We start from the raw sequence: 227,196 nt of genomic DNA, 5'->3' as shown, positions 1-227,196 counted from the left end.
GTGGGGCAAAAGCTGCCGAACCCATCGCTGCTGGTGCAACTTCCTGAGTGGGCAGAAACGACTTGTTAACCATCGTCCGTTAGCTTGTGCGGGTCCTTGCACGAAGTATGAAGTTGGAAAGCGACCAGAATGGCCGATGCAGTAGCAAATACGGACGATGGAGATCAGGAAGTCGAGGTCCTGCCCCGGAAATCCGGACTGAGCGGGAAAAAGCTCGTTCTTTTCATCATCCTGCCCCTGTTGATCCTGGGCGGTGGCGGCGCAGCGATGTATTTCACCGGCATGCTGGACAAGCTGTTGGTGTCCGTCGAAGCAGGCGAGAAGGAAGGTGTGAAGACGGAAGAAGTCGAGGTTTTCTACGAACTGCCCGACATGCTGGTGAACCTCAATTCCAGTGGTAACGGCTCCAGCTACCTGAAACTTTCCATATCCCTGGAACTGAAGAATCCGGCGGGCTTGGCGGAACTTGAGAAAGTTCAACCTCGGATCATCGACAGCTTCCAGGTTTACCTGAGGGAACTGCGGGTTGATGACCTGGAGGGCTCCGTTGGCATGCAGCGTTTGCGCGAGGAACTCTTGATGCGTGCCAACACCACGGTGGAAGAGCCTGAAATCACGGACGTTCTCTTCCGCCAGATTCTGGTCCAGTAACGAGCCGCAAGCAGTGGAAGTCCAATGAGCGACATGACGGACAACCCAGAGACGCCCGACCCGGAGGCGCCCGCTCCAAAAACGCAAGGCGTCGAGGCCCCAGATGCCGAGACCGACGAGGACTATGATGCCCTGATGGCCGAATGGGAGGCCATGGCGGACTCGGACGATGCGGATGACCCCGACGGCATGGGGGGCTCTTCGGAGCGGGTGTTGGACCAGAGCGAAATCGACAGCCTGCTGGGCTTCGACGAAGACGGTGCCGGAGGCGACAACGAAGGCATCAATGCCATCGTCAATTCCACGCGCGTGTCCTACGAGCGTCTTCCCATGTTGGAGGTGGTCTTCGACCGCCTGGTGCGCATGATGTCGACCTCGCTGCGCAACTTCACCTCGGACAATGTCGAGGTCAGCCTGGACAACATCTCTTCGCAGCGTTTCGGGGACTACCTGAACTCCATTCCCCTGCCGGCGATGCTGGCCGTCTTCAAGGCGGAGGAATGGGACAACTATGGTCTCATGATCGTCGACAGCAACCTGATCTACTCCATCGTGGACGTCCTGCTGGGCGGCCGTCGCGGAACCGCGGCCATGCGGATCGAGGGGCGCCCCTACACGACTATCGAGCGCAACCTGATCACGCGTCTGATGAACGTGATCTTGATGGACCTGTCGGCGGCCTTCGACCCCTTGTCTCCGGTGACATTCCGCTTCGAGCGGCTGGAGACCAATCCACGCTTTGCTGCCATCGCACGCAACGCCAATGCCGCGATCAATACGCGCCTTCGCATCGACATGGAGGATCGCGGCGGCCGCGTCGAGCTTGTGTTGCCCTACGCCACGCTGGAGCCGGTCCGTGAGTTGCTGTTGCAGATGTTCATGGGTGAGAAGTTCGGTCGGGATTCCATCTGGGAAACCCACCTGAGCAGCGAGCTCTGGCATACCGAGGTGTCGATCGATGCCGTGCTGGAGCAGATGGAAATGCCGCTCAACGACATCCTGAACCTGAAGGTCGGCGACCAGATTCCACTCAACAAGACGCCCAATTCCAAGGTCACCCTGCGTTGTGGAGACGTGGACATGTTCAAGGGACAGATGGGGCGCCGCAACGGCTATATCGCCGCACGGATATCGGACAAGCTGATCCGCGGCCCAGGGGAGATGGAGTGATGGCAATGGAACTGATGATCGACGGCCTTCTGGCCATTCTTCTCCTGGTTACAATTGGTTATGCTGTTGTGCTGAATCGGAAATTGAACCAGTTTCGCAATCTTCGCGAGGAGATGCAGGGAATGGTAGGTGAATTTGCCCAGGCCACCCAGGACGCCGAGAAGGGCATTGCCAGCCTGCAATCGCGCTCGCAGACCCTGGGCAGCGACCTGGAGAAGCAGGTCAGTGCCGTCGAGGGCCGGGTTTCAGAGGCCCGCAGCCTGGCCGACGATCTGGTCTTCCTGGTGGAGAAGGGAACCTCGGTTGCCGATCGTCTGGAAAATTCCGTCTCGAAGGGGCTGGCCGCTTCACCCAAGACTTCTGATGAAACGCCGCCTTCTGGCCGCAAGGCGGCGCCGAAGGACCGCAAGGAATCGGGTGGCATCTCGCAAAGACAGGGGCAGGGGCAAGAGCAGACACGCAAGGCGTCGGACTCCGTTTCTCCCGAGGCACGCGACCTGCTCAAGACACTGGATGGCATACGATGACGACACAACAGAACGACAGCGGCGTCCAGTTGAAGCGTACACCGCGACTGCGGTTGCTGCCGCTGGTGATTTTTCTGGCTTCCCTGACTCTGGGGTTCCGGGTGTTCGATGTCTGGCAGGGTGTGGAGGTTGCCGCACAGGAAGAGGAAGCTCCCGCCGCAGAGGCCGGCGATGATACCGATCAGGCAGCCGACACCCAGCAGGAAACGGAGGGTGAGGGCGCCGCGGACGACCTGCTGGCCGATGCAGCTGATGTCAATGTCACCGGTGACGAGCAGGCTTCCGGAACAGCCAAGGACCTGACAGAGGTCGATCCCTTTTCAATGACGGAAACCGAGATCGAGCTGCTGCAGTCGCTTGCCAGTCGCCGTCAGGAACTGGAACAGCGTGAGAAGACCCTGGAGGAGCAGGAAGCCCTGCTGAAGGCTGCGGAAACCCGTGTCGAGGAGAAGATTGCCCGACTGGAGGAGATGCAAGGCAAGGTGGAAGCGCTTCTGGGTCAGTATGACGATGAAGAGCAGAACAAGCTGGATAACCTGGTTGCCATTTACGAGAAGATGAAACCCAAGGATGCGGCGCGAATCTTCGAGCAATTGGACATGGAGGTCCTGCTGTCCGTGGTGACCCGCATGAAGGAACGCATTACCGCGCCCATCCTGGCCGAGATGCGCCCCGACCGCGCCCAGCAGATCACCGTGCGCATGGCCGAACGCCAGGAAATACCGGTCATCGGCGAATAATCAGACCGCTTTCACGAAATTTTCCCGGCTTTACCCAACGTTAAGAAGCCGGAGCTAGTTTGAGTTCAGGCGCATAGTGCTGCCCAGGCCAAAAGTCAGAACACGCGAGAACAAGACGGAGTACGAGAGATGGCAGGTGTGGACATGGATATGCAGATCCTCATCGTTGACGATTACAAGACGATGCTCAGGATCATTCGCAACCTGCTGAAGCAGCTTGGCTTCAACAATGTTGACGAGGCGACGGACGGCGCCCAGGCCCTTCAGAAACTGCGCGACAAGCCCTATCAGCTTGTCATTTCGGACTGGAACATGGAGCCCATGAGCGGCCTGCAGCTGCTCAAGGAAGTTCGGGCCGATACCAAGCTCAAAGACCTGCCTTTCGTCATGATCACGGCGGAAAGCAAGAGTGAGAACGTGGTCGCCGCCAAACAGGCCGGTGTCACCAACTATATCGTCAAGCCGTTCAATGCCGCCACGCTGAAGAACAAGCTGCAGGCTGTTCTGGGCGCTTTCTGAAGGTCATGAAGCATGACGAGCGAAGCCGAAACCAACGGACACGCGCAGCGCCTTGAAGCGCTGGTCAGCCGTTACAAGGACATTGATCCCGACGACCTGGTGAACATCGTCGAAGGGATCATCAATACCGCCCAGGGGGACCTGTCCAGTGTCAACCTGAAGGTCTACGGCGAGATCGAGGCCCTTTCGCGCTACATTCATTCTGCCCGTCAGGAAATCGCCTCTCTGCGTCCCGACGAGATCACCGATGAGCATATTCCGGCCGCCGGTGAAGAACTGGAGGCCATTGTCGGCGCCACGGAACAGGCCACCAACACGATCATGGAATCGGTGGAGGCCATCGAACAGGAAGCCGAGAACCTTCCCCCGGAGGTGGCGCAGCGCCTGACCGATTCCGTTACCCAGGTTTACGAAGCCTGCGGCTTCCAGGACATTACCGGCCAGCGGATCACCAAGGTTGTTCACTGCCTGACCCATATCGAGGAAAAGGTTCACGCTTTGCTGGAAACCTTCGGTGAGCCGGGTGAACGAACCGCACGCGAAGAAAAGGCGAGCAAGACTTCGGGTCCGGGGGATGCCGAACTGATGAACGGTCCGCAATCCTCGGAGGATGCGATCAGCCAGGACGACATCGACGCGTTGCTCGCCAGTTTCGACTGAGCCACGCCATGCAGACGGCGCCAGGCATTCAGCGACAGGGCGGATCCAGTACCAGCAGCCTGATGGCCCTGTTGAGCCTGAAGTTGCTGCTTCTGGCCTTTTTCATCCTGCTGACTGTCCTGGCGCAATTCGAGAACGAAAAGGTCAAGAAGGTCGTCGATAGCGTCAACAAGACGTTCGAGGGGCGAGTCGAGGTCAATCGTTCCGTTGATCCTCTGCCCGGTGCCGATGGTGTCCAGCAGGGTGGCGCCCCGGCCTTGAGCGAGTTGAGCCGCCTGTTCCGATCGTACCTGCCGACATCATCGATGGAAGTGGATCCCGCGCTGGGTGAATTGCGCCTGGAGATACCGGCCGAGGAACTCTTCCTGCGCGATAGCACCCAGTTGAACGGTCGCGCGGAGCGCCTGATCGACCGGGTGGCGGTAGAGCTCAGCAAGCGGCAGGACCAGGATGCGGATTATGATCTGGAGCTTTTGAACGGTTTCGACCCGCAGAGCATGGAACGTCTTCTGGAAAGCTCGGGCCAAAGCCCCGTGTTCCTGCGCGCCGGTGCGCTTGTGCGCGCCTTCCTCGATCGTGATCTGGTCGCGGGCAAGATTTCCGGCGGCCTTTTACCGGACAGTGCCGGAATGGTCCGCATAGTGGTGCGACTGTGGGGTGGAGAAGGGGAACCCGAACAGCCGGCGGAGTTCACGCCATGAGCCAGCCGGATGGAAAAGCGGCGACCAAGTCCGACACCTCTCCCTATATACCGTTTGCCCCAGGGCCTTCGGGGGGGATGGCTTCAGCATCCAAGGGGGGCGGGAAGTCAGCAGGAGCCTGGCTGGTCACCTTTACCGATCTCGTGGCTCTGCTGCTCGCCTTTTTCGTCATGATGTTCGCCATGATGACACTGGAGGATCGCAACTGGGAAGCCTTGCGCAGCAACTTCTTGGGCCAGATCGAGACGCTCAAGGAAGACCCCCTTGTCTCGCCCGATCATGAAAAGGATGTGGAGACGGCGCGGCTGAGGCCCGGCTTGAACCTGAACTACCTGGCGGCTCAACTGCGGGCCGAATTCTCTGGCAACGCGTTCTTTGACTCGGCCGATGTCAAGCGTGAAGAGGGGCGCTTGGTGGTGGTCCTGCCCGAAGACCTGTTGTTCGAAACAGGCGATATCGAGCCCATCCCCCGGGCAGAGCGTGCGATCTATTCGCTTGGTGGATTGCTGGCCCGCGTGCGGAACCGCATCGAGGTGGTTGGCTATGCAGATCCGCGTCCCATCGAGGACGGCCCCCACAGCAATTGGGAACTTTCCCTTGCACGCGCCGCCTGGGTGGCACATTTCCTGAAGCGGTCGGGCTATGGTTCAGATATCATCATCCGCGGTCACGGGGCCGGGCGATTCGAGGAACTGACCCGGGCGGCCGGTGAGGATCCGGCCGAGAGTTTCCGCCAGGGGCGCCGGACCGAGATTGTCGTCCTGGAGGATGCCGGGGATCTGGAGTAGGTGCGGTGCTGCGTTTTTTCTTCCTACTGCTCTCGCTGTGCCTGGTGGCACCCGGCGCCGTTGCCCAGAGCGAAAGCGGAGCAGTTGCCGTAAGCGGCGGCATTCACCCCGGTTTCTACCGTTTGGTCCTTGAGTTCGATGACACGCCCCAGCATCAGGTGCGTACCGAGGGCCGTTATCTTCTGTTGAGCTTCAATCAGGCTGTGAACCTGAATTTTGAACCGGCCCGCCAGGCTCTAGGAGCCATGCTCGGTGAAGTCGTTGTTTCGGATTATGGCCGTCGCTTCCAGGTGGAATTGAGTGATCGACGAAAGGTGACGCGTGCCTACAGCGGTTCGCGTATCGTCCTGGATCTGCGCCCTGCAGTGCCACCACCTCCGCCCCCGCCCGATGTCAGAGTTGATGGCGAACGCCATGAAGTTTTCGATCGTCTGCGCTTTATCTGGGAAGAGCCGGTATCCTATCGCCTGGAAAGCGGCGAAGCGCGCAGTACGCTTCACTTTGAAAAGCCGGGAGAATTGCAGTTCGAGGGGGCACTTCTAGACCGGTTGTCCCGGGTGCAAGGGCTCGAAAGCACTCTGGCCGACAACAAGCTGCGCGTGACCATTGATCACGAGGCCGGGGCCCGGCTGCAGAGTCGCAGCCGGGAGTCCCTGGTGGAACTGGATGTGGCCGACCCGGGTGTTGGGTTGGCCTCCGACTCGCCCTTTTCCATGGAGGCCAGCGACCAGCCCGAGCTGGACGGCCCGTTGGCTTCGGGCGACCCCTCCCTGCAGGAAGAGGAGGATGACCCCAATGCTGTCCAGCTGACGCTGACGCGGCAATCCCGCCTGCAGGATACAATCCCATATACGGGGCGACGGGCGCCCTGGCCGGACGAAGTCGCCCTGGTCATGACATGGCCTGAGCAAGTAGCCGTGGCTGCCTTTGAGGACGATCAGGGCCTTGTCATCGTGATCGATCAGGTCGCACCGGAAAACTTCACGCAGCGTTTGCGGAGTACGGCGCCCGAGTTCTCCGGGGTACAACAACAGGAAGGCGAAGGAGCGACGTTCCTGACGGTTCCCTTGTCCTATCCGCTGGAAGCCGAGGTGACTGGAGAAGGCCGAGAATGGGAGATCCGGCTTACTCCCGAGGCACCTGCCCGCCCCAGGGCGCCGCTTTTGGAAAGAAGGCAGGAGGGTGAAGAGGCGCTGCTGTCCATTGCCGCCAGCGGAGCCCGCTCGGTTGTCGAACAGGAGGATCCACAGCGAGGCCGCTTGCTGGTGGCGCCCTTGATGTCTGACGGACAGCTTTTGCCCCAACAGAGGCGTTTTCCCCAGTTCCTTCTGCTGGAAACGCTGCAGGGCATCGTCGTTCAGCCGCTCGACGAAAGCGTGCGTGTCGAAACGGGCGCGGAGTCAGTTGAGGTGAGGGCGGAAGAGGGCCTGTACCTTTCGGAAGGCGTAGACCTCAATGACTTCGATGAAATGCCGTCCGACAGATTAAGCACCAGGCTGTTCGAGCTTGAAGCCTGGCGGTTCGAGATGGGGGAAGGCTATACCGAAACCCGACAGCATCTTCAGGATCGCGTTGCCTCCGCTACGGGGCGTGACAAGGAACTTCGGCGCCTCGATCTGGCTCGCTTCTATTTCGCCCGCGGACTGATGGCAGAGGCTTTGGGGATTCTTGATCAGTTGGTGAAGGAGGATCCTCTGCTGGCATCGGACCCGGAAGTCAGGGTGATGCGGGTTGCCGCCAATATCCTGATGGGGGAGTTTGAAGCTTCTGCAGGACGCCTGGGCGGCCCCTTGCTGGAAGGTTTGCCCGAGGCGGCATTGTGGCGAGGCGCCTATGCCGCGGAAGCGCGGGACTGGCCGGTTGCATACCAAGCCTTTGCAGAGAACAGTGAGCTGATCGACAGTTATCCTCGGAATGTGCGTGTACGACTCTACCAGATGGCCGCGGAAGCGGCAGTAAACCAGGGGAATCTGGAAGAAGCGGAAGACTATCTGGCCAGGGCAGAAAGCGGTGCCTCGAGCAACCTTTCGCAAACACGCCAGGATTACCTGGCCGGACGTATTGCGATGATGCGCGGTGAGCGGGAGCAGGCGCGCCAGCTTTGGCAGGAAGCCGGAGAGCGCACCAGCAGCGGGGCCTCTGCAAGGGCCCGGCTTGCCCTTCTGGACGATCGCCTGGAAGGCGGCGAGATTGGCCATGACGAGGCGATAGACGAGCTGGAACGTCTCCGCTTTGCCTGGCGTGGCGACAACTTCGAGTTTTCCCTGCTGACTCGCTTGGCTGGCCTGCAGTTGGAGGCCGGGGCGCCGATCGAAGCGTTGCGCTCGTTGCGTCGGGCCGTGACCTATTTTCCGGAAACGCCGGGCGTGGAGGCGGCCGCGCGGCGGATGCGCAGCATTTTCCGCGATGTTCTTGTGGAGGGAGATCGTGTGGATGATCTGGCCCCTATGCGCGCTCTTGCCCTGTATGAAGAGTTCCGCGAACTGATGCCTGTGGGACCGGATGGCGAGCGCCTGATATCTCGGCTTGCGGACAAGCTGGTGGCGATGGATCTGCTGGAGCGCGCTGCCAACCTGTTGCAGCACCAGATCGATTATCGTCTTGCCGGTTCTCAGAAATCGCGTGTGGGCGCCCGCCTGGCCGCTGTTCACCTGTTGAACGATGACCCTGAATCCGCTCTGGTAGCGTTGGAGGAAACAGCTGTTTCCGGATTGGAGCAGCAGCTTTCTCGTGAGAGGGTTTATCTGCGCGCGCATGCACTCAGCGAACAAGGTCAGGTTGAAGAGGCACTTTCCCTTCTGCGCGGGGACGATACTGGGCAGGCGCGTGATCTGAAGGCGGAGATACTGTGGCGTAACAATCGCTGGAATGAGGCTGCAAATACACTCGCCCCCATTCTGCCACCAGAGCCCGAGGCGGGAGAAACGCTTACCGAACAGGAGTCGGGACGCGTTCTCAATCAGGCCGTGGCCCTGATCCTTGCCGGGCGTAGCGGTGACCTGGCGGAGCAGGCCTCCCGTTATCAGGCGGCGATGGCGCAGAGCGCACATGCGGATGCCTATGCCCTTTTGGTGGATGAACCGGATTTGCAGGATGGCGAATCGCTTGTCACCGAACTTTCGGCCGTGGCCGAGGCAAGAGGTTACATGACAAGCTACAGCGACCGGCTTCAGGATTTTGCCGAGACGGGCCTGTAACCCATTCGACTGCCCTTCAAACGGTCAGCCGCCATAACTCTGGATCAAGCTGCCTGCTATCAGGTACCAGCCGTCGACAAGTACGAAGAAGATCAGCTTGAAGGGCAGGGAGATCATGACCGGTGGCAACATCATCATGCCCATGGACATCAGGATGGAGGCCACCACCATGTCGATGATCAAAAAGGGCAGGAAGATCAGGAAGCCGATCTCAAACGCACGCCTGAGTTCACTGATCATGAAGGCCGGAATCAGAATGCGCAAAGGTGTGGCTTCCGGTGCCTCGATCTCTTCGACCTCGGAAAGGTCGGCAAAGAGTTGAAGGTCACGCTCACGGACATGGGTCAGCATGAAGTCTCGTACTGGGTCGCTGGCCCGCTCGAAGGCCGTCATCTCGTCGATCTCCTCCTCGACCAGGGGAACGACAGCCTCATCATATACCCGCTCCATGGTCGGCATCATTATGAAGGCGGTCAGGAAGAGCGCCAGAGAGACCAGAACCATGTTGGGTGGAGTCTGTTGCAGGCCCAGTGCGCTACGCAGGAAGGACAGTACCACCACGATCCGGGTGAACGAGGTGACCATCACCAGGATCGAAGGGGCCAGGCTGAGGACCGTGATGAGGATGACCAGTTGCAGGATCCTGCTGGTCGTCGAGCCATCCTCTCCACCCAGGTCGAGACTCAGGCTTTGCGCAAGTGCCGGCGTTACAAGAACTGCAAACAGCAGGGACAGTCCTGCGACGGCTGCCAGCACAAGGCCGTGTTTCTTCGCCCAGTAACCTGCGGCGTTCAAGACGCCTCTCCATTCTCCGATGGGCGGACCGTTGTAGGGTCGCCATCTCTGCTGCTGTCAATCAGCAGGTCAGGCGCATTCCCGGGATTGAGCAGGATAAGATGCTCGCGCTGATCCCACTGCAGTAGCACCAGCCTCTTCTTGGAATCGAGGGGCAGAGCCTCGATAACTTTAAGTCGCTTTTCCTTCTTGCTTGAGGGGGCTAGGGCGCCAAGGCGCCCAGCCAGTCCCGAGCGACGCGCGATCCACGCAAGCCCAAGAAGAAGGGCAATAACGACGCCCAAGGCAATCAGAAAGCGTATGTAGTCCCCTGGATCCATGTCCTGCCCCCGTCAATCCTGTCCCTGGATATCCTGTACGTCCAGATTCGTGGCCGTTTGTCCAAGGCTGCTGTCTGCCTGATAAAGCCGGGTGAGGATTTCCGCAACCGCTGCCAAAGCGACTGGAGGGATTTCGCTTTCAGGCTTAAGGGCAGCCAGGATTTCTGCCAAGGCTGCATCCTGCCGTACCTTTATGTCGTGGCTGAAGGCTAGCGAGAGTATCTGTTCGGCCAAAACGCCTTCGCCGCGTGCAACAACGCGCGTGGTTTCAGCCGCTTCGCCTTCCAGAGCAACGGCCAGCGTTCGCTGGCTGTCTTGCAAGGAGACGGGGGTGTGATTGGGGCGTTCCGAAGATGACCTAGCCATCACAGTCTTTCATTCTGTTTCTTGTGGAGCGCGCCTCCACGACGGCAGAATGAAGCCTTATGGTTAAGGAAGTGTTGAGGCGGCTGCAGTTATCGTGACGGCTGGGGTCAGGATTCTGCACTGTCCTTGGCTGTTTCCTCTTCTTCCAGACTCAGGGCTGCACTGCCATTTGCAGAGGCCCTGTTTTCGGCCTGGATACGCTCGTGAATCTCTTCGCGAAGGACGCTTGCGTCAGCGGGGAAGGTGAAGCCGAGTTTTATGGATTTCCCACGTATATCGACGACCGTGACTGTGATGTCGTCATTAATGATGACCGATTCACCTATCTTTCTTGTTAGATACAGCATCGGCGGGTGAGGCTCCTGTTCCGGCCATCAGATCGTATGCAGTCCAGCCTGAATCGTTTGTAACAGCATTTACACTTTCTTAACAAGTCTTGTGCCACGCTGCGGTTGATCGATTGTACTCTGCCCGGAAGAGCGTGATGAGCGACAAGTTCGCACTTTTTGACGTTTTCGCAAAGCGCATGGACTGGCTGTCCCAGCGGCAATCCGTTCTGTCACAGAACATAGCCAATGCGGACACGCCCGGTTACGTGAGCCAGGATCTCAAGGAAGGCTCCTTCGAGCGCATGGTGAAGGGTCGAAACCTGCTTATGCAGACCACAGCGACGCATTCGGGACACATGAGCGGGACGCGGGATCCAGGGCCGGGAAAGGTCCGACAGGATGAGGTGCGAGACCGTTATGAGACGGTGCCCTCGGGCAATTCCGTGGTGGTCGAAGACGAGTTGGGCAAGATCGCGGACACCCAGATGCACTACTCCACGGTGACCAACCTCTATTCCAAATATACGCAGATGTTCAAGATGGCTGCCGGTGGCGGCGGATCCAGATAGGACCAGGAACGGATAAAGCCATGGATCTCTTCAATACACTGACAATTTCGGCTGACGGCATGAAAGCGCAGGGCACGCGCCTGCGCATCATTGCCGAGAACCTGGCCAATGCCGATTCAACGGCCTCCGAGCCAGGCGGCGAGCCCTATCAGCGCAAGATGGTCAACTTCAAGAATGTGCTGAACCGAGAGATTGGCGCGGAAACGGTCAATGTGGACCGAATCACGCTTGATCAGAGTGAATTCAGTCAGCGTTTCGACCCTGGCCATCCGGCTGCCAATGAAGACGGATACGTGCTTCTGCCAAACGTGAATTCCCTGATTGAATTGACGGACATGCGCGAGGCCCAGCGCAGCTACGAAGCCAATCTGCGCGTGCAACAAAGTTCCCGCAGGATGCTGGAACAGACAATCAACCTTCTGCGATAACTCGCAAAGAACGCCAGGAAGGCTGACAGACGGGACCTGAAAGGGACAGATGATGGTCAGTTTCAATGAAGCCGTATCGGCCTATTCGCAGCTGGGCAGCGTGGCCGGCAAGGCTACAGGTAACAGCGGCACGACAACGCCGCTATCCGGTGGCAGCGGTGAAGGCGGTGATTTTACTGAGGCGCTGAAGGAAGCGACCGAAGGGGCCATCGAAACCATGCGCGGTGGCGAAGAGCAAAGCTACAAGGCCACCATGGGCAATGCCGACATGAACGAGGTCGTCATGGCGGTCAGCAAGGCCGAGTTGACACTGCAGACCGTGGTGTCGATAAGAGACAAGGCTGTGCAAGCCTATCAGGACATCTTGCGCATGCCGATCTGACACTCGCTCGGTTGGTGCATCATGGAGGCTGTCGAAGCCATAGCTGTTACCCGTGAAGCTGTTTGGGTCATGCTGAAGGTTTCGGGGCCAATTCTTCTGGTCGCTCTGGCCGTGGGCCTGGTGATTGCGCTCTTCCAGGCCTTGACGCAGATGCAGGAAATGACACTGTCCTTCGTGCCGAAGATCCTGGCCATCTTCGTTTCCATCATTCTGTTTTTGCCATTCATGTTGAGCACCTTGACCGAGTTCACCGAAGGACTGGTTGACTACATCGTGGCGTCTGGCTGAGCGGGATGCTTGAGGAGCTTCTGCCAGCTGGAGTTTTCGCCTATCTGCTGGTGTTTGCCCGTGTTGGCTCCGCCTTTATCCTGCTGCCGGGAATTGGCGAGACCTATATCAATACGCGCACCCGGTTGGCTCTTGCCCTCATGGTGACGCTTGTCGTCAGTCCGGTGCTGTCCGGTAATCTTCCGGACATGCCGGCTGCGCCAATGATGCTGTTTGTCCTGCTGGCCGGAGAAATCGTGATCGGAGTGTTTCTGGGGACCCTGGGGCGCCTTTTCATCAACGCACTCAATGTGGTCGGTATGGTGGTGGCGCAGACCTCCGCAATGGCGAATGCCCTGGTCAATGATCCAGTCAGCGCCCAGCAGGCGTCGATTGCCAGCGGTTTTCTGACCGTAACCGCTTTGCTGCTGATCTTTATCCTGGAGATTCATCATCTTGCGATCGAAGCTGTCGTTGCGAGCTATGAGGTGATGCGCCCCGGAGAAGTGGTTCCAGTGGGTGACATGGCAGACATGGTTGCACGGACGGTGGCAGATACCTTTGTTCTGGCGGTCAAGATGTCGGCGCCCTTCATTGCTGTTGCCATGTTCTTCTACGTTGGACTGGGCCTGCTCTCGCGGCTCATGCCGCAGATGCAGGTCTTCTTCATTGCCCTGCCGTTGCAGATTACCCTCGGGTTGATGGTCATGATGCTCAGTCTGCCCATCATCATGCAGCTTTTCCTTGGAGAGATGGAGGATACTTTCCTCTCTTTCCTGGGGGGATAGGTCGGGAAGACGCAAATGGCCGAAGAACAGAAGGATGATGCCCAGAAAACGGAAGATCCGACTCCCAAGCGGCTGAAGGATGCGCGCGAGAAGGGGCAGGTGGCGCGCTCCCAGGAAATGAATCACTGGTTCATCATTCTGGGTTTTGCCTTGGTATTGGGTGTCATGGCGCCCTGGATCGTGAACCGGATTGGCTTGGCCTTGCTGCCTTTCATAGAGCGGCCACAGGATTTCATGGTCGAAAGCGCCACGGCCCGTACCCTCATGTACGATACCGTGAAAGAAATCGCGATTACGCTCTCCTTGCCCTTTCTGATCTTTATCGTCCTGGCTCTGGCATCGGGTTTCCTGCAGTTCGGGCTGATCTTCTCGGTCGAAAGCTTGAAGCCGAAACTCTCGAAGCTGTCACTGGTATCCGGCTTCAAGAAGATTTTCGGAACACGGGCATTGATGGAATTCCTCAAGGGGGTGCTCAAGATCGCCTTGATCGGGGGCATCATCACGGCGGTCATCTGGCCGGAAGGTCAGACGATCATCAATCTCAGCGATTTGCAGCCCCAGGAGATCCTGATCTATCTGCAAACCGAATCCTTGCGCCTGCTGATCGCGGTCCTGGCCGTGATGACGGTGATCGCCGCCATGGACTTTGCCTATCAGCGCTACAAGCATATTCAGGAAATGCGTATGACGCGCCAGGAAGTGCGTGACGAGACCAAGCAGTCCGAGGGGGATCCCCTGGTCAAGAGTCGTCTTCGTCAAATCCGCATGGAACGCGCCAAGCGCCGGATGATGGCTGCCGTGCCCTCGGCCGATGTCGTGGTTACCAACCCGACTCACTATTCCATCGCCTTGAAGTACAATTCCGATGAGATGAACGCTCCGACCGTTGTGGCCAAGGGCATAGACGAGGTGGCCCTTCGTATTCGTGAGGTTGCCCGACAGAACGAGGTTCCCCTTGTCGAGAACCGGCCGTTGGCTCGTGCGCTTTATGATGCCGTCGAGATCGACGAGGAAATACCTCCTGAGCACTACAAGGCGGTCGCCGAGATCATCGGCTATGTGATGCGTATTCGTGGACAGATTTCCGGTAGGAGTGGGGACACGCAGTCCTGATAGATGAACCGGGGGTTTCGCGCAGGACCGGGATCCGTGCTAACAAGACTCGAGGTCGCTTAGGGAGCAGGGGCATTCAGGGACAATGATTCTGGGGGGAGTACTCGAACTGGGGCTGCTTGGCGCTCTGGTTTTCGGATTCGCGGTTTTGCTGTGGCGGCATGTGCACGTCAGGTACAGGCTGAAGCTGTTTGAATCGGCCGCAGCGGCCGTCGAAGATCCCATGCAGGTTGTGCGTCGCGGCCAGCGGGTTCTGCTGTCCAATCCGGCCTGTGACGCCCTGCCCATGAAAGCGGGTCAAACCTTGCCGGATTGGGTCTTGGGACAGCTTTTCACAGCGGAGGAGCGTGTCGAGGTCGAGCGCCTTCAACAGCAACTGGAATCTGGTCTGCACGGTGAAACCGAGATCGCCCTGCCGGATGAAGAAGGTGGCGAGAATGCCGTGCAGTGGTTCCGGATTAGCGCTTTTCCCTTCCTGGGCCGAGCCAGGGAATCCCTCTGGACCATGCGCAACATCACGACGCGCCGGCAGATGGAATCGATCCTTCGCAATGAACACAAGCGCTTCTTCGACCTGTTGGAACATGCGCCCATCGGCTTCTATTCCGTGGATGGAGAAGGGCGGTTCATCTATATCAATCGCGTCATGGCAAAGTGGCTGGGGCGCAGCGTTCGCGAGTTCACGCAAGACAGCCTGCGCCTGCATGATGTCCTGGCATCCCGGGATCAGTTGCCGCATCTGGCGTACCTGCCGTTCGTGAATGAACAACGCGAAGGCGAAATCGAACTTCTCTGTGCAGATGGAAGCAGCTTCACAGCCCTGATCATACAGGACCAAGTCGAGGACACTGGAAGCGCAGGCGGATTGCGCACCCGGTCCGTCGTGCGTCACTTGTCTGCAGAGCGGCAGACGGAAGCGGCTCTGGAACTGACTGAGCAGCGCTTCCAGCGCTTGTTCAATGAAGCACCGGTTGGCATTGCGTTGCTGAGCCGGGATGGCCGCATCACAGAGTGCAACCAGGCATTCCAGGATATGGTTGACGATGCAGGACGCAGCCCTGTTGGACAGGGTCTGGCCGACCTTGTGTCGTCGGAATCGCAGGCGCGCGTGAATGCCGCCGTGGAACAGGCGCTTCTGCCGGACGCCGAGGCCGCAGGCTCATCTTTTGCCGAAGTACAGTTGGCTTGTGCCCGGGAATTGCGCTGTTCCCTGACACTGCGAAGCTTCGGCGAGGCTGCCGAAGACGGCCTGATCGTGCACATGATCGACACGACCGAGCAGAAGGCCCTGGAGGTACAGTTTGCGCAATCCCAGAAAATGCAGGCCGTTGGTCAGCTTGCCGGCGGCATAGCTCATGACTTCAACAATCTGCTGACCGCCATGATTGGCTTCTCGGATCTGTTGCTCTTGCGGCATCGGCCGGGCGACCAGTCTTTCGTGGACATCATGCAGATCAAGCAGAATGCTAACCGTGCCGCCAACCTGGTGCGCCAGCTGCTGGCCTTTTCCAGACAGCAGACCCTGCAGCCCAGGGTGTTGAACGTGACGGACATCCTGGCGGAAATCTCACATCTGTTGAGGCGCCTGATTGGAGAGCGCATCGACCTGAATGTCGTCCACGGACGGGATCTGGGGCCGGTCAAGGCGGACCAGGGCCAGCTTGAACAGGTGATTATCAATCTTGCGGTCAATGCACGCGATGCCATGCAGGATGGGGGCCGTCTCTCCATTCGGACAAGCAATGTCAATTTCGAGAGCGCCCGACGCATTGGCAACGAGACCATTCCGCTCGGTGGGTATGTGTTGATAGAGGTGGAGGATACCGGCTCCGGCATTCCGCGGGAGAACCTGAACCGGATCTTCGAGCCGTTCTTCTCGACAAAGGAGGTTGGCGAGGGAACCGGACTAGGACTTTCGACAGTCTATGGCATCGTCAAGCAGACGGGCGGCTATATCTTCGTGGACAGCCATCTGAACAAGGGTACGCGCTTTTCCATCTATCTGCCGCAGCACAGCAAGACGCGCCCAGAATCAGAGGAGGCCGATCCTCAGGCCTCACGGGATCTTACGGGGCGGGGGACGATCCTGTTGGTTGAGGATGAAGACGCTGTCCGTTCCTTCTCGTCACGGGCCTTGCGCAACAAGGGCTATCAGGTGCTCGAGGCACGTTCAGGTGAGATGGCCCTGGAAATCCTGAAGGGCACCCCCGATAATCCGGAAGAGGATCCAGGCAACATCAATCTTCTGATCACGGATGTGGTGATGCCTCAACTGGATGGACCGTCGCTTGTACGCAAGGCACGTGAAATCTTTCCGGAATTGAAGGTGATCTTCATTTCGGGCTATGCCGAGGATTCCTTCCGCGAGCAGATGGACAGCGATGATGGCATCTATTTCCTGCCGAAGCCCTTCAGTCTCAAGCAGTTGGCCGGAAAGGTGAAGGAAGTCATGGGCTGAAAGGTGGCTTGTTCCCCTTTTGATCTCCTCTCTTGCCAAATGAGAACATAGCAAGTACATTCTGACCATTGCAGCCACTCCGCGTGCATGGGATAAGGGGGGAGCTCTTCCAATGTCAGAAATGGTGCTCGAACTCGTGAACAAAGAAACTTCCGATCGCAACAAGGCACTGGATGCCGCACTTTCCCAGATCGACAGGGCATTCGGTAAGGGCTCCGTCATGCGCCTCGGCCAACGTGAAGTGGTCGAGACCGAATCCGTTTCCACCGGCTCGCTTGGGCTGGACATTGCCCTGGGCATTGGCGGCCTGCCGCGTGGACGTGTCGTCGAGATCTACGGACCGGAATCCTCAGGCAAGACAACACTTGCGCTGCACGTCGTTGCAGAAGCCCAGAAGGCGGGGGGAACCTGCGCTTTCGTGGATGCTGAACATGCCCTGGACCCGAGTTATGCGAAGAAGGTGGGTGTCGATATCGAGGAACTGCTGATTGCCCAGCCTGATGCGGGTGAACAGGCGCTCGAGATTGCCGATACCCTGGTGCGTTCCGGTGGACTGGATGTCCTGGTCATCGATTCCGTGGCTGCCCTCGTTCCGCGCGCCGAGCTGGAAGGAGATATGGGCGACCAGATGCCAGGTCTTCAGGCGCGGCTGATGAGTCAGGCGTTGCGCAAGCTTACGTCGTCTATCTCACGCTCGAACACGCTGGTGATCTTCATCAACCAGATCCGTATGAAGATCGGTGTCATGTTTGGCAGTCCCGAAACCACCACGGGCGGCAATGCCCTGAAGTTCTACTCGTCAGTCAGGCTGGATATTCGCCGTATCGGGTCGATCAAGGACAAGGACACCGTCGTCGGAAACCAGACCCGTGTGAAGGTGGTGAAGAACAAGATGGCACCGCCTTTCAGGCAGGTCGAATTCGACATCATGTATGGCGAGGGCATTTCCAAGACAGGAGAAATCCTGGATCTCGGAGTCCAGGCTGGTGTGGTCGAGAAGTCCGGCGCATGGTTTTCCCATTCAGGCCAGAGAATTGGGCAGGGGCGTGAGAATGCGCGACGCTTCCTGAAGGAAAACCCGGATGTCGCGGAATCGATCCAGCATGCGGTGCGCTCGAATGCCGGGATGGTTTCGGATGCAATGCTGGCTGAAGGAAATGCCGAGGCCGATGACGCGGAAAGCAGCGAATGAGCAATCTACTCTGTCCGTGCCGGACAGGGGTGCCCCCGAGACCTTGTTACGCCCAGGAACGGGAATGCTCACTTGATCTGATTGCCGGCAGGCTGCGCGCTGCTTGGTGAGGCATTGCCTTGCAGGCAGGGCCTTACCAAATCCTGCCTTGTGTAAAGCACTGCAGACGCCTTAAATCTGCGGCAGACAACATACGTGTATCCAACAGGCAGTCATGACGATAACAACCAACGACATTCGCAGCCGCTTTCTCGAGTTTTTCGAGCGAAACGGACATGAAATCGTGTCCTCTTCGCCGCTGGTGCCACGCAACGATCCGACCCTGCTGTTCACCAATGCCGGCATGGTCCAGTTCAAGAATGTGTTTACCGGGGCGGAGTCACGGCCCTATTCACGCGCCGTGACCTCACAGAAATGCGTGCGTGCTGGCGGAAAGCACAATGACCTCGAGAATGTCGGGTACACCGCACGGCATCATACATTCTTCGAGATGTTGGGGAATTTCTCTTTCGGCGACTACTTCAAGGAACGCGCGATCGAGCTGGCCTGGGAATTGGTGACGAAAGAGTTCGGGCTTCCCAAGGACCGGCTTCTGGCCACTGTCTATCACGAGGATGACGAGGCCTATGATCTCTGGAAACGTGTAGCCGGTTTGCCGGATGACCGGATTATTCGGATTCCCACATCAGATAACTTCTGGGCCATGGGGGATACTGGCCCCTGTGGTCCCTGTTCCGAAATATTCTTTGACCACGGTGAAGGCATACCGGGTGGGCCGCCGGGAAGTCCGGATGAAGATGGCGACCGATTCATCGAGATCTGGAATCTCGTCTTCATGCAATTCGAACAGATGGGAGAAGGCGAGCGGCTCGCTCTGCCAAGACCTTCGATCGATACCGGAATGGGTCTGGAGCGAATAGCCGCAGTCCTTCAGGGCAAACACGACAATTACGATATCGACCTGATGCGCTCGTTGATTGAGGCTTCTGCCGAGGCCAGTGGCACCGAGCCTGATGGGCCTTATGGCGTTTCCCACCGGGTTATTGCGGATCACCTTAGGGCTGCTTCCTTCCTGATTGCCGATGGTGTCCTGCCTGCGAAGGAGGGGCGCGGCTATGTGCTGCGTCGCATCATGCGCCGGGCCATGCGCCATATTCACATGCTGGGCGCACACGATCCAATGCTTTGGCGCCTGGTGCCGGCACTCGTCAATCAGATGGGGGGAGCCTTCCCGGAACTGTCTCGTGCGCAGGCCCTGGTCGAGGAAACGCTCAAGCTTGAGGAGACACGCTTCAAGGACACGCTTGGCCGTGGCTTGAAGTTGCTGGAAGAGGAAGTGGGGCGCCTGGGAGACCGAGAACCTCTTTCCGGAGAGGTCGCTTTCAAGCTTTACGATACTTATGGTTTCCCGCTCGACCTGACGCAGGACATCCTGCGCGGCCAGAACAGGTCCGTAGACGTTGCGGGTTATGAAGCGGCCATGGAGCGACAGAGAGAGACGGCACGCAAGTCCTGGAGCGGTTCCGGTGAAAGCGTTGCGGAGGCACTCTGGTTCGATTTGCATGACAAGCACGGCGCGACCGAGTTCCTTGGATATGAAACTGAAGCGGCGGAAGGTGTCGTACAGGCCATCGTTGTGGATGGAAAGGAAGTCGAAACAGCCGACGCTGGCCAGAAGGTCGCCTTTCTGACCAACCAGACTCCCTTCTATGGAGAAAGTGGTGGTCAGATGGGAGACACCGGTCTGGTCTTTGCCCCGGATGGTGTGGAAGTACAGGTTGAGGACACAACCAAGCAGGCGGGCGACCTGCACATTCACCATGGACATGTTCGCAAGGGCAGCCTGAATGTTGGGGAAGCGTTGGAAATGCGCGTGAACGGTATCCGTCGCAGGAATCTGCGTGCGCACCACTCCGCAACACACCTGCTTCATGAGGCTTTGCGCCGTCGGTTGGGCGAGCATGTAACCCAGAAGGGGTCACTGGTGGCGCCAGACCGCCTGCGTTTTGACTTCAGTCACCCCCATCCGCTTTCTCGCGACGATATGATTGCCATAGAAGACATGGTCAATGCCCGCATCCGCGAGAACGCCGAGGTGCAAACGCGTTTCATGACGCCGGACGAGGCCATTAACGAGGGGGCCCTGGCATTGTTTGGGGAAAAGTACGGGGATGAAGTCCGCGTGGTTTCCATGGGGGGTCTGGATGAGGACAAGGGCGCGAACCTCAGTTTCTCGACTGAACTTTGCGGTGGAACACATGTGAGCCGGGTTGGGGACATTGGCTTTTTCAAGATCATTTCCGAACAGGCCTTGGCAGCCGGTGTGCGGCGCATCGAGGCCATGGTAGGCGAGTCTGCCCTGAAGTATGTTGAGGCGCAGGAGGAACTTCTTGGAAGCACGGCCAGCAGCCTCAGGGTTTCCCCCACCGAGGTTCCGGACCGCATCGCGTCCTTGCTTGAAGAACGCCGCAGGCTGGAAAAAGAAGTGTCCGAGTTGCGGCGCAAGCTTGCCGCGGGAGGCACGGGCGAAACGATGACGCGTGATGTCAACGGGACACGCATGGCTGCGCGTGTCTTGGAGGATATTCCGGCCCGGGATCTGAAACCCATGGCCGATGACCTGAAGAAACAGCTGGGCTCGGGCATCACGGCGTTGATTGCGACGAACGATGGCAAGGCCTCTCTTGTCGTTGGCGTGACGAACGACCTGACTGAGCGCTATTCAGCCGTTGACCTTGTCCGGGTCGGGGCAGAAGCCTTGGGAGGCAAAGGCGGCGGTGGTCGCCCTGACATGGCCCAGGCTGGCGGCCCCAATGCCCAGCAGGCGGATGCCGCCATTGCCGCTATAGAGGCCGCAATTTCCAATGGATGAAGTAGGCCGGCTCGGTCCCGAGGGATCCGGGTGTTGTTCAAGGCTTCAAATGACTTCAAATGACAAGGGCCGGCCATATTGGCCGGCCCTTTCTTACTTTTGGGTATCTGAGAGGATACGTGCGCTGATGATCTTGTCCGGGTCGGGAACGCGTCCTGCCGGATCCCCGGGAGGTGCCTTGGTCAAGGCGTCAACCGCTTCCATGCCTTCGAGGACTTCGCCCCAGACGGTATATTGTCCTTTTAGCCAGTCGGCATCGTCAAAGCATATGAAGAACTGGCTGTCTGCACTGTCCGGATGTTGCGCGCGTGCTGCGCCGACAGTGCCGCGGTGGAAAGGTGCTTCGTTGAACTCAGCTTTCAGGTTATGGCCTGACCCACCGGTTCCTGTACCATGCGGGCAGCCAGTTTGAGCCATGAAACCATCGATGACACGATGGAAGACAAGTCCGTCATAGAACCCTTCACGGACAAGTTCCTTGACACGCTCTACATGTGTCGGAGCCAGTTCCGGTTTCAGGGCAATTGTGACTTGGCCGGTATCCAGTTTCAGGAGAAGCGTGTTCTCGGGATCAGTAGACATGGGATGGGGCTCGCTATTCTAGGTGGTTGGTCTATTCGATATCCGAGAGGATACGCATACGCACAATTTTGTCGGGATCCTCGACCACGCCACCTCGTTGCTGGTTGCCTTTCTTGATTTCGTCAACCAACGGCATCCCCTGGCGAACCTGTCCCCAAACGGTGTACTCGCCGTCCAGCCAAGGGGCGCGTTCAAATGTGATGAACCATTGGCTGTTGGCACTGTCAGGATCGCTGGAGCGCGCCATGCCAACAGTTCCCCGCTTGAACGGCTGCTCGGAGAATTCAGCATCCAGGTCTGGCAGGTCGGACCCCCCGCTGCCGGTCCCGGTTGGATCACCGGTTTGTGCCATGAAGCCATCAATGACACGGTGGAACGTCAGCCCATCGTAGAAACCATCCCGCACCAGAGTACGGATGCGTTCCACGTGAGCAGGAGCAACCTCAGGCAACATCTCGATCATGACTCGGCCGTTCTCCAGCTCCATGACAAGGACGTTTTCGCTGTCCGGCCCTTCCTGCGCCGCTGCGGTCTGCAGCGGCAACAGGAGTGCAAGGACCATAATCAGGCTGCGTAGAAGGGCGCTCATGTGTTGATGACCTTCTGCAGATTGGCGTCGAGCTTGTCCAGGAACTGGTTGGTGGTGAGCCACTTCTGGTCCGGACCGATCAGTAGGGCCAAGTCCTTGGTCATGTCACCATTCTCCACGGTATCGATGCAGACCTGTTCCAGCTTCTTTGCAAAATCGATCACTTCCGGTGAGTCGTCAAATGTGCCTCGATAGAACAGGCCACGGCTCCAGGCGAAGATGGAGGCAATCGGATTGGTCGATGTCTCCTTGCCTTCCTGATGCAGGCGATAGTGGCGCGTGACCGTGCCGTGGGCGGCTTCGGCTTCCACCGTCTTTCCATCCGGCGTCATCAGGACCGAGGTCATCAGGCCCAGGGAGCCGAAGCCTTGCGCCACGGTGTCGGACTGCACGTCGCCGTCATAGTTCTTGCAGGCCCAGACGAAACCACCGGACCACTTGAGGGCGGCGGCCACCATGTCGTCGATCAGGCGATGCTCATATGTGATGCCAGCCTTGTCGAAAGCGTCCTTGAATTCGTTGTCAAATACTTCCTGGAACAGGTCCTTGAAGCGTCCGTCATAGGCCTTGAGAATTGTGTTCTTGGTGGAAAGGTACACCGGATAACCACGCTGCAGGCCATAGTTGAAGCAGGAGCGGGCAAAGCCACGGATTGATTCATCCTCGTTGTACATGCCCATGGCGACGCCGCCGCCCGGGAAGTTGTGAACTTCGCGCGTAACGGGCTCACTGCCGTCCTCTGGTGTGTAGGTGATGGTGAGTTTGCCTGGGCCAGGAACCGTGAAGTCGGTTGCCTTGTACTGGTCTCCATAGGCGTGGCGGCCGATGATGATCGGCTGGGTCCAACCCGGCACGAGGCGGGGGACGTTCTTGCAGATAATGGGCTCGCGGAAGACGGTTCCATTCACGATATTCCGGATGGTGCCGTTCGGTGAACGCCACATCTTTTTCAGTCCGAATTCCTCGACACGGCCTTCATCGGGCGTGATCGTGGCACATTTCACGCCAACGCCGTATTTCTTGATGGCCTCCGCAGCATCGACCGTGATCTGGTCATCCGTACGGTCGCGTTCCTGGACGCTGAGATCGTAGTATTTCAGATCGATGTCCAGATAGGGCAGGATCAGCTTGTTCTTGATGAAATCCCAGATGATACGGGTCATCTCGTCGCCGTCGAGTTCGACGACTGGATTCTGAACCTTGATTTTAGCCATTGCTTATCCGTCTCTGTCTTGAGGTGGGTGTCAGGTGGTGCGCAGAATAGCAGGCTTGCCTCAGGCTACAAGCCTTGCGAGCCGCGCCCCATGGTTGCGTTGATTGGTGATCAACTCCACTTTGATTCAGGGTTGGCTGACAGAACAGGTGATGTCTCGAGCTGGTCGAAAAAGTCTTCGACCGATTCCGCTACAAAGCAGCGCTTCAGATCATGCTGTTTGATAAAGCCTTCTTCGGCCTGATGTTCCAGCATTCGGACAAGGGGGCCCCAGAAGGCGTTGACATTCAGCAGGCCAACGGGCTTCGCATGCAGTCCCAGTTGCCCCCATGTGATCATCTCGAAGGTTTCGTCCAATGTGCCGAAACCACCCGGCAGGATGCAGAACGCATCGGATTCCCGGAACATCTCTAGCTTGCGTTCGTGCATGCTTTCCACCACACGCAGGTCCGTCAGGTTGTTGTGGCCGACTTCGAACTCCATCAGGTGGCGTGGAATGATGCCCAGCACTTCGCCATGTGCCGAAAGAGCAGCATCGGCAAGCTCTCCCATCAATCCGACGCGCCCTCCACCAAAGACGATTCGTATTCCGCGGGCAGCCGCCGCATACCCCAGTTCCCGGGCCGCTTCCATGTAACTGCGATCGTGTCCCTTAGAGGAACCGCAATAAACACATAGCGACATGATTTCGGGCATAACTGCCTCACTTGATCATAGGATTGGAAAAAACTGACCTCAGGTCAGAGCGAGGGAAGAAAACCCAAAGTGGGAAAGACTGCAAGCCCACGAGAAAGCGCTCAGAGTGCTTTCCATGGCAAGAGATGTTCGGGAATTCTTCACCTTTTTGTTTTTAAACGCTAGAAGCTGTGTCGTTATCTGGATTCTTACGGCATATTGATGTCCGAAAAATGACCCAGAGGAGTCCTTGTCGTCTTGAAGCCGATTCTTGTGTTTGCTCTTGCCGGAATAGCCGTAGCCATAGTTGCTGCGGGTCTTGTTTTCTTCGGCGGCGAGGAGCGTGTAGCCGAGGAGAATGTTGCGACCTCTGAGAGCGTCGAAGAGACAACTTCTGCGGAAGAGGTGCCTGGAAACGAGGCAGAACAAACTGAACGCAAGGCTGAAGAGGCAGAGCCGCCTTCTGAGGAAGCGTTCGACACCACCGACGGCATGCCAGACTCTGAGACCGATGGAAGTGCAACTGGGGACGAGCCGCAGAAGGCTGAAGAACAGCAGACTGACACCACCAGTATGGTTTCAGGTGCCTCAGAACCCATTGAAAGCGATAAGCAAAATACAGAGACAGTAGGTGCAGACAGTGCAAAGTCCACTGTCCCATCGGAAGAATCTGTCTTGGAAGACGATGATACCGTCCAGCAGCAGGTGACGGAAAGGCAAGAAGACGAGCAAGCAACAACGTCCGACAGTGTGGATGAAACAGTTTCGAGCCTGGACAGCTTGAGGGACATGGCTCCATCGGACGACAGTCCTGAGGAACAGGCGAAAGCCAACGGTGAAGACCTAGCAGAATCGGTTGTTGCAGCACCTGAAACAGCGGAGCCTGAAACAGCGGAGCCTGAAACAGCAGAGCCTGACTCAGCGGAACCTGAATCTGAAGTGTCTCAAGCTGCTGCGGATGAACTTGAGACCGAACGCCCGAGCCAGGGTGACGAGTCCCAGGAAGCAAATGGCCCAGACAGGGTGGTTCCCAGTTTTGATATTGTACGCGTTGAACGGGATGGCAGCTTTGTCGCTGCTGGTCGGGCAAGTCCAGGAAGCCAGGTGAGCGTACTTGCAAATGGCGAAGAGATTGCGTCTGTCCAGGCAGACCAACGGGGGGAGTGGGTCCTGTTACCGGATGAGGGTCTTGTTTCGGGCGATCACGAACTGAGTCTGTCCAGTGTTTCTGGCAATGGAGAGCAGGCGGAATCAGAAGATATCGTTATTGTCTCGGTGCCGACGGCTATGTCCAGCCGAGGGACAGAGACCGCGCAGCCGCCTTCTGGTGAGACGGCAGAGGAAGTCACGGACAGCAGCCAGATTCGGGACAGCGTTACGGATAGTGAATCGGAGACGATCGAGGAACTGGATCCACAACCACTTGCCGTTCAGATGCCGCGGGAGGGAACGGGTGAGGCCCGTGTCCTGCAAGGGCCTGGAGGCGGTCTCATAGCAGGTGAATTGTCATTGGATTCGATAACCTACGATGAAGATGGGGAACTTCTCGCAAGTGGGCAGCTGGTCCCAGGGGCCCGCGTATTTATGTACGTGAACGACCGCTTTGTAGGAGAATCAAGGGCGGACGAAACTGGCCGCTGGCAGATCCAGCCAGATGAAGCGCTGGAGGGAGGCAAGTACACCATACGCATCGACCAGGTCGACGATGAGGGTGAGGTGGTGGCCAGGCTTGAGACTCCTTTCGTTCGGGAAGAGATATCACCTGACCAGGCTGAAGGGGGCGAAGTCGTGGTCGTTCAGCCAGGTAACAGCCTCTGGCGACTGGCGCGTCGTTCCTACGGACGGGGGATTCTCTATACGGTGATCTATGATGCGAACGACGATCAGATCCAGGACCCGGACCTGATCTATCCAGGTCAGGTATTTGTTGTTCCTGGTGTTGAAGATGATGAAGCTCAATAGAAAATAGAGAGAGTTATAGACCTTCTCTGTCTTCTCCTATCCTATCCAGTTACGCTTTGCCCGCTTTCCGAGCAGCCAGAACGCTTTCGGCCAGCTCGAAGAATGGCTTGAACTCCAGGAGTACAGCGCTTAGCGCTGCGATGATGCTGACGGGGGTCAGGCCTTGAGGAGGTGCGATCTCGGCGAGCAGTCGCACGTCCTGATCGTTAATGATGGCGAAATGCCCCTTGGGGAGCGTACTTGTCGCCGTTTCAAGATGCCTGAAGAATCGTCGCCCAGCCGGAGATTCAGCCGTAAAGGGCAGTTTTCCCAATTCTCCGACAATCTTCAGTTTGGTTTCACCTGTCGTCTTGCATTCACATGCGAAGGGCATGCCCCGGTGTATGAAGCTGAAAGTGAGATCTTCCCCACTTGTTCGCCTTCGGATTTCACCGCTTTCCGTTAGCCTTACATGGTGAAGCTGAAGGGGCAATTCCTCTTCTCGGCTTATTTCCAGGGCCAGATTGACCTTTGCCTCATCTGCCTGCTGCTCCTCGTCCCAGGAGGAAGATTTGTTTGCGCCGCTTTCCATGGCCTTCGCATGACTTTCTACGGTTCGGATAGCTGTTCCGTGAAACATAGCAGCGAACGGTTTAACGCTGGGTTAAACCACTGGTTCAGGACTGGCCTCCACAGGTTACGCGCTATGAGAACTTGCCTTTCCATCTCTGGCGATACCACTGGGCAAGGTTTTCACGGAACAACAGTGCGCTGGGCGTAACCAGCAAGGTCAACAAGGTTGAAAAGGTCAGTCCGAAAACTATGGCGGTGGCAAGTTGGGTCCACCATTGGGAAGAAGGCGCCCCAAGGCTTGCCGTGCCATCGAGCAGGTTAATGTTGGCGGCGAAAACCATCGGAAGCAGTCCCAGGATGGTCGTGATCGTCGTCAGCATGACCGGTCTGAAGCGTTGTGCACAGGTTCTCAGGATTGCGTCTAGAGGAGTGGGGGCTTCCAGTTTGATGCGGTCAAAGGTATCGATGAGAATGATGTTGTTGTTTACGACGATACCGGCCAAGGCGATGACCCCAATTCCGCTCATCACGACCCCGAAAGGCTGGCCCGTTACCAGGAGCCCCAGCATCACGCCTATTGTCGAGAGCACGACGGCAGACAGGATAAGGAAGGCGCTATAGAAGGAATTGAATTGCGTGACCAGTATAATCGCCATGAGGAACAGTGCGATAATGAAGGCCTTGACCAGGAAATCCTGTGCTTCTCTCTGCTCTTCGTCCTCACCTGTAAAGGAAATGCTCACTGCCGGATCTATATCCGCCGTTTCCAGCCACTGCCGGATTTCCTGAACCTTGTCGTCGGGGAGGATACCGGGCTCGACGTCACTGCGAATGGTCATGGTGCGGTTTCCCTCGACGCGTCTCAACTGGGAAACCTTCTGGGATGGCTGCAGATCAACGAAATTGCTGATCGGGATCAGGCCTGCATCCGTTTCAACCCGGATGTTGTCGAGTTGCGATACATTGCGGTTTTCTCGCGGATAGCGGACGACGATGTCGATTTCCTCGTCGCTTTGATCGGTCCGATAGGTTCCGATCTCCAATCCCTTCGTTGCCATCTGAACATAGGATCCGATCAAGGTGACGTCAGCGCCGAACTTTGACGCCTGCGCACGATCTACGGTCATTTCCCATTCGATCCCGGGCAGGGGTTTCCCGTCCTCCATATCCACGAAACCACCAATATCCTCCATTGCCCCAAGTATCTGTTCGACGACGGGTTCAATCCGATCGGGGTCAGGCGAGGAGACTCGGACTTGTATTGGTTTTCCGACTGGCGGCCCGGCTTCCTGTTTTCGGAACTCAACCGAGATGCCTGGCAGATCTGCCGTTCGCTCACGCAGGTCCGATATGATCTCGTCCGCTTGGCGTCGGGCAAACCAGTCGACGAATTCAAGCTGGATGCGTCCGATAAGATCTTCGGGCTCTGAATCGTCTTGCTGTCCGGCCGTGGTCAATGTCTGGGTATAGATCGAGTGGAATTCTCCCTTATCCTTGGCGAGGTCCAGGATTTCCTGTTCCACACCTGCCACAAGTTCGTCTCGTTCCTGGATCGACATATTGCCACGACCATGAACCCAGACAGACAGATTCTCCGGCTCGACTTCGGGGAAAAACTCGACGCCTTTGCCGAAAACAGCATAGCTTCCCTGAGCCATGACAAGCACGATGACCGCGGCAAGAATGATCTTGCCGGGATGAGTCAGGGCTTTTCGCAGGAAACTAACATAGCGTCCTGTTGGGCCTCCCATTTGCTGCAACTGCACCCTGTCTCCGGAAGAAAGCGCACGCATCTTCCGTGAGGAAGCAGCCTCTCCGGGTTTTCCGAAACGGGCCCCCAGGACGGGGATGAAGATCAGTGCCATCAATAGAGAAGCTGTCAAGGTGGCCAGCAATGTGATGGGCAGGTACTTCATGAACTCGCCGACGGTCCCCGGCCAGAAGATCAAGGGCAGGAATGCACTGAGCGTTGTGGCGGTCGAGGCTATGATGGGCCAAGCCATGCGATTGCTCGCAAGTCCATAGGCTTCTTCCCGGGGCAGGCCTTCCACCATCTTACGGTCGGCATATTCCGTAACAACAATTGCCCCATCCACCAGCATGCCCACAGCCAGGATCAGGCTGAAGAGCACGACGATGTTGACCGTGAATCCGAGCATACTCAGGACGAGCATTCCGGTCAGGAAAGAGCCGGGGATTGCGACGCCGACAAGACCAGCAGAACGCAGTCCCATGGCAGCAACAATCACGATCATCACCAGCAGAACAGCCGTCAGGACATTGTTCTGCAGGTCGGCCAGCATGGTTCTGATATCCGTCGACTTGTCCTGGTTGTAATTGACCTGGATCTCTTCGGGCCAGGCCTGCCGACTGGCTTCCACAACCGCTTTAACCTGCTCGATGGTCTCGATGATGTTGGTGCCGGTTCGCTTCGATATCTCGATCGCCAGTGCCGGTTTGCCGTTGACCCGAACGATGTCGCTGGGATCCACGAACGTCGGGCGCAGGGTGCCGATGTCGCCAAAGGTCACAACGGAATCGCCGCTGGATTTGACCGGCATGTTCAGGATGTCCTGGTTGGATTCGAACAATCCTGGAACCTTGACGGGGAACCGGCCTGCGCCGGTGTCAATTTCACCCGCAGCTACGACCCGGTTGGAGCGATCGACAGATTGCAGCACTTGCTGCGCATCCAGGGCGTAGCTGTCGATCATAACCGGATCAACAAGCAGCTCTATCAGTTCTTCCCTGTCACCGCCGATATTCGCTTCGAGTACGTTCGGCAAACCTTCCAGATTATCCTGCAGGCGACGGGCAATGGTCAGGAGCGTGCGTTCCTGGACATCACCGGATAGCGTAACGACAAGGATTGGAAACAGGCTGAGATTGACCTCGGACACACGCGGTTCCTCGGCATCTTCCGGCAACTCTGCCTGCGCGATATCGCTCTGTTCGCGGACATCAGCCATGGCTTCGTCAATATTGAAACCCGCCTCGAATTCCAGAAGGACAAAGCCACCACCCAGGAAGGCCGTAGAGCGCATTTCCTTGACGCCCTCCACGGACGACAATTCCTGCTCCATCGGCTTGACCAGCAGGCGTTCTGCGTCTTCGGGCGAAATTCCGGTCTGCGCCAAGGAGACATAAATTATGGGTATATTGACGTCTGGCTCGGCTTCCTTGGGAATGGTTACGTAGGTGTAGAAGCCTGCAACAAGAAGCAGCAGCAGTGTTGCCACCACTGTGCGACTATGCGTCAGAGCTGCATGAATCAGGCTTTTCACGTATGCGGCTCATCTGGTGCGTTGGAGCTTGAGACTGCACTGTCCTCTTCCGGTACGGGGTCTACTTCCTGTCCATCCCGCACGAATTCCTGCCCCACAGTGATCAGGGTAACTTCTTCGGGAAGGCCGGTGACCCAGGCCCCGTCACTGTCCTGGTGAGCTATCTCGACTTCGTGAAAGACGACCTTTCCATCCTCGACGCTGCGCACGCCGAGCAACCCTTCGTCGGTCAAGGTCAGGATGGCAGGTGAAATTCTGTGAGCCTTCACGGTCCTGCGCGGCAGGAAAAGTTCAGCGGTAATACCGGCTGGAATACTGTGATCGCTGTTCTCGACCTCAAGCTCCACCCGGAAACTGCGTGTATCTTGGTTCGCTGCGGAAGAAATATAGCGAATTTGCCCATCGAGTTGCTGCCCGTCTGGCAGGCGTACTGTCCCCGGGCCACCGGTCAGAAGTCCCGGACGTTGCTGTTCATTCAGCATGGCAACGAAAATGATTGGGTCCAGATCGATGATCTGTGCGACTTCCTGTCCAAGGTCGACGTAGTCGCCCAATTCGACATCACGCGTTTCAAGAACGCCTGCGAAAGGCGCCTCCAGAGTCAATTGTTCAACCTGAATCTCAGCACGCCTTTCTGCAGCAAGCGCCTGATCAAAGGCCGCGCGTGCTTCGGCGAATTGTGTTTCGGCCCGAAATCCCTGGTCCCTGAGACGCTCTGAAGCCTGGAACTCAATGCGCCTTTGAGCCGTCCTTGCGCGTGCTTCTGTCAGGGCGGCGCCACGATCCTGCTCTGCTATGCGCAGTATGGTTTCACCTTCTGCTACCTGGTTCCCTTTTGAAATCGGCAGTGCTTCGATCGGTCCTGATTGTTCCGTTCTCAGATTGACAAGGCGGTTCGCTTCACTGTGCCCCGTTATACGCACTTCTTCCACATAAGGGCGGGCCGATTGTGTGCGCACCTGAACCCTTTGTATTTCCGTGTCCTGACTGATGGTGGCAGGTTCCTTCTCGAGCTCGCGGTCTTCTTCCCCCTGAAGAATTGTACCCAAGACGAGCCAAGCTGCAGCACCAAGAGCTATGATCAACGCGAGCAGATAGGATCGCTTCATCTGTCATCTCCAGTCGCCGCATTGAGGACATTGGCATGGAGTGAAGCAGATTTTGCCTGTTGTCTGGCTTCCGTTTCCGCAATCAGCCACTCTCTGTGCGTGCACAGGTAGGTGAGGGCATTCTCGTAGTAGGTCAGTCCATAGCCATGGACAAAACGTGCGCCCGGAGGAGAGCCAGAAAGATCACAGGCTTTCATCTGATCGATCGTGCCTTTCATTTCGTCTATGCGTGTGTCCAGCAGCATGACCAGCTGTTCACGCGACAACAATTCCGAGTGGAACACGAGAAACAGGAAATCCGATCGGTAACGGTCCTGTGCGGGGGGATTCAGCAGTGTTTCCTTGAGCGCCTGCCGGCCATTACTGGTTATGGCATAGACTTTCTTGTCAGGCCGTTTGCGTTGAGCCTGTGCCTTGACGGTGACATGCCCGGCTTCCAGCAAGCGGGTCAGGGCAGGGTAGATCGCGCCAAAACCTGATTCCTGGAAGATGCGATAGGGCATCTCTTCCAGTTGTTTCTTGATCTCGTATCCGCTGGCTGTCCCACGTTGAAGGACTGCCAGGCAAAGTGTGCGTGTATCCATGACTGCAGATCAATCTTAGCTTGGTTGCATATATCAGATTGATATATGTCTCACCACTGGAAATCTGCAGTCATGATCATTTGATGACTGGTTCAACTGTCGGTGCGCAGCTGTCCTCCCTTCAGAAAGGATTGCAGCGTCGACGCCATATCGACGGGAAATGGGAAGACAATTGTGGAGCTGTTCTCTCCCGCAATGTCCTGCAGGGTTGAGAGATAGCGCAACTGCATCGCTTCCGGGATGCTGCTCAGCACTTCAGCTGCTTCGACGAGCTTCTGTGCCGCCTGCTGTTCGCCTTCCGCATTGATGATCTTGGCCCGGCGCACACGTTCGGCTTCTGCCTGCTTTGCGATGGCCCGCACCATGCTTTCATCGATATCGACATGTTTGATCTCGACGTTTGCAATCTTGATGCCCCAGGAATCCGTCTGATTATCCAGGATTTCCTGGATGTCATTGTTCAGTTTGTCGCGTTCGGAAAGCATTTCATCCAATTCGTGCTTGCCCAATACGGACCGAAGGGTGGTCTGAGCGATCTGACTGGTCGCCTGCATGTAGTTTTCGACCTGGATAACAGATTTCGAGGCATCCACGACCCGAAAGTAGATGACTGCATTTACCTGCACGGAAACATTATCCTGGGAAATGACATCCTGGCTGGGAACATCCAGGACCAGGGTCCTCGTATCCACACGAACCATTTGCTGGATGAAGGGGATCAGGATGATCAACCCAGGTCCCTTGACCCCGGTGAAGCGGCCAAGCGTAAAGACAACCGCACGGTCGTACTCCCGCAGGATCCGCAGGGAAGCGGCCAGCAAAACCAGCAGAAGCACGGCGATGACTGGATAGATTATAAGATCGAGAAACATTGGACAGCACTCCTAAGCCATCGGAAATGGCGTTACCTGTCGGTTTCAATAGACCTGACCTGTGCGGTCAGGCCGTCAAGGGTAAGAATCTCGACGGTCTGACCCTTCTTCAATGGCTCGTCGCACACGGCCTTCCAGCGTTCGCCATGCACGAAGATATACCCCTTGCCGCCGCTCCATTTCAGAACCTCTGCCTGTTGTCCGATCATCTCTTCAGCACCGGCCTGAATGGGCCTTCGGTGGGATCGAATCGCCATGCGGAGGACAATAATCAGCAATAGTACGCTGATCAGGGTCATGACCCCAATGGTCCAGGGTGAGATCTCGTATCCTGGCATGCTTGAATCGAACAGCAGTGTGCCTCCCAGTACAAAGGCTGCAACACCACCAATACCCAGAACTCCAAAGGACGGGGCAAAGGCTTCGCCTACCATCAGTATCAGGCCCAGAAGCAACAAGGCAAAACCGGTCAGGTTTACGGGTAGGACGGCTACGGAATACAGACCCAGAAGCAGGCATATGGCGCCAACGATGCCTGGAAAGAACATGCCAGGATTCATGAATTCGAAGATCAATCCGTACACACCCAGCATCAGGAAGATCAGGGTCAGATTCGGATTGGTGATGATAGCCAGCAGCTCAATCCGCCAGTCAGGATTGATTTCATCGACCGTGGCATTCGAAGTGGACAGGCGTGTTCGTCGGTCTTCGGGAAGGGCGACGAACATGCCGTCTATCTGTTCCAGAAGGTTCTCCAGCGTACGTGCCTCGTAATCGATGACACCTTCTTCCAGTGCTTCACTGTGGGAAAGGCTTGCCGATTGTCGGACTGCACGCTCGGCCCAATCTGCATTTCGATCACGCAGGCGCGCCAAGGCGCGTATGTAGGCAACAGCATCCTCGAGGGTCTTCGTCGAAGACGTATCCAGTTCCTCAAGCGAACTGTTTTCTTCGGTATCTTCGCTGTCGGCGTCCTGTGTCGAGGATTCCTCCGAACTATCCCCCCCAAAAGGCAGAGGCAATCCGCCCATGCGGATCGGGGTGGCCGCTCCAAGGTTGGTACCAGGTGCCATGGCCGCGACATGCGCGGCATAAAGGATATAGGTTCCTGCACTGGCAGCGCGCGCTCCGCCTGGGGCAACATAGACAGCGACAGGGACGGGGGAAGCCAGGATGTCACGTATCATCTGGCGCATGCTGTCATCGAGCCCCCCGGGGGTGTCCAGGCGCAGGACAATAAGCTCTGCCTCACGCTCTCGGGCTTTGGCCAGGCCTTGGGACAGGTATTCGGAGCTGGCAGGCCCGATGGGCCCTTGATAGTTGAGCACCAGGACATCGGGTTGGTACCCTTCGGGTTCCTGACCGGACGGCGAGGTCGGGGCGAGCCACGTCAGGCTTGCTCCTATTGCCAGAAGCAGGGTGAAGAAAAGGACGCGAAAGGGGCGGGAAAGGAATCTGGCTGGAGACATCCTGGTCGTTCACCGGTTCATGAAAGGAATTCTGTTTCCAGTGTGTCACAAGTGCCAGGTGTTTCGCATTCACTTCTCCAGCGGTGGTCTGCGCGGATCCTTTACGCCGGCCAACACGACAAGGCCGACCAGGAAGAAGACTGCAATGGTTGCCATTCCTGCGCGCTGGCTATCAAACACATCGGTTACCAAACCAAGGATCGCCGGCCCAACGAAAGCAATCGCCTTGCCCGACAGCGAGTAGAGCCCAAACATCCGGGCTTCAAGGCCACGTGGTGAAATCTGAGCCATCATGGCCCTGCTGGCTGACTGAACTGGGCCGAAGAAGCAGCCGATGGCAACTCCGAGCCCCCAGAAGAGGGTAACCGAAGTTGTCAGGATAAGAAGAATGCCGATGATGATGAGTGCGATGAGGGACAGCATTATGATGCGTTTGCTGCCGATATATTCATCTATCAGACCAAAAGCTAGAGCACCGACGCCGGCCGAGATGTTCAGGACAATTCCAAAGAGCAGGATTTCCTGGAACTCCATGCCGAATGTGCCAGCGGCATAGATCGCGCCGAAGGCGAAGAGTGTGTTGAGGCCGTCATTGTAGATCATGCGGGCGACCAGGAAGCGCGCCACATTCGAATAATGACGGATGTTCCTGAGTGTATCCACCAGGGTCCGTATACCTTGTGTGGCGGCTTGACGAAGGGGAAGATGGCGGGACGGCTGATCGGGCACCAACATGAACAAGGGAAGGCTGAAGAGGATCCACCAGCCAGCAACGATCAGTGCCGAGATGCGCACATGCTCACCGTTTTCCTTGTCCAGTCCAAGCCAGGGCGTTTCGGGTTGTACAAAAAGCAACAGGATCAGGCTCAGAACCGTCAGGCCTCCGGCATATCCGGCTGCCCACCCAAATCCTGACAGGCGACCGATACGATGCATGGGTACCAAATCTGATAGCATTGCATTATAGAAAATCTGCGTGAACTCGAAGGTCGTGGCACTGATGCCGAAAAAGATCAGGGCCCAAACCACCCATGAGGGATCAGGTTGCGTGAACCAGAGAAGGGCGCAGGCGCTGACGCAGCAGAAAGAAAAGAACAGCAGCCAAGGTTTCCTGCGACCGCCTTCATCGCTTATGGCGCCCAGGATCGGGCTAAGAACGACGATCAGCACGCCGGCCACACTCAATGTGTATCCCCAAAGTGCGGTGCCTTCTGTCGGTGAAGCTGCCACGGCCTGGGTAAAGAAGGTTGCGAATATGAAGGTCTCTATGACGGTCGGATAGCCCTGATTGGCCCAATCAAACAGGCACCAGGCCGCCTGAGCAGGACGGGAAGCCGAACGCTTGCTCTGAATTTCCTGACTGTCTGTCATCAGATGGATCGCTGGACGTGGGATACTTGACAGGAAGCAGTATCAGGCTCCTGCCAGAGCTCCCAGGGAAAAGCGAAGCGACAATTCTGTGATCTATGGGTCAAGGCGCGGTCTTTCCTGTCGCGTGTTGGTGTGACGTTTTATCGGTTATGTGAGTGTTGTCCACGAAGATGATGAATTTGCCTGTTTTCAAGCCGCGTTCCCCTTGGATTGGTGGGGATCTGCAGACCCTGCGCAACATGATTGTCAGGCCGGTTGCTCGTCTTGGCCGCTGGCCCTCATGCAGTCTGACCTTTCAACAGTATGATGGTGATTGCTTGCTGGGAACATTGAACCAGGCCGATGAAGCAGGGGCCTACCCACTGGGTCTGTTGCTGCATGGACTGACAGGAAGTGAGAATTCTTTATATATGCGCAGTACAGCCCAGACCCTGTTGAAGGAAGGCTGGGATGTGCTGCGCTTAAACCACCGCGGGGCTGGCCCTTCCGGACCGCTGTGCCGACAGTCCTATCATGCCGGTCGAAGCCAGGACCTTCGGGCTGTTCTAAGCCAGCTCGGACAAGAATTTCCCGCATTGAAACGGCGCGGCGTCTTTCTGGTGGGATATTCCTTGGGCGCGAACATGATTCTGAAGTTCCTGGGGGAAGGAGAGTTTCCACTTCCGATACGTTTCGCGGTTTCCGTATCGGCACCGATTGACCTGTTGCGCACCCAGGAAGCGATCATGAGACCACGCAATCGTGTATATCACCGCTATCTGTTGAATAGCATGCGTCAGGAGGTCATGGCGAGCGCACAACCAGATGAAGTGCGAGATCGGCACCGGCTGATGAAACTGCACTCGGTGTGGGACTTTGATGAATACCTGACAGCGCCGCGCAATGGCTTTGTGGGTGCCGGGGATTACTACCATCAGAATTCTGCCCTCAATTTCCTGGACCAGATATCCGTGCCCTGTTTGGTGCTGCATGCCGAGGATGACCCCTGGATACCCAGTGTCATCTATCGCGGCTACGACTGGCAGAATACTCCGGCATTGAGTCTCTGCATGCCGCAATCAGGCGGGCATGTGGGATTTCATGGACAGGGCAGCCGGGTTCCTTGGCATGATCGCTGTACAGCGATCTTTGCACGCAGGATGATAGATGCAGGCTAGAGTGAGCTGTTCTGCAGGCGTTCCGCAATTCTCGGTGCGAAATATGTGAAGATCGCATCTGCGCCGGAGCGCTTGAAGCAGATCAGGGATTCCATCATGGCTTTCTCGCCATCCAGCCAACCATTTGAGGCTGCTGCTTCAATCATGGCGTATTCGCCACTGACCTGATAGGCGAAGGTTGGAACGGAAAAGCGTTCCTTGATGCGCTGCAAGACATCCAGATAGGGCATCCCGGGCTTGACCATCACCATGTCTGCGCCTTCGGACAGGTCCATTGCAACTTCGCGCAGAGCCTCGTCGCTGTTGGCGGGGTTCATCTGATAGGTTTGCTTGTCACCGACCAGTTTGCCTCCCGAGCCTACGGCATCACGAAAAGGCCCATAGAAGGCGCTGGCGTACTTTGCCGCATAGGAACAGATCTTCACGTCTTGAAGTTCGGCCTGATCCAGTGCACAGCGAATGGCTCCGACACGACCATCCATCATGTCGGATGGTGCAATGATATCGCAGCCTGCACGGGCCTGAACGATCGCCTGCTGACAAAGAATGGCGATGGTCTCATCGTTCAGGACACGGCCGTCGTGAACCAGCCCGTCATGCCCGTTGGCATTGAAGGGATCGAGCGCGACGTCACAGATGATGCCAATCTGAGGCACGGCCTTCTTGATGGCGGATACGGCGCGACAAACCAGGTTGTCGGGATTGACGGCTTCCGTGCAGTCGGGATTCTTGCGGTCTTCTCCAATACAGGGGAAAACAGCCAGCGCTGGAATCCCGAGGTCGGCTGCCTGGCGAGCGGCCTGGACGGCTTCCTCTATGGTCAACCGCGAAATGCCCGGCATCGAGACAATTTCAAAAGCAGGATTGTCGTCTTCGCGCAGGAAGATAGGCCAGATCAGATCGGACACAGTAAGACGTGCTTCCGCGACCATGCCGCGCACCCAGGCATCGGTTCGGTTCCGCCGCGGCCGCAAGAGTGGGTAGGTTCCCACCGAAAGACCCAGATTGTCCTTGGTCTGGGCGGATGCAGCAGGCTTCTGTCTTTGGCGCTCTGACATCGATCTTTCCGAAATTGTTTCAGGCAGTCTAATTCCAAGGCCGATCGTCAACAAGCACCGGCCAGTCTCAGCTGCCATGACGCAAGAACAGGGGCAGGCACGCTTGGCCTGCCCCTGATCCAGTCTGCGGCTCCCTGCAGGTTCGTCAGCCTGCCTTGCCGGCTTCGTTCAGGCTGCGATCCAGGTCAGCCAGAATGTCATCAATATGCTCGATGCCAATCGAAAGCCTTACATAGCCTGGTGTCACGCCGGAGCGATACTGGTCTTCCTCGCTTAGCTGGGAATGTGTGGTCGTGGCCGGATGTATGGCCAAGCTGCGTGCGTCGCCGATGTTTGCGACGTGATAGAAAAGCTGAAGGGAGTCGATAAAGCGACGACCCGCTTCGGTCCCGCCCTTGAGCTCGAAACCTACAAGGCCGCCCTTGCCACCCTGAAGATACTTGTCGGCCCGCGCGCGTTTGTCTGCATCATCATTGATGGTCGGGTAGATAACCCGTGCCACTTCACTGCGATCCTGCAGGAACTGTGCGACTTCGGCGGCGTTACGACAGTGTTCACGCATGCGCAGCGGCAGGGTTTCAAGTCCCTGAATCAACTGGAATGCACTGAAGGGGCTCATGGCAGCGCCAAGATCTCGCAGCAAAGTGACGCGCGCTTTCAGAATATAAGCAATCGGCCCCAGCGGCTTGGCAGCTTCCGTCCAGACAGCATCGTGATAGCTGGGGTCCGGCTGGTTTAGCAGTGGGAAGCGTTCGGCATGCTTCTCCCAATCGAAGTTGCCGCCATCCACGATCAGACCGCCGATGGTGGTGCCATGTCCTCCCAGGTATTTCGTTGCCGAATAGACAACAATATGGGCCCCCTGTTCCAGGGGACGGCAGAGAACAGGCGCTGCCGTATTGTCCATGATAAGGGGGACGCCAAGGTCCTGGCCGATGGCACCCACCTCCGAAATGGGGAAGACTTCAAGCTTGGGGTTCGGCAGGGTTTCAGCGTAATAGGCGCGAGTCTTAGAGTCCGTGGCCCGCCGGAAATTCTCGGGATCCGAGGGATCTACAAAGCGGACTTCAATGCCTTGCTGCGGCAGGGTGTTTGCAAATAGGTTCCAGGTCCCGCCATATAGATCAGTTGAACTTACAATATTGTCGCCGGCCTGCGCGATGTTCTGGATTGAATAGGCGGAAGCCGATTGTCCGGAGGCAAGGGCAAGGGCGGCAGCTCCGCCTTCAAGCGCCGCGACGCGCTTTTCCAGGACATCACAAGTGGGGTTCATGATGCGGCTGTAGATGTTTCCCAGCTGTTGCAGCGCAAAGAGGCTTTCCGCGTGCGCTGTGTCCTCAAATTGATAGGAAGTCGTCTGATAGATGGGTACGGCGACCGAGCCTGTGGCCGGATCTGCTCTGTATCCACTATGCAGGACTATGGTTTCGGGGTTGTGCGATGTCGTGCTCATGTAAAACGCCCTCTATGGTTTGTGTTGTCCCGGGCCGATGACCTGGGGAGGGAGCTACGTCTTTGACGCTTTAGCCAATTGATGACCCGGAGCAAGCTGCCCTCAAATCGCCGGGAGCTGATTGGTCAGCCAGACCTTAAAGCAAAAAACGCTCCAGCCAAAGCCGGAGCGTTCCTTCCGCTTTAGCCGAATTTTTTGTGCGCCCGCAAGCTGTGTGATCAAATCGGCGCGTCATCAAAAGTGTCGAAAGACACCGTTTTGTCAAGCTGTACGTGAGCTGGAGTGATCCGTTTTACTGCTGCCATTATCTTGGAAGGTCGGAATGGCCGTCATTTCAAGAGGGCAGCAAATTGCCAACAGGTATTGGTCACCTCCTGCGAGGGTGAAAGGCAGGAGGAGGCGTTCACAGCTGATCCAATAACGCGCCTCATTACGGGAATAGAGAGTTCGAAGCTTGTCATAACGGGGCTTACAGGAGGAAAGGACCGCTTCGTAGGCTTCGCAGATGGGATTCCCCGAGGTCGGATGATCCGGATCGAAGGCGCAGTTTTGGCCGATCAATTGCGAAGTCTGTCCATGACCGTAAGCCTTTGCAAAGAGCGAGTCCTCGCCAATGTGCTCGTAGACCAGGTTTCTTGAGCTGTCGCGTTTATAGACAACCATGCGCCCAACCAGATCGGAACGTTGGAAGAAGGAAGACAGCGCTTCTCCGCGCGGGCAAGGAAGCCCCTCGTCCCATAAATCCAGTGAGTTTCGGATCGGTTCCTGGAGTTGCTCCCTGTCAAGAGTCTGAAGCTCGATCGGATGAATCGTTGGCCCTTCGAAAGGGGTTACGTTGCGGTAGGCTTCGGTCTGCTCCAGTCGGGCCAAGGCATGTGACGGGACCGCGAATACCTCTCGGCACCAGCCGCCATAGCAGTAGTGGAGCACGATCTCGTCTATCGACTGTTGCTGATCATGAAGTGTTTCCAGGTAGGTTTTCGCCGCCGAGAGGCTGTCCGGCTGAACGGTCTGGATATCCCATTCTATGGTCAGGGCCTGTGGCTGCTTGTCGACGCGGATCATCCCAAGCCAGCTGTACAGGAAGTGAAGTGCTTCTGAATCTTGGTTTACAGGGTCGCGAAGATAGGGGAGATCGCTGTCAGCCGTGACCAGGCGCCAGTTGGCCTCATCATCAATCCACCAAGTGCATTGATGAATTCCGTCTGCTTGAGAGGGAGCGCTGTCCCTCGAGGGATAATGTACGTTCATGCAAGAGGTCCGCCCTGAATAGATATGCCCATTTCTGAGTAGTCTGCATTCTTTATGACTGTTACGGCAAGTTCACAGAAAGAGAGAGGCCTGTACAACGTATATTTTGAATATGTACAGATGCTGAAAATATTTCCTCTTGAGAGTTTTTGAAGGGTTACTGATTCAATTGCGAGGGGAATTCAGAAAGGATTTATCTGTGGGGCTTTCAGAGGCGATTTGTCAAAAATTTACTAATCTGTATTTCTCTGCATGGAATTTGACAAAATTAATCTCATGGCCTTTTACCATAGAGAAGAAGGGGTTTGACGGCTCTCACTGCGGGGCGTTATCTGCGCTTCTCGCTTTTCAGGCCTCAACAGAATTCAGGAAACAGCTATATGGCCGAGGACCCGAATATTCTCTTCGAGCAGCAGGGCAGAATTGGCATGGTTACACTGGATCGGCCAAAGGCCCTGAATGCCTTGACCTTGGGAATGATCGAGGCTCTGCATGCCAAGCTTGAGGAATGGCGTGAAGATTCAGTTGTGCAGGCTGTCGTAATACGGGGCACTGGCCCCAAGGCGTTCTGTGCAGGGGGTGATGTGCGCGCGGTCTATGATGCTGGCCGCGAGGGAAGTGATCTTACGCAACGATTCTTCCATCAGGAGTACAGCCTCAACCGGACAATCAAACACTATCCAAAACCGTTCGTCGCTTTGCTTGACGGGATCACGATGGGCGGTGGCATGGGGGTCTCCATCCATGGGCGTTACCGCATTGCAACGGAAAAGACGCTCATGGCCATGCCGGAAACGGCAATCGGCTTCTTTCCCGATGTTGGAGGTTCCTACTTCCTTTCACGGCTGCAAGAACCTGTCGGCCTGTATCTCGCCTTGACGGGCGCCCGGCTGGATGCCGCAGATGCACTTCATACAGAACTGGCGACACATTACATTCCGTCAGACCGCCTGGAAGAGGTGGTCCACCAGCTATCCGCGCTGGATATCGTCGAGGACGAACCCTGGACCTGGGACGCTCAGGTGGCCGAAGTCCTCGTGCGACATTCGGATGTACCGGGTGACTCTACACTAGCAGGAGATCACAGGGAGATTGAACGACACTTCGGCCAGGAAAGTGTCGGGGCTGTCATGGACTCTCTCCGGGAAGACAACTCGGACTGGGCCAATGAGCATTTCGATACACTGCAAAAGCGCTCGCCGACATCCCTAATAATCAGTTTTGAGGAGCTTAGGCGTGCGGCGAACCTGGATTTTGACTCCTGCATGCGTATGGAATATCGCATGAGCCAAGCATGCATGGCGGGACATGACTTCTATGAGGGTATTCGTGCGGTTCTGGTTGACAAGGATCATGCCCCCAAGTGGGTGCCGGCCGACCTGACCGAGGTCACTCAGGAGATGGTGCAGGCTCATTTTCGTCCCTTGGGTGAGGATGAGCTTGCCTTTGATTGATCGGCGTAGCGCAGCCTTGTCCTGGGGCCATTCTTCAAGGCGAGGCACAAGGGTACCTGTATTCCAGAGTCCAGGGGACAGAGCCAACATAAAGCCCGAAACAGATTGTCCTGCGGAGTATTTGTGCTTTAAATTCTGTACGAAACGTGAGATTCACTGCAGGATTTGCCATTAACTTAGACAGCACGATAACGCATCAAGCGCCTAGGTAGGGACGTTTGATCAATAACTAGGAGATCCCCCTGTGAAAGCTGCGTATCTTGACATGATCCGCATGATTGAACGGCTGCACCGGCAGTGTCTCGAGCTGGTCAAGGCTGAGATCGAGCGCGAAGGAATCCGAGATCTCAATAATGTTCAGGCTTTGATTATCTTCAATATCGGTGAAGGCGAAGTGACTGTCGGAGAACTCACTCAACGTGGGTATTATCTGGGCTCGAACGTTTCCTACAACGTCAAGAAACTGGTCGAGAACGGTTATCTGGTCCAGGAACGTTCCCCGCATGACAGGCGCTCAACCCATGTTCGTGTCAGTGACAGGGGGATGGCGATCTTCAAGCATCTGGACAAGCTTTTCGAGAAGCATGCTTCGGACATGCAGGAGACGGGTTTGAGCGCAGATGAATTGAATTCTGCGGGGGATACATTGTCCCGCCTGCTACGTTACTGGTCTGCCCCGGAGCATTTTTCCGCCAGAGGCTGAACGGTGCCTTTAGAAAACCCGTGCAAATGGTCAGCATTACAACGGTGATTGCTGCCGGATATCTGTTTGTTGGCAGCAATTTCCGGCTATCATTGCATTTCGCGTGTTCACGGCTATAGTCCGCCCATTCGCGTGGGCCTCGATATTTCGATTCCGGCCCTGGAAGCCAATTCTTAGGAGTGAGCATGTTCGTTTCCCCGGCCTATGCACAGGGTGCCGCAGCCGATGGCGGAAATCTCCTGATGTCCGTCCTGCCGTTCATCCTGATCTTCGTCATCTTCTATTTTCTTTTGATTCGACCGCAACAGAAGAAGATGAAGCAGCATCGAGAGATGATCCAGTCCCTGGAACGCGGTGACAGGATTGTCACTTCAGGGGGCATTGTCGGACAGATCATCAAGGTGACCAGCGATTCCGAGGTTGAGGTTGAAATTGCCCCTGGAACGCGTGTTCAGGTCATGCGTCAGACCATTACTGAGGTGATTGAGAAGGGTGCACCCATCCGAAGTTCCTCCAAGGAAAAGGGCGGTCGCGGAAAACAGTCCCAGAGCCGCAAGTCGGAACCGCAAGACGACTCTTCTGAAGCAGAGACTGAAGAGCAAGCAGAAGAGACGAAATCCGACGAAAAACAGTAGGTGGCTGATCGCTGCCTGTATAGCCTCACCGTGTTAGCCGTCCTCGAAAGCGCCTGAACCATGGTCCATTTTTCGCGCTGGCAGCTCTTTTTCGTTGTTGCCGTGCTGATACTGGGTGTCGTCTTCGCCCTGCCAAATGTCCTTTCACGCCAGGTATTGGATAGCCTGCCTGACTGGGTGCCCAATGAGCAGATCAATTTGGGGCTAGACCTGCAGGGCGGCTCGCACCTTTTGCTCGAGGTCGATATCGAGTCCGTCTTCGAGGAGCAGCTGGAAGGCTTGCAGGATACGGTTCGCTCCGAACTGAGAAGTGATCGTATCGGGTATACCGACCTGGCCGTACGAGGCGATGAAGTCACATTCAACCTGACCGATCCCGAACAGGCTGATGCGGCAAGGCAAGTGCTTTCCGACTACCTCGGGAATGCAAATCTGTCGATCAGTGGAGATGGCGAGGCGCGCATTTCCCTGACGGACCAGGCCAGGGCTCAGAGACAGACCAACATCGTACAGCAATCGATCGAGATCGTTCGTCGTCGCATCGACGAAACCGGCACGCGTGAGCCGGCGATTCAGCAGCAAGGTGAAGATCGCATTCTGGTTCAACTGCCGGGTGTGGATAACCCAGAGCGGATCAAGGATATTCTCGGGCGTACGGCAAAGCTGACCTTCCATCTGGTCGATACGGATGCTTCAGCTAATTCCGACAGTATTCCGGCTGGTTCTCAGGTGCTGCCCTCGGAAGAGTTGGGGCCGGATGGTGAGCCCTTTGAGTACGTTATTCGCCGACGCGTGATGGTGAGCGGCGACAACCTGACGGATGCACAGGCAACGTTCCAGGAAGGCCAGCCTGTTGTTTCCTTCTCGTTCGATTCTGTCGGAGCACAGCGTTTTGCCGATGTGACCCGTGAGAATGTCGGAAACCCCTTTGCCATCGTCCTTGACGAGAAAGTCATAAGCGCACCGGTCATCCGTGAACCGATCACGGGGGGGCGTGGTGTCATCAGCGGCGATTTCAGTACCCAGGAAGTCCAGGATTTGGCGCTTCTTCTGAGGGCTGGTGCCTTGCCCGCCGAACTGACCGTGATCGAGGAAAGATCGATTGGCCCAGGGCTCGGTGCGGATTCGATCCGTGCGGGTGAGATTGCTTCCATCCTCGGTCTGGTTGGGGGGGTGATATTCATCATGGCTGTCTATGGGTTGTTCGGGGTCATGGCCTCTGTCGCCTTGACCACCAACATTGTGCTGATCGTGGCTGTTCTCTCGGGACTTCAGGCGACCCTGACGCTTCCCGGTATTGCAGGTATCGTTTTGACCATTGGCATGGCCGTTGACGCGAACGTGCTTATCTTCGAACGCATTCGAGAAGAGGTTCGCAATGGCCGCGGACCCGTCTCAGCAATCGATACAGGGTACCGACAAGCGCTATCGGCCATCATTGACGGTAATGTAACCACTCTGATTGCTGCTGTATTGCTGTTCGTTTTCGGAACCGGCCCAATCAAGGGGTTTGCCATCACGCTCGCGATCGGTCTTGTAACTTCGATGTTCACAGCCATCATGGTGACCCGTGCCATAATCGTGGGCTGGCTGCGCAGTCGCCGTCCCAAGCAGCTGCCAATCTGATAGAGCGATATTCTTAATGGCCCTCATACGCTTCTTTCCCGAAAATTCGCGCATCAAGTTTCTCAACGCCCGCCGCGTGACGTTGGCGGTTGCGGCCTTGATCATGACCGGATCGATCATTTGCTTTGCCGCGATTGGACTGAACTTCGGTATCGATTTCAGGGGCGGGACCTTGATCGAGATCGAAACCGACGGTCCTGCGGATCTACCGGAATTGCGCTCACGTCTCGGAGCTCTGGATCTAGGCGAAGTGACGCTGCAGGAATTTGGGGCCCCCAATGATATCCTGATCAATATCCAGCGGCAGGACGGAGATGCGGAAGCGCAGCAGGAAGCCATCGAGAGAGTGAAGTCTGAAATCGATGATGTGGTCGTCAATTACCGACGCACTGAATTTGTCGGCCCGAAGGTTGGGGCAGAACTCCGTGAAGCTGGAACGCTTGCAACCCTTTTGGCCTTGCTGGGGATCGCGGTATACGTCTGGTTTCGTTTCGAGTGGCAGTTTGCTGCGGCAGCTCTGCTGGCATTGGTGCATGACGTGATTGCGACGATCGGCTTTTTCACCGTTACGCAGATTGAATTCAATCTGGCGACCCTGGCCGCAGTGCTTACCATTGCCGGTTATTCAATCAACGATACCGTCGTTATTTTCGACCGCGTCAGGGAATCGGCGAGAAAGTACAAGAAGCTGCCGATCAGCGAGGTTCTCAACAAGGCCTTGAACGATACGCTGTCCAGAACCTTGATGACTTCGCTGACAACCCTGTTGGCCCTGTTCTCGCTCTACTTCTTTGGCGGTGAAGTGATTCGCGGATTCACGGCAGGCCTGATCTGGGGCATTGTAATCGGCACATTCTCGAGTGTCGGGGTTGCCGTGCCACTGCTTTACTACATGGGCGTGAAGAGCGAGCCTGTCGAGAAGCAGGAAGAAGAAGACCGCTCGAAGGCCCAGGACGGCGTGCCGCAGGTCTGAATCCTCCGTAAAGAGGAGCCATGACATGGATATTACGCCGCTTGTTCCACAGGGACGCCAAGTGATCGAATCATATGGCGACATGGGCTTCCGTGTCTCTGGCCATCGTTACGAAGGTTCGATCCTAGTGCTGCCGGATCAAACCCTCTCATGGGCGGTCTCTTCCAGTGATGCGTTGACGGTTGAAAGCCTCGAAAGCGTTGCTGGCCGTTCTGAGGTGGAACTGCTTCTACTGGGGCTCGGCCGGAAACCCGTCATGATCACAGGTGATTTCCGGGCCGCGTTGAAGGAAAGAGGAGTGGCCGTCGAGCCTATGGATACAGGTGCTGCCTCGCGAACCTATAACGTCCTGCAAGCTGAAGGGCGGCTTGTAGCAGCCGCCCTGATCGCTGTTGAGTGATTCGCTCTGAAGTCTGAAAAGTCCAAGTAGAACAGGTTTGGAGGGAGTCTCTTCTGCTCGGTTACTGCTTGGTTCGGTCAAAGATCAGCAAAACCGAACCAACCACCAGCAACCCAAAACCAATGAATGGAGAAATCTGGACACGCTTTTCATCTTCGGCTGTTGCCGTGATGGGTCCAACATCCAGAACCTCTTTTTCCTGGGTAAAAGGAATGTAGGGAAGGACCAGGGTAATGACCCCTGCAATGATCAGGGCGATGGCGACAATCTTGATGGCTCGCAAATGGTTTCTCCGTAGAAGGTCTTTCAAATGGCAGGCGCCGTTTGAATGGAAATACTACCTGTATGCTACAGGTGACAAGCCTTCTTCCTGTAACAGTTTGTTGGACTGTTCCCGACAAATAAAAAGGGCTGCCAGTCGAGGCAGCCCTTTTTCTGCGGAAGGCCCTGAAACTCAGGCCTTAGAAAGGTTCTTGTTCACGAAATCCCAGTTGACGAGGTGATCGAAAAAGGCCTGAACGAAATCGGGACGACGATTCTGGTAGTCCAGATAGTAGGCGTGTTCCCAGACATCGATTGTCAAAAGGGGCGTTTGGCCATCAGTGACCAGCGGTGTATCGGCGTCGTCCGTATTGACGATCTTCACCTTGCCGCCTTCCAGTACCAGCCAAGTCCACCCGCTGCCGAAGTTCCCGGCAGCCTTGGCCTTGTACTCCTCTACGAACTTCTCGTGAGAGCCATAGGCTTCTTCGATCTTGCCTGCAATATCGCCAGTGGGCTTGCCGCCTCCGCCGGGCTTCATGCTGTGCCAGAAGAAGGTGTGGTTCCAGACCTGGGCCGACTGATTGAACAGAGTGGTGTTGTTCGAGGATTTGGCGGCCTTGATGACGTCCTCGATCGATTTTCCTTCGAGTTCGGTGCCGGAAACCAGATCGTTGGTCTTCGTCACATAGGCCTGATGGTGTTTGCCATGGTGAAAGCTGAGTGTGCGTTCGGAGTAATAGGGTTCAAGGGCATCCTGGGCATATGGCAGTTTTGGAAGCTCGAAAGCCATTGAGTCTCTCCTTTTTATTGAACGTGAAAAACCGACCCGATCACTGTCGGCCGCGGTATGTGATGTCCCTTATCCTGTAGAGATAGGTATTCTTGAGTGAATGTGAACAGATGCAGCGGATTGGGCAAGCCGTAAATCGGCAGAAATTTTCCAATTGCCTTATAGGCTTGCACGAGGCTGGAAGCGCTGTGGGCGGCGTGATAGACCGCATTCATGGAAAGCCAGAGCGCTACAGACTATTGCCTTGAAAGGGTGCGCCGGTACGACCACGCGCGCTATCTTACGACTCTTTTCTGTACGGCAGAGCAGCGCAGCCTGCTCGCCGCTGTCTATGCCTGGAACCTTGAGGTTGCAAAGACGGCCGAGACGGTGAGTGAGGCCACACTTGGCGAGATTCGCCTGCAATGGTGGAGCGAAGGCCTTTCAGAGCTTTGGAAGGGCAATACACGTTCACACCCTGTCTTGCAGGCACTGGCCTTGGGCAGAGGAAACCTGGAAAAAGCGGCTCAGTCCTTCGAGCGGATTCTGGATGCCAGGTCCCTTGATTTGGACCCGTCACCGCCAGCCAATCTGGATGCGCTTGAAGACTATGCCGAAGCGACCTCTGCGGAGTTGATATGCATTGCATTGGCCGCACTTGGGACTCCAGCAGATGAGCAGGAACGCAAGATTGCTCGTCATGTGGGCATTGCATGGGCCCTGACAGGCCTTCTAAGGGCGGTACCCTTCCATGCACGACAGAAGCGGCTCTATCTACCGGAAGATCACCTTGAAGTCGCAGGTGTCCAGCGCAGCGATCTTTTCGAATTGAGAGGTTCGGATCAGATTTCCGGTGTGGTGATGCGCCTGGCCAAGCGGGCAGAAGAGCACCTCTCGCAAGCGCGTGAACACGCTCAGGGCATAGAAAGTGATCGTCGGGCGCCCTTTCTCATGGCCGGACTGAATGATCTTCACCTGAAGGCATTGAAGCGTGCAAATTACGACCCCTTTGATTCGCGCCTGGCTCGACTGGAGGGCAGAGGCGCCTGGAAGGTGAGCTGGAATGCCTGGCGTGGGCGTTTCTGATCGTTATTCCGCAGCAGCCCGGCTGTTTCCAAGCCAGGCATCGAGGTCAGTCAGCGCACGCTCTGCCATGGCTGGTTTGCGATCCTTCTTGCGCAGCTTCTTGCCATTGGCCGCCGCCGGTGCCGGGGGCAGCAGGCCAAAGTTGATGTTCATTGGCTGGAAGGTCTCCGCTTCGGCACCCCCAGTGATATGTGCCAGAAGGCTACCGAGCGCCGTGGTGCGCGGAGGCAGCGAGATTTGCTCGCCATTCTGTTCCGATGCTGCGAAACGTCCGGCCAGTAGGCCGATTGCAGCTGATTCCACATAGCCTTCCACGCCCGTTATCTGGCCGGCAAAGCGCAAGTGTGGTGCCTTGTTGTGCCGCAAGGTGCCATCCAGCAGACGCGGTGAGTTGATGAAGGTGTTGCGGTGAATGCCGCCCAGACGCGCGAACTCGGCTCCCTCCAGACCCGGGATCATCCTGAAGATTTCAGCCTGTGCGCCATACTTAAGCTTGGTTTGGAATCCAACAATATTATATAGCGTTCCCAATGCGTTATCCTGGCGCAGCTGAACCACTGCGTAAGGAGTTTCATCCCTGTGAGGGTCGTGCAGACCCACAGGCTTCATCGGCCCATAGCGCAAGGTTTCGGCGCCCCTTTCAGCCATGACCTCGATGGGCAGGCAAGCCTCGAAATAGGGTGTATCCTTTTCCCATTCCTTGAAGGCCGTCTTCTCTGCCTCCATGAGGGCTGTAATGAAACGCTTGTACTCTGCTTCATTCAGGGGACAGTTGATATAGTCGCTGCCATCCCCCTTGTCATAACGCGACTGAAACCACGCCTTGGAGAAATCAATGGAGTCCTTGTAGACGATCGGTGCGATGGCATCGAAGAAAGCCAGAGATTCCATGTCACTGAGGTCGCGAATGCCTTCTGCAAGGGCGCTGGAGGTGAGCGGGCCGGTCGCTACGATCACCTGGCCCCAGCTTTTCGGAGGCAGACCTGCAACCTCGTTCCGATCGATCTCAACTAGCGGTTCAGCTTCAAGTGATGCCGTGACATCGGCTGAAAACCCGTGGCGGTCCACGGCCAATGCACCTCCGGCTGGCAGGCGGTGGCGATCGCCCATGGAGAGTATGAGGGAATTGCAGCGGCGCATCTCCTCGTGCAGCAAACCAACGCCATTGTTCATTGCATCGTCTGAACGAAAGGAGTTCGAACAGACAAGCTCGGCCAGCGAGTCTGTCTGATGTGCCTCAGTTTTGCAGAGGGGGCGCATTTCATGAAGCACGACCGGCACGCCCGCTTGTGCCAGTTGCCAAGCTGCTTCACTGCCGGCCAAGCCACCGCCTATGATGTGGACTGGTTCTTTACTCATGGGTGACACATAGCGAAGCTGCAGGCTTGTTACAATGAGGGCCGTGCAGGGAGGCAAGCCGGATTATGCCAGTCAGAATGTTATGCAGGACAATGATGGGTCTGCTGTTTGCCCTTGTGACCTATCAGCCTGTTGCCGCGGAGCCTTTTTCCGCCATGAAGGAATTGCAGCAGCAAGAAGGCGCCTCCTATTCCGCGGCGATCGTTGATTTGCAGAACAGGCAGGTATTGGCGGAGGATTCTGCCGATCAAAATTTGATTCCGGCCTCAGTCACAAAGCTTTTCGTGGCCGGTCTTGCTCTGGAAACCTGGGGGCCGAATCACCGATTCGAAACCAGACTTCTTGGCTCCAGCCACCTGCGGGAGGGTGTCGTTGAGGATTTGATCCTGCTGGGCGGAGGAGACCCGGCTCTGACCGATGAGGATTTCTGGAAGATGGCGCGTGAACTCTCCAGGAAAGGGCTGAAGCGCGTAGAGGGTGATCTGGTTGTCAATGCCTCTCGCTTCGGAGCGGTGTCCTGTAATGTCCAGGACCGTTGCGAGGCCAGACAGGCTTCGCGGAATGCCTATGATGCTCCGCTTTCTTCTGCTGGCAGCAACTATGCCAGCTGGAGCATTGCTGTTGAGCGCCAGGATGGGACTGTCCGAACACGACTTTATCCCTTTGATTTGCCTGAAATCGCGTTTGATGGTCAGGTGGAAAGCGGACAGGGCGGATATCTTTCCGCACGACGGGCAACTCTGCCGGGAGGACAGGACGTTATCAGACTTTCCGGGAGCCTGGCGCCAAAGCGGAATGGTCGCATGCTGTACCGTTCCACTGGAAATCCTGACTTGCAAACCGGACTGCTGTTCAAGGCCTTCCTGGAAGAGCAGGGCATAACGGTCAACGGAACAATCCGCGTTACGCACCAGCCACCAGCGGAGACGACCGTACAGTTGGTCAGCCACCGTGGTGAGAGCTTGGCGGAGTCCCTGTCGGCGATGATGCGTTACAGCAATAATTACATGTCGGATGTTCTGCTGCTGAATCTCGGTGTTGAAAGTGGCGCCAGGCCACCGCTGTCAGTCGCAGACGCGGCGCAGCCGCTCCAAGCCTACGCCGCTGGCATGGCTGGCAACTCCAGTACACTGTTTCCGGACTCTCTTGCAGGCCTGCGCTTGCTCGATGGTAGCGGCCTGGATACGGACAATCGGCTTTCGGCTGGCGCACTGATAGCCTTGCTGGACCATTACTATCACGAAAATCCCAGCTTTTTTCCTGCCTTTCTCAACAGCTTGACCGTACCCGCGCACGCGAGAGGGACCAGCCTCAAGAAACAGGATGCGGATTGGCTGACTCGACTGGCCGTGAAAACGGGTGGTCTCAGTGAACCCGTGACGGTTACCACGCTTGCTGGGTATATGCGCTTCAGAAATGGCGGTTGGGGGGCGTTCGCCTTTCTGGTGAACGGTGCTCCCGGTCAAGCTATTCCGCGCGCAGACATCTTTGAGGCCATTCGCCAGGATTTGGCGCCTTATTGGAAGGGAACAGCAAATCATAGCCAATAGGTGAATGAAGTGCGCTGCAGGGCTGCAAACTGAGAGATGCAACGCATGATCTGATGGCCGGAAATCATGCAACTTTTGTCATAGCCTGTTTTCTTGCCGTTCCAAGCATTCATCCCTATTGCTTAAAGTGCAGCTTACTTGGAATAGCAGTGAAGGACATTCCCGTGGTGAAGAACAGAATGGCTGGAATCGTGGCAGCGGGATGCCTCTTGTCGTGTATCTCCCTGTCGGCCCTGGCACAGGATGAACAATCGCCCCAGGAGGCAAAGGAGCACCGTGAGAAGGGGACCTTCACCTTTCAACTGGAAAACGACACCGTCTCCGGGACGGATCGCGACTATACCAACGGCTTCTTGTTTGAGTATCTCTCCAATGAGAAGCAGGGAAGCCATTGGGCTCGCAACCTGATCGAGGTTATTCCCTTCCTGAATTACGGGGATCGTCTGCGTTACAGCCTTTCCTTCGGGCAGAGCATCTTCACCCCCAGAGACACCCAGGAACGCGATCTGATCGAAAACGACAGACCCTATGCGGGTTGGTTATATGGCAGCCTGGGTGCCATCGCCTATGATGAAAATTATGGGTTGTTCCAGACAGTTTCCCTGGATGTCGGGGTGGTCGGGCCGGCCGCACTTGGGCGGGAAGTTCAGAACACCACACACAGGATCATGAATATTCCCACCGCAAAGGGATGGGACAACCAGTTGCATAATGAGCCCGGATTCATCCTTAGTTATGAGCGCAAGTGGCGGCAGTTCCATTACAAACCCGATCCGGAAGGGCGTTTCGGGATCGACCTTATGCCACATGTGGGCGTTTCTCTTGGTAATGTCATGACCTATGGCTCTGCTGGCGCTTCGATGCGGATAGGCTTCGATCTCGAGGATGATTTCGGGGCCCCACGCATTCGTCCCAGCGTTCCTGGCTCAAGCTATTTCAAGCTGAACAACCGTCTGAGCGGTTATTTCTTTGCAGGCATTGAAGGCCGCGGCGTCGCACGGGATATCTTCCTGGACGGAAACACGTTCAGGGACAGTCCCTCGGTCAGCCGGCGCTGGTACAATGCCGAGGCCCAGGGGGGCGTTGCGCTCACCTATGGTCCCGTCCGCCTGACCTACACGCAGGTTTATCGGTCCCCTCAGATACGGAACAGGGACGTTTGGGACTCATTCGGGTCAGTTGCCTTGTCTGTCCGTGTGCCGTTCTGAGGCTATCAGGCGCGCTTGAGGTCCTTGAACGCAGGTAGATAGGCTTGCAGATATTCGCCAGTGAAACTGCCGGTGGTCTGGGCGACATCCTCGGGTGTGCCCTCGGCAATGATGCGTCCCCCGCCGTCGCCGCCTTCCGGTCCCAGGTCGAGCAGCCAGTCGGCCGTCTTGATGACCTCAAGGTTATGCTCGATCACGACCACGGTGTTGCCATTGTCCACCAGAGTATGCAGGACCTGAAGGAGGTGTCGGACATCCTCGAAATGCAGGCCTGTGGTAGGTTCGTCCAGGATATAGAGGGTCTTGCCTGTCGAGCGCTTGGCAAGCTCGCGGGATAGTTTCACACGCTGGGCTTCGCCGCCTGAAAGGGTGGTTGCCGCCTGTCCAACCTTGATATAGCCAAGCCCGACCTTCTCGAGTGTTTCCATCTTGCCTCGGATTGAGGGCACGGCCTGGAAGAAGTCACGCGCCTCTTCGACGGTCATTTCCAGGACATCGGCGATCGACTTGCCGCGGAATCTGACTTCAAGCGTTTCCCTGTTGTAGCGTTTGCCCTTGCAGACATCGCATTCCACGAAGACATCCGGCAGGAAGTGCATCTCGATCTTGATGACACCATCCCCCTGACAAGCTTCGCAGCGCCCCCCCCTCACATTGAAGGAAAAGCGGCCGGGCTTGTAGCCGCGTGCTTTGGCCTCGGGCAACCCGGAAAACCATTCGCGAATAGGCGTGAAGGCGCCAGTATAGGTCGCCGGATTGGAGCGTGGCGTACGGCCGATGGGGGACTGGTCAATGTCGATGACTTTGTCCAGAAATTCCAGGCCTTCGATGGCTTCGTAAGGAGCCGGCTGTTCCTTACTGCCATTCAGGCGACGCGCCAGCGACTTGTAGAGGGTATCAATCGTCAGCGTTGACTTGCCGCTGCCGGAGACCCCCGTGATGCAGGTCAGTGTTCCCAGCGGAATCTCGGCATTTACATTCTTGAGGTTGTGCCCTGCCGCACCGTGCAGAGACACCTTCTGTCCTTTGTGTCCCTTGCGCCGTTGAGCCGGGACAGTGATTTGGCGAAGCCCCGTCAGGTACTGTCCTGTCAGGCTTTCACCGGACTGCATGATATCCTCAGGCAGGCCGGCCGCCACAACCTGACCGCCGTGGGTGCCGGCACCTGGGCCCATGTCGACCAGGTAGTCCGCACTGCGGATGGCGTCCTCGTCGTGTTCGACCACGATGACCGTGTTGCCTAGATCGCGCAGGCGCTTCAGGGTCTCCAGCAGGCGTGCGTTGTCACGCTGATGCAAGCCGATGGAAGGTTCATCCAGGACATAGAGAACGCCCGTCAGACCTGAACCGATCTGTGAGGCCAGGCGAATGCGCTGGCTTTCACCACCCGATAACGTGGCCGAAGCACGGGAGAGCGTGAGATAGGTCAAGCCCACATCATGCAGGAAATTCAGGCGTTCGCGAATCTCCTTCAGAATGCGTTGAGCAATCTCGCTTTGCTTGCCCGTCATCCGGCTTTCGAGATCCAGAAACCATGCAAAGGCTTCTCCAATGGAGAAGGCGGCAACCTCGCCGATGTGCAGGCCATCGATCTTCACGGCCAGGGCTTCCGGCTTCAGGCGATATCCTCCACAGGCATCGCAGGGATGACTGGCGCGATAACGTTCAATCTCCTCGCGTACCCAGTCGCTGTCGGTTTCGCGCCACCGCCGCTCCAGGTTCGGGACGACCCCTTCGAAAGGCTTGTTGGTTTCATAACTGCGCAGTCCGTCATCGTACTTCATGCGCACAGGCTCATTGCCCGTTCCGAAAAGGATGGCTGTGCGCGCACTTTCGGGCAGTTCATGCCAGGGGGCCGTAACGGACACATCAAGGTGGCGTGCCAGGCTTTCCAGGGTCTGCTGGTAATAGGGAGATGAGGAATTGGCCCAGGGTGCAACAGCGCCCCTAAGCAGGCTTTTCGAAGGCTCCGCAATCACGAGATCCGAATCAACGAAGGACATCTTGCCCAGCCCATCGCAACTCGGGCAGGCCCCAAAGGGATTGTTGAAGGAGAAAAGCCTGGGCTCGATCTCGTCGATGGTGAAGCCTGAGACGGGACAGGCGAACCGTGCTGAAAAGGTTTGCCGTTCCGCGCTGTCTGCATCTTCCGTAAAGGCCAGGCCATCGGCCAGGTTCAGCGCTGTCTCGAAGGAGTCTGCCAGGCGGCTTTCAAGTCCTTCGCGCACCACCAGTCTGTCGACTACGACCTCAATATCGTGCTTTTGCTTCTTGTTCAGGCTGGGAGCGTCCTCGATCTCATGGATCTCGCCGTTGATCTTGACGCGTTGGAAACCCTTCTTCTGAAGCTCTTGCAGTTCCTTGCGGTACTCACCCTTGCGACCACGTACGATGGGTGCCAGCAGGTACAGCCGTGTGCCTTCGGGCATACCCATGACCCGATCCACCATCTGGCTGACAGTCTGGCTTTCAATGGGCAGGCCTGTGGCCGGGGAGTAGGGGACACCGGTGCGCGCAAACAACAGGCGCAGGTAGTCATAGATTTCGGTGACGGTGCCAACGGTCGAGCGTGGATTCTTTGAAGTGGTCTTTTGCTCGATCGAGATGGCGGGCGAAAGGCCTTCGATGGAATCCACGTCGGGCTTCTGCATCAACTCCAGGAATTGTCGTGCGTAGGCCGAAAGTGATTCCACATAACGCCGCTGGCCCTCGGCATAGACCGTATCGAAGGCCAGGGATGACTTGCCCGAGCCAGACAATCCCGTAATGACCACCAGGCTGTTGCGTGGTAGGTCGACGTTCACATTGCGGAGGTTATGCTCGCGGGCGCCGCGCACCTCGATTTTGGGACCGGTAACTTCTGCGGACATGATGACTTTACGCTGAGGATTGTCGACCTGCCCAATATGGGTAATGATCTGGAAAAGACGAGCGCTAGCTAACGCGAGGGGCAGATAATTTTCAAGCTGTTTGCAGGAACGCGACTGTGTGGGGGTGGCGTTCTCAAGGATGGATGAATAAGCTGCGCCATTCTACCGCAGAACGTTGAAAGGAAAGCAGGCAGATGGCGGGAAGCGTGAACAAGGTCATACTTGTCGGGAACCTGGGCCGGGACCCGGAAATACGGACCATGCAGAACGGGGGGCGTGTCTGCAACCTGGCCTTGGCAACCTCTGAGACATGGAAGGACAAGCAGTCAGGTGAACGGCGTGAGAAGACCGAATGGCATCGTATCGTCATCTTCAATGAAAGCCTAGTCGGCGTCTGCGAACGCTTTCTGAAGAAGGGGTCGAAGCTGTATGTCGAAGGGCAATTGGAAACCCGCAAGTACACCGACCAGTCCGGCTCCGAGCGCTATACCACAGAGGTCGTATTGCGACCTTATCGCGGAGAACTGAACATGCTGGACGGCCGTTCGGGCGGTAGTGACTCCGATTTCGGTGGCGGTGGTAGCGGAAGCTACGGCGGCGGGGCGCCTGCCGATTACGGATCAGGCGGAAGTGGATCTGGCGGGGGTGGAGGCGCTCCATCCGGTCCTGGCGACCTGGATGACGAGATACCCTTCTAGTACCGGAGCGTAATATGGAGATGATCTGGAGAAGTTTCGACGAGTTATCACGTGATCAACTGTACGAAGTTCTCCGGATCCGTTCCGACATCTTCGTGGTCGAACAGCAATCGCCGTACTGCGATGTGGACGGTCTTGATCGAGAGGCCCTGCATCTTCTTGCCTACGAGCAGGACGCTGCGCATGGAGGTGCACGCGCGTTGGCGGGATACCTCAGATTGCTGCCTCCGATCATGGCAGGTCCAGCCCCGGTTATAGGGCGGATTGCCGTTCGCCGTGCCTACCGTGGACAAGGTCACGGTCTGGCACTGGTGCAGGAAGCACTGGAGGAGGTTTCTCGCCGGTTCCGCCCTCAGGCCGTGAAGCTGTCCGCACAATCGCATCTCTGCGCCTTCTATGAACGCTTGGGGTTCCAGGCGAACAGCCCGCCGTATGACGATCACGGCGTCCCTCATGTAGACATGATTCGGCCGGCCGGTTGATGAACGTTGAAGTGCCTGCCTGTGTGTTTGTAGCTGGGGCGGCAATCTGCTAATCTGCACACAAGAATCGCGGCTGTTTTACAGCCCTTGATTTTCCTGAATTTTTTCCTGTCCAGAGATTGCGATTTTGAGCGACATAGACGAGAGCGTGAGCACGGCTGCGGAGTCCTCTGAAACGGCGCAGCTCGAAGGTGAGGGTGGTGGCAACGGTGACGGTGCACCGCCGCTTCCTGGTGGTATTGGTGGAGGAGGAGAGGGCATAAGCCCTGTCACCATCGAGGAGGAGATGCAGCGCTCCTACCTCGATTATGCAATGAGCGTGATCGTCTCGCGCGCTTTGCCGGATGTGCGTGACGGCTTGAAGCCTGTTCATCGTCGGATCCTCTACGCGATGAAGGAAGAGGGCTACGACTGGAACCGACCTTATCGCAAGTCGGCGCGCATTGTCGGTGATGTGATGGGTAAGTATCACCCGCACGGCGACAGCGCGATCTACGATGCCATGGTCCGCATGGCGCAGGACTTCTCCATGCGCCGTCAGCTTGTGGATGGCCAGGGCAATTTCGGCTCCATGGACGGCGATCCGCCTGCGGCCATGCGTTACACGGAAGCCAGGCTGACACGTGCGGCCAGTGAATCCTTGCTGGAGGATATCGACAGGGAAACCGTCGATTTCCAGCAGAACTACGACGAGACAACCTACGAACCCACGGTCCTGCCGGCTCGCTTTCCGAATCTTCTGGTCAATGGCGCCGGCGGCATCGCTGTAGGCATGGCAACGAACATTCCGCCCCACAACATGGGAGAGGTGATCGACGCTTGCTGTGCATTGGTGGACAATCCGCAGATCACCGATGAGGAATTGCTGCCACTGGTGCCGGGCCCGGATTTCCCGACGGGTGGTATCATTCTGGGCCGCTCCGGCATAGCCTCGGCCTACCGGACGGGGCGCGGGTCTGTCGTCATGCGCGGGCGCACCCACATCGAGGCCCATGCCAAGGATCGCGAGGCGATCATCATCACCGAGGTTCCCTACCAGGTGAACAAGGCCCGCATGTTGGAACGCATTGCCGAGGTCGTGCGCGAAAAGATCATCGAGGGCGTTTCGGAAATCCGCGACGAGTCGGACAGGCATGGCCTGCGCGTGGTTGTCGAACTGCGCAAGGATGCCATGTCCGACGTCGTGCTTAACCAGCTGTTCCGCTACACGCCGCTGCAGACATCCTTCGGCGTCAACATGCTGGCCATCAGTGGTGGGCGTCCGCAGCTGATGACTCTGCGTGAGGTCCTGACCTCCTTCATTACTTTCCGTGAGCAGGTCATCACTCGACGCACGGCCTATGAACTGGGTAAGGCCAGGGAGCGGGCACACGTACTTGTTGGCCTGGCGATTGCCGTTGCCAACATAGACGCGATCATTGAACTGATCCGCTCGGCTCCAGACCCTCAGGCGGCGCGCGCGGCCTTGCTGGAGCGCAATTGGCCGGCATCGGAGGTGGCACCTCTCATCGATCTGATTGATGAACCGGGATATGTGGTTGGCGAGGACGGCTCTTATAAGCTGTCTGATGCCCAGGCGCGGGCGATCCTGGATTTGCGCCTGCAGCGCTTGACAGGGCTGGAGCGCGACAAGATTGCGGATGAACTCCATGAGCTGGCCGGAAAAATCAAGGATTACCTGACCATCCTGACGTCGCGCGAGCGCCTGATGGAAGTCCTGCGCGGCGAACTGATGGACACGCGCGAGCGCTTTGCAGACGAACGCCGCACCACCATCGAGGACAGCGAATTCGAGCACGACATCGAGGACCTGATTCCGCGCGAGGACATGGTCGTGACTGTGACCCACGGCGGCTATATCAAGCGCGTGCCACTTTCGGCTTATCGTGCGCAGCGTCGCGGCGGTCGCGGACGCAGTGGCATGTCCACGCGCGACGAGGATTTCGTTTCGCGGCTTTTTGTGACGGATACGCACACGCCGGTGTTGTTCTTCTCGTCGCGCGGCATGGTCTACAAGATGAAGGTCTATCGCCTGCCGCAAGGAACGCCCCAGGCACGGGGCAAGGCGCTCGTCAACCTGCTGCCACTGCAGGAAGGCGAGACCATAACGGCCTTCATGCCCTTGCCAGAGGACGAAAGCACCTGGGGCGACATGTTCGTGATGTTCGCCACCTCGGCCGGCACGGTCAGGCGCAATCGCCTATCGGATTTCACGAACGTCATGGCCAATGGCAAGATTGCCATGAAGCTGGCACCCGAAGATGGTTACCTGGTCGGCGTTGCCGCCTGTAGCGAGGACTGTGATGTCCTCTTGGCGACATCAGCCGGCAAGGCCATCCGATTCCCGATTACGGATGTTCGTGTCTTTGCCGGGCGTAATTCCACCGGCGTTCGCGGCGTTCGACTCGGCAAGGAGGATGAGGTCATCTCCATGTCCATACTGCGCCATGTCGAGGCCAGCAGCGAGGAGCGCGAAGCCTATCTGCGTCACGCATCTGCGAAACGCCGTGCGGAGAGCCAGCTGGAGGACGGGCCCGAGGAGACCGTGGACAGTGGGAACGTCCAGCAGCTCAGCGAAGACCGCCTTGCGGAACTGGCAGCGAATGAGGAATTCATTCTCTCCGTATCCGACGATGGCTATGGAAAACGTACCTCGTCCTATGAATATCGCGTGGCGGGCCGGGGCGGTCAGGGGATCGGCAACCTGGACCTTTCCCGCACAGGCGGAGCTTCGGCGCGCGTTGCTGCCGCATTTCCCGTAGGGCCCGACGACCAGATCATGCTGGTTACAAATGCGGGCCAATTGATCCGTACTTCGGTCGAAGGCATTCGCATGGCTGGACGCACCACACGTGGGGTTACACTGTTCCGTGTGGGCAAGGACGAGCATGTGGTTTCAGTGGCGCATCTTCAGGACCTGGAAGGGGACGAAGCTGAAGAGGGCGGAGTCGAAGCGGACGAAGCCACTTCGGTCGAGGAAGATGATTCGTCCGAGCAGCCGGCCGAAGACTCCGAAGGCACAAACGAGCAGGAGTCCTGACGAGAGGGGCGAATGGGCGAAACGGAAAAAACAGCGCCACTAGTCGGGGTCTACCCCGGGACGTTCGATCCCATTACCTTGGGGCATGTCGATATCATTCGTCGAGCCACCAAGGTTGTCGACCGATTGGTTATAGCGGTTGCCAGGAATGACGGAAAAGGGCCACTGTTCAACACAGAAGAGCGCGTGAATCTTGTGCGCGAGGAAGTGGCCGCCTTGGATGGAAACGGTGGTAGCAACGGTATCACCGTTGAGGTTCAGGCCTTTGACAATCTGTTGATGCATTTCTGCGAGAGTCTCGGCGCAAGAATTATCGTACGTGGCCTGCGCGCCGTTTCCGATTTCGAGTACGAATTCCAGATGGCGGCGATGAATGCGCGTCTGAATCCCCAGATCGAAACGGTTTTCCTGATGGCTTCCGAGCGCCAGCAGTTCATATCGTCGCGTTTTGTGAAAGAGATTGGCCGCCTTGGTGGCGACATAACCTCCTTTGTCACTCCCACTGTCGCCCTGGCCTTGCAGCGCAGATTTGCCGAAGAACGCGGTGAGGGCTCACAGCCTGTCTGAGGGGGACTTTTTTCGCGTTGGGTAATTGACCGAAAAGGGGAAGCCTCATATGTTCCTTTCCGCCCTCCTGGGGCCCGTAGCTCAGCTGGTAGAGCAACTGACTTTTAATCAGTAGGTCACAGGTTCGAACCCTGTCGGGCTCACCATTTTTCAAGGGGTTAGCGCCTCCCGCCTCCCGGCAAACAGCCTTCCGGTCGCACATCGGTCGCAACGCAAGGCGACAAAACCTAACCATCCGCCGCGCTCGACTCGGAGCCACAGACGGTCTTGTGGGCATTTTCCCAGGCCAGAATGTCATCCAGGCGGTAAAGAACCCTGCCGTTTTCACCGGCGGGCTTGAAGAACGGCGGGCCGATCTTCTTCATGCGCCAGTGCCGCAGCGTATTGGCGTTGGCCTTCCAGCGCTCGGCCAACTCCGCCGTGGTCAGGAAGGCGGGGCCGGCGCCCCTGTCATTGGCTGCGTTGTTTTTCATGTCGGTCAGTGACATCGTTCAGTTCCTTCGTTCGTTGCTGTCGCTTCCAGTCTTGCTCTGCCTGCTCCGCGCAAAGCGGGCAGGCGTCATCGAGGCCGTTGACGGGCGAGTAGAACCACCCCATCCCCCTACAGGCCTTGCAGCGCTTCGCCATCACACACCGCCCGACTCCTTGAGGGCCTGATAGGTGTCGTAGTCCTCAGCTTCGAGCATCGCCATGTCGCGCTGGTCCAGGCGCCAGGTGCCTTCTCCTTGCGCCCCTGGGAAGGTGAATGTGGCCGCTGGCGTTCGCTTCGCCGTTCGCCTGATTGGGTCGAAGTCGTAGGCGACCGCACCACTCAGGACGGTGCAGAATGACGGCAGGAAATAGCGAGCGAGTTCGGCGCCCTGTTGCTTCAACTGCTCGTCCGTGGCGTTCTTCGGGATCTCGGGCTCCCAGGGCTTTGTGAGTTTTTCGGTCATGCCTTCCACGCCTCGTCCGTGTACTTCGTATCGAAGTATTTGATGCGCCCCGTCTCGCGGCTCACGGCCTCCAGGGTGAGGCAGGGGTGCTCGCCCCACTCGCCCCTGTAGGTGGCAACAACAGGGAGTCCCGTGAGCGTGAGCTGCCCGGATGCGGGGTTGATATGGCGCAATGCCACTAGCTCCAGAAGAATATCGCGGCTTATAAGAAACCGCTGCGCTTTACAGTTGGCGTCCACCGCTTGCCCGCGAACCTCGTAGATCGCAGCTACAATTTCATCCATCGCTCCGCTCCTTCTCCTGTTCTTCCAGAAGCGCCGCCTCGAGTCTCATGTCGGGCTGGGCGTGTGTGGGGCGCGGAAATACGACGGCCGCCATTGCTTTAATCGGTGCTGTGTGGCTGTCGAGGCCCACAAAAAGCGCGATCTTCAGCGCAGCCATCTCCGGCTCATTGATGATCTGCTCGAAATCCAGCGCCATCACGGGGCCTTGCGTGGCCAGCTTTTCCATCGCCTTCGGCCGGTCGTTGACCAGGGATTTTCTGAAGGCGCGCAGGTGGCGCGCCCCTGTCTTGATGCCGTTGAGTTCGCGCAGCATCTTGAGCTGAGACTTGGCCTGCTGGTGCGGGTCGCGGTCCAGCCAGATGGTGCGATAGTCGCCCGACGGGATAAATCGCTCGGCGCGGTGAACGTCGAGGATCTTGACCGCGCGCCCCCTCTGCTTCTGCAGCCAGTAGGGATTGGAGCTGTTGTCGTCCTCGAAGTCCGGCCATTGCCCGGTCATCGGCATTTTGCTCCTGGCCAGCATCTGCATAACCAAGGACGATCCGCAGCGGCCAAAGCCGCAAACGAGTGCGATTGGCTTGTCGGTCATAGCAACCCCTCCGCCCAGACGGTCACTTCCCGCCGTTCCTTGTCTGTGGTCTCCCGCGCCCTTTTGGCGACCCTGCCCTTGATCTCCTGCACGGCATGGTGCAGCGCCGCATCGCGGGTATCGGCGAACTTTCCCCACTTCGGCCCGACTCGGTATCCACCGCCCCAGCCTGACAGGTTGAAATTGGTCGCCCACATCCAGAGACCGTCGCTGTGCTGATGCAGCTCGATCCTGGCCTTGCCCCAGGCGATGCGTGGGTGTGGCAGGCGCAGCGTTTCGTGCGATTCCTCCTGGACCACGTTTCCATAGGGCTCGACGGGCCGGCGAATGGCCGGCGGCACGATCACATCGAAGATAGAGAGTTGTTGCGTCATTACCGCCCTTCCTCCCATGTTGACCATTCCTCGATACCGTTGCCCCGGTCACATGCCTCCAGATCCACGACGGCGCGCAGATCCCGGTGCAGGTGGCGGGGCAGTTGCCGGCAAACCTCATTCAGGCCGGCGGGCGAAATGTCACCCTGCACCACGAAAACAAGGCAGTTCCCGCCATCGAGGCGGCCCGCCAGACGGCGCAGCCAATGGGCCAGCTTGCCCCGGAGTCCGGGTCGGACAGGTGTGTTCATGGTGGCGCGGTAGGCGTATCTGATGCTCATGACCGCACCTCCGGCATTTCATCCCAGGTGCGACCGTCAAGGGTGCGGCCAGCGGCGCGCTTGCCGACCCGCATCTTCGGCGGCGGACATCTGCCGTCAGGCGCGGCTTCCCTGAAAAGCAGGGCGTCAGGGTGCCACTCGCCCCACTGCTTAAAGTGAAAGGCCACGCCGGCCGCCTGGCATTGGTCGCGCAGGGAGCGAGGCCAGTCCGGGTGCATGGGCCGGGCACCAGGGCCGGACTCGCCACCAGCTATGACCCAGTCGAGACATGGCGTATCAGGATGATGATGGATAACGTTGCCCTCACAATTGGGACAGACGTGCCCGAAGTCCTGATGGGCGCAGCGCGAGCAGAACTCACCTCCCGCTGTGCCAATCCAGCCGCAGTGATTGCAGATTTCCTCCTCTGGTGAGCGACCAGATCGCCAGCCGCAATCATCGGCGCACTCATAGCAACCGGGGAGCCAGGGAGTGAGATCAAGCGGCCCCAGCAAGGGCTCCGCACTCACGCCGCGCACGGCTGCTGGCGTGAGCAGCAGGCGAGGAATGCGCTCGTTGACCCTCTGCTGATCCTCTATCGAGACCATCAGCCAGACGTTGTGGAGGGGCCACCATTGCCGACCGGGCGCCACATGGGGCAGGGGGCCAACGACACTCCTGTCAGTGCGCATTGGCTGGACCGCATCAGCGATCCTTCCTAGTGCACGATCCATATACCACTTCATCCTGCCGGCCCGCTTTGTCAGCACCTGGAAGGTGTGCTGTGGCGCCAGAGCCATGACCGCGAAGACCCGGTCGATCCATTCATCGGGCACGTTCTCATGGAACAGATCGCCATGCGCGCAGACGAAGATGTGGCGCGGCTTCTTCCAGCGCAGGGGCTGGTCCAGCCATTGTTCGTTCAGGCGCACCCGGCCGTTCCAGACGGGGCCGGCCTTGCTGTCGTCGGTCAGGCCGGCGCGGCTGGGGTGGTGCTTCATGCGGCCGCCTGCCAGCTTCATGGCGTAGCAATTTGTGCAGCCCGGGCTGACGATGCTGCAGCCCGTCACGGGATTCCACGTCGCATCTGTCCATTCGATCTTGCTTTTGTCGCTCATAACAAGCCCCTCTCAATCCGTGAACGGAAACCGCACCTGGTAGAAGAACCGCCCGTCCCCCAGGTCCTCGAATAGGTAGCTGGACCGGAAGTAATTGCTCATCGAGGGCGCGGCGCGGTTCTCCTGCTGCCATTGCGCGCGCGACAGGTCGCACCTGTGGACATGGGTGCGGCAGATCCGCTCGACCTCATCGGCGGGCTTGTCGCTCGTGATCGCGTATTCGTAATAGCTGTCGCCATAGGCGCGTTTCTGCCCGCTGTGGGTCACTTCATAGGTCACGCCGTCGATTTCTCCGCTCATGCTGCTCTCCTGTCTGTCCTGGTTGAGTCCTGCCGCTCCGCGCCCTACGGCAGGGTCGTATATGTCACCGGGGGTCATGGGCATGGAAAGGGGGCGCCTGCGCGGCCCGGTGTGCCTCAGTACCTCTTGCCGTTCTCCTGGGCGCGGTTCTCCGGCTTGTGGTCCTGGCGCTGCGCGTTGCGGATGCCCTGGTAGGCAGCGCGCTCTATAGGCGTTCCGGGGGCGCTTGTGTCGTGAGCATTCAGGGCACGCAAGATCATCGCAACATGGGCACCATTGGCTCCTTCATAGAGGCCTTCTCTTGTGCTGACGTCCCACCCCTTGATGACTTGCCAGATCGCTTCAAAGCGCGGGTCATTTAGTTCATCGCGCGTAGGGTCTTTTGCGGTTTCGTGGATTCCGGGGTTCGTTTCTATCGGCATTTCTTCCTCCTTGTCTGAGGCCCCGCACAGCACGTTCCCTGACGCGCACATGGGACAGTGGGGCTTGCCGGCGATCTTCATGAAGTCCTCGACAAGCATGGGCAGGTAGGCGACGATCCATTGATGGGAGCAATCGCCGCAATGAACGGTGAAGGGGCGGCGCTCGGTCATGCCGCCTGCTCCATCTTCTGCTCGATTGTCTCGGCAGTGCCGCCCTCGATCCAGTAGCTTTGCCCCAGCTTGGCAGCGGCGAGATCGGGGACGAGGGCCGGCTTGTTGATGGTCAGGCAGACCAGGGCCGGCAGGCCGGCGGCGGACAGCAGCGCCATGAGACCGTTGCGGCCCCGGAAGTCGAGGATATCCGCCTCGTCGATGACCAGCGCGCAGGAGCCGTCGATCTGTGCCAGTGCGGCCTGCATGACGAGACGCGCGCGCCACCTGCCGGACGCGGAGGCTTGCCAGAGCGGTCGTGTGCCGTAGTGCGCCTCCAGGTTCTCGTCCAGGCGCACCACGGGCCACTCGGCTGCATTGGCCAGCTTCTCCATCGCCTCGTTCAGGTGCCCCAGGCCCTTTGCCAGCTTGCGCCGACGCAGGCCTTCGGGCGCCAGAAGCTCGACCAGCTTGTCGTTGCGCTGGATATCGCCGTGCAGCTTGTTTGCCTTCACCCAGCCGTCGAAGGCTTCGAGCTTCTTCCGCGCGGCCGCTTCCTCTGCCTCTGCGTTGGTGACGGCGCTCTCGTCGCGCTCGCCGCCCTGGTTGCGCAATTCCTCCAGCTTCTGCTGGGCTTCCTCGGCCCGCTTGGCGGTGTGTTCCGCGTTGGCGATCTCCTGATTGAGGGCCGAAGCGCGGCTCTTCAGGTTGCCGATTTCACCGTCCAGGTCGGCCCGCTTCTTGCGCACCTCCTTGCTGGCCCCCGCCTTGGCCGTTTCCTCGTTGTGGGGCTTCAGCAGCGTCTCGCCTTTCCAGACGCGCTCGACCACAAGTTCGGCCTCACAGGCGGGACACTTAACCACTTCGTTCTCGCCGCCTTCCTCGGGCGGCAGGGCGGCACGCTCGCCCTCGGCCTCCTGCAGACGGGCCTGGATCTTCTCTAGTTCCTGGCGCAACGGGGCTGGATCGTCAGACCGCGCATCCGCCTCTTCCTGCAGGCGCTTCATTTCGGCTTCCGAGACGGCCTGAGACCCCACGGCCTCCTTCAGGCGTGCGCGGGTCTGCTCCAGATCCCTTTCGAGGTCTTCTCGGCTGGGTTCCTCGGGCAGCCCCTCCGGCTTCCAGTTGCCCGCCTTCTTGGGTCCGTACTTCTCGCCGGTGACGGCCTCCCACTGGCCTTTCAGGGCGGTGCTGTGGGCCTGTGCGTTCTGGTAGGTCTTGTCCCAGGTGGACTCCTTGGAGACGGCCTTCCAGGCCTTCTCGGCTGCTTTCTCGCTGTAGCCGATATCGACCATTGCCGCCGTGAGGTCGGAGATATCCGGCTGGCTGTCGATGTAACCGGCCAGGGCTGCGGCGCGCTCCTTCAGCGGCAAGTCCAGCAGATGGGCCATGCCGACGGCATAGGCACTGGCGCGTGGCGCACCCTCGGCCCCGTCGGTCACTTTGGCCTTGGGCCAGGCCACCGTGCGGGCCAGCTTGCCGTCTTCGATGTGGGCGCTGCCTTCCTCCGCGCCCTGGCGCAGCAGCAGCTTGGCATCCTTCTTGTTGATGCCGGCAACGGGGATGGGGGCGCCGTGCAGGGCCGCACGTGCGGCTTCGGCCAGGCAGGATTTGCCCTGCTCGTTGCGCCCGGCCAAGAGGGCAATCCGGCTCAGGTCGATATCGGCGCGCTCGACGCCGCGATAGTCCCTTATTGAAAGTTTCATGGGTCGTTGCTCCTTATGAGAGGAAGGACAGGCCGTCGTCGCCCGCTTGCGCAGGCTCGGGCTCGGGTTTTTTGGGCGGGGGCGCTGCCGGCGTATCCGCCGCAGGCGTCGCACCAGGCACCTGCCCCTGGATGGCGAAATACACCTCCATGCAGCCCTTCACGTCCGCCAGGGCCGTGTGGGCGTTCTGCAGCGGGCGCCCCATGAAGTGCGCGTAGGCCTCCGCCAGGCTGGCGGTCTTGGTGTGCTTTCGCCCGGTCGCCATCATCTTTTCCGAGGGCGCCGCCTTCACGATCGGTGTGGCGAGGCGCTGGGTGCACTCCGCCTTGCAGGACTTCCAGAAGTCGGCCGCCTCATTGCCCAGGAAGCGCTTGAGCGCGATTCGCATGATCCGGGCGTCAAAGGACTCGTTGTGCGCAATGCGGCAGTGCGCTTGGCGCCACAGGGCGTGCAGGGCGTGCGCCACCTTGTCCTCTGGAATCCCGACCTGCAGGGCATACTCGGTGGTGATGCCGTGGACCTGGGCCGCCTCGTCGGGGATCTCCCACCCGTCCGGGCAGGAGATCAGGTTGAGGCTGGAGACAACCTTGCGGCTTTCCGCCTCGACGAGGGTTGCGGCGGCCTGGACGATATGCGGCTGCCGGGGATCGTTCGATGGCTGATCGAACAGCGGTAGGCCGTTTGTCTCGAAGTCGCAGAAGAACAGAAGCATGATTCAGCCCTCCGCGCTGAACAACGCGCTCGGCACGTCGTCGCCTTCTTCATCCTGGCTGTTCGCCGGCTCCCCCTGGGGCGCCACGTCGCGCTGGTAGTAGCCCTGCAGGACCGAGAAGCCGTCGTTGTCGAAGCGCTCAACAAATTCCTCGGGAACAACCTCGCCGGTCTCCCGGTCCACAACGTCGTCGCCCTCCAGCACGAAGCGTTGCTTCATCCAGTGCGGCGTTATCTCGCCCAGCGCGCGTTCCTCGTCGGTGATGGACGCGCCTCCCTGCTTCGTCTCGGCCTTCTTCGTGTCGCCCGATTTCTTGGCGCCGGACGATCCCTTGGCCTTCTTGGGTGCCGGTGCCTTCTTCTCGGTTTCCGTTTCGGCCTCGGCGGTTTCCGTTTCGGCCTCGGCGGTTGACGTTTCGGCTTCCGGTTCGGGTTTGGTTGCCTCGGGGGCCTTGTCTTCGCCGGCCAGGGCATCCAGCTTGCTCGCGGCCTTGGTCCCTGTGTCCTCGGCCTCGCTGACGATATCGCCGCCCTCGATCACGAGATCGCCATACTGGTCGGTACTGGCATGCTCGCCACGGTCAAAGGCGTCCTCGAAAGCGGCGGCGCGCTGGACCGACATGGGCAGGTAGTTGGCCAGCCGGCGAATGGCGGTCTTGCGGCCCATTTGCGGAAAGTGATCTTCCCAGGGCGAGGATTTCGTATAGCCCTTCTTGAAGGACTTGTAGCCCTCGGAGGCATCGCGGATGCGCTCGACCTGGGCGCGGGTCATGACCTCGAAGACATAGCCGCCGTCCTTGAACTTGGCGTAGGCGTAGAAATGGGTTATCTCGCCGCGCTCGCCCTCGGCGGGGCGGTGGCTCAGGTGTTCCTCCAGGCCGTAGATGTAGTTGAACTCGTCGTTCTCGCAGACCTCATGGGCCTGGATGGAACTGATTTCGCCAGAGTTCCGGGCCAGGGTCAGCAGCCCCTTGTAGCCGGGAATGAACTGGACCTTGCCGTTGAAGGGAACGAGATAGGCCTGGCCCAGCACGCCGTCGGGCTCCAGGCCAAGCTGGGCGCAGGTCACGACGGCGGCGAACAGGCTGGTGCGGTCGCAGTCCAGCAGCTTCGGGGTGTTCTGCACCGCCGTCATGGTGACGCGCACCAAGCGTTCCGGGGTGAGGTGCTTTGGAAGGGCAAGGGCGAGTTGAGGCTTCAGCCTTTCCAGGGCATTGCGTACGGTATCAACCTCTTGCTTGGCGACGTTCTGTGCCATTGGTTACGACTCCTTTTCTGCGGTGATGGAAAACCGCCAGTGCGGCTTGCGCGTGCTGGTCGATTCCGGGACATGGGCGGCCTTGACCGTGTAGCCGCCGGCGATCATCGCCATGCGGGCATTGCCCATGAGAGACTTAATTTCAGCCAGGGCGGCCGACTTGCGGCTCTTGCCGCCCTTCTCGATTTCGTGCGCTTCCATATATTCGGCGCAGAGTTCCGGCAGGCGGTTGTTGTTGCGCAGGTCCACCACCTCGTCGCCGTCGCCGTTGTAGAGCGCGGACAGCGCCCCCGCGTCGGCCTGGAAGTCGGGCTTGGGCTCGCGGCCCTCGCGTACGCTCTGCCAGAAATCGGCCACCTCGTCCTCGATGCGCGCGATCATCGTGTCGTGACGCTCGACGCGCATCTTGTGGAGGCTGTTTCCGCCGACGCAGGCAATCAGCCAGCCGTGATCGGCGCCGGGCCGGCACGCCATCTGGTGCTGCACCTGGATGAGGAAGTGCGCCGGCGCGTCCAGCAGGATATCGCCCTCGCTTTCCCATTCGCCCTGGCGGAAGCGCAGGCCGTCCACGTTCTTGATCTCCACCGGGGCGCCGTCCTCGGTCTCCACGTCCAGCGAGCAGCCCATGCCCTTCACGCGCGGATGCGGCAGGTACTCACCCACATTGCGCAGGGGCCATTGCCACTTGTGCTGCGCCCAGGCGGCGATGGCGGGCTCCAGGAAGCGGCCGGCCTCGATGCGCTCCTGGCCGTCCAGGTCGTGGCCCGGAATGTTGCCGGCCTTCTGGTGAAACAGCTCGAATTTCGTGATGTAGGGCGAAACACCGAACAGGGCCGCGCTCTCGCTGGCGCCGATCCAGTTGATCCGCTCACTTATGGGAATGTTGGTCATGGCCGCACCCGTGCCATGCCGAGGCCGTACACCATTGCATCGCTGAGGGCTTCGCCCTCGCGCGCCGTATCAATCAGATCGTCCGCGCCCGCGCCCAGCAGGTAGGCACGAAAGGTTTGTTTCAGCCCCTCGCTGGGTTCGACCCACTCCCGGACGTAGGTGCGCCCGGTCGTAGCGCGCCTGGGGTCGCCCGGCGGCAGGGTCTTGGTGACAAAGACCTCAAGGTCCGCGATCTCCAGGATTTCGGGATCGTCGCCGGACAGGGGCGACCAGCGCGGGCCAGGGGGCAGCGCCACCTTGTAATGGCAGCGCCCCTCGTATTCAGCGGCACAACCACCGCTTTCAATGTGCTCGTAGGTGAAAGTGTGGGTGCCGGTGACAATGCGTTGCTGTGCCATGACAGATACCCTCTCCGATTCCGTGATCGGCAAGGATAGGCACAAAACAAAATGTTACGCAACGAAAAATAACGTCTCAGGGCGAAGAGTGTGAGCGACCGCCTGGCCGCTCTTTTAAAAGGGGTTATTTTTAATCGCGCCTGCTTTGGGCAGCCCCCAGCAAGAGCCAGTCGAGGCTCTTTCCGGTGGTTTGCACAATACACTCCAGGACATCGACCCGAGGGAGGGCGCCGCCGCGTTCATATTTGCGGTAGGTCGCCTCTTCTATGCCGAGATCGCGCGCCAGGTCGGCGGCATCCTCGTAGCCCGCGGCAATTCGCGCCGCCCTCAATCGACGCCCGAAGTCCCGCATCAGGCGGTCTCTCCGTGGCGATTTTGACATTACGATCTTCAATAGATGACGCTCCCTTATACACGCCATTGCTCGCGGAGTCGAAACGAATTGTGATTGCCTGGTCTGCCCCTTATGGGTTATCCCTGATGTAACAAATAGTTCCGTTAAGAGGTGCGAATCCGTGGATATGCAGACTTTCAGTTCCAGCGACAGGAAGCGAGGCCATGCCGCTTTGCTGGACGCCCTGGGCGGCCCCAAGGCGGTTGCGGAAATGATCGCGCAACGTGTGGGCAGCCGGCTGACACCGCAGTGCTGCAGCATGTGGAAGGCGCGCGGTGTGCCCTGGCGCTACCGCATGGTGATCGCAGAGGAAGCCAAGGCGCGCGGCATCACCGTCCCGGATGGGTTTCTGGAGGGTGTTCGATGACAACGGGGCGCAGCGATCTGGTCGATCTGACCGCACAGCTTCACCACCAAACCGAAAAGGCGGTCCTCGTATCCAGCGACGGAGACCGGGAGAACGCCGTCTGGTTGCCCTTGAGCCAGATCGAGGTCGAGGACGGCAAGGATGGCCTGGTGGATATCACCTGTCCTGAATGGCTCGCCCACGAGAAGGGGCTGATCTGATGAGCGGACCTGGACACAACATCAACGCTGGCGGCATTGCCGGCGACCGCCTGCGCAGCTTTATCGAGCGCGTGGAGCGGCTGGAGGAAGAGCGCGCCGCGCTGGATGCCGACAAAAAGGAAGTTTACGCCGAGGCCAAATCCGAGGGCTGGGACACCAAGATCATGAAGAAGCTGATCCAGCGTCGGCGTATGGACCAGTCCGACCGCGAAGAGCAGGACATGCTGCTGGATCTGTACGAGCAAGCCATCCAGGGCGGCGGTGCCAACGCGCATGTGCAGGCGCACGCGCCCGCGCCCGAGGATGCCCCGCCGGCGGATGACAGCGAAGTCGGTTTCCTGGGGGGCGGCTGATATGTCGGGTCGTGGGGGGATCGTCGTCGTTCTGGCTCAGCGCGGGGTGCGGCCTGCCGATATCGCCTGCCAGCTGGGCATGCAGCGGGATACGGTCTATGCCCACCTGCGCAAAGCGCGCCTTGCCGGCATGGATATCCCCCACTTCAAGACAGGGGCGCCGGGGCGCAAGCACGTCAACCTCGCCAGCCTGCCGCCGGAAGCGTCCCAATACTTCGAGGCCGAGGCACGCAAGCGCGGCATGGATCAGAAGACCATCATCAGGCGTCTGCTGATCCTGGTGGCCGAAGACGATCTGGCCGGCGCCCTGCTGGATGACGGGAAGGGGGCGCCATGACGGAATGGTTCTTTGCCCCACTGCAAAGCGGTGCGTATCGGGTTATCTATGTGGATCCACCGTGGAAGTTTTCGTCAGGGCCAAGCCGGAACCCGACGAACCACTACGGCTGCATGCCCCTGCAGGAAATAAAGGATCTTCCGGTAAGGAAGCTTGCCCACCCCGACGGGTGCCGCCTGTTGATGTGGGCGACAATGCCAATGCTGGAAAAGTCATTCGAGGTACTGCGGGCCTGGGGCTTCCGCTACTCAACGGCCAGGGTTTGGGGAAAGTTATGGCCCCGTGAGGATGGTCTCTTTCTCTATCCTGACAGCTTCGCGCGCGGAACCGGGTATGAGGTGGTCGGCAATGCCGAGATCCTGCTTATCGGGAAACGTGGCAGGCCCCAGGGGCTAGGCGGGCACAAGCCCAGCAGTATTATTCTAGGTCGGCGCCGTGAACACAGCCGGAAACCTGACTCCGTGCCACAGGAATACGCCAACCTTCTGGACGGACCGCGCTGTGAGCTGTTTGCGCGCGAGCGCAGGCCTGGGTGGGATGTGTGGGGGAACGATGTTGACAGGTTCGCGGGGGCAGCATCGTGAGACACGAGGATATCGAGACCATGCGCCACATGGCGGCGAAGGGCGCCACCGAGGCGACCATTGCCATGGTCTATGGCCTGAGTGAGCGGCGTGTGCGCGCACTGCTGAAGGCGGATATAGGAACAAAACAGCAGCCGCGTGCTGCTGAGCCGGTAACTGCTGAGAACTGCGCACCTGGGCAGCAGCAGGATAATGGCGCGTCCGACGGGCACGCGTCCGGCGAAAGCCCCGTCACGGAATCCCAAGCGAAACCGGAAGAGGCTGCGAGCGAGAATGGACCGCGCGCCGCTGATGACGCCGGGAGTAGGGCGAGCGGGGGCGCCGGAACCCCCGCACCTCCTGACACGGAGCGTCCCCCACCACCCAAGAGCGCCAAGCGCCTGATGCTGGGGCAGGGGGCCGGCGGCTGGCGCCCCAGGACCTGCCAGTACATCGCAAGCGCCAGCGGGCGGAAGGACACGGACAAGTGCGGCGCCCCCGTCCAGGAGGACAGCGCCTATTGCCCCGAACATCACCAGCGATGCTGGGTCAAGCCAGGGTCGAGGCTGCGATGAAAAAGCGCCAGACCGCCAACCGGATCATCCTGCGCGGCTTCGGGATCGGCGCCTTGCTCGCCCTGGCTGATAGCGCGCTCACGCCATCAACAGATTTCAGCTCTGTCAGCAACCTGGTTCTGACCGGCGTCCTTATGAGCGCGATCATCGCCATCGACAGCATGGAGGGTGGGGGCTGATGCCGGCGTATCGCAGTGAAGCCGAGACAGAGATCCGTGCCGAAGTCGTGGATCACCTGCGCCACCACCGTCCCGAGGCCCGGATTATCCACGAGATAAACGCCGGAAGCTTCGGCAATCGGATTGACGTATTGGCTGTCTCGCCGGCCGAAATCATCGCGGTGGAGATCAAGTCCGCGAAGGACAAGCTGGATCGTTTGTCGGATCAGCTGCACGCCATGAGGCGCGTGTCGCATCAGGCCTACTACGCAGTGCATGAGAAATTTTTGGTCGAGTACAAAACCAATCAGTTCACCGCTCATTACGAGCGGGATGGGGTGTACTACATGCGCGACCTCCCAAAACCGTTCCGTCATGGCCCGGCCTGGATCTATCCCCGCCGGGTACGCTCCGCAAACCGAAGCATGGATAACTTGGCCCGATGGAGGATCGAGAATATGAGGCCGGCCACGTCTCTCCCATCGGGGTCAATCGGGATGCTTTGGCGTGATGAACTCTATGCCCTATGTGGCGAACTTCGCGTGCCGGTCAGGAAACGTGCCAATATGACAGAGATGCAAAATGCCCTGCGCTGGAACTGCACAGGCCGCGACCTGACGCACGGCATTTGCGCCGCCCTCCGCCGCCGCGAGTGCTGCGAGGCCGATCCGGCCGTCACCGAGATGGGGGCGGTAGAGTGATGGCTAAGACGCGGCCCGGCAAGCGCTGGTCACACCAACAGCGCATCGAGGACGGCATCCAGATTGGGTGCGTAGATATCCTGGAACGCTTCGTGCCGAATCCCCAGGAGGGCGGACCTGCCTGGACCGCAATCAACCCGCTACCACACAAGACCAAGGCCGTCGCCGGCAAGAGCAAGGCGATGGGCTTACGCAAAGGCTGGCCGGACCTGCTGATGATCTGGAAGGGCAGGCCGGTACTGTTCGAGTTCAAGCCGCCCCATGTCGGCCTGCCGCCGAAAGAGCAACGCGACAGGCACGACGAGATCACGATGAACGGCGGCGTCGTCTTCATCATTCGCAGCGTCGAGGAATTTATCGAGGCGCTGCACACGATTGGCGTGCCTTGCAGCGCCAGGAACCTGAAAGCGCCCGAGACCGTGGCGCGATAGACAGAGCGCGCGCTGCTGGCCCCAGCGCGCGGGCGGGGTGTCTGGCCGGGTGTCTCTCCGGCCCGGTCCAGCCCCCGCCCATCCAACAGGAGGGAACGATGAAAGTTCGCCGCGTTGACTATTACCCCGATGAATACATAGCCGGTGTGGGCAATGTCCTACGCGCTGACGAGGCAGGTGTTTACTGGATGGTCTGCACGCTCATCATGTCAGAAGGTGGACCCATTCCGTACAACGACAGGCGCCTGGCCGGTCTATGTATGATCCGCCCGTCACAGCTTCGCCGCATCATCGAAAAGCTGGTCGATATGGGTAAGCTGGGCCTCGATGACGGCAACAAACTGTATCAGAAACGTGCGCAAAGTGAGGTCGAACGCGCATCGAAACGTATCCAAAGTGCATCTGAAAACGGGGCGAAAGGTGGGCGACCAAGCCAAAAAACGCAAGAAAATCAAGACAAGGGAAAAGCTATCGGTTTATCGGCAGAAAAACTAACCACCAACCACCAACCACCAACCACCAACCAGACTCCCCCCTATAAGTCCCCCCAGGGGGACGAGGCGGACGACGATGGTGTCGGCTTCCTCGATCAACCGGATGAAGAGCAGGGGGGCGACGCAGCACCGCAAGACCCGAACCCGCCTGACGACGAGCCCGAGCTAGCCAACGAGGCCACCTGGAGCAAGGCCGAGATCGACGCGCTGTTTGAGCGCTTCTGGTCAGCCTGTCCCCGCAAGGTCGGCAAGCAGAAGGCGCGGCAGAAGTTCGGCACGGCGCTGACACGGCACCGGGCCGACCCCGAGGCCGTGATCGCGGCGATGGAGCGCTACGCCGAAAGCCGCCAGGGCGAGGATCCGAAATACACCGTTCACCCGGCGACCTGGCTCAACGAGGGCCGGTGGCAGGACGAGGACCTGCCGGCGACCAGCCAGGAGGCTGGCGGCAAGGTCGATATCTTCCGGGTGGCGACCGAAAACGCGCAACGCATGGAGGATTGGCAATGACCCTACCCGCAGTTATCCCCGAGGAAACCTGCCCCACCGTCCGGCAGCACGCCGGCGATTTGAGCGCCTGGGGCGAACGCATGAAGGAGGGCCGCAAACCGCGCGCCGGCGACCGGCTGCTGCCCCTGGGCGAGCTGCGCCGCGCCGTGGCCGAACTGGAGGGCGCCATGCAGCCGGCGGACAAGGCCGCGGTCGGCAAGTGGACGCGGGCCCTGATCGGCGGCTACCGCGTCACGGACAGCGCGTTTCGCGACGAGAAGCACGCCGAGACCTTCATTCACTCGCTGTCGTTCGACCTGGCCGAGTTCCCGGAGGACATTATCACCCGGACGGTCCATGAGATCCGGCGGATCTGCAAATGGCTGCCGTCCTGCGCCGAGGTCTATCAGCACGCCAAGGCCCTGATGGCCGAGCGCCAGGGCATGCTTCAGGCGGCCAGGGCGCAGATCGCGGAGCACGAACGGCGCCAGGGCGAGCGCCAGCGCCAGCAAGACCGCCTGAAGCCCGAGAACCTTTCACCGGACCAGCAGGCCAAGGTCGAGCGCATGTTTCAGCAGATGAAGGGCGGCATGACGACCGGCGACGGAACAGAAAGTTATGCGTCAGTCGAAAATTTCGAGGCACAGGATGGCAAGTCGGGGGCGTCTGGTGGGGTAACACCGGGCAGGGCGCCCTCGGTCACTCAGCGGCCAATTTTGAGGCTGATCCAGAAGACCACTTTAACACTGAATGGAAAAACGACGTTTCGGGAAAATCGTTGAGGGGGATAAAGAAAGGGCGGCGCCGGATCATCCAGCACCGCCCGAGGGGGAGGATAGTGTCGGGCCATCACGTCAGGCCCAGGAGGTGCGCCATCACGATCCCGAGAAGTGCCATTAGGCCCAGGAAGCGGGCGCAGCCCAGCAGGAAGCTGCGGGGGTCGAGGCTGAGGATTGCGCGGATCATGCCGCGCGCCTTCTGTCCTGGTGGCTCTTTTCCTCGATCCTGGAGATCATATCGGCCACCGTGTTCCATAGCTGGGCAGAGGTTGTGGTGGGGATATCCAGGAAGCGCTCACAGGTGGCGTATCCATCATAGGTCCGCGTGCGGATGATGACGCGCAGGCGGACGCACCAGCCCCTGATCTCCACGCAGCCGGTGCGATTTTCCGCGGATAGCTTCTCCTGGGCGCGCGCCAGGTCCGCCGTGGTCATCAAAGCAGTGTCATCAGTCATCAAATCTGTCCAAACTGTCTCGGAGGGTTGTCGTTCGACGGCACTGGCTGTGGCAGGGTGCGATAGGCAGGGATAAAAAACGCGCACCACCACCACATCCAGAGCCCGGTCTGCCTTGCGGTCGGCGCGCTCATGCCGCACCGCCCGCCAACTGCCTGCGCTTCCGCGCGGCGGTCAACTCGGCCGCCTCATGGGCCGTCAGGCCGGCGCGGTAGAGATCGAGGCCGTAATCCAGGCTGTAGCCGTCCTGGCGCTCGTCGCCATCCAGGCTGTGGCCCAGCAGAAACTCCACCTCGTCGAGCCAGGCGGTCGCTGCCGATATGCCGGCGTCTGCCGATTCCATGAGCGCCAGCGCCATGTGGATGTCGTTGGCGACACCGCCGAAGCGCCTCTGGTACTCGTCGGGCCGGTATTCGAGATAGCTGCGCTTGGTGCCCTCCAGGGCGCGGGTCGCCCTCCTGTGGCCGTCGGCCACGTTGGGTATGTGCTTCAGGGCAAAGCCCAGGTCGCGCGGTCCCTGGCTGCGTCTATTGGTCATCGTCGCTGCTGTCATGGTCCTGATTCTCCTTGTCGATCTGAAGTTCAGCGTGCCGCAGGTATCCTGCGCGCTGGGCGTCGTTGAGCCGCTGCCAGTAATGGCCGGCGGCAAAGGCAAGGCGGGCCGCCCGCGACCGGATGCGGGCGACCTCCTTGCGGCTGCGTTTGCGGTGGTTCAGGCCGGGGCTGCACATGGCTCAGGCGTCCGAGAAATCCGTGCGGCCCTGGTACGGCTCGACGTGGCGCTGGTCTATTCCGGCGGAGTGATAGAGACCGGACGGCCCCAGGCAGAGGACGACGAGGTTCTGACACTCCATGAAGCACCCGCCGCCCGCGTGGCTCGTGGCATCGCTGATGACATAGGGGCACGTCAGCGACTCGCCGTTGGTCATGTCCCGCAGGTCGGGCAGGCGGCGCAAGACCAGCATGGGCTGGCCCGCTTGCGGGAAGTTCTTGGTGTCGTCGCCCCCCTCCTTCCACTGCACGAAGTCGCCCGCCTCGACGTTGTGAGCGTTATCGTAGCTGTGCAGGGTCGCGGCGCGGCGCCGCAGCTCCATCACCACCGCGTCGTTGTCGGGATTGGGTGCCCGCCGGTGCGCCTGGTCGCCCCCGATCTCCTGGAAACCGGCCTTCTTGAGCATGCCCGCGAAATCATCTGCGTTCATCGAAATATCTCCTTATCGGTTGAATAGACCACGGGATCATGGCCCCGATTCGCGTCTCATATCAAGAAAATTCGTAACAAAAAGTTACCCAGGACAGGAACAGGATCACACGCCCGCGCGCGCGCCCGCACGCATGCCTGCGCCCGCACGCGAGAGACCGCACCTCTTCAGTTCTCAGGCGCTTAAAGGGCTTGCCCCGTAACCATCCGTGACGCACAGTAAAGGGGTATCATTGCGCGAAAACCGCGTCACGACAGGGGCATCATCTCGATGGCAGCAGCAACAGGTAAGAAGAAGACAGGACAGGTCATACCGATCTCGGACGCCCTGGCCGCCTCGTCGCTGGAAAGACCGCGGCCGCCCGAGCATCTGACCACCATGCAGGCCATGCTGGGCGAACCGCTTTTCGTGCCAGCCCCCGAACTGACCGCCTGGATCGGCAGGGCCTACCTCCAGGAAGACGGCCCGCTCTACTTCGAGGACCATCTGCACCTCTGCCAGGCCCGCATCGGCGCTCTCTGGACCAATGCCGCCAACGAACGTCAGGGCCGCCGCATCGTCGGACAGGCCGAATTGCCCGCCAACGCGCTCCCGAAAGGCAAATGGGCGCGGGCCCGCGGTGAGCAGCAGCTTCGCGAATGGTTCGGCGATCCGCCTGACTTCCTCCTGACCTTCGATGCGCTCTACGCCACCGATTGCGACGACGCCACCTTTGCCGCCCTGGTCGATCACGAGCTGTGCCACTGCGCCCAGGCCGTCGATCAATACGGGATGCCCCGCTTCAACAAGGAGACCGGCGAACCGATCTGGGGCATGCGCGGTCACGACGTCGAGGAGTTCGTCTCCGTGGTGCGCCGCTTCGGGATCGAGGCTGCCGGGCCAGCCGCCACCGACATGGTGATTGCTGCCGCCCAAAAACCCGAAATCAGCCCGGTCGAACTGGCGCAAGCCTGTGGCACATGTGCGGCGCGAGCGGCCTGAAGGAGGTAGATCGTGGCCAAAAATCGCGGACGTCTCACCGAGATCCAGAAAGTCTTTATCGTCCAGAGACTTGCCTGCTTTGACACGCCATCGGAAGCGGCCAAGGCGTTCAAAGAGGAACACGGCATCGAGATCACGCCCCAGGCCGCCGAGGGCTATGACCCCACGAAGCGCGCCGGCCAGAACCTGTCCAAGCGCCTGCGCGAGACCTTCGAGGCGACCCGCAAGCGCTTTCTCGAGAAGTACGAGAGCGAGGTGCCCGAGGCGAACAAGGCGGTGCGGCTCAAGCACCTGGCGCATGCCGCGCGCGCCTTCAAAGGCCGCAACAACTTCGTGGGCATGGCGAACATGCTGGAGCAGATCGCCAAGGAAACGGGCGGCAGCTTCACGAACCAGCGCCAGCTCACTGGCAAGGATGGCGGGCCGATTGCCTGGGAGGGCGTACCGGACGAGGAACTTGACCAGAAGCTGAACAAGCTGCTGGCCACTATGGCTGGCGGAGGGGGCGGCGAAGACAGCAAGAAGGGCGGCGGCAAGACATCATGAGCGCGGCGCCTGCCCAGCAGTACGATATCAACCGCCTGTCTGCGCGGCAGAAAGCGGAGCTGGCTGCGGTGCTTGCCGAAAAGGAAAACCGCCTGGCGCAGCGGCTTTTTCACGAGATATACCCGGACACTGACACGATCTGGACCGGCCCCTCGATCATGGACGGCCTGGTCGCGCATGGGCAGACGCTCTACGCTCGGCACAAGTACCCGAAGCACATGGAATGGCTGGCCGCCGGCGCGGAGTACCGCGAGCGCTGTGCGATGATGGCGAATCGCTGCATCACGCCCTGGACCTACCTTGAAACGCCGGATGGCGCGGCCCTGAGCGCAGAAGTTTGGACAAAGGCAAATGCGCCTGTGATCTCGCGGGCCGGTGAATTTCTATGTGTCGCTCAAGCGCATGGCGGATATCTGAAGGGCATTGAGCAAGCGTTTCGTGTGGTTCTGGACAGCGGTCAATTCTTTGACTGCTCCCGTAAGCACCGGGTATTGACGCACGCGGGCTGGCTTTCTCTCGACCAGTTAGTGTCGCGCGCAAGTGGTCTGCGTTGCTGGCATAGACGCGAAGATTATCAGGCCAGTTGTGACGTGGGTGGTTATCTTGGTGGTCCACCACTTCACCAGGTTGGAGGTATCGACCTAGCGCCATCTCGGCGACCAGGCGATGCTCGGACACGCGCCCCGCTCCTTTTCGCGCCGACGGATGAAGTGGCGCGTACACTAAGACATATCCATGCTTGTCCAGGCAGCGACCGCCTTGCCAGCCAGGATGATCTACGCCGCTTCGCGGGCCTGTTCGGGCTGCTTTCAGGCCCAGCGACCGCGCAATCTTCTCTACGGATTGACGCCAGCAACCAAGCCGTTGCGCAGCTTGCTCTTGAGTTAACCCCTCATCTTCGAGCAGCCGCCGGACAGCCTCTCGGTCTATGCGCCGGCGATGTGCCCCAGGCTCATGCCCCGATGCCATCCCCCGGCGTATCATGTATGCGGACAATGCAGCGTGCGAGACGCCTATCTGGCGCGCAATGGTGTGACGCCCATATCCCTGGGCAGTCAGTCGAGCAATGGCTTCGTGATGCGGCTCACATGCCGATTTTTTACCCATCAGATCATCCTCAGCTAAAGGGGGGCGATACAATCCAGGCCATCGTCCCGCTTGGTTTGCAGCCAATCATAGACGCTCATGTCCCCGTAACAAATAATTATGTTGCGGGCGGCGTCACACACCACAATTCGGGCAAAACCTTCGGCCTGGGCGGCTACGAGGTCGCCTGTCACCTCACAGGCCTGTACCCGCATTGGTGGGAGGGCCGGCGCTTCGAGCAGCCCGTCTCGGCCTGGGCGGCGGGCGACACCTACGAGACGACGCGCGATATCATCCAGCTCACCCTCCTGGGCGAGATCGCCTATTCGGGCGGCGGTCGCAAAAAGATGGACGGGCGCGGCATCGTCCCCGGCTATCTCCTGGGCACGCCGACCTGGCGCAGCGGTGTCGCCAACCTGGTTGATACCATTCCGGTCCAGCACGCCAGCGGCGGCACATCGCACCTGGCGCTCAAGTCCTACGATCAGGGCCGCAAAGCCTTCCAGGGCACCGGCAAGCACGTCATCTGGCTGGACGAAGAGCCGCCCCTGGACGTTTACAACGAGTGTTTGATCCGCACCGCGACCCTCAACGGCATCACCATGCTCACCTTCACCCCGCTCAGCGGCCTGTCCGAGGTCGTAATGAGCTTCATGCCGGCCAATCAGAGGCCGGATCTCGCAGCCTGAAGAAAGGACACGACATGACCCCCGACACCAAAGACATGCCCGAGCAGGTCAGCGGCCTGCCAAGCGACGTGGATCTCCGCGCCACGGCACTCAGCATGGCGAACAACGAACAATCGACGCCGGAAGACGTGGTGGACCGCGCGACGGTCTATCTGCACTTCCTGCGCGGGGAAACCGAAGGCACCGGCAGCAGATAGGGGCGCGTCCCACTCCTGTGGGCGGACCCGACGGCGCCGCCTACAACGCCACACCTCCCTAACCGCGACGTGCCCCTCAGAAGACCACACGCGCGGGGCTGGGCAAACCGGCGGACGCGGGCAACTATGATAGCCGGAAAGGTGCGGAAGCCGTCATTTCACACAACCGATGGAGCGACCCATGAACCCCAACCTGATGACAGACGACGAACTGGCTGCCGCCCTCGCCGAGGATCGGCCAGGCCCACACGTTACCGCCGAGGCGATGGCGAAGCGCGTCCGGGACGCGCAGTACACGGTCCTGCCGAACAGCACCGTGACCATCTGCAACATCACCCTGGACAACGGCTATTCGGTGCGCGGGGAGTCGGCCTGCGTCGATCCGGCAAACTACGACGCCGACATTGGCCGCAAGATCGCCCACGACGACGCTTTCCGTAAGCTGTGGCCGCTCTTCGGCTTCCTGTTGGCCGAGCAGCGCTACCAGGCGCGGGGCGGCTGATGCCCGAGATCAGCCCGTCCAAGTACCTGGTGCAGGCCGGGTGGCAGGACATTCCGCATCTGGACGAGAAGACAAAGGCCGAGCTTATGGCAGCAACACCGCCCCACCTGCGCGATGCGCGAACGGCTGGCATCCCGTCGCTGGGCGCGGGCGCCATCTATCCCATCCCGCCGAGCGAGATCCTGGTCGATCCCTTTCCGATCCCGCCCTACTTCCCGCGCGTCTATGGCATGGACGTGGGCTGGAACCGCACGGCCGCCGTATGGGGCGCCTGGGACCGGGCGATTGACTGCATCTACCTCTACACCGAGCATTACCGGGGCCAGGCCGAGCCCAGCATTCACGCCTCAGCCATCCGGGCGCGCGGTGAATGGATCCCCGGCGTCATTGATCCGGCGGCACGCGGACGCCAGCAGGGCGACGGCGAACAGCTCCTGGCGCAGTACCGGAACCTGGGGCTCAAGCTGACCGAGGCCGACAACGCGCTGGAGGCGGGCATGTATGCCGTGTGGGAACGATTAAGTACGGGCCGGCTGAAGGTCTTCCGCACGCTCCAGAACTGGCAGGCCGAGTACCGCCTGTATCGGCGCGACGAGAACGGGAAAGTGGTCAAGGAGTTCGATCACCTGATGGACGCCACACGATATCTTGTGCTGTCAGGCCTTTCATGTGCTAAGATTAGGCCCGCAGAGACGCAAATGGCCGTTGGATCGGCCGGCGCAGGGGACCCCACGGCAGGCTATTGACGGGAGCAGACAGTCCTATGGCCGCGATTTCAGGCGTAACAAAAAGTAACGCACTTGAGGACGAGGGCGAAGGCCAGCAGGAGGATGAAGCCGCGCGCGAGCGGCGCTTGCGTGAGAAGCTGACCGCCATCGTCGGGCGTCTGGACAAGGAGGCCGAGGACCGCGTTGGCAAGCGCCAGGAGGTCGAACAGCGCTGGCTTGAGGATCTGCGCCAGTTTCATGGCAAGTACGAGGACAGCGTTCTCAAGAACCTGTCCGAGAACGATAAATCAAAGCTTTACATCAACAAGACGCGCGCCAAGACCAATTCGATGGAGGCGCGGCTGTCGGACATGCTGTTCCCGACCGACGACAAGAATTGGGGTGTGCGGCCCACGCCGGTCCCCGAACTGACGGTCGAGGCCGAGCAGGCCGCACAGAAAGCCGCAGAGGCCAAGCAGCAGGCCGCCGAGGCTCAGCAGCAGGGGCCACAGCCGGCCCAGGAAGGCGCACCTGGGCAGAGTGTCCCTGGTCAAGGCGCCGCCCCAGGCGCGGGCACGCCGCCCCAGGAGCAGATGCAGCAGCGTCTCCAGCAGGAGGCCGACGCGGCCGAAAGCAAGGCGGCGGATCTGCGCCGGCAGATGGAAGAGGCTCGCAAGCGCGCGCGGCACATGGAAGAAGAGATCGACGATCATTTGCGCGAGTGCCAGTACAACATCCAGGCCCGCGACGTGATCCGCGATGCCTGCCAGGCCGGAACCGGGATCATGAAAGGCCCGGTGGTGGGCGGCAGGAAGCGCCGCACCTGGCAGCAGCGCGAGGTGACGGGCGAGTCGGGCCAGACGATGACGGTCCACGAGATGCAGGAGGTCGAGGACCCCAGGCCGCGTTACTGGCGTGTGGATTACTGGAACTTCTTTCCCGACATGGACGCGCGCAACATCGACGACTGCGAGGGCATCTTCGAGCGCCATCTGATGAACCCCAAGGCCCTGCGCAAGCTGGCCCGTGAGCCCGGCTTCTCGGACGATGCGATCCGGCGCTTGCTCAAGGACACGCCGCGCAACTCCATACCGACCTATCTGTCGGACCTGCGCTCGATCACAGGCGCTCACCACGACAACATGAGCGACCGCTATCATGTCTGGGAGTATCACGGCCCGCTTGAGGCCGAGGAGCTGCAGACCCTGGCTCAGGCGCTGGATCAGCCCGAGATCCTGGAGGACATAGGCGAAGACCCCGACCCGCTCCAGGAGATCGAGGTCGTGATTTGGTTCTGTCAGGGCGAGGTGCTGAAGTTCGGCCTGCACCACCTGGACAGCGGCGACCAGATTTATTCGGTCTTCTGCTTGGAGAAGGACGACGCCTCGATCTTCGGTTTCGGCGTGCCCTACCTGATGCGGGACAGCCAGAAGGCCCTCAACGCCGCCTGGCGGACGATGATGGACAACTCCGGCCTGTCCAGTGGGCCGCAGATCATCGTGAACCGGGAGGTCGTGCAGCCGGCCAACGGCAAATGGACGCTTGAGCCCCGGAAGCTCTGGTATCGCGATTCCAGCGGCCCGGCCAATCAGCCGGCGTTCGAGACCTACCACATCAACTCAATGCAGCAGGAAATGGCCAACATCATCGAGCTGGCCAGCCGCAACATTGACGAAGAGACCAGCATGCCCATCATCGCTCAGGGCGAGCAGGGCAGCCATACCACGCAGACCGCCCAGGGTATGTCGATACTCATGAACGCGACCAACGTGGTGTTCCGGCGCATCGTCAAGAACTGGGACGACGACATGACCACGCCGAACATCCGGCGCATCTACGACTTCCTGATGCAGTTCAGCCAGAAGGAGCACATCAAGGGCGATTACGAGGTCGATGCGCGCGGCACCTCGGTCCTGCTGGTGCGCGAGATGCAGTCGGCCAACCTGATGGCCGTCCTGTCCAACTTCTCGGCCCATCCAACGCTGTCGATCTTCTTTAAGCATGGTGGCCTGCCCATGATGCGCCGCCTGATGCAGACCATGATGCTGCCGGCCGACGAGGTGCTGAAAACCGAGGAAGAGCTGGCCCAGGAGGCCGCCGCCGCCGCTGAGCAGCCCGAGGACACAGACCCGAAGATCCTGGAGATCGAGAGCAGGATGAACCTGGCCGAGATGGAGGGGAAAATTAAGCTCGAACTGGCCAACATCGAGCGCGAAACCAAGATGATGGAACTGGCCGCGCAGCAGAACATGACCCTGGAGCAGCTGCGCGCCAAGCTGGCCGAAGGAGAGGCCGAGCGCGCCAGCAAGGAGCGCATCTTCGCCAGCGAAGCCGCAGTCGAGGAACGCCGCGATCTGCGCGGCAGCGACGTTCAGTCGGGGGGCTACCTATGACGCGCCAGGAGATGATAGGCGGCCTGCCGCCGCGCGATCCCTGGGTGATGGTCTGCCAGGGTCCGCCGCGCTGCATCATGACGGACGCCGAGATCGAGGCGGCTGACATTCACTGCCATTGGTGCCGCCGCATCATCCTGCATGACGACGGCAGTGAGACGATCCAGGAGCCAGGCAACGCATGACCCGCCGTCCACACGAGAAGATCGACACTGCCAGCGCGACCTGGGATGGCGTGAAGGAATGGGGCGAGGCCCAGCTTGAGCGCAGCCGCAGCACGCTGGAGGCACCGGGCACATCGCCGATCGACACCGAGTACCAGCGCGGACGTGTGGCGGCGCTGCGCGATTTGCTGGCCCTGCCGCGCCGCAGTGAGCTGGACCAGCCGAACGAGCCGCAGGAGTGACCCCAACCATGATGGAGCCCGTACCGATGGATATGGACGAGAAAGACTGGCAGGCCCAGCACGACCTGGAGACGCTGATCCGGGCCGAGAAGATCAAGCAGGACAAGAAGCGCCTGCAGGCCGCCATGAAGAAGAAACGCGAGCTGTCCAAGGCCCTGGAGGGCATGGGCGACAAGGGCGCAAGCACCAGCAAGAAGGGCAGCTAACGCGCCATGAGCGACATCAACACCAACGATACGTCCGAAGACCTGGCGCCCGAGGATCTTGACCTGATCGACGATTCTCTGGAAGATGCGGGTAAGGACGAGGACGCGCTGTGGAGCGAGTTCGACGAGGCGGAACAGTCCGCTGCGAGTGACGACGCCGGCGAAGGATCGCCACCGCCCGACGAGGGCCGTGCCGAGGATGCCGGGGACGAGTGGAGCGCAGCCGACGCCGAGAGCGCCCAGGACCGCGACAACGACAGCGCCTCCGATAACGGCCAGGCACCCGACGGCAATGCGTCCGGTGAGGCCGAGACTGGCGACACCCAGCAGAACGACACCGAACTGTGGGCGAACGCTACCCCCGAGCAGAGAGCCGCCTTTGAGGCCGCTCAGCAGGAAAAAGAGCGACTGCAGCATCAGCTTCGCAGCAATTCCGGGCGGATTTCCGCCCTGCAGCGACAGCTTAACGAGATCCAGGCCGCGCAAGCCAACCCTCAGCAACAGGCCGCCTCGAGCGAGGCCGCCGGACAGCAGGGACAAGGCGAAGGCCAGGAGGGCGAGGGCCAGGAGGATGGCTTTCTCGCTTCGGAGGACTGGCAATCCTTCCGGGAGGAATACCCGGAGGTGGCCGCTCCCCTCGAAAAGGTTGTCGGCAACCTGCAGGCCGAGATTACCCGGCAGAACAAGGAGCTGTCCGCTATAGGCCAGGAGCGCCGGCAATCGGCCCTCGAAGAGCAAGCGGACCTTCTCAGCGAAGCGCACCCGGACTGGCAGGAAGTCACGTCGAACCAGGCGTTCGTCGATTGGCTGAATGACCAGCCCCGGCATATCCGTGAGGCCGCGTATCGAAACGGCCAGGATATCGTGGATGCAGAGGAAGCCGCCGACGTGGTTGGCCGCTTCAAGGCACAGCAGCAGTCCCAGGGTGGCGGGCCCACACAGCAAGCAGCGCCCCGGTCGAATGGCCAGGGCAGTGGAAACAACAAGCTCGCTGGCAAGCGACAGCGCCAACTGGAATCGGCTTCCGCTACGCGCTCGCGCGGTCCAGGCCCCGCCACCGGCATACCGGAGGACGGCGACCCGGAACAGATATGGAAGCAGTTTGACGAGATGGAGCGGCGAACCAGGGGCTGATCGTCGAAGGCAAGGAACCTGAACCATGACGATGACCCGTTATTCCGACGCAGGGGTGAGCCCCCGCACAAACGTCTATGCCGAGCGGCAGATGCTTCGGCATGCGGCGCCAGTCACCGTGCTGGATAAGTTCGGCCTGACCAAGCCGATGCCCAAGAACAAGACCCAGACCATCAAGTTTCGTCGGCCCAAGGTGTTCACCGCGGCCACGACTCCCCTGGTCGAGGGCGTGACCCCGTCTGCCACGCAGTTTGCCTATGAGGATGTGACCGCATCCCTCAAGCAGTACGGCCAGGTGGTCGAGGTTACGGACGTGATCGAGGACACCCACGAGGATCCGGTTCTCAACGATGCGTCCGAGCAGGCCGGCGAAAACATTGGCCGCACCACAGAAGCCCTGACCTATGGCGTCCTGCGGGCCGGAACCAATGTCCACTACGCCAACGGCACAGGGCGCGGAGACGTGAACACGGCCATCTCGCTGTCCAAGGTGCGGGCCGTCACCCGTGCGCTGAAGGCGCAGAAGGCCATGAAGATCACCAAGATCCTCGATGGCAGCGTCAACTATGCCACCCGCCCGGTCGAGGCGTCCTTCGTGGCGGTCCACCACACCGACCTGGAGGCCGATATCCGCGAGCTTCCGGGCTTCATCCCGGTGGCCGAGTACGGCAACCGCAAGCCGGTCTCCGAATACGAGATCGGCACGGTCGAGGACGTGCGCTTTGTGGCGTCTCCCGACCTGGAGCCCTTCGAGGGCGAGGGCAGCGGCACCCTGAACGGCATGGTCAGCCAGGGCGGCAGCAACGTGGATGTGTACCCCATCCTGATCTTCGGGAAGGAGGCCTACGGCATCGTGCCCCTGCGCGGGCAGGGCGCCGTCTCGCCCACGATCCTGCGCCCAGGCAAGTCCGATAAGTCGGACCCCCTGGGCCAGCGCGGCTATGTCGGCTGGAAGACCTGGCACACGGCCGTCATCCTCAACCAGGTCTGGATGGCCCGCCTCGAAGTCGGCGCGACCGACCTGTAAGCCAACGGACGCGGCGAGGGGCAGGGCGCCTCTCGTCGCGACCGCCGGTGTAACGTTTCATTACGCGAAAGGACCGAGCGATGAACCCCAACATCAAAACGGGCACCGTCGAGGGCACAGGGTCGGCCATCAACGTCGCCCTGGGCTTCCAGCCCGACCATGTGAGGATTTTCAACATCGACGCGACCAACCCGGTCTCCGTCGAGTGGACCTCCGACATGGACGACGGTCACGGTCTCAAGCTGAAGGGCGGGACCGTGGCCTATTCCAAGATCACGTCGAACGGCATCACACCGTATGACGGCGCTGACAATGATGAGGGCTACGGCTTCACCATCGGCGCCGACAGTGACCTGAACGTGAACAACCAGACGCTTGTTTACGTCGCAACGCGCTCCGGCGCAGGCGCGGCTTGATTGGCGCAGTGACCGGGGCCGTCTCGCTTTCTGAGGCGGCCCCGAAGCCCACAACGCCCCTGACGAAAGGGAACCAGAGCAATGGATACCAAGACCAAGGTACAGCACGCCAACATGGCCGCACGTGGCAGCTACGGCGATACAGGCGTGCTTCTGCGCGAGTTCGCGGAGCCCACGGCCCCCGTCGGCCTGCCCAGCTATGCCGTGGCCGATCTGCCCAGCGCCAGCGAGTACGCCAATCATGCTGTGTACTGCAGCGACGGGGCCGCCGGCAGCCCGATCCTGGCCTTCTCAAATGGCACCAACTGGCTGCGCAGCGACACCGGCGCCGCCGTGGCCGTAGTGTAAGGGGGTGCCGTGATGGAGAAGAAATCCCGGAGCGATCTGGAGAAGCTGACGAAGGAGGGCCTTGAGGATTACGCCAAGGCCGCCTTCGAGGTCGATCTGGACCGCCGCAAGACCAAGGCGGATCTCGTGGCCGAGGTCGTGAGCCTCCAGTTGGCGGAGTCCGACGCGACCCGCGCCGCCGATGCCCCTGATCCCGTTTTGTCCAGGGCGGCAGAGAAGGGCAAAACCCGCCTGACGATCCATAGCTGCAACGGCATGGACCCCATCAAACTGGCCGTCAACGGACGTGTCATGGAGTTCCCGCTGAACAAGCCGGTCTCTGTGCCGTCGCACGCCCTGCCGACCCTTGAGGCGGCGGGCGCCAAGTTCACCAAGGAGTGAGCCCATGGAAACCAAGAAGATACCGATTGCAGAGGCGACCGAGCAGCAGCTACGCGACTTCGCGGAGTCCTATCTGGGAATCAGCGTCCCCCACAACACGAAGCTGGAGACGTTGCGCGCCAAGGTGAGCCAGGCCTGGACCAAGGACGAGATCATCGTCGAGGTTGCGGACGCGCACCAGGCCCAGGAAGGCACCCCGCCACCGCCGGCCACGCCCGAGCAGCAGCCGCCGGGCAAGAAGCAGGTCCGCATCCTGATTCAGCGCACCGACGAGCCGGGCGGCGACGAGGCCGTGCCTATCGGCGTCAATGGCCGCGTCATGCTGGTCCCGCGCGGGCAGGAGGTGGATATCCCCGAGGATTACTACCAGGTGCTCAAGAACGCGGTCACGCACCGCTACGAGGCTCTGCCCGACGGGGGAATCAACCCGGAGCCCCGCAAGGTGCCGGCCTATCCCTTCCAGGTGCTGCACGCCTGAGAGCCGGGAGTAAGCGCCCATGACCTTCCTTGAGCTGGCACAGATGGTGGCGCGCGAAAGCGGCACCGTCTCGGGCAACCTGCCGTCCTCCGTCACGAACCAGACCGGGCGCCTGGCGAAGATCGTGCACTGGACGGCGGATGCCTGGCGCCAGATCCAGAACAGCCGGGCCTCCTGGCGGTGGATGCGCGGCGAGTTCGAGGGCACCACCACGGCCGGAACGGCACGTTACACCGGCGCCAGCTTCAATCTGAATCGCTGGGCCGACTGGATCACCGATGCGGACAGCATGACCCTCTATCGGCAATCCGATGGCGTGTCGGACGAGGGGCCGATCCTCTACCTGCCCTGGCAGGACTATCGCCGCGCCTATGACCGGGGCGCGCAGACCAACAACCGCCCGATCCACTACACGATCAGCCCGAGCGGCGAACTGTGCTTCGGGCCGAAGCCGGACGACGCCTATGTGGTGCGCGGCGAGTACCGCAAGAGCCCGCAAAAGCTGGAGAGCGACGGCGACATACCGGAGATGCCCGAGCGCTTCCACGAGGCGATTGCCTGGTACGGCCTGATGCTCCTGGCCGAGCATGACGAGGGGCAGCTTCATATCAGTGTCGCCATGCGCCGCTATCGCATGCTCATGGACGATCTGATGCGCGACCAGCTTCCCGAGGTCAGTATCACCGGGGCGCTTGCCTGATGGCCCGCCCGGGGACCAATACGCAGTTTTTCGCGCTGCGCGGCGGTATGGATGTGGTGACACCGCCGATCCAGGTTCCTGCCGGACGCGCCATTGCAGGGCGCAATTACGAGCCGCACCCGCGCGGCTATCAGCGCATTGATGGTTACGAGCGCTTTGACGGGCATCCCAAGCCGTCCCAGGCGTCCTACTGGACACTGCCGTTCGATGCCGGCAGCACCGAGGTCAAGAAGGGCGACAGCGTGACCGGCGCCACGTCGGGCGCGAGCGGCAAGGCTCTTGTTGATGCCGTCCTCGACAGCGGCAGCTATGCCAGTGGCGATGCGGCGGGGAAACTCGTGCTGACCAATGTAAGCGGCGACTTCCAGGACAACGAGGATCTGGAGGTGTCCAGCACCAAGGTGGCCGAGAGCGCGGGGACAAAGCTCAATCGCGGCGCATTGACGGACAGCCAGGACGCAACCTGGTACAGGGCCGCCATCGAAGACGCGCGCGACCAGATCGCCAAAGTGCCAGGCAGCGGCCCTGTGCGCGGCGTGTGGGTCTATGGCGGAGACACCTACGCCTTCCGGGACAATGCCGCCGGCACGGCCGGCGTGATGCACAGGTCCACGTCGAGCGGGTGGCAGGCGCAGGATCTCGGGCGCGAGCTGGCTTTCGAGGGCGGCGGCCTGGTGAAGATGGAGTACAGTGAAGGCGGGCTTGTCGAGCTGACATTCGAGAGCGGCGGCTTGCGCCGTCTGATCTTCGCCGGCGGCAATAGCGCCATCAGCGTCGGCGATGTGGTCGAGGGCACGATCTCGGGAACCACAGCGACCGTAATGGATGTGGTCATAGACAGCGGCTCCTGGGCGGGCGGAGACGCCTCGGGCCATCTCATCCTGGCCGATCAGGTGGGCACCTTCCAGAGCGAACTCATCAACGCCAACAGCACCCTGGATGTGGCGCGCGTTCCCAAGAACTCGACCGTCAAGGAGATCGAGGTCGGGGACGAGATCACGGGCGCCTCGTCGGGGGCCACGGCCACGGTGCGCAATGTCTCGCTGTCGTCTGGCTCCTGGGGGGAGAGTAACGCCCAGGGCGTGCTGATCCTGACCGACGTATCGGGCAGCTTCTCGACCGAGGACATCGACCTGGGCGACCTGTCGGCAATCGTTACGCTGTCCGAGGCGCCGGAAATCCTGAAAATCGAGGCCGGCCACGAAATCGAGGGCCTGCAGTCCGGTGCCAGAGCGACCGTGCGCAGCGTAACCCTGGACAGCGGCACCTGGGAGCATGGCAGCGCGGCTGGCACGTTGATCCTGACCGATGTAGAGGGGGCCTTCTTCGAAGAATACCTGCAGCGCGGCCCCTACGGTGGGTTGGCGAAAATCGGCGTTCTCCCGACCACGCTGGCCATCGAGGAAGGCGACGTGATCGAGGGCGAAACGTCTGGCGCGACCGCTACGGTTACGCGCGTCGTTGTCGAGAGCGGCGACTGGAGCACGACCGACGCCAAGGGGCGCCTGATCTTCGCCAGCCAGAGCGGCAGCTTCCAGGCCGAGACGATCAAGACCGCGACGGCCGACAGCCTGGCCGAGATAACGGCGGACTCGTCGGCCATAACCCTGCCTGCCGGCGGGCGGTATGACCTGAAGAACCACAACTTCTTCGGCGGCAGCGATACGCGCCGCATGTATGGCTGCCAGGGGCAGGGGCGGGCCTTCGAGTGGGACGGCGCGGTGTTCGTGCCCATCCAGACCGGCATGGGGGCAGACGACAAGCCCACCCGCCTCGAAATCCACAAACAACACCTGTTCCTGGCCTATCGCGGCGGCTCGCTGCAGCACTCAGCCACCGGCAACCCCTACAGATGGGAGGCCAACAGCGGGGCGGGCGAGATCGGTATTGGCGACGAGATCACGGACCTGTTGTCCAACGTGGCCGGCATCCTCTCGATACTCGGACACAACAAGGTCTGTGTGCTTCAGGGCAGTGACAGCCAGAACTGGGACCTGGGCGTCCTCACCGATTCCTCGGGCGGTGTGCCCTGGACGGCACAGATGATCCGCATGCCGACCTATCTGGACAACAACGGCGTGCGCAGCCTGGAGACCACCGAGCAGTTTGGCGACTTCCGGGTCGGCACGCTGACGCAGATGGTCGAGCCCATTTTCCGCTCCAAGCGCCGCAATGGCATCGAGGCGGTGGGCAGCTTGCGGGTGCGCAACAAGGACCAGTACCGGCTGTTTTGGGACGACGGCACCGGCATAACCATCTACTTCGGGCGCGAGAACCCGGAAATCCTGCCTTTCGATCTTGGGTTTGGCGTCACGTGCACAGCCTCGGGGAAGGATGATGACGGGCGTGAACTGCTGTTCATCGGCGATGAAGATGGCTGGGTGTTTGAGCTGGACGCCGGCATGTCTTTCGATGGCGCGGCCATCGACGCCTTCCTGCGCCTGCCGTTCAACCATGTCGGTTCACCGGCCCAGCGCAAGCGGTGGCAGAAAGCGACTGTGGAGATTGATGGCGGGCCGAATACGGAATTGGGCCTGACGGCCGAGTTCGGCTATGCCGACCCCGACCAACCCCCCGGACGGGAGCAGACCTTCGATGTCAGTGGCTCCGGCGGTTTCTGGGGCGAGATGTATTGGGACGAGTTCTATTGGTCGAGCCCAGTGGAAGGCCTGGCCGAGGCCCCGATAGACGGCCTGGGCCGCAACATCTCCCTGACCGTGGTTTCCGACCAAGCCTATGAGGTGCCGCATCTCATGCACGGGCTAACGCTTCACTTCAGCTATCGCGGGATCGTCCGATGAGCAACGACTACTTCACCCACGACAACGAGCTGGACCGCCACACGCTGGGCCGTGCCGAGCAGGTCAATGCGATCTTCCAGCAGATCCAGGGCGGCTTCGACAAACTGCCCACGCCCGCCGATGTGAATCAGGGGCGCATCACCTACCTGCAGGACACCGGCACGACGGACGCCTATGTCGTGACGATGGACCCGGCCATAACGTCCTACGACGAGGGCCTGAACCTCACCATGAAGGCCGCCAACGCCAACACCGGGCCGGCCACCATCAACATCAACGCCCTGGGGCCGAAGGCAATCAAGCGCTACAACGGCGATCCTCTTGAGCCCCAAGATATCCGGGCCGGCATGCCGGTTGATCTTGCCTACAACGGCAATGACTTCCTTATGAAGGGCGCCCACGGCGGCGAGGTGGCCAAGGCGAAGAAGTGGGCGAGCGATACAGGCACGGTGGAGAGTGGACTAAAGGGTGCGCGGGGCTACGCCCAGGATGCTTCCGCCAGCGCCAGCAGTGCGGCGGCCAGCGCCTCCAATGCCGCGACCTCCGAAGGCAATGCCGCGACCTCCGAAGGCAATGCCGCCAGCAGTGCGAGCGCTGCATCGACTTCCGAAGCAAACGCAGCCGCGTCCGAGACCAAGGCGGGGAAGTGGGCCGAAGAAGCTGAGGACACTGAGGTCGAGAGCGGCAAATACTCCGCGAAGCACCATGCGGCGAAAGCCGGAGGCTCCGCATCGGCGGCCGCCACGTCGGAGAGCGGGGCCGCCAGTAGTGCGAGCGCCGCATCCACCTCGGAGACGAACGCCGCGAGCAGCGCCAGCGCAGCAGCGACCTCCGAAAGCAACGCCTCAGACAGCGCGAGCCTGGCCGAGGACTGGGCGACCAGCCTGACGGCGGTATCGGGGGGGCTTAAAGGCGCCCGAGGCTACGCCCAGGACGCCGCCAACTACATCGGGGACGCTCAGGGCGCGATCCGGTGGGACACGGCGCAGAGCCTAACCGCACCGCAACAGCAGCAGGCGCGGGAGAATATCGGGTTTGGCACCCACAAGGGCGCCCCCACACTGATGATCGAGGACAGCTAAATGATTGGCGTACCACGTATTCTGCGCACGAAGCAGGACTTCGAGAATGTGAAAGCCGGCGTGATCTCCGGCGATATCACGGGCCGTCATGCCGCGCGCGCCCTGGCGCACTGGCAAGGGCTTCTAAGCCGGCATCGTTATAGCTTCGACCGGCTACTGTCCGAGGGCGAAAGCCCGGACGGTTCCGAGCCGGACTATCGCGTCATGGAAGATCTGGACGAAGAGACCGGGGACACGATCCGCCGCCAGCTCAAGCGGGAAGAAGATCCCAATGCCCGCATCGTCACGCTGGGCTACAGCGTGAGCGAGGTCGAGGCGGTAATCAGTGACATGGAGGACGCGATCAATGCTGGTTGAACAGGTCATCACGGCCACGGTGCCGGGCTATTTCGAGGCCATGGGCCGCATGGCCAAGGGCACTGGCGATACGCTGGATATCCCGGCCGGTGCGGTCAATATCGGCGGCATATCAAAAGGCTACATGTTCGAGGGTCAGACTGATTGGGACCCCACAGCCGCCGGCAATCACGACGGTACGGTCAGCAGTCTGACGCTTGGCGATGACGTCTATATCTACGCCTGCCAGCCGAGCAGCGGGTCGCCGCCCGAGGCGGTCCTGGTCGCGTCTAAGAATGCCACCTATCCCGATGGCGGCTATGACGAGACGGATAGCCGCAAGATCGGCGGCTTCCATTTCGGCAAGGTCCGCACCATCGCACAGGCCTATAGCAGCGGCGCGACCCTGGCCACGCAGATAGTGCCGAACAGCGTGTGGGACCTAAAGCATCGCCCGACCTGTGACCCCACGGGCATGGTCGAAGTGATCGACGGCAAGCTCTGGGTAGACATTTACCTGGCCTCGGAAGACGGCACGGCCTGGCCCGAGACGGTGCCGCTGTCACGGTATGGCGCCACACCGATGAGCGGCGCCGAGGGCTATGCGAGCGGCCTCGACTATCCGCGGTTGACGCACAAGGCAGGCAAGCGTGTCTGGAGCTATGACGAATTCCTGGTGGCCGCCTATGGCGTGCCGCAGGGTGCAGCCGGTGGTACGTCTCGACACACGACCGGCGATCACAGCGGCTATGGCTTTGACGCGGTTTCGTGTCTCAACGTCGATCAGCCAAGCGGCAATCTCTGGCAGGCGACCAGCCTGTATTTTGACCGCGGCGAGGCCGCGAATGCATGGAACGATACTCTGAATACCGGAAAGGACAGCGCCGTGGCGCACGGGCAGTGGCACGGCGGTCAATTCAGATTCGCTCTCGTCGGCGGCTACTGGGGCCCCGCGGCTGAGGTCGGTGCCCGGTGCGTGACTCTGCGCGACAACCCGTGGAATGTGAGCAGCACCAACGGGCTGCGTGCCGTCTGCGATTCCCTGTGACCTGTCACCTGGAGCCCTGTTTTCATGGAGCCGTTAATCCTGGAGCAGAAGATGAGTGATTTCGCGGATTACCTGTTTCCCGTCGTGGACCGGTTTCCGAAGACGGAGAAGTTCGCACTGGCGACCCAGATCAAGAATGCGGTCTATGACCTGATCCGCCTGACCATCCGCATGCGGAAATCCAGGGACAAGATGAAGTGGCTGTTCGAGATCGATATCGGCCTGGAGCAGCTGCGCTTTTTCATTCGCCACGCCCACCGGCGGCGCTATCTCTCGAATCGGCGGCAGGAGGTGGTTGCCCGCCAAGTCAGCGAAATCGGAAAAATTCTAGGAGGCCTTATCAAGACGAAACAGGGCGCGCGGCCATAGGCGGCAACTGGGGCAACGCGGCTGAGGCCGGTGCCCGGTGCGTGAATCTGAACAACAACCCGTGGAATGTGAACAGCAACAACGGGCTGCGTGCCGTCTGCGACCCCTCGGGGTTCGCGCCAGACAGGTCGGACAAGGCTCCGCCCTGCAGCGATCCGAACAGGAATCGGAGCTGCGCGTCCTCGCCAGAAAGGCGAAATCTCAACAGGCCGGGGCGGCAGGTGTGGCTCCGGTCGCCACAAGGAAAGATGATCGTGTTCGATGAGATGATTGGTTGGGAGCGGATGTTGGAGGCTTGGCGCCTGGCCGCGAAGGGCAAGCGCTACAAGACCGACGTGCTGTGCTTCGGACAGCGCTGGGAAGAAGAGCTGATCGAGCTGCAGCATCTGTTGCTGTGGGATGAATGGCGCCCTCGGCCCATGCGGCGGTTCACGGTCCATCGCCCCAAGACACGCCTGATCGAGGCGCCGGACTTTCGTGATCGCATCGTCCATCATCTGCTCTCCCTGGCGTGCGAGCCGTTGTTCGAGCGGCGGTTCGTCGCACACAGCTTTGCCTGCCGGAAGGGGCGGGGCACCCATGCGGCGCGGGCACACGTGGTGGCGATGCTGCGCCAGGCACAACGGCGCTGGGGTCGGGTCTATGTTCTGCAATGCGACGTGCGGCAGTTCTTCCCGTCCATCGATCACGAGATGCTGCTGTGCCGCATCGGCCGCGTGGTCCAGGATGAGCGCGTGATGCAGATCTGGCGCCGCGCGATCCTGCGCGACGATCAGGCGACGGGCCTGCCCATCGGGGCGCTGACCAGCCAGATGAGCGGGAATGTGTACCTGGACCCGCTGGATCACTGGATCAAGGATGATTTGGGTTGCCCCTACTATGCCCGCTATATGGACGACTTCCTGATCCTGGGCCCGCACAAGGGCCGCCTGCAGGAGCTGCGCACCGCGATTGCGCAGCGCCTGGCCAACGCGGACCGGCTGATGCTGCACCCCAAGAGCCAAGTCTATCCGGCCAGCCAGGGCGTGGACTTCTGTGGATACCGCTCCTGGGCCAGTCACGCCCTGCCACGCAAGCGCAACCTGGTCGCGGCGCGGAAGCGATTGAGGCGCCTGGCCCAAAGGCATGCGGCGGGCGAGATCGGGCCAGAGCGCCTGGAGGCCTCACTGGCCAGCTTCGAGGGCTACACCAAGCACTGCGACGGCGCGCGGACGACAGCCTCGATCCTGGCCGAAGTGGAAGAGACCCTGGGGCAGCCGCTGCACCAGGCGCTCAATCGGAAGGAGGCGGCGTGATGTATATGATCTATTGGCTGTTCATGTGGGCGATTGGCCGCCTGCCCAATCCAGACCGTGAGCGCTTCGCGCACTGCTTCGGTTGGACCGATCCGCGCATGGCCGAACATTGGCAGCGCGCCCGCGATCGCCTGAAGGCCGCCCATCGCTGGCGGGATCTGAAGCAGCTGCCGCACGATGTCGAGAATTTGAGCACGGAATGGACGCGCCTGGATGAGCAGCGCGCCCAGAAGTATTACCGCTCCGTGATCCATATCTTGATACTGCTGATCGTTCTTCTCTCAATACTTTGAGATCGCGCCGTGATGCCCTATACTTAGTGCCGGCTCTTTGTGCCCGGCAGCGTAACAATTCATTACGCGCCCGGCAGGTGCCAGCGGTAGGGCGGCAGGACAGCCCCCCGGTTCCCCCAAATTGCAGATCATCAAGGAGACCGACTGGTGAGTCCGGCGGGAGATTTGGGCGAAATGACGGAACGGCAAATCCTCTATCGGCTCGTGGGCGATGTGGAAGGGCTGAAGAAGGAGGCCGACAACGGGGCCAAGTCGCGCGAAATCACGCGCGAGCAGATGACGGCCCTGCATAAGGACGTTACCGATCTGTCCAGAAAGCTGGACCAGGCCCTGGGGCAGGACGAGCGGCTGAGGGACTGCGAGAAGGGCGTCAGCGACTATCGGAAAACCAAGGCCCGCGTCCTGCATACGATTGTCGGCTTTGGCGTTGGTGCCGGAGGCCTGGGCGGCGCGGTCGCCACGGCCCTGTCGAAATGGCTGGGCGGCGCCGGTGGCGCCTGACGCGGGAAGAGGCAAAGCAAATGGTATATGACCCAAGGACAGGCCGCGTGAACCAGCGCAACGAGAGCGTTTCTCAGCGCGTTACCGGCCTCATGTCGAAAAACAGCCCCATGATGCAGCAGGCCCGCACCCAGGGGCGCCAGGAGGGCAACCGACGCGGCCTGCTCAATTCCTCGATGAGCGCTGGCGCGGCCCACCGCGAGGCCCTGAAACAGGCCGTCCCCATCGCCAGCCAGGAAGCGCAGCAGGCCAGCCAGGCCAACCGCCAGGGCGCACAGCTTGAAAGCCGGGAATACATCTCCCGCATGGATATCGCCGCGCGCGAACGGGAAAAGATGGCGTCTCTGTCAGCCGCCTATGAGAACACCTATTCGCAGATGGTCTCCACGGTGATGAACAATCACAAGATGCCTGCCGACGCGCGCGAGGAATACATCAAGCACGCCGGGCGTGTTCGGGACAGCAACATGGCCCTGCTGGAGCAGATGTATGGCGTTCAGCTTGAGTGGACCACACCAGGCACGCCCGAGTTCCTGCCGCCGGGCGAGGCGCCTCTTGGCAGCGAGGCCAACCCGCGCGTCGGGCAGGTGCGTGAATCCGAGTCTGGGGACGGCAGCCTTGAAGTCTGGAACGGCCAGTCCTGGACCAACCTGCAGACCGGCACCGACAAGACCGGCGGCGGTGGTGGCGGCTATAACTATAGAGATTGGCAGCGCGACCACCGTGATCGCCAGCGGGACATTAGGTGGGGCAAGTAGGCACATATCATGAGCATTCGCCCCGCCAATTTCCGTGACATCCCGGCCATGCTGGAGGTTCTGCGCGATTCCCATGCGCGCAGCATCTACGAGGGCCGCGCCGCGCTGAACGAAAAGGAGTCGAAGGCCCTCTTTGTCCGTTCGATCCAGCGCCACGGCAACAAGAGTGCAGGGGGCACGATCGTCTATGTCTCCGAAAAGGTGGACGGCCTGGTGCATGGCTTCATGATTGGCCACCTAAGTCGCCTCTATCATGTCCTGGACGGCCTGATGGCAACCGATCTGTTCCTGCTGATGAAGCAGAGCGGCGACCCCAGGGATGCCAGCCGCCTGCTGGATGCCCTGATCGAGTGGGGCGAGGCCAATCCCAAGGTGGTCGAGGTGAAATTGGGAATCACCAATGCCGTGGGTGATTTCCGGCGCACCGAGCGCCTGTACCGCCGCAAGGGGCTGGCCCAAAGCGGCATGATGTTTGAAAGGCGCGTGAGATGAAGGAGCCAGTCAAATGAGTGGCGTGGCAGATGCAATCGGCGATGCCTTTGACAGCGTAACTGACGCGATTGGAGATGCTGTCGGAGCCATCGGTGACGCGGTGAGCAGTGTGGGCGACTTCCTGGGCGATATCGGCCTGAAGAAGATACTCCCCTTGGCCCTGGCCGCGGGGGCGGCTGTTTTCACGGGAGGTGCGGCCCTAGGCCTTGCGCCCCTTGCCGGAGGCTGGGGGGCCGCCGTGTCCGGGGCGGTCAGCCAGCTCGGCGCAACCGGAGTTCTCGGAAGCACCCTGACGGGGGCGATCACCCAGGCCGGCTATGGCGCCCTCGTTGGCGGTGCCGTTTCGGCTGTCACCGGCGGCGATATCATGAAGGGCGTCCAGACCGGCGGCTTGGGGGGTGCGATCTCAGGCGGCGTTATGGGTGGCCTCGGCATGGCGACCGACCCCACCTCTTTCTTTGGCATGACCGGGGACAAGGCCGCCGCAGCCAATATCGCCGGGCCGACGGAACTGGCGAACCAGGGGTCGAGCTTTTCAGGCGGTTTTGGGGGCATGATGGATGCCGTCAACGCGGCCAATTCCGGGGCGTTGTCGTCGGCCGGCTCCGCCGCCTCCAGCGGCCTATCCGGGGGCTACGGCGGCATGATGGATGTCGTTTCAGCCGCCTCCGGTTCCGGCAGCAGCGCCGGTGGCGGGGGCGGTGGCCTTCTGTCCAGCATCGCGGGCGAGGGCGGCTGGCTTGAGCGCAACGGCGACCTGGTTGGCGAGGTCGTCAGCGGCGTCGGCAAGGGCCTTATGAGTTCGTCCGAAGAAGACGCCATGAAGGAGCGCATGGAGCTGCGCCGCGAAATGGCCGAGGACGAGCGCAAGTGGATCGAGGGCAACTACCGAGGCGTTGATCCGGGGGCCGGATACAGAACCGCCGCACGCGGCCAGGTCGATGAAAGCCCGGTGGATCGCTGGGACGCCATTGTCCACGGCGGCGGTGAGTACGTCTATGACCGCAAACAAGGCCGCATCGTCTATCAGCCGCGTCAGCAACAGCAGCGCCGGCAGCAGACGCGCACAGCATAAGGGGGCGCAGCAATGGCAAAACGCGGACTCATGGACGGTTCGGCACTGAACCCCGAAGGGCTCCAGTCGGCTGAGGGGCAGCAGCAAGGGGGCGGCGGACGCCCTTCGGGACAGCAGCAGCGGCGGCGCGGCCAGGACCAGCAGGGTCAGGGTCAGGGCCAGCGGCGCGGTCGCAACCCGGATCCGAGCCGCCAGTCCCGCCAGAAGCGGAACGTCTCGCCCGAGATGCAGGCGCAGTACAACCGCTTTGTGGTCAACGGCATGAACCTGATCTACGACGAGCAGGCCATGCCGCAGTTGCTCAACGCCATCGAGGGCGACGGCAACCCGATTGAAGGCCTGGGGCAGACCACGGCCACCGTCACCATGCGCCTGGAGGACAGCGCCGAGGGGCAGGGCAACGAAATTCCCGTGTCGGTCAAGTATCACGGCACCTCGGAACTGCTGTCCCTCATGGTCGAATTGGCGGAGACGGCCGGGATCCACGAGTTCAGCCAGGATGAGATGGAATCGGCCTGGTTCATTGCGCTGGACACCTATCGTGTCACCCGCCAGCAGCAGGGCAAGCTCAACACCGAGGCCCTGGAGCGCGAGTTCCAGGTCATGAAGCAGGCCGACCAGGAAGGGTGGCTTGATGAAATGCTGCCCGGCGTCAAGGAATACGCCGAGAGCGCGCCAAGCCCCGAGCAGTTGCAGCAGATGGCGGCCCAGCAGCAGGGCGGCCAGTCGCCCGAGCAGCTACGCCTTAATGGTGGGCAACAGGCGCGTGCGCGCCGTCAGCAGGCCGGCCAGGGGCAAGGGGAACAGTCTGGTGGTGGCCAGCAACAGGGCGGTGGGCGCCGGCAAAGCAAGCCGCCCCGTCGCCGTCGTCGCAGAGGGAGGCAGTAATGTCCTGGAAAGCCATTGCCGGCGGCGCGCTGGCCGGACTTGGAGAGGGGCTGGCCCAGCGAACTGCGGCCAAGCGGGAGGCCGCTCTTGCTGCTGCCAAGGAGGCCCGGCGCCAACGTGAGCGCCTGCAGGAGCGTCAGTGGGATCTGGAAGACCAGAAGCGCGAGCGGGCCTGGGAGCAGGAGGACGCCCAGGCGGACCTGAAGCGCGAAAAGGGCCTGCTGTCCTTTGAGCACGACCTGCGGCGGGAGACGGCCACGCATGAGGCGAGCCTGGGAAGCAGTGGTTCGGGCGGCGGATCTAGTGAGGACCCTCTGGCGAGTATCGAGATGTCAGCGGGCGAAAAGCGCACGTACGACGAACTGAAAGAGCGCTATACGGATGAATTGGGGGGGACTGACTGGAACGCGCTAATCCAGCACATGCGCAACATGGAGGACTCACGCGGCGGTGAGCGCTGGAGCGCGATCGCGGACTATCTCTCTGCTGGCGGGAGCCGCGATATGACGCCCAGGGACGCGCGCGAGCAAGCTGAGATGGAAGCCAGCGAGCGTGCCCCTGGATTCTTTGGTTCTGACGAAGATGCCTGGGAGGGTGCCGGCAGCAAGGAGGCTTGGGTCGAGCGGCGCGCCAACGAGATCCTGGGGCGCGAGAGCGCGTCAGGCGGCCAGCAGCAGAGCAGGGGGCTCATGAGCAACCAGCAGCAGGGCGAGCAGCGTGCCCCCGCAGGGCGCGACCAAGGCAGCCAGGCCGGCGGCAGCGGCGCAGGCAGCGGGACCGGCCAGAAGGGCACCAGTGCCAGCAAGACGCCTCCCGGCCAGGGTTCGAGGTCTGATCCCTACAAGGCGACGACGCAGGCCCACATCGACTGGTTCAAGGCGAACGCGGCCGCGGGTGCGGTTATCGAGGTCGATGGCGAGCTATTTACGAAGTAGGCGGGGGACATGGCGCTTGATACGGAAGGGCTGCGGCCCCTCGACACCAGCGACCTGGAAGAAGTCGAGCAGGAAAGCAGGAGCGGGGGCCTCGACACCAAGGGCCTGACGCCCCTGGACACCACGGGTCTGTCCCCTGTCGAGGACGGTTATACGCCGCCCGAGGAAATCGGCGGCTTCAACCTGCGCCGGAACTATGGCGGGTCGCGTATCGGCGATGAGGGCGCCGAGGCGATGGATTCGGACGGTATGAGCCGCGAAGAGCGCGATGAGGCCTTGCGCGAACTTGATAGGTGGCGGCGGCTGGCTGTCCCACCGAGCAAGAAAAAGAGCGAGGCCCTGGGTGCCGAAGCCTCTGAACTTGAACAGCAGGCCAGGGCACTGGAAGAGCGCCGTGCGACCATATCCACCGAACAGGAGAGGCGTGCTTTCAACAGAGACCTGGAGGCATTCAATCGCAGGGCGGAGGACTTCAGAAAGCGCTCGGAGCAATATAACGCGAGCGCGGAGAGCTATAACGAAACCATACAGCAGAATGAGGATTTGCGCGCGAGCCTACGGGAGGGGCAGGCGCCTTCGCACAACGCGCTGGAGCGCACTGTCCAGAATGTAGCGGAGGCCGGGAAGGCAATCCCGGGAGGGACTGTTTCATTGGGGGGCACGTCCCTCACGGGTATGGGGGCTACGTCCCAGGGCTTCTTGCGTGACCAGTTGACTGTCATGGATCGCATTGACAGCGGTGAGCCTGTTCCAGAGCAAGAGGATCCAATCGGCTATCAGCACATGACGCCTGAACAGCAGCAGCAGGCGCGTGCAAGGATCGAGGATCTTGCCAGCCAACCCTTGGAGGAAACCCCCCTCGTCGAGACGGGCCGGGAGATCACTGAGTTCGGGCGCGGCCTGTTCCCAGCCGAGCCGGGTTATGAGGAAAGCATTGGGCGCCAGTTGGGCCAAGGGCTAGGGTCTGTTGCGGCAGGTGTTGGTGTTAGCGCATTGCCTGGCGGTCAGCTTGCCGGCCCTGCCATATTTGCCTTTGCTGGTTCCGGTGAGGCCGTGGAGCGCGCCATAGAGGACGGCGCCAGTGAAGAGCAGATCATTGAAGCTGCGCGGCTTGGCGTTATCCCTGGCATGACAGACTCGGTGCCCGTCGAGGTTCTGTTGGGGCGCATCCCAATCCCCGGCGGGAAAGCCATCAACGTGCCGACAAACATGCTTGGGGACGCCTTGCGCGTTTCCGGCCGTATCGGCTTCCAGGCCTTTATCGAAGGCTTCCAGGAAGGCGGCCAGGAATGGCTGCAGAACATGATTGCTCGAGACACCTACAAGCCCGAGCAGGAGCTTGGGGAAGGTGTTGTGCCATCAGCCGGTATCGGTTCCGGTGTGGGCGCTGTTTCCGAGGCTGCACGCCTCGCCCTTCGGAATTTCGCCGGGCGCCGTCGTGGCGCGCCCCCAGAACCGACGGGAGAGCGCGAACGGGCCCGCGAGACAGCACCACCCCCCACCCCCGAGGACGAGTCCAGCCCGATCCCGACCGACCTGATCCAGCAGGGCCAGGAAACGGTACGCGATGCCCAGGGCAGCCAGAGCGCCAACAAGATCCTGGAGGAAGCCGGCTTTCCGACCATCGGGAGCCGCGTCACGGTCACACTGCCCGACAACAGCGAGGCGACCGGGACAGTCGAGGACGCCTTCAGTGACGATCCGCGCGGCCCTGGCCCGAAAATCCGCCTCGACGATGGGCGCATGATCGCTGTCCCGTTCCCGGCGCTTGAGGGACGCGTGCGCCAAGAGCAACAAGAGGAAACACAGCCAGCGGCGGAGGGGAGCGCGCCACAAAGTGAGCGGGTGCGCATCCAGACTCCGCAAGGGGAAGTAACAGGCACGGTCGAGAGCCGTGATGAGGCCGGCAATGTTGATGTGCGCACGGATGAGGGCATGGCCTTCCGTTTCGGCCCTGATGATCCCGTTCAGGTCCTGCCTGAGCAGGCCACTGACGATGCCGACCTGCCGGAGGGCGCCGTGTCGGCGGATACACTCTATGGCCCCGTGGCCGAGACAGAGGGCGAGCAAACGGCCGGGCAGCAGCAGAGTCCGCGCGAAACCGTCACGCTGGGCAGGAAGTGGCAGGAGATCGAGCAGGGCAGCAGCCTGCCGCAGGGCGCCGAGGTGCGGTACGACGCGGAAAGCGGGCGCCTCTATGCGCGCCGGCCCGACGCACAGCAGCCCACGGAAAGCCAGTTGCAGTCGTTCGACACACCGGCAGAGGGGGCGAGCAGCGATAACCTCGACCTGACTGATGATGAGCAGTTCAATGCTGAATATCGTCGCCTGCAAGATGAGGAGATGGAAAGGAAGGATGCAGGCGAGACGGGCGGCTTGGTTAATGCGCTAGAATTAGCTGCATTGCCCGGCAGCGTGACTAGCGGCACCTTCGATGGAGAAGGCAATATAACTCCCGTTGCGGCTGTTTCTGCCATACAGACGGCCCGCGATGAGGGTAGGCATGACATCGTGGATCTAATCCTTGAGCGCGCCGACAGAGAATATAGCGACGCTCAAGGCACGGAGCCACGCCTTTCGCCGGATGACCCGAACTACCAGCGAGCAAAGGAGAGCCTGGAAAGGAATGCTCGCAACGCGGAATCCGCGCGTGAGCAGATATACGAGGCAGCGGGCCTGGATGTTGGGGAGAGAAAGGCTCCCCGAGATAGGCAGTCAGGCGCGCGGATCGAAGACGGAGAGCAGGCCTCCAAGCCGGAAGAGGCGCTAGGCGACTTCAGCCCCAGCGACTATGTGGAGCGGCTGCGCCGTTACGTCCAGCGCACCAACAAGCCGATCAATCCCGAGGCCATCGGCAAGGAATTGGGGATCGCCCCCGACCAGGCCCGGCGTGTTCTCGGTGTCCTGGCCGGCACGCCCAATTCCGGCCTGCAGCAGACCCGTGGCGGCAATCTGCGCCGCACACCACGCGCGCGCGGCCCCGTGGACGCGGCGCGCTTTCTCGCCAGCCGTGGCGGCGTGCGCGACGATGCCGGGCATGACCTGCGCCGGGGCCGCAACCTGCAGACCATTACGCCCGCCGGCCCCCTGATCCGCAACACCGGCCTGTCCATCGACGATGCGGGCGAGGCCCTGTGGCAGGCCGGATATTTCGGTCCACCCGACACAACGGAACGCCCCAGCGAGGACCAGGTACTCGAGTTGCTGGAACGCACGTCCCGCCAGCGCGTCTATCGCCCCGAAGACACCGAGCAGATCGAGAGCCAGCGCCGCGAGCAGGAGCAGGCCGACGAAGAGCGCGCGGTGCGCGACGAGGTGCGGGCCTTTGGCCGGGAGATCGGTCAGCCCCTTTCGGAAAGCGATATCAGCGCCATCCTGTCGATCATGAGCGCCGACGGGCTGGATGCAGAGGGCGCTACGGATCTGTATGTTGAACGACTCGCCATCCAGGCGGCCGAGGATCTGGAGCGCGAAACAGGAGACCAGTCTTATGAAGAAATCCCGTTCGGCGAGCCGCTTGAACCGGCCCAAGACGATCAAGCTCCTGGAGCGCGGAGCGAAGGACCAACGCGCCAGCAGCAAGACGCGGGCGAAGGCCAAGAAGGCAGCCCGCCTGCTGAAGGCCCTGGAGCGCCGGGAGGACAGCAAACCCAAGTAACGACGGAGCAGACCGACCAGGGCGAACAGCAGCCAGCCAGTCAGCAGGGTCGTGCTGCGCCCCTTACAGAGAGCGAGGCGCGGCAGGAGGCCTTGCGGTTGATCCGTGGTGGACAAGAAACGGCGGGGGTATCGCAGACCGCAGATGGGCGCCGCTTCAACTGGTCCATAGGCCAGCCCGTTTCGCCAAAGGTGCCGCGCGCCAGCAATCAGCTTCAGATCGAGGACCAGCGCGGCGAAATACACAGTTTCTCGGTAGCGGAATTGCGTCGCGAGATTGCCGGTGAGCAGTCCACACAACAGCAAGCCCCAACGGTAGAGCAGACCGAGCAGGGCGAACAGAACGTCCTGCCGGGTGCAGAACAGGAGAGCCAGCGCCAGCAGACCGAGCGTGGCATGGAGGGGCGGCAGCGCGGCCAGGGCGAGCAGCGCGGCGTTGACGGCCTGGAGCTGTTCGACCCCGATAGCCGACCCACGGCGCAGCAGGATATCTTCGATCAACCGCAGACGGCTGTTGAAAGCGCTCCCTCGGATCTGGACCAGGGGCCCCTTTCCGGGATCGAGCAGGGCCAGCCCGGCATCAGCATTGAGCAACAGGGCGTTGGCGAGGGCAGAAATGTCCGTGTGGTCCAGCGCGATGAGCAGGGCAATCCCATAGGCGTCCTGAGCTTTCCAACAACGCCTGAGGGCCGCGTGAATGCCGAGAGCGCAGAGGGGATTATTGTCTTTGTGCGCCCGGAAAATCGCCGGCAGGGCGTTGCCTCCCGGCTGTACGATGCGGCGATCGAGGCGGGCTTTGATGTCGATGCGATCAGTGGCGCGCGCACCCTGACCAATGATGGCCGGAGTTTTGTCAGCGCTCGACAAGAGAGGCGGGGGACAGAGTCCCGGCCCATTGACTCCGACACTCTCGCAACCGGTCAGCCGATCCGGGGCACGCTCTACCGCGTGGACGGGATTTCTCCGGAGCAGATGTATCGGGGTGCGCAGGTGCCCATCCTGGGCGATGGTGCCTATGGCGCTTTGACGCAGGAAGGTGCGCGCAGCTTTGCGGAGGATCAAAGCGCGCAGGTGCGCGAGGAGCCGGTCAATCTCGAAAATCCGCTCGTCATCACCAATGACCAGGAATGGCGCGCCCTGACTCGTGAGGCGGGCTGGGAGTTCCCCAATCCCTTCGGGCTGTCGCAAGAGGAGACACAAACACAGGTCGATGCACTGCAGCGCCTCGTGCAGTCCCGGGGGCATGACGGCGTGGCCGTGGTTTTCCCTGACACGCCATACGACATGGATGAAAATAACAACTCGATAAAGAACATCCGGAATGTTTTTGGCGCGCCGCAGGTGGTTTCCTACAGGGGACAGCAGCAGGAGGCCGCAACTGAAACGCCCTTTTCGCAGGAAGGTGCCCAACCGGCCAATGCAGGGCAGTCCCGCATCGATGACTTCGGCGAGGTTCTGGAAGGCGCGCGCAAGCATTATGCCCAGCAGTACCGTGACCAGATCGCGGAAGCTGCGGAGAGCGACACCGAGAGCCTGCCGCTGTCCAGGGCCTGGCCGGAGCCGAACTATCAACAACTCGTCGATGATGGCGTTGACCCCTGGGTTGTCGGCTTTGTGCACGCGGCCCGCGACGAGGTGCCGGCCAAGCCGCGCAAGGATTACAGAGTGCGCGAATGGGCGCGTCAGGTGGAGATGCTGCGCGATGGCCTGACAAGGCATCTGCTGAGTGGCGCCATCACCAAGGAGCAAGTGCTGTCGAAACTGGAGGAGCGCCAGTTCCGCAGGATGCGCAAGGAACTTGGCGATCGCGCCGACCTCTATGCCGCGGCGGGCCACGAGAAATCCCTGCGCGGCGTAAAGATGGCGCTTGGCACCTACAGTGTCATGGACGGCCAGGAACTGGATCCGCCGCAGACCTTGTGGACCGTGCAGCGCGACCCCAAGGCAACGGCATTCAGCAACTGGCCCAGGCAGTTGGCCAAGGGCGAGACCCGCGAAGATGCCATTGCGGACTTCGTGGAGCGCTACAACGAGATCGAGACGCAACCCAAGGCCAGCAAGCAGGTGCGTTTCGAGATCTATTCCTATCGTGGCCAGGAGGGCTACTGGATCGGCAAGAAGATCGGTCGCGATCAGATCGACCTGCGCCACTTCAGCACCGTGAAGGAGGCCCGGCAGTTCCTGGCAAACAACCGGGAGCAGCTGGAGCAGGACCTGGAAGCCTTCCGGCACATCCCGGACCACCGCAAGGAAAACGATGCGCCGCGCGTGGGTGAGGATCACCGGCAGGGCGAGGACGCAACGCCGGATCTCTTTTCCGAAACCTTTGGCTTCAAGGGCGTACAGTTCGGAAACTACGTCCGGGGCGCGGAGCGTCAGCAGTCGCTGAACGAGGCCTATGACGCCCTGCTGGACCTGGCCGGCGTACTGAACCTGCCGGCCCGTGCACTGTCGCTGAATGGTGAACTGGGACTTGCTTTCGGGGCACGCGGCAAAGGCGGGCGCTCCGGAGGGGCGGCGCATTACGAGCCCGATACCGTCGTCATCAACCTGACCAAGAACAAGGGTGCAGGCTCTCTGGCGCACGAATGGTGGCACGCGTTGGACAACTACTTCTCGCGGCAGCGCGGCGAGCCGACGCAGTTCATGACGAACCGGCCCAAGAGCATCAACGAGGGCGTGCGTCCGGAAATGGTTCAGGCTTTCCAGGACGTAATAAGCACGATCCGCACCACCGGCATGGCGCAGCGCAGCCGCAACCTCGACAAGCGGCGCACCAAGGCCTATTGGTCCACCGATATCGAGATGTCGGCCCGGGCGTTCGAGAGCTACATCATCGCCAAGCTGCAGGATGCCGAGCAGGCCAACGATTACCTGGCCAATATCGTCAGTGAAGAGATCTTCGCGATCGAGGACGGCTATCCCTATGCACGGGCCTCGGAACTGCCGGAGATCCGTGCGGCCTTTGACGGCTTTTTCAACACCGTCGAGGTCCAGGAGACGGACCAGGGCGCGGCCATGTATTCGGTTGAGGGCACCTCAAATTCCTCGAATGACGCCGCGCCTTTCATCAGCGAGGACCGCGCCTGGCGGGACGCCCTGGGCGAGAGATCCCCGGCCAGCGTGGCCGGCAACAGGGCAGCGCGGCGGTTTGTCCTGGACAGGGGCCGCCTCGATGACAGCGAACACATGGTCATTATCGACACCAGCCAGGGCCGCACGGCCTCTGTAGGGACAACGAAACAGCACACGGCCGTTCGGTTTGAGCCCGGCATGAATCGTCAGACCCTGGACCCCAGCTTTGCCCTGGTCGGGCACCACAACCACCCACAAAAAACGGCTCTTAGCGGGGGCGATGTCGCGCTCCTGGGCGGGGGCGGCCTGCGCCTTATCTTCGCGCATGGGAACGGGGGCGTCATGACAGCCGCGCGCCTGACGCCCGAAGCAAAGCGCGCGATGGCGAAGGGCGGCGAGGAAAACCGCACCGTCCTGCGCAGGCTCCACAATGCCGCCTATTATGGGGTCTATGATACTTTCATCGGGGCGATCCGGGATGGCCGGCTGACAGTCGAAGAAGCCAACGAGCATCACCCGGAACTGAACAATCGCATCCTCGCGGAATTGGGGGTGATTGAATATTTCACTTCATTTTCGGAGGCAGATAATCCAGCCTATAGAGAGGCGCTGGACGAAGGCAAAAGGAGGGTGCGCGATGCCGCGCAACGACAGATCCCAGGGCTCCAGCTATCTGATGGTGGACGAGCCATCGCCGTACGAGCCAATTTCGACATGGCGAAAGTTCTTGGAGAAGATGCGCCAGGAGCCGGCGGACGATCCAGGGGCGCAGATGGCGATAGAACACGCCGAGGAAGTGATCGCGCGGAAGGAGAGGGAGGCCCGGTAAGCCCGGAGCAGCTTCAGCTCCTCGAGGGTCGCCCCCTTTTTGCTGCACATCTCAATGGAGACGAGCTTGGTCAGAACCTGACGTTCCGGCAACTGCGCGACAATGCCCTGAACTGGTTTCGAAACAATTTGCAGGGCGGCAGTGTTGTGAATGCAGAAACCGGCCGCACCATACAGTTCGGCAACGCGGGCTCAAAGCGCACTGTCTCTGGCAAGGGCGAGGATCTTCTTCGCCTGGTCCCCGCCTTGCGCGATATACTTGAAAAGGGCAGCTTCCTTGAAAGCATGGCGGATCGCAGAGGGCGTCCAGATGTAAAGGCGATCCATGTCCTGTCCGCACAGGTCATCCTGGATGGACGCCCGCTGGATGTCGTCGCGCTTGTGCGCGAGACACAGAACGGTGATTTCTATTACGACCTTCGGAAGGATAATCAGCCCGGCGCCCGGTGGGCGGTTGGGCGCACCACCACGGAAGGTTTGGTCGATGACCAGGTACCTACCCCGGCATTGGAAGGCGACGCCGAGCAGGTTCTGAATATAAGCGCGTCCCTGCCTACCATCAACCCTGAGACGGGAACGCTTACACGTGAAGGCGTCATAGAGCACCTTCGCCGCGGGCCTCTGGGCGGCATGACCGATACACTCATCGAAGGCGGTCATGTCGTGCTGCATCACTCGAGACAATCCCTGGGTGCCAGTACGCCCGATGGCGTGCATGCGGCGACCACACCGGATGGCACGATTCACCTGGTTTCTAGTGCGCTCACCCCGGAAACGGCAACCCCGGCCCTTCTGCACGAGGCGTTTCACTCCCACGTCGAACCCCTGCTGGGCACCCGGCAATGGAAAAAGCTGCAGAGGGACCTGAAGCGCGTCGCCGAGCATGCGCGAAACACAAACGGCAGATCGAACCGGATCTGGCGAGAATCCCAACAGCGCGTCGAAAATGCCGAGAGCATTGGCGTAATGATGAGCGATGCCCAGAAGATCGAAGAATTCGGGGCCTACGCCATTGAGAATTACGAGAATGCGCCCCAGAGCCTGCGTAAGGTCGTGGATGACATTATCGGGCACATAAAGGCCTGGCTGCAGCGCCGCTTCAGCATTCAGGCCGGGCAGGTGACACCGAGTCAGTTGCGCGCCCTGGCCGCCCAGGCCCTGCGCAGCCATGCACGCAAGAAGGCGCCGCGGGCCGAGGGCGAGTATCAGAGCTACAGCATCAGTGACGTGTTGCCCGGGGAGGCGGGCCAGACTCAGACGCCCGAGTTCCGCCGTTGGTTCGGCGACAGCAAGGTTGTCGATGCGAATGGCGAGCCGCTTGTTGTCTATCATGGGACAACCACGGACGGCAGTATATTTGATCGGTTCGATGAGGGCAGGACTCAATCGGTCGTCGGCTTCTTTTCCCCAAGTGCCGAGTTTGCCGCCACGTTCTCGGATGGAGATGGCGCGACGGTCATGCCTGTCTATCTTCGTGTTGAGCGTCCATTCGATGCGAACTCTGAAGAAGATGTGGCAGCTCTGGGCAAAGAGCTTGGCATGTCAGAAAATGAGGGGGTGGTCGAAGAAGTCGATGGTGGCCTCTATACCGGAATTGAGAAGCCGCATGTAATAGACGCGATACAGGCCGCTGGCTTTGACGGCGCTTATGTTTTGGACGGCCCCGATGGCCCTGTGAACATCGCTGTCTTCCGCCCGGATCAGATCAAGTCCGCCACCGGGAACCAAGGCACCTTCGACCCGAACAACCCGGATATCCGCTACAGCATCGGCAAGCCGTCCGACAAGTTCGATGACCTGAGCGACACCCAGAAGAGCTTCCTCGACAAGATCGGCCCTGAGACGGTCACACAGAGCCTTGGCGACCGCTTCCGACAGATGCGCGAGAACCTGGCCCTGCGCGTGCGACAGGCCGGTGTGGACCGCTATGCGGCCCTTCTGCGCAACGACCAGGCAATCCATGGCGAGGACACCCTGGAGGGCTCCATCGCCTCCAGCTCCTGGGTGCTGGCCCGGATGAGCAATTCGGCCGGCGGTGCCGTGTCGGCCATGCTGAACCACGGCCGCCTCTACCTGGACAAAGAGCAGAAGGTCCTGGATATCCGCGAGGGCACGACGGGCCTGCGTGAGGTCCTCAATCAGCTTGGCTCACCCGCCGAAGTGGACCGCTTTATGGGCTGGGTCGCAGCGAACCGGGCGCGCATGTTGAGTGAGCAGGGCCGGGAAAACCTGTTCACGCCGGATGAGATCGATGCCGGTATCGGTCTTTCACAGGGGCAGCTGAGCGACGGCCGCAACCGCCCAGTCATGTACAATTGGGCCTGGCAGGAATTCAAGCAATACAGGGCCGATGTCCTGGAGATCGCGGAACAGGCCGGCATCATCACCTCGGAGCAGCGCGAGACATGGGCGGAGGAGTTCTATGTCCCATTCTACCGCATTCTGGAGGATGACAATGTCGGCGGGCCCGGTCGATCCGATTCCCTGGCGCGTCAGCAGGCCTACAAGGAGCTGAAGGGTGGGACGCAAAACCTGAACGACCTGCTGGAAAACACGCTGCTGAACTTCCACCACCTGCTACAGGCTTCACTGAAGAACCAGGCTGCACTGCAGGCTGTGGAGAACGCGGAAGCGCTTGGCATCGCCACGCCGACCACCGAGGAGCAGCGCGACAGGAAGATGAGTACCTTTGTCCTCAAGAACGGCGAGCGGCAGTGGTACGACATCGAGGATGGACTGACGTTCAAGGCGCTATCGGCATTGAACCATGCGGGGCTGAACAACCCCGCCATGAAGATCCTGCGCGGCTTCAAGCGCATCTTCACCAACATGACGACGATCACGCCGCAGTTCATGGTGGCGAACACGCTGCGCGACAGCCTCAGTGCCATGGCAACCTCACCGACAAGCCCCGTGCCCTTCCTCAACGCCTTGAGGGGCGGGGCCAGTTACGGTCACGCCGGCACACGGGCGCGCATGCTGGCCAGCGGTGCCTCGTTCGACTTCGGTTACGTCTATGGCCAGGACCCGGATTCGATCCGCACAAGCCTTCGCGGCAACATGCGCCGGGCCAAGGTCCTGAGCGACCCGCAGTTGATCCCCGGCGTTCTGGTCAAGTCCTGGCGCGCCTGGAACGATGTGACCAATGTTGCCGAGAACGTGAACCGGGCCGGGATCTTTGAGCGCAATCAGGCGCAAGGCAAGCTGCGTGCCGCGTTCGAGTCGCGCGACCTCATGGACTTCTCTGCCCATGGCGATGCCATCGCACTACGTATCATGATCGATACCATTCCGTTCCTCAATGCCCGCATCCAGGGCCTGGACAAGCTCTACCGCAGCGGCGTCAAGCCCGGTGCAAAGACCGTCGCGGGGCGCGGGACAGCCTCGGACAAGAAGAAGTTTGCGCGCTTCGGAGCCGTGATCGGCGCCCTCGCGATCATGGAGATGCTGAACTATCTCAACAATTGGGATGATGAGGAGTATCGGAAGCTCGAGGACTGGCAGAAAGACACCTATTGGGTCTTCCGGTTCGGCGACAACATGTTCTTCATACCAAAGCCCTTCGAGGTGGGGGCGATTGCCACCATGGCCGGACGCGCCCTTGAGCAGTATGTCGATCCGACCGTGGGCGGCGGTAAATTCCTGGAGCGCATTGGCGCGATGCTGACCGATACCTTTTCCATGGATATGCCGCAGGCCGTTAAGCCCAGCCTTGAGGTCCTGATGAACCGGGACACCTTCACGGATCGCCCCATCGAGAATATCGGCATGCAGAGGCTAAGCCCCAGCCTCCGCTCGCGGCCGGACTCTTCGTTTATCAGTGAATACGTCTCCGAAGGCATGGAGGAAACGCTTGGCCGGACAGGGATGGATGGCTGGGTATTGTCGCCGGTACAGATAGACCACCTGATCCGCGGCTACCTGGGGTCCGTGGGGGCCTCGGGCGCCGCTCTGGCGGACACCATCTGGCGTCGTGCACACGGCGAGGAGAAACCGTATCGTCACTGGCACGAATATCAGCCCATTCGCCGCTTCTATAAGGATTTGACCCAGGAGGATTACTACACCGCCTATGCCACGGAATTCTACGAGGCCCTGAAGGAGGCGGATCAGGCATACTCGGACATCCAGCACCTGAAGCGCTACGGGGAACTGGAAGAGGCACGCTCGGTCATGAACAAATCCCGTCACCAGCTGGAAATGCGGAAGGCCCTGAACCGCGTGCAGCGGGACCTGTCCGATATCAGCCGGCAAATGAAGATCGTGCAGTCCGACGAGGAGCTGTCGGCGGAGGCCAAGCGCATGAAGCTGGATCGTCTGCGTTCGTTGCGCAACGCCATTCAGAAGCGGGTTGGCAAAGAACTGGAGAGGAGGCGCGCAGAAAGGACGGCAGCGGAGTAACGCTACTTGGACCCACTGAGGGCGGAGGCAAGAACTCCACCAACCAAAACAATGATGACCAAAGTCACCGGGTTCATCAGAAAGGGGAGGGAGAAAACAAAGAGCGGGATGAGAACGAGGGAAATTATGCTCACGCCGAGCCAGCCCTGCCACGCCGGCGGGAACTGTGTAGCGGCGAACCCTCCCAATATATAGAGGGCGATTGTAAAGAATATTATATCGATCACGATGTCTGGCACATAATCGCCCTTGGCTCCACCTACCTGGGATTCCTCGCATCCGGCCCCTGTCCCTCGCCGCTGCCTACATCATCCTCCACCAGAGCCAAGCCCGTTGTGTCCAGTGGCGGGCGCTCTTCGTGCCTGGACAGGTTTTGGGATTCATACTCCTTGCCGCTCGCAACCAGCCCAGCTATGACCAGCAGAAGAACGGCCCAGAGGATCAGTGGGCCAGCACTCCTGTCCGCCCTGAAGCGACGGAACCCCCACCAGGTCAATGGCACAAGTGCAGGAACGAACGCCCCGCCAAGCGCGGCCCCAATCATTCTGGCGTTTCCGTACGGCCCGCCCCCGTCATAGGGAAAGGCACTCAGGGTGCCAAGGCCGAGACTGCCCGCGACCAGAACCGCAGCAAGAACAATTGCCGTCCTGCGGCTGCCCGTATTGCCCTCTCTGTCGGCACGCCCTTCTCTGCGGAATGCCCCTTCGCTCCGTGGTGGCGGTAAATTTTCCGGCTCGGCAGGATTCATCCCGATTCCCCCTTTGGCGCACTGCCCAGGTAGCCGTTGGCGTCCAGCCATTCGTAAAGCGCCCGGCGAACGACCTCTGGGCGCGTCGGGATGTCACTCTGTTCCCGACGATGGGCGTCAATCGCCTCTATCGCCTCGCGCTCCAGGCGAACCGTTACCGGGGATGTATCTGCCCTGGGCCGCCCCCTTTTTGATTTTTCAGTGTTATTAATTGACATCATGGCTTTATAATGTCATAAAATTGCAGGCCGGGCAAGGCGGTGGTGCGCCGAGCCCAGCCCTAACCCAAGGCAAAAGGAGCGGCCTCATGCCAAGAGCTGATATCGAAACTACCACAGATCCTTTTGAGCAGTCACGGTGCAGGGGTGCACTGGAGACGGCCGGAAGAACCAGCCGCGTCGGCGCGGACATGATTCGCCTGATTGATGCCGTCGATGCAATGGAGCAGCGCCTGAGGGCTGAGGGTTACGGCTCCGACCGCATCATGGGCCCGCTGCGCGATGGTGTCTCGGACACATGGGACCTGATCGACAGTGCGTTGGCCCGGGGAGATGCGTAATGCCCCAGAAGACAGCACGGATCGAGCTGCCGGATGTGACGATGGAGCAGCATCATCTGTATCTGGTGGGCACGGCCCCGCTCATCGTTCATGCCTTCCCGGAAAAGGCACGGCGCCAGATGCTGGACAAACAGATGAAGCTGTCGCGCGGCGGGCGAGAGGCGCGTGACCCTTATGCGGAGGTCGAGGCCTGCCGTTACAGGCTGCCCGATGGGCGGGACGGCTTCCCGGCGGTTGGGTTCAAATCCGCCGCGGTGACGGCCTGCACCTCATTGGGCGATGTGACCAAGATTGCGGCCCGCCAGGCCTTCCGTGTGATCGGCCTGCCCATGAATGCGCCGGGAACCCTGGACGGCTCTTTGGTGCGAACGGCATTGGTGCCGCTTTTCGCCCCGGAGCCGACCATTCGAGAGGACGTCGTTCGCTTGGCCGGCCCCTCTCGCTCGGCGGAAATGCGTTACCGCCCGGAATACCCGGCCTGGGGCGTCGTTCTGCAGCTTGTTCTGAACCCCAGGGTCATCTCGATCAGCCAGGCGGCGACGATGTTTCAGGCGGCCGGCCATGGGGTCGGCGTTGGGGACTACAGGCCGGAACGGGACGGGGATGCCGGAACCTTCGAGGTGGTGTCCCGGGCGGAATTCGAGGAATGGAGGAAGGAGGCGGGGCTATGAATTTCCAATGGGCCGAAGGCTTCCACGCGCCCAAGGGTGTTTCCGCGGATGAGGTGAAGGAGGCCCTTGAGGCGCTTCCCGAACCCTCCCCGGATGCCCTTCTGGAGGCGAGCAAGGATACTGCGCACCCCCTTCATCACGACCTCTGGAGCGAGGGGGATCAGGCCTGGGCTCAACGGGGGCGGCTGGAGCGGTGCAGACGCATCATCGGGGCCGTGCAGGAGGTCGTTGTCTCGGGCAATCGCAGCGTCTCCATCCGTGCCGTCGAGTACGTGCGGCCCAACGGGGAGGGGCGCTGGGCCACGCTGAACACCATTCGGAGCGATCCGGATTTGCTTGACGCATACCTGGCGGAAGCGGAGCGGTATATGGAGCAGGCCTCGGCCAAGTTCCGCCGTGTCCGTGATATGATGAAGGAGCGGGCGGCCGAGAACGACTGACCCGCAGCGGTTACGCCGAGAGTTCCGGATCCAACCTCGGGCCGTCCTCAGGGCGGGCACATGGCAGGCTAGGTACGGCCGGGCTAGGCGGGGCACGGCGAGACTTGTCTAGGCAGGCATGGCACGGCTTGATTTGGCATGCTTGGGCACGGCACGTCAGGCTAGACAGTAACGCCGAAGAAGAGTGCGGCCGGGAGCGATTCTGGCCGCACTTTCTGTTTCTGCCTAAGGCCCTTTCTATGGGGTAGCGTAACATATCAACACATCAACAAGTGTACACATGTTGTTGATAATGAGATAGTTACGCAAAATTCTGTAAATCTTCTTGCCCATTGCGTAACTGGAAGTTACTCTTTTGGTCAGCTACAGGCGCAGGGTGGAGCAAACGGTAGCTCGGGAGGTTCATATGGGAGTTTGATGTGCCGTATTCTTGTGCTGAAAAGAGACGCGCTTACGCAAAAAAGCACTATCGAGAAAACAAGAAAAAATATATCGAAACTGCCGCCCGGAAGAAGAAAGAGCACTACGCTCGCGCCAGGAAGGAAATATGGGATTACTTGCTCGATAATCCGTGTGTGGATTGTGGGGAAAATGACCCAATTATTCTTGAGTTCGATCACAGGCCTGACTGCGATAAATCTTTCAATATTGGGAAGGCTGTAAGTTCAGGATACTCCATAAGGCGAATATTTGAAGAAATTTCAAAATGTGAGGTTCGGTGCGCAAACTGTCACCGGAGAGTCACCCACAAAAGCAGGGGCTGGTATTCGCCGTAAATAACCAGCCCTCCTGCAACCAGCTTTCGGGGGACCAGATGAAATACATTCCGCGCGGCATCCGCTGCAACAATCCCGGAAACATCAGGATAGGCGACCCCTGGGAGGGGCTTCTGGAGGCCCCCGCCGATTTCAGGCGATCCTATGGCCTTGTTCCGGCGGTCAAGCGCCACCTGGAGGAAAAATACGACCTGATGGACATAGCGCCGGAGGACAGTGAGTTCTGCGTCTTCATGGCGCCCGAGTACGGCATCCGCGCAATCGCCCGCATCCTCATCACCTACCAGGACCGCCGCAAGGCCAACGATGGCAGCGATATCGACACGGTGCGCGAGATCATCGAGCGCTGGGCGCCGGCAAGCGAGAACAACGTGGACGCCTATGCCTCGCACGTCCGTGAGCGCATGGGGCTGGACGAGGGCGAGAAGATCCCCGACGTGAAGCACTACGCCGTCATGCGCCCCCTGGTGAAGTCGATCATCGCCCACGAGAACGGCCCGCCGCCGAAGGGCGCTGACTGGTATCGGGACCGCATCATCGACAAGGGGCTCATGCTCGCCGGCATCGACGTGCCCCAGCGCAGCCTGGACCGCAAGGACGCGGACAAGGCGATCAAGACGGCCGCCGCCAGTGGCACGGCCGCCGGTGGCATCGAGGCCATCGGCAAGTCCGTGGACGCCGTTGCGCCGGCCTTCCCTCTGCTCAACACCCTGGCGCAGTACGCGCCGCTGGCGCTCCTGGGCGTTGCGGCAGGTTCCGTGGCGCTGTGGCTGTATCTCAGGAACAGGTGACGATATGCCTTCTCCGACCGACGGGATCGCACAAGCCTTCATGATCCTCTACGCCATTGCGGCTGTGGTTCTGGCCCTCATCGCGCTTGCGATATGCTGGGCCGTTGATGCCTGGCTTGTCGGCATTCCGGTGTGGCTATGGATCGGCGCCCCTGTCATGGCGGCCGCTGTTCCGTTCGTTGGCAGCTATATTGCCAACCGAGTTCTTTGAGGCTGCTATGCACACGCCGTCTCAGCGCCGGAAATACACAATCGCGCTCTGGTCCCTGAGTGTAGGCTGCGCCGCAACGGCCCTTGCTCTTCTGGTCTGCCTTGTACTGTGGGCCGGGTGGCAGTGGTGGCTGGCCGCGTTCGCGCCCTTCATCGTTAGTATCCTCGTTGCGTTTCTGGCGATCACGAACTGGAGCGGACACCCATGAGCGCCCTTATCGCACAATTTCTGCCCTACATCATCGCCGCCCTGGGCGCCCTGGGCGCCTATTTCGGCGTGCGCCGGGCCGGGCGGAAAGACGGCATCCAGGAGGAAAAGGCCCGGCAGCAGGAGAGAGAAAATGCCAGCAGGAACAGTCAAAGGGATGCGGCTGCTCGCTATCGCCGCGATGGCGGGGCTTACAGCAGCTTGCGGGACGAAGGCTACTAGCACCGGCATCGCCAAGCCGGAACTCAAGACCTATCCCGGCGACATGCAGCAAAAGGCCGCGGATGAGCTGGAGGCCCTGCCGCCGCCCTGTCCGGTGAGCGGACCCTATGCTGGCTGTTCCGTTTTGCGCGTTTTCATCGAGGATTTTGGCGAACTGCGTTCTCGTATCCGTGCAAGTAATAGTCGCAACTAACTGTAATAATTAAACTTTAATCTCGATTAAACAGGGTGCTACTGTCCATCTTATTCGTATGCTGGTTGTATATTACAAATATACACTGGCATTTCTCGGGAGACCAACAACGATCCATGGGGGTGGAATATGTTCGAGAGGTTGATGTTTGCGCGGCGGCTTCGTGCGTCACGGATCGCCACGGGGTATTATGAGGATGGGGATTTTGCCGAGGATCTTGGGGTCGATCCCGAGATATACAGGCAGGTGGAAGACGGCACACGAGACCCCGGCCTCGATCTTGTAGTCTTCGCAGCCAAGCTGACAGACCGCAGCACCGATTTTCTTCTCACGGGTCGCAGCCCCAGCCGCGAATAATCAGCGCAGCACGCCGACTCCTTCCGTTTCCGTCACAATCCGCGCCACAGCATCCGCCCAGGCCTCCAGGGCTTCGGCCATTTCCTCGTAATAGAGGTGGTGGTCATAGTCCTTGCCCGATCCGCGCTTGGGGGCATGGTCCAGCAGCAAATCGCGCACGTCGGATGACACCTTGAGGCCCGCCATGCGGGTTTCGACGGTGTGCCGGCAGGCGTGAAAGATGAAGTCCTGGATGCCGGAACGCGCCCGTATCTCGTCGATCAGGGGCGAGCCGGCGTCCAGGTGGCTGGCCTTGTGGCGCCCTGGGAAGTAATAGGGGTTGTCCTCACGCGCCGGCAGGCCGGCGAGGATGCGCTGCGCCAGGCCGGGCAGGGGGATGGCATGGGCACGCTTGTTGCCCTTCTTGCGGCGTGCGTCCCGGGGCGGCGTCCAGAGCCAGGTTTCGTCCACCTCGTCGCGGCGCATGGCAGACACCTTGCCGCGACGTTTCCCGGTCAACAGCAGCAGCTTGAGGAAGGCGCCCGCTGCTCGGCCTGTGGGCATCCTGGGATCGGCCGCCATTTCGTTGGCGGTGCGCCACAGCGCGCGGATCTCGTCGTCGGTGAACACCCGGTCGCGCGATTCCTCGCCGTCCCAGGGCCGGCGCAGGCCCAGCATGGGAGAGGCGGGCACCTTCTCGATGCCGGGCTCCGCACACCATGAGAAGAAGGTCTGCAGGTAAGAAAAGGTCCGGTTGGCGAGATAGGGGCGGGGCTTCAGCTTCTTCTCGGGGTCGCCGTCGCGTATCTGTTCCAGTCGCTTCCTGATATCGGCCGCCGTGATCTCCTGCAGGGTGCGTTTCTTCCAGGGCTTGCCTTCGGCCAGCAGGGTGCGCCTCACCTCGTCGGCGGTCGCATTGCCCTTGCGGCCCTTCTGCTCGCGCGTGATATAGTCCTCGACGGCCTGGGGGAAGGTCTCGCCCGCCGGTGCGCTGCGCGTGGTCTGACGCGCGGCTGCAGGATCTTCGCCCCGGCGCACCTTTTCCAGCATGTCCCTGGCGATCTCGCGGGCGCGATCCGGCACCATCTCGTCACAGCGCGCGATCTTCACGCGCCGTTCCTTGTTGGCATTGTTCCTATAGTACAGGTGGTAGGTCTTGGCGCCGCCGGGCCAGACGCGGACGTGGAAGCCGCGCAGGGTCTCGTCGCGCAGCTCGATCAAGCGGTCGCCTGGTTTGGTGCCCTCGATGAGGGTCTTTGTCAGTCGTGGCATGTGGCCCCTCCGGTCGCAGCGCGGTCGCACATCGGTCGCAACAGAGGCAAACAGTGATGAACGAAACGCAACGTTTCGAGAGGGCAGAATTGGCCGGAAAGGCCAGGTTTCGCAACGCTTTTCAACGTGGCGTAACGTTTAGTAACGTCCTGAAATCAGCAGCTTTTTTGACTTTTAATCAGTAGGTCACAGGTTCGAACCCTGTCGGGCTCACCATTCTAGTATTTTCAATAGCTTGGAAAAAGATTCTCACTTAGGCGTTTCGTTCGTTCTCTGCAACTGAACAAAGCTAAGTGGCGAGCAAAGATACACTGATCTCGTTCCTAAACAACTTTCACGTTTAAATGGGCGAGAAAATATCACCTTGATCGATAAAAAATATGTCAATTCAAGACATAATACGATTATCATAAAAGAAATAATAAAAAGAACATCCAAACAGGGGAGGGGTGTATGGATTGCGAGCCTTGCGACGAAAAGGCTGTGCACAGGAGCACACAGACCGGTGTGTTGCACGATCCAGTAGGCACGGAAAATGCCCTCTGGGACAGCTTGTCCACCTGCTACAGCCTGATCGCAGCGGAACTTCGGCTCCGCTTGCGGCAACACTATGCGATGACCTTGCCACGGTACGAAGCGATGGCTGTGCTGAGTCGGTATGAAGATGGCTTGCCCATGGGCGAATTGAGCCGGTGCCTGATGGTGTCAAATGGAAACATCACTGGCATTACGGACCGCCTGGTCGCCGACGGATTGGTCAGCCGCCTTTCAGTCCCGAACGACAGGCGTACGCACTTCATCAAGCTGACGCGTAAAGGCCGAGATAGCTTCAACAGGATTTCCGACTCATACAATAGCTGGCTGGAAGAGTTGCTGGATGGTATCTCGGCCAAGCAAAGCAAGGATCTGGAAAGACTGCTTCAGGTGGTGCGGACTTCCGTCAATAAGCGTTCTCTCGTTGAACCCTGACGCGACCTGGTTCAGTTCTCTTTCGGGCCCGCAGCGCCTATCGGCATCACCTTCACTTCAACTTGAATGGTCCCCGCCTTTTCAAAGGTAAGGTTCAAGGGAAAGCTTTGGCCTTGTTGCAGTGGTGTTTCGAGCTGAAACAGCATGACATGGTCGCCGCCGGGGGCCAGTTCGACGGTTTCCTCCGCGGGCAGGTCGATGGAGTCGACCTGTCGCATACGCATGACACCTTCTTCATGAAGATGCGTGTGAAGTTCAGAGGTTTGCGCAATATCCGTTTGTGCCGCGACCAGACGATCAGCTTGATCGGAGCTGTTGCGGATTGTCAGGAAGGCAGCTGCCGTTTCCGTTCTTCCGGCTGAGGCTCTGGCCCAAGGATTAAGCACTTCCAGATCACTTGCAGTGAGGCTTTCTGCGCTTGCAGTCAAAGAGGTCAGAAACAGAAAAACGGTCAGATTGGCTGTGATGAAAGCTTTGAGCATTCTGGCTTAATCCTGTTGATCGATGCTTTACCATCGCCTGACGAACCCGATTGGTAAAGCCACCGTGGCGTCTTGACGCGAAGCAGCCGGATACGACTGAAAAGTCTTGTGATAACAGGTCGCTCGTTCTTCCATGTAGCCATCCAATCTTGGTCAAGAAATCGGCTTGGCCGTGACGAAAGCGTTTTCCTGGGCTATCAGGGCAAGTGAGATTGTGGAATGAGGACAGCATGACAGTTGCACTCCAAGAAGATCGGTTGAACGCGGGGCAGCACAAGATTCTCGATGGACGGAAGCTTGGCCGCGATATCCGGGACGCCGTGGCGGATGAGGCGCGCAAGCTGGAAGGGGATGGTTGGTCGCCCCGGCTGGTTTCCATTGCGGTGGGCGATACCGATGCTGCGAAACTCTATATCAGGAATCAGCGCCGAGTGGCCGAGCAGACGGGGATTGCATTCGAGGAGCGATTCTATTCCGACAAGGTGACCCAGGAGGAAATGCTGGCTGCGATTCGATCCCTGAATGCCGATCCGCGTGTAAGCGGCATCATCTTGCAGCGTCCTGTTCCCCAACATCTTTCCATCAAGCAATTGCAATCGGCCATCCATCCCTTGAAGGACGTGGAGGGTATGCATCCAGCCTCCATAGGGAATATCGTCTATAACGAACTGGCTTTGGGGCCCTGCACATCGGTTGCATCCGTCGAACTGCTCAAGGCCACGGGCTTGAACCTGGAGGGATTGGAAGTCGTTGTCATTGGCCACTCTGAGATTGTCGGAAAGCCCATAGCTTTTCTGCTGATGAGTGAGGGAGCCACTGTAACTGTCTGTCATCACATGACTCGAAACCTGTCAGTCCATTCCCGACAGGCCGATGCGGTTTTCGTTGCGGTCGGCAAGCCACAGCTGATTACGGGATCCATGATCAAGCCTGGAGCGGCCGTCATCGATATCGGGATCAATCAGGTTCATGAATCCGATGGAGCTTCGCGTGTTGTGGGCGATGCCGATTATGAAAGCTGTCATGAGGTTGCCGGATGGATCACACCCGTGCCGGGAGGCGTCGGGCCAGTTACGGTTTCCATTTTGATGCGGAACACACTGACGGCTTTGAAGCTGCAGCGGCAGCATTATGAATCGCAATTCGGGCGCGAAGTCGTGTGATCACCAATGGCCTTTTTGCGCGGCAGCTTGCTTGCCTGAATCGCAGCAGGGCTTTTCCGAACGCAGGATGGTCCCCATCTGTGCTAGGAAATTCATTAGTCAATATTCGTTAAGACCATAAGGGAGACTGACCATGTCCGCAGTAAGTGCAGCAGAGAAGACCTCTGCGCCGCAGTTGAAAGATGCCAAGCTTTTTCGCCAGGAAGCCTATATCAACGGAGAATGGGTTGGCGCAGACAGTGGCAAGACGAGCGAGGTGACCAACCCCGCGACGTCGGACGTCCTGGGTACAATCCCGTATATGGGAGCCAATGAGACCCGGCGTGCCATCGAAGCGGCCAACAAGGCCTGGCCGGCTTGGCGTGCCAAGACGGCCAAGGAGCGCGCAGGAATTCTGCGCAAATGGTTCGATCTCGTCATGGAGAATCAGGAAGACCTGGCTACCCTGATGACAGTCGAGCAGGGCAAGCCGCTTGCTGAGGCACGTGGTGAAATCGCCTATGGCGCTTCCTTTATCGAGTGGTTCTCGGAAGAGGCGCGTCGGATTTACGGTGATGTCATCCCGGCACACCAGTCCGACAAGCGGATCATGGTCATCAAGCAGCCGATTGGTGTTGTTGGGGCCATTACGCCCTGGAACTTCCCCAACGCAATGATCACGCGCAAGGCTGCGCCGGCATTGGCGGCAGGCTGTCCCATCGTGCTCAAGCCGGCCGAGCAGACGCCTTATTCCGCGCTCGCCCTGGCCGAATTGGCTGAGCGCGCCGGAATTCCAGCCGGTATTTTCAATGTAGTGACCGGCAAGGCCTCCGATATCGGTGGCGAGATGACATCGAACAAGACTGTCCGCAAACTGTCTTTCACGGGGTCCACTGAAGTGGGCAAGCTGCTGATGCGGCAGTCTGCCGACAGCATCAAGAAGCTGTCCCTCGAATTGGGGGGCAATGCCTCCTTCATCGTTTTTGATGACGCTGACCTGGATGCAGCTGTCGAAGGGGCGATGATGAGCAAGTTCCGCAACACCGGACAGACCTGTGTCTGTGCGAACCGGATCTATGTTCAGGACGGTGTCTACGATGCCTTTGCCGCCAAGTTCGGTGAAAAGATCAAGTCCCTGAAGGTGGGCTATGGCCTGGAAGATGGTGTTGCCCAGGGGCCGCTGATCGACCAGCCGGCCCTGGAGAAGGTTGAGGAGCACGTTTCCGACGCTGTTTCCAAGGGTGCAGAGGTCAAGGTTGGCGGCAAGCGTCATGAGCTTGGCGGGACTTTCTTCGAGCCGACCCTGATGACGGGTGTGACCCGGCAGATGAAAGTTGCCGAAGAGGAGACTTTCGGTCCGGTGGCACCGCTGTTCAGGTTCAAGACCGAGGAAGAGGTTATCGAGCAGGCCAATGATACCCCCTTCGGTCTGGCAAGCTATTTCTATGCCCGCGATGTCGGTCGTATCTGGCGAGTCGGGGAAGGCCTGGAAACGGGTATTGTCGGCATCAATACCGGAATCATATCCACGGAAGTGGCACCCTTCGGCGGTGTTAAGGAATCGGGACTGGGTCGTGAAGGGTCCAAGTACGGAATCGAGGACTTCCTGGAAATGAAGTATCTCTGTGTTGGTGGAATCTGAATTCTGCTGAAATACATTGGGCGAATCCAGTCTATGGATTCGCCCGATTTGTGTGCAGATTCTGCAGGCCAACCCAGATAACTATGGGTATTCGTGAGAACCAGGGGGACCAATGACCAGCTATGACTATGACCTCTTCGTGATCGGAGCTGGTTCCGGTGGTGTGAGGGCCGCCCGGATGTCGGCGAGCCATGGGGCACGTGTCGCCATTGCAGAGGAACGGCATTTTGGCGGAACCTGCGTCAATATCGGTTGTGTGCCGAAGAAGTTGATGGTCTATGCCAGCCACTTTGGCGAAGATTTCAAGGACGCTGCCGGTTATGGCTGGACACTCGGAAAGCCCGACTTTGACTGGGAAACCTTGATCACCAACAAGGATCGGGAAATTTCCCGCCTGAACGGCATCTATGAGAAGCTCCTGAACAATGCTGGCGTCGAGATATTCGAAGCGCGGGCCACGCTTCTCGATGATCATACCATTGACGTGGGCGGCAAGCCGGTGACGGCAGCTCACATACTGGTGGCGACAGGCGGTAAACCGGCAGAGGCGGAAATACCTGGGCGCGAGTTGACCATTGTCTCTGACGATGTCTTCTATCTGGACAAGCAGCCCGATCGCATATTGATCGTGGGCGGGGGCTATATTGGTGTCGAGTTTTCCGGCGTTTTCAATGGCCTGGGCAGCAAGACAACGCTCGTGCATCGTGGCCCTGTTTTCCTGCGGGGCTTTGATGAAGACCTGAGGCATTTCCTGGCTCGGGAAATGGACAGGAAGGGCGTTGCGCTGCGCTTCAACCAAACCATTACCTCCGTAGCCAAAGGAAAGGGCGGACTGACGGCGGAGTTCTCCGATGGTACCCGGGAAGAGTTCGATCAGATCCTCTATGCCGTTGGTCGCATCCCCAACACACAGGGTCTGGGCTTGGAGAATGCAGGTGTTGCCCTGGATGATCGCGGAGCGGTCCAGGTGGATGAGTATTTTCGGTCCAATGTTCCCTCAGTCCTGGCCATAGGCGATGTGACGGACCGCTTGCAGCTGACCCCTGTTGCTTTGGCTGAAGGCATGGCGGTGGCCAGGACTCTGTTCCAGGATTCCCCCAGCCGTGTCGACTACGCGGATATACCCACTGCCGTTTTCAGTCAGCCACCAATCTCGACTGTCGGCCTGACCGAGGAAGAGGCACGGGAACAGTTCGGTAAAGTCGATATCTATCGTGCCGATTTCAGGCCGATGCGTCATACGCTGTCAGGAAACGAAGAGCGTGCTCTCATGAAACTGATCGTGGAGCGCGACAGCGAGCGTGTGTTGGGCGCGCACATGGCAGGAATGGATGCCCCCGAAATCATCCAGGGTGTTGCCATTGCCATCAAGGCCGGTGCGACGAAGGATGTCTTCGATGCCACAATCGGCATTCATCCGACCACGGCTGAGGAGTTCGTCACCATGCGCGAGAAGCAGCCGGAGCCTGGTGCGAGCGAAGCTGCCGAATAGCGGCTGTTACTAAGAATTTGCGTGATTTTGCAAGCGCTTCCCGATTCACGGGGATAAGTGTAGATTTCAAGCAGGCTGCCGTGTGACCTCTAGGGTTATGGTCTGAGCGACAGTCAGGGTCGGAACAGGGTATTGGTCAGCAGGGGGAGGGCTTTGTAATGGATGCGCTTGGCTATGACGCGCTGTTGGTCCTGCTGCTGACCCTGGGTGTTTTTGTTGCCTTCGTGCGCGCCTGGGTTCCTCCTGATATTGTGGCCATCGCGGCAGTCGCTGCGCTCCTGCTGCTTGGCATTCTCTCGACGGAAGAACTGCTCTCGGTCTTCAGCAATAGTGGCCCCATAACTGTGGCCTGCATGTTCGTGTTGAGTGCCGCCTTGGACCGTACCGGGGTTATCGCTTCCGTGGGGCGAAGTGTGACGCAACTGGCCAATCGGTCGCGCGCACTTGCCATTGTGGCACTGCTTATGGGCGTGGTGGTGCTTTCGGGCTTCATCAACAACACACCGGTGGTCGTGGTGCTGACACCGGTGGCGATCGGGCTGGCCCATCATCTGAAATTCCTGCCGTCGAAACTGCTGATCCCTCTGTCCTATGCGGCCATACTCGGTGGCACCTGCACCTTGATCGGAACCTCGACCAACCTGCTCGTGGACGGCGTGGCGCGCAGCAACGGGATGGAGCCCTTCGGGATGTTCGAGATCACAGGGATGGGTCTGATCCTGGCTGTTTGCGGAGGACTCTATCTCTTTCTCGTCGGGCGTTGGTTTTTGCCGAACCGTCAGACACTCAGCGGCCTTTTCACCAATCCCTCGGATCGACGCTTCCTGACCGAGGGCTTGATCACGCATAGCTCCAAACTGATTGGAAAGACCCTTTCAGAAGCTGGGCTGAAGAAGAACCCGAATGCCGATGTGGTCGACATCATTCGAGGTGAGCGCTCCCTCAGGAATGTTCTGGACACGGTGACGCTTGAGCCTGGGGATCGGGTGGTGATCCAGACACATGCCCGGGAAGTGATCGGTCTGCGTGAAACCGGCCAGATGGAGTTTGCCGGGGGCGGAAGTCTTGAACTTGAGCCGATCAGCACGCAACAGCTGATGGTGATCGAGGGTATCGTGGGCCCCGAATCGCGCCTTGTCGGCCGGCAGGTTGCTGACCTGAACCTTCGCCGCCGCTATGGCGTCTACGTCGTGGCGGTTCACCGACAGAACGAGAACCTGACCAGCGCCTTTGACCAGTTGACCCTGAATTTCGGGGACACCTTGCTGCTGGAAGGCCCGCCGGACGGTATCAAGCGCCTGGTCGAGGACAGGATGCTGATCAATCTCAACCAGATGACCGAGCGTCCCGTGCGCCGCCAGAAGGCGCCCTTGGCGCTATTGTCCGTCCTGGCCGTTATGGGCCTGGCCGCATTTAACATCATGCCGATTGCCGGGTTGGCCATTATTGCCGTGGCGGCAGTGGTCCTGCTGGGCTGTGTGCGCCCCGATGAGATCTATGAAGCCATCGAGTGGCGTATCCTGATCCTGATATTCGGGATGCTTGGCTTGGGGATGGCACTGGAAAAGACAGGCGCTGTCGAAGCCATCGTCCAGGGAGCTGTCTATCTGGCGGGGGATTACGGCCCATATGTCATGCTATCGGTCGTCTTCCTGTTGGGCTCGCTGCTGACCGAAATGGTCAGCAACAATGCCGTGGCCGTGATCATGACTCCGATTGCCATTGGTGTTGCCGACAGCCTGGGCGTTGATGCACGGCCTTTCGTGGTGGCGGTCATGTTCGCGGCCAGCGCCAGTTTCGCGACGCCGATCGGATACCAAACGAACACCTTTGTCTATCATGCCGGTGGCTATCGCTACACCGACTTCCTGAAGGTGGGGTTGCCGCTCAATACCATGAACTGGATCCTCGCCAGCTTCCTGATCCCGCTGTTCTGGCCCTTCTGATGTCTGAGGCTTGGTGGGCACGCGATTGCATGGCTGTAGTCTCTGCCTATCTGCGCTGAGATGGCTATCCTGTCGTCAGGTGGAACAGTCTGGGTGTTGGCGATATCCTCCCGGCCCGGGTTGTTTTTCCGAACGATGGGGCCGCCAGGACAGGTTTGATGCTGTCCCTGCCCAGACTGTTTTGAGTGACTCGAAAATAGCCCGGATATTTCGGAAAAATCCCATTTCCTTCTGGATTCGTCGCGGCGTGACGACTAAGACTCGTTAAGGCATTCTTTATGCCGTATTTGCGGCCGGGTTGTGGTCGGCCGATGAACAAGAGTTAAGTCAGGTTTTTGATATGACAAAAGCATGGAGCCCAAGCAGTTGGAGGGACAAGCCCATTCGGCAGGTCCCGAAGTATCCCGATCAAAAGGCGCTGAAGGCGGCCGAGGGAACCCTTCGCAATTACCCGCCGCTGGTTTTTGCTGGCGAAGCACGTCGCTTGAAGGAAGGCCTGGGACAGGTGGTCGATGGTAAGGCTTTTCTGTTGCAGGGGGGAGACTGTGCGGAGAGCTTTGCTGAATTTCACCCCAACAACATCCGCGACACCTTCAAGGTCTTGCTGCAGATGGCCGTTGTGCTGACTTTCGGCGCATCATGCCCGGTCATGAAGGTCGGACGGATGGCAGGACAGTTTGCCAAGCCGCGCTCGGCTGATACCGAAACGCAGGATGGCGTGGAGCTGCCCAGCTATCGTGGTGATATCATCAACGGCATAGACTTCACCGAAGAGGCGCGCCACCCGGATCCGCAGCGCATGCTCCAGGCCTACAACCAGGCCGCGGCCACGTTGAACCTGTTGCGTGCCTTTGCCCAGGGTGGGTTTGCGGACCTTTACAAGGTCCACCAGTGGAACCTGCGCTTCGTGGAAGACAGTGCGCAGGGACAGCGCTATGAAGAGTTGTCCAGCCGCATAGATGAAGCCCTGGCGTTCATGGAGGCCTGCGGAGTCACGCCGCAGACCGTGCAGCAGCTGCGCGAAACGGATTTCTATACCAGTCACGAAGCCCTGCTGCTGCCCTACGAAGAGCCGCTGGCACGGACAGACAGTCTAACAGGGGACTGGTATGCCTGTTCCGCGCATATGCTCTGGATTGGCGATCGTACACGCAACATTGACGAGGCTCATGTCGAATTCCTGAGTGGCGTGAAGAACCCCATAGGAATGAAGTGCGGTCCCGCACTGGATCCCGATGATCTGATCCGCTTGATCGACCGCCTGAATCCCGAGAATGAGAAGGGCCGCCTGACCCTGATTTCCAGGATGGGGCACGAGAAGGTGGAAGATCACCTGCCGGCCCTTGTGCGCCGGGTGCAGAGCGAAGGTCGCAATGTCGTCTGGTCCTGTGATCCCATGCATGGAAACACCATCAAGTCGGGATCCGGTTACAAGACACGCCCCTTCGATCGCGTGTTGTCCGAAGTGCGTCAGTTCTTTGGCGTTCATCGTGCGGAAGGCACCTATGCAGGTGGCGTGCATTTCGAGATGACCGGGCAGGATGTCACTGAGTGCATCGGTGGGGCCCAGGCCATTGATGAAGGCATGCTGGGGGACCGTTATCACACGCATTGTGATCCGCGCCTCAATGCCAGTCAGGCTCTGGAGTTGGCCTTCCTGATTGCTGGTGAACTGAAGGCGGAACGCCAGATGGCTGGTCAGGTGTCGGCCCCTGTTGCCGCCGCGAAATAACACGCTTATCTGCAACTGAAGGCCTGCTTCAGGGACCGATCGCATGACGGAACGAATGGCAGCTGAAAACAGGCAACCGTCTGAAGATCAAGCTGCAGGGACTAGAGAAGATACCATCGCCGACTGGAGTGATGTCTACTTCAAGCGCACGAAGCAGGCGGTCGGCCGGTTCGGCGATGCTCAGGTTACCTATGCGCTGTTCATGCGCCGTCCTGTCATATCCGCACCAGGTCTTGTGGTTGACTGGTTGAACCAAGTGGCCGCAGATCGAGGCGTCGAGTTTGACGTGGACTTGCGCTACCGGGAAGGCAAGTGGGTCGGCGCCGGTGAGCCCATCATGTATATCACCGGTTCCCTCTATCACCTTTGTGATCTTGAGACCCTCATATTGCAGAAGCTTGGCCCTGCCTGTGTGGCCGCCCACAATGCCTTTTCCATGTGTGCGGACCTGCCGCATGTGGCTTTCCTCGCAATGGACGCGCGCCATTGCGCGGGAACGGAGATGGCTGAGTTGATGGCCTACGCGGCTTCTGTCGGCTCGGAGCGGGCAAAACGCAAGGTCGGGGCAGTCGGGTTCGTGGGGAGCTCGACCGATGCGACAGCTCATTTCTTCGGTCAGGAGAAGGGCGCCGGGACCATGCCGCACGCCTTCATCGGCTATGCAGGTTCAACCTTGCGGGCTGCGGAAATGTACGACGAGTGCTTTTCGGATGAGCCGATGACCGTTCTGGTGGATTACTTTGGACACGAAGTGACAGACAGCCTGGAAGTATGCCGTGCTTTCAGCAAGAGGGCCCGCGAGGGACAGCTTTCCTTGCGTATAGATATTGCTGGTAGCCGCTACATGGAAACCCTGGACCCGCCGGCATCCTACGCGGTGCTGGAACGTCACGTGCCGGAGGCCATTCGAGGTTTTCGTACCGAAGAGGAATTGCGCTATCTGGTCGGGCCAGGGGTGTCTGCTGCAGCCATCTGGCGGCTTCGCGAGGCACTGGATGAAGCTGGATTCCAGAAAGTGCGCATTGTTGCTTCCAGTGGTTTCGGGCCCAAGAAGTGCCGCCTGATGTCCGATGCCCATGCACCCATCAATGTCATCGGGACAGGCAGTTTCCTGCCGATCCGTTGGTCCGAAACCTACGCAACGGCTGATATTGTGGAATACGACGGCAAGCCGCGCGTCAAGGTCGGGCGCGAGTTCCTGCTTCGGCGCTGATTTCTGCTGCCGGTTTCATATCATTCCTGCCTGCCATTGCCGGTCCCCTTCATAGCCAGTAGACAGACGCCATGACAGAAGGCCTCAAGATAGCGCTTGCGCAATTCAATCCGGTTGTCGGAGATATTCCCGGGAACCTGGACAAGCTGGAGAAACTCCACAGCCTTGCTGCTGCTCAGGGCGCGAATCTTCTTGTCTGTCCGGAACTGTGCATCACTGGCTATCCGCCGGAGGACCTGGTGATGAAGCCTGCTTTTCTGAAGGCGGCCCGGCAGGCTGTCGTCGAGCTTGCCGCACATACCGCAGGGACAGCGACCGGCATTGTGGTTGGAGCTCCCTGGTACGAAGGCGGGTCTCTCGACGCACCTCTACGGGAGAAGGCTTACAATGCAGCATTGCTTCTGGATCAGGGTGAGGTTTCGGCCGTTCGCTACAAGCACCTGCTGCCGAACTACGGTGTTTTCGATGAAATGCGGGTCTTCCAGCCAGGGCCTTTGACCGGTCCTGTTGATTTCCGGGGGCATCGTTTGGGTCTGTTGGTCTGTGAAGATATGTGGCAGCCGGATGTCGCTGAATGCCTGGTTGAATCCGGTGCCGAGATGCTGGTGGTCATAAATGGATCACCCTATGAGACCGGAAAACGTGAGGAACGTCTACAACTGGCACTGTCCCGCGTGATCGAGACGGAGCTTCCTCTGATTTATGTCAACCAGGTGGGAGGGCAGGACGAGTTGGTTTTCGACGGAGCCAGCTTTGTGCTGGGGTCGCGCGGCGACCTGCGCTTCCAACTGCCCTGCTTCGAGGAAGCATTGATATGCAGCGATTGGCACGAAGGCAGTGACGGCTGGGATTGCGCCGTAGGTCTGCGTGAAGGGCAGAGCGAAGGGGAGGCTGATATTTACAGCGCCCTGGTAACCGGTTTGCGTGATTACGTGGACAAGAGCGGCTTTCCCGGAGTCATCATCGGCATGTCCGGTGGGATCGATTCTGCACTGTCTGCCGTTCTGGCAACCGATGCCCTGGGCCCGGACCGGGTGCGCTGTGTCATGATGCCGTCGCGCTATACCAGCCAGGAAAGCCTCGAGGATGCGCGCGAATGTGCTGCGCTTCTGGGGGTGCAACTGGACGATGTTGCAATCAATCCGGCCGTTGAAGCATTCGATGGCATGCTTGCTCCGCTTTTCTCGGGACTGGATCCGGACACGACCGAAGAGAACATTCAGGCGCGTATCCGCGGTATTCTCCTGATGGCGTTGTCCAACAAGTTCGCGCACATGGTTCTGTCCACCGGAAACAAGTCCGAGATGAGTGTGGGCTATTCCACGCTCTATGGCGACATGTGCGGTGGTTTCAACGCCTTGAAGGATGTCTACAAAACAACGGTTTACAGTCTCTCGCGTTGGCGAAATCAGAACCGTCCTGACAATGTGAAGGGACCTGCCGGGCAGGTGATTCCCGAACGTATCATCACCAAGGCGCCAACGGCCGAGTTGAGGCCTGATCAGACGGATCAGGACAGCCTGCCCACCTATGACATGCTGGACGATATCCTGAGCTGCATGATCGAGGAAGAGCTTGGTGTCGAAGAAATTGCGGCACGCGGTCATGAGCGATCGGTCATCAACCAAGTCTGGCGCATGCTCGAGAATGCGGAGTACAAGCGCCGGCAGGCACCGCCGGGCGTCAAGATCACGCGCCGCTCGTTTGGGCGCGATCGACGCTATCCGATCGTAAACAGATTCAAAGGGCCTGCATAAGGGGCTGAATAATATGAAAGTCAGGTTTGCACCAAGCCCTACCGGCGCGCTTCATGTCGGAAATGCACGTGTGGCACTTCTGAACTGGCTCTGGGCACGTCAGCAAGGTGGTTCGTTCCTGCTGCGTCTGGATGATACCGACCAGGAGCGCTCAACCCAGGCCTTTGCGGATGCCATCGAGGCTGACTTGAAATGGTTGCAGCTGGATTGGGATGAATTCGCTCGGCAATCTGATCGACTGGATCGCTACAACCTGGCAATCGAGCGATTGAAGACTTCCGAGCGTCTCTACGCCTGTTACGAGACGCCTGAAGAGTTGGAGTTGAAGCGCAAGCTCCAGCTCAAGTCCGGACGGCCGCCGATCTATGATCGCGAAGGCCTGACACTGAGTGAATCGCAAAAAAAAGCCTTTGAGGAGGAAGGACGCCGTCCGCACTGGCGTTTCCGCCTGGCTCATGATCCGATCGACTGGGACGATGCCGTCCGCGGAGCACAGCACTTCGAAGGCGACAAGCTCTCCGATCCTGTGCTGCTTCGCGAGGACGGACGTCCGCTCTATACCCTTTCATCGGTGGTTGATGACCTTGAGTTGGGAATTACCCATGTCCTGCGCGGCGAGGATCACGTTGCAAATACTGCGGTGCAGATTCAGTTGTTCCAGGCGCTGGAGGGAGAACCGCCCACTTTTGCGCATCTGCCTTTATTGACCGGTGCACAGGGGCAGGGACTGTCCAAGCGTCTTGGGTCTCTCTCGTTGGCCCAATTGCGCCAGGATGGCCTGGAGGCGATGACCCTGAACGCCTATCTGGCGCGTCTTGGCACCCCGGACCCTGTTGAAAGTGGTCAGGATCCCACGGACCTGATGCCTGGTTTCGATATCTCGCGTTACGGGCGGGCGACACCCCGGTTCGATCCCGATGAGCTGCAGGCTTTGAACAGCCGCATTCTGCATGAAATGCCCTTTACAAGGATTGCCGACTGGCTGCAGCAAGAAACGGGCCCGGATTTTACCGAAGACCTGTGGCTGGCCATTCGCGGGAATCTGGAAACGCGCAAGGATGCCTTGACCTGGTATCGCATCTGTCGATCGGAAATTGCGCCAGTGGTCGAGGATGGTTCCTTTCTGGAAACCGCACGTGAACTTCTGCCGCCTGTGCCCTGGGATCTTTCTACCTGGTCCATCTGGACGCAGGCCGTGAAGGACAAGACAGGTCGGAAAGGCAAGGCTCTGTTCATGCCCTTGCGACTGGCCCTTACGGGGCTATCCTCAGGACCCGAATTGAAGCATCTGCTGCCGCAGATTGGCTACGAACGGGCAGCCAAGCGCCTTGAGGGGCAGACGGCTTGACCCGCCCTGTGCGGCAGAGGATAGATGGTGCAAACACGAAAGAGCGCGCGACATAGCGCCAGCGGACCGGATCATATGCCCTTGCAGTTCTACAACACGCTGACACGCCGAAAGGAAACCTTTGTCCCGGAAGATCCGGAGAGGGTGCGCATCTATGTCTGTGGCCCGACCGTTTATGACTTTGCGCACATCGGAAATGCGCGGCCTGTCGTTGTCTTCGATGTCCTGTTCCGACTGCTTCGCCATGTCTATGGAGATACGCGCGTAACCTATGTCCGGAACATAACGGACGTCGATGACAAGATCCTGACGGCGGCCGACGAGCAGCAGCGCAGTATCAGCGATATCACCGAGAGCACCACGGCGGCCTTTCATGAGGACATGGATGCACTGGGGGCGCTTCGACCGACGATCGAACCGCGTGCCACGGGGCATATCGGTCAGATGATTGCCATGATCGAGGACCTTGTGGAGAAGGAGCATGCCTACGTGGCCGAGGGTCACGTGCTCTTCTCGGTCCCTTCCATGGAGGATTACGGACAGCTTTCCCGACGCTCCCGTGATGACCTGGTCGCAGGTGCGCGTGTCGATGTGGCCCCGTACAAGAAAGATCCGGCTGACTTTGTGCTCTGGAAGCCCAGTGCCGAGAACCAGCCAGGGTGGGAAAGCCCATGGGGACGAGGACGTCCGGGCTGGCATATCGAATGCTCTGCCATGAGCGCCGAGCATCTTGGGGAAACCTTCGATATTCACGGCGGTGGCCAGGACCTGGTTTTCCCGCATCATGAGAACGAGTTGGCTCAAAGCCGCTGTGCACACGGCACGTCAAGGATGGCCCGTTACTGGCTGCACAACGGCTATGTTGTCGTCAATGGCGAGAAGATGTCGAAGTCTCTCGGCAATTTTCTGACCGTCCGCCAGTTGCTTGAAGAAGGCTACGACGGCGAAGTCATTCGACTGGCTCTGCTTTCCGGCCATTACCGCCAGCCCCTGGACATCAACCGCGAGAAACTGGCGGAATCGAAAAGCCAGCTTGATCGTCTCTATGGGGCCTTGCGTCCCTTGGGGGATAGCCTGCCTGAAGCCAGCCGTGAGGAAACACCCGAAAGGCTTCTCGACGCCCTGTCAGATGATCTGAACACACCCCTTGCTCTTTCCGCCCTCCACGATCTGGCGCATGAGCTCAACAAGGCCAGTGATGAAGAGAAAGTTGGCTGCGCTGAAGCCCTGCTTTCAGGAGCGCATCTTCTGGGACTGCTGGAACGTGTCCCAGAAGCGTGGTTCAAGGGCAGCGAGGGAGACCTGGATGTTGTTGAGATCGAGCGCCTGATCGCAGAGCGGCTTGCTGCGCGCAAGGCGCGGGATTTTGCGACGGCAGACAGGATACGTGATGATCTTCTGGAGCGTGGCATCCTGTTGGAGGATGGGGCGCAAGGTACCACTTGGCGTCGGAGATGACCAAGGACCGGAAGCCTTCAGGGAATTGAATTTTCCGCCCAAGCTTGCGCAGCAAGAATTTGATTTGAAAGAGTAAAAACATGTCAGACGACAAGCGCATCTATCTTTTCGATTCGACCCTGCGTGACGGGGCGCAGACCAACGGCGTTGATTTCACGGTATCTGACAAGATTGCGATTGCGCAGGGTCTCGACCGCCTGGGGGTGGACTACGTCGAAGGCGGTTGGCCGGGTGCCAATCCGACGGACAATGCCTTTTTTGCGGAACCGCCCGAGTTGAAACATGCGAGCTTTGTCGCGTTTGGCATGACACGTAGATCCGGCCGCTCGGCTGCCAACGATCCTGGCTTGTCGGCCCTGGTCAATGCACAAACGGATGCGGCCTGCATTGTCGGCAAGACCTGGGACTTTCACGTGGAATTGGCCCTGGGGGTCAGCAATGAGGAAAACCTGGATATGATCCGGGACAGCATCGCGCACCTGAATACCTGCAAGGCCGAGGCGATGTTCGATGCGGAGCACTTTTTCGACGGCTTCAAGAGTAACCGGGACTATGCCCTGGCCTGCCTGAAAGCGGCACAGGAGGGAGGAGCCTCCTGGTTGGTTCTCTGCGATACCAACGGGGGTACGCTGCCTCATGAAGTCGAGGAGATCGTGGGAGAGGTGCGGCGGGAGCTTCCTGACTCGCATCTGGCAATTCATGCTCACAACGACACGGAGAATGCCGTCGCAAACTCACTGGCCGCGGTCAGGGCGGGGGCGCGTCAGATCCAGGGAACCTTGAACGGTCTGGGCGAGCGTTGTGGCAACGCCAACCTGGTGTCCCTGATCGGTTCACTGTCGCTCAAGACAGATTTTGAGACAGGCATTTCGGATACGCAGTTGACCCAGCTAAAGCCGATTTCGCGGCTTCTGGACGAGCGTCTGAACCGTACGTCCCAGAGGTCCGCCGCCTACGTTGGCGACAATGCCTTTGCCCACAAGGGTGGCCTCCATGTTTCTGCGGTCGAGAAGGATCCGCGCACCTACGAACATGTGGAGCCAGCACGTGTCGGGAACGTACGGCACATCGTCGTTTCGGATCAGGCCGGTCGGGCCAATATTTTGTCTCGTCTCAAGGAATTCGGGATTGAAGTTGATCCGAAGGATGAAAAAGTCAACCGGCTTGTCGACGAGATCAAACAGCGCGAATTCAATGGCTATGCCTATGATACCGCCGAAGCATCATTTGAACTTCTGGCGCGACGTACCCTGGGCAGCGTCCCCGAATACTACACGCTTCAGCGTTTCCGGGTCATGGATGATCGGCGCTGGAACGCGCGCGGTGAACTGGTGACGGAATCCGAAGCCACGATCAACCTTGCCATCAATGGGGAAGGGACAATGACTGTGGCGGAGGGCAACGGACCTGTCGATGCCCTGGACAGAGCCCTGAGGAAGTCGCTACTGCCCATCTATCCAATCCTGGAGACAATGCGGCTGTTGGACTACAAGGTGCGCATTCTGACACCCCAGGACGGAACCGGCGCGATCACGCGTGTGATGATCGAGAGCGGAGGGCGCACGGGACGATGGATAACCGTCGGTGTCTCCGCAAATATCATTGATGCCTCGTTCAATGCGTTATCGGATGCCATCACATGGAAGCTGTTCAGGAACAACCAGACCCCAGTGACCTGATGTCTGACCTGATGTCGCCTCAGGAATTCGCGCCAGCCGTCATTCTTGTCGCCCCGCAATTGGGTGAGAACATCGGTATGACGGCTCGTGCCATGTTGAACTGTGGGCTGACCGATTTGCGGTTGGTGAAGCCACGCGATGGCTGGCCAAATCGTGATGCCGTCACGGCGGCCGCAAGCGCAACAGAAGTTCTTGAGAAAGCACGCGTTTATCCTTCAACCGGCGATGCCGTCGCCGACCTTCATAGAGTCTATGTAACAACGGGCCGAAACCGTGAACTTGTGAAACCTACTCTTACCGCACGCGCGGCGGCCGCTGAGGTGCACAGCCTCGCCGGGAGCGACTTGCGCTGTGGTGTGCTTTTCGGTCCCGAGCGCACCGGCCTGGAGAATGACGACCTGGCTTTCGGAGATGCGATCATACGCATTCCACTGAACCCGGCTTACAAGTCGCTGAACCTTGCCCAGGCCGTCCTGGTTTTTGCCTATGAGTGGTTCCAGGAAGGCAGTGAAGCACCACCCCGGGAAGTTCCATCGGGTAACAGTCCTCTGGCAGATCGGGGCATGCTTGTCGGTTTTTTCGAACGCCTGGAAGGGGTGTTGGAGGAGAAAGGGTTTTTTCACCCACCCGAGAAACGGCCGGCCATGGTGCGGAATCTGCGTAGTTTCTTGTTGCGCGCAGAGCCGACGGAGCAGGAAATTCGTACCTTGCACGGTGTGCTCTCTGCGTTACTGGGGGCAAAGGTTCGCCGGGCACCATCGGCTAAACGAGAAGAGCCGGATACCCTCGAAAACTGAGTGTTTGTCACTGGCAAATGGCTGTTTGACTTATGGGGCTGCGGAAGTATAGTCCGGCCCCATTCCCGGGAATGTGGGGGACTAAGAGTCCTGCCCGCCAGCCAGAGTGCAACGGACTACCGGGACAAACTTCGATTAAAGAGGAGCGCGCAGATGTCAAAGCGCCTGAGTTCCAAGTACAAGATTGACCGACGCATGGGCGAAAACCTTTGGGGACGCCCGAAGAGCCCAGTTAACCGTCGTCAGTATGCCCCTGGCCAGCATGGCCAGCGCCGCCGCAAACCATCCGATTATGGAACCCAGCTCTTTGCCAAGCAGAAGCTGAAGGGCTACTACGGCAACATTGGTGAACGCCAGTTCCGTCGCTATTACGAAGAGGCCGTGCGCCGCCGTGGAGATACGGGTGAAAACCTGATCGAGCTGCTCGAGCGCCGCCTTGATGCCGTGGTCTATCGTTCGAAGTTCGTCCCCACCGTCTTCGCCGCGCGCCAGTTCGTGAATCACGGGCATGTCATGGTGAATGGCCAGCGCGTCAATGTTCCTTCTTATCAGGTGCGTGATGGCGATGTCGTCGAGATCAAGCAGAAGAGCAAGGAATTGACGGTGGTGCTTGAAGCTGTCGCCTTGCCGGAACGCGACGTCCCCGACTATATCGAGGTCGACCATCGTGAGATGAAGGCAAGCCTTATTCGTGGACCGAAGCTCGCGGATGTGCCCTATGCCGTTCAGATGGAACCGAACCTGGTCGTCGAGTTCTATTCACGCTAAGTCTTTTCCTTTATCAGGCCGATTGTTGACGGGGGCGAAACGCAGTTTCGCCCCCGTTCTGTCTTATGAGGGGCGGATTCTACACTTATGTTGATTGGTATGATCAATCTAGAGTGTGAATCATGAATAAGCCGACCTCCGTTTTTGTCTCGCATGGTGCGCCAACCTTGCCCTTGGAAAGTGAAAACCCTGCGCGGGCTTTCCTGCGTGAATTGGGCAGTCACCTGAGCCAAGGCGGTCAACCCGAGTCGATCCTGGTCGTGTCAGCCCATTGGGAAAGCAGCCTGCCGACTGTTTCCCTGGCGCAAGCCCCTGAGACGATCCACGACTTCTATGGTTTTCCCAGGGAACTCTATGAGTTGGAGTATCCTGCGGCAGGTGCCCCAGAATTGGCAGAGCGCACCAAGAAGCTTCTGGAGAAGAAGGGCATTCAGGCAGGAAGCGATGCAAATCGTGGCCTGGATCATGGGGCCTGGGTGCCGCTTCTGGAAATGTTTCCACAGGCTGACGTTCCTGTGACTCAGCTTTCGGTTTCCCCGGATCGCGGTGCTGACTTCCATTATGTTATGGGGGAGGCCCTGCAGCCCTTGAAAGAGGAGGGCGTCCTGATCCTGGCTTCTGGCGGGGCAGTTCACAACCTGATGCAATATCGACGGGACCCTGTGAATGTTGCTGAGTGGGCCCGCAGTTTCGACGACTTTCTGGCGGAGCATGTCCGTTCTGGTGCTGTAGATGAACTGCTGAGCTATTCAGCCAGATCCGACCACCTCCAGGCACATCCAACCGATGAACATTTCCTGCCCTTCTTCGTTGCCTTGGGCGCGGCCCGCGACAAGCAAGGGGAAGTCCTGCATCGAAGCTTCAGCCACGGCAGTCTTTCCATGGCCAGCTATGCCTGGTCTTGAGTGAATGATAGTTTGCGGCCCTTAGGTTGTTCTGCGGATGGGGGCCTTTTGCCCCTGGGCTACGAAGAAGACGACAAGACAGGCGAAGCCAACCGTCATCAGGTCAATCTGTTCACCCAGAAGCAGGTAGGCGGCCGCAAACGTCAGGAAGGGTTGCAGCAGCAGCATCTGTCCCACACGTGCGACACCGCCCATGGCCAGTCCCTTGTACCAGGCAAAAAAGCTGGCGAATTGACTGATGAGGGCGACGTAGAGGAAGCCACCAAAAGCCGGTAATGTCGGAATAGGGGTTTCGTAGGGAAAGAGCAGGAAACCCGCAGGCAGTGTCACGGGCAGGGCAATGACAAGTGCCCAGCAGATCGTTTGCCAGGCCTTCATGCTCTGCGAGAGACGCGCCCCTTGCGCGTAGCCCAAGGCTGCAAAGGCAACTGCCGCAAGCAGGGCCAGGTCAGCAATATGGATGCCGCCAGCCCCCTGGAAGAGCGAAAAGGCGATGACCGTCGCGCTGCCAAGAAGGCCGAACAACCAGAAACGCAGCGAGGGGCGTTCCGCATTGATGATTACACCTGCCAATGCCGTGGCCAAGGGCAGGAGACCCAATACGACGCCTCCGTGATTGGCGGGCACGTGCTGCATGGCCCATGAGGTGAGCAGTGGAAAGCCGAAGACCACACCGCTCGAGGCGACGGCAATATCTCTCCACATGCGCCCACGGGGAATCGGAGAACGCGTCACGACAAGGATGAGGACGGCACAGAAACCGGCCAGGGCCGCGCGTCCCAGCGCGATGAAATAGGGATCGAAAGAGTCCAGAGCCAGGATCGTGGCTGGGAGCGTGATACTGAAGCCCGTCACTCCCAGAAAACCCAGTAGCAGTCCGGATGATTCCGATGGGAGAGGGGGTGTTGGTGCCTGTCGGATACTGTCCATGATCCTGTTATTTCCCGCCCGGGCAAAGCTTTGCCTACAGAAAAAATGCGCCCTCGAGAGAAGGGCGCATTTTCCAATAGGCGGTTTGTGAAACCTGGAAGATCAGGCGGCGGTTTCGACTTCTATGCCACGAGAAGTCATCAATTCGGTCAACTCACCGCTCTGGAACATTTCACGGACAATGTCGCAGCCTCCCACGAATTCGCCCTTAACATAGAGCTGGGGGATGGTTGGCCAGTTCGAATAGTCCTTGATGCCCTGGCGCAGACCGGGATCCTCAAGGACGTTGATGCCCTTGTACTTGACCCCGAGGTGGGTCATCACTTGGACGACCACGGCGGAGAAACCGCACTGCGGAAAAACCGGCGTACCCTTCATGTAAACGACGACGTCGTTGTCGCTTACGTCCTGCTTGATGCGCTCGAAAACGGGATTATCCATGACTTGCCTCTCTAATACGGCCCAGTATCGCCTGACTGCCGTTTACTCTGTGGGTGCCGATGTCTGGAGGGCGAGGGCATGAAGCTCATTCCCCATGCGTCCCTGTAGAGCCTGATAAACCATCTGGTGCTGCTGCACGCGGCTTTTTCCTCGAAAGGATTCCGATACGATATAGGCGGCGTAGTGATCACCGTCCCCGCGCAGGTCCTCAATCGTGACCTGAGCGTCCGGGATTCCTTCCTTGATCAAGCTCTCGATTTCCGCCGGATTCATCGGCATATGGCTGTTACTCCTGTCAGTCCACTTACTATTTTCAGGCTACAGAATCGGCTGGATTCTCGGACATGTAGCGATCTAGCCAGTTTTCATGACCTTCTCGCAATTCCTCTAGAGAGATGTGTTGACCTGAAGAGAGTTTCAACGAATCCCCTCCGGTGCGACCGATCACCTCAGCCTTGATATCTGCTTTCCCGGCCGCTTCCAGCACGGCCTCTTTCTCGTTTGTCACCACAACATAGCGCGCCTGGTCCTCTGCGAACAACCATGCGGCTGTCGTGCGTGCACCTCTTGCTTCCAGGGACAGGCCGAGATTCCCCGCCAGTGCCATTTCGGCCAGGGCCACCAGAAGGCCTCCGTCAGAGATGTCATGACAGGCTGTGACTCGGCCGGCTTCAATCTGTTGAAGAATGAAGCGCCCATTACGCTTTTCGGATTCCAGGTCCACAGGAGGGGCGGGGCCTTCTTCGCGGCCATGCAATTCGCGCAGGTACAAGGATTGACCGAGATGTCCGCGCGTTTCCCCCACCAGAATGATGTCAAGGTCTGCGGCCGTAAAGCCGGCGGCCGGCAGTTCCTCCAGATCATCAACCAGGCCAACCCCTCCGATTACCGGTGTGGGCAGGATCGGCTGTCCCCCTGTCTCGTTGTAGAGCGAGACATTCCCCGAGATAACGGGATACGCGAGCACACTGCAGGCCTCCCCCATGCCCTGGATGCAGCCCACGATCTGGCCCATGATTTCAGGGCGCTCGGGGTTCCCGAAATTCAGGTTGTTGGTCACGGCCATGGGATGGGCTCCGACCGCGCAAAGATTGCGCCAGCTCTCGGCGACGGCCTGCTTGCCGCCTTCATGCGGGTCAGCCTGGCAATAGCGCGGAGTGCAGTCGGTCGTGGCTGCCAGCCCTCGGCGTCCGTCCGGAAGGCGGACGACAGCCGCATCTCCACCCGGCCGACGAATGGTGTCCCCGTTGATCAGATGGTCGTACTGCTCCCAAACCCAGCGTCGGCTGCACAGATCCGCAGTGCTCATAAGCTTCTTGAGATCCTGCAGAGGCTCTGTGGTTTCGGGCGTGTTGCCGTCGTTCAATGGTGCAGGCGCAGGCGTGGACTTGTGCGGACGGTCGTATTCCGGCGCCGCTTCGGCCAGGGGGTCGATGGGCAGATCGCCAACGGTTTCACCGTGCCAGCGTAGCTCCATGCGTCCGCTGTCCGTCAGGTGCCCGATCACGGCGAAATCCAGATCCCATTTCCTGAAAATCTGGCGGGCTTCGTCCTCGTGCCCGGGCTTGAGGACCATCAACATGCGCTCCTGGCTTTCCGAGAGCATCAACTCGTAGGGAGTCATGCCTTCTTCACGCATGGGCACACGTTCCAGGTCCAGGGCGACGCCAACTCCACCCTTGGAGGCCATTTCGAAGGAAGAGGAAGTGAGGCCGGCTGCGCCCATGTCCTGGATGGCAACGATGGCGTCCGTTTCCATGAGTTCCAGACAGGCTTCGATCAAAAGCTTCTCGGTGAAGGGATCACCGACCTGAACCGTGGGGCGTTTTTCCTCGGAGTCATCGCCGAATTCGGCACTGGCCATGGTGGCGCCATGTATCCCGTCCCGCCCTGTCTTCGAGCCGACGTAGACAACCGGGTTTCCGGGGCCCGCAGCCGCCGAATAGAATATGCGGTCGCTTGGTGCCAGGCCTACGGTCATGGCGTTGACGAGGATGTTGCCGTTGTAGGCGGGGTGAAAGTTGATCTCGCCGCCCACCGTGGGAATGCCGACACAGTTCCCGTACCCACCGATGCCGGCGACCACACCAGCCAGAAGGTGGCGGGTCTTTGGATGTCGCGGATCTCCGAAGCGCAGCGCGTTCAGGTTCATGATGGGGCGGGCGCCCATGGTGAATACATCTCGCAGAATGCCACCGACACCCGTGGCCGCCCCCTGATAGGGTTCTATGAAGCTGGGGTGGTTGTGGCTCTCGATCTTGAAGACGGCCGCCTGGCCTTCTCCTAAGTCTATGACGCCCGCATTCTCGCCAGGTCCCTGGATCACGTGCTGCCCTGTTGTGGGCAGGGACTTCAGCCACTTCTTGGATGACTTGTATGAGCAGTGCTCGGACCACATCACGGAAAATATGCCCAGTTCCACCAGGTTTGGCTCGCGCCCCATGATTTCCTTGACCCGCTCGTACTCTTCGGGGGCCAGACCGTGTTCGGCGATGATTTCCGGTGTGATTTCGCTCACGTTTCTCTCTCCGGCGCGAAAATGCGCTAGGGTGCAAGTCAGTTGAGTGTGTGGGTCAAGCTATCAAAGAGCCCACAGCCGTCGGTTCCGCCCTGTAGCGGCTCTGTCGCATTCTCGGGGTGCGGCATCAGTCCCAGGATCCGCCTTGAGGCACTGAGAATACCTGCAATCTCATCCTGTGATCCGTTGGGATTGCTGCGATCATCCTGCCCGCCTTGAGCAGAACAGTAGCGAAGCGCGATACGGTCCTCATCACGCAGCCTTTTCAGTTCTTGCCCGTCGGCATAATAGCAGCCGTCGTGATGCGCGACCGGCACCCGTATCACCTGGCCATTCCGGTAACCGGTCGTGAAAGGGCTTTCGGTTGTCTCTACGCGCAGGTGGACATCCCGGCACACGAACTTCAGGCCGGCATTTCGCAACAGGGCACCGGGCAAAAGTCCGGCTTCCGTCAGGATCTGGAATCCATTGCAGATCCCGAGTACGGCGACACCCCGTTCCGCCTGCCGGACAACTTCTTTCATGACGGGGGAATGGGCTGCCATGGCGCCTGCACGCAGGTGATCACCATAGGAGAATCCCCCGGGCAGGACGATCAGATCAACCTTCGGAAGGCTGGCATCCTTGTGCCACACCACATGGGGAGCATGACCCGTGGCACGTTCCAGTGCCATGACCACGTCCTTTTCTCGGTTTGTCCCCGGAAAGCGAATAACGGCAGTTTGCATGATCCCGCTCAGGCCTCGATTTCGACCTGGTAGTTCTCGATGACAGTGTTGGCCAGCAACTTCCGGCACATCTCGTCGACTTCGGCCCGGGCCTTTTCGGGATCGGATTCCTTCAAGTCGAGTTCCAGGTATTTTCCTTGGCGAACTTCTTCCACACCATCGAATCCAAGCGCATCCAGCGCATGTGAAATAGTCTTGCCCTGAGGGTCCAGAACACCGGGCTTGAGCGTTACGTGAATACGGGCTTTCATCACCAGATCCCTCCCAGCTTCAATCGCGCGGAGACTACCCCCCTGGCCCCCGAGCCGCAACGTCCGATCGGCCCCTTTTGCTCTACCTGGCAGGCTGGTCGCGGGACAGCCAAGCGAGTAGGCTCAGGGACAGGATCACAAGACATCGGGATGTTGCAAGGATGCCTCTTATGGAGTTCAGCCAGTTTCGAGAACTGCGGTCCGAGGACGACCGGCAGGCCGCAAATGAGCCGCACTTTGATGCTGCGTTCCGCCACAAGCTGGAGGAACTTCTGTACTGGCGCAGGGATGTCCGTCATTTCAGCTCGTCAAGCCTTCCTCAGGGAGTTGTCGATGACACCCTGACGCTTGCCTGTGATACAGCGCCATCGGTCGGCAACAGCCAACCTTGGCGTTTCATCAAGGTATCCGATGCGAAGGCCAGGAATGCCATTGTTTGCAATTTCCAGGCCTGCAATGAGGATGCGCTCCGATCCCAATCCTCGGAACGGCGTCAACTCTATGCCAGCTTGAAGCTCGAAGGCTTGCAGCAGGCGCCGGAACAACTGGCTGTTTTCTGCGACGAGGGAACCATCCAGGGACATGGCCTGGGGCAGTCAACCATGCCGGAAACCAGACGTTATTCCGTCGTGATGGCCATCCACACATTGTGGCTGTTGCTGCGCGGGCAGGGGATTGGGATGGGTTGGGTTTCCATCCTTGATCCGGCCCGACTCAAGCGGGATCTGGATGTCCCGAAGGCCTGGAGCTTTGTCGGTTATCTCTGCATGGGCTATCCCTTGCATACCAGCAGGGTTGCCGAATTGCAGGAGACAGGCTGGCAGGCGCGGCAGGAGCCTTCAGCGACCATCATGCATAGGCGTTCGTGAAGTCCTGCCGGTTTACTTGTTACGCCGGGAATGCCGGTTCTGGCGAATGATCAGGCTGATGAAAAGCGCAACGAGGAAGCCGGCACCGATCAGGGCGAAGAGCAGTGGTCCCCAATAACTCTCGATACCAGCGTACTGCAGGTTTGTGTAAGAGTTCAGAGACAACAGCCCGACGCCCGCTATGAAGAAGCTGGCCACGATGAGAACGAGCAGCGGCCCACGTCCTGGGCGATGTCCGCTCATTGCATGACTTTCGGCGGCTTCATGTCGACAGGTCCGGCTTCCGGCAGGACTCCGAGACGACGCGCCACTTCCTGATAGGCTTCCTCGACCTTGCCCATATCCTGGCGGAAGCGGTCCTTGTCCAGCTTCTCATTGGTGGCAACGTCCCAGAGACGGCAGCTATCCGGACTGATCTCGTCCGCCAGAACGATTCGCATCTGGTCATCCTCCCAGAGACGCCCGAATTCCAGTTTGAAATCCACCAGCTTGAGACCGATTCCGAGGAAGAGACCATTCAGGAAATCATTGATGCGCAAGGTCAGTTGCAACATCTCATCGAGGTCCTGCGGACTGGCCCAGCCAAAAGCCGTAATGTGCTCCTCGGTGACCATCGGATCGCCGAGGGCATCGTCCTTCAGGCAATATTCGACAATGGCGCGAGGCAGGATGGTACCTTCTTCAATGCCCAGGCGCTTGCTGAGTGAACCAGCCGCGACGTTGCGCACGATGATTTCCAATGGAATGATCTCGACTTCCCGAATCAACTGTTCGCGCATGTTCAGGCGTCGCACGAAATGCGTGGGAATGCCGATCTCTTCCAATTTCTGCATGAGAAATTCGGAAATCCGGTTGTTGAGAACGCCCTTGCCCGCAATCAAGCCCTGCTTCTGATTGTTGAAGGCCGTGGCATCATCCTTGAAGTACTGAACCAATGTCCCTGGCTCGGGGCCTTCAAAGAGGACCTTGGCCTTGCCTTCATAAATTTTCTTGCGCCGCATGTTGCTGTCCGATCGCCGAGCAGGTTGATTTGATATTGGATCAGTATCCGGAAGCCGAATTCCATCATCGTTCCCGCTTGTATAGCAGTGTGTGGAAGAGCGGACAATCGCAGCCAATGCAGGGCTGAAGCGCTTTAGCGCATGCTATGGGTGGCTGAAACCTCCCCTGTTTCGCAGTCGCAAAACAGCGCTTGATTGTTATGTTGCAGTGCGGGATAAGCCCGTTCTCATGATTCTTCGCCAGGATTCGGTATAGCCGGATGGCTTCTCCGGCCGCCTATCCGCCGGACAACAAAAAACCAAGGATTCCCTGAGGGCCTGGTTGCCCGAAGTTTATTCGTATCAACGGAAACTCATGTCTTTATTTTCTGCCTACCGCGAGCAGTGGTTGGGCAATCTGCGCGCGGATGTACTATCCGGTGTTGTCGTTGCCCTGGCGCTGATCCCGGAAGCCATTGCTTTTTCCATTATTGCTGGAGTCGACCCCAAGGTCGGGCTGTATGCATCCTTCTCGATTGCCGTCATCACGGCCTTCACGGGAGGGCGTCCAGGCATGATCTCGGCAGCTACGGCTGCCACGGCCGTGCTGATGATCACCCTGGTGCGTGACCATGGTCTGGAATACCTGCTGGCAGCCACCATACTGGCGGGCCTGTTGCAGATACTCGCTGGCTACCTTCGCTTGGGTTATGCGATGCGATTCGTTTCCCGCTCCGTTATGACGGGGTTCGTGAACGCCTTGGCGATCCTCATCTTCCTGGCACAAATCCCCGAACTGACGGGGGTGCCCTCCCTGACCTATGTCATGGTCGCTGCCGGCCTGGCGATCATCTATCTCTTCCCGCGCTTGACCAAGGCAATACCTTCTCCGTTGGTTTGCATCCTTGTGCTTACGGGTGTCTCCATTGGCTTGGGGATGGACCTGCGTACAGTCGGGGATATGGGAGAACTTCCGTCGACACTACCTGTTTTCCTTCTTCCCGATGTGCCCTTAACGCTGGAGACAGTTTCGATCATTCTGCCTTATTCGGCCGCCGTGGCCGCAGTCGGTCTTCTGGAATCCCTCATGACAGCCTCCATCGTTGATGAACTGACGGACACAGCCAGTGACAAGAACCGGGAATGCATCGGCCAGGGACTCGCCAACACGGCCACCGGCTTCATTGGAGGCATGGCAGGCTGTGCCATGATCGGGCAGTCCATCATCAATATCAAATCCGGTGGACGCGGGCGGCTTTCCTCATTCACTGCAGGCGTCTTCCTGTTGTTCATGATTGTCGTCCTTGGAGACTGGGTGAAGCAGATTCCGATGGCTGCGCTCGTTTCCATCATGATCATGGTGGCCATCGGTACTTTCAGCTGGTCATCGATCCGGAACCTCAAGCATCATCCCCGCAGTTCTTCACTGGTCATGCTGGCAACGGTCGTCTGTGTTGTGCTCACGCACAATCTTGCCATCGGCGTGCTGGTCGGTGTTCTGCTTTCCGCAATATTCTTCGCATGGAAGATTGCACGGATATTCGAGGTTTCTTCTGAGCTGTCCGAGGATGAAACCTCCAGGCTCTACAAGGTTGAGGGACAGCTCTTCTTTGCCTCGGTCGAGGACTTTATGGCGGCATTTGATTTCCGAGAGGCGCTCGAGAAGGTGACGATTGATGTCAGCCGTGCCCATATCTGGGACCTTTCGAGTGTGGCAGCCTTGGACACGGCAGTCGTCAAGTTTCGCCGCGAAGGCGCCTCCGTGGAGATAACCGGCCTCAACGAAGCCAGCCGAACTCTGGTGGGTCGGCTGGGCATTCATGACAAGCCCGATGCAATGGAACGCCTGCTGGGCCATTAGGAAGGAAGAAACATGTCCAAACTCGTCGCCTTCATTGATGGCTCCATCTATTCCAAGAGTGTATGCGAGCACGCGGCCTGGCTGGCCCGGGAAACGGGACTGCCCTTGGAAGTTCTGCATGTGCTGGGGCGCCGGGAGATATCGAGCACACCTTCCGACCTGAGTGGAAGCATTTCGCTTGGGGCACGATCCTCTCTGCTGAAGGAACTCACGGAACTAGATGAACAGCGCGCGCAGCTTGCACAGAAAAGAGGGCGTCTGATCCTGAACGAAGCGAAGACGGCTTTGAATGAAGCAGGCGTGCAGTCCGTATCGACCCGCTTGCGGACTGGGGACATCCTGGCGGCTGTTGAGGAATATGAAGACCTGGCTGAAATGCTCGTGGTCGGAAAGAGAGGTGAAGCCGCGGATTTTGCCCGTCTCCATCTCGGCTCCAACCTGGAGCGTATTGTCCGCAGCAGCAGGAAACCAATTCTGGTCGCTTCGCGCAGTTACAAGCCAGTACAGAAGGTGCTGGTGACCTTTGACGGTGGGCCCAGTTGCCGCAAGGCAATCAGCTATATGGCCAGAGGCCCCCTGTTTGCCGACCTGGCATGTCACCTGCTGTTGGTCGGGGAGGACAGTGACAGCAACAGGCAATCCCTGGAGGCGGCCCGGAAGGAGCTTGAGGAGGCAAGTCGTGTCGTTACGACGGAACGGCTACAGGGACAGCCCGAAAAGCTCATAGCCAGGGCCGTCGAGAATGAGGCCGCAAACCTGCTGGTCATGGGGGCTTACGGGCATTCACGGATACGCAGTCTGATCATTGGAAGCACGACAAGCGAAATGATCCGCTCCTGCCCGATTCCCGTTCTGCTGTTCCGATGAGTCTTGTCAGGTAAACTATTGCGGCAGCCTGTCCGGATGAAGGAAGCAGTTAATCTGGTGGTCATTGATCAGACCCGAAGCCTGCATGAAGGCGTAGCAAATCTTGGGGCCAACAAAGCGAAACCCCGCCTTCTTGAGTTTTGCCGAAAGCGCACGTGATTCAGTTGTTTCGCTCGGTACTTCTTCCAGCCGGGAAAAGCGGTTGATACGCGGCGCACCTGCCACGCTTTCCCATATGAAGCCCGCGAAGCCTTTAGGATGCTCATCCATGATTCGGCACCAACTACGTGCGCCGCCCAGAGTGGCTTCGATCTTGCCTCTATGGCGTATAATGCCTGGGTCCTGAAGCAGTCTTTCGACCTGCTCGTTTTCCCAGCTTGCCAATATTTCGGGATCAAATCCGGCGAAGGTCGCACGGAAGTTCTTGCGCTTCTTCAGGATCGTCAACCAGGAGAGGCCAGCCTGAAAGCCTTCCAGCATCAGGGTCTCGAACAGAAGCTTGGGATCTTCCTGGGGGCGCCCCCATTCCGTGTCATGGTAGGCAATATATAGGGGGTCATCCGTGACCCAGGCGCAGCGGGATTGGGTCATGCCGGTGTGACCAGAGGCGCGTAGTAGCAGGAGGGGAAACCGGCCAGTGCGCGCCCTTCTTCATTGAAGGGCGGTTTCAATGGCCCGCGGAAATATCGGCTTACAAGATCCTGCCAGGTGTCCACCGGCTTCAGATCCTTCTGCGCGCAGAGCCATTCGAACCATTTGCGCCCGACCGCCACATGCCCAATTTCCTCTTGGTAGATGAGTTCGAGTATTTCCGCCGACCGCCTGTCGTCCGCGGCCTTGAGCTTTCTTATCATGTCAGGCGTGACGTCCAGGCCGCGCGCTTCCAGCACCATGGGGACGACGGCCAGACGGGCAAGCAGGTTATCGGCTGTCGCTTCAGAGGCCTGCCAAAGTCCGTCGTGAGCAGGCAGGGCACCGTAATGCGAACCAAGTACCTCCAAGCGTTCAGACAATAGCAGAAAGTGTTTCGATTCTTCGTCTGCGATGCGAACCCAGTCATCGAAGAATGCTTCCGGCAAGGCCTGGTCACCAAAGCGCGCGATGATATCCCATGCCAGGTCCACGGCGTTCAACTCGATGTGTGCCAGGGCATGCAACAGCGCAATGCGGCCTTCGGGACCGGTCCCGATCTTGCGTCTCGGGACCTCCCGGGGTGGCCGTAGCCGGGGCGTGTCTGGGCGAGCCGGACGGTTCGGAGGACGTGCATGTCCGACAGTGCGACGGGTTGCCCCCCGCCATTGCGCAGCGATATCTCGCCCGAGCCTGGCTTTCTGCTCGGCGGAAGCGGTTTCAAGGATCTTGATTGCCGCCGCCGAGAGGTTTGCTTCGGTCAAAGCTTCTGCGCCTCCTGCAGAACCGCATCCACATGACCGTTGACTTTTACCTTGCGCCATATCTTGCGCAACACGCCCTCTTCATCGATCAGAAAGGTTGAGCGTTCGATGCCCATGAATTTCTTGCCATACATGGATTTCTCGACCCATGTGCCATAGGCCTCGCATACCGATCCGTCCTCATCAGATGCCAGCGTGAAATTCAGGTTGTGCTTGTCCTTGAACTTGTCGTGGGACTTTACGGAGTCTCTTGAAACACCGATTACGACTGCATCGGTTCCGAAGAAGTCCGGCAGGGAATCACGAAAGCCGCAGGCTTCCTTGGTGCAGCCCGAAGTGTCATCGCGCGGATAGAAGTAGAGGACAACCTTGCGCCCGCGAAGCTCGCTGAGGGATATCTTGCCCCCTCCATCGGTGGGCATTGTGAAATCAGGGGCTTTCTGGCCTTCTTCCAGCGCCATTTGTTTCTCCTTCTTGCATCTTATTTTGTTGATTCACGCGTATCGGTCAGTGCCTGAGCAGGTTGCTCGATTCGTTTGCTGTAATATCGGGTAACGGTCTGGGCACTGATCGTCAAAGCGTCTTTCAGCTCTTCAAAAGTGGGATACTCCGTGGCTCTGGCAAGAGCGAGCTTCAGGGGCGCATTAGCTTGTTCCTCTTTGAAGTCATCCCCCATCGTCAGGCGCAGGAAGTTCTGCACCTGACGAAAGAGCCGCATGGCACGGCTGAGGTCCTCATTTTCCTCCTGCTCGATCAAACCTGCCTTCGCCATTTTGCTGAAGGCCTGCTCGGAGGAGGGAGATATGATATCGGGACAATCTGCTGCGTCGCGCAATTGCAGGTACTGAGCCAGGAAATCCAGATCGTAGAGCCCGCCGCGCACATACTTGCAGTCCCATATCGATTTCCCGGGATGCTCCTTCTCAATTCGCCTGCGCATATCGTGTACGGCCAGCAGGAGCTGATCGGGATCGCGGTGCTTTGTGAGGACCGCGTGGATATGGTTCTCGAGATCGCTCGTCAGACTTGCCGGACCATGTATGACGCGTGCCTTTGTCAGGGCCATGTGTTCCCAGGTCCAGGCGTCATTCTGTTCGTACTTTGCAAAGCCGTTGACGGACAGCGCGATGGGGCCCGCCGCACCGGATGGCCGCAAACGCGGGTCCACTTCGTAAAGCTGGCCTTCAGCTGTCAATGCAGTCAGGGCCGTAATGATACGCTGTGCAAGACGCCCATAGTAAACGCTGGCGGACAAGGGCTTTCGGCCGTCCGATTCCGCGTGGTCATCTGCAGTCTGATAGAGGAAAACCAGGTCCAGATCGGAACTGAAGGTCATTTCACGCCCGCCCAGTTTGCCGAGCGCCAGGATCAGCAATCCGCCGTCGGGTATGACCCCGTGCTGTTCTGCCATCTGAGCCTCCACCGTGGGCGCCAAGGCACGAATGACGGCTTCCGCAAGGTCGGACAGCGCTGTTGATGCCTCGATCGAGGTTATGCTGCTCCTCAGGATCTGGACACCGACCTGGAAGCGATGGTCGGCTGTCCAGCGGCGCACAACATCCAGGCAGTCCTCGAAGTCACGCGCGCGACTGAGTTCCTCCCGCAAATGTTTTTCCAGGGTTTCCCTGTCCGGCAAGGGCTCGAAAAAGCTTGAGTCCAGAACCGCTTCCAGAAGCCCGGCATTGCGACTCAGGTGATCGGCCAAAGCGGGGGCTCGACCCATGATATCTCCCAACACCTCGAGGAGCTTGGGATTCTGGTACAGCAGGGAAAACAACTGGACTCCCGCAGGAAGCCCCGCAAGGAAGGCATCAAAACGCGAAAGGGCCGTATCAGGGTCCAGCGTTTCCCCAAACTGATCGATCAGCGCCGGCATGATTTCCGTCAGAATCTGGCGGGCACGGGTCGAGCGGGTGGCGCGGTAGCGGCCATGATGCCAGGCCCGAACAGTATGGAAGACTTTCTCGCCGTCCTGATACCCCATTGTCTTCAGGGTTTTCAGGGTCTCGGGCTCCGGTTCTCCACCCGTGAATACCAGGTTGCCCGGGCCTGCGAGGCTGGGCGCTTCCTCGAATAGTTCGGCGTAGTGGCGTTCGACCTTGCGAAGGTGATCGAGAAGATCTTCACGAAAGCGCTCCTGGCTGGAATAGCCCATGAAGCCCGCGATCTGCGAAAGGCCGTCGGCGGTTTCCGGCAGGCTGTGGGTTTGCTGATCTTCGACCATCTGAAGTCGGTGTTCGAGAGTACGCAGGAAGCGATAGGCGTCGAGGAGGTCATGCTGTGCTTCTGCGGAAATGCGTTCTGCCTCTGCGAGCTGGTCCAGTGCATCCAGGGTTTTGGCCGGACGCAACACGGGTTCGCGTCCTCCGAAGATCAACTGTTGAACCTGGACGAAGAACTCGATTTCGCGGATCCCGCCACGCCCCAGCTTGATGTTGTGCCCCTCGACCTCGATGACAGATCCACCTTTCTGCGCATGGATCTGGCGTTTGATGGAGTGAATGTCCTGTATCGCCCAGAAATCCAGATGCTTGCGCCAGATAAAGGGGGCAAGCTCATTCAGGAACCATGCACCGAGTTCCAGATCGCCCGCTGCAGCTCGTGCCTTGATCATGGCGGCACGTTCCCAGTTTTGTCCGGTGGATTCATAGTAGGACAGGGCTGCGTTGACGGAAAGGGCAAGCGGCGTGGCGCCGGGATCCGGTCGCAGGCGAAGGTCGGTTCGAAAGACGTACCCGTCAGCAGTCCGTTCATCCAGCATGCGGGCCAGGTCTTGGGTCAAACGGACCATCCGGCTTTGCAGGTCGCGGCTTCCGCGATAGTCAATTTGTTCAGGTGAATAGAGTACAATCAGGTCTATATCCGAGGAATAATTGAGTTCTCGTGCGCCGTACTTGCCCATGGCGATAACCAGATAGCCACAATCGGTCAGTGGATAATCCTGGTTCTTGAGCGCGATTTCACCGCGTCTGTCTGCCTGGAGGAGGAGGTGGGCCACAGCAGCGTTGATGGCCGTATCTGCGAATGCACTGAGCTGTTCTGTTACAGCCATCACATCCAACAGTCCGGCTATGTCACAAAGTCCTAGAAGCAGTGAAGTGCGTCTTCTGGATTGCCTCAGGATACGCATGGCCTGGGCAGTATCTTCGCAGGCCGGCACCTTGTTTTCGCACTCTGTCAGAATGCCCTGGAATGCCGTTTCGGGAGATTGCTCCAGGGTTCTTCCTGTCCAGGGGAGATCGGACAACAGGCACTGGGTCAGGTAAGGCGAGTACCCAAAAATGACATCCAGCAATTGTGATACCTGAGCGTGCTCCAGAATCTCCGTGAGTTTATCCTGTTGTTCGTCGTCCAGATTCCGGAGTCGCTCTTCCAAATGTTGCCGCCCAACAGATATCCGCTCGTTGTCCCCGGGCGGAGGCAGTATTTCTAACCGGGACAACAGGCTTGAAGACATGATTCATATCCCTTCGGAAGACACGCATATTCATGGAGCCTCCGTTGCCGGAAACCCCCGGTCAAGTACTGCTCCGACGAATCTGGAATCGGACGAATATCTTCTGTCCGGGCATGGCCTGGACAGGTAGGATCGTTCCATGGCGTTTCGCAGTGCACATTGGATTCTGAACTTCGTTTCCGCATTCGTCATCCTGGCTGTCGTCCTTTTGGTCTTCGCAGGCTGGCGATTGTCCCAGCAGCCTGTTTCCATCGATTTTCTGGAACCTGTTCTTGAAGATAACCTGTCATCCTCGACAGGTGACATTCGGGTGGATGTCGGCGAAACCTACCTGGCCTGGTCCGGAACCACGCGTCGCCTGGGTCTTCAGGCACGCGACTGGCGTGTTTATGATGATCAGGACAGACTGCTTGCCTCGTTCCCGCGCGCCGATGTCATCTTCAGTCTGACGGAGTTGCTGAAGGGGAATCTTGCGCCTATTGAGATCGATATCCTGGATGCGCGAGTCAATCTCGTCCGCGATCAGGAGGGGCGGTTTAGGATGGGGGGACTGGGCCAGGATACGGAGTCGGAAGAGGGGTTCAACGAGCTCGCCAAACGTTTTCTGGGGCGGATGCTGTCCAAGACTCCCGGGGATGAACCTTGGTCATATCTGCAAAAGCTGCATATTACACGAGCTGATCTGGTACTTGAGGACAGGCGATTAGGAACCGTTTTTTCAGCCGAGAATTCGGACATCGACATATGGCGTGAACCATCAGGCATTGGTGGACAGGCGGACCTGGGCCTGCGGCTGGGCGATCAACTGACTCCCGTGGCGGCGTCATTCCATTATGGGAAGTCCAATGATGCCATCGACATCAATCTCAGCCTGAATGGATTCGATCCTACGGCGACCGGATCGGCCTTCGATGCCTTCCTTCCCCAGTCCCAATCACTCTCTGGCCTGGAGTTCATTCTGGATGCCCAGTTTCGGGGCCAAATACCGCTTTCAGGTGAAATGCCAAATGGAAGCTTCAGTATGCGTTCCGATGGGGGACATCTCAATCTGCCAAGGCATTTCAACCGCAGTCTTGCCTTCGAGACACTTTCTGTTGAAGGCGAGCTTCATTCGAATGACAAGCACCTTCTGACTGTCTCCGATGCCAGTCTTGACCTGTTGAGTCCCGAAACCGGGCAGTCAGGCCCTGCCATTTCCCTTACAGCTGAGCTTGAAGCTATGCAGCAGGGATATGGCGTAGGGCTTGAGGGGGAAATCCGGAACGTACGCGCCAGGGAGCTTTCGCATTTCTGGCCTCTTGCCGTGGCCGAGAACGCCCGTGACTGGGTTACGGACAATATCCGCGACGGCGGCGTCAACATGTTGGAGCTCCGGGCAGCCCTGGACTTCGATGAAGCCTTGAACGTCAACCTGCGTGAAATGGCCGGGGGCTTCGATTACGAGGGGCTGGAGATTCATTATCTTGAGCCACTTCCACCCGCCGTTTCCACGTCTGGAACAGCAAGCTTCACCCCCGACGGACTGGACTTCGTGATCGCAGAAGGGCAGGTGAACGGGATTGAGGTGACGGAAGGGCTCCTGGATATCCATGGCCTGTCAGGCGAGGATCACCGCCTGGATCTGTCTCTACAGGCCAATGGTGCTTTGACAGCGGCATTCCAGATTCTCGAGCATCCGCGACTTGCCTTGCTGCAGGAAATGGGTTTCACGGCAGCTGGAAGCGAAGGGCAGTTCGATACCGATCTCAATTTTGCATTTCCACTACTGGACGACCTGGAATTCGATGATGTGAACCTGTCTGCTGCGGGTCAGTTGGAAGACGTCTTCATTGCCAATGCCTTCCTGGAAGAGGACATGCGAGGCAGTCCTCTGGATATCCAGGTCAATCAGGATGAGATGCAGGTCCAAGGACCCATGCAGCTTGGAGCTGTTCGGGGAACAGCTAACTGGCGCGAAGTCTTTGCGGGTCCGGGACTGCGTACTGAATTGGCGGCGGAGATCCCCGCACTGGATGAAGCCGGATGGGCGGTGATCGATGTAGATCCCGCGCCCTATCTCTCTGGTCCGGCAGCTGTTTCCCTGTCAGCGCGTGTCTATGCCGACGAGCGTGCAGAAATTGATGTGCAAGCCGATCTGTTCGACACAGAAGTTCAGATTCCCGAGTTGCAGTGGCGCAAACCAGCGTCTCGGGAGGGCAATCTGAACGCTCAGTTGGTCCTGCAGGGCGAGCGTTTTTTAGGGGCGGAGAACTTCGAGTTCAGTACCGAGGATCTGCAGGCCTCCGGAGTGATTACGATGAACGAGCCTGGCCAGGAGATACAGGAAGCGGCTCTCTCCAGCTTTAACATGGGACGCTCAAGCCTGCAGGATATCGTGATGCGGCGTCCTTCCGGATCGGCACTTGAAGTTGAGCTGGGAGGTGGGGTGTTGGACCTTGTCCCCTTGATGGAGGATACGGATGACACTGACTCCGACATGGAATTGTCCTCCAGCGCGGATGAAGACCCTCAAGACCTGGTGATCCGTGCGCCTAGTCTGTCCAGGGTCTATTTCTCGCAGGATCGCTACTTCGAGAACCTATCCGTTGCTGCAGAACGACGGGATGGTCTCTGGTTGATGGCGCGTGGACGTGCAGACCTGCCTGGCAGTTCACCAGTGCCGGACACCGAAAGTGGTGCCGAGGCGCCCATTCCGGATGGTTTGCGATTGAATTATGGGCCTGTGGAGTCAGGGGGACACAGGCTTGAACTTACGGCCAGTGACATGGGCGCGCTTCTTGAGGCTGCAGATCTGACAGAGGGGATCCGGGGCGGTGCCATGCGCATTTCAGGTGAAGCGGATGGCCCTTATCCACAGGCACCTCTCAATCTGCGTATCTGGTCACAAGACTTTCGCTTGGTGAATGCGCCTGCCATGGCGCAGCTTCTGACGGTGGCATCCTTGAGCGGTATAGCCAACCTCATGAGCGGAGAAGGGATCGTCTTCGAACGCCTGCATGGAGATGCGATTGTTTATGAAACCCAGATCACGAGCGAACTGATCCAGGCAAACGGACCCTCGCTCGGAATTACGGCCAAGGGACGGCTCGACATGGAGGGAAAGGCCACGGACATCCGCGGGACCCTTGTGCCGGCCTATTCGATAAACAGTGTTCTGGGCTCCATACCGCTGATTGGCGATCTGCTGACAGGTGGAGAAGGTGAGGGCATCCTGGGGTTCAGTTATGCAGTAAGCGGTCCCATTGAGGATCCTGATATCGCAGTGAATCCACTATCCGTTCTGGCTCCGGGTTTCCTAAGACAACTCTTCAATATCGCCCCCGATACCAGCCCACCGGACGAAAGCCCCACGGAAGACGGTGGAGGTGCTGAGGATGACGAAGAGCCGGCCTTTGAGACCCGTCCGCCCTCCAGAGGACGATAAATCCTTAGCGCGTTTCGACCAGAGCGTGCCGTTTTCTGCCTGCTGATACGCGGATGCTGTTGTCCGTGAAATCGTTGTCTGTCACCAGATAACTTTCGTCGTCTATCCGCGCGTCGTTTATGCGCGCGCCGCCGCCCTTGATCAGCCGACGGGCTTCGCCATTCGACTTGCTGAGGCCTGCTTCGCGCAAGAGTTCATACAGAGGAATGCCTGAATTCAGGCGGTCACGATCAACTGAAACCTTTGGCAGTCCCTCGCCGCTTTGCCCTTCCTCGAAGGTCTTCCGTGCCGTTAACGCTGCTTCTCGGGCCGCTTTTTCATTTCGACAAAGAGCTGTTGCCTCGTGCGCCAGGATTTTCTTCGCTTCATTGATCTCCTGGCCCTCCAGCTTTTCGAGACGCGCGATCTCATCCAAAGGCAGCTCCGTGAACACCCGAAGGAACCGTCCTACGTCTGCGTCCTCGGTGTTGCGCCAGAACTGCCAGTAGTCATAGCTGCTCAAGCGTTCTTCATTCAGCCAGATGGCCCCGCCGGCGGTTTTGCCCATTTTCTGGCCGGAGGCCGTGGTGATCAGGGGGGTGGTCAGCCCGAAAAGCTGTTTATGATCCAGGCGCCGTGTCAGTTCGATGCCGTTGACAATGTTGCCCCACTGGTCCGAGCCGCCCATTTGCAGCAGACAATTCCGGCGGCGTGAGAGTTCCAGGAAATCATAAGCCTGGAGGATCATGTAATTGAACTCCAGGAAAGTCAGCGGCTGCTCGCGATCCAGACGCAGTTTGACTGAGTCGAACGAGAGCATACGGTTGACCGAAAAATGCCGACCGAAATCGCGCAGAAATGCGATGTAATTGATATCGTCCAGCCAATCCGCGTTGTTGACCATGACGGCGTCTGTCGGTCCCTCACCGAAGGTCAGGAACTGTTCGAAGACACTGCGGATGCCGGCCATGTTGTTGGCAATATCCTCGTTGCTGAGCAACTGACGGGTTTCATCACGTCCAGAGGGATCTCCGATCTTCGTCGTGCCGCCACCCATGAGCACGATCGGCTTGTGGCCGGTTTTCTGAAGCCATCGAAGATTCATGATCGACATCAGATGCCCAACATGCAGGGAGTCTGCCGTACAATCGAAACCGATATAGGCCGTAACAGGTCCGGCCATCAGCTGTTCATCAAGGCCTTCCAGGTCGGTGCATTGATGAAGAAAACCGCGCTCGGAAATTTCTTTGAGGAATTCGGACTTCGCCATGTCTTGGATAGCCATTCTGAAGATACGATGGAGCGAGGGTGATTAGCACAGGGCTATCAAAGCCTCAACGTACCGTCTTCAAACGGCTTGCTGACGAAATAAACCCTGGAGCCCCTGCCTGGATGCATCGCAGATTCCGGCTTCCGTAATCAGAGCGGTGACATACCTTGCCGGGGTGACATCGAAAGCGTAATTCGCCGCGCGACTGCCTTCAGGCAATAGCTTCACTTCACAGAGACGACCTTCCTGATCCAGGCCGGATAAATGGCTGACTTCCTTGGGGTCCCGCTCTTCAATCGGCACCTGTCCCACGCCTTCCTGAAGCTGCCAGTCGATTGTTGGACTGGGCAGTGCAACATAGAAAGGTATTCCATTGTCATGAGCAGCCAGGGCTTTCAGGTAGGTGCCGATCTTGTTGCAGACATCACCGTTGGCCGCAGTCCGATCGGTTCCCGTGATGCAGAGATCGACTTGTCCGCTCTGCATGAGGTGACCGCCGGCATTGTCCACAATCACGCTATGGGGCACGCCGTGCCCGGCCAGTTCCCAGGCTGTTAGGCTGGCCCCCTGGTTTCGCGGACGGGTTTCGTCAACCCATACGTGCAGCGGAATACCGAGGTCATGGGCCTTGTAGATGGGGGCCAGGGCTGTCCCCCAGTCGACAGTGGCCAGCCACCCTGCATTGCAATGGGTCAGTATGTTCAGGGGCTCACCGGTCTTCTTCCTGCCTGCGGCTTCCTTGAGCAGCGATAGCCCGTGTGCACCTATGGCTTCATTCAAAGCTGCATCTTCGTCACAGATGGAGCGGGCAATCTCATAGGCCTTGTTCAAGCGCTCATTGCCGTTCAGGGAAGACAGGCCGGATGTCATGCGTTGCAGGGCCCAACGCAGATTGACTGCGGTCGGCCGCGTTGACATCAGACTGGATACGGCCTGCTCCATGGCATGATCGCTGCTATCCTGGCGCAAGGCCAGGCAGAGACCATAAGCTGCAGTTGCTCCGATCAGGGGCGCTCCTCGGACCCGCATGGAAACGATTGCCTCGGCTGCTTGTTCCTGGCTGGTCAGGCGATGCGTGGCGAATTCATGAGGCAAGCGTGTCTGGTCAATGATCTCGACCGACCATCCATCTTCCCCCAACCATATGCTGCGATAGTAGTGATCGCCGACTTTCATGCTTTAGTGCCGCTGCTTGACGTTGTCTCCTGACTTGGAATTTCTGACACTCGGGAGAACACCGCGCAAGAATGGATTGCGCGCACAAGACCTGTAGGAGAGATCGTTTGAGTATTGCACGGGAGTCCACTTCTGGAACCGGAACGACTCAGGGTGCCCTGGATCGCCTGTATGCCGTTGTCGCTGGTGACGATTCCCTGGATCGAGCATGTGACGCCATCCCAGATGATGCTTGCACGCAGGTTCCAAGGAACTTCTTTCTGAACCTTTTCAATGGCCTGTGCACAAAACTTGCCGAACAACTGGTCAGTCCAGGACTGACGCTGCCCTGGTTGCTGACGGCGATCGGTGCCCCTGGGGCACTGGTTGGGTTTCTCTCACCAATCAAACAGGTTGGATCTCTGGTGCCGCAGCTTTTTGTTGCGGCACGTATTCGGCAGCTTGGCCGACGCAAGTGGGTCTGGGTCTCGGCTGGAATTCTGCAGGCGTGTTGTCTTCTGTTGATGATACCTTCCGTCCTGCTCCTATCGGATTGGGTGGCCGGCTTGACTGTACTGGCGTTGCTCACGGTATTCAGTGTTGCAAGTGGCGCCGGATCCGTCTCCTTCCAGGATGTCTTGGGCAAGACGATTCCCAAGGGCCGGCGCGGGCGGCTGCTTGCCGGGCGAGCTGCGCTTGGCGGAGGCCTGACGCTCATTGCCGGTTTGGGGCTTAGAGTTTTTGTCGGGGAAGATGCCGGAGCAGGACCTTACGTTCTGCTTCTGCTAGTTTCCGCAGGCCTTTGGCTGATTGCAGCCGTGTTCTTCGCCGGGATTCGCGAGGCCCCAGGCGAACAGCAGGGGGGTCGCAACGCCATCGCAGAGGCCAGAAAGGGCATTGCCCTTGTCAGGTCCGTGTCTGGGTACCGAAAGTATCTTAACGCAAGAGCTGCCCTGACGTCGGTCGAGGTTGCCATGCCGCTTTTCGTGCTGCATGCCTATCAACAGGTTCCCGCAGGCATGAGTGCACTTTCCATATTCATTGTGTTCGTTGGTTTGGCCAACATCATAAGCAGTCCGTTCTGGGGACGTCTGTCCGACCGAACGGCAAGGCAGGTCATGATGCTGGCGGCAATCATGGGAGGGACAAGTGGTGTTCTGGCACTCCTGCTTGGATGGTGGGCTGCGGAAACACTTTCCGTTTTCTACTATGCACCTGTTTTCTTTCTTCTTGGTATTGCCGAGGCCGGAGCACGTTTGGGGCGCAAGACCTATCTCGTGGATGCAGCCCCTTCAGAAGAGCGCCCCCTTTATGTCGCCTTTGCGAATAGCGCAATCGGTCTAGTAGCACTGGCCTTGGGCGGGCTTGGAATCCTGGCCGACCTCTGGGTTCCAGCAACCGCGGTCATTGCTTTCACTGTCCTGGCGTTCCTGGGAGGCTTTCTCAGTTACATCATGCCCGAGGCGAATAGAATGGTTGGACAATGATGCGCATGCTTTATTGGGTGGCACTATGGACATCCTGATCGGTCTTATGAGCGGCACCTCGCTGGACGGCGTTGATGTCGCTGCGATAGAGACGGATGGGCGCAGCCAAGTTCGCTCACTTTGCTTCGAAAGCCTGGCTTACGGAGATGCGTTTCGGGATCGCTTGCGACAGCTTCTGAATGAACCCGACGATCCCTCGTCGGCAGAAGTCGAACGTGAATTGACCTTGCATCATGCGGAAGCAGTCGAGCGGTTGCTTGGGCAAGGCAACCTGCCTCGGAAAGCTATCAGGGCCATCGGTTTTCACGGCCAGACGATCCGGCATGATCCAGCCCAAAGGTACACCTGGCAGATGGGAGATGGTTCACTGCTCAGTCAGCAGCTCGGGATCAGCGTGGTTACAGACTTTCGCACTGCGGATGTTCGCGCTGGGGGGCAGGGCGCGCCACTTGCACCGATCTATCATGCCGTGAAAGCGGCAGACCTGGAAAAGCCCGTTGCCGTTCTGAATCTTGGTGGTGTTGGCAATGTCACGTGGGTGGGGTCCAAGCCTGAGGCTATTCTTGCTTTCGACACCGGGCCGGGAAACGCCTTGATTGACGATTGGATTTACCGTGCGATCGGCCAGGCCTGTGACCTGGGTGGAATGCTCGCGGAGAGAGGGAGCGTGGATCCGATAGTCCTGTCTGAGCTTATGGCTCACCCCTACTTTGAAGATCACCCGCCCAAGTCACTTGATAGAAACAGTTTTTCTGTATCCAGGCTGGAAGGAATGTCCGTGGAGGACGGAGCAGCAACCCTGACAGCCTTTACGGCTGCTGCCGTGACGCGCGCGCAGGCATTTTTTCCGGGTCCGGCCTCGCGCTGGCTGGTCTGTGGTGGCGGGCGGCACAACCCGACCATCATGAAAGCATTGGCGCGCGAACTGGCCGGGCCTGTGGAACCGGTTGAAGCTGTCGGTTGGAATGGGGATGCCCTGGAAGCTGAATGCTTTGCCTACCTTGCGTCGCGTAGCCTTCAGGGCTTACCCATATCATTCCCCTCCACGACAGGCGTTTCACGCCCAATGCGTGGCGGGCGACTTCATGCAGCCACAGTGTGAGAATGGTCCAGAGAAACGGCCTCAGGATTCCAGTTTTGCAGGCGCGTCCTGGTTGTTCTGAATGCGGGCGATATAGTCTTCGGTGATGCTGTCAAGCCGTTCCAGGTGACCCTGGAAGAAGTGGTTGGCACCTTCGACAACGCTGTGTTCGATGGAAATATCCCTTTGATGGGACAGCTTGTCGACCAGCTTCTTGACGGAAGCCTCGGGAACGATTTCGTCGGTGGTTCCCTGAACGACCAGCCCTGAAGACGGGCAGGGGGCAAGGAAGCTGAAATCATAGAGATTGGCCGGTGGTGCCACGGAGACAAAGGACGAGATTTCCGGGCGTCGCATGAGAAGCTGCATTCCGATCCAGGCACCGAAGGAGAATCCGGCAACCCAGCAGGTCGATGCATTGGAATTGTACATCTGCAGCCAATCGAGCGCCGATGCAGCATCAGACAATTCGCCTTCGCCACGGTCATAAGTTCCCTGGCTGCGGCCGACCCCTCGGAAGTTGAAGCGCAATACCGAAAAGCCTTGGCGCGCAAATGCATGGAAAAGGGTATAAACAATCTTGTTGTTCATGGTCCCCCCATGCTGAGGATGGGGGTGCAGGATCAGGGCAATCGGCGCGTTGTCCGCACTGGCGTGCTGATAACGGCCTTCCAGCCGACCAGCCGGACCATTGATGATAACGTCAGGCATGCGTTCGGGTCACCTTGCTGTATATGCCACATAAAGTGCGCCCAAAGCGCACTTTTTCAAGATACCGGATCGTCAGCATCCGCCATGATGCCGGCAAAAGTTGACCAATTTAGTCAGGAAGCTTATATGCCGTAAGATAGCGGGTGTGTCGACCGTACTTGCGGCCGGGCCGGAAAATAGCCGACGGAACGAGCAATGTTCAAGACTTTACGCGCCGAAATTGATGCAACGATGGCTCGCGACCCAGCAGCGCGGTCCGCTTTGGAAGTCATACTGTGCTATCCCGGCTTCCAGGCAATCCTGTTTTACAGACTGTCACACTGGCTCTGGATACGGAATATCAAGCTTTTTGCTCGCTGGCTCTCTCAGTTGGGGCGCTTTCTCACGGGCATTGAAATCCATCCCGGCGCACGGATTGGCTGCCGTTTCTTCATCGATCATGGAATGGGCGTTGTCATCGGTGAAACAGCCGAGATTGGCGACGATGTTACGCTCTATCACGGAGTTACGCTGGGGGGCGTCGCGCCAAGCGTGGACAGTGAAAGCCAGCGCAACCAGAAGCGCCACCCCAGCCTAGAGAATGGCGTCATTGTTGGCTCTGGGGCGCAAATCCTGGGACCAATCACCGTGGGACAGGATGCCCGTGTCGGGGCGAACGCTGTTGTGACCAAGGCTGTGCCGGCCAGGACGACAGTTGTGGGTATTCCGGCAAAATCGATCCAGCCATCAGCTGCCGCAAGCAGCGAGGATTTCATGGCCTATGGTACACCAACGGGCGAAATTCCCGATCCCATTGCGCGGGCCCTGGAGGGGTTGCTCGACGAAGTCCAGAACCTGCGCGCGCGTGTCGGTGAACTTGAGAATGACGGAGAAGGCTCAGCTCAGGAAAATCTGTCGCAAGCGGGCGAGACAGGCCAGGACGTCGAACAGGAAAGCGACAAACTGAGTGGCAAGTGTTGAGTCGGAACGCTCATTTCATGTCAAAGGAACCACTCTACCTGGACTACAATGCAACAGCACCGATGAGGCCCGAGGCATTGGAGGCCTTTCGGCATGCTGTCGAGCAGACTGGTAACGCTTCGTCCGTCCATACTTTCGGACGTGCGGCCCGCAAACTGGTGGAAGATGCGCGACGACAGATCGCGCGCTGTATTGCGGCCGATCCTACGCAGGTGATTTTCGTCAGTTGTGGGACGGAAGCCAACGCGACGGCGCTAGGCAGCGTCATCAACGAGCAGGAAGCAGAAAAGCTTCTTGTCTCCTCCGTTGAGCATCCTTCCGTATTGCAGGCCTTTCCCGAGAAGATGCAGACGTTTCCTGTGGATTCCAACGGTCATGTTTCGCCGACCACTGTTCGCCAATATCTGGAAGACGCTCCGAAAGGAACACGGGTCTCGGTTATGCTGGCCAATAATGAGACGGGAACACTGCAGCCGATTCCCGAGATTGCCGATGAAGTTCATGCCAAGGGAGGCCTGCTTCATTGTGATGCCGTCCAGGCGCTGGGTAAGATTCCCTTGTCTTTCAACGAACTTGAAGCCGACATGATCAGCCTGTCTGCTCACAAGCTGGGCGGTCCACAGGGGGTTGGGGCGCTGGTCCTGCGTAAAGGCCTACATCTGGAAGCTTGCTTGCGCGGAGGCGGGCAGGAGGGACGCCGTCGTGCCGGAACAGAGAATGTAGCCGGTATAGCTGCCTTTGCAGCCGCTGTAGAAGCAGCAACTGAGGAACTCTCCAGGTTCCAGAGTCTCGAGAGCGCCCATCGAGAGATGGAAGAAACGCTGAAGGGTACTGCGCCGGAGACCATTGTTTTTGGAGCCGATAGTCCGCGCCTGCCGAACACCACCTGTATTGCCATGCCGGGTGTTTCGGCCGAACTGCAGTTGATGGCACTTGATCTCGAGGGAATTGCCGTCTCTTCCGGTTCGGCCTGCTCTTCAGGCAAGGTTGAACCTTCCCATGTGCTGACGGCCATGGGAGTGGATGAAACCCTGGCGGCCAATGCACTGCGCGTGTCTAGCGGATGGGCGAGCAAACCATCGGATCTGGAACGATTCAGCCAAGCTTGGCTCGCTGTATACCAACGACAGCAACGCGCCGCCTAGACCGAGCGCCGCCTAGACGGAGCAATGCGCGTGACCCCTCTATCCTGAATCTGCTATGGGCTAGGGCAATGACCCCAGAACCTGGCCCATGGCCACCGGCTTACGATGAAGCCGGTTTCTGAATGAAGGAGTTCAAGCTTTATGCCGAAAGTTGTCTTCATCGAGCGAGATGGCAATCACAAGGAAGTGGAAGCACCTGTGGGGCTTTCACTTCTTGAAATTGCGCATCGCAACGATGTGGATATCGAGGGAGCCTGTGAAGGTTCACTGGCCTGCTCTACCTGTCATGTCATTGTCGAAGATAAGTGGTTCAAACGCTTGGAGGAACCAAGCGAAGACGAGGAGGATATGCTGGATCTGGCTTTTGATCTGCAGCGCACATCCCGCCTTGGCTGTCAGATTGTCATGACGGAGGAATTGGATGGCCTGATCGTTCGTCTGCCTGGCGACACACGCAACATGCTGCTCGAGTAGTAGGAATGCTGTTCGAAAGTCTGAAGCAAAGCTGCCCCCATGAATGGGATGCCTTTGTCACGCACCCCTTCGTCGAGAAGCTGGCGCAGGGAACTTTACCCGAGACTGCTTTCCGTCACTACCTGATGCAGGACTATATCTTCCTGTTGCACTACAGCCGGGCGCACGCACTTGCGGTCGTGAAATCCGACAATGTGGACGACCTGCGGGAATCTGCCTTCATGGTCGACCTACTGCTCAATCACGAGATCGGCTTGCATGTTGATTACTGTGCCCGTTGGGGAATCTCGGAACAGGACCTGCAGGTTACCGAGGAAGATCCCGCCAACAGGCTGTATACGCGCTATGTTCTGGACAAGGGACACCAGGGCGATCTGTTGGACTTGTTGGTAGCTCTTGCTCCCTGCGCGCTTGGCTATGCCGAGATCGGGAAACGACTGCTCGAGGGTGAGGAAACGAATCTTGAGGGGAATCCCTATCGCGAATGGATCGAGCTTTATGGCGGAGACGAGTTCCAGGAGGGGGCCCAAAAAGCGGCCGGACAGCTCGATCGTGTCGCGATTCGCCGTGGAATATCCCGGGAAGATGCAACCACTTCTACGCGCTGGCCTTCACTCTGTGACAACTTCCGAACCGCTGTTCAGTTGGAAACCAGTTTCTGGAACATGGGGTTGAATCCTCCGAGTTCCTGATTTCATCAGTCGGCAAGCTGCCAACTGCCATCCGGGTTGCGGCAGGCCGTTGCCCAGGTCTGTCGTTCCTGCCCCATCAGAACCGCTGTTGCCTTGTATCTGCGGCATGGCTGCCTATCCTGCTGCAGGCTCTTTACGGGAATGATGGTGTAGTCCACCGGCTGCGCCCCCTGCCATGTAATTGGCTTGTTATCGGGGGCCTGTTCCAGGATTTGGGCAATGCAGTTCTGATCCAGGCTGTCCATCCACTGACCGATGACTCCCCCTACCAGGATGCCGTCGGCCGTTCCCCCCAGCACGGCAAGCGTTTGATCGTCGTTGTGATCACTTCGTGAGGCGAGGGATGCTCCGTAAGTGCCCCCCAGTGCACTGCCCAGAAGGGTGCGATTGCACTGCCCAGGATCCAGTGAAAGGTAGGGCGAATAGGCTTTGACGGGTTGGTCGGGATTTCCATGTCCTGGTGCCCAGGGTGGTTGGGATGCAGAAAGTGTTGGACTGCTCGATACGACAAGCAGACTTGCCAGGAGTCCAAATTTAATTCGCATTGTCACGCCACTCCACCTTGTCAATATGACCAGAAGGCACTTTTAGCGGACAGGGCAGGTGATGTCCGGCGGCAATTTAGAGGCAGATTCGTGTTAGGAACCGACTCGCAGTTCGGTCAAACGTCCAGTGCCTCGGAATCCATGAAGCGGGCGTGTTCCTGGATGAAGGCAAAGCGTAACTCGGCCTTCTTGCCCATCAGGTGTTCGACGCGCTCTTCCGCTTCCTGGACATCATTCTCAGGGCCTTCGTATGCGTCGCGGGGGTGAACCACGACACGCAGCAGGCTGCGTTTTCCCGGTGCCATGGTGGTTTCGCGCAGTTGTGCGGGAGGCATTTCGCCCAAGCCTTTGAAGCGACTGACTTCAACCTTGCCCTTGTTCTTGAAAACCTCGCGCGTCAGACGCTCGCGGTCTTCTTCATCATGTGCATAGACACTCTTGTCCCCCTGGGTCAGGCGATAGAGCGGCGGTTGTGCAATATAGAGGCAGCCGGCATCGATCAGTCCGCGCATTTCACGAAAGAAGAAAGTGATCAGTAGCGAGGCGATATGCGCGCCGTCCACGTCCGCATCCGTCATGATGATCACCCGCTCGTACCGCAGCTTCTCCTGGTCGAATTGTCCACGAGTGCCGCATCCCAGCGCCTGAATGATGTCAGAGATCTCCTGGTTGCCGCGCAGCTTCTCTGCGGTAGCGCTGGCAACATTGAGAATCTTGCCGCGCAGGGGCAGGACTGCCTGGGTGTCACGGTTTCGGGCCTGTTTTGCGGAGCCACCTGCCGAATCTCCCTCAACCAGAAAGATTTCGGTCCCTTCCGCCTTCGTACGGGCGCAGTCGGACAGTTTTCCGGGAAGCCGGCTTCGGCGATTCGTTGCCGTCTTGCGCGACTGCTCGCGTTCCTGTTTGCGCCGTTGGCGTTCTTCGGCCCGTTCGATCAGGTGCTCGAGCAGTTTACCGGCGCGCTCCGGATTGCCCGACAGCCAATGATCGAAGTGGTCCTTGACCGTTGCCTCCACCAGCTTCGCAGCCTCGGGAGAGGACAGACGTTCCTTGGTTTGCCCCTGAAACTGTGGATTCTTTATAAAGACCGACAAAAGCAGGCAGGCGCCTCCCAACAGGTCTTCGGCGGTTATGTTCGCGGCTTTCTTGTTCCCGACAAGGTCGCCATAGGCCTTGATGGCCTTGGCCAAAGCCGTTCGGAAACCCTGCTCATGGCTGCCGCCGTCCGGTGTTGGGACGGTGTTGCAATAGGAAGAGACGAAACCTTCTTCCGGACCGGCCGGCCAGGTAATTGCCCATTCCACCTTGCCAGCAGAATTCGAGAAAGTGCTTTCGCCGCTGAAGGGCTGATCCACGATGGTCTGGCGCTCGTCCAGGATCGAAGCGAGGAAGTCGCGCAAGCCACCTGGAAAGTGCAGGATTTCCTGCTGGGGTGTCTTGTCATGCTCACCCAAAAGGGCAGGGTCGCACGACCAGCGAATTTCTACGCCTCTGTGCAGGTAGGCTTTTGAGCGTGCCAGGCGGTAGAGCCGGGCGGCGGAGAAATGCAGGTCATTCCCGAAGATCTTGGTATCCGGCACAAAAGTTATGCTCGTACCGCGCCTGTTCTGGACACTACCCAGAGCTTCGAGTTTGCCCTGGGGCTTGCCCTCTGCATAGCTCTGTCGCCAAAGCTGGCGATCGCGAGCGACTTCGACAGTCAGGGATGAAGCCAATGCGTTGACGACAGACAGTCCAACGCCATGAAGGCCGCCAGAAGTCTGGTAGGACTTGTCCGTGAATTTTGCTCCGGAATGCAAAGTTGTCAGAATGACTTCAAGTGCTGAAAGCTCGGTAAACTTCGGATGCGCATCCACAGGTATGCCGCGCCCGTTATCCCGAATCGTGACCCTGTCTTCCGCACTCAGTTCGATCTCGATGCGAGTGGCGTGCCCAGCAACGGCTTCATCCATTGCATTGTCCAGCAATTCGGCCACCAGGTGATGTAGGGCACGATCATCCGTGCCGCCGATATACATTCCGGGGCGGCGCCGGACCGGCTCCAAACCTTCAAGGACCTCTATGTCCTTGGCCGAATAGGAATCGTCGTTGCTGTCGGTTGTCTGGAATAGGTCTACCATGAGCGCATTATAAGTGGGGTTGGCCTGTGTTCAAGAATATGCAGTAGTTACGAACGTTATGAACTACGAAATGTTGAGAGGTTTTTATGGAACAGCCCCCCAAAGCGGATCCGGCACTGCGGACCCTGGCAATGCCAGGAGACGCCAATGTGAATGGAGACATATTCGGCGGCTGGGTCCTCTCGCAAATGGATCTGGCCGGGTCTGTGCCCGCTTCTGTTCGTGCCGACGGCCGAATAGCAACCGTGGCCGTGGATGCCATGCGCTTTCATCGCCCGATTCACGTTGGTGACCTCGTGACATGTTATGCGGAGATCATCAAGGTCGGACGCACCTCGTTGACGGTTTATATAGAGACTTGGGCCAAGCGGCAGCGCACCGATGAAGACGTGCGCGTCACGGAGGGAAATTTCGTTTATGTTGCGATTGACGCGAATGGCAATTCCCGCCCCATACCAGACAGGCAATAACAGGCAGCTTCCCGGATGACATTAGCGGAAAATTAAGTTTAGCCCTGCATAGTCCACCAACTTGATGCCTTTCTTTTGGGCATCCCGAAAGACAGCTTTGATTACGGGAGACTAAAGCATGCTGTCGGCTGGTGGCCTGATCATGGTCGTGTTTATGGTATTTGGTGGTTACCTTCTGGCGGGGGGCAATATGGAAATTGTCCTCAAGGCCCTGCCATTGGAAATGATGATTATCGGAGGCGCTGCTGTTGGCGCACTGCTGGTTGCCAATGCCAGCAGCATCGTCAAGCAAACCGTTTCCGGAATTGGGCGGGTGTTCAAGGGGCCGCGCTGGCATCGTGACGATTACAGGGATCTGCTCTGCCTGCTTTATGCCTTGACCAAAGTCATGAAGACCAAGGGCGTTGTCGGCTTGGAGCCGCATATCGAGAACCCCGAAGAAAGCAAGATATTCCAGCAGTTTCCCAAGATCGCCGCGGATCACCATGTGGTCGCTCTTGTTTGCGACACACTTCGGATGGTCACCATGAATCTGGACGATCCGCATCAGGTTGAGGATTTCATGGAACGGCAGTTGGAAAAGCACCACCAGGAAGCCTTGAAGCCTGCAGAAGCTTTACAGACGATGGCCGATGGCCTGCCCGCATTGGGAATTGTTGCTGCGGTTCTCGGGGTGATCAAGACAATGGCTTCGATTGACAAGCCGGTGGATGTGCTGGGCGGTATGATTGGTTCCGCGCTGGTCGGGACTTTTCTGGGTGTTTTCCTTGCCTATGGCTTTGTCGGCCCGATGGCCACACGCCTGAAGCAGATCATTGATGAGGAAGCCCAGTTTTATGCCGTAATCCGTGACACCCTGACGGCACACCTGCATGGGCATGCTGCCCAGGTATCCGTGGAGATCGGACGTGGCAATGTGCCGACGCGTATCCAGCCCTCATTCTATGACCTGGAAGAGGCAATCAACGCCATTCCCAACGAAGCACCCGCTTGAGCTCGAAAAGATAGTACGGAGGCAGGCGTACGACGTAAAACGGGCCGCTCATTCGAGAGCGGCCCGTTTTGTCTCTATGATCCTGAGAAAAGGTCAGGAGCTATAGTACATCTTGTATTCTATCGGATGCGGGGCCTGCTCGAAGGCATAGACCTCTTCCCATTTCAGGTCGAGATAGCCGCGCAGCTGGTCCTTGTCGAAAACATCGCCTGCAAGCAGGAAGTCCTGGTCGGCCTCAAGAGCCTCAAGCGCCTGACGCAGGGAACCGCAGACAGTCGGGATGTCTTCCAGTTCCTCTGCCGGCAGGTCATAGAGGTTCTTGTCCATGGCGTCGCCCGGGTGGATCTTGTTCTTGATGCCATCTAGGCCGGCCATGAGCAGGGCCGTGAAGGCCAGGTACGGGTTTGCGGTCGGATCAGGAAAGCGCACTTCCACACGCTTGGCTTTTGGCCCGGCTCCAAAGGGAATTCGACAGGAGGCCGAGCGATTGCGCGAAGAATAAGCCAAGAGAACCGGCGCTTCGAAGCCTGGGACCAGCCGCTTGTAGCTGTTGGTGCTCGGGTTCGTGAAGGCATTCACGGCGCGGGCATGCTTGATGATTCCCCCAATGAAGAACAGGGCCGTTTCCGAGAGGCCAGAGTAGCCATCACCGGCAAAAAGCGGCTTGTTGTCCTTCCAGATGGAGAGATGGCAGTGCATGCCTGAGCCATTGTCTCCATAGACCGGCTTGGGCATGAAGGTTGCCGTACGCCCGAAGGAATGTGCGACATTGTGCACGACATACTTGTAGATCTGCATATTGTCGGCGCATTTGACCAGAGTGTCGAACTTGATGCCCAATTCGTGCTGGGATGGCGCGACTTCGTGGTGGTGTTTTTCCACCTGGACGCCCATCTCTTTCATGACGCTGACCATTTCGGCGCGCAGGTCCGTGCCTGAATCAACAGGGGGAACAGGAAAGTAGCCCCCCTTGATGCCGGGACGATGGGCCAGGTTGCCTTCCTCGATCTCCGCACCGGACATGTAGGGACCTTCCTCGCTGCTGAAGCGGAAGAAGGAGTGATGCATGTCGACGGCATAGCGCACGTCGTCAAAGACGAAGAACTCGGCTTCAGGGCCGATCACGGCCGTATCACCGATTCCGCTCGACCCCATGTAGGCAAGCGCCTTCTTGGCGGTCGTGCGTGGATCCCGATTATAGGGCTGGCCAGTAACCGGATCCAGGATGTCACAGAACAGAATGAGCTGTGGCTGTGCAGCAAAGGGATCCATGACGGCGCTGGAAAGATCCGGCTTCAGCGCCATGTCGGATTCGTTGATTTCCTTCCAGCCCGCGATAGACGAGCCGTCGAACATGATGCCTTCAGCTAACAACTCTTCATCAACCGTGTCCACATGATGGGCCAGGTGTTGCCACTTGCCGCGCGGGTCGGTGAAACGGAAATCGATGTATACAACGTCGTTGTCCTTGATCATCTGGAGAACGGTATTTGCATCGGACATAGTGTCTGCGTCCTTTCTTTCTAAGCGTTTCTTGCTGTTTATTGTGTTTCAGGGAAGCTTTCGAGCTGGGGGCCGTCAGACAGCTTCCGCACCGCGCTCGCCCGTGCGGATACGGATAACTTCATCGATGGAGCTGACGAAGATCTTGCCATCGCCAATACGGCCGGTACGTGCCGTTTCCATGATGGCATCGACCGCACGCTCGACCAGATTGTCGTCGACAACGACCTCAATCTTCACTTTCGGCAGGAAGTCGACGACATACTCGGCTCCGCGATAGAGTTCCGTGTGTCCTTTCTGGCGGCCAAATCCCTTGGCTTCGGTGACCGTAATCCCCTTTATGCCAACTTCATGAAGGGCTTCTTTTACCTCATCGAGTTTGAAGGGTTTTATGATGGCTTCGACTTTCTTCATGGCTCTCTTCACTGTCCATTCGATTGGTTAGGGGTAACGCACGGCCACCGCTGACCGGTATAAAGCAGGACGCATGCCAAACGCCGGCAGGTGCAGGAATTCAGCATTCCACGCTTCAATATTCTGCATGGAAGCAAAACCATATGCCTGCAAACAAGGCAGGGTGCCTAAATTTTGATCAGCACGCAAAGCACTTTTCCCGTGCTCTCAGTGTCATCACGCGGACGCAGTGCGGGAGGTGCGATGCTCCGCAAGATAGCTTTCGATCCGGTCCAGGGCCGTTTTGATGTTCTCGAGGCTGTTGGCATAGGACAGTCTCAAGAAGCCCTCGCCATTTGCGCCAAAGGATGTGCCTGCAATGGCAGCAACGCCCGCTTGCTCCAGTAATCCCTCCTCGAGCTGCTTTGCCGTGAATCCCGTCTCGGATATATTGGGGAATGCATAGAAAGCACCACCAGGTTCAACACAACTGATGCCTTCAATTCTGTTGAGGCCGTTGACGATAGCCTTGCGTCTTTCATCAAAGGCCTGGCGCATCTTTTCCACCTCGTCCTGGGGGCCGTTCAAGGCGGCCAGTCCTGCATGCTGGGCTGCGGCATTCACACAGGAATAGGAGTTTACGGCCAAGCGGGTCATCTTGCCGACAAGTGATTCCGGCCAATAGGAGTATCCCAACCGCCATCCCGTCATGGCGTAGGTCTTGCTCCAGCCGTCGAGCAGAATGATACGCTCCGATAGCGAGGGATAGGCCAGAAGGCTGGCGTGCCTGTGTTCACCATAGAGGATGCGACTGTAGATCTCGTCACAGAGAACAGCCACATCGGGGTGTCGTTCAAGGCCCTCGGCCAGGCGTTCGATTTCTTCCGGAGCGACAACCCCGCCTGTGGGATTGGCAGGGCTGTTCAGAACGATCAGGCGGGTGCGTTCCGTGATCAGGGACAGGATGTCTTCAGCCTTGAAGCCAAAACCATCGTTTTCCTTGAGCATCAAGGGGACAGGTTTAGCGCCAGTATAGTTTATGAGCGATTCGTAAATGGGAAAGCTGGGATTGGGATAAATGATCTCGGTTCCCGGTTCTCCGAACGCGGTTATTGCGAAGAACATGGTTACCTTGCCCCCCGGCACGATCAGCACGCGACCCGGATCCAGAGCCCGACCGGCACGGGATTCCAGGTCGGCGGCCACGGCTTCGCGTAGTTCAGGAATGCCGTTGGCGGGGGTATAGCCGTGATGTCCGTCTCTCAATGCCTTGATGCCGGCCTCGACGATATGCTGCGGCGTAGGAAAGTCGGGCTGTCCGATTCCGAGGTTGATCATGGAATGCCCCTGGGCCGCGAGCGCGTTCGCGCGTGCAAGCACTTCAAAGGCAGTTTCGGTTCCGAGGCGATTGAGTGAATCAACAGTATGCACCTTGAGGTCTCCCTGATTTTGGTCTTGGCGCATTCTAGACAGAGGCAAGCCTTCAATTAAAGTCGTTGTGCTTGACGCCCCCGAGAGCAGAAGAGTAAACACACTCATTCTTTCGCCACAGCGCGAAGCGGTCGGTGGTGGCTGTAGCTCAGTTGGTTAGAGCGCCAGGTTGTGGTCCTGGAGGTCGTGGGTTCAAATCCCATCAGCCACCCCAGTCCCTCAAGGGTCCGTTCTGGACACATGGCTTACATTACATTCCAGACGACCAGGTAACGGTTTATCCCGGAAAATTGGATATCTATTGTGGCAGCCTTGGGCGCAATAGGCCGGCGCTTGGATGATCCTGACCTGAAATCATCTTCTGATTCTGCTGAGTCCGGGTTTACTGGAAATTGAATCTGTCAAACCTCTCATCTTGCTGACACTAGCAGGTGCCGATAAGGTCACGGGCAGGATTCAAGAATGGGGAGTTTCGGGGGTGTCCACTCAGATTCACGGCCTGCTTCGTACGGTTGCGACGGCCCTCGTATTGCTCTGGGCCTCTGGCACCTATGCCCAGGAGGTCGAAGAAAGCTATGAGGCTGGTGTCGAGGCCTATGAGGCGGACGAGTTCGCAAGGGCGGAAGAGATCTGGCTTCCCCTGGCGGAGGCCGGTGACGTGCAGGCTCAGTACGCATTGGCAAAGCTTTACGAGAATGGGGGAGAAGGGGTCATGCGCAGCCTGACCAAGGCTGCAGACTGGTATCTCCTGGCTTCGGAAGCTGGCCTGGCGGATGCGCAGAACAATCTGGCCTTGCTCTACATCAAGGGCCACGGCGTGCCTCGAAGTGAGGAAAGGGCTTTTCAGCTCTGGCTGGATGCCGCGGAAAACGAGCACCAGCAGGCTCAGTACAATGTCGCCTTGGCATACTATGAAGGAATGGGCACGGATCAGGACCATTCCAAGGCGGCGGAGTGGTTCGAAAGGTCGGCCTCAAGTGGCTTGGCGGAATCCCAGTTCGCGCTCGCCGAAATGTATCGACTTGGTGTCGGCGTCGATGAAAACCGGGCTCATGCCCTCTACTGGTATGAATTGGCGGAAACCCAAGGCCATGAGCGCGCCAGTGCCGAAGTGGAGGAGCTCAAGGATGCCGGGGTGAGTAGCAGGGAGCCTGATATGACCCTGGAAGAAGTGATCCCGGAGGACTCTCAGAGAAGTGAGGCCGGGCAGGCTTCTGGAGATATACAGCCTGAGCCGAAATCCGAACCCGAAGAAAAGTCGGACGACGAAGTCGTCGCTGATCAGGCGCAGGAGCGCCCGGATGAGCAGGATACTGCCGTCGAAAGCGATCAATCGGAATCCGTCGTCACTGAATCAGACGAGGAAATGGAAGTTGTCGGGGGAGAGGAGGTCCCCGGCCCTGAAGAGGAAGCCACAGCACGAAACCTCTTTCCCACCGACCAGGATCGCGAAAAGGGCAGCGCAGGCGAAGACGTAAAAAAAAACGGTGATCCCGCAGTAGCTGACGAAGTGGATACGGCCGGTGCTGTGGAGCTCTATCCGGAAAGAATGGCGCGCCTTGCCCAGGATGAAGTGGATGGAAGGGAACCAGAACGAGACTCTCCCAACCAGGAGACCTCTTCCGAGTCCTCCACTGAGCCTCGGTCATCAGCCGGGGCTATCGCGACAGACAGCTTGGCCGAAATGCGCACAGATCCCCTGTACGACGAGGAGGAGACTGGTTCATCAGACAGTTCGTCTGAAGAACATGATTCAGCGCGTGGGAGTGGAGAAGAGCGAGCTGAGCCTTCTGCGACCACGAGCGCTGACTCAGCTCAAAGCCAGGCCGGCCAATCGGAAGGCAGCGAGGCGCTTGATTTTGCACTTTGGCTTGGTTCCATGGCCTCACCGGAAGGAGCGCGCCGCCTTTGGGAAGAGGCTGTAAGCAAGCATCAGGAATCATTGAGCGGACTGACCTTTGAGACACGCGAGGTTCAGACAGACTCCGGAACCTTTCTGAGGGTTCTCGGCGTTGGCTATGCAACAGAAACTGAGGCGCGAGAGGTTTGTGCAAGGATCGAATCCCGCGACGAGGGGTCTTTCTGTCAGGTGCTCGAAGTTCAGTGATCCGAAATCTGGCCCCAAGAAAATGAAATCACCGTCCACCGTGTTGCCCCAAAGTGCAAAGCGCAGGTGTGTGCTGTCTGTGGCCGAACTCTATCGTGCCGACCAGGCAGCGGAGGAGTTCGGTGTCTCCACGCGTGTGCTCATGGAGAATGCCGGTGCAGCCGTCACGCGGGCAATATTCGAGCGTTGGTCTCCGCGGCCTGTTCTTGTGCTATGCGGGCCCGGAAACAATGGCGGTGATGGCTATGTCATCGCGCGGCATCTCGCGGATGCAGGCTGGCCGGTCCAGGTTGCAGCCTTGGGACAGATCGGGAAATTGCCCCCGGATGCAGCTTGGCACGCCGAGCTCTGCCAGGCAGAGATACACCCTCTGAAGGATGCCAGGCTGGAAGATGCCGCATTGGTGGTCGATGCATTGTTTGGAGCCGGTCTGTCGCGCCCGCTGGAAGGAGAGGTCGCGGATCTGGTGCAGCGGATCAATCGCTCGAAGATACCGGTTGTCTCGGTTGACGTGCCCAGCGGCATCGGAGGGGACAGCGGCCAACCCGTTGGCTCCGTCGCCCTCCGGGCCAGTCTGACAGTGACCTTCTTTCGCAAGAAACCGGCACAGCTGCTCTATCCGGGGCGAGGGCATTGTGGCGCTGTCCGTGTTGCCGATATAGGCATACCCGAGTCAGTGCTTGATCGCTTTTCGCTTTCCACCTGGGAAAATGGGCCGGAACTGTGGCTTCAGGACTGGCCATGGCGTCGTCCGGAAGGGCACAAGTATCATGCCGGACACAGCTTGCTTCTTGGCGGGGAAAGCATGACAGGGGCCTCGCGACTTGCGGCCCGCGCTGCGTTGCGGGTTGGCAGTGGTCTGGTCAGCCTTGCGGCATCCTCAGAAGCCAGCCGGGTGTACCGCAGTGACAGTCCCAGCTTGATCGTGCAGAGCTGCAATGATGTTTCGAACCTGAATTTGCTTCTCGAAAAGGGGCACTACTCTGCAGCGGGTGCCGGGCCGGGCCTGGGCTTGAATGAAGCCGCCAGGGACAAGATTAAGGCCCTTCAGGGATCCGGGATTCCACTCGTGCTGGACGCCGATGCCCTGAGCATTTTTTCCGATAGGCCTGAAGCGCTTTTCGAGGCCACAGGCAGGCAACCAACAATCCTGACGCCGCACGATGGCGAGTATCGGCGCTTGTTTGGGAATGGCCAGGGAAACAGGTTGGTCTGTGCCAGTCAGGCGGCCGCGCAATCAGGCGCTGTGGTTGTTCTGAAGGGGCCGGATACCGTTATCGCTTCGCCGGATGGACGCGCTATCATCAACAGCAATGCACCCGCCGAACTGGCTACGGCGGGCAGTGGAGATGTCCTGACAGGCCTTGCAGTCGGATTGTTGGCCCAGGGCATGGACAGTTTCCAGGCGGCTGCGGCTGCTGTCTGGCTGCAGGGGGAAGCCGCAAACAACATTGGACCGGGTTTGATATCCGAGGATATCCCCGAAGAAATTCCGGGAATTCTGCGCCTTTTACGTCTCCGGTTACGAGATTAACGATTTTTCAAGGAATTCGGCCCCACGCTTCATATCAAGGGGTGACTCTTCGTCTCAACTCCTTGGGTAAAAGGCAGGAGGACTTGGAAATGAGCCTGATGGGTTTCAAAAGTTCACGCCGCCTGAAGGCAGGTGATATTGAAACCGGGCGCGTCTATCGCTCGCATCCGGCCAATGGTGTAGTGGAGACAGCCCATGTCCTATCCATCATGCCTGATCGGCTCGGGATTCAGCATGTGCACTTCCGGGTAAAGGTTCAGCAGAAAGCCTATGACTGGTTCGAGGACTCACGGACGCTGAACATGACCTCGTTCATGGAACGTTTCCCGCTGCGTCACGAGCTGGAGACGGCCTGAACAATTTGACGCCCTCTTGTGAGGGATTTCTTTTGCACAGTTTGCTGCGCTATGGTCCGGTGGTTCCCGCTATTCATGTAATCCAGGGTATGGGGCCATGTGTGCAGATACGGCAAAGCGCAAGATGCTTTCCAGCCAGAATGATTCGACTGTTGCTCGGCATTACCAGGAGCGGATGACCAGCCTGGAAGCCTTGAGTCAGAAGGTTCTGTGGCTATCCAGTTGGATGATTCACAATGCCAATCACATCCGGGCAAGCCGCGATGGGCTGAAAGTGGGCGGTCACCAGGCGTCCTGCGCGTCCCTGGTCAACCTCATGACAGCACTTTATTTCGAGGTGCTTGGGCCGGATGACCGTGTTGCCGTCAAGCCGCATGCCAGTCCTGTTTTCCACGCCATACAGTACCTGCTGGGCAACCAGGATGCGGAAAGCCTGAAGAAGTTTCGCGGTTTTGGCGGAACGCAGTCCTATCCCTCGCGTACCAAGGACACCGATGACGTGGATTTTTCCACGGGATCCGTGGGACTTGGCGTTGCCATGACCTCCTTTGCCAGCCTGGTCCAGGATTATCTGGACATGAAACAGATGTTGCCGGAAAAGGTCGAGCGCGGGCGAATGGTCGCCTTGGTCGGTGATGCAGAACTGGATGAAGGCAATGTTTATGAAGCCTTGCTGGAAGGCTGGAAACACGACATCCGCGATGTCTGGTGGATCATCGACTACAATCGCCAAAGTCTGGATTCCGTTGTAACCGACCGGCTCTTTGGCCAAATCGACCAGCTTTTCAAGACCATGGGCTGGCGGGTTGTGACCCTGAAGTACGGGAAGAAGCTCGAGGCGGCTTTCCAGAAACCTGGGGGCGAAGCCCTGCGGCGATGGATCGATGACTGTCCCAACTCGCTCTATTCGGCCCTTGTGTTCAAGGGGGCAGATGGCTGGCGCCAGCACCTGCTGGCGGACCTGGGAGATGAACCGGGAATTCGCGAGCTCCTCGATTCCCTGGATGATGATGCTCTTTGTGAGTTGATGACGAATCTGGCCGGTCATGACCTGGAGACCGTGCTGGAGGCTTTCTCCCAGATAAAGGATGACCGCCCAACCTGTTTCATCGCCTATACCATCAAGGGGTATGGACTGCCCTTCGCAGGTCACAAGGACAATCATGCGGGCCTGATGAACAGTGAGCAGATGGCTGTTTTCCAGCAAAGGCAGAAGGTGCCTGAAGGCCAGGAGTGGAATCCCTTTGCCGGCCTGGACATACCCGAAGAGAAGCTGCGCAGCTTTCTGGAGGCCGTGCCCTTCAATCAGCGTGGAACGCGCCGCTATACGGCCCCTTGTGTCCAGGTGCCAGAGGACGCCATTGCGGTTTCCGGTGAGCGGCTTTCCACCCAGGAAGGCTTCGGCAAGATCCTGGCCGATCTTGCCAAGAGCGAGAGTGAACTGGCTGCTCGTGTCGTTACCACTTCACCGGACGTGACCGTGTCCACCAATCTGGGAGGCTGGGTCAATCGGCGCGGCATCTTCGATCGGCATGACCGTGAGGACATCTTCCGCGAGGAAAAGGTAGTTTCGGCCCAGCGCTGGGGAATGTCGCCCAAAGGCCAGCACGTGGAACTGGGGATCGCCGAGAACAATCTCTTCACCCTGCTGGCGGCGCTAGGGTTGAGTCATAGCCTGTTCGGCAGCCGCCTGTTCCCGATCGGGACACTCTACGACCCCTTTATCCAGCGCGGTCTCGATTCCCTGAACTATGCCTGTTACCAGGATGCCCGTTTCATCGTTGTCGGGACGCCTTCGGGCATAACGCTGGCTCCTGAGGGTGGTGCACATCAATCCGTCTCGACACCCCTGATCGGCATGGCGCAGGACGGTCTGGCCAGTTTCGAACCGGCCTTTGCCGACGAGTTGGCAGCGATCATGCAGTGGTCACTTGATTACCTTCAAAGGGACGGGCAGGGCCGTGAACTGGACGAGCAGGTGTCCAAGAGTTGGCTGCGCGACGAAACCGGTGGGTCCGTTTATCTGCGCCTTTCAACGCGCAGTATAGGGCAGCCGGAACGGACCATGACGCCTGAACTGAAGCATGGAATCATACAGGGTGGTTACTGGTTGAAACAGCCCGACCGGGGCACGGAACTGGCCATTGTCTTCAGTGGTGCGGTCGCCCCGCAAGCGCAGGCGGCCTGGCAGAGCGTCCAGGAGGAGGTCCCCGGTGTCGGCCTGCTTTGCGTGACTTCTGCAGACCGCCTGAATGCGGACTGGTCGGCAGCCGAGCGAGCTCGGCAGCAGGGACATCCTGAAGCCAAGGCCCATGTGGAAGATCTCTTGGCGCCGCTTGCAGGGGATGCAGCCCTGGTGACGGTGCTTGACGGCCATCCCGCCACGCTTGGCTGGATGGGCGCCGTGCGCGGCCATCGTGTGCAGGCCCTAGGGGTGGAGCACTTCGGGCAATCCGGTGACCTGCCGGATCTCTATCGCTATTACGGATTGGACGAAGAGGCCCTGATCGATGCCTGTGCAGCCGCCCTGCTGTCCAGGCATCGCCAGACTTGATCGCTTTCTGCGGCTGTCCTTGTTCGCGGGAAAACACTTGTGCTATAGACCGCCGACCGCGGTGGGCGGATAGTCCGCCGGGTCTGGCCTGGCGGGCGTGGCGGAACTGGTAGACGCGCTGGTTTTAGGTACCAGTGGGGAAACCCGTGGGGGTTCAAATCCCTCCGCCCGCACCAATCTGTTGGGTCGAACTTTCATCATCACATAAAGAGGCCTCTTTTTTCATGCAGGTAACCGAGACAAGCGCCGACGGCCTGAAACGGGAATACAAGGTTGTCCTGAGCGCCGCCGATATCGAAGAAAAGGTTCAGGCACGCCTGGAACAGCTGAAAGACGAAGTGAAGCTGCCGGGTTTCCGTCCAGGGAAGGTGCCGGAAAGCCTCCTGCGCAAGCGTTATGGCCAGGCCGTGATGGGCGAAGTGCTCGAAAAGGCGGTCAACGATTCCTCTCAGCAAGCCATCACGGAGCGCAACCTGCGGCCGGCCATGCAGCCGCAGATCGAAATCACCTCCTATGACGAAGGGCAGGATCTGGAATACAGCATCAAGCTGGAACTGATGCCCGAGATCGAACCTGCTGATTTCACGAAGATTTCCCTGGAGCGCTTGACAGTCGATATCCCGGATAACGAGATCGACGAGGCTCTGCAGCGCCTGGCCGAACAGCAGAAGAAGACCGAGGCACTGGACGAGGAACGTCCCGCCCAGTCAGGCGATGTGCTGGTCATTGACTTCAAGGGCTCAGTGAATGGTGAAAGCTTGCCCGGAATGGAGGCCGAGGACCATCACCTGGAACTCGGAAGCAACGCCTTCGTCGGTGATTTCGAGGATCAGCTGATCGGAAAGAACAAGGGCGATGAAGCCGAGGTCAAGGTGACCTTCCCGGAAGCCTATGGCAACGAGAAGCTGGCTGGGCAGGAAGCGATCTTCCAGGTCAAGGTCAAGGATATCCTGAAGGCAACGCCGGCCGATATCGATGACGAATTGGCCAAGAGCTATGGCGCAGAAGATCTGGAGGACCTGAAGTCCAAGCTGCGCGAGCATCTGGGCGGCGAGTATCAATCCTTGTCCCGGACGCTGGTCAAGCGCCAGTTGCTGGATGAGTTGGCCGATCGCCATGATTTCGAGGTGCCCGAAGGCCTGGTCGACATGGAGTTCGAAGCCATCTGGAACCGGCTGCAGCAGGACAAGGAAGCCGGTAACCTGGATCCGGAAGATGCCGAGAAGGATGAGGACACACTCAAGAGCGAGTACCGGGCGATTGCAGAGCGCCGCGTTCGCCTCGGCCTGCTGCTCTCGGAGGTCGGGAGCCAGAACGAGATCGACGTGGCCCAGGAAGAGCTGCAGCAAGCTCTGATACAGGAAGCTCAGCGTTATCCGGGCCGCGAGCAGGAAGTTTTCCAGCACTATCAACAGAATCCGCAAGCCGTGGCGAACCTGCGTGGCCCGCTTCTGGAAGAAAAGGTGGTCGACCATATACTGGATCAGGCCGAGGTTTCGGAACGCGGTGTAACCCCGGACCAGTTGCGCGAAGAGTTTGACAGCCAGGATTCGCCTGAAAAGACCGAGAAGGCCAAGGCCACGAAATCCAAGGGCGAGTCTTCCTCTAGCAAGAAGAGCGCGTCCTCTGGAACGGCCAAGAAATCCGCTTCCACCAAGTCGAAGTCCACGAAGAAGGAGGATTCGGAAGGCGAGGGCGAATCTGCCGCCAAGGCCAAGAAATCGGCATCGACTTCAAAGACCTCGACTTCGAAGAAGAGTACATCAGCTAAATCCACAGCCTCGAAGGCGGAATCTGGAGGAAGCAAGGCAGAAGGTGCCAAGGCCTCTTCCAAGTCGACAGCTTCCAAGGCTTCGACCAGCAAATCCAGTTCCAGCAAGAAGACGTCATCCGAAAGCGCGTGAAGCGCTTGAAATGACAGGTGCAAAAGGGGAGGCTTGCATCGTTGCGGTGCAGCCTCCCCAGTTGTTCGCACTGCAAGTTAGTTATATTGAAGCATTTGACCGGAAGGTGCTGAAGCGATGAGCGACCCTCAGGATATCTACATGAACACGCTGGTTCCCATGGTTGTCGAGCAGACGAACCGTGGGGAACGCTCATTCGACATCTATTCGCGGCTTCTGAAAGAGCGGATCATCTTCGTGACAGGGCCGATCAACGATGCCGTTTCCACTCTGGTCTGCGCGCAGTTGCTCTTCCTGGAGTCCGAGAATCCGACCAAGGATATCGCGATTTACATCAATTCGCCGGGGGGAGTCGTTTCCTCGGGGCTGGCCATGTATGACACCATGCAGTACATCCGCCCGGACATTTCCACGGTTTGCATTGGCCAGGCAGCTTCGGCGGGGTCCCTGCTGTTGACGGCCGGCGCTCCCGGAAAACGATTCGCCTTGCCGAATTCGAAGATCATGATCCACCAGCCCTCTGGTGGCTTTCAGGGGCAGGCCACCGATATCGAGATCCATGCCAAGGAGATCCTGGCGGTCCGTGCCCGCTTGAACCAGATCTATGCCCACCATACCGGGCAGCCCCTGGAAACGGTGGAGCAGGCGATGGAGAGAGATCGATTCATGACCGCTGAAGAAGCCAAGGAATTCGGGATCATAGATGACGTGGTCTCGCAGCGTGAACTGCCGCAGGAAGCGGATGACAAGAAGGCTGATGATCAGAAGGACGACGACAGCTGATCGAATCACAGCTCTTCACAGATTGGATTCAAGAACCACTTTAATTGTTTGGATAGACGGATAGGCCTATGCTTGGAACAAGTGGGGTGCGCCGGGTTCGCTTTTTTTGACGTTGTGTGCCGGGCGCGCGTCTGTCTAACATGATTTAGCTGAAGAGAGACGCAAAACGGTTGATATGAGTAAATCCAGCGGCACAGATTCCAAGAATACCCTCTACTGCTCCTTCTGCGGGAAGAGCCAGCATGAGGTGCGAAAGCTCATTGCGGGACCGACGGTTTTCATCTGCGATGAATGCGTCGAGTTGTGCATGGACATCATCCGCGAAGAGCACAAGTCCACGCTGGTCAAGTCCCGCGATGGAGTGCCAACGCCGACGGATATCTCGGCGGTGCTCGACGACTATGTGATCGGGCAGGATCACGCCAAGCGGGTTCTGTCCGTTGCGGTCCACAATCACTACAAGCGCCTGGCGCATAGCCAGAAAAGCGGTGATGTGGAACTGACCAAGTCGAACATCATGCTGATCGGCCCTACCGGTTGCGGCAAGACCCTGCTGGCTCAGACACTGGCGCGTATCCTTGATGTGCCCTTTACCATGGCGGATGCCACGACTCTGACCGAAGCCGGGTATGTCGGCGAGGATGTGGAGAACATCATCCTTAAGCTGTTGCAGGCGTCCGACTACAACGTGGAACGGGCCCAGCGCGGCATCGTCTATATTGACGAGGTCGACAAGATCAGCCGCAAGTCGGACAATCCCTCGATTACCAGGGATGTGTCGGGTGAGGGCGTGCAGCAGGCCTTACTGAAGATCATGGAGGGCACCGTTGCCTCGGTTCCCCCGCAGGGTGGCCGCAAGCACCCGCAACAGGAATTCCTGCAGGTCGACACCACGAACATTCTCTTTATCGTTGGTGGTGCCTTTGCAGGGCTGGACAAGATCATCAGCGAACGCGGACGCGGATCTGCCATGGGCTTTGGTGCAGACGTCAAGGCACCGGAAGAGCGCAGCACCGGGGCGATCCTGCATGATGTGGAGCCTGAAGACCTGCTGAAGTTCGGTCTGATTCCCGAGTTTGTCGGACGCCTGCCTGTGGTGGCCACGCTCGAGGACCTGAGCGAGGACGCCCTGATCGACATTCTGACCAAGCCGAAGAATGCCTTGGTCAAGCAGTATCAGCGCCTGTTCGACATGGAGGATGTCAGCCTTCAGTTCACCGAAGATGCGCTGAGAGGTATTGCGGACAAGGCCATCAAGCGAAAGACCGGTGCGCGTGGTCTGCGTTCGATCATGGAAGGTATTCTTCTGGATCCCATGTATGACCTGCCTGGGCTCGAGGATGTCGAGGAGATCGTCATCAACCGTGAAGTGGTCGATGGCCGCGGAAAGCCGCTCTACATCTATGCGGATCGCCGTGAGGATGTCGGCTCGAGCGCATAGCAGGGCTGACCTGTTTTCAGGGCGGTTTTTTCAAGGCCTTGAACTAAGCGGTTTTCGGCCAATCTGTGGTTCCAAGTGAGACCATCAACATGGCCGTAAAGCCAGGCCGCCTGCGGCTGGTGGCACGGAGCTGAAGAGGTAAGATGCTCGAATTATCCAAAGGCAATGTCTTCCCGGTTCTGCCGCTGAGAGACATCGTTGTTTTCCCCCATATGATCGTGCCGCTCTTCGTAGGGCGCGAGAAGTCCGTACGTGCCCTTGAGGACGTGATGAAGGACGACAAGCAGATTCTGCTTGTCACCCAGAAGAATGCCTCGCAAGACGATCCGACACCATCGGATATCTATGCCACGGGAACCGTGGGCACGGTGCTGCAACTGCTGAAGCTGCCTGACGGCACGGTCAAGGTGCTCGTCGAGGGCGGCCAGCGTGCCAAGATCTCGCATTTCACCGAGAATGCCGATTTCTTCGAGGCGGTTGCGGATCCAATCGAGGAAGAGGACGAGAAGGACAAGGAAACCGAAGCCCTGTCCCGGACCGTCGTCAGTCAGTTTGAGCAGTACATCAAACTGAACAAGAAGATACCGCCTGAAGTCCTGGTGTCGGTGAACCAGATCGAGGAACCCAGCAAGCTGGCCGATACGATCGCTTCGCATCTGTCGCTCAAGATTCCGGACAAGCAGGAATTGCTCGAAACTCCGACGGTCAGCGACCGCCTGGAGAAGGTCTATGCTTTCATGGAAAGCGAGATCGGCGTCCTTCAGGTGGAAAAGCGCATCCGGAACCGTGTGAAACGGCAGATGGAGAAGACCCAGCGCGAGTACTATCTGAATGAGCAGATGAAGGCCATTCAGAAGGAGCTTGGCGAAGGCGAGGACGGTCGTGACGAAATGGCCGAACTCGAAGAGAAGATTCGCAAGACGAAGCTCAGCAAGGAAGCCCGCGAGAAATGCCAGGCGGAGCTGAAGAAGCTCAAGAACATGAGCCCCATGTCCGCGGAAGCTACGGTGGTGCGCAACTATCTGGACTGGATGGTTTCGATCCCCTGGAAGAAGCCGACTCGTGCCAAGATCGATCTGGACCGGGCGCAGGAAATCCTGGATCGCGATCACTATGGCCTGGAAAAGGTCAAGGAACGCATCCTCGAGTATCTGGCGGTGCAGCAGCGCATGAAGAAGGTGAAGGGTCCGATCCTTTGCCTCGTCGGTCCTCCGGGCGTCGGCAAGACCTCTCTTGGCAAGTCCGTAGCGACCTCGACTCGGCGCAACTTCGTGCGCATGAGCCTGGGGGGTGTGCGTGACGAGGCAGAGATCCGCGGTCACCGTCGCACCTACATCGGCTCCATGCCCGGCAAGATCATCCAGGGGATGAAGAAGGCCAAGTCCTCCAACCCGCTGTTTCTGCTGGACGAGATCGACAAGCTCGGTGCGGACTGGAGGGGCGATCCCTCCTCGGCGCTGCTTGAGGTCCTGGATCCGGAGCAGAACAACTCCTTCAACGATCATTACCTGGAGGTCGACTACGACCTTTCAGACGTCATGTTCCTGACGACGGCGAATACGCTGCGCATGCCACAGCCTTTGCTGGACCGCATGGAAGTGATCCGTATCCCAGGTTATACCGAGGATGAGAAGGTGGAGATTGCTCGTCGCCATCTTCTGCCCAAGCAGTTCGAGATTCACGGCATCAAGGAAGGTGAATGGAGCATCTCGAACGATGCCCTGCGTGACCTCATCCGCTATTACACGCGAGAGGCCGGCGTCCGAAATCTCGAGCGCGAATTGGCTGGACTGTTGAGGAAGGCGGTCAAGGAAGTGGCCATGACCGACAAGAAGGTCATTGAGGTCACCCCTGAGAACCTGGGCGATTATGCTGGTGTCCGCCGCTATCGCTTCGGGGAAGCCGACCAGGAAGACCAGGCCGGTGTTGCCACGGGTCTGGCCTGGACAGAGGTCGGGGGCGAATTGCTCTCCATCGAGGCCGTCACTGTGCGCGGCAAGGGCAAGGTCGTTTCCACCGGAACGCTGGGCGATGTCATGAAGGAGTCGATCCAGGCAGCGGAATCCTATGTGAAGAGCCGTGCCGCGGAATTTGGCATCAAGCCGACGATCTTCGAGAAGAAGGACATCCACGTGCACGTGCCGGAAGGGGCAACTCCGAAGGATGGTCCTTCAGCCGGTGTGGCCATGGTGACCGCAATCGTGTCGATGCTTTCCGGAGTGCCCGTGCGCCATGATGTGGCCATGACCGGTGAGGTGACACTGCGTGGTCGCGTTCTGCCGATTGGCGGACTTAAGGAGAAGCTTCTGGCGGCCCTACGCGGTAACATCAAGACGGTGTTGATCCCGCAGGAAAACGAGAAGGACCTGGCAGACGTTCCCGAGAACGTGAAAGAGGACCTGAATATCATTTCCTGCAAGACCGTGGATGACATCCTTGAGCATGCCCTCGCGGGAAAACTGACACCGATTGAGTGGGCCGAAAGTGACGAGGTGGATCCGGTAGCTCACAAGGCTGCAGGTGAAGGCATCGGAGACCAGCTGACCCACTGAAATCAGAGATTGTGATGCAAACTTGGATAAAATGCATCACATGCTTTAGAATCTTTGTAGAAGGGGCGTGTTCCGAAAGGAGCACGCCCCTTTTTTAAGGCCAAAAGCGGCAGTAACTGCGGCTTTCCACATTGACGCGGCGTATTGGCGCTGTTTAGAGTGCCTGACTACCTAAGCGACATTTCCTTAGGAACTTCACAGATCACCGAAGGGGGGTTAAGTGAACAAGAACGATCTCGTGGCTTCTGTAGCCGACAACACTGGTCTGTCGAAAGCCGACAGTGCCAAGGCTATCGATGCCGTATTCGACTCTATTACGGCTGCTCTCAAGAAAGGGGACGAAATCCGCTTGGTCGGTTTCGGAACCTTCATGGTGGCACACCGTGCAGCATCTGAAGGACGCAACCCACGCACCGGCGAGAAGATCAAGATCGCCGCGTCCAAGCAGCCTAAGTTCAAGGCTGGCAAGGGTCTGAAAGACGCTGTTAACTGATACAGCCGTATCGGTTATTATAAAAAACCGGTTATTCTGGGCTTGCGCCTGAATAACCGGTTTTTTCTTGAGAATTGGGCTTCGAAGCGCGAAAAAGGCTTATCTCGGCCTGTCGCTTTCGAGGCTGGATGGAAGGGCGGTTAGCTCAGTTGGTAGAGCGCCACGTTTACACCGTGGATGCCGGCGGTTCGAGTCCGTCACCGCCCACCATTTCATTCCTGTCCCAGACGTGAATCCGGTCTTATGGCCGCTGCATGCTGAAGACCGATTCGATCACGGCATAATCCATGTAGCCAAGCCGTGCGACGGGCTTCGCCTGTGTGATATCGACCATGCCCTTGGCGTCGATCAGGTCATCGGCAATGTGCAGTCCGATCACTTCGCCGAAGACAACAAAATTATCAGTGTCCTGCGAACTGGAGGGAAGTTCCAGGGTTTGAAGATAACGGCATTCCATGCTGACCGGAGAGCGCTTGACGCGTGGCGGTCCGACAAGCTTGCTGGGGATCATTTCCAGGCCGGCATGCTCCGGCTCGGCTTCGTTCGAGGGCAGGCTGGCCGAAGTTTGGTTCATCGCCTCTTTCAGATCCCAGGTGGCCAGATTAACCACGAATTCTCCGGTTCGCTCAGCATTGTCCTGGCTGTCCTTGACGCCGCTTTGTCGGCTCTTGCCGTTTGGGGCGAAGAAGACGATCGGGGGAGACGAGGCAACGGCATTGAAGAAGCTGTAGGGCGCCAGGTTGACGCCACCAGAGTCGTTGAGCGTTGAAATCCAGCCGATCGGGCGGGGAACCACCAACGCCTTGAAGGGATCGTGCGGAAAACCGGCTTCCTTGTGTTGTCCTGCCTCGTAGAACATTAACCATCCTGTCTTATCAGAAATTCCAGAGAAGCAGCCGCCTCGGTGGGGCGCCCCGACTCCAAACCAAGCATAGCAGCCATCCGGGAAAAGGCGAATGCAGGCGTTGTTTCTTTTGGATTGGCAAGCTACCAGACCTGACGTTCGTCACAGGCTTTTCACGACTGACTCATCATCATGCTGGCACCGCTGATCTCCGTTATTGCGCCGATCCTTGTGTGCGTTGCCCTGGGCTATGTCTGGGGGCGCAAGGGCTGGTCCTTCGACAACGCGCAGATCACGGCGCTCGTAATGTACATTGGGACGCCGTGTCTGCTGGTTCGCACTTTCGACCAGACACGCCCGGATCCCGAAGCCTTTGGCGAGATCGCCCTGGCCACCATCCTGGTCACCCTTCTGGTCGCGTTCGGTGCTGCCGTGATTCTCAAGCTGGCACGCCTGGACCTGCGGGATTACCTGCCCGGGCTGATTTTCCCCAATACAGGCAACCTCGGCCTGCCATTCATACTCTTTGCCTTCGGGGATGCCGGCCTGGCGCTGGCAATCGTCTATTTCACCGTGAATGTCATCGGTCACTTCACACTGGGGATGACCGTGGCACGCGGCAGCCTTGCCTGGCGCGAGCTGCTGCGCCTGCCGGTCATTTATGCAGTCGGGGTGGGACTGGCCCTGATCATTTGGGATTTGCAGCTGCCCAAGTGGATCTCGAATACCGTCGATCTGCTCGGAGGGATGACCATTCCATTGATGCTGCTGACGCTTGGGGTGTCGCTGTCAAACCTGCCGTTGCAGGGTGTGAAGCGCGGGCTGTCCTTGTCGGCCTTGCGGCTGGGCGGTGGCCTCACTGCGGCTTTGCTGGTCAGTCACCTGTTGGGATTGGCGGAGTTGGAGCGCAATGTCCTGGTGCTCCAGTCCTCGATGCCGGTCGCTGTCTACAGCTACCTGTTTGCCGAACGCTTTGGCCGCAGTGCGGAGGACGTGGCGGGCATGGTGGTCTTCTCGACCGTCATGAGCTTTGCCTTCCTGCCAGCCCTGCTTTGGGCTTTGACCCGTTGACGAACGCAAAAAAGGCCGCCGGAGGAATGATCCGGCAGCCTTTTTGTTGGTAGCGGGGGAGGGACTTGAACCCCCGACACGTGGATTATGATTCCACTGCTCTAACCAGCTGAGCTACCCCGCCAAAGGGAGACCTCCTATAGAAAATGCCCTCCCGAACGTCAAGCAAAGGAATGCCGCCTGGAAGGAAATCCTTTGATTTTTTGTCTCTGTCGACTGACTCTGCCCTGAATCCGCAAATTGGGGGTTAATCTTACCGCCGTAAGGTTATATATCCTTCAGGCAGACAAGAAATGACTGGCAGATTTAATGAAATATCTCACTTTGATCCTCGGCCTCATGGTTTTGCCGGGAACCCTTCTGGCTGATGAAATCGAAAGCAAATTGACGGCTTGTCGCATGATCGAAGATCCGACCGAGCGCTTGCAGTGTTATGACAAGATCGTGGAAGGCGAGTCGGAGTCCGGCAATATCGTGACCACGGACGAGGAAACGATCATCAACATTGCCGGTGAGGATGATTTCGATAGCCAGGTTTTCACAGCTGAAGAGGAATGGCACCTGCGCTGGACCAGCCAAGGCAGCATCATGACCATCGAGCTGCGTGACTTTACGGGTGAGTTGATCGGTATTGTCGGCAATCAGATCGGGCGTGGTGAAGGCCGCTCCGAAACCCTGGATCCCGGTGAATACATGCTGGCTGTCCGTTCCATTGGGGAGTGGGAAATCTTTGCGATTCGCGGCGAGTGAGTGACCTCATTCCGGGCAAATCGCACAGCTTTGCAGTTGAACAATCTGGTTCAGGCGCGTTATTGAGTCTTTTATGACAATACGGACCGCAAAATTCTCGATTGGCGATGTCGTCAAGCATCGCCACTATCAGTTCCGCGGGGTCATCTTCGACGTGGATCCCATATTCTCGAATACCGAAGAATGGTGGCTATCGATTCCAGAGGAAGTGCGTCCCACGAAGGACCAGCCCTTCTATCATCTTCTGGCCGAGAACGAGGAAACGACCTATACGGCCTATGTGTCGGAACAGAATCTCGAGCATGACCAAAGCGGGCGCCCGGTTTCCCATCCAGAGGTGGGAGAGTTCTTCACCGAGATGGAGGAAGGGCGCTATCGCCCGAAAAGCCATCCGACACACTGACGTGTCCTAAGCCAATACACAGCGAGGAAGGCAGTCCAAAAGCGGCTGCCTTTTTTGTGTTCAAATTCTAGGGAAAAATGGTGCCGCCGGAGTGATTTGAACACTCGACCTCACCCTTACCAAGGGTGTGCTCTACCCCTGAGCTACGGCGGCACTTCTTCGTGAACGGCGTATCTACCGTGCAATGTGGCGGGGAAAATGCCACCCGGTTCCTAGGAAAACAAGGCCGTAATTTCGTTCGCGCTCAAGAATCCCGGGATGTCTCTTTCGGGCCCATGCGGCCGTAAATGTCTTCCAGCCTGACGATATCGTCCTCACCCAGGTAAGTGCCGCACTGTATCTCGATCAGGGTCAGGGGCATGTCGCTTTTGTTCGACAGGCGGTGAGGCGTGCCGGCGGGAATGTGAAGCGACTGGTTTTCCTGCAGGATATGCTGTCTGTCAGACTTCTGGATGCAGGCCTCGCCACTGACCACGACCCAGTGCTCGGATCTGTGCTCGTGGAATTGCAGCGACAGGCTTCCGCCCGGTTTCACGATGATGCGCTTGACCTTGAAACCGCTGTCCTCTGCCAGGGTTTCATAGCTGCCCCAAGGGCGGTGGCAGAGGGGGTATTCTGTAGCTTCGGGATACCCCTTAAGTTTCAGGGTCTCTACCAGTTGGCCGATCTTCCCACCTGCCTGCAGCGGGGCCACAAGGACGCTGTCACCCGTGGTGACGACGAGCATGTCGTCCAGGTCCACGGCGGCAAGCAACCTGGGTTCATCGCTATAGAGCAGGCTGTTGCTGACACCGTCGGACACCACACGTCCACGAATGGTGTTTCCCGCACTGTCCCCGGATCCCTGTTTCCAGAGTGCCTGCCAGCTTCCCAGATCGCTCCATCCTGGGTCGCAGGGAACGACGCGTCCCCACGTGGTGTGCTCCATCACCGCATGATCGAAGGAGAGGGTAGGGGCGCTCCGGAAAGCCTCTTCCTCGATACGCAGGAAATCGAGATCATGTTCGGCAGCATCCAGACTTCGCCGGCAGGCCTCGATCACCTCCGGTGCGTGCTGCTCGAGTTCACGCAACACCGTATCTGCCCGGGATATGAAGAGACCGCTGTTCCACAGGTAGGTTCCGGCCTCGAGGTATGATTCGGCAACGGACTGACTGGGTTTCTCGGTAAAGCCGTCCAGGTGCCAGGCTCCCGTTACCGTTTCATCGGCGGCCCCCATTTTCATGTAGCCATAGCCCGGTTCCGGATGATCCGGCGTGATCCCCAATGTGATAAGGCTACCGGATGCAGCCGCGTTGGCTGCCACTTGGACAGCTCGCAGGAACTCGTCTTCATCGTCGATCCGGTGGTCGGCCGGCATGACAACCAGGATCCTGGCCGGGTCTTCCCGACAGATATGAAGGGCGGCCAAGGCTATGGCTGGGGCCGTGTTGCGCCCAATGGGTTCCAACAGGATGCTGTTCGGCATAATGCCACATGCGCGCAACTGCTCGGCGACGAGGAAGCGATGGTCATGGCTGGCGACGAGCAGCGGCGGCAGGAACAACCGGCTATCCGCCACACGTCGTGCGGTCTGCTGCAGCAGGCTCCAGCTGTCATCCTGCAGCGGCAGGAGCTGTTTGGGATAGGATTCGCGCGACAAGGGCCAGAGCCGGGTCCCGGCACCCCCGGACAGAATGACCGGTTGAAGGGGGGTAGGGTCTGGTGATTCGCTCCTCATCGCTTGTTCTGTGTCCTTCCGGGGCCTGCCCGTTTGGTACCTGTAGAAGGCTTGGCTTCCAGGGGATCCTCTGGCCAGGCATGCTTGGGGTAGCGACCGCGCATCTCAGCGCGCACCTGGCGATAGCCATCCTTCCAGAAGGTCTCGAGATTCTGGGTCACCTGCAGGGGCCGGCCGGCCGGGGACAACAGGTGAAGCGTCAAGGGCAGGCGCCCGCTCGCAACCTGCGGCGTATGCAATACACCGAACATCTCCTGCAGCTTCACCGCCAGCACCGGCCCCTCCTCGGGTTCATAGTCGATGGAACGCTGCGCGCCAGTTGGAACCTCGACTGCTTCCGGCGCCTCACTGTCCAACCGATTCACCTGCTCCTGATCCAGGAAACTGTGGAGTATGGCGGCGATATCAAGTTCCTGAAGCTCCTGCAGGCTGTTCAGTCCCACCAGGTAGGGCGACAGCCACGCGTCAAGGCGCGCCTGCAGGCTGTCGTCATTCACGTCCGGCCAGCCTCCGTCCGGTTCGAGCCGGCGCATGAACAGTACGCGTGCCTGAAGACGGCGCGCCCGATCGGTCCAGGGCAGGGCGCGCAGGCCCCTGTCGTGAATGGCTGAAAGCAGAGCCGCCGTCATTTCCTCGGACGTCGGCTGTTTGATCTTCCGGCTATCGAGGATCAGTGCACCCAGACAACGTTCCTCGCGTGCCAGGATATCGTTTGCCCGGCTGGACCATTCGACACGGCGCTTCTGCTCGATATCGGCCTCGAAGAGTTCCTCCAGGTCCGCACGAGTCACTGCTGCAGCCAGGAACACCCGCGAGTCACCGCTGCGTCCGTCCAGATGGGCAACGGCAAGCCAATCCTCCTGCGCCAGGGGGTCATCCTCGGGCAACTCGACACCGCGTCCATTCCGCATGAGAAAGCGCCCGGTTTGTCCCTTGCGCTTTTGGGCGACGCGTTCGGGATAGGCAAGGGCGACCAACCGTCCTGCCATGGAGGGCAAGGAGCTTCCCTCACGAATGCCCAGGCGCTGGCGCAGCTGTCGGGAGGTTTTGCGACAGCTCTTTTCCGCGGCCCGGTCCGTTTCTCTGCTGGCGTTGTTCCTGTCTGCCTCTGTCAGGAGTTCCAAGCGGTGGCGCAGGTCGCTGGAAACCATCCCGGAGGATGTGCGGCGCAGGATGTCGCGCTCGCTCAGAAGTGCGGCCAGGTCACAGGCCGTATGTTCCGAACTGAAGTCGCCGGCTGCAAGTATCATGTGCGCGTAGCGCGGCTCCAGCCCTAGCTCGGCAATCTGCCTGCCATGTGCCGTGATCGAGCCGTCGGGCCGGATGGCCTGCAGTTGCACAAGCAGGTCCTTGGCCTGGGCAAGCGCTGCTTCGGGAGGAGGGTCAATCCAGTCCAGGTCATCTGCGGTGAGGCATCCCCAGGCCGCCAGCTCCAGGGCAAGCCCCGTCAGGTCGGCTGTCTTGATCTCTGGCGGATCGAAGTCGGCGCGCACGCGATCCTGCCCTTCAGGCCAAAGCCGGTAACAGATTCCTGCTTCCAGGCGTCCTGCTCGGCCCCTGCGTTGATCGGCGGACGCCCTCGAGATTGGCTGCGTTTCCAGTCTGGTCATGCCGGTGGCTGGGTCGAAGGTCGGCCTGCGGCTCAGGCCGCTGTCCACCACTGTGGAAATGCCCTCTATGGTCAAGCTGCTTTCAGCGATGTTGGTAGCCAGAACGACCTTGCGCTGACCGCTCATGGTTGGGGCAAGGGCGGCCTTCTGCTGTTCGAAGGGCAAGCTGCCGAAAAGAGGGTGCAGTTGGACGGCCGTATGTCTGCCCGCTTGTTCCTCAAGCAGGGCCAGCGTTCTCCGAATCTCCGCTTCGCCCGGCAGGAAGGCCAGGATGCTGCCCCTGGTCTCGCGCAGAGCCTGGCTCACGGCTTGGGCAACACCGCTGCAGATCTCCTGACGGGTGCGCATCTTCACGGGAAGATACCGCGTGGTCACGGGATAGCCCGTACCGGCGGTTTCGACCAGGGGCGGTTGGCCCAGGGCTGTTTGCAAGGCTTGTGTTTCCAGTGTTGCCGACATGAGCAGCAATTTCAGGTCCGCGCGCAGGGCGCTGCGCAGGTCCCTGCAGAGCGCGAGGCCCAGATCGGCCTGAAGGTTGCGTTCATGGAACTCATCGAAGATGACGAGCCCGATCCCCTGCAGCTCGGGATCCTTCTGCAGCCTGCGAACCAGGATTCCCTCGGTCACCACTTCCAGGCGCGTTCTGGCGGAAACCTTGCGTTCAAGGCGTGTACTGTAACCCACGGTCTCGCCAACCGATTCGCCCAGTAGATCGGCCATGCGCAGGGCTGCGGCACGCGCTGCCAGGCGGCGTGGCTCGAGCATCAGGATCGATCGGCCCTCCAGCCAAGCGGCCGTTTGCAGGACATGAAGCGGTGCAATGGTCGATTTCCCAGCGCCAGGTGCCGCCTTCAGAAGGACGGTCGGTGCGACCGCCAGGGCTTTCCCCAACTCTGGAAGGATGTCGTGGATCGGAAGTATCGGGCTTTCGAGGGCTGTTGCAGTCATTCCGGGAATGGCAATCCTGTGTCAGTGCCTGCCTTATCCAAAAGAGATGGAGCGTGGCATGCACCCGTGCTTGTTCTGTGTGGCTCAGTCGTTAACATGCCATAAATTGCCAACAGTGGGATGGTCTGGGCCATGAAACGTCTTCTGCTCTCGGCAGTGGCATCGCTTACGATGACGCTTGCAGCCTCGAGCGCCGCATTCAGCGAGGAGCCAATCCGTCTGGGCGACCTGAACAGCTATACGGGATATGCTGCCTTTACGCATCCCTATCGGGACGGCTGGCAGATGGCTCTGGAAGAGGTCAACGAGGATGGCGGCGTGCTTGGACGCCAATTGCGTGTGGTCAGCCGCGATGACGGCGCCAGTCCCGCCGATGCCATCACGGTGGCCAATGAACTGGTCAGCAGGGAAGGAGCCGAATTCCTGTTCGGGACCTTGCTCAGCCACGTGGGCCTGGCTGTCTCTGATTTCGCGCGACAGAAGGAAGTCCTGTTCCTGGCAGCAGAGCCATTGACGGACAACCTGGTATGGGACGCCGGCCATGACTATACCTTCCGCCTGCGCCCTGGAACCTACGTTCAGGCGGCCATGCTGGCCGAGGAGGCCGCCAAGCTGGATGCCAAACGCTGGGCAACTGTGGCGCCCAACTACGAATACGGACGTTCCGCCGTCGAGGCCTTCAAGGGCCGCCTTGAGGAACTGGACCCCGACGTCGAATTCATTGCCGAGCAGTGGCCGCCCCAGGCACAGATCGATGCGGGATCCGTTGTCCAGGCCCTGGAGGAAGCCAAACCCGACGCCATTTTCAACGTGACCTTTGGCGGCGACCTGGCGCGCTTTGTGCGCGAGGGCGAGGTGCGCGGCCTGTTCCAGGGGCGCACTGTCGTCTCGATGCTCTCGGGTGAGCCGGAATGGATCGACCCCCTGGGCGAGGATGCGCCCGAAGACTGGATCGTCACCGGATATCCCTGGTACGCGATCGACACGCCAGAGCATAATGCGTTTCTGGAAGCCTATCAGGAGCGGTTCGACGACTATCCGCGCCTTGGCTCGGTCGTCGGCTATGTCGCCTTGCATTCCCTGGCAAAGGCCATCGAGATAGCCGAAACGACGGATACCGAGGCTGTCATCAAGGCCATGCGGGGCATGGAGATCGAGACGCCGCTGGGTCCGATCACCTATCGCGACATCGATCAGCAGAGCGACATGGGGACTTTTGTCGGCCGCCTGACTGTGGAAGACGGGAAGCCGCGCATGGTCGACTGGCGTTACGGTTCGGGCGCGGATTACCTGCCGTCCGACAAGACGGTCCGTGAATTGCGCGGCGAAGAGGACTGACGTTCCGGCAAGAGGCTGCAACCCGGCGCCATAGGCGCAATCTTCATCGCTGAGCGGAAAGCCTAGAGGGGAATGGACAGTCTTATCATCCAGTTGCTGACCGGTCTGGCCAGCGCCTCCTCGCTTTTTCTTGTGGCCAGCGGCCTGACGATCATTTTCGGAGTCACCCGTGTTGTGAACTTCGCGCACGGCAGCCTTTACATGCTGGGGGCCTATATCGCCGTGACCCTGATTTCCCTATGGGGCGGTCAGGCAGGGGGGTTCTGGCTGGCTGTTCTTGTCGCCGTGCTGGCGGTTGCCCTGATCGGCGGGCTTCTGGAGGTCACGGTCCTGCGGCGGCTCTATCGCTCGCCTGAGCTCTTCCAGTTGCTGGCGACCTTTGGCGTGGTCCTGATCGTACAGGATGTGACCCTGGCTATCTGGGGCCCTCAGGACCGTTTCGGTGTGCGGCCTCCGGGCCTGGACGGCGCCCATGTCCTGCTGGGACGCCAATTCCCGGTGTATGACCTGTTCCTGATCCTTCTGGCGCCTCTTGTCCTGCTTGGCCTTTGGCTTCTGTTCAACCGCACCCGCTGGGGCGCCCTGGTACGGGCGGCAACAGAGGATCCGGAAATGTTGGCCTCGCTGGGGGTGAATCAACGCTGGATAATGACGGCGGTCTTTGCCCTGGGCTCGCTGCTTGCCGGCCTGGGCGGTGCCCTGGAGCTGCCCAAGGGCAGTGCCAACCTGTCCATGGACATGCAGATCATCGCCTCGGTTTTCGTGGTCGTGGTTGTCGGCGGCATGGGGTCGATACTTGGCGCCTATCTGGCGGCTGTCCTGGTTTCGCTGATCCGGACACTGGCCGTGGCAAACGCTGAAGTGTCCGTTCTGGGAATCACCATGTGGCAGCTCGAGCTCGTGTCGATCTTCATCGTCATGGCGGTTGTCCTGGTGCTGCGCCCTTGGGGATTGCTGGGTCGTGCGGAGAACCTGCACAAGGGTGGCTTGCCCGTCGAAGCAACGGTCCTGCGCAGACCGGGCAACTTGATGAAGGGTGGCATGGCACTCGGCATAGCGGGCTTGTGCCTGCTGCCCGTTCTGGGAGCGGGAAACTACAGCCTCTATATCTTTACCGAGATGGCTGTCTTCGCACTTTTCGCAGCTTCCCTGCAGTTCCTCATGGGCTTGGGCGGGGTCATCTCCTTCGGCCATGCCGCCTACTTCGGGCTGGGCGCCTATGGTGCTGCCCTGGCCTTCAAATCGCTTGCTCTGCCCATGGAGCTTGCCTTGTTGGCCGCACCCTTCCTGGCCGCCATTGGCGCCTTCATCTTCGGATGGTTCGCTGTGCGTCTCTCGGGGGTTTACCTGGCCATGTTGACCCTGGCATTCGCCCAGATCGCCTGGTCCATAGCCTTCCAGTGGGAGGGGCTGACCGGAGGTGATAACGGCCTGCTGGGCATCTGGCCGCCGGAATGGGCTTCTGACAGCGCCACTTTCTACTACCTGGTCCTGGCGGTCTGCCTGGCCTGCCTGTTCCTCTTGCGGCGTTTTGCCTATGCGCCTTTCGGTTACGCTCTCAGGGCCGGCCGCGATTCGCCCCTGCGGGCCGAAGCCATCGGCATCGATGTCCGGCTGCAACGCTGGTTGGCCTTTACGCTCGCCGGTACCTTCGCCGGTGTGGCGGGCGGCCTGTTCGTTTTCCTGAAGGGCAGCATCTCGCCCGATTCCATGGCCATACCGCAATCTGTCGATGCCCTGGCCATGGTCCTGCTCGGCGGCGTGCAGTCCCTGACGGGACCGATCCTGGGGGCTGCCGTCTTCACCGGACTGAAGGCTGAGCTGGTCAGCCTGACCGATTACTGGCGCCTGTTGCTGGGGCTTCTGATCGTGGTGTTGTGCATCCTTTTCCCTCGTGGACTGGCAGGAGCAGGGCGAGAGTTGGCGGCCTGGTTGCCGGGACGGCGGACATGAGCGGCGTTCTGGAGGTCAATGGGCTGAACAAGGCCTACGGCGGCGTTCATGCCGTGCAGTCTGTGTCCTTTAATGTGGCGCAAGGGGAACTTCGCGCCCTGATTGGCCCGAACGGAGCCGGTAAGACGACCTGTTTCAACCTGCTCAATGGCCAACTGCGGGCGGATTCGGGCCAGGTGTTCTTCCAGGGTCGGGAGATTACCGGATTGCCGCCCCGCATGGTCTGGCGCCTGGGCATTGGCCGCACCTTCCAGATTGCAGCGCCCTTTGCCTCCATGCGTGTCGTGGAGAACGTGCAGATGGCGCTCATGTCTCACAACAAGCGCCTGCGCCAGCTTTGGCCGCGTGCGGACCGGCTCTATCGGGACCAGGCTCTGTCCCTGCTGGCGCAGCTTGGCCTCGAGGAAGTTGCCGCACGCACCTGCGGTACACTGGCCTATGGCAATATCAAGCGCCTGGAGCTGGCCGTGGCGCTGGCCCATGATCCGGTCCTTCTGCTGATGGACGAGCCGACGGCCGGCATGGCGCCCGAGGAGCGCGAAGGCCTGATGGAGCAGGTCGTGCGGTTGGTACGGGACAGGGGCCTGTCGGTCCTCTTCACGGAGCACGACATGTCTGTTGTCTTTACCTATGCCGACCGCATTCTGGTTCTGGACCAGGGGGAAGTCCTGGCGGACGGTACTGCTGCCCAGGTCCAGGCCAACCCTGCGGTTCAGCGGGTCTATCTCGGCAACCTCACGGAGCCTTCGCGCACGGCAGAAGGGGAGGAATCATGACCGGGCTGCTCGAGATACAGGGGCTGAAAGCCTGGTATGGGCGCGCCCAGGTGCTTTTCGACGTCGCGCTCGAGGTGAGGGAGGGTGAGGTTGTCGCCCTGCTTGGCCCCAATGGCAGCGGCAAGAGCACCACCTTGAAGTCTGTCATGGGCCTGGTAACGCGCACCGCAGAGCGCCTGCATTTCGAAGGCCGGGACATATCAGGGCTGGCCGAGTACGAGGTCGCCCGCCAGGGGATTGGGTATGTGCCGGAGGATCGGCGTGTCTTCCAGGGGCTGACGGTTCGCGAAAACCTGTCCGTCGCCCAGCGCGCGGCACCAGGGGACAGGAAAGCGTGGACCCTGGACGGACTGTTCGAACTGTTTCCCAAGCTGGAGCCGCTCTATGAACGGCGGGCCGGGGAGATGTCGGGGGGCGAACAGCAGATGCTGACCATCGCGCGCACCTTGATGGGAAATCCGCGTCTGCTGCTGCTCGACGAGCCCTCGGAAGGGCTGGCCCCTGTCGTCGTCCAACAGATGAGACAGGCGATCCTGTCGCTGAAGCAGGATGGCTTGACGGTACTACTGTCCGAACAGAACCCCGCCTTTGCCGAGGGACTGATCGACCGGAGCTATCGCATGGATCGCGGACAGGTGCTTGCAGCCGGGAAGCCGGCTGTTTGACTTGACGGCAGACCCCTTCGTGTTAACCCTCGTGAGAATGATCTTGTAACGGAGTCGGTTTTCGCGGTGTACAGACGAACCTTTTTCACCGGCCTGCTGGCTTCCACACTTCTGGGGAGCCTGTCCGCGCGACTGGCGCAGGCAGAGGTGCCGCCCCTTGTCCCTGCCAAACCGGAGGGGGCGGTGATCGTGCTCGACCCCGGTCATGGCGGGCGCGATCCCGGGGCGATTGGCGGGGCGGGAACCCTTGAAAAGAATGTTACCCTGGCCATCTGCCAGGAGCTGCGCAGCTATCTGAATGGCCGTTTGCCGCATCATGTGGCGCTTACCCGCGAAAGCGACGAGTCCCTGGCATTGCCGGACCGCGTTCAGATCGGGCACGAGCTTCAGGCCGACCTGTTCATCTCCATACATGCCGACGCCGCCCCAAATCGCAATGCACGCGGCCTGTCCGCCTATACTTTGGCCGAGAATGCCTCGGATGATTTCGCCGAGTCCCTGGCTGAGCGCGAGAACGCCGTGGACGAGATCTATGGTATCGATCTGCGCAATACGGATTCCCGCACGGCGGCGATTTTGATGGATCTGGCCCGGCGTATCGCCCGGGAGGATTCCCGCCGTGCCCAGCGTCTGATCGTGGAGGGGGCGTCAGAAGACCTGCACCTGCTGGAGAATCCGCGTCGTTCGGCGAACTTTGCGGTCCTGCGCTCGGGAGAAGTTCCATCAGTCCTGTTGGAAACCGGATTCCTCACCAACCCGCAGGATGAACAGCTTCTGGCAGACCCGGCAGCGCGCCGAAGAATTGCCTGGACCCTGGGGCGCGAAATCGGGCAGGTGGCCGGGCTGTTCCTGCGTGAACGCAACGGCAGTTACTGAGGGACGCAGCTACTGAGTGACAAGGCGGCCGGAAAGCGCCTCTTCAGACGCCTTCCGGTTTTCCGTACCGCGCTTCGGCTTTTTACAGGTAATGCTCGGCCAGGGGCTCGAAGCCGTTGAAGGCGACCGAGGAATAGGTTGTGGTATAGGCGCCCGTGGCGCCGATCAGGATCTTGTCCCCGATGGTCAGGCTGATCGGCAGGTCATAGGGCACCTTCTCGTACATGACATCCGCGGAATCGCAGGTCGGGCCGGCCAGGATCACGGGCTCGACCTCTTCGCCGTCGCGCGGCGTGGCGATCGGGTAGCGAATGGCCTCGCCCTCGGTTTCCGCCAGGCCGCCGAAACGGCCGATGTCGAGATAGACCCAGCGGCGCTCGTCGGCCTCGGACTTGCGCGAGATCAGGACGACTTCGCTCTGGATCACGCCGGCGTTGCCCACCATGCCGCGGCCCGGCTCGATGATGGTGTCCGGCAGTCGGTTGCCAAAATGGCGGCGCAGGGACTCCATGATTTCCTGGCCATAGGCCTCGGCTGTGGGAATCTCCTTCATGTAGCGTGTCGGAAATCCGCCGCCCAGGTTGACCATGCGCAGCTGGATGCCCTGTTCGGCCAAGCGGCGGAACAGTGTGCCGGCGGTGCCCAGGGCTGCATCCCACTGCCCGGGATCGCGCTGCTGCGAGCCGACGTGGAATGAGATGCCATAGGGATCGAGATCCAGTTCACGGGCCTGGACCATCAGGGCCTCGGCCATGTCCTCTTCGCAGCCAAACTTGCGTGACAGCGGCCAGTCGGCCGATTCGCCGGAGGTCAGGATGCGGCAGAAGACGCGTGCGCCGGGGGCCTGCCGCGCGATCTTTTCAAGCTCTGGCTGGCTGTCGAAGGCAAAGAGGTCCACGCCCAGAGCATGGGCGCGGGCGATATCGGATTCCTTCTTGATGGTGTTGCCATAGGAAATGCGCGCCGCGTCCGCGCCGGCGCGCAGCACCATCTCGATTTCGGCCACCGAGGCCGCATCGAAGCAGGAGCCGAGTTGGGTCAGCAGCTCCAGGATCTGCGGCGCCGGGTTCGCCTTGACCGCATAGTAAATGCGGGAATCGGGCAGGGCGGCGGAAAAGCAGCGATAGTTGTCGGCGACGACATCCAGGTCCAGCACCATGCAGGGGGTGGGGGGCTGTGCGTCGTTCAGGAAATGGGCAATCTTCGGGGTCATGGCTGTCCCTTCCAGCAGGTCGGCTGTAAAACCGTACAAAATGAATTGCGACCACGGAACGCCAGTGCTGTGGAGGCTGTGGCTGGCGGTTCCAGCTCCGATACAGACCACGAGGGACTGTCCCAGAGCGCTTGAAAGTGACTGCGGTACGTGACCGACGCCAGAAGGAGTGCATCCAACCGGTTGCTTTCTCTGACGCCAGTTTTTATCGGACGGGAAATCCCGGCTCCGCACGCCCTGGCAGCGATGTAATTCGTCTCTCTCGGTAAGGCCGGCTTGTGGAGGGCCGGCGAGACCAAAAAAGCCGCGTCACGTCGTTGCGTTCGCCAGGATATCCCTCCCGGCCAGAGGCACGTGCGAATACGGTTCAATGCTGTAGCTAATGCCTTTTGAGAGTCTGTGCAACAGCTTTTTATGTCAGGGATAAATTCTTTTGGGTGGTATGATCCATTGCCGGGAAACAACGGTCGGGAAAGACTTTAAAGCGCTTGCTCCGGGGCGAGGGACGGAGGACGGGAGACCGCTTCTGAATCAGCGGCGACTTCATCTGCGGCAGAGGTGTCCGGAGGCATGCAGACACGCATGCGCATTGGCATCTTGGCGCCGGGCAGGCAGGTCATGCGCACCTCGCATTTGCCTGCAGCCAGGGGCAGGTTCGACGCCTCCGGCAGGCGTTGCTTGCAGACAGAAGTCACATCCTGGTCGGAGATCTGTAGCGCCTGGCTGATGGATTCATCGACGCGGTGCCCGTTCTGGGCGTCGGAGGCCATGTTCGGACTGCGGTAGCTGTAGGAGTTTCCGGTGGGCTCCGTGCCCGAAGAACCGCCAACCCCGACCCCGCCCAGGGCACCCAGGGCAGCCGAGGCCAGCATGACCGCCGGTCCGCCACAGGCGGGCAGGGCGAGAACAAGAAGGAGCGGGAGGAGAATTCGCATATATTTCATTAGACCTTCCTCCCGCTTCACATAGGTTTCTAGTTCTGGCCTACTTGGTAAGGCGCATTCATTTCGTAGCGTATGGCCCACTGGCGCGCTGCTTCAGCGGCATCATGTACCAGAGTATTTGGGCTGGTTTGAGCTACCTGAAGCAGATTTGTTCGTGCCTGTTCACGCACGGGGTTATCCGGACCGGCTGATGCCAGCATCAGCCATTTAAGCCCCTCAACGGGGTTGGGTTGTCCAAACTCACCTTGTAGGTGAAGCACGCCCAAGCTGTATTGAGACCTTTGATAGCCGCGCGCTGCGGCCTCTTCAAAAAGCTGCGCTGCACGCTCCGGATTTTTGGCCACGCCTCGTCCCGTTTGATAGAGAGTTGCCAGGTTGTGCTTGGCGCCAACCTCTCCCTTGTCCGCGGCGCGGGATATCAGTTCCGCTGCTCTCACCGGGTCCTGGCTCACGCCCTTGCCCTCGGCATATAGCAGTCCGAGGTTGTTCTCGGCACTGGCTAGGCCCTGGTTGGCGGCCTTTTGAAACCATTGGGCAGCTTCACCTGGATTGCTCGCATGTGACAGGTAATACTGACCGAGCTTGTCCTGAGCTCTTGAATGACCCTGTGCAGCAACTCTTTCCAGGTATCTCTTCGCAGCTTCCGGTGAAGCTTGCTGTCCGTGCGCGCCACTCAGATAGAGAGTGCCGAGCAGGAAGCTGGCTTCCTGGTGCCCGGTATCTGCAGAGCGGCGCAGATATTCATAGGCCTTGGCTGGACTTTCCCCGGGGAGGCGTCCCATGGAAGCCAGGAAACCAAGCTGGAAGTCCGCTTCCGGGTTGCCCTTGGCGGCCTCTGCACGAAGCTGGTCCAGGTTTTCAGTTATCACTTGCTGACCTTGAACTGTTTCCGGTGAAAACCAGACGAAACTGCCTGTTAACAAAGCGCCGCACAGCAGAACTGAACGTATAGACTGATTGATCAATTTCAAATGAGACATCGCTATAAATCCGGTCTACCGGATCCCTTCTAATCTAAACCCAATTAGCTTAATGATATTGCAATGCCTTATTCTTCTTGATTCTCAGCTGTTTGCTCAGGGGCCTCTTCATCAGAGGGCTCTTCATTCGCCGACGTATCACTGCTGCTGGATGTGTTGTTGTTATCTCCCTGAATGTCGTTGATGGAGTTATTCTGGCTAACATCGGTGTTGGCACTGGAGCCCTGATTGCCTTCGCTGTGTTGATCGGTGTTCTGTCCCACATAGCCCTCAGACCCTTCCGATAGAATCTGGGTGATTTCGTTCAGGTTACCGACGGAGGTGGAATTGGAGGTGTAGTTGGTGGTGTACTGGTTCAGCGCGCCCAGCCCGCCTCCATTCACGCTGCCGCCATTTCGGTCCATTGCCTGGAATTGGGCAGCCATGGACTTGTTGCGTGACCAGCGCCAACCATCGTTACCCATTTGCTGGGCTTTGGCTTCGGATATCAGTTTCACAGGCGAGACGTCAGAGAAAATTTCACTCGCCAGTGCCATGCAGAACCCCGATGCTATCAGGCCAGTTAGAATGAACGTTCGCGTCATAGCGGCCTCCTGAGAGGTTATGTTGTGGAAAAAATAGGCGGAACGAATTTCTTCGTTCCGCCAGTGCTTGGTAAAATTATTCCGTAGGAGTATTGCCCATGGACACGTTCAGGTTGTTTCCAACCGAAGTAGCCACGGAATTCACGAGCGGGCGGTCCAGATTGCCCAGGTTCGAGTAGTTGTTAACCGAAACATTCTGAACGTTGGACTCAGAATACACATCCATGTACCCAAACTGGGTCACGTCGGCGATCAGAGCCAGTTCACCCGTTGTGTCCGCTTCAACCGTGATGTTCTTGTTGTTGGTGACAGCGGTCGCGGAACTGTCCACGGAAGCATTCCAGATGTTGTCCACATCCGAAACGGCGTTGATATTGCCCTTCGAGATCAACCCAAGCTGAGCAAGAATGGCTGCAGACGCCAAGGCATCGTGGTGACGGTTGCCGGTGGGAACCACCGCATCAATAGCGACGGCGGCTGCGATCAACTCGTCCATGTTATCCGAATTGATGTCTTGTCCATTGAAACCCCCGAAGGCGAACTGGGCTTCGTGGACTTGTGTGGTGGCGTTGCTAGTAAGATTTGAGTTGTTGGCAACAGCCGTGGCTGCACTGACAACTTCTGGCAGCTGTGTTACGGCATTCAATGCTTCGACAGGCACCCATACGATGGAATCGGCATCGATGGTGACTTCGAAGACCACACAACCAGACTCAGACTGGCCAGCTTCACCCGAGCAACTTCCTTCGGTGGTCGTGCCGCCGATTATATCGATGTACTGTCCGGCTGAAGTTGGGTCGTTGGGGTCAACTCCCTGAATACCTGTTACGTTGTGATACCCCCAATCAACGTCTCCGATGTTATCATCGAATGACTCATCATAATCTCCAAATGATGTTGTCGTATCATAGGTATCTACAGAAGCACCGAATCCGAGTTGCTGCTCTGTTGAACCACCATAGGGATCAATATTCGGGTCGCTGAAGATAGCCGAATCATCGTCAAATCCCTCACTCTGAAACTTGAACGAGACATCATCTGCAGCCTGCATTTCGCCATGCTGATTGTTGTAGACACCATTCACTTTGGAATAAGCATTCAGGTCGCCGACGTGTACCTGGATATTTTCCAGCATGGTCAGGGCATTCGGATCTAGATCAATGTCAATCCAGACATTCTTCCAGACGTTTTCATGGACATTGGCATTCCAGGTCCACTTCACTTCATCGAAAGCCTGGGCCGGCGCTGTGGCCAGTCCGAAGCCAAGGGCCAGGCCGGATGCGCCGGCGAGAAGCCCGTAACGTAAGGTCCTTTTCATTTTTAGCTCTCCTTCTTAGAGTCACTTGCGTCAAGGTTATGGGCTTCCTGGATTTCGCCGCATTCCTTGCTGGCGGGAAGCCCGAAGTACTCCGTCATGATCTGGTAGATCGCCATTTCAACGACGGAGCGCACGCCGAGCTGAAGCGGTTCGTTCTGGATACGACCCGCGTCGAACTCGACGAGTTGGGATCCGAAGAATCGGAAGACATTGGCTTCGACTTCGTAGCCGTAGATCTGCTTCTGCAGAGAGCTGACGTAACCGACGTCGAAGTTGCGTGAATTGACCACGCGCAGGTCCAGACCGACGTTGATGACCACCGTGCGGGCGCCCGCGCCGATGCCGCCGACCCAGAGGCCAGCGCCCTGGCTCACGATGTTGTAGTTGAGTTCCGTCAACGCGCCGAGCACGACGAAGTCGCTGGCGCGGATGGAACTGGCCATGCCGTTCTGGGGCCGGGTGGTCAGGCCCTGTTCGATCATCTTCATCTCGGCCAAGGGGATGCGCAGGTCGAAGCGCTCCACCAGCTTGGCCTTGCCCGTCTTCCAGAGCGCGCTCATGACCATCTCGGACACGCCCTGGGAGATCACCGCGGAGTTGCTGGTGCGGTCGATCTGCCCCGTCTTGTCGGCAACCTCGCCGACCGTGAAGGCGGGCAGGTTATTGCCCGGGTATTTCTTGAACGAGGCAAGACACTGTGAATAGGGCGTGTCGTTCGAGGTGACTGGGAAGCTGAAGAAAGGTTCGGGCCCCTTGGGCGCGTCCTTGATGTTTTCAGCTGTCGTGTGGGGGGCACAGGCCGTAGCTGCCAACAGGCCGACAAAGGCGAGACCTGTTAAAAGCCGGCGTGCAGTCCTTGAGTGCTGGGTCATCGCTTCCCTCTATGTCGCTTGTGCCGCCTAATGCGGGCGGGTCCCTAATTCGGGAGCCGTAAATTCCAGGAGCATCCAAGGAGCGATGTTAAATATTATTTCAAAACAAGAAACATATCGTAAGGATAATTACTAATACCATTCAGGCTATGGCTCTTTATTATGGAGCATTTTCCGTTTATGCGGATTACCCCAAAAGATCAAAAGACACGACCCTAAGGGAGAAACGGGAACCGATTGGAGGCCTGCATGCGCCCTCTGCTCTCTTCCATCGCCACCTTTTCCCTTCCATCCGGTATGGCGAATCAAACTATGCTGATCCCCCAGCCCTCGTGCTGCTCACCGGCCGATCCCGTTGCATGAACAGGTTCGACCATGACCGGAAACTGATAAGGCGCCTGCAGGTACGCACATGTCCTCGAAACAGAGTCAGAAGATCCTGCTAGCCTGCGAGCCTGAGGCCCTGTTTCGCAGCCAGGCGACGATACAGGCCAGGAAACTGATTGCCCTGCTGATCGCAGCGGAGCGGCTTGCGCCTCTGGCTCTACGGGCCGACTTGGTGGCGCGGCTGCAGCGCGGGGACAGCATACGCCTCGATTTCTCCCGCTTGATGCCGCTTTATCCCAGGCACCCGGATGTACAGGCACAGCGTGAAGAGGTTCCCTTCGTCCTGATGACGCATCTGCCGGATTTCCGGCAGGCCATGCTGACCTTCCGCTATTGGGGTTGGGATGCCTTCGGGTTCGGTGTCTTCTTCTTTGACGAAAAGGCACAGACGGCCTCCGAGCGGCTGTCGCTGGCCGAGATCGGCTACTGTGTGATGAACCATGCAGCTGTCCAGCGCTTGCTGGAGTGCCCCGGCGCCATGCAGATCCCGAAGGACCTCGAGCCCGCCGACCGGCGCCTGCTGGACTGTCTGGGACGCGGTTTGACGAATTCCGAGATTGCCGGCGAGCTGGACTTGCCGATCACGCGGGTCAAGACTCTGGTACGTGCCCTGCTGTCTCGTCTGCACCTGGAGAATCGGACCTGTGCAGCCGTCCTGGCTTATTGGATGCGGGAGGCCGAACAGGTGAGGGGCGGGCCATCGTCCGACTCGGCAGAGGAGGCGCCTACAGCCAGCTGTAACGGAACGGCAAGAGGGGGGTACCGCCACTCTGAATCCTGGTCCTGCCACCAAAAGGGGCACGCGAACGGGGTAGGCAGCGTTCTTGGGGGGTAAGGGGCTGGCCTTAACCGTTAAGGCAAAGCATTTAGAAAATTAGTAAACTACTTCCTGCGCCTGTTGCGGTAACCACGCTATAATTTGAACAGGCGTGAAGCAGACCGTTCAGCAGTGCTTTGCCTTGAGAGGAGCGATTTCATGAGAGCGTCCCTGATCGTCCCGAGTCTGGCTGCGGCCCTCGTTCTGGCCGCCACGTCCGGAGCCTCGGCCCAGTGGAACAACCAGCCCTGGCAGCCCGGCTGGAAGGGGCCGTCCGGCGGTGTCGGCATGAGCCCCGGCTATCGCCAGGCCATCATCCAACGCGAGTTCACCGGTAGCGAGCCGGACAACCTCTATCGGGGCGCCGACGGCTTCCTGCTGGATGTGCGCCGCGGCCCGGACCGACAGGCCTTTCTGTCGCGGCCCAGTTCGATCACTCTGCCATATCGTCCCAGCGGCTTCCTGAACCTGGGTGGCTTCGGCTATGGCGGTGCTGCCTCCGGTCCCTACCTGGCCAACGGCGGTTATGCAGGAAATCCCTATGAATCGGCCCAGGTTGCCTATGTCGGCTGGACGTCGTTGATGAACACGCCATCTGACCAGGGCAGCTGGACCGGGGTCGCCACGTCGACGGCCACGCCGGCCGGCCAGGTGATCGACACCTGGATCGGCCAGCTTGACGGTCTGTGAGTGCGCTTCAGGCTTCTGCGCCGTCATTGTGCCGGATTCCATGATCGAGGGCCCAGATGGCGGCCTGTGTGCGGTTCTGAACGTGGATTTTCTTCAGCAGGCCCTTCAGGTGGACCTTGACCGTCCCCTCGGTGATGTTGAGTTGACGGGCAATGATCTTGTTGGGGTACCCGTTGATCAGGCACTTGAGGATCTGAAGTTCCCGCTCTGAAAGTGCCGCGCCGAAGCTCTGGCTGTCCAACCGTTCGCTCCGCGCGTCCATGTTGAAGCTGCCTGTCACAAGATGTGCGGCCAGTTCCGTCGGGAAGACGACCTCGCCCATCAGGACCAGGCGTAGAGACTGGATCAGGGCATCGAGTGACATGTCCTTCAGCAGGTACCCGCTGGCGCCGGCCCGAAGGGCGTGGACCATCTGTTGCTTCGAGAGCGTATCGCCAAAGGCAATGACCCGCGAATCCGGCAGGCGCTCACGCAGCCGTGCAACGGGATTGTCCTGGTCGTCCGCTGGCAGCCATTCCAGAAGAACCAGTTTGGGCGCGCCGGTTTCCAGGGGTGCGTCCAGTGCGGCTTCCAGACTGGGAAATTCATAGAGAACCGCAAAGCTTGTCCCCGTCATGATCTGGCGCAAGCCCTCTCTGAGCAGGCGGCTGTGATCGATGATCATGACCGAAGTGTTCTGATAACTGTCCATTGCCTTGCCCCTGGTGTTGTTTGCAGACATCTCTTCCGACCGGACATGTTTTTCGTTTTGAACGAAGGTGGTTACCCAATATTCCTTATAAGTTCCTTTGGGTCCTCAGCCTTCATCTTAAGTCCGGGAACAAGGACAGCTTGCCTCAAAAGTGCGTGGCTGCGGAGTCCGTCAAAGGGATAGTAGGGTGCGCCAGAGGTATGGGGCTGCGGATGTTGGTATGGGGTACCCCATACCGATGGTACCGCGCGGAAAGAACCTGCCGTCGTGTGCCCCGTTCAACGGACACCACGTTTGTTTGGGGACACCACGTTCGTTTGGCGCCACGTTCTGCCTGGCTGATCTCAAATCGGACTGTGCTGGGATGTATCGGCCGGATGGCTGTTGCAATAGATCGAGATCGCCTGGGTCCTGCTCTTGACGCTTAATTTCTTGTAGATCGCGCGCAGGTGAAGCTTGACCGTTATTTCCTCGATGCCGAGGTTGCGGGCGATCTCCTTGTTCGAAAGGCCCTTGGCCAGTTCGTCCAGGACTGCGTGCTCACGGGGGGTCAGGTTATAGGACTGTGCCGCTTCATCGCGATTCCAGCTATTGCTCTTCCTGGTCATCAGGTGGACGGGCAGATAGGGTTCGCCAGCCAGCATGAGGTGGATGGCCGGGATGATCGCGCGGATCGACATGGCCTTGGAAAGGAAGCCGAGGGCGCCTTTTTCTATGGCTTTCTGGATGATTTCCTGCTGCTCGTCACCGGACCAGAGCGCGATTGCAAGGCCGGGAAAACTGGATTGCAGAATCCCGATTCCCGCCAGGCCATCGATATCTGGCATGTGTGCATCCAGAATGACGAGTTCCGGCTTTCGGACGCTTTTGATGTAATCGAGGGCTTCGGGTACCGATGTAACCGAGGCTGCGTCGATCCCATCTGATTCAAGCAGGTGGACCAGAGCTTTCGTCACTAGTGGGTGATCGTCGACAACAAGGACCGCCATGGTGTCACTTCTCGTCTACCCGTGAAAAGGACGGGATAAGTCCAAACGGACGATGTCTTGTAGTCTAATGTATCGATTTCGGATTACCCCACCTCGTTGATACATCAATTTTTCACATCCGTACATAAAAATAACATAAGAATGCGTGCAATTTCGTGGTAACAATGAAATACACAGCCGAAAAGTGTTCATGAATTATGGAATAATGCTACCAGAAATTGGTGGGTCTTCCAGCAGACTGTCTGGTAATTTATCGTGAAATCGATAAGGAATTTTTCTCACACATGCATCCTGCAATTTCTTGAACAGGGTTTGAAGCGGGCATGACGGAATCAAACGCTCGGAATGCGCAAGAGGAAAGCGAAGAAGAGGCAGGAGCGCGGCGCTATATCGTGTCCTCTTCCCATCTTGTTTCGGAACAGGCGGCGGAACTCAGTGAATTCGAGTTCGGCCTGATCATCGCATGGAATGCCTTTGGCCGCTGGGTGGTACGCTGTATGGCAGCCGCAGGCATGCCGGACCTGTCGACCCTGGACATTCTGGTGCTGCACAGTGTTTTCCACCGGGCCCGCGGCAAGCGGCTGGCGGATATCTGCTTTGTGTTGAATATCGAGGAGAGCCATACCGTCAACTATGCCTTGAAGAAGTTGACGCGCCTTGGCCTGGTACAGCGTCACAGAAAGGGTAAGGACGTGGTCTTCGAGGCGACGGAAGAAGGAGAGGCCTGTATCCGGAAATACAGGGAAATACGGGAAGCCTGCCTGGTCTCGACCTCTTCATCCATGGGCGAGGCCGATCGCCGGGACCTTGAGAAACTGGCCAAGAACCTGAGGCTGCTCTCGGGCCTGTATGACCAGGCCGCCCGTTCAGCCACCTCGTTGTGAATCCGGCCACTGTCCCGAGCGCCATGGGACGCACAAGGAAAGGGCGCCGGAGACCGGCGCCCAAGGACTCCAGACGATATTTCCGTTATCAGAAAACCATCTGAATCCAGAGTGCTGCGGCCAGTGTTCCCAGCAGAAGGCACCCGGACGTCAGCCCGAGATTGAGAACCTGTCGCCGTTCCATGATTGAAGTTATACGGGGAGTATGGACATGCCGATGGCAGCGTTTGGCCTGATGTCTCATTCCCAACCTCCCTAGCAATCGAAAGCCTGTAGCAGCTTTCCAAGGTGGGACTATACCCCCAACGAGTGGTGCGGAAAATATTTTTGGAGATAGGATCTATTTTTTGTCACAGGTGGTTTGTGTAAGCTACTGATATTCATGTGTATTATCCTTGTATCCAGGAGCTCTTGCAGGCACCGTCACCTGTAACATTCCGTGAGCATTGCGCCCAAGCGTGCATTCCGGGAAAAGTTTCATGACTTTACCGGTCGAACGGGAATATATTTGAAATGCCGCATCAATTACGCGGATCAAGGCATTGTTTTCATTTGGAATGCAAAAGAAAAGGGCCGCCGTCAGGGGCGACCCTTTCTTGTCATTGGCTCCGCGGGCAGGACTCGAACCTGCGACCCGGTGGTTAACAGCCACCTGCTCTACCACTGAGCTACCGCGGATCAGGTGCCTTGTGGCAAGGTTTGCGGCTTATAGCAAAGCTCTCTTGGGGGTGCAATGCCGTTTGCCGCATTTTGGAGGCCCGGGCCGGAATCGAACCGACGTGCAAGGATTTGCAGTCCTCTGCATAACCACTCTGCCACCGGGCCAGAGGCGCAGGTTACTGCCACTTTTCATGGAGAGGGTCAAGGCGTTCCACGCGCCTGGCTGCGGCGGTGCGTGCCCGAAGTGACGGCCAGGCTGGTCTCAGGCTCGGCTATAGCCGCAAAACTTCAAACGCCCTGGCTGCGAGAGTTGTCTTGAAGCTGCAGGCTGACTATAAACCGCGGGGAAAGCAAAAGACCCGGCAACAGATCGGACAATATTCTTACGTCTGGTCCGTTCATGTGAGGCAAATGTAATGGATTACGCTTACGCCCGCCTGAATATGGTGGAAAGCCAGCTGCGCACGAACCGCGTGTTCGGGGAGCGTCTTCTGGACGCCTTTGAAACGCTGCCGCGTGAGCTGTTCGTGCCCGAGAACATACGCAGCATTTCCTACGTCGACGAGGATCTGCACATAGGCAACGGGCGCTACCTCATGGAGCCGATGGTCCTTGGCCGTCTGTTGCAGGCGGCCGATATCCAGGAAAGCGATGTGGCGCTGGATATTGGCTGCGCCACGGGCTATGCGACAGCCATTCTCGCACGGCTGTGCAGCACGGCCGTGGGTCTGGAAAGTGATCCAGGCCTGGTGGAAACGGCCAACAACCTGCTGTCCCGCATGGAAATCTCCAATGCGGTGGTGGTGCAGGGCGACCTGGCGGCCGGCTATCCCAGGCAGGCGCCCTATAACGTGGTCCTGGTGAACGGCGGGATCGAGGAATTGCCCGCTGGCCTGACAGATCAATTGGCGGAAGGGGGGCGGTTGATGTGCGTGACACGCCCTGATTCTGTTGGCATTGGCCGCGCTCGGCTCTATCGCAAGGACGACGGGGTGGTTTCGAACCGGATCCTCTTTGATGCGTCCACACCGATCCTGGAGGAATTCCGGGCACCTGAACGTTTCGTCTTCTAGGCCCTTCAAGATCTTTGGCATTCCCGTTCCACGGGCGTCAGTATGCTGTGAGCACAGATTTTCGTGGTGCGAATCGGGACTTGCGACTGGCCGCACGCGGACCAAGGCTCTATTCTCCGTGAAGTTCTGCCAAGATAGCTTCGGCTTGGCAGGGGCCAGGATGAAAGCGAACAGCATGCTGATGAAATGTCTGCCGAAACCGAGTCTCTCTTCATCCCCTGCGGGAGTCGGCGCCATAAGGAAGTTTTTAGGGGCAGGCGTGTTGGCAGGCGGCCTGCTGCTGGCAGCGGTGCCGGGTGTTCAGGCACAGGAATTCCAACTGCTCGACGCACTGGAGAATGCCTATGAAACCAACCCCAGGCTGAAGGCGGCGCGCGCCGAGCTCGGTGCCGTGAACGAGCGGGTTCCCCAGGCCCTGTCCGGCTGGCGGCCCACGGTTCAGGTCACGGCCTCGGCCGGCAAGGAGCGATCCTTCAGCGAAGGCGGCGGTTTCTCTGCCGGAGCGGGCGGTAACAGCGGCCGGGTCCAGGAGACGACATCGCCACGTCAGGGGGCGATCGAGATTGTCCAGCCCCTCTATCGTGGCGGCCGAACCGTGGCCGGGACCGAGCGCGCAGAGAACGAAGTTCGTGCACAGCGTTTCCGCCTTGAGAATACCGAGCAGACCGTTCTTCTGGACGCCGTGACCGCCTATATGGATGTCTGGCGCGACATGGCGGAAGTCCGCCTGAACGAAAACAATGAACGCCGCCTGGAACGGCAATTGGAAGCCACGCGACAACGCTTCGAAGTCGGCGAGATCACGCGAACCGATGTTGCGCAGGCGGAGTCCCGCCTGGCTGGCGCCCGTGCCGAGCGCATTGCTGCCGAGGGGCGCTTGAGTTCCAGCCGCGCCGTTTTCCGGGAAGTGATCGGGCGCGAGGCGGCAGCGGATCTGACCGCGCCCGAGGCCATAGAAGGCCTTCCCGAATCGCTGTCCGCTGCCATAGCACTGGCAGAGGAAAGCAATCCTTCGCTTCAGGCGGCAGAGTTCGATGAGCAGGCCGCCGAACGCCGGGTGCGGGAACGGGAAGGCGAACTGTTGCCTGAGATACAGCTTCGCGGACGCCTTTCGGCAGGCCGCGAGACCAGTTTTGCGGGCTCGAAAAACGAGGCTGCCAGCATCATGGCCGAGGTGACCATTCCGATCTATCAGGCAGGCCTTGTTTCCAGCCAGGTCAGAGAAGCCAAGCAAGTCGAGAACCAGCGCCGCCTGGAAGGTGAGGTGTCACGCCGCAATGTGCGGCAGGAAACCGTGACGACCTGGGAAGAGTGGACTTCATCCCAGGCGCAGATCACGTCCCTCCAGGCCCAGATTGAAGCGGCTGAAGTCGCGCTGGAAGGTGTGCAGCAGGAAAATGCGGTCGGCGCGCGCACGCTGCTGGACGTTCTGGACCAGGAACAGGAACTGCTGGATGCGCAGGTCAGCCTGGTTCGTGCAAGGCGTGAGGATATCGTTGCAAGCTTTCGGCTGCTCTCGGCCATTGGCCGTCTGACGGCTGAGGAGTTGGGGCTGGATGTGGCTTATTACGAGCCGGAAGAGGACTACAGGGCCGTGCGGGATTCGTGGTTCGGGTTGAGCACGCCTTCGGAATAAGTTAATCCGGTACATTCAGTGTGTTCATCAACACACGCTTGGGAGAGCAGCCATGAGCAATCCGGACGGGCAGGGCGAACCGTCGATGGAAGAGATCCTGGCGTCAATTCGCCGGATCATATCCGAGGACGACAAGGAAGAGTCTGAACAACCCGGCCAAGATGCCGGTGATTCTGCACAGGCAGAGCCGGAAGCGCTTGCCGCCACGGACAGTGTCGACGATGACATTCTGGACCTGACAGACAAAGCCGAAGACCCAAGTGACGCGGTCAGCGATCCTGCCTCTGCCGAGGACACCGCTTTTGCCGTGAACCCGGAACCGGAAACATCCCCAGGCGACTTGCCGGAAGATACGGCGCCCGATCCCTTCGCGGCCCTGGAGGAAGCAGGTTTCGGCGATGAGTTGGCGAATGCCCAGCAGGACAATCAGGACGAAACCGCCGATGCTCTCGCGCCCGATACTCTCGATGACATGACAGGCATGGAAGTTCAGGACGACATGACGTCCATGCCTGAGCCGGATTTCGAGGAAGCCGGCCAGACAGAAAGCGCGATGGATGACGGCCTTGGAGGCAATGCAGTGCAGGATGAACCAGAGGCGCCGATGAGCAAGGACAACAGCGAAGAAGGCCTCGTGTCCAATGCCACCGCTGCGGCAACGGTTGCAGCACTTTCGGAAGCATCGCGCGACATTCGAAGCCAGGCGCGTGCGGCCGAAGACCTTCCCATTCAAAGCGACAAGACCCTGGAAGGGCTTGTCCGGGAAGCCGTCAAGCCGCTGTTGAAGGACTGGCTGGATCAGAATCTTGCACCACTGGTCGAACGCGTCGTACGTGAGGAAGTCCGCCGTATGGTCCGCCGCGCGGAAGACGATTGACCAGGAAAACCAACACCTTTTCATACCCGGGAACAGATGAGTTTCCCGCATTATCCCGCTGTCCAGAAGAAAAATGGCTGAACAATCAGAGACAACTTCGAAACCCGACGAACTGGAAAAGACATACCGTCCGTCCGAGGTTGAGGCGCGCCAATACCAGGCTTGGCGCAATAGCGGCGCTTTCCGCTGCAACCCGGATTCCGACGGGAAGCCCTATGTGATCATGATGCCGCCGCCCAATGTGACGGGCAGCCTGCACATGGGCCATGCGCTGACATTTACCATCCAGGATATCCTGATCCGCTATCATCGCATGATCGGCCGTGACGCGCTTTGGCAGCCCGGGTCGGATCATGCCGGCATTGCCACCCAGATGGTCGTGGAGCGCAATCTGGCCGCCGAAGGCTTGACCCGCCACGACCTTGGGCGTGAGAAGTTTCTTGAGAAGGTCTGGGAGTGGAAGGCCCAGTCGGGCGGCAGCATAACGCAACAGCTGACGCGTTTAGGCGCCTCGGCCGACTGGTCGCGCGAACGCTTCACCATGGATGACGGCCTTTCGGAGGCCGTGCGCCGGGTTTTCGTCTCACTCTACCGCGAAGGGCTGATCTATCGTGATCAGCGCCTGGTGAACTGGGATCCCAAGCTGCACACCGCAATCTCTGACCTTGAGGTGCAGCAGGAAGAGGTCGACGGCCACCTCTGGCACTTCCGCTATCCTGTGGAAGGCGAAGAGGGGCGCTATCTGATCGTTGCCACAACGCGCCCGGAAACCATGCTGGGCGACAGTGGCGTGGCGGTTCATCCCGAAGACGAACGCTATGGCGATCTGGTCGGCAAGCACTGCATTCTGCCGCTCGTGGGCCGGCGTCTGCCCATCGTCGCCGACGATTATGCCGATCCCGAGACCGGGACCGGTGCGGTGAAGATGACGCCTGCGCATGACTTCAACGACTTCGAGGTCGGGCGGCGACATGACCTGGAGGTCATCAACATCCTGGACCGGGATGCCTGCCTGAACGACAACGTACCGGAAGCCTATCGCGGCCTGGACCGCTACGAGGCCAGGAAGCGTGTCGTTGCGGATCTGGAGGCCGAGGGCCTGCTGGACAAGGTGGATGACCATCGCCACACCGTCCCCCATGGGGATCGCTCCGGCGTGGCCATCGAGCCCTGGCTGACCGACCAGTGGTTCTGTGACGCCAAGACGCTTGCCGCGCCCTGTGTGGAGGCAGTGCGGGACGGGCGCATGCGCTTCGTGCCCAAGCAGTGGGAAAACACCTTCTTCGAATGGATGCGCAACATCCAGCCTTGGTGCATCTCGCGCCAGATCTGGTGGGGACATCAGATTCCGGCCTGGTACGGGCCGGATGGCCATATCTTCGTCGAGGAGACCGTTGATGCGGCCCGCGCGGCAGCGCAGGCGCACTACGGCGAGCATGTGGAACTGGTGGCCGACGAGGATGTGCTGGACACCTGGTTCAGCTCGGCCCTCTGGCCTTTCTCGACCCTGGGTTGGCCCGAGGATACGCCTGAAGTGCAGCGTGACCTGGCGCGCTATTACCCGGGTGATGTTCTGGTCACCGGATTCGACATCATCTTCTTCTGGGTCGCCCGCATGATGATGATGGGCCAGCACTTCATGGAGGACGTACCTTTCCGCGATATCTATATCCATGCCCTGGTCCGTGACCAGCATGGCCAGAAGATGTCCAAGTCGAAGGGCAACATCATCGATCCGCTGGAGATGATCGACAATTACGGCAGCGATTCCCTGCGTTTCACGCTGGCCGCACTGGCCGTTCCGGGCCGCGATGTGAAACTCGATCCCTCACGCGTGGAAGGCTATCGCAACTTCATCACCAAGCTTTGGAACGCGGCACGCTTCTGCCTGATGAACCAGGCTGAACTGCCTGCTGGTTACGATCCCGCCAACAACAGCACGGCGCTCAACCGCTGGATCGTCAGCGAGGTTTGCCAGCTGCGTTCCGATATCGACACGGCGCTTGAAAACTATCGCCTGGATGAAGCGGCAGGTCGTCTCTATCACTTCATCTGGCACAGTTTCTGCGACTGGTACATCGAGTTCGCCAAGCCCCAGCTCGAGAATGTCGAGACAACGGCAGAGACGCGCGCCACCATGGCCTGGACCATGAATGCTCTGCTGCGGCTTCTGCATCCCTTTGCGCCCTTCGTCACGGAAGAGCTCTGGAGCCGTTTCGGAGGCGAGGGGTTGTTGATCACCGCCCAGTTGCCTGAGGATCGTCAGGACTTGCGCGCACCCTCGGCCGTAAGCGAAATGGAGTGGCTGATCGCGCTGATCTCGGAAATTCGGGCCCTGCGCGGGGAAATGAACGTACCCGCTGGCAGCCATGTTTCCCTGGTGGTCAAGGATGCCGCGGCGGAAACAGGGACACGACTGGAACGCCATGCCGACCTGCTGAAGCGTTTGGCACGCGTCGAGTCCCTGGAGATAGCTGTCAACGACCTGCCCTCTGATGCGGCCACCTTCGTCATGGAAGAGGCCACCATGGGAATTCCCCTGGGCAACGTTATCGACATCACCGAAGAGCGCCAGCGCCTGGAGCGCGAGCTGGACAAGCTCTCGAAGGAGATTGCCAAGCTGGACGGCAAGTTGAGCAACGCACAATTCCTCGAGAAGGCCCCGGCGGCCGTGGTCGAGGAACAGCGGCAGCGTCGCGCGCAGATCGCCCAGAGCCGTGACAAGCTGGCTGGAAGCCTGGAGCGTCTGGCAAGCCTATAGACTCCGCCTGCACAACTGTTCGCCGCGTCAAAAAGGCCATGGAGCCTGCCGCCCGCATTCGCTAGGCTGAGATCGGAAAATATTTGCGCTTCCTGCGCCAGAAATGCACGCCATCAGGAGACTGACCATGCCTCTCGACTCGCCCAACAAGAAGTACGACAAGTCTCGCCTGCCAAGCCGTCACGTTTCGGTGGGCCCGGGCAAGGCGCCCCATCGATCCTATTACTATGCGATGGGCTTGACGGAAGAGCAGGTACAGCAGCCCTTCGTGGGCGTGGCGACCTGCTGGAACGAAGCGGCACCCTGCAATATTGCGCTCTCCCGCCAGGCCCAGGTGGTCAAGAAGGGCGTGGATACGGAAGGCGGCACACCGCGCGAATTCACGACCATCACCGTCACCGACGGAATCGCGATGGGGCACCAGGGCATGAAGTCCTCTCTGGTCAGCCGCGACGTGATCGCCGACTCCGTCGAATTGACCATGCGGGGGCACTGCTATGACGCGCTGGTCGGACTTGCGGGCTGCGACAAGTCGCTTCCCGGAATGATGATGGCCCTGCTGCGCATGAACGTGCCGGGTGTCTTCATGTACGGCGGCTCGATCCTGCCCGGCCGGTACAAGGGCAAGGACGTGACGGTTCAGGACGTCTTCGAGGCGGTCGGCGCGCACCAGGCCGGGAACCTGCCGGATGAAGACCTGCACGAACTCGAATGCGTGGCCTGTCCGTCCGCAGGTTCCTGCGGCGGTCAGTTTACGGCCAACACGATGGCTTGCGTCTCGGAAGCCATCGGGCTGGCCCTGCCGGGCTCGGCCGGTGCACCGGCCCCATACGAAAGCCGCGATGCCTATGCCGAGGCCAGCGGTGAGGCCGTGATGCGCCTGTTGGCGGACAACATACGGCCGCGCGATATCGTCACGCGCAAGTCGCTGGAGAATGCGGCACGGATCGTTGCGGCATCAGGTGGATCCACGAACGCGGCCCTGCACCTACCGGCCATGGCACATGAAGCGGGAATCGATTTCGACCTGCACGAGGTCGCGCGCATCTTCAAGGAGACGCCCTACATCGCTGACCTGAAGCCTGGTGGCCGCTACGTGGCCAAGGATCTCTTCGAGATCGGTGGCGTGCCGGTCCTGATGAAGGCCATGCTGGAAGGCGGTTATCTGCATGGAGACTGCTTGACCGTGACAGGCAAGACCATGGCGGAAAACCTTGAGGAGATTGAATTCCCGAAGGACCAGGATGTCATCCGGCCGGTCAGCAACCCGATCACCAAGACCGGTGGAGTCGTGGGACTTCGCGGAACCCTGGCCCCCGAAGGCGCCATCGTGAAGGTGGCCGGCATGAAGAATCAGAGGTTCCGCGGAACAGCCCGCTGTTTCGACAGCGAGGAGCAGGCCTTCGAGGCCGTGCAGCGCCGCGAGTACAACGAAGGCGATGTGATTGTCATCCGTTACGAAGGGCCAAAGGGTGGTCCCGGCATGCGAGAGATGCTGTCCACCACGGCCGCCATCTACGGCCAGGGCAGGGGCGACAGTGTTGCCCTGATCACCGATGGGCGCTTCTCCGGCGCGACTCGCGGTTTCTGCATTGGCCATGTCGGTCCGGAAGCCGCTGTCGGCGGTCCCATCGGTCTGTTGGAAGATGGCGATATCATCGTCATCGATGCGGTGGAGGGTATCCTGGACGTGGAGCTGTCCGAGGAGGAGATGGAAGCCCGCCGCAAGAAGTGGCAGCCGCGCGGTACCGACTATAATTCAGGCGCGCTCTGGAAGTATGCACAGACGGTCGGCTCGGCTGAGAAGGGGGCTGTGACCCATCCCGGAGGCAAGGCGGAGACGCATTGCTACGCGGATATCTGAAGGCAGGTTTTCATATTACCCAATACGAAGGGCGGGCAGACGGGTTTCTGTCCGCCCTTTTTCTTGGCGTTCGGAAGGCAGACCGTTACTTGCGGCGCTTTTTCTGACGCCGCAATCGAACGCCCTGGGGCGGTGGGCGCCCATCGAACAGCTGCACGGTCTTGTAGCGAAAGGGAATGACCAACAGCAGGCCCGTAACAAAGCCGCCGATATGAGCCCACCAGGCAACGCCCTGATAACCATCTCCGCCCGTTGCGCCCATGACCTGCATGACGAACCAGACGATCAGCAGGATCCAGGCAGGAATGAACAGCGGGATGATGATCACAGGCACCAGTATCTTCGAACGTGGGTGGAGCAGAAGGTAGGCGCCCAGCACACCTGAAACGGCGCCACTGGCGCCGATTGTGGGCACCGTGGCTTCCGCATTGAGCAGGTAATGCACCAGCCCGGCCGTGATTCCACAGATCAGGTAGAAGGCCAGGAAGCGCAGGTGCCCCATGGAGTCCTCGATGTTGTCCCCGAAAACGAAGAGGAACAGCATGTTGCCCAGCAGATGCATGAAGCTGCCGTGCAGGAACTGGTAGCTGATGAGGGTCAGGAAGGGGGGCAGCTGCTCAAGTTCGGGCGGCAACGAGGCCGTGCCGCTCAGCAGCGCCGGTATGAATCCGAATCCATGAATGATCGAGAGATAGCGATGGCTGCCCCCGGCAGTCTGTTCGAAAAAGATGTAAACGCACAGGACAATCAGCCCCCAGGTCACCCAAGGGTAACGCAGGGAGCGCCGCGGATTGTTGTCCATCAAGGGCAGGAAGGCCATGGCGCTATGCCCGCTTGTCCGTAGCGGTTCAGGCCGCCACTTCGCACCAGATCGGTGTGTGGTCCGAAGCCTTTTCCCGACCTCTGGGAGTCCGGTCTATGCCACAGTCTTCCAGTCGGTCGGCGGCTTGTGGCGAGAGCAGAAGGTGATCGATACGGATGCCGTGGTCGTTGTCCCAGGCACCTTTCTGGTAATCCCAGTAGGTGAAGGCACGGGACTCGGCCGGATACAGGGCGCGGTATCCATCGGTATAGCCGCTATAGAGAATTCTGCGCAGAGCTGCCCGGCTTTCCGGTTGGAAAAGGGCGTCGTGCCGCCAAGCTTCGACATCGTAGCAATCCCGTTCTTCGGGTATCACGTTGTAGTCTCCGCCCAGGACGACCGGGTGTTCGCTTTCAAGCAGCCCTCTGGCATGATCGAGCAGGCGCTGCATCCACTTCAGTTTGTAGGTGAACTTCTCGCCGCCCAGGGGATTGCCGTTCGGAAGATATATGGACGCTACGCGCAGGCCAAAGGTGGTGGCTTCCAGATAGCGCGCCTGGCCGTCGTTGCCGTCATCGCCGGGCAGTTCGTATAGCGGATCCTGGATTTCCTCTCGGGAAAGGATGGCAACACCGTTATAGCTTTTCTGTCCACGCACAAGGCAGTGGTACCCTTTCTCCTCGAGCTCCATGCGCGGAAAGTTCTCGTCCTGGCATTTCAGTTCCTGCAACAGCAGGACATCGGGGGCCACCTCGTCCAGCCATGCCAGTACATTGGGAAGGCGGGCCTTGATGGAGTTCACGTTCCAGGCGGCAAGCTTGACCATGACAATCCTTCGAATCTGAAAACGGCACCGGCGTTATAGCACCGATGCCGCCATTGTTCAGCCTGGAACGCTCTGTGCCGGCAGGAGTGGCCCTCAGATCGAGAAGCTGGTGCCACAGCCGCAGGAAGAGCTGGCATTGGGATTGTTGATGGCAAAGTAGGAACCAATCAAATCTTCGATGAAATCCACCTGCGAGCCTTCCAGAAGCTCCAGTGAAATGGAATCGACGACCACCTTGGCACCATCACGTTCGAAGAGACGGTCGTCTTCATTCACCTTGTCGTCGAAGGCAAAGGAATACTGAAAGCCGCTGCACCCGCCGCCAGAGACGGTGATGCGCAGCATCATGTTCGGTGTTTCCTCGGCCTCTGCCAGGGTGTTGATGCGCCTGGCGGCACTCTCGCTCAGGACAAGGCCGTCCTGCGGCTCAAGCGTTTCTGGCGTTTCGGTAATGGCCGTCATGATCACGTCCTCTTGAATCTGTTCTCCTAGATGTAATCCAGAATGCTTTGTGATTAAAGGGAGGCACGCCTAAAGTCGCAATTGTCTGTCCACACCAGCATCCGTAGTCTGGTTACTATCATGATGAATCCTGCCACTTTCGCGTCCTATGCGTGCGTTCCGAATCGAACGCGCGGCCGCAGGCTACCTGAAGAGGAAAGCCGCACACGCTCCGTGTTTCAACGGGACCGAGACCGGATTATCCATTCCGGGGCGTTCCGCAAGCTGCAATACAAGACCCAGGTTTTCGTCTACCATGAAGGCGACTACTACAGAACCCGTCTTACCCACTCCGTCGAAGTGGCCCAGATCGCCCGTTCCATCAGTCGTCAATTGCAGCTCAACGAGGATCTGGCCGAGGCAGTGGCCCTGGCGCATGATCTTGGACATACGCCCTTTGGGCATGCAGGCGAGGATGCCCTGAAAGAGTCGATGGAAGGCCATGGTGGTTTCGATCACAACGAACAAACCTTTCGCATCCTGACCTTGCTCGAGGAACGCTATGCAGCGTTCGACGGTTTGAACCTGACCTGGGAAACGCTGGAAGGGGTGGCCAAGCACAATGGTCCCGTCACAAATCCCCGTGACAGCTTGAAGACTTTCTGCCGGGAGTTCGACCTGGAACTGGACAGTCATGCCAGCATGGAGGCCCAGGTTGCCGCCCTGGCGGATGATATTGCCTATGTGAATCACGATCTGGCCGATGGGCTGCGCGCCCAGCTGTTCACGATTGATGAACTGCTGGATCTTCCCATGCTGGGACGCCTGTTCCATCAGGTGCGAGAGTCCCATCCACGGATCGACGAAGGGCGCCTTGTGCATGAGGTCATCCGTCGCCTGATCGACGCCATGGTCAATGATCTGCTGCAGGAAACCAAAAGGCGCCTGGAAGACCATGCGCCGGACAGCGCCGATGCGGTGAGAGCCCAATCAGGTCCGCTGGTCGCCTTCTCCGAGCAGATGCGCAAGGACATCGAGACGCTGCGCAGCTTCCTGTTTCAGCGCATGTATCGTCATTACCAGGTGAATCGCATTACCTCGAAGGCGCGGCGCGTCCTGAAGCAGCTGTTCCAGGTCTACCTGGACGAGCCCAATTGCCTGCCTCACGACTGGCAAAGCAAGCTTGACATCTCTGCTTCCCAGAGCCAAAGGGCACGGATCGTCGCGGATTATGTTGCCGGTATGACGGATCGCTACGCACTGGAATCCCACGAGACACTCTTCAATCCCTACATTCGGCTTTGATCAAAGAAAAGATGAATATCTTCAGTACATTCGAGGGCAGTCTTCGTACATCGATCGAATCGCTCGGCAAGGAAGGTTCACTGCCGTCCAGCCTGGACCTGACACGTGTGACCGTGGAACCACCGCGCGACCCGGACCACGGGGATCTCTCGACCAATGCAGCCATGGTTCTCGCCAAGCAGGCTGGCCAGAAGCCGCGTGAACTGGCGGACATGATTGCCGATAGACTGCGAGGACTTGAGGGCGTGGAAGCCGTCGAGATCGCGGGACCTGGCTTCATCAATCTGCGACTGACCGATGCCTACTGGCATTCAGTGCTCTCGGCGATCCTGGCCACAGGAGAAGCCTACGGAGCCTCACGGATCGGCGAAGGGCAGTCCGTGAACGTGGAGTATGTCTCGGCCAATCCGACAGGCCCCTTGACCGTAGGACATGCCCGCGGTGCCGTGGTCGGTGATGCCCTGGCGTCGCTGCTTCAGAAAACCGGACACAGGGTGACCCGGGAGTACTACGTAAACGATGCCGGCGGGCAGGTGGATACCCTGGCCCGTTCCGTCCATCTGCGCTATCGCGAAGCCCTGGGCGAGGAGATCGGAGAGATTCCGGAAGGCATGTATCCTGGTGCCTATCTCCGTGATGTGGGCCAGGCCCTGGTTGAGCGTGATGGCCGGAAATGGGCTGAATGCGCGGAGTCCGAATGGCTGGGTCCAGTTCGCAGTTTTGCCGTCGATCACATGATGGCCCTGATCCGTGAAGATCTGAAGGCCGTTGGCATCGAACATGATGTCATCCGTTCAGAGAAGGAACTGGTCGAAGACGGTGCGGTTCAGGCCGTAGTGGACCGCTTGAAGGAGAAGGACCTGCTCTACACCGGCGTTCTGGAGCCGCCCAAGGGCAAGAAGCCCGAGGATTGGGAACCCAGGCCACAGACCTTGTTCCGGGCAACCGATTTCGGCGACGACGTGGACCGGCCGATCCTGAAGTCTGACGGCTCCTGGACCTATTTCGCCAATGACATGGCCTATCACCTGGACAAAGCGAACAGGGGGAGCAATACCCTGATCGACGTTCTGGGGGCCGATCACGGCGGTTACGTCAAGCGGATGAAGGCGGCCATCAAGGCCCTGACGGATGACAGCACGGCATTGCACATCATCCTCTGCCAACTGGTGAAGCTGACCCGTGATGGCGAAGAGATCAAGATGTCCAAGCGGTCCGGCAACTTTATCACATTGCGTGAAGTTGTGGATGAAGTGGGCAAGGATGTCCTGCGCTTCATCATGCTGACCCGCAAGAACGACGCGCCTCTGGACTTTGACCTGGCGCGAGTGATGGAGGAGTCCAAGGACAATCCCGTGTTCTACGTACAGTATGCGCATGCGCGCATACGTTCGGTGCTGCGTCATGCGGAAAGGGAGCTGCCTTCACTCGGTCAAGGCTTGAGTCAATTGTCGGACGCACCCCTGCATCGCTTGACCGACTCCGCGGAATTGGCCGTGATTAAAAGATTGGCAAACTGGCCGCGCCTCGTGGAAGCTTCGGCACAGGCTTATGAACCGCACAGGATCGCTTTTTACTTGAACGATCTTGCATCGGATTTCCATGGCCTCTGGACGAAAGGCAAGGACAATGAGGAATTGCGCTTTCTTCTGCCAGCCGATCCGGAACTGACCCAGGCGCGCCTGGCCATGCTGCAGGCCGTGGCGCTGGTCATTGCGTCCGGCCTCAAGATCTTTGGGGTGCGCCCTGTCGAGGAGATGCGTTGATGACCTATGATCCCCGCTTTTCCTGGAATGATGAAGCCTCTCCGGGAGAGCTTCAGGGGGAGCAGCGGACGACGCGCAAGAAGAAAGGCGATGGACGAGGCCCACGTCGCCTGATTCCTGCTGTTATCGCCGTCCTCGGCTTTCTGCTTTTTGCGGGTATTGTCTGGTATGCCTATTCCTGGGGGCGCAGTGATGGTGCTTCCGAAGCCATTCCCATAGTCGAGGCGCCGGAAGGACCGGAAAAGGAGCGCCCCGAGAATCCTGGCGGCATGGAAGTGCCCTATCAGGATACTCTGGTCCTGAATCCCGGAAACGGTCAGGGTGAGGGACAGGAGGTGGAGCGCCTGCTGCCACCCCCTGAAGAGCCGGTTGAACGCGAAGAGACTGAAGCGTCCCAAGAGCCGACGGAAGAAGCGACGGCCGAATTGGATGCAGCGGGGGAAGAGGAACTGCAGCAGACCACTGCCGAGGAAACAGAAACAGAGGAAACAAGTGCGGCTTCCGAGGAAGCTGGTGAAGCAGAATCCTCGGATACAGGTGAGACGCCTGAGGATCTGACTGAGGCTTCGGTAGAAGGTGAAGGCGAGACGGCCTCTTCCGAAGAAGCCGCTGAGGACGTTGAGGACGTTGAGGCGGGAGCGGAGGAAGCTGCAACCGAGGAGGATGCAACACAAGAGCCTTCCGTCAGCAGTCAGTCCGTTGCCCAGGGTTTCCGTATCCAGCTGGCGGCCGTGCGCTCCACCGAGGCGGCAGAGGCCGAGTGGCAGAGACTGCAAGCCAAGCATGAAGCCCTGTTGGGGTCGCTGTCGCTGAATATCGAGCGAGCCGAACTGGGGGAGCAGGGGGTTTACTATCGCATCCAGGCTGGGCCGTTTTCGGACGAGCAGGCGGCGGAAACGCTGTGCGAGGATCTCAAGTCAAGGGATCAGGCCTGCCTCGTCAGAAGTCCGCAATGATCGATGAGATGAAAGACTTTGCGGCGCCACGTGCCATCATTTTCGGCTGTGAGGGGCCCCGGCTCACTCATGAGGAACGCCGATTTTTCGAAGAAGTGGACCCACTGGGCTTCATTCTGTTTGCACGGAACATCGAGTCTCCGGACCAGGTTCATGGTCTCGTCGAAGACCTGCGGGCGACGGTCGGCCGCCAGTCCGCGCCTGTGCTGATCGACCAGGAGGGCGGGCGTGTGCAGCGCCTGAAGCCACCCCAGTGGCGCCAACTTCCACCGGCAGAGCCCTTTGGGCTGCTTTGGGAGCAGTCACCGGAGAAAGCCGGCCGGGCGGCCTGGCTGCATGGCTACACGATCGCTCATGAACTTTCCGAACTCGGCATTTCGGTTGATTGCCTTCCCTGTCTGGATCTGCGCTTTGCCGGTGCCCACGACATTATTGGAGACCGTTCCTTCGGGGCAGATGTCGAGCAGGTAACGGTGCTGGGTGAGGCTGTCTCCCGTGGCCTTCTTGCCGGCGGCATCTTGCCCGTGGCCAAACATATCCCCGGGCATGGGCGTGCATTGGTGGACAGTCATGAGAGTCTGCCCAGAGTGACAGCCACGCTTGAGCAGCTGGACTCTTCAGATTTCCGGCCGTTCCGGAATCTGGCCTGGTTGCCCTGGGCGATGACAGCCCATGTGGTCTATGAGGCTATCGATGACGTGAATCCGGCAACGACCTCGCCGCGCATGATTCAGGACGTCATTCGCGAGGCGATCGGCTTTGACGGGCTGTTGCTGTCCGACGATATCTCCATGAAGGCGCTGGAAGGGGATTTTGCCGCCCGTACAACCAAGGCCCTGGCCGCAGGCTGTGATGTCGTCTTGCATTGCAACGGCGATTCAAAGGAAATGCAAGCTGTGGCGGCCGCGGCCGGCCCGATGACAGCCGCGGCGTTGGAGCGCTTGGAAAAAAGTTTTCAACTTCCTCGAGGTGACGGGTTAGCATTCCGGGATGCCGTGGAGGAATTGGAGGAACTCCTGTCTTGACCGGCCAGGAATTTGCCGAGGACGATAGGAACGAGGCAACGAACCTTCAGGACGGGGAGCGACTGCGCCTGGACCTGGAAGGCTTCGAAGGGCCGATTGACGTTCTGCTGCAGCTGTCGCGCGAGCAGAAGGTCGACTTGACTCGCATTTCCATCCTGGCATTGGCCGAGCAGTATCTTGAGTTCATCCGGGCGGCTCGCCAGCTACGCCTTGAACTGGCGGCAGATTATCTGGTCATGGCGGCTTGGCTGGCCTATCTGAAGTCCCGCCTTCTGCTTCCCGAACCCGAAGACGGAGAGGAGCAGCCAACCGGACCCGAAATGGCGGCGGCCCTGAGATACCAGCTGCAGCGCCTGGAGGCGATGCAGACTGCGGGCGCGGAGCTTTTGGGTCGGCCGCAGCTGGGGCAATTGCGTTGGTGCCGGGGTATGCCTGAAGACCTGTCTCCTGAACAGCGCGTAGTATATGACGTCAGCCTGTATGACCTGTTGCAGGCCTATGGGACCATGCGCGCGCGGAATACGGCGCCGTCGTCGCTACGCGTGCTCTCGCTCAATCTCTATTCGGTCGAAAACGCCATCAAGCGGCTTTCCGGGCTGGTGGGGAAAATGCCGGGCTGGCACACCTTGATGAACTTCCTGCCTTACGATTTGCAGGATGGCCTCTCTCGCCGTTCGGCCGTGGCCAGCACCTTTGTGGCCAGTCTGGAGCTTTGCAAGTCGGGTCAGTTGGAGATACGTCAGGACGGAACTTTCGGCCCCATCTACTTGCGCGCATGCGACACAACCGAGAGCATTGAAGACAGTTGATTCAATGTATGAAGATCAGAATTTCAAGGCATTGAGATTGCTGGAGGCTACCCTCTTCGCGTCAGCAGAACCCCTGACCGAGAAGCAACTGGCGATCTATTTTCCCGAAGATATCGATCTGGCAGCACTGCTTCAGACGTTGCAGGCACAGTATGCCAATCGGGGCGTCGTACTTGAGCAGGTCAACAATGCCTGGGCTTTCCGAACAGCCGCCGATCTGGGTCCCTATCTTCGACGTGAAAAGACAACCCACAAAAAGCTATCCAAGGCGGCTGTGGATACCCTGGCTATCATTGCCTACCACCAGCCCGTCACGCGTGCCGAGATCGAGGAAATCCGCGGTGTCAGCCTTTCGAAGGGAACCCTGGACACCTTGCTGGAGTCCGCGTGGATCAAGCCGAGGGGGCGTCGGCGCACCCCTGGGCGACCTTTGACATGGGGAACGACAGAAGCCTTCCTGGACCATTTCGGGTTGGAAAGCCTGTCGCTTCTGCCGGGTGTGGAAGAACTCAAGGCGGCCGGCTTGCTGGATACCCGGCCGGCCATAACGGCCCTGGGCGAAAGAGGGTTGCTGGGGGCCGATGCCGGGCAGGAGGACAGCGCCACAGACGACGGCAAGGAAGAAGACAGCCTGGATGAAGATGAACTCCACTCCCTTATCCAGGACGAATTTTCCAGAAATGAATCCGACAGCGGCGAGACCCGGACATCGGTCAAACCCTGGGAAGATGAGGATGAAGCGGAGTCCGAAGCGGAGGGTGAGGACAGGAGCTGAATTCAGGTGTGCTCTTGCTATGGATTGTCTTGCCCTGTCTGGCCGCATAGGTTCTGAATGAACC

The 227,196-nt window shown here is 59.2% G+C and carries 220 protein-coding genes, 8 tRNA genes and 1 other annotated feature; of the genes, 144 read left to right on the top strand and 84 right to left on the bottom strand.

Features of this window, described 5'->3' with window-relative positions; translation table 11 throughout:
* Positions 1-129 precede the first annotated feature (129 nt).
* The 9 genes from G502_RS0103775 (at position 130) to G502_RS0103735 (ending at position 8,953) form a co-directional block, all read left to right on the top strand.
* Positions 130-651, top strand: coding sequence for a flagellar basal body-associated FliL family protein (locus tag G502_RS0103775; protein WP_022727326.1), 522 nt, complete (start codon positions 130-132; stop codon positions 649-651).
* 135 nt (positions 652-786) lie between these two features.
* Positions 787-1,821 (top strand): flagellar motor switch protein FliM, encoded by a 1,035-nt coding sequence (gene fliM, locus G502_RS18545; protein ID WP_051152032.1) that lies wholly within the window; start codon positions 787-789, stop codon positions 1,819-1,821.
* Positions 1,821-2,348 (top strand): DUF6468 domain-containing protein, encoded by a 528-nt coding sequence (locus tag G502_RS0103765; protein WP_022727324.1) that lies wholly within the window; start codon positions 1,821-1,823, stop codon positions 2,346-2,348. Before fliM ends, G502_RS0103765 begins: the two co-directional genes overlap by 1 nt.
* A complete protein-coding gene (locus tag G502_RS18540) occupies positions 2,345-3,088 on the top strand; it encodes a MotE family protein (RefSeq protein ID WP_022727323.1) in 744 nt (247 codons plus the stop codon). Before G502_RS0103765 ends, G502_RS18540 begins: the two co-directional genes overlap by 4 nt.
* Before the next feature lie 129 nt (positions 3,089-3,217).
* Entirely contained in the window at positions 3,218-3,607 is a 390-nt protein-coding gene (locus G502_RS0103755; protein WP_022727322.1) for a response regulator, read from the top strand.
* Between the two features lie 12 nt (positions 3,608-3,619).
* On the top strand, positions 3,620-4,267 hold the full coding sequence (locus tag G502_RS0103750; RefSeq protein WP_022727321.1) for a protein phosphatase CheZ: 648 nt from the start codon (positions 3,620-3,622) through the stop codon (positions 4,265-4,267).
* Between the two features lie 8 nt (positions 4,268-4,275).
* Positions 4,276-4,968, top strand: coding sequence for a hypothetical protein (locus tag G502_RS0103745; RefSeq protein ID WP_022727320.1), 693 nt, complete (start codon positions 4,276-4,278; stop codon positions 4,966-4,968).
* A 77-nt stretch (positions 4,969-5,045) separates the two neighbouring features.
* Positions 5,046-5,756 (top strand): OmpA/MotB family protein, encoded by a 711-nt coding sequence (locus tag G502_RS0103740; RefSeq protein WP_162140943.1) that lies wholly within the window; start codon positions 5,046-5,048, stop codon positions 5,754-5,756.
* A gap of 5 nt (positions 5,757-5,761) precedes the next feature.
* The gene (locus G502_RS0103735; protein WP_022727318.1) at positions 5,762-8,953 is read left to right on the top strand and encodes a tetratricopeptide repeat protein; all 3,192 of its coding nucleotides are present in this window, start codon (positions 5,762-5,764) and stop codon (positions 8,951-8,953) included.
* A gap of 24 nt (positions 8,954-8,977) precedes the next feature.
* Here the strand turns inward: G502_RS0103735 and fliP are convergent, their stop codons facing one another.
* The 4 genes from fliP to csrA form a co-directional block, all read right to left on the bottom strand.
* Positions 8,978-9,748, bottom strand: a complete 771-nt coding sequence (gene fliP / locus G502_RS0103730) for a flagellar type III secretion system pore protein FliP (RefSeq protein ID WP_022727317.1) — start codon at positions 9,746-9,748, stop codon at positions 8,978-8,980.
* Positions 9,745-10,068 carry a FliO/MopB family protein gene (locus tag G502_RS18535; RefSeq protein ID WP_022727316.1) on the bottom strand — a complete coding sequence of 108 codons (324 nt, stop codon included), beginning with the start codon at positions 10,066-10,068 and terminating at the stop codon, positions 9,745-9,747. Before G502_RS18535 ends, fliP begins: the two co-directional genes overlap by 4 nt.
* 12 nt (positions 10,069-10,080) lie before the next feature.
* Positions 10,081-10,434 (bottom strand): EscU/YscU/HrcU family type III secretion system export apparatus switch protein, encoded by a 354-nt coding sequence (locus tag G502_RS21295; RefSeq protein WP_022727315.1) that lies wholly within the window; start codon positions 10,432-10,434, stop codon positions 10,081-10,083.
* A 107-nt stretch (positions 10,435-10,541) separates the two neighbouring features.
* Positions 10,542-10,781: a carbon storage regulator CsrA gene (csrA, locus tag G502_RS0103715; protein WP_022727314.1), complete on the bottom strand. Its 240-nt coding sequence runs from the start codon at positions 10,779-10,781 to the stop codon at positions 10,542-10,544.
* A gap of 137 nt (positions 10,782-10,918) precedes the next feature.
* Between csrA and flgB the strand changes: the two genes are divergently transcribed.
* From flgB to alaS, 9 genes are all read left to right on the top strand, one after another.
* A complete protein-coding gene (gene flgB, locus G502_RS0103710; RefSeq protein WP_022727313.1) occupies positions 10,919-11,332 on the top strand; it encodes a flagellar basal body rod protein FlgB in 414 nt (137 codons plus the stop codon).
* Positions 11,333-11,352: 20 nt separating this feature from the next.
* A complete protein-coding gene (gene flgC, locus G502_RS0103705) occupies positions 11,353-11,760 on the top strand; it encodes a flagellar basal body rod protein FlgC (RefSeq protein ID WP_022727312.1) in 408 nt (135 codons plus the stop codon).
* 49 nt (positions 11,761-11,809) lie between these two features.
* Positions 11,810-12,142, top strand: coding sequence for a flagellar hook-basal body complex protein FliE (gene fliE, locus G502_RS0103700; RefSeq protein ID WP_022727311.1), 333 nt, complete (start codon positions 11,810-11,812; stop codon positions 12,140-12,142).
* Between the two features lie 21 nt (positions 12,143-12,163).
* The gene (gene fliQ / locus G502_RS0103695) at positions 12,164-12,430 is read left to right on the top strand and encodes a flagellar biosynthesis protein FliQ (RefSeq protein WP_022727310.1); all 267 of its coding nucleotides are present in this window, start codon (positions 12,164-12,166) and stop codon (positions 12,428-12,430) included.
* Positions 12,431-12,435: 5 nt separating this feature from the next.
* Complete coding sequence (gene fliR, locus G502_RS0103690; RefSeq protein ID WP_022727309.1) at positions 12,436-13,197, top strand: flagellar biosynthetic protein FliR; 762 nt, start codon at positions 12,436-12,438, stop codon at positions 13,195-13,197.
* Positions 13,198-13,212: 15 nt separating this feature from the next.
* Positions 13,213-14,310 carry a flagellar biosynthesis protein FlhB gene (gene flhB, locus G502_RS0103685; protein WP_022727308.1) on the top strand — a complete coding sequence of 366 codons (1,098 nt, stop codon included), beginning with the start codon at positions 13,213-13,215 and terminating at the stop codon, positions 14,308-14,310.
* 85 nt (positions 14,311-14,395) lie between these two features.
* Complete coding sequence (locus G502_RS18525; protein WP_022727307.1) at positions 14,396-16,768, top strand: hybrid sensor histidine kinase/response regulator; 2,373 nt, start codon at positions 14,396-14,398, stop codon at positions 16,766-16,768.
* Between the two features lie 112 nt (positions 16,769-16,880).
* Positions 16,881-17,960 carry a recombinase RecA gene (recA, locus tag G502_RS0103675; RefSeq protein ID WP_022727306.1) on the top strand — a complete coding sequence of 360 codons (1,080 nt, stop codon included), beginning with the start codon at positions 16,881-16,883 and terminating at the stop codon, positions 17,958-17,960.
* 214 nt (positions 17,961-18,174) lie between these two features.
* Positions 18,175-20,832: an alanine--tRNA ligase gene (gene alaS / locus G502_RS0103670; RefSeq protein WP_022727305.1), complete on the top strand. Its 2,658-nt coding sequence runs from the start codon at positions 18,175-18,177 to the stop codon at positions 20,830-20,832.
* Between the two features lie 93 nt (positions 20,833-20,925).
* Here the strand turns inward: alaS and G502_RS0103665 are convergent, their stop codons facing one another.
* The 4 genes from G502_RS0103665 to G502_RS0103650 form a co-directional block, all read right to left on the bottom strand.
* Positions 20,926-21,414 (bottom strand): peptidylprolyl isomerase, encoded by a 489-nt coding sequence (locus G502_RS0103665; RefSeq protein ID WP_022727304.1) that lies wholly within the window; start codon positions 21,412-21,414, stop codon positions 20,926-20,928.
* A gap of 31 nt (positions 21,415-21,445) precedes the next feature.
* Complete coding sequence (locus G502_RS0103660; RefSeq protein ID WP_022727303.1) at positions 21,446-22,003, bottom strand: peptidylprolyl isomerase; 558 nt, start codon at positions 22,001-22,003, stop codon at positions 21,446-21,448.
* Entirely contained in the window at positions 22,000-23,217 is a 1,218-nt protein-coding gene (locus G502_RS0103655; RefSeq protein WP_022727302.1) for an NADP-dependent isocitrate dehydrogenase, read from the bottom strand. The genes G502_RS0103660 and G502_RS0103655 overlap by 4 nt, the downstream gene beginning before the upstream one ends.
* A 110-nt stretch (positions 23,218-23,327) precedes the next feature.
* Positions 23,328-23,900 (bottom strand): LOG family protein, encoded by a 573-nt coding sequence (locus G502_RS0103650; RefSeq protein ID WP_281170007.1) that lies wholly within the window; start codon positions 23,898-23,900, stop codon positions 23,328-23,330.
* Positions 23,901-24,149: 249 nt separating this feature from the next.
* Here G502_RS0103650 and G502_RS21290 point away from each other — a divergent pair, with 249 nt between their 5' ends.
* On the top strand, positions 24,150-25,853 hold the full coding sequence (locus tag G502_RS21290; RefSeq protein ID WP_022727300.1) for a LysM peptidoglycan-binding domain-containing protein: 1,704 nt from the start codon (positions 24,150-24,152) through the stop codon (positions 25,851-25,853).
* Positions 25,854-25,902: 49 nt separating this feature from the next.
* On the opposite strand, the gene G502_RS0103640 is transcribed toward G502_RS21290, so the two are convergent.
* From G502_RS0103640 to G502_RS0103610, 7 genes are all read right to left on the bottom strand, one after another.
* The gene (locus tag G502_RS0103640) at positions 25,903-26,424 is read right to left on the bottom strand and encodes a hypothetical protein (protein ID WP_022727299.1); all 522 of its coding nucleotides are present in this window, start codon (positions 26,422-26,424) and stop codon (positions 25,903-25,905) included.
* 112 nt (positions 26,425-26,536) lie between these two features.
* Positions 26,537-29,689 carry an efflux RND transporter permease subunit gene (locus G502_RS18515; protein ID WP_022727298.1) on the bottom strand — a complete coding sequence of 1,051 codons (3,153 nt, stop codon included), beginning with the start codon at positions 29,687-29,689 and terminating at the stop codon, positions 26,537-26,539.
* Positions 29,686-30,798, bottom strand: a complete 1,113-nt coding sequence (locus G502_RS0103630) for an efflux RND transporter periplasmic adaptor subunit (protein ID WP_022727297.1) — start codon at positions 30,796-30,798, stop codon at positions 29,686-29,688. Before G502_RS0103630 ends, G502_RS18515 begins: the two co-directional genes overlap by 4 nt.
* Positions 30,795-31,382, bottom strand: a complete 588-nt coding sequence (locus G502_RS18510) for a PadR family transcriptional regulator (RefSeq protein ID WP_022727296.1) — start codon at positions 31,380-31,382, stop codon at positions 30,795-30,797. The genes G502_RS0103630 and G502_RS18510 overlap by 4 nt, the downstream gene beginning before the upstream one ends.
* 92 nt (positions 31,383-31,474) lie before the next feature.
* Positions 31,475-32,254, bottom strand: coding sequence for a slipin family protein (locus tag G502_RS0103620; RefSeq protein ID WP_022727295.1), 780 nt, complete (start codon positions 32,252-32,254; stop codon positions 31,475-31,477).
* 32 nt (positions 32,255-32,286) lie between these two features.
* Entirely contained in the window at positions 32,287-33,723 is a 1,437-nt protein-coding gene (locus tag G502_RS0103615; protein WP_022727294.1) for an NfeD family protein, read from the bottom strand.
* Positions 33,724-33,792: 69 nt separating this feature from the next.
* A complete protein-coding gene (locus G502_RS0103610; RefSeq protein ID WP_022727293.1) occupies positions 33,793-35,094 on the bottom strand; it encodes an MFS transporter in 1,302 nt (433 codons plus the stop codon).
* 170 nt (positions 35,095-35,264) lie between these two features.
* Here G502_RS0103610 and G502_RS0103605 point away from each other — a divergent pair, with 170 nt between their 5' ends.
* A complete protein-coding gene (locus G502_RS0103605) occupies positions 35,265-36,251 on the top strand; it encodes a YheT family hydrolase (protein WP_040487495.1) in 987 nt (328 codons plus the stop codon).
* Here the strand turns inward: G502_RS0103605 and hemB are convergent.
* The 3 genes from hemB to G502_RS0103590 form a co-directional block, all read right to left on the bottom strand.
* Positions 36,248-37,309: a porphobilinogen synthase gene (hemB, locus tag G502_RS0103600; protein ID WP_022727291.1), complete on the bottom strand. Its 1,062-nt coding sequence runs from the start codon at positions 37,307-37,309 to the stop codon at positions 36,248-36,250. The two genes, G502_RS0103605 and hemB, sit on opposite strands and share 4 nt — an antisense overlap.
* 145 nt (positions 37,310-37,454) lie before the next feature.
* Positions 37,455-38,762, bottom strand: a complete 1,308-nt coding sequence (locus G502_RS0103595) for an O-acetylhomoserine aminocarboxypropyltransferase/cysteine synthase family protein (RefSeq protein WP_022727290.1) — start codon at positions 38,760-38,762, stop codon at positions 37,455-37,457.
* Between the two features lie 261 nt (positions 38,763-39,023).
* The gene (locus G502_RS0103590; protein WP_155957784.1) at positions 39,024-40,013 is read right to left on the bottom strand and encodes a hypothetical protein; all 990 of its coding nucleotides are present in this window, start codon (positions 40,011-40,013) and stop codon (positions 39,024-39,026) included.
* 380 nt (positions 40,014-40,393) lie between these two features.
* Between G502_RS0103590 and G502_RS0103585 the strand changes: the two genes are divergently transcribed.
* The 6 genes from G502_RS0103585 (at position 40,394) to G502_RS0103555 (ending at position 45,804) form a co-directional block, all read left to right on the top strand.
* Positions 40,394-41,467, top strand: a complete 1,074-nt coding sequence (locus G502_RS0103585) for an enoyl-CoA hydratase/isomerase family protein (RefSeq protein WP_022727288.1) — start codon at positions 40,394-40,396, stop codon at positions 41,465-41,467.
* 244 nt (positions 41,468-41,711) lie between these two features.
* Entirely contained in the window at positions 41,712-42,170 is a 459-nt protein-coding gene (locus G502_RS0103580) for a MarR family winged helix-turn-helix transcriptional regulator (RefSeq protein WP_026989021.1), read from the top strand.
* Between the two features lie 185 nt (positions 42,171-42,355).
* Positions 42,356-42,805: a preprotein translocase subunit YajC gene (gene yajC, locus G502_RS0103570; protein WP_022727286.1), complete on the top strand. Its 450-nt coding sequence runs from the start codon at positions 42,356-42,358 to the stop codon at positions 42,803-42,805.
* Between the two features lie 60 nt (positions 42,806-42,865).
* Complete coding sequence (gene secD, locus G502_RS0103565; RefSeq protein ID WP_022727285.1) at positions 42,866-44,431, top strand: protein translocase subunit SecD; 1,566 nt, start codon at positions 42,866-42,868, stop codon at positions 44,429-44,431.
* 16 nt (positions 44,432-44,447) lie between these two features.
* Entirely contained in the window at positions 44,448-45,404 is a 957-nt protein-coding gene (gene secF, locus G502_RS0103560) for a protein translocase subunit SecF (protein ID WP_022727284.1), read from the top strand.
* A 25-nt stretch (positions 45,405-45,429) separates the two neighbouring features.
* The gene (locus tag G502_RS0103555; protein ID WP_022727283.1) at positions 45,430-45,804 is read left to right on the top strand and encodes an Mth938-like domain-containing protein; all 375 of its coding nucleotides are present in this window, start codon (positions 45,430-45,432) and stop codon (positions 45,802-45,804) included.
* 61 nt (positions 45,805-45,865) lie between these two features.
* Here the strand turns inward: G502_RS0103555 and G502_RS18505 are convergent, their stop codons facing one another.
* Entirely contained in the window at positions 45,866-46,087 is a 222-nt protein-coding gene (locus G502_RS18505) for a hypothetical protein (RefSeq protein WP_022727282.1), read from the bottom strand.
* A 171-nt stretch (positions 46,088-46,258) separates the two neighbouring features.
* Positions 46,259-46,858, bottom strand: a complete 600-nt coding sequence (locus G502_RS0103545; RefSeq protein ID WP_022727281.1) for a superoxide dismutase — start codon at positions 46,856-46,858, stop codon at positions 46,259-46,261.
* Positions 46,859-47,071: 213 nt separating this feature from the next.
* Here G502_RS0103545 and G502_RS0103535 point away from each other — a divergent pair, with 213 nt between their 5' ends.
* A complete protein-coding gene (locus G502_RS0103535) occupies positions 47,072-47,923 on the top strand; it encodes a phytoene/squalene synthase family protein (protein WP_022727279.1) in 852 nt (283 codons plus the stop codon).
* 3 nt (positions 47,924-47,926) lie between these two features.
* Here the strand turns inward: G502_RS0103535 and trmFO are convergent, their stop codons facing one another.
* Complete coding sequence (gene trmFO, locus G502_RS0103530) at positions 47,927-49,282, bottom strand: methylenetetrahydrofolate--tRNA-(uracil(54)-C(5))-methyltransferase (FADH(2)-oxidizing) TrmFO (RefSeq protein ID WP_022727278.1); 1,356 nt, start codon at positions 49,280-49,282, stop codon at positions 47,927-47,929.
* Positions 49,283-49,374: 92 nt separating this feature from the next.
* On the opposite strand from trmFO, the gene dacB reads away from it, so the two are divergent.
* Positions 49,375-50,832 (top strand): D-alanyl-D-alanine carboxypeptidase/D-alanyl-D-alanine endopeptidase, encoded by a 1,458-nt coding sequence (gene dacB, locus G502_RS0103525; RefSeq protein WP_022727277.1) that lies wholly within the window; start codon positions 49,375-49,377, stop codon positions 50,830-50,832.
* Positions 50,833-51,041: 209 nt separating this feature from the next.
* Positions 51,042-52,040: a lipid A deacylase LpxR family protein gene (locus G502_RS18500; RefSeq protein WP_162140942.1), complete on the top strand. Its 999-nt coding sequence runs from the start codon at positions 51,042-51,044 to the stop codon at positions 52,038-52,040.
* Positions 52,041-52,045: 5 nt separating this feature from the next.
* Here G502_RS18500 and uvrA read toward each other — a convergent pair whose 3' ends face one another.
* Entirely contained in the window at positions 52,046-54,910 is a 2,865-nt protein-coding gene (gene uvrA / locus G502_RS0103515) for an excinuclease ABC subunit UvrA (protein WP_022727275.1), read from the bottom strand.
* A 194-nt stretch (positions 54,911-55,104) separates the two neighbouring features.
* Here uvrA and ssb point away from each other — a divergent pair, with 194 nt between their 5' ends.
* From ssb to G502_RS0103490, 5 genes are all read left to right on the top strand, one after another.
* On the top strand, positions 55,105-55,608 hold the full coding sequence (gene ssb / locus G502_RS0103510; RefSeq protein WP_022727274.1) for a single-stranded DNA-binding protein: 504 nt from the start codon (positions 55,105-55,107) through the stop codon (positions 55,606-55,608).
* A 14-nt stretch (positions 55,609-55,622) separates the two neighbouring features.
* On the top strand, positions 55,623-56,090 hold the full coding sequence (locus tag G502_RS18495) for a GNAT family N-acetyltransferase (RefSeq protein WP_022727273.1): 468 nt from the start codon (positions 55,623-55,625) through the stop codon (positions 56,088-56,090).
* Between the two features lie 286 nt (positions 56,091-56,376).
* Positions 56,377-59,130, top strand: a complete 2,754-nt coding sequence (gyrA, locus tag G502_RS0103500; RefSeq protein ID WP_026989019.1) for a DNA gyrase subunit A — start codon at positions 56,377-56,379, stop codon at positions 59,128-59,130.
* Between the two features lie 12 nt (positions 59,131-59,142).
* Positions 59,143-59,697 (top strand): pantetheine-phosphate adenylyltransferase, encoded by a 555-nt coding sequence (coaD, locus tag G502_RS0103495; RefSeq protein ID WP_022727271.1) that lies wholly within the window; start codon positions 59,143-59,145, stop codon positions 59,695-59,697.
* 70 nt (positions 59,698-59,767) lie between these two features.
* A tRNA-Lys gene (locus G502_RS0103490) sits at positions 59,768-59,843 on the top strand.
* A gap of 81 nt (positions 59,844-59,924) precedes the next feature.
* On the opposite strand, the gene G502_RS0103485 is transcribed toward G502_RS0103490, so the two are convergent.
* The 15 genes from G502_RS0103485 to G502_RS22370 all read right to left on the bottom strand — a co-directional run bounded on the left by G502_RS0103485 (position 59,925) and on the right by G502_RS22370 (position 69,475).
* A complete protein-coding gene (locus G502_RS0103485; protein WP_022727270.1) occupies positions 59,925-60,185 on the bottom strand; it encodes a helix-turn-helix domain-containing protein in 261 nt (86 codons plus the stop codon).
* A 138-nt stretch (positions 60,186-60,323) separates the two neighbouring features.
* A complete protein-coding gene (locus G502_RS0103480) occupies positions 60,324-60,632 on the bottom strand; it encodes a hypothetical protein (RefSeq protein WP_022727269.1) in 309 nt (102 codons plus the stop codon).
* Positions 60,629-60,916, bottom strand: a complete 288-nt coding sequence (locus G502_RS0103475; RefSeq protein ID WP_022727268.1) for a hypothetical protein — start codon at positions 60,914-60,916, stop codon at positions 60,629-60,631. The genes G502_RS0103480 and G502_RS0103475 overlap by 4 nt, the downstream gene beginning before the upstream one ends.
* Positions 60,909-61,505: a hypothetical protein gene (locus tag G502_RS0103470; RefSeq protein ID WP_026989017.1), complete on the bottom strand. Its 597-nt coding sequence runs from the start codon at positions 61,503-61,505 to the stop codon at positions 60,909-60,911. Before G502_RS0103470 ends, G502_RS0103475 begins: the two co-directional genes overlap by 8 nt.
* Complete coding sequence (locus G502_RS0103465; protein WP_022727266.1) at positions 61,502-61,879, bottom strand: hypothetical protein; 378 nt, start codon at positions 61,877-61,879, stop codon at positions 61,502-61,504. The genes G502_RS0103470 and G502_RS0103465 overlap by 4 nt, the downstream gene beginning before the upstream one ends.
* On the bottom strand, positions 61,879-62,160 hold the full coding sequence (locus tag G502_RS0103460; RefSeq protein WP_022727265.1) for a hypothetical protein: 282 nt from the start codon (positions 62,158-62,160) through the stop codon (positions 61,879-61,881). Before G502_RS0103460 ends, G502_RS0103465 begins: the two co-directional genes overlap by 1 nt.
* Positions 62,157-63,257 (bottom strand): DUF5131 family protein, encoded by a 1,101-nt coding sequence (locus G502_RS0103455; protein WP_022727264.1) that lies wholly within the window; start codon positions 63,255-63,257, stop codon positions 62,157-62,159. Before G502_RS0103455 ends, G502_RS0103460 begins: the two co-directional genes overlap by 4 nt.
* A gap of 12 nt (positions 63,258-63,269) precedes the next feature.
* Positions 63,270-63,557, bottom strand: a complete 288-nt coding sequence (locus G502_RS0103450) for a hypothetical protein (protein ID WP_155957783.1) — start codon at positions 63,555-63,557, stop codon at positions 63,270-63,272.
* 116 nt (positions 63,558-63,673) lie between these two features.
* Positions 63,674-64,150 carry a hypothetical protein gene (locus G502_RS0103445; RefSeq protein WP_022727262.1) on the bottom strand — a complete coding sequence of 159 codons (477 nt, stop codon included), beginning with the start codon at positions 64,148-64,150 and terminating at the stop codon, positions 63,674-63,676.
* Positions 64,147-65,835 carry a hypothetical protein gene (locus G502_RS0103440; protein ID WP_022727261.1) on the bottom strand — a complete coding sequence of 563 codons (1,689 nt, stop codon included), beginning with the start codon at positions 65,833-65,835 and terminating at the stop codon, positions 64,147-64,149. Before G502_RS0103440 ends, G502_RS0103445 begins: the two co-directional genes overlap by 4 nt.
* A gap of 13 nt (positions 65,836-65,848) precedes the next feature.
* Entirely contained in the window at positions 65,849-66,547 is a 699-nt protein-coding gene (locus G502_RS18490; protein ID WP_022727260.1) for a 3'-5' exonuclease, read from the bottom strand.
* Between the two features lie 3 nt (positions 66,548-66,550).
* Positions 66,551-67,804, bottom strand: coding sequence for a recombinase RecT (locus G502_RS22520; RefSeq protein WP_022727259.1), 1,254 nt, complete (start codon positions 67,802-67,804; stop codon positions 66,551-66,553).
* 3 nt (positions 67,805-67,807) lie between these two features.
* The gene (locus G502_RS0103425) at positions 67,808-68,695 is read right to left on the bottom strand and encodes a YqaJ viral recombinase family nuclease (protein ID WP_022727258.1); all 888 of its coding nucleotides are present in this window, start codon (positions 68,693-68,695) and stop codon (positions 67,808-67,810) included.
* A complete protein-coding gene (locus G502_RS0103420) occupies positions 68,692-69,093 on the bottom strand; it encodes a hypothetical protein (RefSeq protein WP_022727257.1) in 402 nt (133 codons plus the stop codon). The genes G502_RS0103425 and G502_RS0103420 overlap by 4 nt, the downstream gene beginning before the upstream one ends.
* A gap of 130 nt (positions 69,094-69,223) precedes the next feature.
* On the bottom strand, positions 69,224-69,475 hold the full coding sequence (locus G502_RS22370; protein WP_022727256.1) for a helix-turn-helix domain-containing protein: 252 nt from the start codon (positions 69,473-69,475) through the stop codon (positions 69,224-69,226).
* Between the two features lie 133 nt (positions 69,476-69,608).
* On the opposite strand from G502_RS22370, the gene G502_RS22365 reads away from it, so the two are divergent.
* The 11 genes from G502_RS22365 (at position 69,609) to G502_RS0103360 (ending at position 74,937) form a co-directional block, all read left to right on the top strand.
* A complete protein-coding gene (locus G502_RS22365) occupies positions 69,609-69,854 on the top strand; it encodes a hypothetical protein (protein WP_162140941.1) in 246 nt (81 codons plus the stop codon).
* Positions 69,851-70,054: a hypothetical protein gene (locus G502_RS0103405; protein WP_022727254.1), complete on the top strand. Its 204-nt coding sequence runs from the start codon at positions 69,851-69,853 to the stop codon at positions 70,052-70,054. Before G502_RS22365 ends, G502_RS0103405 begins: the two co-directional genes overlap by 4 nt.
* Positions 70,054-70,407, top strand: a complete 354-nt coding sequence (locus G502_RS18475) for a DUF2312 domain-containing protein (protein WP_022727253.1) — start codon at positions 70,054-70,056, stop codon at positions 70,405-70,407. Before G502_RS0103405 ends, G502_RS18475 begins: the two co-directional genes overlap by 1 nt.
* 1 nt (position 70,408) lies before the next feature.
* Positions 70,409-70,744 (top strand): helix-turn-helix transcriptional regulator, encoded by a 336-nt coding sequence (locus G502_RS0103395; RefSeq protein WP_022727252.1) that lies wholly within the window; start codon positions 70,409-70,411, stop codon positions 70,742-70,744.
* On the top strand, positions 70,741-71,328 hold the full coding sequence (locus tag G502_RS18470; protein WP_022727251.1) for an MT-A70 family methyltransferase: 588 nt from the start codon (positions 70,741-70,743) through the stop codon (positions 71,326-71,328). Before G502_RS0103395 ends, G502_RS18470 begins: the two co-directional genes overlap by 4 nt.
* Positions 71,325-71,882: a hypothetical protein gene (locus tag G502_RS0103385; RefSeq protein WP_022727250.1), complete on the top strand. Its 558-nt coding sequence runs from the start codon at positions 71,325-71,327 to the stop codon at positions 71,880-71,882. Before G502_RS18470 ends, G502_RS0103385 begins: the two co-directional genes overlap by 4 nt.
* Entirely contained in the window at positions 71,879-72,061 is a 183-nt protein-coding gene (locus tag G502_RS0103380; protein ID WP_022727249.1) for a hypothetical protein, read from the top strand. The genes G502_RS0103385 and G502_RS0103380 overlap by 4 nt, the downstream gene beginning before the upstream one ends.
* On the top strand, positions 72,061-72,741 hold the full coding sequence (locus G502_RS0103375) for an NERD domain-containing protein (RefSeq protein WP_022727248.1): 681 nt from the start codon (positions 72,061-72,063) through the stop codon (positions 72,739-72,741). The genes G502_RS0103380 and G502_RS0103375 overlap by 1 nt, the downstream gene beginning before the upstream one ends.
* Positions 72,741-73,172, top strand: a complete 432-nt coding sequence (locus G502_RS0103370; RefSeq protein WP_022727247.1) for a VRR-NUC domain-containing protein — start codon at positions 72,741-72,743, stop codon at positions 73,170-73,172. The genes G502_RS0103375 and G502_RS0103370 overlap by 1 nt, the downstream gene beginning before the upstream one ends.
* A gap of 98 nt (positions 73,173-73,270) precedes the next feature.
* Positions 73,271-74,176, top strand: a complete 906-nt coding sequence (locus G502_RS0103365; RefSeq protein ID WP_022727246.1) for an LvrA C-terminal domain-related protein — start codon at positions 73,271-73,273, stop codon at positions 74,174-74,176.
* Positions 74,173-74,937, top strand: coding sequence for a hypothetical protein (locus G502_RS0103360; RefSeq protein WP_022727245.1), 765 nt, complete (start codon positions 74,173-74,175; stop codon positions 74,935-74,937). Before G502_RS0103365 ends, G502_RS0103360 begins: the two co-directional genes overlap by 4 nt.
* A gap of 180 nt (positions 74,938-75,117) precedes the next feature.
* On the opposite strand, the gene G502_RS0103350 is transcribed toward G502_RS0103360, so the two are convergent.
* The 4 genes from G502_RS0103350 to G502_RS0103335 all read right to left on the bottom strand — a co-directional run bounded on the left by G502_RS0103350 (position 75,118) and on the right by G502_RS0103335 (position 76,592).
* Positions 75,118-75,390, bottom strand: a complete 273-nt coding sequence (locus tag G502_RS0103350; protein ID WP_155957782.1) for a hypothetical protein — start codon at positions 75,388-75,390, stop codon at positions 75,118-75,120.
* Positions 75,391-75,520: 130 nt separating this feature from the next.
* The gene (locus G502_RS18465; protein ID WP_155957781.1) at positions 75,521-75,943 is read right to left on the bottom strand and encodes a hypothetical protein; all 423 of its coding nucleotides are present in this window, start codon (positions 75,941-75,943) and stop codon (positions 75,521-75,523) included.
* The gene (locus G502_RS0103340) at positions 75,918-76,121 is read right to left on the bottom strand and encodes a hypothetical protein (protein ID WP_022727241.1); all 204 of its coding nucleotides are present in this window, start codon (positions 76,119-76,121) and stop codon (positions 75,918-75,920) included. The genes G502_RS18465 and G502_RS0103340 overlap by 26 nt, the downstream gene beginning before the upstream one ends.
* Before the next feature lie 3 nt (positions 76,122-76,124).
* The gene (locus tag G502_RS0103335) at positions 76,125-76,592 is read right to left on the bottom strand and encodes a hypothetical protein (RefSeq protein WP_022727240.1); all 468 of its coding nucleotides are present in this window, start codon (positions 76,590-76,592) and stop codon (positions 76,125-76,127) included.
* Between the two features lie 270 nt (positions 76,593-76,862).
* On the opposite strand from G502_RS0103335, the gene G502_RS0103330 reads away from it, so the two are divergent.
* Positions 76,863-77,573 carry a putative metallopeptidase gene (locus tag G502_RS0103330; protein ID WP_022727239.1) on the top strand — a complete coding sequence of 237 codons (711 nt, stop codon included), beginning with the start codon at positions 76,863-76,865 and terminating at the stop codon, positions 77,571-77,573.
* A gap of 12 nt (positions 77,574-77,585) precedes the next feature.
* The gene (locus G502_RS18460) at positions 77,586-78,119 is read left to right on the top strand and encodes a DUF2280 domain-containing protein (protein WP_022727238.1); all 534 of its coding nucleotides are present in this window, start codon (positions 77,586-77,588) and stop codon (positions 78,117-78,119) included.
* A gap of 282 nt (positions 78,120-78,401) precedes the next feature.
* Here the strand turns inward: G502_RS18460 and G502_RS22870 are convergent, their stop codons facing one another.
* Complete coding sequence (locus G502_RS22870; RefSeq protein ID WP_367401674.1) at positions 78,402-78,770, bottom strand: hypothetical protein; 369 nt, start codon at positions 78,768-78,770, stop codon at positions 78,402-78,404.
* A gap of 311 nt (positions 78,771-79,081) precedes the next feature.
* On the opposite strand from G502_RS22870, the gene G502_RS22865 reads away from it, so the two are divergent.
* The 29 genes from G502_RS22865 to G502_RS0103175 all read left to right on the top strand — a co-directional run bounded on the left by G502_RS22865 (position 79,082) and on the right by G502_RS0103175 (position 112,623).
* Positions 79,082-79,894 carry a terminase large subunit domain-containing protein gene (locus G502_RS22865; RefSeq protein WP_367401672.1) on the top strand — a complete coding sequence of 271 codons (813 nt, stop codon included), beginning with the start codon at positions 79,082-79,084 and terminating at the stop codon, positions 79,892-79,894.
* A 14-nt stretch (positions 79,895-79,908) separates the two neighbouring features.
* Positions 79,909-80,091 carry a hypothetical protein gene (locus G502_RS0103310; RefSeq protein WP_022727236.1) on the top strand — a complete coding sequence of 61 codons (183 nt, stop codon included), beginning with the start codon at positions 79,909-79,911 and terminating at the stop codon, positions 80,089-80,091.
* A gap of 181 nt (positions 80,092-80,272) precedes the next feature.
* Entirely contained in the window at positions 80,273-80,593 is a 321-nt protein-coding gene (locus G502_RS0103305; RefSeq protein WP_169513646.1) for a Gp49 family protein, read from the top strand.
* The gene (locus G502_RS18445) at positions 80,593-81,339 is read left to right on the top strand and encodes a phage terminase large subunit family protein (RefSeq protein WP_022727234.1); all 747 of its coding nucleotides are present in this window, start codon (positions 80,593-80,595) and stop codon (positions 81,337-81,339) included. The genes G502_RS0103305 and G502_RS18445 overlap by 1 nt, the downstream gene beginning before the upstream one ends.
* 17 nt (positions 81,340-81,356) lie before the next feature.
* Entirely contained in the window at positions 81,357-83,693 is a 2,337-nt protein-coding gene (locus G502_RS0103295) for a hypothetical protein (RefSeq protein ID WP_022727233.1), read from the top strand.
* Entirely contained in the window at positions 83,690-83,878 is a 189-nt protein-coding gene (locus G502_RS0103290) for a hypothetical protein (RefSeq protein ID WP_022727232.1), read from the top strand. Before G502_RS0103295 ends, G502_RS0103290 begins: the two co-directional genes overlap by 4 nt.
* Positions 83,875-84,099, top strand: a complete 225-nt coding sequence (locus G502_RS0103285; RefSeq protein ID WP_022727231.1) for a hypothetical protein — start codon at positions 83,875-83,877, stop codon at positions 84,097-84,099. Before G502_RS0103290 ends, G502_RS0103285 begins: the two co-directional genes overlap by 4 nt.
* 8 nt (positions 84,100-84,107) lie before the next feature.
* Entirely contained in the window at positions 84,108-84,305 is a 198-nt protein-coding gene (locus G502_RS0103280; RefSeq protein ID WP_022727230.1) for a hypothetical protein, read from the top strand.
* 6 nt (positions 84,306-84,311) lie between these two features.
* A complete protein-coding gene (locus tag G502_RS0103275) occupies positions 84,312-85,439 on the top strand; it encodes a hypothetical protein (RefSeq protein WP_022727229.1) in 1,128 nt (375 codons plus the stop codon).
* Between the two features lie 25 nt (positions 85,440-85,464).
* Positions 85,465-86,466, top strand: a complete 1,002-nt coding sequence (locus G502_RS0103270; RefSeq protein ID WP_022727228.1) for a N4-gp56 family major capsid protein — start codon at positions 85,465-85,467, stop codon at positions 86,464-86,466.
* Positions 86,467-86,546: 80 nt separating this feature from the next.
* Positions 86,547-86,882, top strand: a complete 336-nt coding sequence (locus G502_RS0103265; RefSeq protein ID WP_022727227.1) for a hypothetical protein — start codon at positions 86,547-86,549, stop codon at positions 86,880-86,882.
* Between the two features lie 81 nt (positions 86,883-86,963).
* Positions 86,964-87,230: a hypothetical protein gene (locus tag G502_RS0103260; RefSeq protein ID WP_022727226.1), complete on the top strand. Its 267-nt coding sequence runs from the start codon at positions 86,964-86,966 to the stop codon at positions 87,228-87,230.
* A gap of 12 nt (positions 87,231-87,242) precedes the next feature.
* A complete protein-coding gene (locus G502_RS0103255) occupies positions 87,243-87,611 on the top strand; it encodes a hypothetical protein (RefSeq protein WP_022727225.1) in 369 nt (122 codons plus the stop codon).
* 4 nt (positions 87,612-87,615) lie between these two features.
* Complete coding sequence (locus G502_RS0103250; RefSeq protein WP_022727224.1) at positions 87,616-88,089, top strand: hypothetical protein; 474 nt, start codon at positions 87,616-87,618, stop codon at positions 88,087-88,089.
* Positions 88,090-88,108: 19 nt separating this feature from the next.
* Positions 88,109-88,789, top strand: a complete 681-nt coding sequence (locus G502_RS0103245) for a phage adaptor protein (protein WP_022727223.1) — start codon at positions 88,109-88,111, stop codon at positions 88,787-88,789.
* The gene (locus G502_RS0103240) at positions 88,789-91,590 is read left to right on the top strand and encodes a hypothetical protein (RefSeq protein ID WP_022727222.1); all 2,802 of its coding nucleotides are present in this window, start codon (positions 88,789-88,791) and stop codon (positions 91,588-91,590) included. Before G502_RS0103245 ends, G502_RS0103240 begins: the two co-directional genes overlap by 1 nt.
* Entirely contained in the window at positions 91,587-92,672 is a 1,086-nt protein-coding gene (locus tag G502_RS18440) for a hypothetical protein (protein WP_022727221.1), read from the top strand. Before G502_RS0103240 ends, G502_RS18440 begins: the two co-directional genes overlap by 4 nt.
* On the top strand, positions 92,673-93,029 hold the full coding sequence (locus G502_RS0103230) for a hypothetical protein (RefSeq protein WP_022727220.1): 357 nt from the start codon (positions 92,673-92,675) through the stop codon (positions 93,027-93,029).
* Entirely contained in the window at positions 92,998-94,056 is a 1,059-nt protein-coding gene (locus G502_RS21275) for a phage major tropism determinant (RefSeq protein ID WP_155957779.1), read from the top strand. The genes G502_RS0103230 and G502_RS21275 overlap by 32 nt, the downstream gene beginning before the upstream one ends.
* A gap of 24 nt (positions 94,057-94,080) precedes the next feature.
* A complete protein-coding gene (avd, locus tag G502_RS0103220) occupies positions 94,081-94,425 on the top strand; it encodes a diversity-generating retroelement protein Avd (RefSeq protein WP_022727218.1) in 345 nt (114 codons plus the stop codon).
* A 254-nt stretch (positions 94,426-94,679) separates the two neighbouring features.
* Entirely contained in the window at positions 94,680-95,720 is a 1,041-nt protein-coding gene (locus G502_RS18430) for a reverse transcriptase/maturase family protein (RefSeq protein WP_211217789.1), read from the top strand.
* Positions 95,720-96,013 (top strand): hypothetical protein, encoded by a 294-nt coding sequence (locus G502_RS0103210; RefSeq protein ID WP_022727216.1) that lies wholly within the window; start codon positions 95,720-95,722, stop codon positions 96,011-96,013. The genes G502_RS18430 and G502_RS0103210 overlap by 1 nt, the downstream gene beginning before the upstream one ends.
* A gap of 174 nt (positions 96,014-96,187) precedes the next feature.
* A complete protein-coding gene (locus G502_RS0103205; protein ID WP_155957778.1) occupies positions 96,188-96,514 on the top strand; it encodes a hypothetical protein in 327 nt (108 codons plus the stop codon).
* A gap of 47 nt (positions 96,515-96,561) precedes the next feature.
* Positions 96,562-97,272 carry a hypothetical protein gene (locus G502_RS0103200; RefSeq protein ID WP_211217788.1) on the top strand — a complete coding sequence of 237 codons (711 nt, stop codon included), beginning with the start codon at positions 96,562-96,564 and terminating at the stop codon, positions 97,270-97,272.
* Positions 97,273-97,281: 9 nt separating this feature from the next.
* Positions 97,282-97,764 carry a GNAT family N-acetyltransferase gene (locus tag G502_RS0103195; protein ID WP_022727213.1) on the top strand — a complete coding sequence of 161 codons (483 nt, stop codon included), beginning with the start codon at positions 97,282-97,284 and terminating at the stop codon, positions 97,762-97,764.
* Positions 97,765-97,777: 13 nt separating this feature from the next.
* Positions 97,778-98,839 (top strand): hypothetical protein, encoded by a 1,062-nt coding sequence (locus tag G502_RS0103190; RefSeq protein ID WP_022727212.1) that lies wholly within the window; start codon positions 97,778-97,780, stop codon positions 98,837-98,839.
* Positions 98,840-98,851: 12 nt separating this feature from the next.
* Complete coding sequence (locus tag G502_RS0103185; RefSeq protein ID WP_022727211.1) at positions 98,852-99,727, top strand: hypothetical protein; 876 nt, start codon at positions 98,852-98,854, stop codon at positions 99,725-99,727.
* The gene (locus G502_RS0103180) at positions 99,727-100,662 is read left to right on the top strand and encodes a hypothetical protein (RefSeq protein WP_022727210.1); all 936 of its coding nucleotides are present in this window, start codon (positions 99,727-99,729) and stop codon (positions 100,660-100,662) included. The genes G502_RS0103185 and G502_RS0103180 overlap by 1 nt, the downstream gene beginning before the upstream one ends.
* A gap of 9 nt (positions 100,663-100,671) precedes the next feature.
* Complete coding sequence (locus G502_RS0103175; RefSeq protein ID WP_022727209.1) at positions 100,672-112,623, top strand: LPD5 domain-containing protein; 11,952 nt, start codon at positions 100,672-100,674, stop codon at positions 112,621-112,623.
* A 259-nt stretch (positions 112,624-112,882) separates the two neighbouring features.
* On the opposite strand, the gene G502_RS0103165 is transcribed toward G502_RS0103175, so the two are convergent.
* Positions 112,883-113,371 (bottom strand): voltage-gated chloride channel family protein, encoded by a 489-nt coding sequence (locus G502_RS0103165; RefSeq protein ID WP_022727207.1) that lies wholly within the window; start codon positions 113,369-113,371, stop codon positions 112,883-112,885.
* Positions 113,368-113,592: a ribbon-helix-helix domain-containing protein gene (locus G502_RS21865; protein ID WP_081649659.1), complete on the bottom strand. Its 225-nt coding sequence runs from the start codon at positions 113,590-113,592 to the stop codon at positions 113,368-113,370. Before G502_RS21865 ends, G502_RS0103165 begins: the two co-directional genes overlap by 4 nt.
* Before the next feature lie 188 nt (positions 113,593-113,780).
* On the opposite strand from G502_RS21865, the gene G502_RS22210 reads away from it, so the two are divergent.
* From G502_RS22210 to G502_RS0103115, 8 genes are all read left to right on the top strand, one after another.
* The gene (locus G502_RS22210; protein WP_155957777.1) at positions 113,781-113,930 is read left to right on the top strand and encodes a hypothetical protein; all 150 of its coding nucleotides are present in this window, start codon (positions 113,781-113,783) and stop codon (positions 113,928-113,930) included.
* On the top strand, positions 113,930-114,601 hold the full coding sequence (locus G502_RS0103155) for a hypothetical protein (protein WP_022727205.1): 672 nt from the start codon (positions 113,930-113,932) through the stop codon (positions 114,599-114,601). The genes G502_RS22210 and G502_RS0103155 overlap by 1 nt, the downstream gene beginning before the upstream one ends.
* Positions 114,598-115,041 (top strand): hypothetical protein, encoded by a 444-nt coding sequence (locus G502_RS0103150; RefSeq protein WP_022727204.1) that lies wholly within the window; start codon positions 114,598-114,600, stop codon positions 115,039-115,041. Before G502_RS0103155 ends, G502_RS0103150 begins: the two co-directional genes overlap by 4 nt.
* Before the next feature lie 814 nt (positions 115,042-115,855).
* A complete protein-coding gene (locus G502_RS18415; protein ID WP_022727203.1) occupies positions 115,856-116,608 on the top strand; it encodes a hypothetical protein in 753 nt (250 codons plus the stop codon).
* A gap of 4 nt (positions 116,609-116,612) precedes the next feature.
* Entirely contained in the window at positions 116,613-116,819 is a 207-nt protein-coding gene (locus tag G502_RS0103135) for a hypothetical protein (protein WP_022727202.1), read from the top strand.
* A gap of 204 nt (positions 116,820-117,023) precedes the next feature.
* Complete coding sequence (locus tag G502_RS18410) at positions 117,024-117,248, top strand: hypothetical protein (RefSeq protein WP_022727200.1); 225 nt, start codon at positions 117,024-117,026, stop codon at positions 117,246-117,248.
* Positions 117,184-117,441, top strand: a complete 258-nt coding sequence (locus G502_RS22355) for a hypothetical protein (RefSeq protein WP_162140939.1) — start codon at positions 117,184-117,186, stop codon at positions 117,439-117,441. Before G502_RS18410 ends, G502_RS22355 begins: the two co-directional genes overlap by 65 nt.
* A gap of 129 nt (positions 117,442-117,570) precedes the next feature.
* Positions 117,571-117,798: a helix-turn-helix domain-containing protein gene (locus G502_RS0103115; protein ID WP_022727198.1), complete on the top strand. Its 228-nt coding sequence runs from the start codon at positions 117,571-117,573 to the stop codon at positions 117,796-117,798.
* On the opposite strand, the gene G502_RS0103110 is transcribed toward G502_RS0103115, so the two are convergent.
* Entirely contained in the window at positions 117,799-119,049 is a 1,251-nt protein-coding gene (locus tag G502_RS0103110; protein WP_022727197.1) for a tyrosine-type recombinase/integrase, read from the bottom strand.
* A gap of 507 nt (positions 119,050-119,556) precedes the next feature.
* Here G502_RS0103110 and G502_RS0103105 point away from each other — a divergent pair.
* A complete protein-coding gene (locus G502_RS0103105; protein ID WP_026989009.1) occupies positions 119,557-120,018 on the top strand; it encodes a MarR family winged helix-turn-helix transcriptional regulator in 462 nt (153 codons plus the stop codon).
* A gap of 11 nt (positions 120,019-120,029) precedes the next feature.
* Here the strand turns inward: G502_RS0103105 and G502_RS0103100 are convergent, their stop codons facing one another.
* A complete protein-coding gene (locus tag G502_RS0103100; protein WP_022727195.1) occupies positions 120,030-120,500 on the bottom strand; it encodes a copper chaperone PCu(A)C in 471 nt (156 codons plus the stop codon).
* Between the two features lie 230 nt (positions 120,501-120,730).
* Here G502_RS0103100 and G502_RS0103095 point away from each other — a divergent pair, with 230 nt between their 5' ends.
* From G502_RS0103095 to G502_RS0103035, 13 genes are all read left to right on the top strand, one after another.
* Positions 120,731-121,663 carry a bifunctional 5,10-methylenetetrahydrofolate dehydrogenase/5,10-methenyltetrahydrofolate cyclohydrolase gene (locus tag G502_RS0103095; RefSeq protein WP_051152025.1) on the top strand — a complete coding sequence of 311 codons (933 nt, stop codon included), beginning with the start codon at positions 120,731-120,733 and terminating at the stop codon, positions 121,661-121,663.
* A gap of 133 nt (positions 121,664-121,796) precedes the next feature.
* Positions 121,797-123,284, top strand: coding sequence for an NADP-dependent succinate-semialdehyde dehydrogenase (gene gabD / locus G502_RS0103090; RefSeq protein ID WP_022727193.1), 1,488 nt, complete (start codon positions 121,797-121,799; stop codon positions 123,282-123,284).
* A gap of 112 nt (positions 123,285-123,396) precedes the next feature.
* Positions 123,397-124,776 (top strand): glutathione-disulfide reductase, encoded by a 1,380-nt coding sequence (gor, locus tag G502_RS0103085; RefSeq protein WP_022727192.1) that lies wholly within the window; start codon positions 123,397-123,399, stop codon positions 124,774-124,776.
* Positions 124,777-124,934: 158 nt separating this feature from the next.
* Positions 124,935-126,722, top strand: coding sequence for an SLC13 family permease (locus G502_RS0103080; RefSeq protein WP_022727191.1), 1,788 nt, complete (start codon positions 124,935-124,937; stop codon positions 126,720-126,722).
* 340 nt (positions 126,723-127,062) lie between these two features.
* A complete protein-coding gene (locus G502_RS0103075) occupies positions 127,063-128,454 on the top strand; it encodes a class II 3-deoxy-7-phosphoheptulonate synthase (RefSeq protein ID WP_022727190.1) in 1,392 nt (463 codons plus the stop codon).
* Between the two features lie 55 nt (positions 128,455-128,509).
* The gene (locus G502_RS0103070) at positions 128,510-129,667 is read left to right on the top strand and encodes a beta/alpha barrel domain-containing protein (protein ID WP_051152024.1); all 1,158 of its coding nucleotides are present in this window, start codon (positions 128,510-128,512) and stop codon (positions 129,665-129,667) included.
* A gap of 71 nt (positions 129,668-129,738) precedes the next feature.
* Positions 129,739-131,424, top strand: coding sequence for an NAD+ synthase (locus G502_RS0103065; protein ID WP_022727188.1), 1,686 nt, complete (start codon positions 129,739-129,741; stop codon positions 131,422-131,424).
* Positions 131,425-131,428: 4 nt separating this feature from the next.
* Positions 131,429-132,772: a glutamate--tRNA ligase gene (gltX, locus tag G502_RS0103060; protein ID WP_026989005.1), complete on the top strand. Its 1,344-nt coding sequence runs from the start codon at positions 131,429-131,431 to the stop codon at positions 132,770-132,772.
* 75 nt (positions 132,773-132,847) lie between these two features.
* Positions 132,848-134,230: a cysteine--tRNA ligase gene (gene cysS / locus G502_RS0103055; RefSeq protein WP_022727186.1), complete on the top strand. Its 1,383-nt coding sequence runs from the start codon at positions 132,848-132,850 to the stop codon at positions 134,228-134,230.
* 80 nt (positions 134,231-134,310) lie between these two features.
* Positions 134,311-135,909: a citramalate synthase gene (gene cimA, locus G502_RS0103050; protein ID WP_022727185.1), complete on the top strand. Its 1,599-nt coding sequence runs from the start codon at positions 134,311-134,313 to the stop codon at positions 135,907-135,909.
* Entirely contained in the window at positions 135,870-136,706 is an 837-nt protein-coding gene (locus tag G502_RS18405) for an RNA methyltransferase (RefSeq protein WP_245560703.1), read from the top strand. The genes cimA and G502_RS18405 overlap by 40 nt, the downstream gene beginning before the upstream one ends.
* 153 nt (positions 136,707-136,859) lie before the next feature.
* Entirely contained in the window at positions 136,860-137,474 is a 615-nt protein-coding gene (gene rpsD / locus G502_RS0103040; protein ID WP_022727183.1) for a 30S ribosomal protein S4, read from the top strand.
* 122 nt (positions 137,475-137,596) lie between these two features.
* Complete coding sequence (locus tag G502_RS0103035; protein ID WP_022727182.1) at positions 137,597-138,379, top strand: DODA-type extradiol aromatic ring-opening family dioxygenase; 783 nt, start codon at positions 137,597-137,599, stop codon at positions 138,377-138,379.
* A 21-nt stretch (positions 138,380-138,400) separates the two neighbouring features.
* On the opposite strand, the gene G502_RS0103030 is transcribed toward G502_RS0103035, so the two are convergent.
* From G502_RS0103030 to purS, 6 genes are all read right to left on the bottom strand, one after another.
* A complete protein-coding gene (locus G502_RS0103030) occupies positions 138,401-139,309 on the bottom strand; it encodes a DMT family transporter (protein ID WP_022727181.1) in 909 nt (302 codons plus the stop codon).
* A 102-nt stretch (positions 139,310-139,411) separates the two neighbouring features.
* Positions 139,412-139,750: a Grx4 family monothiol glutaredoxin gene (gene grxD, locus G502_RS0103025; RefSeq protein ID WP_022727180.1), complete on the bottom strand. Its 339-nt coding sequence runs from the start codon at positions 139,748-139,750 to the stop codon at positions 139,412-139,414.
* A 42-nt stretch (positions 139,751-139,792) separates the two neighbouring features.
* Entirely contained in the window at positions 139,793-140,029 is a 237-nt protein-coding gene (locus G502_RS0103020) for a BolA family protein (RefSeq protein ID WP_022727179.1), read from the bottom strand.
* Between the two features lie 34 nt (positions 140,030-140,063).
* Complete coding sequence (gene purL, locus G502_RS0103015) at positions 140,064-142,268, bottom strand: phosphoribosylformylglycinamidine synthase subunit PurL (RefSeq protein WP_022727178.1); 2,205 nt, start codon at positions 142,266-142,268, stop codon at positions 140,064-140,066.
* Positions 142,269-142,306: 38 nt separating this feature from the next.
* Positions 142,307-142,996 carry a phosphoribosylformylglycinamidine synthase subunit PurQ gene (purQ, locus tag G502_RS0103010; RefSeq protein ID WP_022727177.1) on the bottom strand — a complete coding sequence of 230 codons (690 nt, stop codon included), beginning with the start codon at positions 142,994-142,996 and terminating at the stop codon, positions 142,307-142,309.
* A gap of 8 nt (positions 142,997-143,004) precedes the next feature.
* Positions 143,005-143,247 carry a phosphoribosylformylglycinamidine synthase subunit PurS gene (purS, locus tag G502_RS0103005; RefSeq protein WP_022727176.1) on the bottom strand — a complete coding sequence of 81 codons (243 nt, stop codon included), beginning with the start codon at positions 143,245-143,247 and terminating at the stop codon, positions 143,005-143,007.
* A 170-nt stretch (positions 143,248-143,417) separates the two neighbouring features.
* On the opposite strand from purS, the gene bluB reads away from it, so the two are divergent.
* A complete protein-coding gene (gene bluB / locus G502_RS0103000; RefSeq protein ID WP_022727175.1) occupies positions 143,418-144,116 on the top strand; it encodes a 5,6-dimethylbenzimidazole synthase in 699 nt (232 codons plus the stop codon).
* Positions 144,117-144,128: 12 nt separating this feature from the next.
* Here bluB and G502_RS0102995 read toward each other — a convergent pair whose 3' ends face one another.
* Together G502_RS0102995 and purC are read right to left on the bottom strand one after the other, a co-directional pair.
* On the bottom strand, positions 144,129-144,359 hold the full coding sequence (locus tag G502_RS0102995) for a hypothetical protein (protein ID WP_022727174.1): 231 nt from the start codon (positions 144,357-144,359) through the stop codon (positions 144,129-144,131).
* Positions 144,356-145,117 carry a phosphoribosylaminoimidazolesuccinocarboxamide synthase gene (gene purC / locus G502_RS0102990; RefSeq protein ID WP_022727173.1) on the bottom strand — a complete coding sequence of 254 codons (762 nt, stop codon included), beginning with the start codon at positions 145,115-145,117 and terminating at the stop codon, positions 144,356-144,358. The genes G502_RS0102995 and purC overlap by 4 nt, the downstream gene beginning before the upstream one ends.
* A gap of 240 nt (positions 145,118-145,357) precedes the next feature.
* Positions 145,358-145,411 (top strand) — a sequence feature (sul1 is cis-regulatory element that is thought to sense ions involved in sulfur or methionine metabolism; They are found in Alphaproteobacteria).
* 61 nt (positions 145,412-145,472) lie between these two features.
* On the opposite strand from purC, the gene G502_RS0102985 reads away from it, so the two are divergent.
* Entirely contained in the window at positions 145,473-146,957 is a 1,485-nt protein-coding gene (locus G502_RS0102985; protein ID WP_022727172.1) for a SulP family inorganic anion transporter, read from the top strand.
* A 12-nt stretch (positions 146,958-146,969) separates the two neighbouring features.
* Positions 146,970-147,824, top strand: coding sequence for a universal stress protein (locus G502_RS0102980; RefSeq protein WP_022727171.1), 855 nt, complete (start codon positions 146,970-146,972; stop codon positions 147,822-147,824).
* Positions 147,825-147,839: 15 nt separating this feature from the next.
* On the opposite strand, the gene G502_RS0102975 is transcribed toward G502_RS0102980, so the two are convergent.
* Genes G502_RS0102975 through G502_RS0102960 form a run of 4 tightly spaced genes read right to left on the bottom strand, consistent with a single transcriptional unit; the run spans position 147,840 to position 152,594 of the window.
* On the bottom strand, positions 147,840-148,415 hold the full coding sequence (locus tag G502_RS0102975; RefSeq protein ID WP_022727170.1) for a DNA-3-methyladenine glycosylase I: 576 nt from the start codon (positions 148,413-148,415) through the stop codon (positions 147,840-147,842).
* A complete protein-coding gene (locus tag G502_RS0102970; protein ID WP_022727169.1) occupies positions 148,412-149,218 on the bottom strand; it encodes a ferritin-like domain-containing protein in 807 nt (268 codons plus the stop codon). Before G502_RS0102970 ends, G502_RS0102975 begins: the two co-directional genes overlap by 4 nt.
* Positions 149,215-149,679 (bottom strand): thioredoxin-dependent thiol peroxidase, encoded by a 465-nt coding sequence (gene bcp / locus G502_RS0102965; RefSeq protein ID WP_022727168.1) that lies wholly within the window; start codon positions 149,677-149,679, stop codon positions 149,215-149,217. The genes G502_RS0102970 and bcp overlap by 4 nt, the downstream gene beginning before the upstream one ends.
* A 20-nt stretch (positions 149,680-149,699) precedes the next feature.
* The gene (locus tag G502_RS0102960; RefSeq protein ID WP_051151987.1) at positions 149,700-152,594 is read right to left on the bottom strand and encodes a bifunctional [glutamine synthetase] adenylyltransferase/[glutamine synthetase]-adenylyl-L-tyrosine phosphorylase; all 2,895 of its coding nucleotides are present in this window, start codon (positions 152,592-152,594) and stop codon (positions 149,700-149,702) included.
* Positions 152,595-152,814: 220 nt separating this feature from the next.
* On the opposite strand from G502_RS0102960, the gene G502_RS0102950 reads away from it, so the two are divergent.
* Entirely contained in the window at positions 152,815-156,099 is a 3,285-nt protein-coding gene (locus G502_RS0102950; protein WP_022727166.1) for a YhdP family protein, read from the top strand.
* A 4-nt stretch (positions 156,100-156,103) separates the two neighbouring features.
* On the opposite strand, the gene tyrS is transcribed toward G502_RS0102950, so the two are convergent.
* Both tyrS and mtnA read right to left on the bottom strand, forming a co-directional pair.
* Positions 156,104-157,348, bottom strand: coding sequence for a tyrosine--tRNA ligase (gene tyrS / locus G502_RS0102945; protein ID WP_022727165.1), 1,245 nt, complete (start codon positions 157,346-157,348; stop codon positions 156,104-156,106).
* Between the two features lie 78 nt (positions 157,349-157,426).
* Positions 157,427-158,524: an S-methyl-5-thioribose-1-phosphate isomerase gene (mtnA, locus tag G502_RS0102940; RefSeq protein WP_022727164.1), complete on the bottom strand. Its 1,098-nt coding sequence runs from the start codon at positions 158,522-158,524 to the stop codon at positions 157,427-157,429.
* 107 nt (positions 158,525-158,631) lie between these two features.
* Here mtnA and G502_RS0102935 point away from each other — a divergent pair, with 107 nt between their 5' ends.
* Both G502_RS0102935 and G502_RS0102930 read left to right on the top strand, forming a co-directional pair.
* Positions 158,632-159,990 carry an MFS transporter gene (locus G502_RS0102935; RefSeq protein WP_022727163.1) on the top strand — a complete coding sequence of 453 codons (1,359 nt, stop codon included), beginning with the start codon at positions 158,632-158,634 and terminating at the stop codon, positions 159,988-159,990.
* A 25-nt stretch (positions 159,991-160,015) separates the two neighbouring features.
* Positions 160,016-161,092 (top strand): anhydro-N-acetylmuramic acid kinase, encoded by a 1,077-nt coding sequence (locus tag G502_RS0102930; RefSeq protein WP_022727162.1) that lies wholly within the window; start codon positions 160,016-160,018, stop codon positions 161,090-161,092.
* A gap of 21 nt (positions 161,093-161,113) precedes the next feature.
* On the opposite strand, the gene G502_RS0102925 is transcribed toward G502_RS0102930, so the two are convergent.
* Positions 161,114-161,782 (bottom strand): alpha/beta hydrolase, encoded by a 669-nt coding sequence (locus G502_RS0102925; protein WP_022727161.1) that lies wholly within the window; start codon positions 161,780-161,782, stop codon positions 161,114-161,116.
* A 195-nt stretch (positions 161,783-161,977) separates the two neighbouring features.
* On the opposite strand from G502_RS0102925, the gene cysE reads away from it, so the two are divergent.
* The 4 genes from cysE (at position 161,978) to tenA (ending at position 165,053) form a co-directional block, all read left to right on the top strand.
* Positions 161,978-162,742, top strand: coding sequence for a serine O-acetyltransferase (gene cysE / locus G502_RS0102920; protein ID WP_022727160.1), 765 nt, complete (start codon positions 161,978-161,980; stop codon positions 162,740-162,742).
* Between the two features lie 17 nt (positions 162,743-162,759).
* The gene (locus G502_RS0102915; protein WP_022727159.1) at positions 162,760-163,887 is read left to right on the top strand and encodes a cysteine desulfurase family protein; all 1,128 of its coding nucleotides are present in this window, start codon (positions 162,760-162,762) and stop codon (positions 163,885-163,887) included.
* 141 nt (positions 163,888-164,028) lie between these two features.
* On the top strand, positions 164,029-164,361 hold the full coding sequence (locus G502_RS0102910) for a ferredoxin family 2Fe-2S iron-sulfur cluster binding protein (RefSeq protein WP_022727158.1): 333 nt from the start codon (positions 164,029-164,031) through the stop codon (positions 164,359-164,361).
* A 5-nt stretch (positions 164,362-164,366) separates the two neighbouring features.
* Positions 164,367-165,053 carry a thiaminase II gene (tenA, locus tag G502_RS0102905; RefSeq protein ID WP_022727157.1) on the top strand — a complete coding sequence of 229 codons (687 nt, stop codon included), beginning with the start codon at positions 164,367-164,369 and terminating at the stop codon, positions 165,051-165,053.
* Between the two features lie 5 nt (positions 165,054-165,058).
* Here tenA and G502_RS21270 read toward each other — a convergent pair whose 3' ends face one another.
* Positions 165,059-165,598 carry an RT0821/Lpp0805 family surface protein gene (locus tag G502_RS21270; RefSeq protein WP_022727156.1) on the bottom strand — a complete coding sequence of 180 codons (540 nt, stop codon included), beginning with the start codon at positions 165,596-165,598 and terminating at the stop codon, positions 165,059-165,061.
* A 116-nt stretch (positions 165,599-165,714) separates the two neighbouring features.
* Positions 165,715-167,718 (bottom strand): DNA topoisomerase IV subunit B, encoded by a 2,004-nt coding sequence (parE, locus tag G502_RS0102895; protein ID WP_022727155.1) that lies wholly within the window; start codon positions 167,716-167,718, stop codon positions 165,715-165,717.
* Positions 167,719-167,867: 149 nt separating this feature from the next.
* Here parE and G502_RS0102890 point away from each other — a divergent pair, with 149 nt between their 5' ends.
* Together G502_RS0102890 and motA are read left to right on the top strand one after the other, a co-directional pair.
* Positions 167,868-168,188: an acyl-CoA thioesterase gene (locus G502_RS0102890; RefSeq protein WP_245560701.1), complete on the top strand. Its 321-nt coding sequence runs from the start codon at positions 167,868-167,870 to the stop codon at positions 168,186-168,188.
* A 118-nt stretch (positions 168,189-168,306) separates the two neighbouring features.
* Complete coding sequence (motA, locus tag G502_RS0102885) at positions 168,307-169,182, top strand: flagellar motor stator protein MotA (RefSeq protein WP_022727153.1); 876 nt, start codon at positions 168,307-168,309, stop codon at positions 169,180-169,182.
* A gap of 93 nt (positions 169,183-169,275) precedes the next feature.
* Here motA and glnA read toward each other — a convergent pair whose 3' ends face one another.
* The 3 genes from glnA to G502_RS18395 all read right to left on the bottom strand — a co-directional run bounded on the left by glnA (position 169,276) and on the right by G502_RS18395 (position 172,509).
* The gene (gene glnA, locus G502_RS0102880; protein WP_022727152.1) at positions 169,276-170,685 is read right to left on the bottom strand and encodes a type I glutamate--ammonia ligase; all 1,410 of its coding nucleotides are present in this window, start codon (positions 170,683-170,685) and stop codon (positions 169,276-169,278) included.
* 75 nt (positions 170,686-170,760) lie between these two features.
* On the bottom strand, positions 170,761-171,099 hold the full coding sequence (locus tag G502_RS0102875) for a P-II family nitrogen regulator (protein WP_022727151.1): 339 nt from the start codon (positions 171,097-171,099) through the stop codon (positions 170,761-170,763).
* 216 nt (positions 171,100-171,315) lie between these two features.
* Positions 171,316-172,509, bottom strand: a complete 1,194-nt coding sequence (locus tag G502_RS18395; protein ID WP_040487593.1) for a pyridoxal phosphate-dependent aminotransferase — start codon at positions 172,507-172,509, stop codon at positions 171,316-171,318.
* Positions 172,510-172,646: 137 nt separating this feature from the next.
* Between G502_RS18395 and G502_RS0102865 the strand changes: the two genes are divergently transcribed.
* The 12 genes from G502_RS0102865 (at position 172,647) to G502_RS0102810 (ending at position 186,443) form a co-directional block, all read left to right on the top strand.
* A tRNA-His gene (locus G502_RS0102865) sits at positions 172,647-172,723 on the top strand.
* Between the two features lie 264 nt (positions 172,724-172,987).
* Positions 172,988-174,616 carry a tetratricopeptide repeat protein gene (locus tag G502_RS21265; RefSeq protein ID WP_022727149.1) on the top strand — a complete coding sequence of 543 codons (1,629 nt, stop codon included), beginning with the start codon at positions 172,988-172,990 and terminating at the stop codon, positions 174,614-174,616.
* Positions 174,617-174,638: 22 nt separating this feature from the next.
* On the top strand, positions 174,639-176,150 hold the full coding sequence (locus tag G502_RS0102855; protein WP_051151985.1) for an NAD(P)H-hydrate dehydratase: 1,512 nt from the start codon (positions 174,639-174,641) through the stop codon (positions 176,148-176,150).
* 89 nt (positions 176,151-176,239) lie between these two features.
* Positions 176,240-176,506, top strand: coding sequence for a hypothetical protein (locus tag G502_RS0102850; RefSeq protein ID WP_022727147.1), 267 nt, complete (start codon positions 176,240-176,242; stop codon positions 176,504-176,506).
* 124 nt (positions 176,507-176,630) lie between these two features.
* Positions 176,631-179,060, top strand: a complete 2,430-nt coding sequence (locus G502_RS18385) for a thiamine pyrophosphate-binding protein (protein WP_211217797.1) — start codon at positions 176,631-176,633, stop codon at positions 179,058-179,060.
* A 91-nt stretch (positions 179,061-179,151) separates the two neighbouring features.
* A tRNA-Leu gene (locus G502_RS0102840) sits at positions 179,152-179,236 on the top strand.
* A 48-nt stretch (positions 179,237-179,284) separates the two neighbouring features.
* A complete protein-coding gene (gene tig, locus G502_RS18380; RefSeq protein WP_022727145.1) occupies positions 179,285-180,964 on the top strand; it encodes a trigger factor in 1,680 nt (559 codons plus the stop codon).
* Between the two features lie 117 nt (positions 180,965-181,081).
* Complete coding sequence (gene clpP / locus G502_RS18375) at positions 181,082-181,747, top strand: ATP-dependent Clp endopeptidase proteolytic subunit ClpP (RefSeq protein WP_022727143.1); 666 nt, start codon at positions 181,082-181,084, stop codon at positions 181,745-181,747.
* A gap of 175 nt (positions 181,748-181,922) precedes the next feature.
* Positions 181,923-183,188 (top strand): ATP-dependent Clp protease ATP-binding subunit ClpX, encoded by a 1,266-nt coding sequence (gene clpX, locus G502_RS0102825; RefSeq protein ID WP_022727142.1) that lies wholly within the window; start codon positions 181,923-181,925, stop codon positions 183,186-183,188.
* 143 nt (positions 183,189-183,331) lie between these two features.
* Entirely contained in the window at positions 183,332-185,740 is a 2,409-nt protein-coding gene (gene lon, locus G502_RS0102820; protein WP_022727141.1) for an endopeptidase La, read from the top strand.
* Between the two features lie 220 nt (positions 185,741-185,960).
* A complete protein-coding gene (locus G502_RS0102815; protein ID WP_022727140.1) occupies positions 185,961-186,233 on the top strand; it encodes an HU family DNA-binding protein in 273 nt (90 codons plus the stop codon).
* Positions 186,234-186,367: 134 nt separating this feature from the next.
* A tRNA-Val gene (locus tag G502_RS0102810) sits at positions 186,368-186,443 on the top strand.
* 31 nt (positions 186,444-186,474) lie between these two features.
* Here G502_RS0102810 and G502_RS0102805 read toward each other — a convergent pair.
* Complete coding sequence (locus tag G502_RS0102805; protein ID WP_022727139.1) at positions 186,475-187,092, bottom strand: flavin reductase family protein; 618 nt, start codon at positions 187,090-187,092, stop codon at positions 186,475-186,477.
* A 177-nt stretch (positions 187,093-187,269) separates the two neighbouring features.
* Here G502_RS0102805 and G502_RS0102800 point away from each other — a divergent pair, with 177 nt between their 5' ends.
* Entirely contained in the window at positions 187,270-188,148 is an 879-nt protein-coding gene (locus G502_RS0102800) for an AEC family transporter (RefSeq protein WP_022727138.1), read from the top strand.
* A gap of 47 nt (positions 188,149-188,195) precedes the next feature.
* Here the strand turns inward: G502_RS0102800 and G502_RS0102795 are convergent.
* Positions 188,196-188,272 (bottom strand) — tRNA-Met (locus G502_RS0102795).
* Between the two features lie 185 nt (positions 188,273-188,457).
* Here G502_RS0102795 and G502_RS0102790 point away from each other — a divergent pair.
* Both G502_RS0102790 and hspQ read left to right on the top strand, forming a co-directional pair.
* Positions 188,458-188,898 carry a hypothetical protein gene (locus G502_RS0102790; protein WP_022727137.1) on the top strand — a complete coding sequence of 147 codons (441 nt, stop codon included), beginning with the start codon at positions 188,458-188,460 and terminating at the stop codon, positions 188,896-188,898.
* Positions 188,899-188,971: 73 nt separating this feature from the next.
* Positions 188,972-189,301: a heat shock protein HspQ gene (hspQ, locus tag G502_RS0102785; RefSeq protein ID WP_022727136.1), complete on the top strand. Its 330-nt coding sequence runs from the start codon at positions 188,972-188,974 to the stop codon at positions 189,299-189,301.
* Positions 189,302-189,379: 78 nt separating this feature from the next.
* Here hspQ and G502_RS0102780 read toward each other — a convergent pair.
* From G502_RS0102780 to hrpB, 3 genes are all read right to left on the bottom strand, one after another.
* A tRNA-Thr gene (locus G502_RS0102780) sits at positions 189,380-189,454 on the bottom strand.
* A 91-nt stretch (positions 189,455-189,545) separates the two neighbouring features.
* Positions 189,546-191,021, bottom strand: coding sequence for a mannose-1-phosphate guanylyltransferase/mannose-6-phosphate isomerase (locus G502_RS0102775; RefSeq protein WP_022727135.1), 1,476 nt, complete (start codon positions 191,019-191,021; stop codon positions 189,546-189,548).
* Positions 191,018-193,579 (bottom strand): ATP-dependent helicase HrpB, encoded by a 2,562-nt coding sequence (gene hrpB / locus G502_RS0102770; protein WP_022727134.1) that lies wholly within the window; start codon positions 193,577-193,579, stop codon positions 191,018-191,020. The genes G502_RS0102775 and hrpB overlap by 4 nt, the downstream gene beginning before the upstream one ends.
* Before the next feature lie 132 nt (positions 193,580-193,711).
* Between hrpB and G502_RS0102765 the strand changes: the two genes are divergently transcribed.
* The 5 genes from G502_RS0102765 (at position 193,712) to G502_RS18365 (ending at position 199,187) form a co-directional block, all read left to right on the top strand.
* On the top strand, positions 193,712-194,917 hold the full coding sequence (locus tag G502_RS0102765) for an ABC transporter substrate-binding protein (protein WP_040487584.1): 1,206 nt from the start codon (positions 193,712-193,714) through the stop codon (positions 194,915-194,917).
* A gap of 72 nt (positions 194,918-194,989) precedes the next feature.
* Entirely contained in the window at positions 194,990-196,870 is a 1,881-nt protein-coding gene (locus G502_RS0102760; protein ID WP_022727132.1) for an ABC transporter permease, read from the top strand.
* Complete coding sequence (locus G502_RS0102755) at positions 196,867-197,646, top strand: ABC transporter ATP-binding protein (protein ID WP_022727131.1); 780 nt, start codon at positions 196,867-196,869, stop codon at positions 197,644-197,646. The genes G502_RS0102760 and G502_RS0102755 overlap by 4 nt, the downstream gene beginning before the upstream one ends.
* Positions 197,643-198,311, top strand: coding sequence for an ABC transporter ATP-binding protein (locus G502_RS18370; RefSeq protein WP_022727130.1), 669 nt, complete (start codon positions 197,643-197,645; stop codon positions 198,309-198,311). The genes G502_RS0102755 and G502_RS18370 overlap by 4 nt, the downstream gene beginning before the upstream one ends.
* Before the next feature lie 66 nt (positions 198,312-198,377).
* Entirely contained in the window at positions 198,378-199,187 is an 810-nt protein-coding gene (locus tag G502_RS18365; RefSeq protein WP_022727129.1) for an N-acetylmuramoyl-L-alanine amidase family protein, read from the top strand.
* Between the two features lie 82 nt (positions 199,188-199,269).
* Here the strand turns inward: G502_RS18365 and G502_RS0102740 are convergent, their stop codons facing one another.
* From G502_RS0102740 to G502_RS18360, 6 genes are all read right to left on the bottom strand, one after another.
* On the bottom strand, positions 199,270-200,400 hold the full coding sequence (locus G502_RS0102740; RefSeq protein ID WP_022727128.1) for a type III PLP-dependent enzyme: 1,131 nt from the start codon (positions 200,398-200,400) through the stop codon (positions 199,270-199,272).
* 479 nt (positions 200,401-200,879) lie between these two features.
* Entirely contained in the window at positions 200,880-201,344 is a 465-nt protein-coding gene (locus tag G502_RS0102735; protein ID WP_022727127.1) for a hypothetical protein, read from the bottom strand.
* A 29-nt stretch (positions 201,345-201,373) separates the two neighbouring features.
* Complete coding sequence (locus tag G502_RS0102730) at positions 201,374-202,324, bottom strand: tetratricopeptide repeat protein (RefSeq protein ID WP_081649655.1); 951 nt, start codon at positions 202,322-202,324, stop codon at positions 201,374-201,376.
* 68 nt (positions 202,325-202,392) lie between these two features.
* Positions 202,393-202,908 (bottom strand): hypothetical protein, encoded by a 516-nt coding sequence (locus tag G502_RS0102725; protein ID WP_022727125.1) that lies wholly within the window; start codon positions 202,906-202,908, stop codon positions 202,393-202,395.
* A 76-nt stretch (positions 202,909-202,984) separates the two neighbouring features.
* On the bottom strand, positions 202,985-204,226 hold the full coding sequence (locus G502_RS0102720) for a hypothetical protein (protein ID WP_022727124.1): 1,242 nt from the start codon (positions 204,224-204,226) through the stop codon (positions 202,985-202,987).
* A 2-nt stretch (positions 204,227-204,228) separates the two neighbouring features.
* Positions 204,229-205,098, bottom strand: a complete 870-nt coding sequence (locus tag G502_RS18360; protein ID WP_022727123.1) for a CsgG/HfaB family protein — start codon at positions 205,096-205,098, stop codon at positions 204,229-204,231.
* Positions 205,099-205,510: 412 nt separating this feature from the next.
* Here G502_RS18360 and G502_RS0102710 point away from each other — a divergent pair, with 412 nt between their 5' ends.
* Together G502_RS0102710 and G502_RS0102705 are read left to right on the top strand one after the other, a co-directional pair.
* Entirely contained in the window at positions 205,511-206,320 is an 810-nt protein-coding gene (locus G502_RS0102710; protein ID WP_022727122.1) for a helix-turn-helix transcriptional regulator, read from the top strand.
* Positions 206,321-206,461: 141 nt separating this feature from the next.
* The gene (locus G502_RS0102705) at positions 206,462-206,992 is read left to right on the top strand and encodes a hypothetical protein (RefSeq protein WP_022727121.1); all 531 of its coding nucleotides are present in this window, start codon (positions 206,462-206,464) and stop codon (positions 206,990-206,992) included.
* 7 nt (positions 206,993-206,999) lie between these two features.
* Here G502_RS0102705 and G502_RS0102700 read toward each other — a convergent pair whose 3' ends face one another.
* Positions 207,000-207,683: a LuxR C-terminal-related transcriptional regulator gene (locus G502_RS0102700; RefSeq protein ID WP_026988997.1), complete on the bottom strand. Its 684-nt coding sequence runs from the start codon at positions 207,681-207,683 to the stop codon at positions 207,000-207,002.
* Between the two features lie 344 nt (positions 207,684-208,027).
* Positions 208,028-208,672, bottom strand: coding sequence for a response regulator transcription factor (locus G502_RS18355; protein ID WP_022727119.1), 645 nt, complete (start codon positions 208,670-208,672; stop codon positions 208,028-208,030).
* Between the two features lie 323 nt (positions 208,673-208,995).
* Between G502_RS18355 and G502_RS0102690 the strand changes: the two genes are divergently transcribed.
* Positions 208,996-209,556, top strand: a complete 561-nt coding sequence (locus tag G502_RS0102690) for a winged helix DNA-binding protein (RefSeq protein ID WP_022727118.1) — start codon at positions 208,996-208,998, stop codon at positions 209,554-209,556.
* 603 nt (positions 209,557-210,159) lie between these two features.
* Here the strand turns inward: G502_RS0102690 and G502_RS0102685 are convergent.
* Positions 210,160-210,234: transfer RNA gene (locus G502_RS0102685), tRNA-Asn, on the bottom strand.
* Positions 210,235-210,307: 73 nt separating this feature from the next.
* Positions 210,308-210,381, bottom strand: a tRNA-Cys gene (locus tag G502_RS0102680).
* A 251-nt stretch (positions 210,382-210,632) separates the two neighbouring features.
* On the opposite strand from G502_RS0102680, the gene G502_RS0102675 reads away from it, so the two are divergent.
* The 5 genes from G502_RS0102675 to ilvD all read left to right on the top strand — a co-directional run bounded on the left by G502_RS0102675 (position 210,633) and on the right by ilvD (position 218,427).
* Complete coding sequence (locus G502_RS0102675; protein WP_022727117.1) at positions 210,633-211,289, top strand: protein-L-isoaspartate O-methyltransferase family protein; 657 nt, start codon at positions 210,633-210,635, stop codon at positions 211,287-211,289.
* A gap of 262 nt (positions 211,290-211,551) precedes the next feature.
* Complete coding sequence (locus G502_RS18350) at positions 211,552-212,925, top strand: TolC family outer membrane protein (protein WP_162140938.1); 1,374 nt, start codon at positions 211,552-211,554, stop codon at positions 212,923-212,925.
* A 52-nt stretch (positions 212,926-212,977) separates the two neighbouring features.
* Positions 212,978-213,802, top strand: a complete 825-nt coding sequence (locus G502_RS0102665) for a DUF2497 domain-containing protein (RefSeq protein ID WP_022727115.1) — start codon at positions 212,978-212,980, stop codon at positions 213,800-213,802.
* Between the two features lie 73 nt (positions 213,803-213,875).
* Positions 213,876-216,563, top strand: a complete 2,688-nt coding sequence (locus G502_RS0102660; protein ID WP_022727114.1) for a valine--tRNA ligase — start codon at positions 213,876-213,878, stop codon at positions 216,561-216,563.
* A gap of 127 nt (positions 216,564-216,690) precedes the next feature.
* Entirely contained in the window at positions 216,691-218,427 is a 1,737-nt protein-coding gene (gene ilvD, locus G502_RS0102655) for a dihydroxy-acid dehydratase (protein WP_022727113.1), read from the top strand.
* A gap of 85 nt (positions 218,428-218,512) precedes the next feature.
* Here the strand turns inward: ilvD and G502_RS18345 are convergent, their stop codons facing one another.
* The 3 genes from G502_RS18345 to erpA form a co-directional block, all read right to left on the bottom strand.
* Complete coding sequence (locus G502_RS18345) at positions 218,513-219,247, bottom strand: rhomboid family intramembrane serine protease (RefSeq protein WP_022727112.1); 735 nt, start codon at positions 219,245-219,247, stop codon at positions 218,513-218,515.
* Positions 219,248-219,275: 28 nt separating this feature from the next.
* Positions 219,276-220,055, bottom strand: a complete 780-nt coding sequence (locus G502_RS0102645; protein ID WP_022727111.1) for an exodeoxyribonuclease III — start codon at positions 220,053-220,055, stop codon at positions 219,276-219,278.
* Positions 220,056-220,148: 93 nt separating this feature from the next.
* Positions 220,149-220,517, bottom strand: a complete 369-nt coding sequence (erpA, locus tag G502_RS0102640; protein WP_022727110.1) for an iron-sulfur cluster insertion protein ErpA — start codon at positions 220,515-220,517, stop codon at positions 220,149-220,151.
* A gap of 120 nt (positions 220,518-220,637) precedes the next feature.
* On the opposite strand from erpA, the gene G502_RS0102635 reads away from it, so the two are divergent.
* The 6 genes from G502_RS0102635 to scpB are packed head-to-tail and all read left to right on the top strand — an operon-like array spanning position 220,638 to position 227,132.
* The gene (locus G502_RS0102635) at positions 220,638-221,801 is read left to right on the top strand and encodes a deoxyguanosinetriphosphate triphosphohydrolase (RefSeq protein WP_022727109.1); all 1,164 of its coding nucleotides are present in this window, start codon (positions 220,638-220,640) and stop codon (positions 221,799-221,801) included.
* Positions 221,802-221,812: 11 nt separating this feature from the next.
* Positions 221,813-223,567, top strand: a complete 1,755-nt coding sequence (gene argS / locus G502_RS0102630) for an arginine--tRNA ligase (RefSeq protein ID WP_026988994.1) — start codon at positions 221,813-221,815, stop codon at positions 223,565-223,567.
* The gene (locus G502_RS0102625; protein WP_022727107.1) at positions 223,567-224,523 is read left to right on the top strand and encodes an SPOR domain-containing protein; all 957 of its coding nucleotides are present in this window, start codon (positions 223,567-223,569) and stop codon (positions 224,521-224,523) included. The genes argS and G502_RS0102625 overlap by 1 nt, the downstream gene beginning before the upstream one ends.
* The gene (nagZ, locus tag G502_RS0102620) at positions 224,520-225,548 is read left to right on the top strand and encodes a beta-N-acetylhexosaminidase (protein WP_022727106.1); all 1,029 of its coding nucleotides are present in this window, start codon (positions 224,520-224,522) and stop codon (positions 225,546-225,548) included. Before G502_RS0102625 ends, nagZ begins: the two co-directional genes overlap by 4 nt.
* Positions 225,545-226,357: a segregation and condensation protein A gene (locus tag G502_RS18340; RefSeq protein ID WP_022727105.1), complete on the top strand. Its 813-nt coding sequence runs from the start codon at positions 225,545-225,547 to the stop codon at positions 226,355-226,357. The genes nagZ and G502_RS18340 overlap by 4 nt, the downstream gene beginning before the upstream one ends.
* 4 nt (positions 226,358-226,361) lie before the next feature.
* Complete coding sequence (gene scpB, locus G502_RS18335; RefSeq protein WP_022727104.1) at positions 226,362-227,132, top strand: SMC-Scp complex subunit ScpB; 771 nt, start codon at positions 226,362-226,364, stop codon at positions 227,130-227,132.
* The last annotated feature ends 64 nt before the right edge of the window (positions 227,133-227,196 follow it).

Source organism: Fodinicurvata sediminis DSM 21159, from assembly GCF_000420625.1.
Lineage (GTDB): Bacteria > Pseudomonadota > Alphaproteobacteria > Kiloniellales > DSM-21159 > Fodinicurvata > Fodinicurvata sediminis.
The sequence above is the reverse complement of the archived record's forward strand: the minus strand, read 5'-3'. Positions and strand labels throughout refer to the sequence as shown.

Bases quoted from the DNA above. Each gene is read 5' to 3' on its own strand.
- G502_RS18415 (WP_022727203.1), top strand. From the start codon at position 115,856: ATGAAATACATTCCGCGCGGCATCCGCTGCAACAATCCCGGAAACATC.
- G502_RS0102805 (WP_022727139.1), bottom strand. From the start codon at position 187,092: ATGTTCTACGAGGCAGGACAACACAAGGAAGCCGGTTTTCCGCACGAT.
- csrA (WP_022727314.1), bottom strand. From the start codon at position 10,781: ATGCTGTATCTAACAAGAAAGATAGGTGAATCGGTCATCATTAATGAC.
- fliM (WP_051152032.1), top strand. From the start codon at position 787: ATGGCCGAATGGGAGGCCATGGCGGACTCGGACGATGCGGATGACCCC.
- G502_RS0103640 (WP_022727299.1), bottom strand. From the start codon at position 26,424: ATGGAAAGCGGCGCAAACAAATCTTCCTCCTGGGACGAGGAGCAGCAG.
- G502_RS0103030 (WP_022727181.1), bottom strand. From the start codon at position 139,309: ATGGACAGTATCCGACAGGCACCAACACCCCCTCTCCCATCGGAATCA.
- G502_RS0103485 (WP_022727270.1), bottom strand. From the start codon at position 60,185: ATGTCACTGACCGACATGAAAAACAACGCAGCCAATGACAGGGGCGCC.
- scpB (WP_022727104.1), top strand. From the start codon at position 226,362: ATGTATGAAGATCAGAATTTCAAGGCATTGAGATTGCTGGAGGCTACC.
- G502_RS0102755 (WP_022727131.1), top strand. From the start codon at position 196,867: ATGAGCGGCGTTCTGGAGGTCAATGGGCTGAACAAGGCCTACGGCGGC.
- G502_RS0102720 (WP_022727124.1), bottom strand. From the start codon at position 204,226: ATGAAAAGGACCTTACGTTACGGGCTTCTCGCCGGCGCATCCGGCCTG.
- G502_RS0103285 (WP_022727231.1), top strand. From the start codon at position 83,875: ATGACCCGCCGTCCACACGAGAAGATCGACACTGCCAGCGCGACCTGG.
- G502_RS0103650 (WP_281170007.1), bottom strand. From the start codon at position 23,900: ATGTCGCTATGTGTTTATTGCGGTTCCTCTAAGGGACACGATCGCAGT.
- G502_RS0102950 (WP_022727166.1), top strand. From the start codon at position 152,815: ATGGCGTTTCGCAGTGCACATTGGATTCTGAACTTCGTTTCCGCATTC.
- G502_RS0103480 (WP_022727269.1), bottom strand. From the start codon at position 60,632: ATGACCGAAAAACTCACAAAGCCCTGGGAGCCCGAGATCCCGAAGAAC.
- purQ (WP_022727177.1), bottom strand. From the start codon at position 142,996: ATGCAAACTGCCGTTATTCGCTTTCCGGGGACAAACCGAGAAAAGGAC.
- G502_RS0103375 (WP_022727248.1), top strand. From the start codon at position 72,061: ATGCCGGCGTATCGCAGTGAAGCCGAGACAGAGATCCGTGCCGAAGTC.
- G502_RS0103555 (WP_022727283.1), top strand. From the start codon at position 45,430: ATGGATATTACGCCGCTTGTTCCACAGGGACGCCAAGTGATCGAATCA.
- G502_RS0102700 (WP_026988997.1), bottom strand. From the start codon at position 207,683: ATGGACAGTTATCAGAACACTTCGGTCATGATCATCGATCACAGCCGC.
- G502_RS0103455 (WP_022727264.1), bottom strand. From the start codon at position 63,257: ATGAGCGACAAAAGCAAGATCGAATGGACAGATGCGACGTGGAATCCC.
- G502_RS0103335 (WP_022727240.1), bottom strand. From the start codon at position 76,592: ATGAACGCAGATGATTTCGCGGGCATGCTCAAGAAGGCCGGTTTCCAG.
- G502_RS0102645 (WP_022727111.1), bottom strand. From the start codon at position 220,055: ATGGTCAAGCTTGCCGCCTGGAACGTGAACTCCATCAAGGCCCGCCTT.
- G502_RS18360 (WP_022727123.1), bottom strand. From the start codon at position 205,098: ATGACCCAGCACTCAAGGACTGCACGCCGGCTTTTAACAGGTCTCGCC.
- G502_RS0102730 (WP_081649655.1), bottom strand. From the start codon at position 202,324: ATGTCTCATTTGAAATTGATCAATCAGTCTATACGTTCAGTTCTGCTG.
- G502_RS0103340 (WP_022727241.1), bottom strand. From the start codon at position 76,121: ATGTGCAGCCCCGGCCTGAACCACCGCAAACGCAGCCGCAAGGAGGTC.
- G502_RS22520 (WP_022727259.1), bottom strand. From the start codon at position 67,804: ATGGCACAGAACGTCGCCAAGCAAGAGGTTGATACCGTACGCAATGCC.
- G502_RS0103035 (WP_022727182.1), top strand. From the start codon at position 137,597: ATGAATAAGCCGACCTCCGTTTTTGTCTCGCATGGTGCGCCAACCTTG.
- G502_RS0103615 (WP_022727294.1), bottom strand. From the start codon at position 33,723: ATGTCTCCAGCCAGATTCCTTTCCCGCCCCTTTCGCGTCCTTTTCTTC.
- bcp (WP_022727168.1), bottom strand. From the start codon at position 149,679: ATGGCGCTGGAAGAAGGCCAGAAAGCCCCTGATTTCACAATGCCCACC.
- G502_RS0103205 (WP_155957778.1), top strand. From the start codon at position 96,188: ATGACGGAACGGCAAATCCTCTATCGGCTCGTGGGCGATGTGGAAGGG.
- secD (WP_022727285.1), top strand. From the start codon at position 42,866: ATGGTCCATTTTTCGCGCTGGCAGCTCTTTTTCGTTGTTGCCGTGCTG.
- G502_RS18440 (WP_022727221.1), top strand. From the start codon at position 91,587: ATGAGCAACGACTACTTCACCCACGACAACGAGCTGGACCGCCACACG.
- G502_RS0103165 (WP_022727207.1), bottom strand. From the start codon at position 113,371: ATGAATCCTGCCGAGCCGGAAAATTTACCGCCACCACGGAGCGAAGGG.
- G502_RS0103295 (WP_022727233.1), top strand. From the start codon at position 81,357: ATGGCCGCGATTTCAGGCGTAACAAAAAGTAACGCACTTGAGGACGAG.
- cimA (WP_022727185.1), top strand. From the start codon at position 134,311: ATGTCAGACGACAAGCGCATCTATCTTTTCGATTCGACCCTGCGTGAC.
- gyrA (WP_026989019.1), top strand. From the start codon at position 56,377: ATGCAGCGCTCCTACCTCGATTATGCAATGAGCGTGATCGTCTCGCGC.
- G502_RS0102775 (WP_022727135.1), bottom strand. From the start codon at position 191,021: ATGAGGAGCGAATCACCAGACCCTACCCCCCTTCAACCGGTCATTCTG.
- G502_RS0103655 (WP_022727302.1), bottom strand. From the start codon at position 23,217: ATGGCTAAAATCAAGGTTCAGAATCCAGTCGTCGAACTCGACGGCGAC.
- G502_RS0102760 (WP_022727132.1), top strand. From the start codon at position 194,990: ATGGACAGTCTTATCATCCAGTTGCTGACCGGTCTGGCCAGCGCCTCC.
- G502_RS0103095 (WP_051152025.1), top strand. From the start codon at position 120,731: ATGACAGTTGCACTCCAAGAAGATCGGTTGAACGCGGGGCAGCACAAG.
- fliE (WP_022727311.1), top strand. From the start codon at position 11,810: ATGATGGTCAGTTTCAATGAAGCCGTATCGGCCTATTCGCAGCTGGGC.
- mtnA (WP_022727164.1), bottom strand. From the start codon at position 158,524: ATGAAAGTCGGCGATCACTACTATCGCAGCATATGGTTGGGGGAAGAT.
- ilvD (WP_022727113.1), top strand. From the start codon at position 216,691: ATGCCTCTCGACTCGCCCAACAAGAAGTACGACAAGTCTCGCCTGCCA.
- G502_RS22370 (WP_022727256.1), bottom strand. From the start codon at position 69,475: ATGTCAAAATCGCCACGGAGAGACCGCCTGATGCGGGACTTCGGGCGT.
- G502_RS21865 (WP_081649659.1), bottom strand. From the start codon at position 113,592: ATGATGTCAATTAATAACACTGAAAAATCAAAAAGGGGGCGGCCCAGG.
- G502_RS0102985 (WP_022727172.1), top strand. From the start codon at position 145,473: ATGTCTTTATTTTCTGCCTACCGCGAGCAGTGGTTGGGCAATCTGCGC.
- G502_RS0102930 (WP_022727162.1), top strand. From the start codon at position 160,016: ATGGACATCCTGATCGGTCTTATGAGCGGCACCTCGCTGGACGGCGTT.
- G502_RS0103395 (WP_022727252.1), top strand. From the start codon at position 70,409: ATGTCGGGTCGTGGGGGGATCGTCGTCGTTCTGGCTCAGCGCGGGGTG.
- G502_RS0102635 (WP_022727109.1), top strand. From the start codon at position 220,638: ATGATGAATCCTGCCACTTTCGCGTCCTATGCGTGCGTTCCGAATCGA.
- G502_RS0102725 (WP_022727125.1), bottom strand. From the start codon at position 202,908: ATGACGCGAACGTTCATTCTAACTGGCCTGATAGCATCGGGGTTCTGC.
- G502_RS0102625 (WP_022727107.1), top strand. From the start codon at position 223,567: ATGACCTATGATCCCCGCTTTTCCTGGAATGATGAAGCCTCTCCGGGA.
- grxD (WP_022727180.1), bottom strand. From the start codon at position 139,750: ATGGATAATCCCGTTTTCGAGCGCATCAAGCAGGACGTAAGCGACAAC.
- flgC (WP_022727312.1), top strand. From the start codon at position 11,353: ATGGATCTCTTCAATACACTGACAATTTCGGCTGACGGCATGAAAGCG.
- G502_RS18345 (WP_022727112.1), bottom strand. From the start codon at position 219,247: ATGGCCTTCCTGCCCTTGATGGACAACAATCCGCGGCGCTCCCTGCGT.
- recA (WP_022727306.1), top strand. From the start codon at position 16,881: ATGTCAGAAATGGTGCTCGAACTCGTGAACAAAGAAACTTCCGATCGC.
- G502_RS0103100 (WP_022727195.1), bottom strand. From the start codon at position 120,500: ATGCTCAAAGCTTTCATCACAGCCAATCTGACCGTTTTTCTGTTTCTG.
- glnA (WP_022727152.1), bottom strand. From the start codon at position 170,685: ATGTCCGATGCAAATACCGTTCTCCAGATGATCAAGGACAACGACGTT.
- G502_RS0103330 (WP_022727239.1), top strand. From the start codon at position 76,863: ATGGCAGCAGCAACAGGTAAGAAGAAGACAGGACAGGTCATACCGATC.
- G502_RS0103020 (WP_022727179.1), bottom strand. From the start codon at position 140,029: ATGCCGATGAATCCGGCGGAAATCGAGAGCTTGATCAAGGAAGGAATC.
- yajC (WP_022727286.1), top strand. From the start codon at position 42,356: ATGTTCGTTTCCCCGGCCTATGCACAGGGTGCCGCAGCCGATGGCGGA.
- G502_RS22355 (WP_162140939.1), top strand. From the start codon at position 117,184: ATGCGGCTGCTCGCTATCGCCGCGATGGCGGGGCTTACAGCAGCTTGC.
- G502_RS0103110 (WP_022727197.1), bottom strand. From the start codon at position 119,049: ATGCCACGACTGACAAAGACCCTCATCGAGGGCACCAAACCAGGCGAC.
- G502_RS0103595 (WP_022727290.1), bottom strand. From the start codon at position 38,762: ATGAGCACGACATCGCACAACCCCGAAACCATAGTCCTGCATAGTGGA.
- G502_RS0103750 (WP_022727321.1), top strand. From the start codon at position 3,620: ATGACGAGCGAAGCCGAAACCAACGGACACGCGCAGCGCCTTGAAGCG.
- G502_RS22865 (WP_367401672.1), top strand. From the start codon at position 79,082: ATGCCATCCCCCGGCGTATCATGTATGCGGACAATGCAGCGTGCGAGA.
- G502_RS0103620 (WP_022727295.1), bottom strand. From the start codon at position 32,254: ATGTTTCTCGATCTTATAATCTATCCAGTCATCGCCGTGCTTCTGCTG.
- dacB (WP_022727277.1), top strand. From the start codon at position 49,375: ATGATGGGTCTGCTGTTTGCCCTTGTGACCTATCAGCCTGTTGCCGCG.
- G502_RS0103070 (WP_051152024.1), top strand. From the start codon at position 128,510: ATGGCAGCTGAAAACAGGCAACCGTCTGAAGATCAAGCTGCAGGGACT.
- secF (WP_022727284.1), top strand. From the start codon at position 44,448: ATGGCCCTCATACGCTTCTTTCCCGAAAATTCGCGCATCAAGTTTCTC.
- cysE (WP_022727160.1), top strand. From the start codon at position 161,978: ATGTTCAAGACTTTACGCGCCGAAATTGATGCAACGATGGCTCGCGAC.
- G502_RS0103115 (WP_022727198.1), top strand. From the start codon at position 117,571: ATGTTCGAGAGGTTGATGTTTGCGCGGCGGCTTCGTGCGTCACGGATC.
- parE (WP_022727155.1), bottom strand. From the start codon at position 167,718: ATGGTAGACCTATTCCAGACAACCGACAGCAACGACGATTCCTATTCG.
- clpX (WP_022727142.1), top strand. From the start codon at position 181,923: ATGAGTAAATCCAGCGGCACAGATTCCAAGAATACCCTCTACTGCTCC.
- G502_RS0103370 (WP_022727247.1), top strand. From the start codon at position 72,741: ATGGCTAAGACGCGGCCCGGCAAGCGCTGGTCACACCAACAGCGCATC.
- G502_RS0103180 (WP_022727210.1), top strand. From the start codon at position 99,727: ATGTCCTGGAAAGCCATTGCCGGCGGCGCGCTGGCCGGACTTGGAGAG.
- flhB (WP_022727308.1), top strand. From the start codon at position 13,213: ATGGCCGAAGAACAGAAGGATGATGCCCAGAAAACGGAAGATCCGACT.
- G502_RS0103585 (WP_022727288.1), top strand. From the start codon at position 40,394: ATGGCCGAGGACCCGAATATTCTCTTCGAGCAGCAGGGCAGAATTGGC.
- G502_RS0102735 (WP_022727127.1), bottom strand. From the start codon at position 201,344: ATGAAATATATGCGAATTCTCCTCCCGCTCCTTCTTGTTCTCGCCCTG.
- G502_RS0103470 (WP_026989017.1), bottom strand. From the start codon at position 61,505: ATGACCGACAAGCCAATCGCACTCGTTTGCGGCTTTGGCCGCTGCGGA.
- coaD (WP_022727271.1), top strand. From the start codon at position 59,143: ATGGGCGAAACGGAAAAAACAGCGCCACTAGTCGGGGTCTACCCCGGG.
- G502_RS0103405 (WP_022727254.1), top strand. From the start codon at position 69,851: ATGACAACGGGGCGCAGCGATCTGGTCGATCTGACCGCACAGCTTCAC.
- tenA (WP_022727157.1), top strand. From the start codon at position 164,367: ATGCTGTTCGAAAGTCTGAAGCAAAGCTGCCCCCATGAATGGGATGCC.
- G502_RS18510 (WP_022727296.1), bottom strand. From the start codon at position 31,382: ATGGATACACGCACACTTTGCCTGGCAGTCCTTCAACGTGGGACAGCC.
- G502_RS0103185 (WP_022727211.1), top strand. From the start codon at position 98,852: ATGGCAAAACGCGGACTCATGGACGGTTCGGCACTGAACCCCGAAGGG.
- G502_RS18535 (WP_022727316.1), bottom strand. From the start codon at position 10,068: ATGGATCCAGGGGACTACATACGCTTTCTGATTGCCTTGGGCGTCGTT.
- hspQ (WP_022727136.1), top strand. From the start codon at position 188,972: ATGACAATACGGACCGCAAAATTCTCGATTGGCGATGTCGTCAAGCAT.
- purS (WP_022727176.1), bottom strand. From the start codon at position 143,247: ATGAAAGCCCGTATTCACGTAACGCTCAAGCCCGGTGTTCTGGACCCT.
- tig (WP_022727145.1), top strand. From the start codon at position 179,285: ATGCAGGTAACCGAGACAAGCGCCGACGGCCTGAAACGGGAATACAAG.
- ssb (WP_022727274.1), top strand. From the start codon at position 55,105: ATGGCGGGAAGCGTGAACAAGGTCATACTTGTCGGGAACCTGGGCCGG.
- G502_RS18475 (WP_022727253.1), top strand. From the start codon at position 70,054: ATGAGCGGACCTGGACACAACATCAACGCTGGCGGCATTGCCGGCGAC.
- G502_RS0103135 (WP_022727202.1), top strand. From the start codon at position 116,613: ATGCCTTCTCCGACCGACGGGATCGCACAAGCCTTCATGATCCTCTAC.
- G502_RS0103240 (WP_022727222.1), top strand. From the start codon at position 88,789: ATGGCCCGCCCGGGGACCAATACGCAGTTTTTCGCGCTGCGCGGCGGT.
- G502_RS0103305 (WP_169513646.1), top strand. From the start codon at position 80,273: ATGAACCCCAACCTGATGACAGACGACGAACTGGCTGCCGCCCTCGCC.
- hemB (WP_022727291.1), bottom strand. From the start codon at position 37,309: ATGTCAGAGCGCCAAAGACAGAAGCCTGCTGCATCCGCCCAGACCAAG.
- G502_RS18405 (WP_245560703.1), top strand. From the start codon at position 135,870: ATGGAAGCTGTTCAGGAACAACCAGACCCCAGTGACCTGATGTCTGAC.
- G502_RS0102915 (WP_022727159.1), top strand. From the start codon at position 162,760: ATGTCAAAGGAACCACTCTACCTGGACTACAATGCAACAGCACCGATG.
- G502_RS18470 (WP_022727251.1), top strand. From the start codon at position 70,741: ATGACGGAATGGTTCTTTGCCCCACTGCAAAGCGGTGCGTATCGGGTT.
- G502_RS0102660 (WP_022727114.1), top strand. From the start codon at position 213,876: ATGGCTGAACAATCAGAGACAACTTCGAAACCCGACGAACTGGAAAAG.
- alaS (WP_022727305.1), top strand. From the start codon at position 18,175: ATGACGATAACAACCAACGACATTCGCAGCCGCTTTCTCGAGTTTTTC.
- cysS (WP_022727186.1), top strand. From the start codon at position 132,848: ATGCCCTTGCAGTTCTACAACACGCTGACACGCCGAAAGGAAACCTTT.
- G502_RS0102925 (WP_022727161.1), bottom strand. From the start codon at position 161,782: ATGCCTGACGTTATCATCAATGGTCCGGCTGGTCGGCTGGAAGGCCGT.
- G502_RS0103280 (WP_022727230.1), top strand. From the start codon at position 84,108: ATGATGGAGCCCGTACCGATGGATATGGACGAGAAAGACTGGCAGGCC.
- G502_RS0103465 (WP_022727266.1), bottom strand. From the start codon at position 61,879: ATGACGCAACAACTCTCTATCTTCGATGTGATCGTGCCGCCGGCCATT.
- G502_RS22870 (WP_367401674.1), bottom strand. From the start codon at position 78,770: ATGGCGCTAGGTCGATACCTCCAACCTGGTGAAGTGGTGGACCACCAA.
- G502_RS0102910 (WP_022727158.1), top strand. From the start codon at position 164,029: ATGCCGAAAGTTGTCTTCATCGAGCGAGATGGCAATCACAAGGAAGTG.
- G502_RS0103310 (WP_022727236.1), top strand. From the start codon at position 79,909: ATGACCCCCGACACCAAAGACATGCCCGAGCAGGTCAGCGGCCTGCCA.
- fliR (WP_022727309.1), top strand. From the start codon at position 12,436: ATGCTTGAGGAGCTTCTGCCAGCTGGAGTTTTCGCCTATCTGCTGGTG.
- rpsD (WP_022727183.1), top strand. From the start codon at position 136,860: ATGTCAAAGCGCCTGAGTTCCAAGTACAAGATTGACCGACGCATGGGC.
- G502_RS0103755 (WP_022727322.1), top strand. From the start codon at position 3,218: ATGGCAGGTGTGGACATGGATATGCAGATCCTCATCGTTGACGATTAC.
- G502_RS0103065 (WP_022727188.1), top strand. From the start codon at position 129,739: ATGACAGAAGGCCTCAAGATAGCGCTTGCGCAATTCAATCCGGTTGTC.
- G502_RS0102710 (WP_022727122.1), top strand. From the start codon at position 205,511: ATGTCCTCGAAACAGAGTCAGAAGATCCTGCTAGCCTGCGAGCCTGAG.
- G502_RS0103195 (WP_022727213.1), top strand. From the start codon at position 97,282: ATGAGCATTCGCCCCGCCAATTTCCGTGACATCCCGGCCATGCTGGAG.
- G502_RS0103190 (WP_022727212.1), top strand. From the start codon at position 97,778: ATGAGTGGCGTGGCAGATGCAATCGGCGATGCCTTTGACAGCGTAACT.
- G502_RS18525 (WP_022727307.1), top strand. From the start codon at position 14,396: ATGATTCTGGGGGGAGTACTCGAACTGGGGCTGCTTGGCGCTCTGGTT.
- tyrS (WP_022727165.1), bottom strand. From the start codon at position 157,348: ATGGCGAAGTCCGAATTCCTCAAAGAAATTTCCGAGCGCGGTTTTCTT.
- G502_RS22210 (WP_155957777.1), top strand. From the start codon at position 113,781: ATGATTCGCCTGATTGATGCCGTCGATGCAATGGAGCAGCGCCTGAGG.
- motA (WP_022727153.1), top strand. From the start codon at position 168,307: ATGCTGTCGGCTGGTGGCCTGATCATGGTCGTGTTTATGGTATTTGGT.
- G502_RS0103610 (WP_022727293.1), bottom strand. From the start codon at position 35,094: ATGACAGACAGTCAGGAAATTCAGAGCAAGCGTTCGGCTTCCCGTCCT.
- G502_RS0103765 (WP_022727324.1), top strand. From the start codon at position 1,821: ATGGCAATGGAACTGATGATCGACGGCCTTCTGGCCATTCTTCTCCTG.
- fliQ (WP_022727310.1), top strand. From the start codon at position 12,164: ATGGAGGCTGTCGAAGCCATAGCTGTTACCCGTGAAGCTGTTTGGGTC.
- G502_RS0103475 (WP_022727268.1), bottom strand. From the start codon at position 60,916: ATGGATGAAATTGTAGCTGCGATCTACGAGGTTCGCGGGCAAGCGGTG.
- avd (WP_022727218.1), top strand. From the start codon at position 94,081: ATGGAGCCGTTAATCCTGGAGCAGAAGATGAGTGATTTCGCGGATTAC.
- G502_RS0103380 (WP_022727249.1), top strand. From the start codon at position 71,879: ATGAAAAAGCGCCAGACCGCCAACCGGATCATCCTGCGCGGCTTCGGG.
- G502_RS0103250 (WP_022727224.1), top strand. From the start codon at position 87,616: ATGGAAACCAAGAAGATACCGATTGCAGAGGCGACCGAGCAGCAGCTA.
- G502_RS0102705 (WP_022727121.1), top strand. From the start codon at position 206,462: ATGAGAGCGTCCCTGATCGTCCCGAGTCTGGCTGCGGCCCTCGTTCTG.
- G502_RS0102855 (WP_051151985.1), top strand. From the start codon at position 174,639: ATGAAATCACCGTCCACCGTGTTGCCCCAAAGTGCAAAGCGCAGGTGT.
- G502_RS0103350 (WP_155957782.1), bottom strand. From the start codon at position 75,390: ATGACTGATGACACTGCTTTGATGACCACGGCGGACCTGGCGCGCGCC.
- G502_RS0102675 (WP_022727117.1), top strand. From the start codon at position 210,633: ATGGATTACGCTTACGCCCGCCTGAATATGGTGGAAAGCCAGCTGCGC.
- G502_RS0103155 (WP_022727205.1), top strand. From the start codon at position 113,930: ATGCCCCAGAAGACAGCACGGATCGAGCTGCCGGATGTGACGATGGAG.
- G502_RS0103270 (WP_022727228.1), top strand. From the start codon at position 85,465: ATGACGATGACCCGTTATTCCGACGCAGGGGTGAGCCCCCGCACAAAC.
- G502_RS0103265 (WP_022727227.1), top strand. From the start codon at position 86,547: ATGAACCCCAACATCAAAACGGGCACCGTCGAGGGCACAGGGTCGGCC.
- G502_RS0103605 (WP_040487495.1), top strand. From the start codon at position 35,265: ATGATGAATTTGCCTGTTTTCAAGCCGCGTTCCCCTTGGATTGGTGGG.
- G502_RS0102875 (WP_022727151.1), bottom strand. From the start codon at position 171,099: ATGAAGAAAGTCGAAGCCATCATAAAACCCTTCAAACTCGATGAGGTA.
- G502_RS0103590 (WP_155957784.1), bottom strand. From the start codon at position 40,013: ATGAACGTACATTATCCCTCGAGGGACAGCGCTCCCTCTCAAGCAGAC.
- G502_RS0103245 (WP_022727223.1), top strand. From the start codon at position 88,109: ATGACCTTCCTTGAGCTGGCACAGATGGTGGCGCGCGAAAGCGGCACC.
- G502_RS0102800 (WP_022727138.1), top strand. From the start codon at position 187,270: ATGCTGGCACCGCTGATCTCCGTTATTGCGCCGATCCTTGTGTGCGTT.
- G502_RS0102740 (WP_022727128.1), bottom strand. From the start codon at position 200,400: ATGACCCCGAAGATTGCCCATTTCCTGAACGACGCACAGCCCCCCACC.
- trmFO (WP_022727278.1), bottom strand. From the start codon at position 49,282: ATGAGTAAAGAACCAGTCCACATCATAGGCGGTGGCTTGGCCGGCAGT.
- G502_RS0102995 (WP_022727174.1), bottom strand. From the start codon at position 144,359: ATGAGCGGACATCGCCCAGGACGTGGGCCGCTGCTCGTTCTCATCGTG.
- gabD (WP_022727193.1), top strand. From the start codon at position 121,797: ATGTCCGCAGTAAGTGCAGCAGAGAAGACCTCTGCGCCGCAGTTGAAA.
- G502_RS0103150 (WP_022727204.1), top strand. From the start codon at position 114,598: ATGAATTTCCAATGGGCCGAAGGCTTCCACGCGCCCAAGGGTGTTTCC.
- G502_RS0102980 (WP_022727171.1), top strand. From the start codon at position 146,970: ATGTCCAAACTCGTCGCCTTCATTGATGGCTCCATCTATTCCAAGAGT.
- lon (WP_022727141.1), top strand. From the start codon at position 183,332: ATGCTCGAATTATCCAAAGGCAATGTCTTCCCGGTTCTGCCGCTGAGA.
- G502_RS18410 (WP_022727200.1), top strand. From the start codon at position 117,024: ATGAGCGCCCTTATCGCACAATTTCTGCCCTACATCATCGCCGCCCTG.
- G502_RS0103175 (WP_022727209.1), top strand. From the start codon at position 100,672: ATGGCGCTTGATACGGAAGGGCTGCGGCCCCTCGACACCAGCGACCTG.
- hrpB (WP_022727134.1), bottom strand. From the start codon at position 193,579: ATGACTGCAACAGCCCTCGAAAGCCCGATACTTCCGATCCACGACATC.
- G502_RS0102690 (WP_022727118.1), top strand. From the start codon at position 208,996: ATGACGGAATCAAACGCTCGGAATGCGCAAGAGGAAAGCGAAGAAGAG.
- G502_RS21270 (WP_022727156.1), bottom strand. From the start codon at position 165,598: ATGCGAATTAAATTTGGACTCCTGGCAAGTCTGCTTGTCGTATCGAGC.
- G502_RS0103230 (WP_022727220.1), top strand. From the start codon at position 92,673: ATGATTGGCGTACCACGTATTCTGCGCACGAAGCAGGACTTCGAGAAT.
- nagZ (WP_022727106.1), top strand. From the start codon at position 224,520: ATGATCGATGAGATGAAAGACTTTGCGGCGCCACGTGCCATCATTTTC.
- clpP (WP_022727143.1), top strand. From the start codon at position 181,082: ATGAGCGACCCTCAGGATATCTACATGAACACGCTGGTTCCCATGGTT.
- G502_RS0103545 (WP_022727281.1), bottom strand. From the start codon at position 46,858: ATGGCTTTCGAGCTTCCAAAACTGCCATATGCCCAGGATGCCCTTGAA.
- G502_RS0103535 (WP_022727279.1), top strand. From the start codon at position 47,072: ATGGAAAGCCAGAGCGCTACAGACTATTGCCTTGAAAGGGTGCGCCGG.
- G502_RS0102790 (WP_022727137.1), top strand. From the start codon at position 188,458: ATGAAATATCTCACTTTGATCCTCGGCCTCATGGTTTTGCCGGGAACC.
- G502_RS0103080 (WP_022727191.1), top strand. From the start codon at position 124,935: ATGGATGCGCTTGGCTATGACGCGCTGTTGGTCCTGCTGCTGACCCTG.
- G502_RS0102975 (WP_022727170.1), bottom strand. From the start codon at position 148,415: ATGACCCAATCCCGCTGCGCCTGGGTCACGGATGACCCCCTATATATT.
- G502_RS0103440 (WP_022727261.1), bottom strand. From the start codon at position 65,835: ATGAAACTTTCAATAAGGGACTATCGCGGCGTCGAGCGCGCCGATATC.
- G502_RS18355 (WP_022727119.1), bottom strand. From the start codon at position 208,672: ATGGCGGTCCTTGTTGTCGACGATCACCCACTAGTGACGAAAGCTCTG.
- erpA (WP_022727110.1), bottom strand. From the start codon at position 220,517: ATGACGGCCATTACCGAAACGCCAGAAACGCTTGAGCCGCAGGACGGC.
- G502_RS0103450 (WP_155957783.1), bottom strand. From the start codon at position 63,557: ATGAGCGGAGAAATCGACGGCGTGACCTATGAAGTGACCCACAGCGGG.
- G502_RS0103445 (WP_022727262.1), bottom strand. From the start codon at position 64,150: ATGACCGAGCGCCGCCCCTTCACCGTTCATTGCGGCGATTGCTCCCAT.
- G502_RS0103460 (WP_022727265.1), bottom strand. From the start codon at position 62,160: ATGAGCATCAGATACGCCTACCGCGCCACCATGAACACACCTGTCCGA.
- G502_RS0103210 (WP_022727216.1), top strand. From the start codon at position 95,720: ATGTATATGATCTATTGGCTGTTCATGTGGGCGATTGGCCGCCTGCCC.
- G502_RS18385 (WP_211217797.1), top strand. From the start codon at position 176,631: ATGCTTTCCAGCCAGAATGATTCGACTGTTGCTCGGCATTACCAGGAG.
- G502_RS0102765 (WP_040487584.1), top strand. From the start codon at position 193,712: ATGAAACGTCTTCTGCTCTCGGCAGTGGCATCGCTTACGATGACGCTT.
- argS (WP_026988994.1), top strand. From the start codon at position 221,813: ATGAATATCTTCAGTACATTCGAGGGCAGTCTTCGTACATCGATCGAA.
- G502_RS18540 (WP_022727323.1), top strand. From the start codon at position 2,345: ATGACGACACAACAGAACGACAGCGGCGTCCAGTTGAAGCGTACACCG.
- G502_RS0103660 (WP_022727303.1), bottom strand. From the start codon at position 22,003: ATGAGCGCCCTTCTACGCAGCCTGATTATGGTCCTTGCACTCCTGTTG.
- G502_RS18465 (WP_155957781.1), bottom strand. From the start codon at position 75,943: ATGACAGCAGCGACGATGACCAATAGACGCAGCCAGGGACCGCGCGAC.
- G502_RS18445 (WP_022727234.1), top strand. From the start codon at position 80,593: ATGCCCGAGATCAGCCCGTCCAAGTACCTGGTGCAGGCCGGGTGGCAG.
- G502_RS18370 (WP_022727130.1), top strand. From the start codon at position 197,643: ATGACCGGGCTGCTCGAGATACAGGGGCTGAAAGCCTGGTATGGGCGC.
- uvrA (WP_022727275.1), bottom strand. From the start codon at position 54,910: ATGTCCGCAGAAGTTACCGGTCCCAAAATCGAGGTGCGCGGCGCCCGC.
- G502_RS0102665 (WP_022727115.1), top strand. From the start codon at position 212,978: ATGAGCAATCCGGACGGGCAGGGCGAACCGTCGATGGAAGAGATCCTG.
- G502_RS0103420 (WP_022727257.1), bottom strand. From the start codon at position 69,093: ATGGCACAGCAACGCATTGTCACCGGCACCCACACTTTCACCTACGAG.
- G502_RS18490 (WP_022727260.1), bottom strand. From the start codon at position 66,547: ATGCTTCTGTTCTTCTGCGACTTCGAGACAAACGGCCTACCGCTGTTC.
- purC (WP_022727173.1), bottom strand. From the start codon at position 145,117: ATGCGGCGCAAGAAAATTTATGAAGGCAAGGCCAAGGTCCTCTTTGAA.
- G502_RS0103260 (WP_022727226.1), top strand. From the start codon at position 86,964: ATGGATACCAAGACCAAGGTACAGCACGCCAACATGGCCGCACGTGGC.
- G502_RS0103360 (WP_022727245.1), top strand. From the start codon at position 74,173: ATGACCCTACCCGCAGTTATCCCCGAGGAAACCTGCCCCACCGTCCGG.
- bluB (WP_022727175.1), top strand. From the start codon at position 143,418: ATGGAGTTCAGCCAGTTTCGAGAACTGCGGTCCGAGGACGACCGGCAG.
- G502_RS0103255 (WP_022727225.1), top strand. From the start codon at position 87,243: ATGGAGAAGAAATCCCGGAGCGATCTGGAGAAGCTGACGAAGGAGGGC.
- G502_RS0103275 (WP_022727229.1), top strand. From the start codon at position 84,312: ATGAGCGACATCAACACCAACGATACGTCCGAAGACCTGGCGCCCGAG.
- G502_RS21295 (WP_022727315.1), bottom strand. From the start codon at position 10,434: ATGGCTAGGTCATCTTCGGAACGCCCCAATCACACCCCCGTCTCCTTG.
- G502_RS0103745 (WP_022727320.1), top strand. From the start codon at position 4,276: ATGCAGACGGCGCCAGGCATTCAGCGACAGGGCGGATCCAGTACCAGC.
- G502_RS0103665 (WP_022727304.1), bottom strand. From the start codon at position 21,414: ATGTCTACTGATCCCGAGAACACGCTTCTCCTGAAACTGGATACCGGC.
- flgB (WP_022727313.1), top strand. From the start codon at position 10,919: ATGAGCGACAAGTTCGCACTTTTTGACGTTTTCGCAAAGCGCATGGAC.
- G502_RS18495 (WP_022727273.1), top strand. From the start codon at position 55,623: ATGGAGATGATCTGGAGAAGTTTCGACGAGTTATCACGTGATCAACTG.
- gor (WP_022727192.1), top strand. From the start codon at position 123,397: ATGACCAGCTATGACTATGACCTCTTCGTGATCGGAGCTGGTTCCGGT.
- G502_RS0103740 (WP_162140943.1), top strand. From the start codon at position 5,046: ATGGCTTCAGCATCCAAGGGGGGCGGGAAGTCAGCAGGAGCCTGGCTG.
- G502_RS0103290 (WP_022727232.1), top strand. From the start codon at position 83,690: ATGACGCGCCAGGAGATGATAGGCGGCCTGCCGCCGCGCGATCCCTGG.
- G502_RS0103075 (WP_022727190.1), top strand. From the start codon at position 127,063: ATGACAAAAGCATGGAGCCCAAGCAGTTGGAGGGACAAGCCCATTCGG.
- G502_RS0102850 (WP_022727147.1), top strand. From the start codon at position 176,240: ATGAGCCTGATGGGTTTCAAAAGTTCACGCCGCCTGAAGGCAGGTGAT.
- G502_RS0103425 (WP_022727258.1), bottom strand. From the start codon at position 68,695: ATGACCAACATTCCCATAAGTGAGCGGATCAACTGGATCGGCGCCAGC.
- G502_RS0103775 (WP_022727326.1), top strand. From the start codon at position 130: ATGGCCGATGCAGTAGCAAATACGGACGATGGAGATCAGGAAGTCGAG.
- G502_RS0103630 (WP_022727297.1), bottom strand. From the start codon at position 30,798: ATGAAGCGATCCTATCTGCTCGCGTTGATCATAGCTCTTGGTGCTGCA.
- G502_RS0103365 (WP_022727246.1), top strand. From the start codon at position 73,271: ATGAAAGTTCGCCGCGTTGACTATTACCCCGATGAATACATAGCCGGT.